Origin of the sequence: Phycicoccus jejuensis (assembly GCF_000720925.1) — a bacterium.
Lineage (GTDB): Bacteria > Actinomycetota > Actinomycetes > Actinomycetales > Dermatophilaceae > Phycicoccus > Phycicoccus jejuensis.
Genome location: NZ_JOEE01000001.1, coordinates 282,709 through 506,048 on the forward strand (window position 1 = coordinate 282,709; position 223,340 = coordinate 506,048).

The 223,340-nt window shown below is 74.2% G+C and carries 217 protein-coding genes, 4 tRNA genes, 1 other RNA gene and 2 pseudogenes (2 of these 224 only partly in view); 145 read left to right on the top strand and 79 right to left on the bottom strand.

The window, feature by feature from the left end; all coding sequences use genetic code 11:
- From IG69_RS0101300 to IG69_RS0101310, 3 genes are all read left to right on the top strand, one after another.
- Positions 1 to 118, top strand: partial view of a nucleoside/nucleotide kinase family protein gene (locus tag IG69_RS0101300; protein ID WP_030526382.1) — the 3' end only. 578 nt of this gene lie to the left of the window's left edge; only the last 118 of its 696 coding nucleotides appear in the window; the start codon falls outside the window, past its left edge; it ends in the stop codon at positions 116 to 118.
- A gap of 126 nt (positions 119 to 244) precedes the next feature.
- Positions 245 to 1,855 carry an HNH endonuclease signature motif containing protein gene (locus IG69_RS20725; protein ID WP_030526383.1) on the top strand — a complete coding sequence of 537 codons (1,611 nt, stop codon included), beginning with the start codon at positions 245 to 247 and terminating at the stop codon, positions 1,853 to 1,855.
- A 38-nt stretch (positions 1,856 to 1,893) separates the two neighbouring features.
- On the top strand, positions 1,894 to 2,883 hold the full coding sequence (locus tag IG69_RS0101310) for an LLM class F420-dependent oxidoreductase (RefSeq protein WP_030526384.1): 990 nt from the start codon (positions 1,894 to 1,896) through the stop codon (positions 2,881 to 2,883).
- 24 nt (positions 2,884 to 2,907) lie between these two features.
- Here IG69_RS0101310 and IG69_RS0101315 read toward each other — a convergent pair whose 3' ends face one another.
- The gene (locus IG69_RS0101315) at positions 2,908 to 3,150 is read right to left on the bottom strand and encodes a DUF3072 domain-containing protein (RefSeq protein ID WP_030526385.1); all 243 of its coding nucleotides are present in this window, start codon (positions 3,148 to 3,150) and stop codon (positions 2,908 to 2,910) included.
- Between the two features lie 123 nt (positions 3,151 to 3,273).
- Between IG69_RS0101315 and IG69_RS0101320 the strand changes: the two genes are divergently transcribed.
- From IG69_RS0101320 to IG69_RS0101340, 5 genes are all read left to right on the top strand, one after another.
- Positions 3,274 to 4,425: a DUF3892 domain-containing protein gene (locus tag IG69_RS0101320; RefSeq protein ID WP_030526386.1), complete on the top strand. Its 1,152-nt coding sequence runs from the start codon at positions 3,274 to 3,276 to the stop codon at positions 4,423 to 4,425.
- Positions 4,426 to 4,921: 496 nt separating this feature from the next.
- A complete protein-coding gene (gene dnaK / locus IG69_RS0101325; protein WP_030526387.1) occupies positions 4,922 to 6,811 on the top strand; it encodes a molecular chaperone DnaK in 1,890 nt (629 codons plus the stop codon).
- Positions 6,808 to 7,425, top strand: coding sequence for a nucleotide exchange factor GrpE (gene grpE / locus IG69_RS0101330; protein WP_030526388.1), 618 nt, complete (start codon positions 6,808 to 6,810; stop codon positions 7,423 to 7,425). The genes dnaK and grpE overlap by 4 nt, the downstream gene beginning before the upstream one ends.
- A gap of 22 nt (positions 7,426 to 7,447) precedes the next feature.
- Positions 7,448 to 8,485, top strand: a complete 1,038-nt coding sequence (locus IG69_RS0101335; protein ID WP_030526389.1) for a DnaJ C-terminal domain-containing protein — start codon at positions 7,448 to 7,450, stop codon at positions 8,483 to 8,485.
- 14 nt (positions 8,486 to 8,499) lie between these two features.
- On the top strand, positions 8,500 to 8,961 hold the full coding sequence (locus IG69_RS0101340; RefSeq protein ID WP_030526390.1) for a heat shock protein transcriptional repressor HspR: 462 nt from the start codon (positions 8,500 to 8,502) through the stop codon (positions 8,959 to 8,961).
- A gap of 29 nt (positions 8,962 to 8,990) precedes the next feature.
- On the opposite strand, the gene IG69_RS0101345 is transcribed toward IG69_RS0101340, so the two are convergent.
- Positions 8,991 to 10,004: an SMP-30/gluconolactonase/LRE family protein gene (locus IG69_RS0101345; protein ID WP_051749995.1), complete on the bottom strand. Its 1,014-nt coding sequence runs from the start codon at positions 10,002 to 10,004 to the stop codon at positions 8,991 to 8,993.
- Between the two features lie 151 nt (positions 10,005 to 10,155).
- Complete coding sequence (locus tag IG69_RS0101350; RefSeq protein WP_030526392.1) at positions 10,156 to 10,965, bottom strand: TspO/MBR family protein; 810 nt, start codon at positions 10,963 to 10,965, stop codon at positions 10,156 to 10,158.
- 78 nt (positions 10,966 to 11,043) lie between these two features.
- Here IG69_RS0101350 and IG69_RS0101355 point away from each other — a divergent pair, with 78 nt between their 5' ends.
- From IG69_RS0101355 to IG69_RS0101380, 6 genes are all read left to right on the top strand, one after another.
- Positions 11,044 to 11,310 carry a ribonuclease E inhibitor RraB gene (locus tag IG69_RS0101355; protein WP_030526393.1) on the top strand — a complete coding sequence of 89 codons (267 nt, stop codon included), beginning with the start codon at positions 11,044 to 11,046 and terminating at the stop codon, positions 11,308 to 11,310.
- Positions 11,311 to 11,430: 120 nt separating this feature from the next.
- Positions 11,431 to 14,034, top strand: coding sequence for an ATP-dependent Clp protease ATP-binding subunit (locus IG69_RS0101360; protein WP_030526394.1), 2,604 nt, complete (start codon positions 11,431 to 11,433; stop codon positions 14,032 to 14,034).
- A 143-nt stretch (positions 14,035 to 14,177) separates the two neighbouring features.
- Positions 14,178 to 14,870 (top strand): LppX_LprAFG lipoprotein, encoded by a 693-nt coding sequence (locus IG69_RS0101365; RefSeq protein WP_030526395.1) that lies wholly within the window; start codon positions 14,178 to 14,180, stop codon positions 14,868 to 14,870.
- Entirely contained in the window at positions 14,851 to 16,524 is a 1,674-nt protein-coding gene (locus IG69_RS0101370; protein ID WP_036828628.1) for an MFS transporter, read from the top strand. Before IG69_RS0101365 ends, IG69_RS0101370 begins: the two co-directional genes overlap by 20 nt.
- A 10-nt stretch (positions 16,525 to 16,534) precedes the next feature.
- Entirely contained in the window at positions 16,535 to 17,044 is a 510-nt protein-coding gene (locus tag IG69_RS0101375) for a mycothiol transferase (protein WP_030526397.1), read from the top strand.
- A 66-nt stretch (positions 17,045 to 17,110) separates the two neighbouring features.
- The gene (locus IG69_RS0101380; protein ID WP_030526398.1) at positions 17,111 to 17,914 is read left to right on the top strand and encodes a DNA-formamidopyrimidine glycosylase family protein; all 804 of its coding nucleotides are present in this window, start codon (positions 17,111 to 17,113) and stop codon (positions 17,912 to 17,914) included.
- Between the two features lie 116 nt (positions 17,915 to 18,030).
- On the opposite strand, the gene IG69_RS0101385 is transcribed toward IG69_RS0101380, so the two are convergent.
- Both IG69_RS0101385 and IG69_RS0101390 read right to left on the bottom strand, forming a co-directional pair.
- The gene (locus IG69_RS0101385; protein WP_051749997.1) at positions 18,031 to 18,447 is read right to left on the bottom strand and encodes a hypothetical protein; all 417 of its coding nucleotides are present in this window, start codon (positions 18,445 to 18,447) and stop codon (positions 18,031 to 18,033) included.
- 58 nt (positions 18,448 to 18,505) lie between these two features.
- Positions 18,506 to 19,285 (bottom strand): exodeoxyribonuclease III, encoded by a 780-nt coding sequence (locus IG69_RS0101390; protein ID WP_030526400.1) that lies wholly within the window; start codon positions 19,283 to 19,285, stop codon positions 18,506 to 18,508.
- A gap of 65 nt (positions 19,286 to 19,350) precedes the next feature.
- Between IG69_RS0101390 and IG69_RS0101395 the strand changes: the two genes are divergently transcribed.
- The 5 genes from IG69_RS0101395 to pyrE all read left to right on the top strand — a co-directional run bounded on the left by IG69_RS0101395 (position 19,351) and on the right by pyrE (position 22,693).
- Entirely contained in the window at positions 19,351 to 20,220 is an 870-nt protein-coding gene (locus IG69_RS0101395; protein ID WP_030526401.1) for an alpha/beta fold hydrolase, read from the top strand.
- Positions 20,217 to 20,993, top strand: coding sequence for an SDR family NAD(P)-dependent oxidoreductase (locus IG69_RS21935; RefSeq protein ID WP_030526402.1), 777 nt, complete (start codon positions 20,217 to 20,219; stop codon positions 20,991 to 20,993). The genes IG69_RS0101395 and IG69_RS21935 overlap by 4 nt, the downstream gene beginning before the upstream one ends.
- A gap of 86 nt (positions 20,994 to 21,079) precedes the next feature.
- Complete coding sequence (locus tag IG69_RS21940) at positions 21,080 to 21,517, top strand: hypothetical protein (protein WP_030526403.1); 438 nt, start codon at positions 21,080 to 21,082, stop codon at positions 21,515 to 21,517.
- A 108-nt stretch (positions 21,518 to 21,625) separates the two neighbouring features.
- Complete coding sequence (locus IG69_RS0101410) at positions 21,626 to 22,108, top strand: hypothetical protein (RefSeq protein ID WP_030526404.1); 483 nt, start codon at positions 21,626 to 21,628, stop codon at positions 22,106 to 22,108.
- A gap of 30 nt (positions 22,109 to 22,138) precedes the next feature.
- On the top strand, positions 22,139 to 22,693 hold the full coding sequence (gene pyrE / locus IG69_RS0101415) for an orotate phosphoribosyltransferase (protein WP_030526405.1): 555 nt from the start codon (positions 22,139 to 22,141) through the stop codon (positions 22,691 to 22,693).
- Between the two features lie 63 nt (positions 22,694 to 22,756).
- Here pyrE and IG69_RS0101420 read toward each other — a convergent pair whose 3' ends face one another.
- Together IG69_RS0101420 and IG69_RS0101425 are read right to left on the bottom strand one after the other, a co-directional pair.
- Entirely contained in the window at positions 22,757 to 24,208 is a 1,452-nt protein-coding gene (locus tag IG69_RS0101420; RefSeq protein WP_036828632.1) for an alanine/glycine:cation symporter family protein, read from the bottom strand.
- Positions 24,208 to 24,639: a universal stress protein gene (locus tag IG69_RS0101425; protein ID WP_030526407.1), complete on the bottom strand. Its 432-nt coding sequence runs from the start codon at positions 24,637 to 24,639 to the stop codon at positions 24,208 to 24,210. The genes IG69_RS0101420 and IG69_RS0101425 overlap by 1 nt, the downstream gene beginning before the upstream one ends.
- A gap of 121 nt (positions 24,640 to 24,760) precedes the next feature.
- On the opposite strand from IG69_RS0101425, the gene IG69_RS0101430 reads away from it, so the two are divergent.
- Positions 24,761 to 25,366 carry a LemA family protein gene (locus IG69_RS0101430; protein ID WP_051749999.1) on the top strand — a complete coding sequence of 202 codons (606 nt, stop codon included), beginning with the start codon at positions 24,761 to 24,763 and terminating at the stop codon, positions 25,364 to 25,366.
- Positions 25,367 to 25,370: 4 nt separating this feature from the next.
- Here the strand turns inward: IG69_RS0101430 and IG69_RS0101435 are convergent, their stop codons facing one another.
- The gene (locus IG69_RS0101435; RefSeq protein WP_051750001.1) at positions 25,371 to 25,943 is read right to left on the bottom strand and encodes an ArsR/SmtB family transcription factor; all 573 of its coding nucleotides are present in this window, start codon (positions 25,941 to 25,943) and stop codon (positions 25,371 to 25,373) included.
- Positions 25,944 to 26,002: 59 nt separating this feature from the next.
- On the opposite strand from IG69_RS0101435, the gene IG69_RS0101440 reads away from it, so the two are divergent.
- From IG69_RS0101440 to IG69_RS0101460, 5 genes are read left to right on the top strand one after another with little or no spacing between them, the layout of a single operon-like run.
- On the top strand, positions 26,003 to 27,271 hold the full coding sequence (locus IG69_RS0101440; RefSeq protein WP_030526410.1) for an MFS transporter: 1,269 nt from the start codon (positions 26,003 to 26,005) through the stop codon (positions 27,269 to 27,271).
- On the top strand, positions 27,268 to 28,140 hold the full coding sequence (locus IG69_RS0101445; RefSeq protein ID WP_036828635.1) for an ABC transporter ATP-binding protein: 873 nt from the start codon (positions 27,268 to 27,270) through the stop codon (positions 28,138 to 28,140). The genes IG69_RS0101440 and IG69_RS0101445 overlap by 4 nt, the downstream gene beginning before the upstream one ends.
- Complete coding sequence (locus IG69_RS0101450) at positions 28,137 to 28,937, top strand: ABC transporter permease (RefSeq protein ID WP_036828639.1); 801 nt, start codon at positions 28,137 to 28,139, stop codon at positions 28,935 to 28,937. The genes IG69_RS0101445 and IG69_RS0101450 overlap by 4 nt, the downstream gene beginning before the upstream one ends.
- A 34-nt stretch (positions 28,938 to 28,971) precedes the next feature.
- Positions 28,972 to 30,189, top strand: coding sequence for a sensor histidine kinase (locus tag IG69_RS0101455; protein ID WP_051750003.1), 1,218 nt, complete (start codon positions 28,972 to 28,974; stop codon positions 30,187 to 30,189).
- A complete protein-coding gene (locus IG69_RS0101460) occupies positions 30,186 to 30,812 on the top strand; it encodes a response regulator (protein WP_030526413.1) in 627 nt (208 codons plus the stop codon). The genes IG69_RS0101455 and IG69_RS0101460 overlap by 4 nt, the downstream gene beginning before the upstream one ends.
- A 423-nt stretch (positions 30,813 to 31,235) precedes the next feature.
- On the opposite strand, the gene IG69_RS0101465 is transcribed toward IG69_RS0101460, so the two are convergent.
- The gene (locus tag IG69_RS0101465; RefSeq protein WP_030526414.1) at positions 31,236 to 31,919 is read right to left on the bottom strand and encodes a DedA family protein; all 684 of its coding nucleotides are present in this window, start codon (positions 31,917 to 31,919) and stop codon (positions 31,236 to 31,238) included.
- Between the two features lie 213 nt (positions 31,920 to 32,132).
- Here IG69_RS0101465 and IG69_RS0101470 point away from each other — a divergent pair, with 213 nt between their 5' ends.
- The 9 genes from IG69_RS0101470 to IG69_RS0101510 all read left to right on the top strand — a co-directional run bounded on the left by IG69_RS0101470 (position 32,133) and on the right by IG69_RS0101510 (position 38,822).
- On the top strand, positions 32,133 to 33,014 hold the full coding sequence (locus IG69_RS0101470; RefSeq protein ID WP_030526415.1) for an ABC transporter substrate-binding protein: 882 nt from the start codon (positions 32,133 to 32,135) through the stop codon (positions 33,012 to 33,014).
- Positions 33,011 to 33,886: an amino acid ABC transporter permease gene (locus tag IG69_RS0101475; protein ID WP_030526416.1), complete on the top strand. Its 876-nt coding sequence runs from the start codon at positions 33,011 to 33,013 to the stop codon at positions 33,884 to 33,886. The genes IG69_RS0101470 and IG69_RS0101475 overlap by 4 nt, the downstream gene beginning before the upstream one ends.
- The gene (locus tag IG69_RS0101480) at positions 33,883 to 34,617 is read left to right on the top strand and encodes an amino acid ABC transporter ATP-binding protein (protein WP_030526417.1); all 735 of its coding nucleotides are present in this window, start codon (positions 33,883 to 33,885) and stop codon (positions 34,615 to 34,617) included. Before IG69_RS0101475 ends, IG69_RS0101480 begins: the two co-directional genes overlap by 4 nt.
- A gap of 10 nt (positions 34,618 to 34,627) precedes the next feature.
- Complete coding sequence (locus tag IG69_RS0101485; protein ID WP_245616050.1) at positions 34,628 to 35,281, top strand: TrmH family RNA methyltransferase; 654 nt, start codon at positions 34,628 to 34,630, stop codon at positions 35,279 to 35,281.
- 28 nt (positions 35,282 to 35,309) lie between these two features.
- On the top strand, positions 35,310 to 36,359 hold the full coding sequence (locus IG69_RS0101490) for an LLM class flavin-dependent oxidoreductase (RefSeq protein WP_030526419.1): 1,050 nt from the start codon (positions 35,310 to 35,312) through the stop codon (positions 36,357 to 36,359).
- A gap of 126 nt (positions 36,360 to 36,485) precedes the next feature.
- Positions 36,486 to 36,848, top strand: coding sequence for a YciI family protein (locus IG69_RS0101495; RefSeq protein WP_030526420.1), 363 nt, complete (start codon positions 36,486 to 36,488; stop codon positions 36,846 to 36,848).
- Entirely contained in the window at positions 36,845 to 37,225 is a 381-nt protein-coding gene (locus tag IG69_RS0101500; RefSeq protein ID WP_051750004.1) for a YciI family protein, read from the top strand. The genes IG69_RS0101495 and IG69_RS0101500 overlap by 4 nt, the downstream gene beginning before the upstream one ends.
- The gene (locus IG69_RS0101505) at positions 37,222 to 37,587 is read left to right on the top strand and encodes a YciI family protein (protein WP_030526422.1); all 366 of its coding nucleotides are present in this window, start codon (positions 37,222 to 37,224) and stop codon (positions 37,585 to 37,587) included. Before IG69_RS0101500 ends, IG69_RS0101505 begins: the two co-directional genes overlap by 4 nt.
- Positions 37,584 to 38,822 (top strand): RNA polymerase sigma factor, encoded by a 1,239-nt coding sequence (locus IG69_RS0101510; RefSeq protein WP_030526423.1) that lies wholly within the window; start codon positions 37,584 to 37,586, stop codon positions 38,820 to 38,822. The genes IG69_RS0101505 and IG69_RS0101510 overlap by 4 nt, the downstream gene beginning before the upstream one ends.
- 188 nt (positions 38,823 to 39,010) lie before the next feature.
- Here the strand turns inward: IG69_RS0101510 and IG69_RS23165 are convergent, their stop codons facing one another.
- Complete coding sequence (locus IG69_RS23165) at positions 39,011 to 39,799, bottom strand: response regulator (protein WP_342666146.1); 789 nt, start codon at positions 39,797 to 39,799, stop codon at positions 39,011 to 39,013.
- Positions 39,800 to 40,192: 393 nt separating this feature from the next.
- Between IG69_RS23165 and fbaA the strand changes: the two genes are divergently transcribed.
- The 4 genes from fbaA to IG69_RS0101540 all read left to right on the top strand — a co-directional run bounded on the left by fbaA (position 40,193) and on the right by IG69_RS0101540 (position 44,280).
- Positions 40,193 to 41,224 carry a class II fructose-bisphosphate aldolase gene (fbaA, locus tag IG69_RS0101520; protein ID WP_030526425.1) on the top strand — a complete coding sequence of 344 codons (1,032 nt, stop codon included), beginning with the start codon at positions 40,193 to 40,195 and terminating at the stop codon, positions 41,222 to 41,224.
- 159 nt (positions 41,225 to 41,383) lie between these two features.
- Positions 41,384 to 41,791, top strand: coding sequence for a DUF3151 domain-containing protein (locus IG69_RS0101525; protein ID WP_030526426.1), 408 nt, complete (start codon positions 41,384 to 41,386; stop codon positions 41,789 to 41,791).
- 313 nt (positions 41,792 to 42,104) lie between these two features.
- Positions 42,105 to 42,857, top strand: coding sequence for a helix-turn-helix domain-containing protein (locus IG69_RS20730; RefSeq protein ID WP_051750006.1), 753 nt, complete (start codon positions 42,105 to 42,107; stop codon positions 42,855 to 42,857).
- Between the two features lie 121 nt (positions 42,858 to 42,978).
- Positions 42,979 to 44,280 carry an adenylosuccinate synthase gene (locus IG69_RS0101540; protein WP_030526428.1) on the top strand — a complete coding sequence of 434 codons (1,302 nt, stop codon included), beginning with the start codon at positions 42,979 to 42,981 and terminating at the stop codon, positions 44,278 to 44,280.
- Between the two features lie 510 nt (positions 44,281 to 44,790).
- On the opposite strand, the gene IG69_RS0101545 is transcribed toward IG69_RS0101540, so the two are convergent.
- On the bottom strand, positions 44,791 to 47,001 hold the full coding sequence (locus IG69_RS0101545) for a HelD family protein (RefSeq protein ID WP_030526429.1): 2,211 nt from the start codon (positions 46,999 to 47,001) through the stop codon (positions 44,791 to 44,793).
- 138 nt (positions 47,002 to 47,139) lie between these two features.
- Here IG69_RS0101545 and purD point away from each other — a divergent pair, with 138 nt between their 5' ends.
- Positions 47,140 to 48,426: a phosphoribosylamine--glycine ligase gene (purD, locus tag IG69_RS0101550; RefSeq protein ID WP_030526430.1), complete on the top strand. Its 1,287-nt coding sequence runs from the start codon at positions 47,140 to 47,142 to the stop codon at positions 48,424 to 48,426.
- Between the two features lie 30 nt (positions 48,427 to 48,456).
- Here purD and IG69_RS0101555 read toward each other — a convergent pair whose 3' ends face one another.
- Positions 48,457 to 49,377, bottom strand: coding sequence for an LLM class F420-dependent oxidoreductase (locus IG69_RS0101555; RefSeq protein WP_030526431.1), 921 nt, complete (start codon positions 49,375 to 49,377; stop codon positions 48,457 to 48,459).
- Positions 49,378 to 49,386: 9 nt separating this feature from the next.
- Positions 49,387 to 50,826: an MFS transporter gene (locus IG69_RS0101560; RefSeq protein ID WP_051750008.1), complete on the bottom strand. Its 1,440-nt coding sequence runs from the start codon at positions 50,824 to 50,826 to the stop codon at positions 49,387 to 49,389.
- A gap of 54 nt (positions 50,827 to 50,880) precedes the next feature.
- On the opposite strand from IG69_RS0101560, the gene soxR reads away from it, so the two are divergent.
- On the top strand, positions 50,881 to 51,336 hold the full coding sequence (gene soxR, locus IG69_RS0101565) for a redox-sensitive transcriptional activator SoxR (RefSeq protein ID WP_030526433.1): 456 nt from the start codon (positions 50,881 to 50,883) through the stop codon (positions 51,334 to 51,336).
- 82 nt (positions 51,337 to 51,418) lie between these two features.
- On the opposite strand, the gene IG69_RS0101570 is transcribed toward soxR, so the two are convergent.
- Both IG69_RS0101570 and IG69_RS0101575 read right to left on the bottom strand, forming a co-directional pair.
- The gene (locus tag IG69_RS0101570) at positions 51,419 to 52,630 is read right to left on the bottom strand and encodes an MFS transporter (protein ID WP_030526434.1); all 1,212 of its coding nucleotides are present in this window, start codon (positions 52,628 to 52,630) and stop codon (positions 51,419 to 51,421) included.
- Positions 52,631 to 52,656: 26 nt separating this feature from the next.
- A complete protein-coding gene (locus tag IG69_RS0101575; protein ID WP_030526435.1) occupies positions 52,657 to 53,112 on the bottom strand; it encodes a MarR family winged helix-turn-helix transcriptional regulator in 456 nt (151 codons plus the stop codon).
- A 193-nt stretch (positions 53,113 to 53,305) separates the two neighbouring features.
- Here IG69_RS0101575 and IG69_RS0101580 point away from each other — a divergent pair, with 193 nt between their 5' ends.
- Positions 53,306 to 54,217, top strand: coding sequence for a phosphoribosylaminoimidazolesuccinocarboxamide synthase (locus IG69_RS0101580; RefSeq protein WP_051750011.1), 912 nt, complete (start codon positions 53,306 to 53,308; stop codon positions 54,215 to 54,217).
- Here IG69_RS0101580 and IG69_RS0101585 read toward each other — a convergent pair.
- Positions 54,198 to 54,968: an NAD-dependent epimerase/dehydratase family protein gene (locus IG69_RS0101585; protein WP_051750013.1), complete on the bottom strand. Its 771-nt coding sequence runs from the start codon at positions 54,966 to 54,968 to the stop codon at positions 54,198 to 54,200. The two genes, IG69_RS0101580 and IG69_RS0101585, sit on opposite strands and share 20 nt — an antisense overlap.
- Before the next feature lie 182 nt (positions 54,969 to 55,150).
- Here IG69_RS0101585 and purL point away from each other — a divergent pair, with 182 nt between their 5' ends.
- The 6 genes from purL (at position 55,151) to IG69_RS0101615 (ending at position 64,354) form a co-directional block, all read left to right on the top strand.
- On the top strand, positions 55,151 to 59,050 hold the full coding sequence (purL, locus tag IG69_RS0101590) for a phosphoribosylformylglycinamidine synthase (RefSeq protein WP_030526438.1): 3,900 nt from the start codon (positions 55,151 to 55,153) through the stop codon (positions 59,048 to 59,050).
- A 23-nt stretch (positions 59,051 to 59,073) separates the two neighbouring features.
- Positions 59,074 to 59,466, top strand: coding sequence for a DivIVA domain-containing protein (locus IG69_RS20735; RefSeq protein ID WP_051750015.1), 393 nt, complete (start codon positions 59,074 to 59,076; stop codon positions 59,464 to 59,466).
- On the top strand, positions 59,463 to 60,581 hold the full coding sequence (locus IG69_RS0101600; protein WP_030526440.1) for a winged helix DNA-binding domain-containing protein: 1,119 nt from the start codon (positions 59,463 to 59,465) through the stop codon (positions 60,579 to 60,581). The genes IG69_RS20735 and IG69_RS0101600 overlap by 4 nt, the downstream gene beginning before the upstream one ends.
- A 151-nt stretch (positions 60,582 to 60,732) precedes the next feature.
- Positions 60,733 to 61,239, top strand: coding sequence for a 2Fe-2S iron-sulfur cluster-binding protein (locus IG69_RS0101605; protein WP_030526441.1), 507 nt, complete (start codon positions 60,733 to 60,735; stop codon positions 61,237 to 61,239).
- On the top strand, positions 61,236 to 62,237 hold the full coding sequence (locus tag IG69_RS0101610) for an FAD binding domain-containing protein (protein ID WP_030526442.1): 1,002 nt from the start codon (positions 61,236 to 61,238) through the stop codon (positions 62,235 to 62,237). The genes IG69_RS0101605 and IG69_RS0101610 overlap by 4 nt, the downstream gene beginning before the upstream one ends.
- Positions 62,234 to 64,354, top strand: coding sequence for a xanthine dehydrogenase family protein molybdopterin-binding subunit (locus IG69_RS0101615; protein WP_245616051.1), 2,121 nt, complete (start codon positions 62,234 to 62,236; stop codon positions 64,352 to 64,354). Before IG69_RS0101610 ends, IG69_RS0101615 begins: the two co-directional genes overlap by 4 nt.
- A gap of 23 nt (positions 64,355 to 64,377) precedes the next feature.
- On the opposite strand, the gene IG69_RS0101620 is transcribed toward IG69_RS0101615, so the two are convergent.
- The gene (locus tag IG69_RS0101620; RefSeq protein ID WP_030526444.1) at positions 64,378 to 65,184 is read right to left on the bottom strand and encodes a spermidine synthase; all 807 of its coding nucleotides are present in this window, start codon (positions 65,182 to 65,184) and stop codon (positions 64,378 to 64,380) included.
- A 43-nt stretch (positions 65,185 to 65,227) separates the two neighbouring features.
- Here IG69_RS0101620 and IG69_RS0101625 point away from each other — a divergent pair, with 43 nt between their 5' ends.
- Positions 65,228 to 65,605, top strand: a complete 378-nt coding sequence (locus tag IG69_RS0101625; RefSeq protein ID WP_030526445.1) for a sterol carrier family protein — start codon at positions 65,228 to 65,230, stop codon at positions 65,603 to 65,605.
- Positions 65,602 to 66,465 (top strand): LLM class flavin-dependent oxidoreductase, encoded by an 864-nt coding sequence (locus IG69_RS0101630; RefSeq protein WP_245616052.1) that lies wholly within the window; start codon positions 65,602 to 65,604, stop codon positions 66,463 to 66,465. Before IG69_RS0101625 ends, IG69_RS0101630 begins: the two co-directional genes overlap by 4 nt.
- A gap of 22 nt (positions 66,466 to 66,487) precedes the next feature.
- Here the strand turns inward: IG69_RS0101630 and IG69_RS0101635 are convergent, their stop codons facing one another.
- The 4 genes from IG69_RS0101635 to IG69_RS0101650 all read right to left on the bottom strand — a co-directional run bounded on the left by IG69_RS0101635 (position 66,488) and on the right by IG69_RS0101650 (position 70,510).
- On the bottom strand, positions 66,488 to 67,270 hold the full coding sequence (locus tag IG69_RS0101635; RefSeq protein ID WP_030526447.1) for an anti-sigma factor: 783 nt from the start codon (positions 67,268 to 67,270) through the stop codon (positions 66,488 to 66,490).
- Positions 67,267 to 67,869 carry an ECF RNA polymerase sigma factor SigK gene (gene sigK, locus IG69_RS0101640; RefSeq protein WP_211250947.1) on the bottom strand — a complete coding sequence of 201 codons (603 nt, stop codon included), beginning with the start codon at positions 67,867 to 67,869 and terminating at the stop codon, positions 67,267 to 67,269. The genes IG69_RS0101635 and sigK overlap by 4 nt, the downstream gene beginning before the upstream one ends.
- 22 nt (positions 67,870 to 67,891) lie before the next feature.
- A complete protein-coding gene (locus IG69_RS0101645; protein WP_030526449.1) occupies positions 67,892 to 68,539 on the bottom strand; it encodes a fasciclin domain-containing protein in 648 nt (215 codons plus the stop codon).
- A gap of 384 nt (positions 68,540 to 68,923) precedes the next feature.
- The gene (locus IG69_RS0101650) at positions 68,924 to 70,510 is read right to left on the bottom strand and encodes a molybdopterin-dependent oxidoreductase (protein ID WP_051750017.1); all 1,587 of its coding nucleotides are present in this window, start codon (positions 70,508 to 70,510) and stop codon (positions 68,924 to 68,926) included.
- Positions 70,511 to 70,692: 182 nt separating this feature from the next.
- Here IG69_RS0101650 and IG69_RS0101655 point away from each other — a divergent pair, with 182 nt between their 5' ends.
- The 3 genes from IG69_RS0101655 (at position 70,693) to IG69_RS0101665 (ending at position 73,687) form a co-directional block, all read left to right on the top strand.
- The gene (locus IG69_RS0101655) at positions 70,693 to 70,935 is read left to right on the top strand and encodes a hypothetical protein (protein ID WP_030526451.1); all 243 of its coding nucleotides are present in this window, start codon (positions 70,693 to 70,695) and stop codon (positions 70,933 to 70,935) included.
- Positions 70,936 to 71,014: 79 nt separating this feature from the next.
- Positions 71,015 to 72,631, top strand: coding sequence for an amidophosphoribosyltransferase (purF, locus tag IG69_RS0101660; RefSeq protein WP_030526452.1), 1,617 nt, complete (start codon positions 71,015 to 71,017; stop codon positions 72,629 to 72,631).
- A 135-nt stretch (positions 72,632 to 72,766) separates the two neighbouring features.
- On the top strand, positions 72,767 to 73,687 hold the full coding sequence (locus IG69_RS0101665) for a hypothetical protein (RefSeq protein WP_030526453.1): 921 nt from the start codon (positions 72,767 to 72,769) through the stop codon (positions 73,685 to 73,687).
- A gap of 62 nt (positions 73,688 to 73,749) precedes the next feature.
- On the opposite strand, the gene IG69_RS0101670 is transcribed toward IG69_RS0101665, so the two are convergent.
- The 4 genes from IG69_RS0101670 to upp form a co-directional block, all read right to left on the bottom strand.
- A complete protein-coding gene (locus IG69_RS0101670) occupies positions 73,750 to 75,237 on the bottom strand; it encodes an amino acid permease (protein WP_030526454.1) in 1,488 nt (495 codons plus the stop codon).
- Positions 75,238 to 75,310: 73 nt separating this feature from the next.
- A complete protein-coding gene (locus tag IG69_RS20740; RefSeq protein ID WP_051750019.1) occupies positions 75,311 to 76,309 on the bottom strand; it encodes a PH domain-containing protein in 999 nt (332 codons plus the stop codon).
- Between the two features lie 3 nt (positions 76,310 to 76,312).
- Positions 76,313 to 76,480 carry a hypothetical protein gene (locus tag IG69_RS22420; protein ID WP_169742028.1) on the bottom strand — a complete coding sequence of 56 codons (168 nt, stop codon included), beginning with the start codon at positions 76,478 to 76,480 and terminating at the stop codon, positions 76,313 to 76,315.
- 131 nt (positions 76,481 to 76,611) lie between these two features.
- Complete coding sequence (gene upp, locus IG69_RS0101685; protein WP_030526456.1) at positions 76,612 to 77,253, bottom strand: uracil phosphoribosyltransferase; 642 nt, start codon at positions 77,251 to 77,253, stop codon at positions 76,612 to 76,614.
- Positions 77,254 to 77,305: 52 nt separating this feature from the next.
- On the opposite strand from upp, the gene IG69_RS0101690 reads away from it, so the two are divergent.
- The 4 genes from IG69_RS0101690 to IG69_RS0101705 all read left to right on the top strand — a co-directional run bounded on the left by IG69_RS0101690 (position 77,306) and on the right by IG69_RS0101705 (position 79,344).
- Positions 77,306 to 77,755: a nucleoside deaminase gene (locus IG69_RS0101690; RefSeq protein WP_036828648.1), complete on the top strand. Its 450-nt coding sequence runs from the start codon at positions 77,306 to 77,308 to the stop codon at positions 77,753 to 77,755.
- Positions 77,756 to 77,860: 105 nt separating this feature from the next.
- A complete protein-coding gene (locus IG69_RS0101695) occupies positions 77,861 to 78,115 on the top strand; it encodes a GlsB/YeaQ/YmgE family stress response membrane protein (RefSeq protein WP_030526458.1) in 255 nt (84 codons plus the stop codon).
- A 125-nt stretch (positions 78,116 to 78,240) separates the two neighbouring features.
- A tRNA-Ser gene (locus tag IG69_RS0101700) sits at positions 78,241 to 78,330 on the top strand.
- A gap of 390 nt (positions 78,331 to 78,720) precedes the next feature.
- Positions 78,721 to 79,344: a DedA family protein gene (locus IG69_RS0101705; RefSeq protein ID WP_245616065.1), complete on the top strand. Its 624-nt coding sequence runs from the start codon at positions 78,721 to 78,723 to the stop codon at positions 79,342 to 79,344.
- Positions 79,345 to 79,583: 239 nt separating this feature from the next.
- On the opposite strand, the gene IG69_RS20745 is transcribed toward IG69_RS0101705, so the two are convergent.
- Complete coding sequence (locus tag IG69_RS20745) at positions 79,584 to 80,129, bottom strand: LytR C-terminal domain-containing protein (RefSeq protein WP_051750021.1); 546 nt, start codon at positions 80,127 to 80,129, stop codon at positions 79,584 to 79,586.
- A gap of 7 nt (positions 80,130 to 80,136) precedes the next feature.
- A complete protein-coding gene (locus tag IG69_RS0101720) occupies positions 80,137 to 80,427 on the bottom strand; it encodes a type II toxin-antitoxin system VapB family antitoxin (protein ID WP_030526461.1) in 291 nt (96 codons plus the stop codon).
- 71 nt (positions 80,428 to 80,498) lie between these two features.
- Here IG69_RS0101720 and IG69_RS0101725 point away from each other — a divergent pair, with 71 nt between their 5' ends.
- Positions 80,499 to 82,148, top strand: coding sequence for a helicase HerA-like domain-containing protein (locus tag IG69_RS0101725; protein ID WP_030526462.1), 1,650 nt, complete (start codon positions 80,499 to 80,501; stop codon positions 82,146 to 82,148).
- 19 nt (positions 82,149 to 82,167) lie between these two features.
- On the opposite strand, the gene IG69_RS0101730 is transcribed toward IG69_RS0101725, so the two are convergent.
- The 3 genes from IG69_RS0101730 to IG69_RS0101740 form a co-directional block, all read right to left on the bottom strand.
- Positions 82,168 to 82,560, bottom strand: a complete 393-nt coding sequence (locus IG69_RS0101730) for a hypothetical protein (RefSeq protein ID WP_030526463.1) — start codon at positions 82,558 to 82,560, stop codon at positions 82,168 to 82,170.
- 104 nt (positions 82,561 to 82,664) lie between these two features.
- Positions 82,665 to 84,572 (bottom strand): propionyl-CoA synthetase, encoded by a 1,908-nt coding sequence (locus tag IG69_RS0101735; RefSeq protein WP_030526464.1) that lies wholly within the window; start codon positions 84,570 to 84,572, stop codon positions 82,665 to 82,667.
- Between the two features lie 217 nt (positions 84,573 to 84,789).
- Positions 84,790 to 85,161 (bottom strand): VOC family protein, encoded by a 372-nt coding sequence (locus tag IG69_RS0101740; RefSeq protein ID WP_030526465.1) that lies wholly within the window; start codon positions 85,159 to 85,161, stop codon positions 84,790 to 84,792.
- A gap of 53 nt (positions 85,162 to 85,214) precedes the next feature.
- On the opposite strand from IG69_RS0101740, the gene IG69_RS0101745 reads away from it, so the two are divergent.
- The 11 genes from IG69_RS0101745 (at position 85,215) to IG69_RS0101795 (ending at position 98,235) form a co-directional block, all read left to right on the top strand.
- Positions 85,215 to 86,057, top strand: coding sequence for a helix-turn-helix transcriptional regulator (locus IG69_RS0101745; RefSeq protein ID WP_030526466.1), 843 nt, complete (start codon positions 85,215 to 85,217; stop codon positions 86,055 to 86,057).
- Positions 86,058 to 86,154: 97 nt separating this feature from the next.
- Positions 86,155 to 87,972 carry a glycoside hydrolase family 3 protein gene (locus tag IG69_RS0101750; RefSeq protein WP_030526467.1) on the top strand — a complete coding sequence of 606 codons (1,818 nt, stop codon included), beginning with the start codon at positions 86,155 to 86,157 and terminating at the stop codon, positions 87,970 to 87,972.
- Positions 87,973 to 88,004: 32 nt separating this feature from the next.
- Positions 88,005 to 89,309: an exo-beta-N-acetylmuramidase NamZ family protein gene (locus IG69_RS0101755; RefSeq protein WP_030526468.1), complete on the top strand. Its 1,305-nt coding sequence runs from the start codon at positions 88,005 to 88,007 to the stop codon at positions 89,307 to 89,309.
- Positions 89,306 to 91,030 carry a serine hydrolase domain-containing protein gene (locus IG69_RS0101760; RefSeq protein ID WP_030526469.1) on the top strand — a complete coding sequence of 575 codons (1,725 nt, stop codon included), beginning with the start codon at positions 89,306 to 89,308 and terminating at the stop codon, positions 91,028 to 91,030. Before IG69_RS0101755 ends, IG69_RS0101760 begins: the two co-directional genes overlap by 4 nt.
- Positions 91,031 to 91,039: 9 nt before the next feature.
- Positions 91,040 to 91,915, top strand: coding sequence for a MurR/RpiR family transcriptional regulator (locus tag IG69_RS0101765; RefSeq protein WP_030526470.1), 876 nt, complete (start codon positions 91,040 to 91,042; stop codon positions 91,913 to 91,915).
- A 57-nt stretch (positions 91,916 to 91,972) separates the two neighbouring features.
- Positions 91,973 to 92,971 carry an N-acetylmuramic acid 6-phosphate etherase gene (gene murQ, locus IG69_RS0101770; protein ID WP_084696520.1) on the top strand — a complete coding sequence of 333 codons (999 nt, stop codon included), beginning with the start codon at positions 91,973 to 91,975 and terminating at the stop codon, positions 92,969 to 92,971.
- Complete coding sequence (locus IG69_RS0101775; protein ID WP_030526472.1) at positions 92,968 to 94,260, top strand: ABC transporter substrate-binding protein; 1,293 nt, start codon at positions 92,968 to 92,970, stop codon at positions 94,258 to 94,260. Before murQ ends, IG69_RS0101775 begins: the two co-directional genes overlap by 4 nt.
- Positions 94,261 to 94,357: 97 nt before the next feature.
- Entirely contained in the window at positions 94,358 to 95,257 is a 900-nt protein-coding gene (locus IG69_RS0101780; protein WP_036828654.1) for a carbohydrate ABC transporter permease, read from the top strand.
- Entirely contained in the window at positions 95,254 to 96,189 is a 936-nt protein-coding gene (locus tag IG69_RS0101785; protein WP_084696521.1) for a carbohydrate ABC transporter permease, read from the top strand. Before IG69_RS0101780 ends, IG69_RS0101785 begins: the two co-directional genes overlap by 4 nt.
- A gap of 13 nt (positions 96,190 to 96,202) precedes the next feature.
- The gene (locus IG69_RS0101790; protein WP_036828656.1) at positions 96,203 to 97,135 is read left to right on the top strand and encodes a BadF/BadG/BcrA/BcrD ATPase family protein; all 933 of its coding nucleotides are present in this window, start codon (positions 96,203 to 96,205) and stop codon (positions 97,133 to 97,135) included.
- A gap of 14 nt (positions 97,136 to 97,149) precedes the next feature.
- The gene (locus IG69_RS0101795; protein WP_051750023.1) at positions 97,150 to 98,235 is read left to right on the top strand and encodes a hypothetical protein; all 1,086 of its coding nucleotides are present in this window, start codon (positions 97,150 to 97,152) and stop codon (positions 98,233 to 98,235) included.
- Positions 98,236 to 98,399: 164 nt separating this feature from the next.
- Here IG69_RS0101795 and IG69_RS0101800 read toward each other — a convergent pair.
- Positions 98,400 to 98,487: transfer RNA gene (locus tag IG69_RS0101800), tRNA-Ser, on the bottom strand.
- Between the two features lie 101 nt (positions 98,488 to 98,588).
- Between IG69_RS0101800 and IG69_RS20750 the strand changes: the two genes are divergently transcribed.
- Together IG69_RS20750 and IG69_RS0101810 are read left to right on the top strand one after the other, a co-directional pair.
- Positions 98,589 to 99,407, top strand: a complete 819-nt coding sequence (locus IG69_RS20750; RefSeq protein WP_051750026.1) for a hypothetical protein — start codon at positions 98,589 to 98,591, stop codon at positions 99,405 to 99,407.
- Positions 99,404 to 100,171, top strand: coding sequence for a hypothetical protein (locus tag IG69_RS0101810; protein WP_157577267.1), 768 nt, complete (start codon positions 99,404 to 99,406; stop codon positions 100,169 to 100,171). The genes IG69_RS20750 and IG69_RS0101810 overlap by 4 nt, the downstream gene beginning before the upstream one ends.
- A 4-nt stretch (positions 100,172 to 100,175) precedes the next feature.
- Here IG69_RS0101810 and IG69_RS0101815 read toward each other — a convergent pair whose 3' ends face one another.
- From IG69_RS0101815 to IG69_RS22870, 4 genes and pseudogenes are all read right to left on the bottom strand, one after another.
- Positions 100,176 to 100,640: a DUF3817 domain-containing protein gene (locus tag IG69_RS0101815; protein WP_036828659.1), complete on the bottom strand. Its 465-nt coding sequence runs from the start codon at positions 100,638 to 100,640 to the stop codon at positions 100,176 to 100,178.
- Between the two features lie 129 nt (positions 100,641 to 100,769).
- A complete protein-coding gene (locus IG69_RS0101820) occupies positions 100,770 to 101,894 on the bottom strand; it encodes a ScyD/ScyE family protein (protein WP_051750027.1) in 1,125 nt (374 codons plus the stop codon).
- A gap of 479 nt (positions 101,895 to 102,373) precedes the next feature.
- Entirely contained in the window at positions 102,374 to 102,757 is a 384-nt protein-coding gene (locus IG69_RS22865; RefSeq protein WP_245616072.1) for an MFS transporter, read from the bottom strand.
- Positions 102,758 to 102,818: 61 nt separating this feature from the next.
- A pseudogene (locus tag IG69_RS22870) lies at positions 102,819 to 103,652 on the bottom strand (MFS transporter); the annotation flags it as partial.
- 71 nt (positions 103,653 to 103,723) lie between these two features.
- Here IG69_RS22870 and ffs point away from each other — a divergent pair.
- Positions 103,724 to 103,820: signal recognition particle sRNA small type (gene ffs / locus IG69_RS21430), an RNA gene on the top strand.
- Positions 103,821 to 103,842: 22 nt separating this feature from the next.
- Here ffs and IG69_RS0101830 read toward each other — a convergent pair.
- Genes IG69_RS0101830 through IG69_RS0101840 form a run of 3 tightly spaced genes read right to left on the bottom strand, consistent with a single transcriptional unit; the run spans position 103,843 to position 106,799 of the window.
- On the bottom strand, positions 103,843 to 104,673 hold the full coding sequence (locus tag IG69_RS0101830; RefSeq protein ID WP_084696522.1) for a DsbA family oxidoreductase: 831 nt from the start codon (positions 104,671 to 104,673) through the stop codon (positions 103,843 to 103,845).
- 36 nt (positions 104,674 to 104,709) lie between these two features.
- Positions 104,710 to 106,158, bottom strand: a complete 1,449-nt coding sequence (locus tag IG69_RS19825; protein WP_036828661.1) for a hypothetical protein — start codon at positions 106,156 to 106,158, stop codon at positions 104,710 to 104,712.
- Positions 106,155 to 106,799, bottom strand: coding sequence for an ABC transporter ATP-binding protein (locus IG69_RS0101840; protein ID WP_245616053.1), 645 nt, complete (start codon positions 106,797 to 106,799; stop codon positions 106,155 to 106,157). The genes IG69_RS19825 and IG69_RS0101840 overlap by 4 nt, the downstream gene beginning before the upstream one ends.
- Before the next feature lie 85 nt (positions 106,800 to 106,884).
- On the opposite strand from IG69_RS0101840, the gene IG69_RS0101845 reads away from it, so the two are divergent.
- The 5 genes from IG69_RS0101845 to IG69_RS0101865 all read left to right on the top strand — a co-directional run bounded on the left by IG69_RS0101845 (position 106,885) and on the right by IG69_RS0101865 (position 111,334).
- On the top strand, positions 106,885 to 109,107 hold the full coding sequence (locus tag IG69_RS0101845) for a DNA polymerase III subunit gamma and tau (RefSeq protein ID WP_030526484.1): 2,223 nt from the start codon (positions 106,885 to 106,887) through the stop codon (positions 109,105 to 109,107).
- The gene (locus IG69_RS0101850; protein ID WP_030526485.1) at positions 109,104 to 109,799 is read left to right on the top strand and encodes a lysophospholipid acyltransferase family protein; all 696 of its coding nucleotides are present in this window, start codon (positions 109,104 to 109,106) and stop codon (positions 109,797 to 109,799) included. The genes IG69_RS0101845 and IG69_RS0101850 overlap by 4 nt, the downstream gene beginning before the upstream one ends.
- A 74-nt stretch (positions 109,800 to 109,873) precedes the next feature.
- The gene (locus IG69_RS0101855; RefSeq protein ID WP_030526486.1) at positions 109,874 to 110,095 is read left to right on the top strand and encodes a heavy-metal-associated domain-containing protein; all 222 of its coding nucleotides are present in this window, start codon (positions 109,874 to 109,876) and stop codon (positions 110,093 to 110,095) included.
- 68 nt (positions 110,096 to 110,163) lie between these two features.
- A complete protein-coding gene (gene recR, locus IG69_RS0101860) occupies positions 110,164 to 110,766 on the top strand; it encodes a recombination mediator RecR (protein ID WP_030526487.1) in 603 nt (200 codons plus the stop codon).
- Entirely contained in the window at positions 110,759 to 111,334 is a 576-nt protein-coding gene (locus IG69_RS0101865) for a DUF5063 domain-containing protein (RefSeq protein ID WP_030526488.1), read from the top strand. Before recR ends, IG69_RS0101865 begins: the two co-directional genes overlap by 8 nt.
- Before the next feature lie 37 nt (positions 111,335 to 111,371).
- Here the strand turns inward: IG69_RS0101865 and IG69_RS20755 are convergent, their stop codons facing one another.
- A complete protein-coding gene (locus tag IG69_RS20755) occupies positions 111,372 to 112,004 on the bottom strand; it encodes a DUF5994 family protein (RefSeq protein WP_051750030.1) in 633 nt (210 codons plus the stop codon).
- A gap of 130 nt (positions 112,005 to 112,134) precedes the next feature.
- Complete coding sequence (locus IG69_RS0101875; protein WP_030526490.1) at positions 112,135 to 113,265, bottom strand: NAD(P)/FAD-dependent oxidoreductase; 1,131 nt, start codon at positions 113,263 to 113,265, stop codon at positions 112,135 to 112,137.
- 331 nt (positions 113,266 to 113,596) lie between these two features.
- Here IG69_RS0101875 and IG69_RS0101880 point away from each other — a divergent pair, with 331 nt between their 5' ends.
- The 5 genes from IG69_RS0101880 (at position 113,597) to IG69_RS0101900 (ending at position 118,272) form a co-directional block, all read left to right on the top strand.
- Positions 113,597 to 114,871, top strand: a complete 1,275-nt coding sequence (locus IG69_RS0101880) for an aspartate kinase (RefSeq protein WP_030526491.1) — start codon at positions 113,597 to 113,599, stop codon at positions 114,869 to 114,871.
- A gap of 1 nt (position 114,872) precedes the next feature.
- On the top strand, positions 114,873 to 115,958 hold the full coding sequence (locus tag IG69_RS0101885; RefSeq protein WP_030526492.1) for an aspartate-semialdehyde dehydrogenase: 1,086 nt from the start codon (positions 114,873 to 114,875) through the stop codon (positions 115,956 to 115,958).
- A 7-nt stretch (positions 115,959 to 115,965) separates the two neighbouring features.
- Positions 115,966 to 116,652 carry a YoaK family protein gene (locus IG69_RS0101890; protein ID WP_051750032.1) on the top strand — a complete coding sequence of 229 codons (687 nt, stop codon included), beginning with the start codon at positions 115,966 to 115,968 and terminating at the stop codon, positions 116,650 to 116,652.
- A 173-nt stretch (positions 116,653 to 116,825) separates the two neighbouring features.
- Positions 116,826 to 118,025 (top strand): pyrophosphate--fructose-6-phosphate 1-phosphotransferase, encoded by a 1,200-nt coding sequence (locus tag IG69_RS0101895; RefSeq protein WP_030526494.1) that lies wholly within the window; start codon positions 116,826 to 116,828, stop codon positions 118,023 to 118,025.
- A gap of 13 nt (positions 118,026 to 118,038) precedes the next feature.
- Positions 118,039 to 118,272, top strand: coding sequence for a hypothetical protein (locus IG69_RS0101900; RefSeq protein WP_030526495.1), 234 nt, complete (start codon positions 118,039 to 118,041; stop codon positions 118,270 to 118,272).
- Between the two features lie 232 nt (positions 118,273 to 118,504).
- On the opposite strand, the gene IG69_RS20760 is transcribed toward IG69_RS0101900, so the two are convergent.
- Together IG69_RS20760 and IG69_RS0101910 are read right to left on the bottom strand one after the other, a co-directional pair.
- Positions 118,505 to 119,725, bottom strand: a complete 1,221-nt coding sequence (locus tag IG69_RS20760; RefSeq protein ID WP_051750035.1) for a sensor histidine kinase — start codon at positions 119,723 to 119,725, stop codon at positions 118,505 to 118,507.
- Between the two features lie 2 nt (positions 119,726 to 119,727).
- Complete coding sequence (locus IG69_RS0101910) at positions 119,728 to 120,426, bottom strand: response regulator transcription factor (RefSeq protein WP_036828665.1); 699 nt, start codon at positions 120,424 to 120,426, stop codon at positions 119,728 to 119,730.
- Positions 120,427 to 120,529: 103 nt separating this feature from the next.
- On the opposite strand from IG69_RS0101910, the gene IG69_RS0101915 reads away from it, so the two are divergent.
- The 6 genes from IG69_RS0101915 (at position 120,530) to IG69_RS0101940 (ending at position 126,128) form a co-directional block, all read left to right on the top strand.
- The gene (locus IG69_RS0101915; RefSeq protein WP_157577269.1) at positions 120,530 to 122,209 is read left to right on the top strand and encodes a phospholipase D family protein; all 1,680 of its coding nucleotides are present in this window, start codon (positions 120,530 to 120,532) and stop codon (positions 122,207 to 122,209) included.
- A 354-nt stretch (positions 122,210 to 122,563) separates the two neighbouring features.
- Entirely contained in the window at positions 122,564 to 123,187 is a 624-nt protein-coding gene (locus tag IG69_RS20765) for a hypothetical protein (protein WP_051750038.1), read from the top strand.
- Positions 123,184 to 123,711, top strand: a complete 528-nt coding sequence (locus tag IG69_RS20770) for a class F sortase (protein ID WP_030526499.1) — start codon at positions 123,184 to 123,186, stop codon at positions 123,709 to 123,711. The genes IG69_RS20765 and IG69_RS20770 overlap by 4 nt, the downstream gene beginning before the upstream one ends.
- A gap of 94 nt (positions 123,712 to 123,805) precedes the next feature.
- Positions 123,806 to 125,050 (top strand): carboxylate--amine ligase, encoded by a 1,245-nt coding sequence (locus IG69_RS0101930; protein WP_030526500.1) that lies wholly within the window; start codon positions 123,806 to 123,808, stop codon positions 125,048 to 125,050.
- On the top strand, positions 125,047 to 125,775 hold the full coding sequence (gene cuyB / locus IG69_RS0101935) for a cysteate racemase (protein WP_030526501.1): 729 nt from the start codon (positions 125,047 to 125,049) through the stop codon (positions 125,773 to 125,775). The genes IG69_RS0101930 and cuyB overlap by 4 nt, the downstream gene beginning before the upstream one ends.
- A gap of 47 nt (positions 125,776 to 125,822) precedes the next feature.
- Positions 125,823 to 126,128, top strand: coding sequence for a hypothetical protein (locus tag IG69_RS0101940; protein WP_030526502.1), 306 nt, complete (start codon positions 125,823 to 125,825; stop codon positions 126,126 to 126,128).
- A 53-nt stretch (positions 126,129 to 126,181) separates the two neighbouring features.
- Here IG69_RS0101940 and IG69_RS0101945 read toward each other — a convergent pair whose 3' ends face one another.
- The 6 genes from IG69_RS0101945 to IG69_RS0101970 form a co-directional block, all read right to left on the bottom strand.
- Positions 126,182 to 126,862, bottom strand: coding sequence for an HNH endonuclease family protein (locus IG69_RS0101945; RefSeq protein ID WP_245616054.1), 681 nt, complete (start codon positions 126,860 to 126,862; stop codon positions 126,182 to 126,184).
- Between the two features lie 100 nt (positions 126,863 to 126,962).
- On the bottom strand, positions 126,963 to 127,571 hold the full coding sequence (locus IG69_RS0101950; protein ID WP_030526504.1) for a flavodoxin family protein: 609 nt from the start codon (positions 127,569 to 127,571) through the stop codon (positions 126,963 to 126,965).
- A 37-nt stretch (positions 127,572 to 127,608) separates the two neighbouring features.
- Positions 127,609 to 128,241, bottom strand: coding sequence for a ScbR family autoregulator-binding transcription factor (locus tag IG69_RS0101955; RefSeq protein ID WP_030526505.1), 633 nt, complete (start codon positions 128,239 to 128,241; stop codon positions 127,609 to 127,611).
- Between the two features lie 231 nt (positions 128,242 to 128,472).
- Positions 128,473 to 129,591: a galactose-1-phosphate uridylyltransferase gene (gene galT / locus IG69_RS0101960; RefSeq protein WP_030526506.1), complete on the bottom strand. Its 1,119-nt coding sequence runs from the start codon at positions 129,589 to 129,591 to the stop codon at positions 128,473 to 128,475.
- Positions 129,588 to 130,391 carry a DeoR/GlpR family DNA-binding transcription regulator gene (locus IG69_RS0101965; RefSeq protein WP_030526507.1) on the bottom strand — a complete coding sequence of 268 codons (804 nt, stop codon included), beginning with the start codon at positions 130,389 to 130,391 and terminating at the stop codon, positions 129,588 to 129,590. The genes galT and IG69_RS0101965 overlap by 4 nt, the downstream gene beginning before the upstream one ends.
- Positions 130,391 to 132,379, bottom strand: coding sequence for a beta-galactosidase (locus tag IG69_RS0101970; RefSeq protein ID WP_030526508.1), 1,989 nt, complete (start codon positions 132,377 to 132,379; stop codon positions 130,391 to 130,393). Before IG69_RS0101970 ends, IG69_RS0101965 begins: the two co-directional genes overlap by 1 nt.
- A gap of 234 nt (positions 132,380 to 132,613) precedes the next feature.
- Here IG69_RS0101970 and IG69_RS0101975 point away from each other — a divergent pair, with 234 nt between their 5' ends.
- Genes IG69_RS0101975 through IG69_RS0101990 form a run of 4 tightly spaced genes read left to right on the top strand, consistent with a single transcriptional unit; the run spans position 132,614 to position 137,989 of the window.
- A complete protein-coding gene (locus IG69_RS0101975) occupies positions 132,614 to 133,966 on the top strand; it encodes an ABC transporter substrate-binding protein (protein ID WP_030526509.1) in 1,353 nt (450 codons plus the stop codon).
- Positions 133,967 to 133,986: 20 nt separating this feature from the next.
- Complete coding sequence (locus tag IG69_RS0101980) at positions 133,987 to 134,895, top strand: carbohydrate ABC transporter permease (protein ID WP_030526510.1); 909 nt, start codon at positions 133,987 to 133,989, stop codon at positions 134,893 to 134,895.
- Positions 134,892 to 135,821 (top strand): carbohydrate ABC transporter permease, encoded by a 930-nt coding sequence (locus tag IG69_RS0101985; protein WP_030526511.1) that lies wholly within the window; start codon positions 134,892 to 134,894, stop codon positions 135,819 to 135,821. The genes IG69_RS0101980 and IG69_RS0101985 overlap by 4 nt, the downstream gene beginning before the upstream one ends.
- Positions 135,818 to 137,989, top strand: coding sequence for an alpha-galactosidase (locus IG69_RS0101990; RefSeq protein WP_030526512.1), 2,172 nt, complete (start codon positions 135,818 to 135,820; stop codon positions 137,987 to 137,989). Before IG69_RS0101985 ends, IG69_RS0101990 begins: the two co-directional genes overlap by 4 nt.
- Before the next feature lie 346 nt (positions 137,990 to 138,335).
- Here IG69_RS0101990 and IG69_RS22875 read toward each other — a convergent pair whose 3' ends face one another.
- The 3 genes and pseudogenes from IG69_RS22875 to IG69_RS23235 all read right to left on the bottom strand — a co-directional run bounded on the left by IG69_RS22875 (position 138,336) and on the right by IG69_RS23235 (position 139,639).
- A complete protein-coding gene (locus tag IG69_RS22875) occupies positions 138,336 to 138,869 on the bottom strand; it encodes a class I SAM-dependent methyltransferase (RefSeq protein WP_245616055.1) in 534 nt (177 codons plus the stop codon).
- A gap of 55 nt (positions 138,870 to 138,924) precedes the next feature.
- Positions 138,925 to 139,362, bottom strand: a pseudogene (locus IG69_RS23230) (hypothetical protein); the annotation flags it as partial.
- Between the two features lie 10 nt (positions 139,363 to 139,372).
- Complete coding sequence (locus tag IG69_RS23235) at positions 139,373 to 139,639, bottom strand: DUF7660 family protein (protein WP_425414789.1); 267 nt, start codon at positions 139,637 to 139,639, stop codon at positions 139,373 to 139,375.
- 611 nt (positions 139,640 to 140,250) lie between these two features.
- Here IG69_RS23235 and IG69_RS21950 point away from each other — a divergent pair.
- Positions 140,251 to 140,739, top strand: a complete 489-nt coding sequence (locus IG69_RS21950) for a WapI family immunity protein (protein ID WP_157577271.1) — start codon at positions 140,251 to 140,253, stop codon at positions 140,737 to 140,739.
- Between the two features lie 242 nt (positions 140,740 to 140,981).
- A complete protein-coding gene (locus tag IG69_RS0102015) occupies positions 140,982 to 142,163 on the top strand; it encodes an IS110 family RNA-guided transposase (RefSeq protein WP_245616056.1) in 1,182 nt (393 codons plus the stop codon).
- Here IG69_RS0102015 and IG69_RS20775 read toward each other — a convergent pair.
- Positions 142,077 to 143,516 carry an HNH endonuclease signature motif containing protein gene (locus IG69_RS20775; RefSeq protein WP_157577273.1) on the bottom strand — a complete coding sequence of 480 codons (1,440 nt, stop codon included), beginning with the start codon at positions 143,514 to 143,516 and terminating at the stop codon, positions 142,077 to 142,079. The two genes, IG69_RS0102015 and IG69_RS20775, sit on opposite strands and share 87 nt — an antisense overlap.
- Positions 143,517 to 143,774: 258 nt before the next feature.
- Here IG69_RS20775 and IG69_RS0102025 point away from each other — a divergent pair, with 258 nt between their 5' ends.
- Positions 143,775 to 145,364, top strand: coding sequence for an alpha-amylase family glycosyl hydrolase (locus IG69_RS0102025; protein WP_030526517.1), 1,590 nt, complete (start codon positions 143,775 to 143,777; stop codon positions 145,362 to 145,364).
- Positions 145,365 to 145,410: 46 nt separating this feature from the next.
- Here IG69_RS0102025 and IG69_RS0102030 read toward each other — a convergent pair whose 3' ends face one another.
- The gene (locus tag IG69_RS0102030) at positions 145,411 to 146,721 is read right to left on the bottom strand and encodes a DUF1479 domain-containing protein (protein ID WP_030526518.1); all 1,311 of its coding nucleotides are present in this window, start codon (positions 146,719 to 146,721) and stop codon (positions 145,411 to 145,413) included.
- Between the two features lie 94 nt (positions 146,722 to 146,815).
- On the opposite strand from IG69_RS0102030, the gene IG69_RS0102035 reads away from it, so the two are divergent.
- Together IG69_RS0102035 and IG69_RS0102040 are read left to right on the top strand one after the other, a co-directional pair.
- Positions 146,816 to 147,964, top strand: a complete 1,149-nt coding sequence (locus IG69_RS0102035) for an ROK family transcriptional regulator (protein WP_030526519.1) — start codon at positions 146,816 to 146,818, stop codon at positions 147,962 to 147,964.
- A gap of 169 nt (positions 147,965 to 148,133) precedes the next feature.
- The gene (locus IG69_RS0102040; RefSeq protein WP_051750042.1) at positions 148,134 to 150,032 is read left to right on the top strand and encodes a potassium transporter Kup; all 1,899 of its coding nucleotides are present in this window, start codon (positions 148,134 to 148,136) and stop codon (positions 150,030 to 150,032) included.
- A 160-nt stretch (positions 150,033 to 150,192) separates the two neighbouring features.
- Here IG69_RS0102040 and IG69_RS0102045 read toward each other — a convergent pair.
- Both IG69_RS0102045 and IG69_RS0102050 read right to left on the bottom strand, forming a co-directional pair.
- A tRNA-Pro gene (locus tag IG69_RS0102045) sits at positions 150,193 to 150,266 on the bottom strand.
- A gap of 109 nt (positions 150,267 to 150,375) precedes the next feature.
- Entirely contained in the window at positions 150,376 to 151,356 is a 981-nt protein-coding gene (locus IG69_RS0102050) for a metallophosphoesterase (protein ID WP_030526521.1), read from the bottom strand.
- Between the two features lie 79 nt (positions 151,357 to 151,435).
- On the opposite strand from IG69_RS0102050, the gene IG69_RS0102055 reads away from it, so the two are divergent.
- A complete protein-coding gene (locus IG69_RS0102055) occupies positions 151,436 to 151,900 on the top strand; it encodes a GatB/YqeY domain-containing protein (RefSeq protein ID WP_030526522.1) in 465 nt (154 codons plus the stop codon).
- Positions 151,901 to 151,970: 70 nt separating this feature from the next.
- Here the strand turns inward: IG69_RS0102055 and IG69_RS0102060 are convergent, their stop codons facing one another.
- Positions 151,971 to 154,391: a transglycosylase domain-containing protein gene (locus IG69_RS0102060; RefSeq protein ID WP_051750044.1), complete on the bottom strand. Its 2,421-nt coding sequence runs from the start codon at positions 154,389 to 154,391 to the stop codon at positions 151,971 to 151,973.
- Positions 154,392 to 154,626: 235 nt separating this feature from the next.
- Between IG69_RS0102060 and IG69_RS0102065 the strand changes: the two genes are divergently transcribed.
- Positions 154,627 to 154,950 carry a WhiB family transcriptional regulator gene (locus tag IG69_RS0102065; protein ID WP_051750177.1) on the top strand — a complete coding sequence of 108 codons (324 nt, stop codon included), beginning with the start codon at positions 154,627 to 154,629 and terminating at the stop codon, positions 154,948 to 154,950.
- Positions 154,951 to 155,131: 181 nt separating this feature from the next.
- Here the strand turns inward: IG69_RS0102065 and bagB are convergent, their stop codons facing one another.
- The 3 genes from bagB to IG69_RS0102080 are packed head-to-tail and all read right to left on the bottom strand — an operon-like array spanning position 155,132 to position 158,139.
- Positions 155,132 to 156,307, bottom strand: coding sequence for an ArsA family ATPase (gene bagB / locus IG69_RS0102070; protein ID WP_030526525.1), 1,176 nt, complete (start codon positions 156,305 to 156,307; stop codon positions 155,132 to 155,134).
- On the bottom strand, positions 156,307 to 157,320 hold the full coding sequence (gene bagA, locus IG69_RS0102075; protein ID WP_036828671.1) for an ATPase BagA: 1,014 nt from the start codon (positions 157,318 to 157,320) through the stop codon (positions 156,307 to 156,309). The genes bagB and bagA overlap by 1 nt, the downstream gene beginning before the upstream one ends.
- A 30-nt stretch (positions 157,321 to 157,350) precedes the next feature.
- Positions 157,351 to 158,139, bottom strand: coding sequence for an alpha/beta hydrolase family protein (locus IG69_RS0102080; RefSeq protein WP_051750046.1), 789 nt, complete (start codon positions 158,137 to 158,139; stop codon positions 157,351 to 157,353).
- 47 nt (positions 158,140 to 158,186) lie between these two features.
- Here IG69_RS0102080 and sp36 point away from each other — a divergent pair, with 47 nt between their 5' ends.
- The 4 genes from sp36 (at position 158,187) to IG69_RS0102100 (ending at position 160,446) form a co-directional block, all read left to right on the top strand.
- Positions 158,187 to 158,339 carry a Sp36 family protein gene (gene sp36, locus IG69_RS21955; RefSeq protein ID WP_157577275.1) on the top strand — a complete coding sequence of 51 codons (153 nt, stop codon included), beginning with the start codon at positions 158,187 to 158,189 and terminating at the stop codon, positions 158,337 to 158,339.
- A gap of 1 nt (position 158,340) precedes the next feature.
- The gene (locus IG69_RS0102090; RefSeq protein WP_030526528.1) at positions 158,341 to 158,814 is read left to right on the top strand and encodes a RidA family protein; all 474 of its coding nucleotides are present in this window, start codon (positions 158,341 to 158,343) and stop codon (positions 158,812 to 158,814) included.
- Entirely contained in the window at positions 158,807 to 159,514 is a 708-nt protein-coding gene (locus IG69_RS20780; protein WP_051750048.1) for an NUDIX hydrolase, read from the top strand. The genes IG69_RS0102090 and IG69_RS20780 overlap by 8 nt, the downstream gene beginning before the upstream one ends.
- A 95-nt stretch (positions 159,515 to 159,609) precedes the next feature.
- Positions 159,610 to 160,446: an MBL fold metallo-hydrolase gene (locus tag IG69_RS0102100; RefSeq protein ID WP_030526530.1), complete on the top strand. Its 837-nt coding sequence runs from the start codon at positions 159,610 to 159,612 to the stop codon at positions 160,444 to 160,446.
- A 152-nt stretch (positions 160,447 to 160,598) separates the two neighbouring features.
- Here IG69_RS0102100 and IG69_RS0102105 read toward each other — a convergent pair whose 3' ends face one another.
- Complete coding sequence (locus IG69_RS0102105) at positions 160,599 to 161,276, bottom strand: Crp/Fnr family transcriptional regulator (RefSeq protein WP_030526531.1); 678 nt, start codon at positions 161,274 to 161,276, stop codon at positions 160,599 to 160,601.
- A gap of 114 nt (positions 161,277 to 161,390) precedes the next feature.
- On the opposite strand from IG69_RS0102105, the gene nth reads away from it, so the two are divergent.
- Positions 161,391 to 162,179, top strand: coding sequence for an endonuclease III (nth, locus tag IG69_RS0102110; protein ID WP_030526532.1), 789 nt, complete (start codon positions 161,391 to 161,393; stop codon positions 162,177 to 162,179).
- Positions 162,180 to 162,182: 3 nt separating this feature from the next.
- On the opposite strand, the gene IG69_RS0102115 is transcribed toward nth, so the two are convergent.
- A complete protein-coding gene (locus IG69_RS0102115; RefSeq protein WP_030526533.1) occupies positions 162,183 to 163,904 on the bottom strand; it encodes a thiamine pyrophosphate-dependent enzyme in 1,722 nt (573 codons plus the stop codon).
- Between the two features lie 181 nt (positions 163,905 to 164,085).
- Here IG69_RS0102115 and IG69_RS0102120 point away from each other — a divergent pair, with 181 nt between their 5' ends.
- Positions 164,086 to 164,781, top strand: coding sequence for an NUDIX hydrolase (locus IG69_RS0102120; RefSeq protein ID WP_425414790.1), 696 nt, complete (start codon positions 164,086 to 164,088; stop codon positions 164,779 to 164,781).
- On the top strand, positions 164,778 to 165,989 hold the full coding sequence (locus IG69_RS0102125; protein ID WP_030526535.1) for a MarP family serine protease: 1,212 nt from the start codon (positions 164,778 to 164,780) through the stop codon (positions 165,987 to 165,989). Before IG69_RS0102120 ends, IG69_RS0102125 begins: the two co-directional genes overlap by 4 nt.
- 16 nt (positions 165,990 to 166,005) lie before the next feature.
- Here the strand turns inward: IG69_RS0102125 and IG69_RS0102130 are convergent, their stop codons facing one another.
- The 3 genes from IG69_RS0102130 to acs form a co-directional block, all read right to left on the bottom strand.
- Positions 166,006 to 166,395, bottom strand: a complete 390-nt coding sequence (locus IG69_RS0102130) for a phage holin family protein (RefSeq protein WP_030526536.1) — start codon at positions 166,393 to 166,395, stop codon at positions 166,006 to 166,008.
- Between the two features lie 48 nt (positions 166,396 to 166,443).
- Entirely contained in the window at positions 166,444 to 167,811 is a 1,368-nt protein-coding gene (gene nhaA, locus IG69_RS0102135; RefSeq protein ID WP_030526537.1) for a Na+/H+ antiporter NhaA, read from the bottom strand.
- 221 nt (positions 167,812 to 168,032) lie between these two features.
- Positions 168,033 to 170,000 (bottom strand): acetate--CoA ligase, encoded by a 1,968-nt coding sequence (gene acs, locus IG69_RS0102140; RefSeq protein WP_030526538.1) that lies wholly within the window; start codon positions 169,998 to 170,000, stop codon positions 168,033 to 168,035.
- A 282-nt stretch (positions 170,001 to 170,282) separates the two neighbouring features.
- Between acs and IG69_RS0102145 the strand changes: the two genes are divergently transcribed.
- Both IG69_RS0102145 and IG69_RS0102150 read left to right on the top strand, forming a co-directional pair.
- Positions 170,283 to 170,711: a hypothetical protein gene (locus tag IG69_RS0102145; RefSeq protein WP_030526539.1), complete on the top strand. Its 429-nt coding sequence runs from the start codon at positions 170,283 to 170,285 to the stop codon at positions 170,709 to 170,711.
- A 212-nt stretch (positions 170,712 to 170,923) separates the two neighbouring features.
- Entirely contained in the window at positions 170,924 to 171,829 is a 906-nt protein-coding gene (locus tag IG69_RS0102150; RefSeq protein WP_245616057.1) for a phenylalanine 4-monooxygenase, read from the top strand.
- Between the two features lie 91 nt (positions 171,830 to 171,920).
- Here the strand turns inward: IG69_RS0102150 and IG69_RS0102155 are convergent, their stop codons facing one another.
- The 3 genes from IG69_RS0102155 to IG69_RS0102165 form a co-directional block, all read right to left on the bottom strand.
- Positions 171,921 to 172,493: an AMIN-like domain-containing (lipo)protein gene (locus tag IG69_RS0102155; protein WP_030526541.1), complete on the bottom strand. Its 573-nt coding sequence runs from the start codon at positions 172,491 to 172,493 to the stop codon at positions 171,921 to 171,923.
- A 178-nt stretch (positions 172,494 to 172,671) separates the two neighbouring features.
- Entirely contained in the window at positions 172,672 to 174,321 is a 1,650-nt protein-coding gene (locus tag IG69_RS0102160) for a solute symporter family protein (RefSeq protein WP_051750052.1), read from the bottom strand.
- 2 nt (positions 174,322 to 174,323) lie between these two features.
- Complete coding sequence (locus IG69_RS0102165; protein WP_030526543.1) at positions 174,324 to 174,662, bottom strand: DUF485 domain-containing protein; 339 nt, start codon at positions 174,660 to 174,662, stop codon at positions 174,324 to 174,326.
- 212 nt (positions 174,663 to 174,874) lie between these two features.
- Here IG69_RS0102165 and tdh point away from each other — a divergent pair, with 212 nt between their 5' ends.
- Entirely contained in the window at positions 174,875 to 175,915 is a 1,041-nt protein-coding gene (tdh, locus tag IG69_RS0102170) for an L-threonine 3-dehydrogenase (protein ID WP_030526544.1), read from the top strand.
- 73 nt (positions 175,916 to 175,988) lie between these two features.
- The gene (locus IG69_RS0102175; RefSeq protein ID WP_030526545.1) at positions 175,989 to 177,182 is read left to right on the top strand and encodes a glycine C-acetyltransferase; all 1,194 of its coding nucleotides are present in this window, start codon (positions 175,989 to 175,991) and stop codon (positions 177,180 to 177,182) included.
- A 93-nt stretch (positions 177,183 to 177,275) separates the two neighbouring features.
- Here IG69_RS0102175 and IG69_RS0102180 read toward each other — a convergent pair whose 3' ends face one another.
- From IG69_RS0102180 to IG69_RS0102195, 4 genes are read right to left on the bottom strand one after another with little or no spacing between them, the layout of a single operon-like run.
- Complete coding sequence (locus tag IG69_RS0102180) at positions 177,276 to 178,808, bottom strand: sodium/solute symporter (protein WP_030526546.1); 1,533 nt, start codon at positions 178,806 to 178,808, stop codon at positions 177,276 to 177,278.
- A complete protein-coding gene (locus IG69_RS0102185; RefSeq protein WP_030526547.1) occupies positions 178,805 to 179,185 on the bottom strand; it encodes a DUF485 domain-containing protein in 381 nt (126 codons plus the stop codon). The genes IG69_RS0102180 and IG69_RS0102185 overlap by 4 nt, the downstream gene beginning before the upstream one ends.
- A 3-nt stretch (positions 179,186 to 179,188) precedes the next feature.
- Positions 179,189 to 179,971 (bottom strand): LytR/AlgR family response regulator transcription factor, encoded by a 783-nt coding sequence (locus IG69_RS0102190; RefSeq protein ID WP_030526548.1) that lies wholly within the window; start codon positions 179,969 to 179,971, stop codon positions 179,189 to 179,191.
- 22 nt (positions 179,972 to 179,993) lie between these two features.
- Positions 179,994 to 181,190: a sensor histidine kinase gene (locus IG69_RS0102195; protein ID WP_030526549.1), complete on the bottom strand. Its 1,197-nt coding sequence runs from the start codon at positions 181,188 to 181,190 to the stop codon at positions 179,994 to 179,996.
- 57 nt (positions 181,191 to 181,247) lie between these two features.
- Between IG69_RS0102195 and IG69_RS0102200 the strand changes: the two genes are divergently transcribed.
- The 9 genes from IG69_RS0102200 to IG69_RS19855 all read left to right on the top strand — a co-directional run bounded on the left by IG69_RS0102200 (position 181,248) and on the right by IG69_RS19855 (position 188,230).
- Positions 181,248 to 182,120: a thioesterase family protein gene (locus tag IG69_RS0102200; RefSeq protein ID WP_030526550.1), complete on the top strand. Its 873-nt coding sequence runs from the start codon at positions 181,248 to 181,250 to the stop codon at positions 182,118 to 182,120.
- A gap of 9 nt (positions 182,121 to 182,129) precedes the next feature.
- Positions 182,130 to 182,996: a Fic family protein gene (locus tag IG69_RS0102205; protein ID WP_030526551.1), complete on the top strand. Its 867-nt coding sequence runs from the start codon at positions 182,130 to 182,132 to the stop codon at positions 182,994 to 182,996.
- A 934-nt stretch (positions 182,997 to 183,930) separates the two neighbouring features.
- Complete coding sequence (locus tag IG69_RS22635) at positions 183,931 to 184,659, top strand: CpaE-like family protein (protein ID WP_051750054.1); 729 nt, start codon at positions 183,931 to 183,933, stop codon at positions 184,657 to 184,659.
- The gene (locus IG69_RS22640; RefSeq protein ID WP_051750056.1) at positions 184,656 to 185,849 is read left to right on the top strand and encodes a TadA family conjugal transfer-associated ATPase; all 1,194 of its coding nucleotides are present in this window, start codon (positions 184,656 to 184,658) and stop codon (positions 185,847 to 185,849) included. The genes IG69_RS22635 and IG69_RS22640 overlap by 4 nt, the downstream gene beginning before the upstream one ends.
- Entirely contained in the window at positions 185,846 to 186,571 is a 726-nt protein-coding gene (locus IG69_RS0102220) for a hypothetical protein (protein ID WP_030526554.1), read from the top strand. Before IG69_RS22640 ends, IG69_RS0102220 begins: the two co-directional genes overlap by 4 nt.
- The gene (locus IG69_RS20790; RefSeq protein WP_245616067.1) at positions 186,571 to 187,110 is read left to right on the top strand and encodes a type II secretion system F family protein; all 540 of its coding nucleotides are present in this window, start codon (positions 186,571 to 186,573) and stop codon (positions 187,108 to 187,110) included. The genes IG69_RS0102220 and IG69_RS20790 overlap by 1 nt, the downstream gene beginning before the upstream one ends.
- A gap of 249 nt (positions 187,111 to 187,359) precedes the next feature.
- Positions 187,360 to 187,512: a DUF4244 domain-containing protein gene (locus IG69_RS0102230; RefSeq protein WP_342666147.1), complete on the top strand. Its 153-nt coding sequence runs from the start codon at positions 187,360 to 187,362 to the stop codon at positions 187,510 to 187,512.
- Positions 187,509 to 187,877 carry a TadE family type IV pilus minor pilin gene (locus tag IG69_RS19850; RefSeq protein ID WP_036828673.1) on the top strand — a complete coding sequence of 123 codons (369 nt, stop codon included), beginning with the start codon at positions 187,509 to 187,511 and terminating at the stop codon, positions 187,875 to 187,877. Before IG69_RS0102230 ends, IG69_RS19850 begins: the two co-directional genes overlap by 4 nt.
- Positions 187,874 to 188,230: an Rv3654c family TadE-like protein gene (locus IG69_RS19855; protein WP_051750059.1), complete on the top strand. Its 357-nt coding sequence runs from the start codon at positions 187,874 to 187,876 to the stop codon at positions 188,228 to 188,230. The genes IG69_RS19850 and IG69_RS19855 overlap by 4 nt, the downstream gene beginning before the upstream one ends.
- Before the next feature lie 23 nt (positions 188,231 to 188,253).
- Here IG69_RS19855 and IG69_RS0102245 read toward each other — a convergent pair whose 3' ends face one another.
- Both IG69_RS0102245 and IG69_RS0102250 read right to left on the bottom strand, forming a co-directional pair.
- Complete coding sequence (locus tag IG69_RS0102245; RefSeq protein ID WP_051750060.1) at positions 188,254 to 188,736, bottom strand: hypothetical protein; 483 nt, start codon at positions 188,734 to 188,736, stop codon at positions 188,254 to 188,256.
- 132 nt (positions 188,737 to 188,868) lie between these two features.
- A complete protein-coding gene (locus IG69_RS0102250) occupies positions 188,869 to 191,151 on the bottom strand; it encodes a DEAD/DEAH box helicase (protein ID WP_030526559.1) in 2,283 nt (760 codons plus the stop codon).
- Positions 191,152 to 191,239: 88 nt separating this feature from the next.
- Between IG69_RS0102250 and IG69_RS0102255 the strand changes: the two genes are divergently transcribed.
- The 6 genes from IG69_RS0102255 (at position 191,240) to IG69_RS0102280 (ending at position 200,317) form a co-directional block, all read left to right on the top strand.
- Complete coding sequence (locus tag IG69_RS0102255) at positions 191,240 to 191,575, top strand: STAS domain-containing protein (protein ID WP_030526560.1); 336 nt, start codon at positions 191,240 to 191,242, stop codon at positions 191,573 to 191,575.
- Positions 191,576 to 191,775: 200 nt separating this feature from the next.
- Complete coding sequence (locus IG69_RS0102260; protein ID WP_036828677.1) at positions 191,776 to 194,145, top strand: sodium-translocating pyrophosphatase; 2,370 nt, start codon at positions 191,776 to 191,778, stop codon at positions 194,143 to 194,145.
- 84 nt (positions 194,146 to 194,229) lie between these two features.
- A complete protein-coding gene (locus tag IG69_RS0102265; RefSeq protein ID WP_030526562.1) occupies positions 194,230 to 195,738 on the top strand; it encodes a DUF7059 domain-containing protein in 1,509 nt (502 codons plus the stop codon).
- A gap of 240 nt (positions 195,739 to 195,978) precedes the next feature.
- Positions 195,979 to 196,581, top strand: coding sequence for a TetR/AcrR family transcriptional regulator (locus IG69_RS19860; RefSeq protein WP_157577279.1), 603 nt, complete (start codon positions 195,979 to 195,981; stop codon positions 196,579 to 196,581).
- The gene (locus IG69_RS0102275; RefSeq protein WP_030526564.1) at positions 196,581 to 198,314 is read left to right on the top strand and encodes an ABC transporter ATP-binding protein; all 1,734 of its coding nucleotides are present in this window, start codon (positions 196,581 to 196,583) and stop codon (positions 198,312 to 198,314) included. Before IG69_RS19860 ends, IG69_RS0102275 begins: the two co-directional genes overlap by 1 nt.
- Positions 198,311 to 200,317 carry an ABC transporter ATP-binding protein gene (locus IG69_RS0102280; protein ID WP_030526565.1) on the top strand — a complete coding sequence of 669 codons (2,007 nt, stop codon included), beginning with the start codon at positions 198,311 to 198,313 and terminating at the stop codon, positions 200,315 to 200,317. Before IG69_RS0102275 ends, IG69_RS0102280 begins: the two co-directional genes overlap by 4 nt.
- Here the strand turns inward: IG69_RS0102280 and IG69_RS0102285 are convergent.
- A complete protein-coding gene (locus IG69_RS0102285; RefSeq protein WP_030526566.1) occupies positions 200,307 to 201,164 on the bottom strand; it encodes an SGNH hydrolase domain-containing protein in 858 nt (285 codons plus the stop codon). The two genes, IG69_RS0102280 and IG69_RS0102285, sit on opposite strands and share 11 nt — an antisense overlap.
- 39 nt (positions 201,165 to 201,203) lie before the next feature.
- On the opposite strand from IG69_RS0102285, the gene IG69_RS0102290 reads away from it, so the two are divergent.
- The 4 genes from IG69_RS0102290 (at position 201,204) to IG69_RS0102305 (ending at position 204,409) form a co-directional block, all read left to right on the top strand.
- Positions 201,204 to 201,476, top strand: a complete 273-nt coding sequence (locus tag IG69_RS0102290; RefSeq protein WP_157577281.1) for a hypothetical protein — start codon at positions 201,204 to 201,206, stop codon at positions 201,474 to 201,476.
- Between the two features lie 128 nt (positions 201,477 to 201,604).
- A complete protein-coding gene (locus tag IG69_RS0102295) occupies positions 201,605 to 203,392 on the top strand; it encodes a sodium:solute symporter family protein (RefSeq protein ID WP_425414792.1) in 1,788 nt (595 codons plus the stop codon).
- A 12-nt stretch (positions 203,393 to 203,404) separates the two neighbouring features.
- On the top strand, positions 203,405 to 203,695 hold the full coding sequence (locus IG69_RS0102300) for a hypothetical protein (protein ID WP_051750061.1): 291 nt from the start codon (positions 203,405 to 203,407) through the stop codon (positions 203,693 to 203,695).
- Positions 203,696 to 203,725: 30 nt separating this feature from the next.
- Positions 203,726 to 204,409 carry a dienelactone hydrolase family protein gene (locus IG69_RS0102305; RefSeq protein WP_245616058.1) on the top strand — a complete coding sequence of 228 codons (684 nt, stop codon included), beginning with the start codon at positions 203,726 to 203,728 and terminating at the stop codon, positions 204,407 to 204,409.
- Here the strand turns inward: IG69_RS0102305 and IG69_RS0102310 are convergent.
- The 4 genes from IG69_RS0102310 to IG69_RS0102325 are packed head-to-tail and all read right to left on the bottom strand — an operon-like array spanning position 204,406 to position 207,940.
- Positions 204,406 to 205,182 (bottom strand): maleylpyruvate isomerase family mycothiol-dependent enzyme, encoded by a 777-nt coding sequence (locus IG69_RS0102310; RefSeq protein WP_084696525.1) that lies wholly within the window; start codon positions 205,180 to 205,182, stop codon positions 204,406 to 204,408. The genes IG69_RS0102305 and IG69_RS0102310 overlap by 4 nt on opposite strands.
- Positions 205,183 to 205,231: 49 nt before the next feature.
- The gene (locus IG69_RS0102315) at positions 205,232 to 206,035 is read right to left on the bottom strand and encodes a dioxygenase family protein (protein WP_030526572.1); all 804 of its coding nucleotides are present in this window, start codon (positions 206,033 to 206,035) and stop codon (positions 205,232 to 205,234) included.
- A 58-nt stretch (positions 206,036 to 206,093) separates the two neighbouring features.
- Complete coding sequence (locus IG69_RS0102320; protein WP_030526573.1) at positions 206,094 to 206,762, bottom strand: response regulator transcription factor; 669 nt, start codon at positions 206,760 to 206,762, stop codon at positions 206,094 to 206,096.
- The gene (locus tag IG69_RS0102325) at positions 206,759 to 207,940 is read right to left on the bottom strand and encodes a sensor histidine kinase (RefSeq protein WP_030526574.1); all 1,182 of its coding nucleotides are present in this window, start codon (positions 207,938 to 207,940) and stop codon (positions 206,759 to 206,761) included. Before IG69_RS0102325 ends, IG69_RS0102320 begins: the two co-directional genes overlap by 4 nt.
- A 141-nt stretch (positions 207,941 to 208,081) precedes the next feature.
- Between IG69_RS0102325 and IG69_RS0102330 the strand changes: the two genes are divergently transcribed.
- From IG69_RS0102330 to IG69_RS0102405, 16 genes are all read left to right on the top strand, one after another.
- On the top strand, positions 208,082 to 208,975 hold the full coding sequence (locus IG69_RS0102330; protein ID WP_030526575.1) for an ATP-binding cassette domain-containing protein: 894 nt from the start codon (positions 208,082 to 208,084) through the stop codon (positions 208,973 to 208,975).
- Positions 208,972 to 209,781, top strand: coding sequence for a hypothetical protein (locus IG69_RS0102335; protein WP_030526576.1), 810 nt, complete (start codon positions 208,972 to 208,974; stop codon positions 209,779 to 209,781). The genes IG69_RS0102330 and IG69_RS0102335 overlap by 4 nt, the downstream gene beginning before the upstream one ends.
- Before the next feature lie 124 nt (positions 209,782 to 209,905).
- The gene (locus IG69_RS0102340) at positions 209,906 to 210,262 is read left to right on the top strand and encodes a hypothetical protein (RefSeq protein WP_030526577.1); all 357 of its coding nucleotides are present in this window, start codon (positions 209,906 to 209,908) and stop codon (positions 210,260 to 210,262) included.
- 135 nt (positions 210,263 to 210,397) lie between these two features.
- Complete coding sequence (topA, locus tag IG69_RS0102345; RefSeq protein ID WP_030526578.1) at positions 210,398 to 213,172, top strand: type I DNA topoisomerase; 2,775 nt, start codon at positions 210,398 to 210,400, stop codon at positions 213,170 to 213,172.
- Between the two features lie 198 nt (positions 213,173 to 213,370).
- Positions 213,371 to 213,820 carry an SCP2 sterol-binding domain-containing protein gene (locus IG69_RS0102350; RefSeq protein ID WP_051750066.1) on the top strand — a complete coding sequence of 150 codons (450 nt, stop codon included), beginning with the start codon at positions 213,371 to 213,373 and terminating at the stop codon, positions 213,818 to 213,820.
- 184 nt (positions 213,821 to 214,004) lie between these two features.
- Positions 214,005 to 214,436: a VOC family protein gene (locus IG69_RS0102355; protein ID WP_030526580.1), complete on the top strand. Its 432-nt coding sequence runs from the start codon at positions 214,005 to 214,007 to the stop codon at positions 214,434 to 214,436.
- 55 nt (positions 214,437 to 214,491) lie between these two features.
- Positions 214,492 to 215,289, top strand: a complete 798-nt coding sequence (locus IG69_RS0102360) for a MerR family transcriptional regulator (RefSeq protein ID WP_245616059.1) — start codon at positions 214,492 to 214,494, stop codon at positions 215,287 to 215,289.
- A gap of 195 nt (positions 215,290 to 215,484) precedes the next feature.
- Positions 215,485 to 215,883: a hypothetical protein gene (locus IG69_RS0102365; RefSeq protein ID WP_030526582.1), complete on the top strand. Its 399-nt coding sequence runs from the start codon at positions 215,485 to 215,487 to the stop codon at positions 215,881 to 215,883.
- A gap of 35 nt (positions 215,884 to 215,918) precedes the next feature.
- A complete protein-coding gene (locus tag IG69_RS0102370) occupies positions 215,919 to 216,527 on the top strand; it encodes a hypothetical protein (protein WP_030526583.1) in 609 nt (202 codons plus the stop codon).
- A gap of 115 nt (positions 216,528 to 216,642) precedes the next feature.
- A complete protein-coding gene (locus IG69_RS0102375; protein WP_157577283.1) occupies positions 216,643 to 217,956 on the top strand; it encodes a sensor histidine kinase in 1,314 nt (437 codons plus the stop codon).
- On the top strand, positions 217,953 to 218,585 hold the full coding sequence (locus tag IG69_RS0102380) for a response regulator (RefSeq protein ID WP_030526585.1): 633 nt from the start codon (positions 217,953 to 217,955) through the stop codon (positions 218,583 to 218,585). Before IG69_RS0102375 ends, IG69_RS0102380 begins: the two co-directional genes overlap by 4 nt.
- A 44-nt stretch (positions 218,586 to 218,629) precedes the next feature.
- A complete protein-coding gene (gene tmk, locus IG69_RS0102385) occupies positions 218,630 to 219,283 on the top strand; it encodes a dTMP kinase (protein ID WP_036828687.1) in 654 nt (217 codons plus the stop codon).
- Positions 219,280 to 220,419 carry a DNA polymerase III subunit delta' gene (locus IG69_RS0102390; RefSeq protein WP_030526587.1) on the top strand — a complete coding sequence of 380 codons (1,140 nt, stop codon included), beginning with the start codon at positions 219,280 to 219,282 and terminating at the stop codon, positions 220,417 to 220,419. The genes tmk and IG69_RS0102390 overlap by 4 nt, the downstream gene beginning before the upstream one ends.
- 79 nt (positions 220,420 to 220,498) lie before the next feature.
- A complete protein-coding gene (locus tag IG69_RS0102395) occupies positions 220,499 to 222,046 on the top strand; it encodes an alpha/beta hydrolase (protein ID WP_030526588.1) in 1,548 nt (515 codons plus the stop codon).
- 182 nt (positions 222,047 to 222,228) lie between these two features.
- Positions 222,229 to 222,302: transfer RNA gene (locus IG69_RS0102400), tRNA-Thr, on the top strand.
- Between the two features lie 149 nt (positions 222,303 to 222,451).
- Positions 222,452 to 222,907 (top strand): hypothetical protein, encoded by a 456-nt coding sequence (locus tag IG69_RS0102405; RefSeq protein WP_030526589.1) that lies wholly within the window; start codon positions 222,452 to 222,454, stop codon positions 222,905 to 222,907.
- Positions 222,908 to 222,922: 15 nt separating this feature from the next.
- Here the strand turns inward: IG69_RS0102405 and IG69_RS0102410 are convergent, their stop codons facing one another.
- Positions 222,923 to 223,138, bottom strand: coding sequence for a hypothetical protein (locus IG69_RS0102410; protein ID WP_030526590.1), 216 nt, complete (start codon positions 223,136 to 223,138; stop codon positions 222,923 to 222,925).
- A 100-nt stretch (positions 223,139 to 223,238) separates the two neighbouring features.
- Here IG69_RS0102410 and IG69_RS0102415 point away from each other — a divergent pair, with 100 nt between their 5' ends.
- Positions 223,239 to 223,340, top strand: partial view of a hypothetical protein gene (locus tag IG69_RS0102415; protein WP_036828690.1) — the 5' end (the start) only. The gene runs 102 nt beyond the window's last position; only the first 102 of its 204 coding nucleotides appear in the window; it begins with the start codon at positions 223,239 to 223,241; its stop codon lies beyond the right edge, outside the window.

Sequence of the window (223,340 nt, forward strand, 5' to 3'; positions counted from 1 at the left end):
CGCGGCCTGGGTGGCGGCGGTGGACGACCGCAACGCCGAGCTCGTGCGCGAGCGGGCCGGGGCGGCCGACCGTGTCGTGCTCGTCACCGACGGCGGCTGGGAGCTCGCGCGCGGCTGACCCTCGCTCGCGTCGCCCCATCTGTTGCCAGCAAAAACTCTGACCGACAGGCGAATTCGCCTTCTCGAACCCTTGTTCGAACGGCCCCGCGGCGGTAGGCTGGGACCACGAGGGGAGGGGGAGCCGATGCAGTCCCAGACCACGGCGCGACCGGGTCCGCGCGAGGTCGCCGAGGCGGCCCGCAGGGCGCGGCAGGTGGTGGGCGCGGTCCTCTCCCCGGCCGGTGCCCGCGGCTCGAGCGAGGAGTGGGCCGCCGCCCTCGGGGAGCTCCGGGCCCTGGCCGACGTCGTCGAGGCGGCCGAGGCCGAAGCGGCCGTGCGCCTGGCGGCCATCGAGCCGCTCGTCCTCGAGACCGGCGAGCTCGTCGAGACCCACCGTGCGCCCGGCCACGTCTCGCTCGACGCGCCGTCGATCGTCTCCGGGGTGCTGGGGATGACGGCCGTCCACGCCGAGCGCTGGGTGCGCGACGCCGTCCGCCGCGCCGCCGACGGCCCTGACGGGACCGACACGGCGACCGGCCTCGGCGCGCTCCACCTCGCCATGGCGCAGGGGCGCCTGGACGGGTACCGCGCGGGCGTCGTCGCCCGCGAGCTCGAGGAGGTCCCGGCGCAGGTCGCCGCCACCGTGCTCGAGGCCGTCGACGCGTACCTCGGCGTCGAGGACGCGCCCCGCCTGCGCCGCCGGGTGCGGCGGGTTCTGGCCCGCATCTCGCCGGACCTGTTGCGGCAGAGGGCGGTCCGGGCCCGGGCGGCGTCGTCGCTGCGCCGCTGGGTCGACGAGCCGGGCACCGACACCTGGCTCGGCACCTTCCCCTCCGAGGAGGCCTGTCGGGCGTGGGCCGCCATCGACGCGCTCGCGCAGCGCCTCGTCGCCGACGGCACCTGCGAGGGCATCGACCGGGCACGGGCCCGGGCGCTCACCGACCTCGTGACGGGTAGCGCGACCATCGACCTCCGGGTCCACGTCGTGACCGTCGTCCCGGACGGCGACCCCGACGGCGAGGTCCGGCCGGCGGGGTCGGCGGTTGCCACGCGGCCGACCGACCTCGTGACCGTGCACGGCGCTGCGCCCGGCGAGCCCGTCCTCGTCGCCCGTGACTGGCTGGAGCGTGCCGTGGCCGCCACCTCCTCCCGCACCGACCACCTCGGGCGGGTCGTCGTCGACCCCTCGAGCGGTGCCCTCGTGCCGGTCGACGACACCGGGACCGACGGCTACCGGCCGGCGGCCGGGCTCGCACGGCTCGTGCGGGCGCGGGACGGGCGCTGCCGCTTCCCGGGGTGCCACGTCGCCGCCCGGTTCTGCGACCTCGACCACGTCGTGCCCTGGCCCGTCGGGCCCACGACGGCACGCAACCTCGTGTGCCTGTGTCGGCGGCACCACCGCACCAAGCAGCGGCCGGGATGGTCGGTCGTCCTCCACCCGGACGCCACTACGACCTGGGTGGACCCGACCGGTCGGCGCCGGACCACGCATCCGCTGGACCACCGGCCGGTCGTCCTGCCCGACACCGGGTCCGACGCCGACCAGCCGGCGCGCCCGGCCGGTGCGGCGCCGAGCCACGCACCCCACTCCGTCCTCGAGCACCTGCTCGAGCACGGCGGGCCGCCGCAGCCCTCGCGGGGCTGCCGGGTCGAGGTCCACCGCCCCCGCGGTCGGCCGCCGGGCCGGCTCGTCGTCGAGCTCACGCCGCACCCCCGGCGGCGCCGCTCGACGCCGCCCGCGTCACCCCCGTTCTGAGCCGCCCGGTGAGCCTCGACGGGCGTAGCGTCCCGAGGATGAGCATCCGCCTCGGCTACCAGATCCCGAACTTCAGCTACCCCGGGGGCGACCCCGCGCGCATCGTGCCGACCGTGGTCCAGCAGGCGCAGGAGGCGGACGCCGCGGGCGTGGACGCCGTCCTCGTGATGGACCACTTCTACCAGCTGCCCGGCATCGGCGAGCCGGACCAGCCCATGCTCGAGGCCTACACGCTGCTCGGCGCGCTCGCGACGGCCACCGAGCGGGTGCAGCTCTCGACGCTCGTCACCGGCAACACCTACCGCAACCCGACGCTGCTCGCGAAGGAGGTGACGACCCTCGACCTCGTGAGCGGCGGACGCGCGGTGCTGGGCCTCGGCGCCGGCTGGTTCGAGCTCGAGCACCGGCAGCTGGGCTTCGAGTTCGGCACCTTCACCGACCGCTTCCAGCGGCTCGAGGAGGCGCTGTCCATCATCGAGCCGATGCTGCGCGGTGAGCGGCCGACGGTCTCCGGCGAGTGGTACCGCACGGAGTCGGCGATGAACGAGCCGCGGCTGCGCGACGACCTGCCGATCCTCCTCGGCGGTGGGGGAGAGCGGAAGACGTTCAAGTACGCGGCTCGCCACGCGGCGCACCTCAACCTCATCTGCAACGCGACCGAGATCCCCCGCAAGCTCGAGGCCCTCGCCGCCCGGTGCGAGGAGGAGGGGCGCGAGCGCTCGACGCTCGAGACCAGCTACCTGGCCTTCGTGATGATGGACGAGGACGGCGACGCGGCGCGCCGCCTGCACCGGGACTTCCTCGCCGCCCGTGGCGTCGACCTCGACGCGATGGACGAGGACCAGCGGCGCGCCTCGACCGACCGGCAGTTCGCCGGCACGCCCGAGGAGGTGGCCGGGCAGCTGCAGGAGCGGGTGCTCGACCACGGGGTCGACGGGCTCATCGTCAACATGGTCGCCAACGGCCACGAGCCGGGGGTCGTCTCGATGATGGCCGAGGCGCTGGCGCCCCTCGTGCGGTCGCGCTGACCCGCCCGCGGGGCGCCGCAGGCGTCAGGCCTCGGGCTCGACCCGGGGGGAGGCGCCCTGCAGCTCGTCGATGAGCTCGGAGGCGTGCGCCTTGGTCAGGTTCTCCGGCACCTCGCGCCCGGCCTCGCGGGCGAGGGTCGAGAGGTAGCTCAGCTGGGGGCCGGTGGCGGGCTCGTCACCGGTCGCCCACTGCTCCGGCGGCTTCGTGGCGTCCTGGGGGTCCTGGATCGGGTCGGTCTGGGCGGGGTTCTGGTCCTGGGTGCTCATCCCTGCACGCTACGGACCGGGTCCGACAGGTCGCCCCGCCGTGACCGACCCACGGGGTCCGTGTATCACCCGGGTGCGGCGTCGTCTCCTGCCGCGTGACCACCCACGCACCCGGGAGACGCCATGGCCACCATCCCCGTCCGCCTCCGCCTGGAGAAGCTCTTCTGCTACCACGGCGCCGACGAGAGCGACAGCGAGCCGTACCTGTGGACCGTCGTCGTGACCCTCGACGGCCGCACCATCACGCACCGGCCGGACGCGCCCTCGCTCGACGGGGCTCCCGGCATCTGGTCCTCGCCGGGCAGCCACGGCAGCCTGGGCGGGCCGGTGGGCATCGGCGAGAACCGGACCGTGCCGGCCGCGGTCGGCCACCACGACACCACGCTCGAGCCCATCGTCATCACCGCGGCCGGGCACCGGGTCGAGGTGCCGGGACGGCTCGTGCTCGTCGCGATCCTCCTCGAGGACGACATGACCTCCGACGAGGGGGCCGAGGCCGCGCACGCCAAGGTCGTCGACCTCCTGCGCACCGAGCTGACCGAGGCCGTCGCCGACCTCGACCTCGACGGCGTCGGGGCGAAGATCCTCCGCGGCCTCGCCGAGGGCCGCACGGCGCAGGACGTCGCCACCGAGTACCTGCAGCAGCGGATGAAGCGCGTCGTCGACCGGCTGAACCGCTACGCGCAGGACGTGGCGATCGCGGCCATCGTGCGCGAGCTGAGCTTCCCCGCCGCGGTGGTCGAGGCCTCCGACCCGGACGACTTCCAGGGCATCGTCGTCCGTTCGTGGAGCCAGGACGAGATCGCGGCGAGCGACACCCACCGCCGCCTCGCCGTCGACGAGCTGATCTACGACCACGGGGCGGGCCACCGGGAGGCCTCCGCCTACAACTACGCCCTCCACGGGCACGTCTGGCAGCCGATCGAGGAGTTCTGGGTCCCGGTGGCGGACACCCTGCCGCCGGGGCGGTGGCAGGTGACCGGCATCCAGCGGACCGGGCGCAAGCCCTTTATCAGCACCCTCGGCGGGGTGCTGCCCGACGGCAGCCCATGGGCGATGTCGAAGAGCCGGGTGATGGACCTGCTGCGCGCCGGCACGCACACGTTCTTCGTGCGCGGCGAGACCGGTGCCGAGGCCGACGTCGTGACGACCGAGAACGAGGACAACCCCTACTTCCCCTACCTGGCGACGGTCGCGGACGCCGACCCGACGAACAACCTCTCGACGCTCCCGCCGTGCACGGTGGCCATCCGGCACACCCGCCCGGCGCCCTGACGTCTGGCTGACTGGTCGGGACGGCCCCGGGACAGCGACAACCCCGCACGTGCGGGCTTTTCGTGGTCGGGACGGCCCCGGGCCAGCGGTAACCCCGCAGGTGCGGGCTTTCCGTGGTCGGGACGGCGAGGCAACAGCGATAACCCCGCAGGTGCGGGCTTTCCGTGGTCGGGACGGCGAGGCAACAGCGATAACCCCGCAGGTGCGGGCTTTTCGTGGTCGGGACGGCGAGGCGACAGCGATAACCCCGCACGTGCGGGCTTTTCGTGGTCGGGACGGCCCCGGGACAGCGGTAACCCCGCACGTGCGGGCTTTTCGGCTGGGGTCCTGGTCGGGGGGAACATCCGTGCCCACCCGAGGGTTGAGCCTGGTGGACGCAAGTTTCGGCCCAACGATTTGTGCAGGATGGTCGGCGGGGCTAACTTGAGTGATAACGACTCAACCCAGTCCGTGGGCGCACCGCCCCGGCCCAGCACCACACCAAGGAGCACCACACATGGCACGTGCAGTCGGCATCGACCTCGGCACCACCAACAGTGCCGTCGCCGTCCTCGAGGGTGGCGAGCCCACCATCATCGCGAACGCCGAGGGCGGTCGCACCACCCCCTCCGTCGTCGCCTTCTCCAAGGGCGGTGAGGTCCTCGTCGGCGAGATCGCCAAGCGCCAGGCCGTGACCAACGCCGACCGGACGATCCGCTCCGTCAAGCGCCACATGGGCACCGACTGGGCCTCCGACGACGTCGACGGCAAGACGTACAACGCGCAGGAGATCAGCGCGCGCATCCTCCAGAAGCTCAAGCGCGACGCCGAGTCCTACCTCGGCGAGACCGTCACCGACGCCGTGATCACCGTGCCGGCGTACTTCGACGACCACGAGCGCCAGGCCACGAAGGAGGCCGGCGAGATCGCGGGCCTCAACGTCCTGCGCATCGTCAACGAGCCGACCGCGGCCGCGCTCGCGTACGGCCTCGACAAGGGCAAGGAGGACGAGCTCATCCTCGTCTTCGACCTCGGTGGCGGCACCTTCGACGTGTCCCTCCTCGAGGTCGGCAAGGACCCCGACGACGGCTTCGCGACCATCCAGGTCAAGGCGACCTCCGGTGACAACCAGCTCGGTGGTGACGACTGGGACGAGCGCGTCGTCGGGCACCTGCTGACCACGGTCAAGAACACCTCGGGCGTCGACCTGTCCAAGGACAAGATCGCGATGCAGCGCCTGCGCGACGCGGCGGAGCAGGCCAAGAAGGAGCTCTCGTCGGCCAGCTCGACGAACATCTCCCTCCAGTACCTCTCGATGTCCGAGAACGGCCCGATCCACCTCGACGAGACGCTGACCCGCGCCCAGTTCGAGCAGATGACCAAGGACCTGCTCGACCGCACGAAGCAGCCGTTCCAGAACGTCATCAAGGACGCCGGCATCTCCGTCGGCGAGATCGACCACGTCGTCCTCGTCGGTGGCTCGACCCGCATGCCGGCCGTCAGCGCCCTCGTCAAGGAGCTGACCGGCGGCAAAGAGCCCAACAAGGGCGTCAACCCGGACGAGGTCGTCGCCCTCGGCGCGTCCCTCCAGGCCGGTGTCCTCAAGGGTGAGCGCAAGGACGTCCTCCTCATCGACGTCACGCCGCTGTCGCTGGGCATCGAGACCAAGGGTGGCCTGTTCACCAAGCTCATCGAGCGCAACACCGCCATCCCGACCAAGCGCAGCGAGGTCTTCTCGACGGCCGAGGACAACCAGCCGTCGGTGCTCATCCAGGTCTTCCAGGGCGAGCGCGAGATCGCGCAGCAGAACAAGCCGCTCGGCACCTTCGAGCTCTCCGGCATCGCGCCCGCGCCGCGCGGCGTGCCGCAGGTCGAGGTCACCTTCGACATCGACGCCAACGGCATCGTCAACGTCTCCGCGAAGGACCGGGGCACCGGCAAGGAGCAGAAGATCACCATCTCCGGCGGCTCCGCGCTGTCGAAGGAGGAGATCGAGCGGATGGTCAAGGACGCCGAGGCGCACGCCGAGGAGGACAAGAAGCGCCGCGCCGAGACCGAGACGCGCAACATGGGCGAGACCCTCGTGTTCTCGACCGAGAAGTTCCTCTCGGAGTCCGGGGACAAGGTCTCGGACGAGCACCGCGCCCCCGTCGACGCGGCCCTCGCCGAGCTCAAGGACGCCATCAAGCCCGACAGTGGCGCCTCGACCGAGGACATCCAGGCCAAGATCGACCAGCTGAACAAGGTCTCCCAGGAGATGGGCGCGGCCGTCTACGCCGCGGCCGCCGAGCAGGGCGAGTCGGCGGACGTGCCCGGCGCCGAGGCGACCGACGGCAGCACCACCGGCGCCTCGGACGACGACGTCGTCGACGCCGAGGTCGTCGAGGACGACGAGGAGAAGAAGTGACCGACTCCTCGATGGACGACTCGGTGAACACCGAGGCGGTCAACGACGAGCCGCAGCGCGGTGAGGAGGCGGCCCCGGCACAGTCCGGGGCCGCCGCCCCCGGCGGGGTGCCCGCGGGCGAGCCCGCGGAGGCCCCGGCCGAGGGCGCCGCGCCCGCCGGCGAGGGCCACCCCGACACGGTCCTCGCGGCCGAGCGCCTCGCCGACCTCCAGCGTCTCCAGGCCGAGTACGTCAACTACAAGCGCCGCGTCGACCGGGACCGCGCCGTCGTCCAGGAGCGTGCGGTCCACGACGTCCTGGAGTCGATGCTCGCCGTCCTCGACGACATCCACGCCGCGCGCGAGCACGGCGACCTCGTCGGGCCGTTCGCGGCGATCGCCGACAAGCTCGAGGGCACCCTCGGGCGCTACGGCCTCGAGCGTTTCGGGGCCAAGGGCGAGGAGTTCGACCCGCAGCTGCACGAGGCGCTCATGCACGCCCCGTGGCCGGCCGGCGACGACGAGCTCCCGAGCGGCGCGAGCGCGACGACCGTCGTCACCGTCCTCCAGCCCGGCTACCGTGCCGGTGAGCAGGTCCTGCGTCCTGCCCGCGTCGCGGTCGCCGACCCCGACTGACAGCGACCGGAAGGAGGCGCCGATGGCCAGCCAGGACTGGTTCGAGAAGGACTTCTACGCCATCCTCGGCGTCCCGAAGGACGCCGACGCGGCGGCGATCAAGAAGGCCTACCGCAAGCTCGCGAAGCAGCACCACCCCGACCGCAACGCGGGGGACGCCGCGGCCGAGCAGCGCTTCAAGGACGTCGGGGAGGCGCACGCCGTCCTCTCCGACCCCAAGCAGCGCCAGGAGTACGACGCCGTCCGGTCGATGGCCGGCGGCGGCGCCCGTTTCCGCGCCGGGGCCGGCGGTCCCGGCGGGGCGACCGGGTTCGAGGACATCTTCAGCGCCTTCGGGAGCGGCGGGGCCGGCGGCAGCCGGGTCCGCTTCTCCTCCGGGGGGCCCGGTCAGGGCCAGCCCGGCGGCGAGGACATCAACGACCTGCTTTCGCAGATGTTCGGCGGCGGGGCCGGTGGTGCCCGTGGCGGCGACCCGTTCGCGAGCGGCTTCCGCGGCGCGCGCGGTCCCCGGCCGGGTGCGGACGTCAACGCCCGCACGACGCTCGGGTTCCGCGACGCCGTCGAGGGCTCGACGGTGACGCTGACGACCGCCGACGGCGCGCGGGTCACGACGAAGATCCCCGCCGGCGTGCGCGACGGCCAGAAGATCCGCCTGCGCGGCAAGGGCGGCGAGGGCGACCCCGGCGCCCCCAAGGGCGATCTCATCCTCACGGTGAGCGTCGAGAAGCACCCGGTGTTCGGGCGCGACGGCGACCACCTGACCGTCGACCTGCCGGTCACCTTCGCCGAGGCCGCCCTCGGGGCCACCGTCGCCGTGCCGACGCTCGACGGCACCCCGGTGCGCGTCAAGGTCGCGCCGGGCACCCCGAGCGGCCGCGTGCTGCGGGTCAAGGGCCGCGGCGTCGCCGGGCGCCACGGCACCGGCGACCTCCTGGCCCGCGTCCAGGTCGTCGTCCCGCAGCGGCTCACCGACGAGGCCCGCGCCGCCGTCGAGACGCTGCGCGACGCCGAGGCCGGCGCCGACCCCCGCGCCACCCTGTTCCAGCAGGCCGCGACCTGACCGGAGGTGCACCGATGGCCCGTCTCGACGTCACCGCGTTCGGCCCCGACGACGACACTCCCGTGTTCGTCATCTCGGTCGCGGCCGAGCTCGCCGGGATGCACGCGCAGACCCTGCGGCAGTACGACCGGATGGGTCTCGTCACGCCCTCGCGCACCAAGGGCGGCGGGCGGCGCTACAGCCAGCGCGACGTCGCCCTGCTGCGCGAGGTGCAGCGGCTCTCGCAGGACGAGGGCGTCTCGCTCGCCGGCATCGCCCGCATCCTCGAGCTCGAGAACCAGGTCGATGCCCTGCGCGCCCGGGTCGCCGAGCTGAGCGCGCAGGTCGAGGCGCTCGAGGCCGGCAGCGGGCGCACGACCCGGGTCTTCTCCGTCAGCCCGGCGGGCGACGTCTACGCGGCGCGGCTCGGCGAGCGCCCCCGCTCCGCCGCGCGCAGCCAGGCGCTGGTCGTCTGGCGCGGCCCGCAGCGCCACTGATCCTCACAAAGTCGGGTGGGGGACCGGCGTCAGCGGCGGGCCGGCAGGCGCGTGATCCAGTAGGAGGCGGTCGCCGGTGACGCGACCCCGAAGCGCGCGTTGACCGCCCAGAGCGCGCCGCCCGCGAGCGTGGCGGTCGACGGGACGTCGAGCGTCTCGTCGGTCAGGGCGCCGCGCCAGCGCGCGACCCATCCGCGGCGGTCACGACCGAGCCGGAGCACCGACACCTCGGCCTGGCCCGAGCCGCGCACGACGTAGAGCGTCGAGCCGGAGCGCTCGATGCCGTCGCCGCCGGTGATGCCCGGACCGCCCTGCACGTCGACCTCGCGGACGCGGCCGGTGCGGGTGTCGACGACCCAGAGACCGCCGGCCGTGCTGTGGTCGAGCACGGCGCTGCACCCGTCGAGGGCGCGGATGCCGTTGGCCGCGAGGTTCGTCCCGTCGTAGCCCGGCCAGTCACCGCCGAGCGGCACGAAGCGCGGGGACGCGCCACGGACGGGCCGGCCGTCGCGCCCGAGCCGGATCACGGTGAGCCGGTCGACGCGGGAGTCGGTGACCCACACCGCGTCCCGGGTGACGTCGAGGTCGTTGAGGAACCCGCCGCCCGGGACGACGACGTCGGTGACGACGGTGCCGCGTCGGCCGTCGACCGCCCAGACGTGCGCCTCGGTGCCGACGTTGCCGACCGCCCAGACGAGCCCGGAGCGCGCGTCCCACCGCAGGCCGCGCAGCTGCCGGCCCGTGGCGCCCGGCAGGAGGACGCGGCTCGTCCCGCGGCGCAGGTCGCCCGTGACGATGCGGCCGTCGTTGAGCGAGCCGACGTAGTAGGTCGTGCCGGGGCCGGAGGTGATGCCCTCGGGCTGGATGCCGTCCGGCAGCCGGACGGTCTCAGGGAGGCGGCCGCCGTGGTGGCGTCCGTCGGCCGCCGCGGACGGCGCGAGGGAGAGGCCGGTGGCGCCGAGGACGCCGACCGCGCCCGCGGTCAGCGCCGAGCGGCGGGTGAGGGAGGTCGTCGGGCGGGCTGGCTGCGTCAGGGTGTCCATGGTCCACGGTGGCCCGGTCGTGCCGGGGAGGGCGCGGGGGAGTCCGGCGGGACGCGGAGCCGTCGAACCTCGTCCGGCGGCCGGTCCTCGTCGCGAACGCGTGTGAAACCGCCGGAGGAGACCGGCGGGTTCACACGCGTTCGCGGGAGGGTCAGGGGGTGGTGAGGGCGGGGCGGCGGACACGCGCCGCCGCGGAGAGGACGACGAGCGCGGCGACGACCGCGGCGAGCCCGACGATCGCCGAGCGCGGCTCGTCGGTCAGGCGGCCCCACGCGATCCAGCCCAGCCCCCACGCCATCGCGACCGCGACGGCCCAGCGGCCACCGAGGCGGCGGGCGAAGAGGACCCCGAGACCCGCGGCCACGGCGAGGACGACGACGGCGAGGACCTCCGCGACGAGACCGGAGGGGTCGATACCGCTCTCGATGAGCGTCGTCGTGACGTTGGCGACCGTGGCGACGGTGACCCAGCCGAGGTAGAGGCCGAAGGTGCCGTCGACGAGCACCGTCTCGGCGTGCCCGTAGGACGGGTTCTCCTGGAGCCGGCGCACGAGCAGGCCGAGCGTCAGCGCGAGCGCGACGATGACGACGACGCTGGCCCAGAGCCATCCCTGCTGGGTCACGAGCAGCCACGCGGCGTTGAGGACCATCGAGACGGCGGCGAGCCAGCCGATGGCGCGGTGGCGGCGGTCGCTCGCCTGCTGCGGCAGCCACTGCCAGACCGTGTAGCCGAGGAGACCGATGTAGATCGGCGTCCAGATCGAGAACGCCGGCCCGGCCGGGGCGACGAGCGTGGCGTCGGCGGCCAGCGCCCCGCCCGAGGACTCCTCGACACGGGTGCCGATGACGCCTACCCCGACGAGGGTGCCGACGACGCAGAACACCTCCGCGAGGGTGACGCCCACCTGCCGGAGGCGGTCGGCCGAGGTGGGGGCGGTCGAGGTGACGGTCGCGGCGCTCATGCACCGACGCTAGCGGGGCGCTCGGACGCCCGGCCGCGACAGCGGCGCGACGGGCGTCGGAGCGTCCATACTCGGCGGATGACCGAGCACCTCATCGTCTTCCCGGACCGCGAGACCGCCGAGGACGTGGCGGAGGGGTTGCGCGAGGACGGGTTCGACGACGTCCGTGTCGTCCGGGAGGCGCTGGCCGGCGAGGACGACGCCGAGGACCACGAGTGGGGCGTGCTCGTGCAGGAGGAGACGGTGATCGACGAGAGCCGGCCGGTCGCCCAGGGGCTGCGCGACCGCTTCGCCGCCCTCGCCGAGGAGCGCGGCGGCTGGTACGACCCCGACCCGGCGGGGTGAGAGGAGCGGGAGGGCGCGAACGGCTGGCGGGAGCACATTGAGCGGAATACACTCAACTTTGGTGAGCGTTGCTCCGGATGACGTCACCACCCCACCGCACGACCAGGAGACACGACCCGGATGGAGCTCAAGCCGACGACGAAGGTCGCGGAGGCCCTCGCGCTCGCCCAGCGCGCCGCGCAGACCGCCGGCCACGCCGAGATCACGCCCGACCACCTGACGAGCGCCGCCGTGCGCCTCGACACGCCCCTCGCCGACGCGCTGCTCACCGCCGCCGGCACCGGCGCCCAGCACGTCCTCGGCCAGGCCGACGCCCGGCTGCGCGCCCTCCCGACGACGAGCGGCGCCACCGCGCAGCCGCCGACCTTCGGCCGCGAGGCCGTCGCCGTGCTCCAGCAGGCCGACACCCTCATGCGGGCCAAGGGCGACTCCTTCCTCGCCCTCGACCTCGTCCTCCTCGCGCTCGCCGAGACCGGCCACCTCGCGGCGGTCGAGAAGCGCGGCGCGGCCGACATCGAGCGCACCATCGACGAGCTGCGCGGCGGGCGCACCGTCACCTCCGAGACGCAGAGCGAGACGGGCGAGGCGCTCGCGCAGTACGGCACCGACCTCACGCAGGCCGCGCGCGACGGCAAGCTCGACCCGGTCATCGGTCGTGACGAGGAGATCCGCCGCGTCGTGCAGGTGCTCTCGCGGCGCACGAAGAACAACCCCGTCCTCATCGGCGAGCCCGGTGTCGGCAAGACCGCCGTCGTCGAGGGCCTCGCCCAGCGCATCGTCGACGGCGACGTCCCCGAGTCGCTGCGCGACAAGCGGCTCGTCAGCCTCGACCTCGCGGCGATGGTCGCCGGCGCGAAGTACCGCGGCGAGTTCGAGGAGCGACTCAAGGCCGTCCTCGAGGAGATCAAGGGCAGCGACGGCCAGGTCGTCACGTTCATCGACGAGCTGCACACCGTCGTCGGCGCCGGGGCGAGCGGGGAGTCGGCGATGGACGCCGGCAACATGCTCAAGCCGATGCTCGCGCGCGGCGAGCTGCGCCTCGTCGGCGCGACGACGCTCGACGAGTTCCGCGAGCACATCGAGAAGGACCCCGCCCTCGAGCGCCGCTTCCAGCAGGTGTTCGTCGGCGAGCCGTCCGTCGAGGACACCGTCGCCATCCTCCGCGGCCTCAAGGAGCGCTACGAGGCGCACCACAAGGTCGAGATCGAGGACAGCGCGCTCGTCGCCGCCGCGGCGCTCTCGGACCGGTACATCACCGGCCGCAAGCTGCCGGACAAGGCGATCGACCTCGTCGACGAGGCCGCGTCGCGGCTGCGGATGGAGATCGACTCCAGCCCCGTCGAGATCGACGTCCTGCGTCGCCAGGTCGCCCGGCTGAAGATGGAGGAGCTCCACCTCGGGCGCGAGACCGACGAGGCCTCGCAGGAGCGGCTCGGTCGGCTGCGGGCCGACCTCGCCGACGCCACCGAGCAGCTCGACGCGCTCAACGCCCGCTGGGCCGCCGAGAAGGAGGGCCTCAACCGGGTCGGCGACCTCAAGGCCCACCTCGACCAATTGCGGACTGAAGGCACGCGCCTGCAAAGAGAGGCCAATGAAGAGGTCGATCCTGTCTCGCGAGAAGCAAAGTACGCAATGGCTGGTGCCATCCTTCTCGAGCAGATCCCCGCGCTCGAGAAGGAGCTCGACGCCGCGCAGGCCGCCGAGACCGCGCTCGAGGGCGCGGACCTCATGGTCAAGGAGCGCGTCGGCGCCGACGACATCGCCGAGGTCATCGCGGCGTGGACCGGCATCCCCGCCGGGCGGCTGCTCCAGGGCGAGACCGAGAAGCTGCTCTCGATGGAGTCGATCATCGGCGCGCGGCTCATCGGCCAGTCCTCCGCCGTGCGTGCGGTGTCGGATGCCGTGCGCCGCAGCCGGGCCGGCATCGCCGACCCCGACCGGCCGACCGGCTCGTTCCTCTTCCTCGGGCCGACCGGTGTCGGCAAGACCGAGCTCGCGAAGTCGCTGGCGGACTTCCTCTTCGACGACGAGCGGGCGATGGTCCGCCTCGACATGTCCGAGTACTCGGAGCGCCACTCCGTCGCCCGGCTCGTCGGCGCGCCCCCCGGCTACGTCGGGTACGAGGAGGGCGGCCAGCTGACCGAGGCCGTGCGCCGGCGCCCGTACTCCGTCGTGCTGCTCGACGAGGTCGAGAAGGCCCACCCGGAGACGTTCGACATCCTCCTGCAGGTGCTCGACGACGGCCGGCTCACCGACGGGCAGGGCCGGACGGTCGACTTCCGCAACGTCATCCTCGTCATGACGAGCAATCTCGGATCGCAGTACCTCATCGACCCGACGCTCGACCCCGAGGCGCGGCGCAACGCCGTGATGGCGGCGGTGCGGGGCGCGTTCAAGCCCGAGTTCCTCAACCGGCTCGACGAGGTCGTCGTCTTCGACCCGCTCTCCCGCGACGAGCTCGCGCACATCGTCGACCTTCAGGTGCGGGCGCTCTCGACCCGGCTGCACGACCGCCGGATCACCCTCGAGGTGTCGGCGGACGCCAAGGAGTGGCTCGCCGCGACCGGGTACGACCCGGCGTTCGGGGCCCGGCCGCTGCGCCGGCTCGTCCAGAAGGAGGTCGGCGACCGCCTGGCCACCGCCCTCCTCGCCGGCCGCGTCCGGGACGGCGACACCGTGCGGGTCGACCTCGACGCCGCCGGCGACGCCCTCACCCTCGCCTGACCCCACCCGCCTCGCCTTTTCGGGGTGACCCCGAAATGTCCACGAGACCCCGGTTCCGAACCGGGGCTTCGTGGGCGAACCCCCGTGTCGCGGACCGGTCGGACCTGACGTGGCCCGCCCGCGCGCCGGTTACCCTGACCGCCATGCGCCGCCGCCTGCTCCCCGCCCTCCTCCTGGCCGCGGCCGTCGCGCTCCCCGCCGGGTGCTCCGACGAGGAGGAGGCGCCCGCGAAGACCCCGACCCAGCGCCTCGAGGCCGCCCGGGCCGCGCTCGAGCAGGCCGGCAGCCTCACGCTCGACCTCAAGAGCACGGACGTCCCCGCGCGCACGAACGGCGTGACCGCCGCGACCGGGCAGGGCGTCGTCAGCCCCACCGAGCCGAAGTTCAAGGGCACGATCACCGGCACCGTCAAGGGCGTCGGCGCCACCGTCGAGGTCATCGCGATCGGCGACGAGACGTGGCTCAAGCTCTTCACCCCCGACTTCGAGCCGTTCGACCTCTCGACGCTGAACGCCCCCAACCCGGCGACCTTCTTCGACCCGTCCAAGGGCATCGCCGGCCTGCTCCCCGAGACGACGTCGCCGACCGCCGGCGGCCAGGTGCGGGCCGGCCGCGACATCCTCACCCAGGTCACGGGCACCCTTCCGGCGCAACGGGTCGAGGGCCTCTTCCACCTCGGCGAGGGCGACGGCACGTACGAGGTCACCTACGGCCTGACCGACGCCGACCAGCTGCGCACCGCGACCCTCGTCGGCCCCTTCTTCGGCGGGTCGGACTCGACGTACACGCTGACGCTCACCGGGTACGGCGCCCCCGTTGCCATCGACCGCCCCTAGGGCGCTGCTCGGCGCCGCGTCCGTCGCCGTCGCGCTCGCCGCCGCCGACACCTACGTCGTCGTCCTCGCCCTCACCGACATGATGCGCGGGGTCGGCGTCGGCATCGACTCGCTGCAGCGCGCGACGCCCATCGTCTCCGGGTTCCTCCTCGGCTACGTCGCCGTGCTGCCGCTCGTCGGGCGGGTCGCCGACGTCGTCGACCGCCGGCGGGTCCTCCTCGCCTGCCTCGGCGTCTTCGTCGTCGGGTCGGTCGTCACGGCGCTGGCCACCGAGCTGCCGGTGCTCGTCACCGGGCGGGTCGTCCAGGGCGCCGGGGGCGGGGGGCTCGTCCCCGCGACCCTCGCGCTCGTCGCCGACCTCTGGCCGCCCGGCCGTCGCGGCGTCCCGCTCGGGGTCGTCGGGGCCGTGCAGGAGCTCGGCTCCGTCCTCGGGCCGGTGCTCGGTGCCGCGGTGCTCGCGGTCGCCGACTGGCGGGCCATCTTCTGGTTCGGCGCGGTGGCGGGGGTGGTGCTGGCCGGCGCGGTCGTCGTCACGGGGGGCGGTGTGCCGCAACGTCCCCGCCTTCTCCCCACCGTCCTCGGGGTGCTCGCCGGCGGTGTCGGCTGGTTGGCCCTCGCGGCGCCGGACGCGCTCGTGACGAGCGTGTCGCTGGGCGTCCCGTTCGTCCCCTTCGGCGACGCGACCTCGCGCCTCGCGACCCCGATCGGCGTGCTCGCTCTCGTGCTCCTCGTCGCCGCGCTGGGCGCTTGGCTGCGGGGGCGCTGGGCCGCGGTCCGGCGCGTCGACCTGCTCGGCGCCGCCCTCGTCGGCGGAGCGCTCGGCTGCGTGGTCCTCACCTTCGCCGCCGCGCAGCCCGAGCGCGAGGTCGTCGGCCCGCTCGGCTACGCGCTGCTGCCCGTCGCCGCCCTCCTCGCGCTCGCCTACCTCGTCCACCACCGCCGGGCGGTCGCGCCGCTCGTCCCGCGCGGGCTGGTGCGCGGGCGCCTGGTCCGCGCGCTCGTCGTCTCGCTGCTCGTCGGGGTCGCCCTCGTCGCCGTCGTCGTCGACGTGCCGCTCATGGCGCGGGTCGTCCTGAGCGGCGACGAGACCGAGGCGGCCTTCGTCCTCGTCCGCTTCCTCCTCGCCGTCCCCGTCGGTGCGCTCGCCGGCGGGTGGGCGCTGCGCCGCGCCGGCGCGGGACCCGTCGCCGGAACCGGGCTGGGGCTGACCGCGCTCGGGCTCGGGGTGATGTCCACGTGGGGGGCGACCTCGCTCTCGGGATGGTCCGCCACCCCGGTGCTGGCGGTGACCGGGCTCGGCATCGGCCTGGCGCTGGCCCCCGTCAACGACGCCGCGCTCGCCGAGTCGTCCGAGGACACGCACGGAGCCGCCTCCTCGCTCGTCGTCGTCGCCCGGATGGTCGGGATGGTCGTCGGGCTCGCGCTCCTCACGGCGATCGGGCTGCACCGCTACTACGGAGCGGTGGCCGCGCTCCCGGACCCGACCGACGCCGACGCGCTGCGCTCAGCGGCCGTCGTCCAGGTCACCTCGGTGTTCCGGGGCGCCGCCCTCGCCGCGCTCGCGGGGGCCGCCGTCGCGCTGACGCTGGGCCGCCGCGCGGGCCGTCCGGACACCGCGGACCGCGCAGCCTCCGGGACCCCGCACCGGGCGTAGCGTCGGGGGCATGGCCTCCGTCAACGACCTGCTCACCGACGCCCTCGACCGGGTGCGCGACACCGTCCACGGCCTGCTCGACGACGTTCCCGAGGACAGGCTCGCCCAGCCGCCCGCCGACGGTGCGAACACCGTCGCGTGGCTCGTGTGGCACCTGACCCGCGTCCTCGACACCCACGTCGCCGACGCCTTCGACCGCGACGTCGTGTGGACCTCCGGCGGATGGTTCGAGCGTTTCGGGCTGCCCTTCCCCGCCAGCGCGCACGGTTACGGGATGTCCTTCGACGACGTCCGTGCGGTGCGCGCCTCCGCCGATGACCTGCGCGGCTACTTCGACGCGACGCACGCGATGGTCACCGACGCCCTCGCCGAGGTGACCCCCGAGTCGCTCGACCGCGTCGTCGACGAGGACTGGGACCCGCCCGTGACGCTGGCCGTCCGGCTCGTCAGCGCGCTCAACGACGCGACGCAGCACGTCGGCCAGGCCTCCTACGCCGCGGGGATGCTCGACCGCGCCTGACACACGTCCGCGGGAGATCGGGCGCTGGGAACCGGTCGGGCGCTCCCGAGCGGCGAGGATCGGCAGATGCCCGAGCTGCCCGAGGTCGAGTCCGCCCGCGCCGTCATCGAGCGGGGAGGGCTGCACCGCACCATCGTCGACGTCGACGACTCCGACACGTGGGAGTGCCGGCCGCACCGCCCCGGCGAGATCCGGGACGCGCTGGTCGGGCACCGGCTGACCGCCGCCCACCGTCGCGGCAAGTCCATGTGGTGCGAGCTCGGCGGAGACGCGCCGACGCTCGGCATCCACCTCGGGATGAGCGGGCGCATCGTGGTCACCGGGCCGGACGGCGACGACGTCGGCGGCGACTACGTGCCGCCGCGGCGCTCGGCCCGCACCCCGAAGGAGGAGTGGTACCGCTTCTCGCTGACGTTCGAGGGCGGCGGCCGGCTGCGGCTGCTCGACCCTCGGCGCCTCGGCCGGGTCCGGCTCGACCCCGACGTCGACGCCCTCGGCCCGGACGCCGCCGAGATCGGGCGCGGGGAGTTCCGCGAGCGCGTCGGCCGGGGGCGGGCGCCCGTCAAGGCCCGCCTGCTCGACCAGTCGGTGATCGCCGGGGTCGGCAACCTCCTCGCCGACGAGGTGCTCTGGCAGGCCGGGGTCGACCCGCGCCGCACCGTCGACACGCTCGGGACCGACGACCTCGACGCCCTGCGACGCAGCCTGCGCGCAGCCGTCCGGACCGCCGTGCGGCAGGGCGGCGTCCACACCCTCGAGGTCGTCGCGCACCGCGGGTCGTCGGGGCACTGCCCGCGCTGCGGCAGCGAGATGGCCCGGGCGACCGTCGGCGGGCGCACGACGTGGTTCTGCCCCCGCGAGCAGCACTGACCTCCCTCGTCGGTCCCGGCTACACCGCAGTAAGTGACGCCCCAGCGACACGTACTGCGGTGTAGCGCGCGACGCGGCGGGATGCGGGGTGCGGCGCGCGGCGAGGCACGCACCGGTCAGGCGCGGCGGCGGGTGCCCGGGCTCGTGCCGGCGCCGTCAACGCCGACGGGCACGGGCAGCGGCGCCACGCCGGTCAGCCACTTGCGGTACCGGACCCGGTCGCCCCAGCGCGCGAGCTCGTCCCAGAGCGCGGCGTGCGCGGCCCACGGCAGCGGGTCGGCGCCGGAGCGCCACGACGCCCCGAAGGACACCCACACCGGCACCCAGCCCTCGGCGTCGTCCCAGGCGCCGCGGCGCGCCATGAGGACCCGGCGCCGGTACTGGAACGCCCGCCGGGGGCCGTCGCCCGGCACGGGCGCGGTCGCCATCGGCCAGACGCGCAGGTCGAGGTGCATCAGGGCGACCTCGAGCGCGCCGAGGACCGCCGGGTCGACGAGGACCGTCGCGACGTTCTCGTGGGGCGGGCGGGTCATCACCGCACCGTAACCCCGGGCACCGACGCCCGTCACGCCCCTCCCGCGGGACGGGCGCTCAGGCGTCGAGCTGCACGACGACCGGCGCGTGGTCGCTGGCACCGGTGCCCTTGCGCTCCTCGCGGTCGATGGCGGCCCCCGCGACGCGCGAGGCGAACGACGGCGAGCCGAGGACGAAGTCGATGCGCATCCCGCGCTTCTTGGGGAAGGCGAGACGCTGGTAGTCCCAGTACGTGTACGCCCCCGGGGTGTGCGGGCGGACGACGTCGACGAAGCCGGCGTCGAGGAAGGCCGCGAACGCGGCGCGCTCCGGCGGGCTGACGTGCGACTTGTCGAGGTAGTACTCCATCGACCAGACGTCCTCGTCCTGCGGCGCGATGTTCCAGTCGCCGCACAGGGCGACGGGCGTGCCGTCGGCGGCCCACTCGACCGCGCGGTCGCGCAGCCCGCGCAGCCAGGTCAGCTTGTAGTCCATGTGCGGGTCGTCGAGGGCGCGGCCGTTGGGGACGTAGACCGACCAGACGCGCACGCCGCCGCACGTCGCGCCGATGGCCCGGGCCTCCGGCGCGAGCGGCTCGCCCCACCCGGGGTCGCCGTCGAAGCCGACCTGCACGTCGTCGAGCCCGACCCGCGAGAGCAGCGCGACCCCGTTCCACTGGTTGAGGCCGTGGTGCGCGACCTCGTAGCCGAGGGCGCGCAGCCGCTCGTACGGGAACTGCTCGTCCTTGGCCTTGGTCTCCTGCATCGCGAGGACGTCGACGTCGGCCCGCTGCAGCCAGGCCTCGACACGGTCGATGCGGGAGCGGATGGAGTTGACGTTCCAGGTGGCGATGCGCACGCGGCCACCCTAACGAGGCGCACCGACGGCGCTCGTGGGCCGTCCCGGCGGTGCAGGCTGGGGCGATGGACGCCGCCGAGCCCACGCTGCACGTCACCCGCCGCGGGGAGGGGCCGCCCGTCGTCCTCCTCCACGGCTACCCGCAGACCCACCGGATGTGGGATCGCGTCGTGCCGGGGCTCGTCGCCGCCGGCCACGAGGTGGTCGCCCCCGACCTGCGCGGCTACGGCGACAGCGACAAGCCGGCGGGCGACCCCGGGCACCGCCGGTACGCCAAGCGGACGATGGCCGCCGACGTCGTGCGGGTGATGGACGAGCTCGGCCACGACCGGTTCGCGGTCGTCGGCCACGACCGCGGCGCGCGCGTCGGCCACCGGCTCGCGCTCGACCACCCGGAGCGCGTCGCGCGGCTCGCCGTCCTCGACATCGCCCCGACGCTGCACATGGTCGAGCACGCGGACGCCGCCTTCGCGACCGGCTACTACCACTGGTTCCTCCTCGCCCAGCCGGACGGTCTTCCCGAGCGGCTCGTCGGTGCCGACCCGGAGCTCTACCTCCGCGAGAAGCTGCGCCGCTGGTCGGCGCCGGACTTCGTCTTCGACGAGGACGCCGTGCGCGACTACGTCCGCTGCTTCGCCACCCCGGAGGCGGTCCACGCGAGCTGCGAGGACTACCGCGCCGCGCTCGGACCGGACCTCGACGACGACCGCGCGAGCCGCGGGCAGCGCCTCGCCTGCCCGCTGCTCGTCCTCTGGGGCGCAGCGGGTTTCGTGGCGCGCACCTACGACGTCCTCGACGTCTGGCGGGGGTACGCCGACGACGTGCAGGGGCACGCCGTCCCGGGCGGCCACTTCTGCGCCGAGGAGTCGCCCACCGAGGTGCTCGACGCGCTCGTCGCCTTCCTCGGCGAGGCCGGCGAGGGGACGGCGGCATGAGCACCGCCCTCGTCACCGGTGCCTCGGCCGGCATCGGCCGCGCCTTCGCCGAGCGGCTCGCCCACGACGGCCTCGACGTCGTCCTCGTTGCCCGCGACCGCGCCCGCCTCGAGCGCCTGGCCGCCGAGCTGCGCGAGCGGTACGGCGTCGCCACCGAGGTGCTCGTCGCCGACCTCGCCGACCGGGCGCAGACGCAGGAGGTCTGCCACCGCCTCGCCGACGAGGACCGCCCGGTCGAGGTGCTGGTCAACAACGCCGGCCTGGGGCAGCAGCACCCGTTCCTGGACAACGAGATCCGCCGCGAGGAGGCCGCGCTCGACGTGATGGTCCGGGCCGTCCTGCTGACCTGCCACGCCGCCGGACGGGCGATGCGGGCGCGGGGGAGCGGGCGCATCGTCAACGTCAGCTCGGTCGCGTCCTTCACGACGAGCGGCCCGTACTCGGCCGCGAAGTCGTACGTCACGGTGCTGTCCGAGGCGCTCGCCGGCCAGCTCGCGGGGACGGGGGTGACGGTCACCGTGGTCTGCCCGGGGCTGACCCGCAGCGAGTTCCACGAGCGCGCCCGCATGTCGCTGCCCGGGGTGCCGCGCGGGCTGTGGCTCGACGCCGACGAGGTCGCCCGCCAGGGGTTGGCCGACGCCGCGGCCGGTCGGGTCGTCTCGGTGCCGGGCCCGCAGTGGAAGGCGCTGTCGCTCGCCGTGCGGATGGCGCCGCGCCCGCTCGTGCGCGGCGCCGGCACGCGGCTCGTCGAGCGGCTGCGCGGGCGTCGCTGAGCCACCCGCGCCGACCCGGTATCAGGGTCGGCACCTCGTGCCTCCTCCCCGGTGACCCGCACCGGCGGGAACGGAAGGAGGCCACCATGGCCGTCAGCTGGAAGGCCCTCGCGCACGTCGTGCGCATCCCCCCGCAGGCCTGGGACGCCATCGTCCCGCACGGTCCCGCGTGGAGCGTCGTGGGTCGGTTCGACGAGGTCGAGCTCAACCCGCAGCCGCTCCCGCCGCGCGAGGCGGCCATCGGGGCGCGGATGCTCGAGTCGCTGCTCTGGACCTCGATCATCATCGTCGGCGGGCGCGACGGCGGGGGCCGGGCGCTGCTCGACGAGATCGACGACTGGTGCGGCACCGGCTGGCCGAAGAAGTGGCCGAAGCCGAAGCCGCGCCACGACTGGGACGAGGGGCAGCTCTTCACCGGCGCCGCGCTCGCGGCCGCCGCCCTCGCCGAGCAGTACGACCACGACCCCGAGATGCAGGACGTCCTCGGCGCGGCGGCGGAGCGGCTGCTCGAGCGCGCCGGATGAGCTCCGCACGGGCCGGCCCACCCCCTCCGCGACCGGCCCGTGCGGTACCGGGGGCGGCCGCGGCGCCGGGGTCTTCCCGACGCCGCGGCCGCGACGTAGCATCGCGAGGTGCGCCCGGCCGTCGAGCCCGCGGTGCTCCGCGAGTACCGCCACCTCCTCCGCACCGCCCCGGCCGACTGGCAGGAGACGGCGCACCGTCACGCGCTGACCCGGCTCGGCGCGGCCGCCCGGCAGGCCCTGCTCCTCGAGGTGCAGCGCCTCTGCCTCACCGGGACCCGCGTCCGCCCGGACGACGTCCCGACCCTGGCCCGCCTCCTCGTCCACGGCGAGCGGCACCGGCCCCGGGTCCTGCTCGACGGGATGCGCCCCGACCTGCTCCGTCTGCTGGCCCGCGCGGTCGTCACGAGCCCGACCGGGCGGACGCTCCGCGTCGGCGAGGAGATCTGGGACGGCGCCGACCCGGCCGGCCCCGCCGACGAGCCGCTCGTCCGCGGCGGCGTCGGGTGGTCCGGCGAGTGGGGCAGCGCCGTGACGCCGGTCGACCTCGGCTCGACCTGGCTGCCGACCCCGCTGCCGCGCCGGCGACGCTGAGCCCTCGACCGACCCCCTACCGTGGTGCCCGTGACCGACATCGCCGCCGACCGGGCCCGCCTCCTCGAGATCATCCGCGACCGCGCCATCGTGCACGGGCGGGTCACCCTCTCCTCCGGCAAGGAGGCCGACTACTACGTCGACCTGCGCCGGGTCACCCTCGACGGCGAGGCGAGCCCGCTCGTCGGGCGGGTGATGCTCGACCTCGTCGCCGACCTCGACTTCGACGCCGTGGGCGGCCTGACCCTCGGCGCCGACCCGGTCGCCACCTCGATGCTCCACGCGAGCGCCGCGGCCGGCGGCCGGCTCGACGCCTTCGTCGTCCGCAAGGCCGGCAAGGCCCACGGCCTCCAGCAGCGCATCGAGGGACCGTCGGTCGAGGGCCGGCGCGTCGTCGTCGTCGAGGACACCTCGACGACCGGCGCGTCCCCGCTCGATGCCGCCCAGGCCGTCCAGGAGGCCGGCGGGACGGTCGTCGCCGTCGCGACGATCGCCGACCGCGCCACCGGCGCCGCCGAGAAGTTCGCCGCCGCGGGGCTGGAGTACCGCCACGTCTACGGCCTCGAGGACCTCGGCCTCGCCTGACCGCCAGCCGACCCGGCGCCCGCCCTGCGAGCAGGGTGGGCGGCGGGCCCGGAGGCCCGTGGCTCAGCGGGTCGGCTGCGGAACCTGCGTCACCTCGCCCTTCTGGACCCGGTCGAAGTAGCTCCGGATGACGCCGCGGATCTCCGGTGCCATGAGGTAGAGCCCGACGAGGTTCGGCAGGGACATGAGGAAGATCGCCGAGTCGGAGAAGTTGATGACCGGCCCGAGGGCGGCCGCCGACCCGACGACGGTGAAGACGAGGAAGACGACCTTGAAGGTGTTCTCGGCGACGACGTTGTCGCCGAAGAGGTAGCCCGTGGCCTTCATCCCGTAGTACGACCAGCTGATCATCGTCGAGAACGCGAAGAGCACGACCGCGAGCGCGAGCACGTTGGGGAACCACGGCAGCACGGTCGCGAAGGCGTCCGAGGTGAGCGCGACACCGCCGAGCTCGGAGGCGTCCGGGTTGGTGTAGGCCCCGGTGATGACGATCGTCAGCGCGGTCATCGTGCAGATGACGACCGTGTCGATGAACGGCTCGAGCATCGCGACGAAGCCCTCGGTGGCGGGCTCCTTGGTCTTGACCGCCGAGTGCGCCACCGACGCCGAGCCGAGCCCGGCCTCGTTGGAGAAGGCCGCCCGCTGGAACCCGACGATGAGCGCGCCGACGGCGCCGCCGGCGACCCCCTCGGGAGAGAAGGCACCGGTGAGGATCGAGCCGAACGCCTCGGGGACGGCGCCGACGTTCCAGACGAGGACGACGAGGCAGGCCACGATGTAGAGGCCGGCCATGAAGGGGACGATCTTCTCGGTCACCCGGGCGATGCTCTTGATGCCGCCGATGATGACGGCGCCGGCGAGGCCCGCGAAGACCAGGCCGACGACCCACGGCACGTCGGCGATGTAGGAGTCCTCGCCGCCGGTGACGGCGATGATCTGCGCGGTCGCCTGGTTGGACTGGAACATGTTGCCGCCGCCGACGGCGCCGCCGATCATGAACAGCGCGAACAGGACCGCGAGGACCTTGCCGAGGCCGCCCATCCCGCGCGCGGCGAGGCCGTCGCGCAGGTAGTACATCGGGCCCCCGGAGACGGAGCCGTCGGCGTGCTCTCGGCGGTACCGCACGCCCATCATGCACTCGGCCATCTTCGTCGCCATCCCGAGCAGGCCGGCGAGGATCATCCAGAACGTCGCGCCGGGTCCGCCGAGGGAGATGGCGATGGCGACACCGGCGATGTTGCCGAGCCCGACGGTGCCGGAGACGGCGGTGGCGAGGGCCTGGAAGTGCGTCACCTCGCCGGCGTCGTCGGGGTCGGAGTAGCGACCCCGGACGAGGTCGATGGAGAGCTTCGGGCCACGGACCTGCATGAAGCCGAGCCAGACGGTGAAGAACGCGCCGGCGACGACGAGCCAGACGACGATGAGCGGCAGCGTCGCGCCGCCGACGTCGACGGAGTAGAAGACGAGGCCGGTCAGCCAGTCGGAGAAGCGGGTGAAGAGGTCGACGGGATTCATCAGGGCACCACCGTGACGGGGAGATGGGCGTGCTGGACGAGCCGGCTCGCGACCGAGCCGAAGACGGCCTCGCGCAGGCCGCCGTCGCCGGTGCGACCGACGATGACGTGGACGGCGCCGGTCTCGCGGGCGACGTCGGTGATGGTGTCGGACGGCTTGCCGTGGCGGACGACCTCGGTGTGCGGGACGCCGCCGTCCTCGGCGATGCGGGCCATCGGGACGAGCACCTGCTCGGTCGCGGCCGCGAGCTCGCGCTCCTTCTCGCGGTGCCGGTGCTCGTTCTCGCTCGCGGTCTGGAAGGAGTAGGGGCTCCACGGCACGACGTGGACGAGCACGACCTTCCAGTCGTTGTGGCGGGCTCTCTCGACGGCGAACTCCACCGCTCGGGTGGACGCGTCGCTGTTGTCGACACCGACGACGACGGTTTCCATGGGGCCTCCCGGTCTCAGGGCGATCGGTACGGTCCCGTTCGACCCTAGCGGCTCGGGTGTGACCCGCGCCACACCCGGCGGCCCGTAGGATCGGCCCGACCCCGTCCCCGGAGGAACCCTCGTGATCGCCACCATCGTCGTCGTCGTCATCGTGCTGGCCCTCGTCCTCTGGGCGGTCGCGGCCTACAACGGGCTCATCAAGCTGCGCAACCTCGTCCAGGAGGCCTGGCGGCAGATTGACGTCGAGCTGACCCGCCGGCACGACCTCATCGGCAACCTCGTGGAGACCGTCAAGGGGTACGCGGCGCACGAGCGGGGCACGCTCGAGGACGTCATGTCGGCTCGGGCACAGGCGATGTCGCCCGGCCAGTCGCCGGCGCAGCAGGCCGAGAGCGAGGACCTCCTCGGGCGCGCGCTCGGCCGGCTCATCGCCGTCGCCGAGGCCTACCCCGACCTCAAGGCGAACCAGAACTTCCTCGCGCTGCAGGCCGAGCTGAGCTCGACCGAGGACCGCATCGCGTCGGCCCGCCGGTACTACAACGCGACCGTCCGCGACCTCAACACCAAGGTCGAGACGGTGCCGACGAACATCGTCGCGAACCTGTTCCACATCGAGCGGGCCGAGTACTTCGAGGCGGTGGGCGAGCAGCGCGAGGCGCCGAAGGTCGACTTCGGCCAGCGCGACACCCCCATCCCGCCGCCGTCTGCCGGCTCCCCCACGCCCTGACGGGTCACGTGCCGGGGCCGGGCTCCTCGGCGGGCAGGACGAGCGCGTAGACGTTCCACGGACGCGCGCCCTCGGGGTGGTCGCGGCGGGTCCGGCCCCGGTACTCGCGCACGACGTCGATGATGCGCTCGCGCATCTCGCGCTCCTCGGCGTCGGTCAGCCAGACCCGGCCCCGTGACGTCATCCCGTGCTCCTCGCCGTCGCCGACGGCGTCGGCGAGCCGCTCGAGGTCGCCCTCGAGGTCGCTGAACCACGTGTGGATGGACAGCCGGCTCGTCGCCGCGCCCGCTCCGCGATGGGCCTCCGGGGTGATCGAGATCCCGTCCGCGGTCGCGCGCCACGGGCGTTCGCGGCCGTCCCCGCTCTCGCCCCGCTCGACGATGCCCCACTTCTGCAGCGCGCGGAGGTGGTAGCTCATCGCCGAGGGCGTGAGGCCGCACAGCCGGCCCGCCTCGGTCGCGGTGAGGACCTCGCCGGAGAAGAGCTCGGTGATGACGCGCTGCCGGGCCGGGTGGGCGAGCGCCCGCAGCGCGCGGGGGTCGGTGATCCGCAGCTCGGAGCGATCGGGCGCGGGCATGGGTCGATGGTAGTTGACCTCGACAGTTGTGAAGGACTACCTTCACAACTGTGAAAGAGATGCTTCGGAACTACCGCGACGTGATGTCGGTGCGGGCCGTCCGCACCACGGTGCTCGCGGCCGCGGTCGGTGTCGCCGGGGACTCGGCGGCGATGGTCGCCCTGCTCCTGCGGGTCCATGCCTCGGGGGAGGGGCCGTGGGCCGTCGCGCTGCTCCTCGGGACCTTCGCCGTCCCGGTCGTCCTGCTCATGGGACCGGCCGGCGCGCTCGCCGACCGTGCCGACCCCCGTCGCGTGCTCGCCGTGACGGCGCTCGTCCAGGCCGGGGCGGCCGCCGCCCTCGCGACCGTCGACGGGCTCGTGGCCACCCTCGCCCTGGTCGCCGTCCTCCAGACCGGCTTCGCGCTCGGCAACCCCTCCTGGACCGCCGTCGTGCCGCGCCTCGTCCCCGGTGGGGCGGCGGGCCGCGTCGTCGCCCTCCAGCAGGCGGTGCGAGGGGTGGCCGGGCCGGCGGGTGCCGGTCTCGGCGGCGTGCTCGTCCAGTGGCGAGGGCCGTCCGCGGCGCTCCTTCTCGACGCCGCGACCTTCCTCGTGCTGGCGGGTGCCGCGGTGGCGCTCCCTCGGGTCGCCCGTGAGCGTCGTGCCGCCCAGGCGTCCGCCGGTCCTCGCCGGTGGACCTCGAGCCTGCTCCCGCGGGACGGGGTGGTCGCGCTGCGCGCCGACCCCGTCCTGGGTGTCCTCGTCCTGGCGCTGCTCCCGCTCGTGGTCACCCTCGAGTCCGTCAACGCCGTCGAGGTGTTCCTGCTCCGGGACGTCCTCGGCGCGTCGGCTGCCCAGTTCGGGCTCGCCGAGGCCGTCCACGGTGGGGCGGCGGTGGTCGGCGCCGTGCTCTCCGGCGCGGCGACCTCGCGCACCTCCCGGGTCCGGGCCGTCCTCGCGTCGATGGCCCTCATCGGGCTCGGCCAGGCGGGGCAGTCGGTGTCACCCGGCTACCTCACCTACCTCGCGCTCGGGCTGGGGCTCGGCCTCCTGCTCGGCGTGGTCAACGCCCTCGTCTTCGGCCTCCTCCTCGACGAGCTGGACGCCGACCACCGAGGCGCCGTCGTCGCCCTGGTCAGCGGCCTCTCGCGTGCCGCCGGTGCGCTCGCGCTGGTCCTCGGCGGCACGGTCGGGACGCTCGCCGGCCCGCGCGCGGCCTACCTCGTCGCCGGTGCCGGCACCCTGCTCGTGGCGGGGGTCGCCGCCTGGGTCGTCCACCGGTCGGTGGACGGCGCGTCCACCGCCCGGGCGTCCCGGAGCACGCCCGGTCCGAGCACGCTGGAGGCATGAGCGAGACAGCCATCCGCATCCGCGAGCTGACCAAGACGTACGGGAGCCACCGGGCCGTCGCCGGCCTCGACCTCGACGTCCACACCGGCGAGGTCTTCGCCCTCCTCGGCCCCAACGGCGCCGGCAAGACGACGACCGTCGAGATCCTCGAGGGCTTCCGCGACCGCGACGGCGGCGAGGTCTCCGTCCTCGGCACCGACCCGCACGGCGCCGGCCGGGCCTGGCGCGACCGCATCGGGATCGTCCTGCAGACCTCGGGCGGCCTCGACCTGCTCACCCCGCGCGAGGCGCTGCGCAGCACCGCGCGGTGCTACGCGACGCCGCGCGACGTCGACGAGGTCATCGAGGCGACCGGTCTCGGCGCCAAGGCCGACGACCGCATCACCGGCCTCTCCGGGGGCCAGCGCCGCCGGCTCGACGTCGCGCTCGGGATCGTCGGGCGGCCGGAGCTGCTCTTCCTCGACGAGCCGACGACCGGGTTCGACCCGCAGGCCCGCCGCGACTTCTGGGAGCTGATCCGTGGCCTCGCGCAGGGCGGCACGACCATCCTCCTGACGACGCACTACCTCGACGAGGCCGAGCACCTCGCCGACCGGGTCGGCGTCATCGCCGGTGGGCGGCTGCTCGCGCTCGACACCCCGGCCGCCCTCGGCGGCCGTCAGTCCCAGGAGGCGACGGTCTCGTGGGAGGAGGACGGCACCCGGCGCTCCGTCCGTACGGGCACGCCCACCACCGAGGTCGCCTCCCTCGCAGCCCGGTTCGGCGGCGAGGTCCCCGAGCTGACCGTCACCCGTCCCTCGCTCGAGGACACCTACCTCGGGCTCATCGCCCCCCACGTCACGACCGAGCGCCAGGAGGTGCCCGCATGAACACCCTCGCCCTCGGTGTCGACCGCACGACCGTCGAGCTGAAGATGTACTCGCGCGAGAAGGAGGCCGTCTTCTTCTCCTTCCTCTTCCCGATCCTCCTGCTGCTCCTGTTCTCGGTGATCTTCTCGAGCCAGTTCGAGGACTCGGCCCGCACCGGGATGACCGCGGCCCGCTACTTCCTCCCGGGGATGGTCGCCGCCGGCGTCATCCTCACGAGCTTCCAGACGATGGCGATGTCGGTCGCCGCCGAGCGCGACGACGGCACGCTCAAGCGGCTGCGCGCCACGCCGATGCCGCCGGCGGCGTACTTCCTCGGCAAGGTCGGTCTCGTCGTGTGCACCTCGCTCGTCCAGGTCGTGCTGCTCCTGCTCGTGGCCCGGCTCGCCTTCGACGTGCCGCTCCCCGACACCGGTGGTCGGTGGCTGCTCTTCGCGGGCGTGTTCTCGCTCGGCGTCTTCGGGGGCACGGTGCTCGGCATCGCGTACTCGTCGCTCGCGTCGTCGCGCTCCATCGGAGCCGTGGTCATCGGCCCGCAGCTGGTCCTCCAGTTCATCAGCGGTGTGTACATCGCCTTCACCGACGTGCCGCAGTGGCTGCAGCAGGTGGCGTCGGTCTTCCCGCTCAAGTGGATCGCCCAGGGGATGCGGGCGGTGTTCCTGCCGGACGGCCTCGCCTCGGCCGAGATGGCCGGCTCGTGGGAGCCCGGTCGGGTGCTGCTCGTGCTCGCCGGGTGGGCGGTCGCCGGTCTGGTCCTCTGCCTGACGACGTTCACGTGGTTCAAGCGCGGCACGGTGTGAGGCGCTCGCGCCGCCCGACGGGCAGGATGAGGGCATGAGCCAGGCCAGCGCCGACGTCCCCGAGCAGGGGGTGTCGACCGCCGAGTTCCGGGCGATGTGGCGGCGGCAGGAGCCCTTCTGGCACGGGGCCTTCGCCATCGTGTGGGCCTCGGCGGTCGTCGTCACGGTCCTCGACGAGCGCGGCCCGCACGGCCTGTGGCCCTCGGTGCTCCTGCTCGTCGCGATGGCCGTGGCGTACGCGACGCTCGGGGTCCGGGGCATCCGGCAGCAGCAGCGGGCCGGCGTCGCCTACCAGGTCGTCGCGTGGTCCCTCCTCCTGCTGATCCAGCTCGTCGACCCGGGCACCGAGTCGTGGATGCTCTACTTCATCCTCTACCCGCAGATGTGGGCCATGCTCGAGGTCCGGTGGGCGGCGGTCGGGACGCTCCTGTCCCTCGCGGTCTTCGGTGGGGTGCGGTTCTGGCAGAGCGGGTTCGACTCCGATGCCCTCGGGGCCATCCTCATCAGCTCGGTCATCTCGCTCGGCATCTCGACGGCCCTCGGCATCTTCATCAACCGCATCGTCGACGAGGCGAAGAGCCGCGCCGAGACCATCGACGAGCTGCAGGCCACTCAGGCCCGGCTCGCCGCCGTCGAGCGCGACCGCGGCGTGCAGGACGAGCGCGAGCGCATCTCGCGGGAGATCCACGACACCCTCGCGCAGGGGTTCACGTCGGTGGTCACGCTGACCCGCGCGGCGGACGCGGCGCTGGCCCGCGGCGACGTCGCGACGGCCCGCGAGCGGCTCTCGCTCGTCGAGCGGACGGCCGTCGACAACCTCGCGGAGGCGCGGCTCATCGTGGCCGAGCTCACCCCGGGGCACCTGCAGTCACGCACCCTCGTCGAGGCGATGCAGCGGCTCGGGGACGCCGTGAGCAGCGAGACCGGCATGCGCGCCGAGGTGACGGTCGACGGCGAGCCGGCGCCCCTCGGCGGGGTCGCCGAGGTCGTCCTCCTGCGCACGGCCCAGGAGGCGCTCTCGAACGTCCGGCGCCACGCGTCCGCCGGCCACGTCGCGGTGTCGCTGGCCTACGAGCCCGAGCGGGTCGTCCTCACGGTGTGCGACGACGGCCGCGGGTTCGACACGGGCGCCGACCGCAGGGGCTTCGGCCTCGACGGGGTCCGGGCCCGCGCCGCCCAGGTCGGCGGCGAGGTGGACCTGACGAGCGTGCCCGGTTCGGGCACGACCCTGCGACTGGAGGTACCCCGGTGATCCGTCTGCTCGTGGTCGACGACCATCCCGTCGTCCGGGCCGGGATGGTCGCCGTGCTCGGCGAGGAGCCCGACCTCGACGTCGTCGGGGAGGCGGGCAACGGCGCCGAGGCGCTCGCGCTCGTCCCGCGCCTGGAGCCCGACGTCGTCCTCATGGACCTGCGGATGCCCGTGATGGACGGAGCCGAGGCGACCGCCCGGCTGCGCTCGATGCCGTCCGCGCCGCAGGTGCTCGTCCTCACGACCTACGACACCGACGCCGACATCGTCCGGGCCGTGGAGGCCGGGGCGCGGGGGTACCTGCTCAAGGACGCGCCGACGTCGCTGCTCACGGACGCCATCCGGCGGGCGGCGCGCGGCGAGACGGTGCTGGCGCCGCCGGTCGCGGCGCGGCTGGCGGACCGGCTGCGGGCGCCGGCGGTCCCGGACCTCACCGCGCGCGAGGTCGAGGTGCTCGGGCTCGTGGCGCGGGGGCTGTCGAACGCCCAGGTGGGACGGCAGCTCTTCATCGGCGAGGCCACCGTCAAGACGCACCTCCTGCGCGCCTTCGCCAAGCTCGGGGTGCAGGACCGCACGGCGGCGGTCACCGAGGCCCACCGTCGCGGCCTCATCGACCTCGGCTGAGGACTGCCCGCCGGGGCGAGCGGGTCGAGGCCCGAGCGGAACGACCCCTACCGGCCGCTGTCGTTCGCTTCCGATACCGGAGCAACCATGACGAGCGGTCGTAGCGCACCGCTCGTCCCGCTCGCGTCGTGGCTTGGAGCAACCATGACGAGCGGCCGAGGAGTGCCGCTCATCCCAGTTGCTCCGGGATGAGGGGCGAACGACAGCGGTCGTGAGGGACATGCCCTGTGGTCGGGCGCGGCGGGTCGAGGTGACAGGAGACCGCGAGAGGGTCGGGTTTCACCTCGACCGGCCGCGCGTGGCGCGGGTCGAGGTATCCGGCCCACGTCTGACGGCGGCCGGATACCTCGACCGGGCAAGGGGAGCAGCGGGTCGAGGTGACAAGAGACCGCGAGAGGGTCGGGTTTCACCTCGACCCGTTGGTCAGGGGCGCTGCTCGAGCTCGTCGACGACCTCGTCGGACTCCGCGCGCGCCTCGGCCGGCGACATCGCGGCGGCGCGGCGGTGGCGCAGCCACTCGATGACGACCGGCACGACCGAGACGAGCACGATCGCGAGGATGACGACCTCGAGGTTGTCCTTGACGAACGCGACGTTGCCGAGGAAGTGCCCCGCCAGGGTCACGACCCCCACCCAGAGCGCGGCGCCGACGGCGGACCAGGTGAAGAAGTGGCGCCGCTCCATCCGGCCGATGCCGGCGACGACCGTGATGTACGTGCGCACGATCGGCACGAACCGCCCGAGCACCAGCGCCTTGGCGCCGTACCGGTCGAAGAACTCCTCGGTCTTGTCGAAGTACTGCCGCTTGATGATCCGCCCGTCCCGGTTGCGCAGCGGCGCCCCGAGCCTGCGGCCCAGCTCGTAGCCGACCACGTTGCCGAGGAAGGCGGCCGCGAACAGCGCCCCCATCGCGACGAAGAGGTTGACCTGGAGCTGGCCGCTCGCGACGAACAGGCCGACGGCGAAGAGGAGCGAGTCCCCCGGCAGGATCGGGAAGAACAGCCCGCACTCGACGAACACGATGGCCAGCGAGATCCAGAAGAACGCCGACCCGTAGGTGTCGAGGAGGTACTGGGGGTCCATCCAGTTGGGCCCGAGGGAGTGCATCACGGCCCCAAGGGTAGGTGCTCCGCCATGACCGCGCGGCCGCCCGACGCTGTGTGCCACCTGTGGCTTCCCGCCGGACGGACCGGGCGGAGCAGCGGGCGACCCTGCGGAAAGCCCCGCGCGGATGGACACCCGCGACGCGATCCGTCCCCCGCGGCTACTCTCGCGCGTGAACGCGCAGGTCCACCGCGCGCCCCCGGAAGAGAGCACAGCATGACCCGACGTCCTCGCCTCGTCGTCCCCGCCCTCGCGGCCGCCGCCCTCGCGCTCGCCGGCTGCGGCGCCCCCGTCGACGAGCAGCCCGCCGCCTCCGCGACGCCGAGCGGCACCTCGTCCGACCCGCTCGCCGGCTGCACGCCCGACGCGCTGAAGACCCTCACCGCCGGCACGCTGACCGTCGGCACCGACAAGCCGGCCTACGGCCCGTGGTTCGTCGACGACGACCCCTCCAACGGCAAGGGCTACGAGTCGGCCGTCGCGTACGCGATCGCCGACAAGCTCGGCTACGCCGAGGACAAGGTGCAGTGGGCCGTCGTGCCGTTCAACACGGCCATCGCCCCCGGTCCGAAGACCTTCGACCTCGACCTCAACCAGGTCTCGATCAGCGACGACCGCAAGAAGGCCGTCGACTTCTCCTCCGGCTACTACGACGTGCGCCAGACCGTCATCACGTACAAGGGCAGCCCGATCGACGGCAAGCCCTCGGTCGCCGACCTCAAGGGCGCCAGGCTCGGCGCCCAGGTGGGGACCACGTCCTACACCGCCGCCACGCAGCAGATCGCCCCCACCGAGCAGGTCGCCGTCTTCGACACCAACGACCTCGCCGTCCAGGCCCTGAAGAACCAGCAGATCGACGGCATCGTCGTCGACCTGCCGACCGGCTTCTACATGACGGCGGCCCAGCTCGACGACGGCGTCATCGTCGGCCAGCTGCCCGCGCAGGGCACGCCCGAGCAGTTCGGCGCCGTGCTCGACAAGGGCAGCTCCCTCACCCCCTGCGTCACCGCCGCCGTCGACGCCCTGCGCGCCGACGGCACGCTCGAGAAGCTCGTCGGCGAGTGGCTCTCGACGCAGGGCGCCCCCGAGCTGAAGTGACCACCCCGGCAGCACCGGCGACGGGGTCCGACGCGCAGCCGTCCGCCCTCGAGCTCGAGCGACGGCGCTACCGCCGCGGCCGGGCGGTGCGGTCGGCCGGCATCTCGGCGGTCTCGACGCTGCTGCTCGTCGGGGTCGTCGTCGCCCTCGTCGTCACCTCGCCCGGGTGGCCGCGCGTCCGCGACACGTTCCTGGACTGGGACAAGGCGGTCGAGTCCTTCCCCGCCGTCGTCGACGGCCTCTGGCTCAACATCCGCGTGATGCTCGCCTGCGGCGTCGTCATCGCCGTCCTCGGCCTGACGCTCGCGGTGATGCGCACCGTCCGCGGCCCGGTCGCGTTCCCGCTGAGGCTCTTCGCGACGGCGTACGTCGACCTCTTCCGCGGCCTGCCGCTGCTCCTCGTCATCTTCGTCCTCGGCTTCGGGGCGCCGGCGCTGCGGCTGTCCGGCCTGCCGTCGTCGGCGCTGTTCTGGGGCGCCTGCGCGCTCGTGCTGTCGTACTCGGCCTACGTGGCGGAGGTCTTCCGCGCCGGCATCGAGTCGGTGCACCCGTCGCAGCGGGCCGCCGCCCGCTCGCTGGGCCTGTCCTACGGGCAGACGATGCGCCACGTGGTCCTCCCGCAGGCCGTCCGCCGGGTCGTGCCGCCGCTGATGAACGACCTCGTCTCGCTCCAGAAGGACTCCGGCCTCATCGCGGTCCTCGGCGTCATCGACGCCATCCGGGCGGCGCAGATCGAGACCGCGCTCGACTTCAACTTCACGCCGTACGTCGTCGCCGGTGCGCTCTTCGTCTGTCTGACCATCCCGATGGCCCGGCTGACCGACCACGTCGCGCGACGGCAGGGCTTCCACGGCGCGGGAGGGATGCTGTGAGCGAGGTGCTGCGGCTCGAGGGCGTCCGGAAGTCGTTCGGCGAGAACGAGGTCCTGCGCGGCCTCGACCTCTCGGTGCACGAGGGGCAGGTCGTCGTCCTCATCGGCGCGAGCGGCTCGGGCAAGTCGACGCTGCTGCGCTGCGTCAACCTCCTCGAGGTCGTCGACGACGGGCGCATCACCCTCGACGGCGAGGACGTGACCGACCCCCGGGTCGACGCCGATGCCGTCCGCGCCCGGACGGGCGTCGTCTTCCAGGCCTACAACCTCTTCCCCCACCTGTCGGTGCTCGACAACATCACCCTCGCGCCGATCCGGGTCCACAAGGTCGCCAAGGCCGAGGCCAGGGAGCGCGCGATGGCGATGCTGGAGCGGGTCGGCCTGCCCGAGAAGGCCTCCGCCCGCCCCGACGACCTCTCCGGCGGCCAGCAGCAGCGGGTCGCCATCGCCCGGGCCCTGGTCAACCAGCCCCGGCTCATGCTGCTCGACGAGGTCACCTCGGCCCTCGACCCCGAGCTCGTCGGCGAGGTCCTCGACCTCCTGCGCGAGCTCAAGGACGAGGGCATGACGATGGTCCTCAACACCCACGAGATGGGGTTCGCGCGGCAGGTCGCCGACACCGTGTGCTTCCTCCACGGCGGGGTCGTCCACGAGCAGGGGCCGCCCGAGCAGGTGCTCGGCGACCCGCGCGAGGAGCGGACCCGCCGCTTCCTCGCCCGCATGCACGCCTAGCCTGCTGCGCGTGGAGGACGAGCGCGAGATCGGGGTCGGGCCCTGGGAGGGGCCGTGGCCGGAGGGCGACCACTGGGACCCCGAGCTGCTGCGTGACGGCGACCGCCGCAACGTCGTCGACCGGTACCGGTACTGGCGGATGGACGCCGTCGTCGCCGACCTCGACACGCGCCGGCACCCGCTGCACGTCGCCATCGAGAACTGGCGCCACGACCTCAACATCGGCTCGGTCGTGCGCACGGCGAACGCCACCAACGTCGCGGCCTTCCACGTCGTCGGCAAGCGCCGCTGGAACCGGCGCGGGGCGATGGTCACCGACCGCTACCAGCACGAGGTGCACCACCCCGACGCGGCGGCGCTCGCGGCCTGGGCCGCGACGGCGGGGGAGGACGGCGCACCGCTGCCGCTCGTCGGCGTCGACAACGTGCCGGGGTCGGTGCCGCTCGAGACGTACGACCTGCCGCGGGCCTGCGTCCTCGTCCTCGGTCAGGAGGGGGCCGGGCTGACCCCGCAGATGCAGCAGGTGTGCGACGTCGTCCTGCACATCGCCCAGTTCGGCTCGACCCGGTCGGTCAACGCCGGCGCGGCCGCCGCCGTCGCGATGCACGCGTGGGTGCGCCGGCACGTCTTCGACCAGCGTCCCGTGACCGGCCCCACGGAATAGCGCCGGGGCGGAGGTCGCTGACCCCTCGGTGACCACCCCCACGCTCTCCGTCCTCGACCTCGCGCCGGTCCGCTCCGACCAGAGCACCGCCGACGCGCTCGCCGCCACCCGCGCCCTCGCCCGGGTCGCCGACGAGCACGGGTACCACCGCTACTGGCTCGCCGAGCACCACAACATGCCGGCCGTCGCCGCGACCAACCCGCCGGTGCTCGCCGCGATGGTCGCCGCCGCCACCGAGCGCATCCGGGTCGGGTCGGGCGGCGTCATGCTGCCCAACCACGCCCCGCTCGTCGTCGCCGAGCAGTTCGCCCTGCTCGAGGCCGCCTTCCCCGGCCGTGTCGACCTCGGTCTCGGCCGCGCCCCCGGCACCGACCCGGTGACGGCGTGGGCGCTGCGCAGCGGCGGCGGGGGCGTCGAGGCGGACGCCGCCGAGCGCTTCCCCGACCACGTCGACACCGTCCTCGCGATGATGTCGCCCGACGGCGTCGGCCTGCGCCTGGCCTCCGGCGACCACGTCCTCAGGGCCACGCCGCGGGCCACCTCGGTCCCCACCGTGTGGCTCCTCGGCTCGTCGGACTTCTCGGCCCGGCTCGCCGCCTCCCGGGGCCTGCCCTACGTCTTCGCGCACCACTTCTCCGGTCGCGGCACGGCGGAGGCGCTGGCCCTCTACCGGTCGCAGTACCAGCCCTCCGAGGCGCACCCCGAGCCGCGGACCCTCCTCACCGTCAACGTCGTCGTCGCCCCCACCGCCGAGGAGGCGCAGCGGCTCGCCCTGCCCAACGTCCGCTCGATGGTGGCGCTGCGCACCGGCCAGCGCCTCGCCGCCCAGCTGCTCGTCGAGGAGGCCGAGGCGCTCGAGGTGCCCCCGGCCCACGAGGCCCTCGGCGCCGAGATGGTGGGCCGCTGGGTCGTCGGCGCCCCGGACGAGGCCGCCGCGCAGGTGCACGACCTCGCGCAGACCTTCGGCGTCGACGAGGTGATGGTCCACCCGGTGGCGGGCGCCGTCGCCGGCACGCCGGCCGACCGGGCCCCGGCCCGTGAGGAGACGCTCCGGCTGCTCGCCGGCGCCCTCGCCTGAGGGGCCGCGGCGCGGCGTCCGGAGCGGCGATGGGAAAAGTCCGGTAGACCTGTCGAGGTCGGTCCGTCCCGCGCGTCATGGGGGTGAGGCCGCACTGGGCGGCCCGCAGTCCCGAAGGAGACCCCGATGCCCGAGTACGTCGTCCTCATCGTCGGTGACGCCGACCGCTGGTGGACCACCATGGACGCCGAGCAGCGCACCGCCGGCTACGCCGAGTACGGCCGCTTCGCCCAGCAGCTGACCGAGCGCGGCCACCGCATCACCGGCGGCGCCGAGCTGCACGCCACGAGCGAGGCCAAGCGCATCCCGGGGGGTGGCGGCCCCGTGACCGACGGGCCGTTCACCGAGACCGCCGAGCAGGTCGGTGGCTTCTACCAGGTCGAGTCCGACGACCTCGACGACCTGCTCGAGTGCTGCCGCATCATCGCGGCCCTCGGCGACACCGTCGAGGTGCGTCGCACGGTGCAGCCCGAGGACCGGCCCGCGTGAGCCGCCACCTGGTCCTCCTGCCGGCGCCCGAGGCCGAGTGGGCCCAGCTGCCGCCCGAGGAGCACGAGAAGGGGATGCGCTCGCACGAGCGGTTCCACCGCGACCTCGCCGCCGGCGGCCACCGCATCCTCGCGGTCTCGCCGCTCACGCCGTCCGAGCGAGCGCTCTCGATGCGGCCCGACGGCTCCGGTGGCGTGCTCGTCACCGACGGCCCGTTCACGGAGTCGGCCGAGCAGGTCGTCGGCTTCTACCTCCTCGAGACCGACGACCGCGCCGACCTCGTGCGCCTGTGCACCGAGTTCGCGACCCGCGGCGAGCACCTCGAGTTCCGGGACCTCGTCGAGGACGGCGAGCACAACCACGGCGGTGCGTCGTGACCCGCTACGTCGTCCTCGTCGCGTACGAGCCCGGAGACTGGTCCGAGGCGTCCCCCGAGGTGCAGCAGGGGTACTTCGACGCGCACCACGCCTTCGAGCGGTACGTCGACACCCACGGCCGGCGCATCTCCGGGGCGCCGCTCGCCGACGCCGAGACCGCCACGACGCTGGCGCCCGGTGCTGCGGAGGACCGCGTGGTCACCGACGGGCCGTTCGTCGAGCTGGCCGAGCAGGTCGGCGGCTACTACGACGTCGAGCTCCCCGACCTCGACGCCGCCATCGCCGCGGCCCGGCTCCTGCCGAGCGCGTACACCGTCGAGATCCGCCCCGTCGTCGAGATCCCGGACCACCCGCCGCTGTGACGGCCGACGAGGTCCTCACGGCGACGGTCCGGGACGAGTGGGGGCGCCTCGTGGCGCTCCTCCTCGGCCAGTTCCGCCGCCTCGACCTCGTCGAGGACGCCCTCGGGGACGCCGTCGAGTCGGCCGCCCGCCGGTGGCCGGCCGACGGCGCCCCCGACAAGCCCGCCGCCTGGCTGCTCACCGCGGCCCGGCGCCGGGTGCTCGACCGGCTGCGCGGGGAGGCGATGGCCGCCCGCAAGGAGCCGTTGCTCGTCGTCGAGGCCGAGCGCGGGACAGGAGGAGGGGCGATGGTCGACCCCGGAGGTCTCGTCGAGGACGACCGGCTGCGCCTGGTCCTGCTCTGCTGCCACCCGTCCCTCGGGCCCGAGGTCGCGAGCGCGCTCGCGCTGCGGCTCGTCGTCGGCGTCTCGACGGCCGACATCGCGCGCCTCTTCCTCGTGCCGGAGCCGACGATGGCGGCGCGGATCACGCGCGGCAAGAAGAAGATCGTCGCCGCGGGCATCCCCTATGCGGTGCCCGGCCGCGGCGACCTCCCCGGGCGGCTGCGCGTCGTCGCGCAGGTGGCCTACCTCGCGTTCACGGCGGGCTACGCGCCGGGCTCGGGCCCGGACCTGCTGCGGGCCGACCTCGCCGGCGAGGCCGTCCGGCTCGTGCGGGTGACCCACGCACTCGTGCCCGACGAGCCCGTGCTGCGCGCGCTCCTCGCGCTCGTCCTGCTCCAGCACTCGCGGCGCGACGCGCGGGTCGACGCGGAGGACGGGCTCGTCCTCCTGCCCGACCAGGACCGCGGGCTGTGGCACCACGACGAGGTCGCCGAGGCGGTCGACCTGCTCGCCGGGGTGGCGCCGAGCCCCGACCCGCTCGTCGAGTCCTACCGGCTCCAGGCCCTCGTCGCTGCGGAGCACGCCCTCGCGCCGACCTCCGACGCCACGCGCTGGGACCGCATCTGCGAGGCCTACGCGGCTCTGCTGCAGGTCAACCCGTCGCCCAGCGCCCGGCTCGCCGCGGCCGTGGCCCTGTCCGAGAGGGACGGTCCCAAGGCCGGGCTCGCCGCGCTCGACGGCCTCGAGGCCCTCGCCGGCAGCCACCGGCTCGCCGCGGTCCGCGCCGAGCTGCTGGCCCGCGCCGGGGACGACGCGGCGCTCGCCGCGTTCGACGAGGCGATCCGCCTGTGCGGCAACGACGTCGAGCGCGCCCACCTGCTTACCCGGCGCGAGGCCGTCGCCGCCGGGTGACGCGCGAGGACCTGCCGGGGCAGGGCACCGCCTCCCCACGTCGCGGGAGGGTGCCCGGCCCCGACGGGCCTGCGCCGGGGTCGACGAGCGTCAGGCAGCGCCGCTCGTCGCGACGGCCGTCGCCGGGAGCACGACCGAGAGCCGGCCGGCCCCGTACCCCTAGACCGTGACGACCATGTCGTCGCGGGTCAGTGAACCCTCCATCGGGGGCAGCACCTCCGGCGGCGGGGCCGCGTTGAACCACACGCGGCCGAGCCTGACGTGCGGTCCTCCGCCGCCGTTGAACAGCGAGGTGAAGACGTTGAGCGCCTCCGAGAAGCCGGACTCGACGGGTGGGGTGGTCTCCCCGTCCTTGACGAGGCCCTCGGCGGCGGGGCGGGCGTCAGCGACAGGCACGCGCCGAGCCGGACGACGAGCTCGTGCTCGGCGACGAAGAGCGCCGCGAGGTGGCCGTCGTCGCCGACGAGCTCCGCGGTGGTCGTGCGCCGGTCGCCGGGCACGGGGTGGCCGACCGCGGAGTCGACCGCGCAGTCGTGCGCGAGGAGGCGCTCGAGCAGGTCGCGCGCCTCCTTGCGCTCCGGGAGGCCGGTGTGGCCGGCGACCCGCTCCTCGACCGTGACCGTCGCGACCGGGGCGTGCACGCCGCGGCCGAGGACGGGGTCGAGGTGGAGCGCGAAGGACTCGGCCGTGAACGGCTTGCCGATGAGGAAGAGCGCCCCGGCCTGCAGGGCCTGACCCCGCATGAGCGAGGAGCCCTCGGAGGTGATGAAGCCGAACGGGGTCGCGTCGCCCGCGGCGCGCAGCGCCACGAGGAACTCGATGCCCGTCATCTCCGGCATGTTCCAGTCGGACAGGACGAGGTCCGGCCGGTGCGACGCGACGAGCTCGAGCCCGGCGGGGTGCCGGGATCTGTCACCCGACGCATCGACCGGGTGCGCCCGCCGGTTGACGAAGATTCGGTCAAGAAGCGCGCGCAAGCCACGGTCCGTCCGCCGGCCCGGTCGTCCCACGGGCCACATCGGCACCGTCCTGCACGACGAGCGACGAATTCCGTCGCCGGAATGACGATTTCCGTCAGAAGGCATGGACATCCGGCTCCGGACGGCGCACACTGGGCTCGCGCAGGGACGGAAACCGCAGGGGGTTTCCCAACCGACACGACGGAGGCCTCGGCCTCCTGGCGGACGACTCCGGTGCAGGGACCGGGCGAGACCGCTGACGGGGCGGCACCGACATCGGTGCCGCCCCATTCGTCGTGCGCGGGGTGGCCGGTCCCACTACCCGTGGGTACGGACAGGCTCGCGCGGCGCCGTGCGGATGGTGGAAGGATCGGGGGCGTAGGGCCACCACCACGTCACGAGGAGAACACCGTGCCCATCGCAACGCCCGAGGTCTACGCCGACATGCTCGACCGGGCCAAGAACGGCTCGTTCGCCTACCCGGCCATCAACATCACGTCGAGCTCGACGATCACGGCCGCGATCCGCGGGTTCGCCGAGGCCGGCTCCGACGGCATCATCCAGGTCTCGACCGGTGGCGGCGAGTACGCCTCCGGCTCGACCGTCAAGGACATGGTCACCGGCGCCAAGGCGCTCGCCGCCTACGCCGAGGAGGTCGCGAAGAACTACCCGGTCAACATCGCGCTGCACACCGACCACTGCCCGAAGGACAAGCTCGACACCTTCGTCCGTCCGCTGCTCGCCGCCTCGGCCGAGCGCGTCAAGGCCGGGGGCCTGCCGATCTTCCAGTCGCACATGTGGGACGGCTCGGCCGTGCCGCTCGACGAGAACCTGCGCATCGCTGAGGACCTCCTCGCGCAGTGCAAGGCCGCGAAGGTCATCCTCGAGATCGAGGTCGGCGTCGTCGGCGGCGAGGAGGACGGCGTCGAGAACGCCATCAACGACAAGCTGTACTCCACCCCGGACGACGCGGTCGCCACCGTGCGCGCGCTCGGCTCGGGCGAGAACGGCTACTACATGACCGCGCTGACCTTCGGCAACGTGCACGGCGTCTACAAGCCGGGCAACGTCAAGCTGCGCCCCGAGGTCCTCAAGACCGCCCAGGACGCCGCCGCCTCCGAGCTCGGCCTCGACGCCGGCAGCAAGCCCTTCCACCTGGTCTTCCACGGCGGCTCGGGCTCGCTCCCGCAGGAGATCTCGGACGCGGTCGACTACGGCGTCGTCAAGATGAACGTCGACACCGACACGCAGTACGCGTACACCCGCCCGGTCGCCGACTGGATGCTGCGCCACTACGACGGCGTCCTCAAGATCGACGGCGAGGTCGGCAACAAGAAGCAGTACGACCCCCGTGCGTGGGGCAAGGAGGCCGAGGCCGGGATGGCGCAGCGCGTCGTCGAGGCCTGCCAGAACCTCCGCTCCGCCGGGACGCACCAGGGCTGAGCCCGCACCCACCGCAGCACCCGCACCTCCCTCCTCGCGGTTCACCCCGTCGAGTGAGCAGAACACGCCGTCCGGACCCATGTCCGGGCGGCGTGTCCTGTTCACTCGACGGGTGGGTGGGCCCCTCTGACGGCGGACGGGGGCGGCTAGCGTGGGGCCATGAGCACGAGCGACCTCCTCGGCATCCCGCCGACCCACCTGCCCGACGACCCCGCGGCCCGGCCGCTCGAGGACGGGGTCGCCCCCGACCAGGTGGCCGCCGCCCAGCCCGCCTCGTCCCTCGCGTGGGCGGTGCTCGCCGAGGACGCCCTCGCCGACGACCGCGTCGTCGAGGCCTACGCGTACGCGCGCACCGGCTACCACCGCGGTCTCGACGCGCTGCGGCGCAGCGGGTGGCGCGGCCAGGGCCCGGTGCCGTGGGAGCACGAGCCCAACCGCGGCTTCCTGCGCGCCCTCGCCGTGCTGGCGAAGGCGGCCGGGGCCATCGGCGAGGAGGAGGAGCGGCACCGCTGCGCCGAGTTCCTCCGCGCCTCGAGCGCGACCGGGGCGCGCGAGCTGGGGCTCTGACCCGCCGCCGCGCCGAGTCCCGCGGCGCGGCGTCCCCGCACCCGCGGAACCGGACGAGGGCCCGGCTGTCGTCGACACCCGGGCCCTGCCCGCCGCCGAGTCGCACCACCGGGTGCTGCGCGCTCCGCTCTCGCACGGAACGCTCGTCGCCCGGTGGTCCCCTGCGTCCTCGGCTGCGTTCGTCCATCGTGCCCGGTCGCTCGTGTGACGTGCGACACTAGGCGGTCAGTGGCAGCAAACGGCCACGTCAGGGGCGTGCAGGGGTGTGCGCCGATCGTCGGGGGGCACCGTGGTCGACCACGAGGACGGCAGGATGATGCTCCTGCTCGAGGAGCACCTGCGGCGCGAGCGCGAGCGCACCGAGTCGCGCCAGCGCGAGCTCGACGAGGCGGCGGGGCTGCTCGCCGAGGTCACGTCGCGCACGCTCGGTGCGCTGGACATGCGGGTCGAGCCGCTCGCCGGGTCGGTGTCGCCGGCCGTGGTCAACCACCTCCTGCGCGAGAGCCGCGGGATGGTCCGCAACTTCGTGCTGACCGTGGAGCGCGGGCCGGCGCTCGACGAGTCGACGGTGCGGGCCAACCGCGAGCGCATCGAGCGGGGGGACACGCAGCGGGCCATCTACCCGGCGGACGTCCTGACGACGCTCGCCGGCCAGCGCTGGCTGGGGGTGTGGGCCGAGGCCGGCGAGGACCAGCGGCTGCTGCCCGCGACCGCGACCGAGTTCGCCGTCTTCGGCGAGAGCGCGGTCGTCGCGCTCGGCGGCTGGGACGACCCGGACTCGGGGTACGTGCTGCTGCGCGACCCCCTCGTCGTGCGCCTCTACACGGACTACTTCGACCTCGCGTGGCGGTACGCGTCGCCGGTGCCGCGGGGCGGGGCTGCGGGGGGTGACGACGACCCCCGGCTCGTCGAGCTGCTCGGGCTGGGCATCAAGGACGAGGCCATCGCCCGCCACCTCGGGGTGAGCCTGCGGACGGTCCGGCGCCGGGTGTCGCGCCTCATGGCCGTCAACGGCGTCGACTCGCGCTTCCAGCTGGGGTGGGTGCTCGCCGAACGGCGCCGCTGACCGTCCGGCCACCGCGTCGCGGTAGGGTGGGGTGGACGAGGCCCCGGCGCGATCCGCGAGGGGCCTTCTCCGCGCCGGGGCACGGCCGTCCCGGACGCACCACGTGTCGGAAGGAGCCGGGATGCCGGCGATCGTGCTGGTCGGAGCCCAGTGGGGCGACGAGGGCAAGGGCAAGGCGACCGACCTCATGGGCACCGACGTCGACTACGTCGTGAAGTTCAACGGGGGCAACAACGCGGGCCACACGGTGGTCATCGCGGGCGAGGACGGGACGCGCGAGAAGTACGCGCTGCACCTCCTGCCGTCGGGCATCCTCACGCCGACGGTGACCCCGGTCATCGGCAACGGCGTCGTCATCGACCTCGAGGTGCTCTTCCAGGAGCTCGACGGGCTCGAGGCGCGCGGGGTCGACACCTCCAAGCTCGTCGTGTCGTCCAACGCCCATGTCATCGCGCCCTACAACCGGACGCTCGACAAGGTCACCGAGCGCTTCCTCGGCAAGCGCAAGATCGGCACGACCGGGCGCGGCATCGGTCCGACGTACGCCGACAAGATGAACCGCATCGGCATCCGCGTCCAGGACCTGTTCGACGAGGGCATCCTGCGCCAGAAGGTCGAGGCCGCCCTGGGTTTCAAGAACCAGGTGCTCGTGAAGATCTACAACACGCGCGCCGTCGACGTCGACCTCGTCGTCGAGGAGCTGCTCGGGTACGCCGAGCGGCTGCGGCCGATGGTCGCCGACACCACGCTCGTCCTCGAGAAGGCGCTCGACGCGGGCGCGAACGTGCTGCTCGAGGCCGGCCAGGCGACGCTGCTCGACGTCGACCACGGCACCTACCCGTTCGTCACCTCGTCGTCGGCGACCGCCGGTGGCGCGTGCACCGGCTCCGGCATCCCGCCGACGCGGGTGTCGCGGGTCATCGCCATCCTCAAGGCGTACACGACGCGGGTCGGCGAGGGTCCCTTCCCGACGGAGCTGTTCGACGACGACGGCGAGACGCTGCGCAAGACCGGCGCCGAGTACGGCACGACGACCGGCCGGCCGCGGCGCTGCGGGTGGGTCGACACCGTCATCGGCCGCTACGCGACCCGCGTCAACGGGGTGACCGACTTCGTCATCACCAAGCTCGACGTGCTCACCGGGTTCGAGCAGGTGCCGGTGTGCGTGGCCTACGAGGTCGACGGTGTGCGGCACGACGAGATGCCGGTGTCGCAGAGCGACTTCCACCACGCGAAGCCGGTGTACGAGATGCTCGACGGCTGGTGGGAGGACATCTCGGGGTGCCGGACCTTCGAGGAGCTGCCCGAGGCGGCGCAGCGCTACGTGCTGCGCGTCGAGGAGCTCATCGGGGCGCGGGTGTCGGCGATCGGCGTCGGCCCCGGTCGGCACGAGATCATCCAGCGGCACGCCCTCCTGGACTGAGCGCCACCGGGTCTGCCCGACGACGCCCCCTCCCGCCGAGCGCGGCCGAGGGGGCGTCGTCGTCGGTGGCCCGGGGTGAGGCGAGCGCCGGGCCGGGATGAGGGGAGCGGCGGGCCGGGTGAGGGGAGGGGCGGGCCTGAGCCATGGTGTGCTCTCCCGACCTCCATGCGCCGAGGAAGGTTTCCCTTCCACCCGGCAAGGTTTCCCTTCCACGAGCAAGCACCTGGGCTGGAGTGCGCCACCGGGCCGACCTGATCTCGCTGTGCCGTGGTCCCATCGTTCTGCCGGGGTGCTGTGGCGGGTCGGCAGGGCGAGGTCGGGGCGGCAGGGCGAGGTCAGGGCGGCACGGCGCGGATCCCTTGCGCCCCGGAAGGTTTCCCTTGCGCGGTGGACGGAGTGGTTGCGGAGTGGAAGGGAAACCTTGCCCAGTGGGAGGTAAACCTTCCGCAGCGCATGGAGGCTGGGAGAGCACACCGTGCCGCCCCGCCCTGCCAGGCCCGGCCTCGAACCTCAGGCGGGGCGCAGGACGTGCATCCGGTGGGCCGCCCGGGTCAGGACGACGTAGAGCACGCGCACCCCGCCCGGCGACTCCTCGGTGATCGCGTCGGGGTCGAGGACGACGGTCGCGTCCCACTCCAGGCCCTTGGTCGACAGCGGGTCGATGACCTGCACCCGCCCCTCGCCGGCCCCGTCGAGCACCGCCGCCCGCTGCGCCCACCGCTGCGGCGTGATGACGGCGATCGACCCGTCGACCTCGCCGAGCAGCGTCTCCACCGCCCCGCGCGCCTCGTCCACCAGACCCTCGGTCACCACACGGTCAACCGGGCGCACCCCGGTCTCACGCACGGCGTCGGGGATGTCGGCGTCCGGGACGAGCGGCAGGATGACGTCGCGCGCGTGGTCGAAGATCTCGCGGGCGTTGCGGTAGTTGGTGTCCATGTGGAACATCCGGCGCTCGAGCCCGGCGAAGGCCTCCTCGCGCGCCCGACCGGCCTCGGCGAGGTCCGGCCACGACGCCTGCGCCGCGTCACCGACCACCGTCCACGACGCCGTACGGCCCCGCCGCGCCACCATCCGCCACTGCATCGGCGAGAGGTCCTGCGCCTCGTCGACGAGCACGTGCGCGTACGCCGCGGCCCGCTCGATGCGGCCGGCCATCAGCCGCGCCCGCGCGTCACCCGGCGCGAGCACCGCCCGGGTGTCGGTGCGCGGCGCCCGCCCGAGCCCGACGCGCACGTCCTGCACACCGTAGGACTGCAGGTCGTCGAGCTCCTCGATGTCGTAGAAGCCCTGCTCCTCGCGCGTCACCTCGGGCACCGCCCCGAGCCGCGCGAGCAGGTCGTCGACGAGCGGCACGTCGGCCACCGACCACTCGCCGGTCGCGACGGCCTCGCGGTACGACGCCGCGAGCGCGGCCGCATCGCCCTGCGACAGCACCCCGCGCCCGACCCGGTAGGCGTGCTCGGTGTCGGTGAGCGTCAGCAGCACCTCGCGCGGGTCGAGCGGGCGCCACCACGCGGCGACGAACTCGTCGACGGCGCGCGAGTCCTCGAAGGCGCCGAGGAAGTCCGAGCGCTCGCCCTGGCGCACCGTGCGCCACGCGGCCTCGGCCAGCGCGGCCCGCGCGGCGGCGGCCCCGAGGTTGTGCTGGTGGGTGCGCAGCACCTCAGAGCGCACCCGGCGCAGGGCCTCCTCGTCGAGCCGGACGGCGTGCCCGGCGACGAACGCGCGGAAGGTGGTCGGCGCTCCGACCGGCGCCCGCGAGGCCAGCCGACCCAGCACCCGCCGGATGCGCAGCGACCCCTTGACCGCGGCGACCTCGGGGGAGTCCAGCCGCACGGCCGTCATCCCGTCGACGACGTCACCGAGCGCGCGCAGCGCCACCGACTCCTCGCCGAGGGAGGGCAGCACCCGCTCGATGTACGCCGTGTACGCGGACGACGGCCCGATGACGAGGATCCCGCCGTGCTCGAAGCGCCGCCGCTCGGCGTAGAGCAGATAGGCCGCCCGGTGCAGCGCGACGACGGTCTTGCCCGTGCCGGGGCCGCCGGTGATCTCGGTGACGCCGCGGGAGGGGGCGCGGATGGCCTCGTCCTGGTGGCGCTGGATGGTCGCGACGATGTCGCGCATCTGCCGGCCGCGGCTGCGGGTCAGGGCGGCCATCAGCGCGCCGTCGCCGACGACGACGATGTCGCCGGGCGCCTCGGGGACCATGAGGTCGTCCTCGACCCCGACGACCTGGGCGCCGCGGCAGCGCAGCACCCGCCGGCGCACGACCCCCATCGGGTCGACCGGTGTCGCCCGGTAGAACGCCGCGGCGGCCGGGGCACGCCAGTCGACGACGAGGGGCTCGTAGTCGTCGTCGCGCACACCGAGGCGACCGATGTGCCGGACCTCGCGCTCGGCGGCGGTCGAGTCCTCGGAGCCGAGGTCGAGCCGGCCGAAGACGAGGCCCTCGTACTGCGTGTCGATCATCGCCCGGCGGCGCGCGGCCGCGAAGACGAGTGCGTCGCGCTCGAACAGCCCGGTCAGCTCCTCGTCGCGCACGTCACCGGTCCGGTCGGTGCGCCCGCGGGCCATCCCGTCGGCCTCGACGTCGCGGGCGCGCCCGCTGGCCTTCTCGAGCTCGGCGTAGACGCGGTCGACGTGTGCCTGCTCGATCGCGATCTCGCGCTCGACGTCGGGGGAGGCCTCGGGCTGGCCCGGGTGGTGCGTGGTCACGGAGCCGCGGTCTCCTCGCAGGATCGGCTGGGCACGGAACTCACCAGTCTAGCCGCGTCACCAGCGCGGACGCCCCACGCCGCCCGGGCGCCGGTCGCCGGTGCGCGGCGGTGCCCGCGGCCCCTAGGCTGGCTGCCCGTGAAGGTCCTCGTCATCGGCTCCGGTGCCCGCGAGCACGCCATCGTCCGCGCGCTGTCGCTCGACCCCGCGCTCGACGCGGTCGTGGCCGCGCCGGGCAACCCCGGCATCGAGGCGGTGGCCCTCTGCGAGCCGCTGCCGGGCGGGGTCACGGACGTCGACGGCATCCTCGAGGTCGCCCGGCGCCACGCGGTCGGCCTCGTCGTCGTCGGTCCCGAGGCGCCCCTCGTCGCCGGCGTCGCCGACGCGGTCCGCGCCGCCGGCATCCCGTGCTTCGGGCCCTCGGCGGCCGCCGCGCGCCTCGAGGGCAGCAAGGCGTACGCCAAGGAGGTGATGTCGGCCGCCGACGTCCCGACGGCGATGGCCCACGTGTGCACGACCGAGGCCGAGCTCGCCGACGCCCTCGACGCCCTCGGCGCCCCGCACGTCGTCAAGGACGACGGGCTCGCGGCCGGCAAGGGCGTCGTCGTCACCGACGACCGGGCCGAGGCGCTCGCGCACGGGCTCGCCTGCCTGGCCAAGGACGACGGCCGCGTCGTCGTCGAGGAGTTCCTCGACGGCCCCGAGGTCTCCCTCTTCTGCCTCTGCGACGGCGAGTCCGTGGTCCCGCTGACGCCCGCGCAGGACTTCAAGCGCATCGGCGACGGCGACACCGGCCCGAACACCGGCGGGATGGGCGCCTACAGCCCGCTCGACTGGGCGCCGGACGGCCTCGTCGACGACGTCGTCGCCCGCATCGCGCAGCCGGTCGTCGACGAGATGGCCCGCCGCGGCGCCCCGTTCGTCGGCGTCCTCTACGTCGGCCTCGCCCTGACCCGCCGCGGCCCGCGCGTCATCGAGTTCAACGTCCGCTTCGGCGACCCCGAGACGCAGGTCGTCCTCGACCGCCTGCGCACGCCGCTGGCCCAGGTGCTGCTGGCCGCCGCCGAGGGCCGCCTCGCGCAGGCCGAGCCGCTGCGCTGGTCGGACGAGCACGCCGTCACGGTCGTCGTCGCGGCCGACGGCTACCCCGGCACGCCGCGCACCGGCGACCCGCTGGACGGCCTCGACGCCGTGCCCGGCGACCCCGACGCCTACGTCCTGCACGCCGGCACCGCGCGCGACGCCGACGGCGTCCTCGTCTCCGCCGGCGGGCGCGTCCTCTCGGTCGTCGCCCGGGGAGCGGACCTCGCGCAGGCCCGCGAGCGGGTCTACGCCGCCGTCGACACCGTGCGGCTCGACGGCGCGCAGCACCGCCACGACATCGCCGAGAAGGCGCAGCGCGGCGAGGTCACCGTCCCCGCCTGATCCGTCCCGACGCCGCGTCCTGCGACCGACTCAGGCCGTGAGCGCCGCGTGCGCGTCCGCGAGGTGGTCGAGGTCGTGCAGGTCGAGGACCTGGAGGTACAGGCGGCTCGCGCCGGCCTCGGCGAGCCGGCCGGCGCGCTCGCGGACCTCCTCGGGGGTGCCGGCCACGCCGTTGGCCCGCAGCTCGGCGACGTCTCGACCGATGGCCTCGGCGCGGCGACGCAGGGTCGCCTCGTCCTTGCCGACGCAGAGGACCTGGGCCGCGCTGTGGACGAGGCTCAGCGGGTCGCGGCCGTGCTCGTCGCAGACGGTGTCGACGCGCTCGAACAGCCGCGCGGTGTCGTCGACCGACGAGAACGGGACGTTGAACTCGGCGGCGTACCGGGCGGCCAGCGACGGCGTCCGCCTCTTGCCGGCGCCGCCGACGACGATCGGCACGCCGCCGGGCTGCGTCGTGCGCACGAGCGCCGGGTGCCCGCTCACCGGGTAGTTCGAGCCGTCGTGGTCGTACTCCGAGCCCTCCGGCGCAGACCACATCCCGGTGATGACGGCCAGCTGCTCCTCGAGCCGGTCGAAGCGCTCCCTGAGCGGCGGGAAGGGGATGCCGAAGGCGTGGTGCTCGGCCTCGAACCAGCCGGCGCCGAGCCCGAGCTCGACCCGGCCGCCGCTCATCTGGTCGACCCCGGCGACCGTGACGGCCAGCGGGCCGGGGAGCCGGAAGGGCGCCGAGGTGACCAGTGTCCCGAGCCGGATGCGCGAGGTGTCGCGGGCGAGGCCGGCGAGCGTCGTCCAGGCGTCGGTCGGGCCGGGGCGGCCGTCGCCGGACATGTGCAGGTAGTGGTCGGACCGGAAGAAGGCGTCGTACCCGAGGTCCTCGGCCGCGCGGGCCACCGCGAGGAGGTCGTCGTACGTGGCGCCCTGCTGGGGCTCGGTGAAGATGCGCAGGTCCATGCACCCACGCTACGCAGGTGCGGGCGCCCCGTCCCGACGGGTTCCGCGCACCCGGCCGGACCCGGCGGCGACGAGGAGCGCGACGAGCGCGCCGACGACCATCAGCTCGGCGAACCGGGGGCCGTCCATGCCCGGCCCGAACCACGCGACGACCCCGCCGACGAGCGCCGTCTGCAGGGCGACGCCGGTCGAGACCCCGAGGCCCTGGGCGGCGCTCGCCCGCCCGCGCTCGGCCTCGGGCGCGAGGGCCAGCAGCTCGGTCGACAGCACCGGCGAGAGGATGCCCATGCCGGTGGCGGCCGCGGCCCAGCCGACCATCCCGGCCGCGACCCCGACGACGTCGAGCGCCAGCAGCACCGGCCCCACCGACCCGACGGCGATGAGCAGCCCGCCGGCCCGGATGCGCGCCGCGGCGCTCGTGCGCGCCTGCACCCACGCCGTGCTGTTGAGCCACGACCCGGCCGCCCACAGCACGCCCGTCACCGACAGCGAGACGCCGGCGACGGCCGCGCTGACGTCGTGGGTCGTCACGAGCATGAGCGGGATGACCGAGCCGACACCGGTGAACGCGGCGGAGGTGAGCATCCGCAGCCCGACGACCGCCGGCACGCCGGCGCGCAGGCGGGCGGTGCCGCGGGGGAGGGCCCGGGCGGCCGAGAGGACGACCACGAGACCGCCGGCGAGCACGGTCGCCAGCCCGGCCGCCCGCGTGCTCGGGGACTCGAGCAGCGGAGCCGCGAAGGTCGTGACGGTCAGCCCGGCCGCGAGGGCGAAGGACGCCGCGAGCCGGGCGCCCGCGCCCTCGTCGACGTCCGGCGCCGGTGCGGGGCGGTCGCCGCGCAGTGCCGGACGCAGCAGCCAGAGGGCGAACGGGACGACGAGCAGCGGACCGGCGAACACCCAGCGCCAGCCGGCCAGCGACTCGACCCCGCCGGCGAACCCCGGCCCGAGGAGCGACGGCAGGATCCAGGCCGCGGCGAACGACGCGAACACCTTGGCGCGCAACGACTCCGGCAGCGCCTGGGCCACCAGCACCATGAGCGTGGTGTCGATGAGCGCCTCGGCGAGCCCCGACAGAGCGCGGCCACCGACGAAGACGACCATCGTCGGAGCGAGCGCCGAGACGACCTGCGCGACCCCGAAGACGCCGATGCCGGCGAGGAGCACCGGCCGGGGGCCGAACCGGTCGGTCCATCCGCCGGAGAGGGCCATCCCCACGGTGAAGGTCACGAGCGAAGCGCCGGTCGAGGCGCCGAAGAGCGCCCAGCCGTCGAGGTCGCGGACGACGACCGGGAGGACCGTCTGCACGGCACGGTTCTCGAAGGCCGCGAGGGTCACGAGCGCCACGACGCCGACGACGACCGGCAGGTACCGGCGGTCGAGGAGCCGCTCGGGCGGGGAGGAGCCGGGCGGCGGGGTGGTGGCGGGGTGCGCGTCGGTCGTGGTCACCAGAGGAGCCTCACACCTCAAGCGCACTTGAGGTCAAGTCGCTACCCTGCACCCGTGGACGGACACGACCTGCTGGCCATCGGCGAGGTGGCGGAGCGCTCCGGCGTCAGCGTCGCGACGGTGCGCTTCTACGAGGAGAAGGGCCTGCTGACCTCGGTGCGCGACACCGCCAACCGGCGGCGCTTCGAGCGCCACGTCCTGCGGCGCATCGCCGTCGTGCGCGCCGGGCAACGGTTCGGGCTGGGGCTGACCGAGATCGGCGAGGCGCTCGCCGCCCTCCCCGCGGACCGGGCGCCGACCAAGCGTGACTGGGAGCGCCTCTCGCGGCGCTGGCACGACGAGCTGACGGCGCGCATCGAGGCGATGGAACGGGTGCGCGACGGGCTGTCGTCGTGCATCGGCTGCGGCTGCCTCTCGCTGCGGTCCTGCCCCGTCTACAACCACGACGACGAGCTGGCGACCGAGGGGCCGGGGGCCCGCCGCTGGCCGGCCGCCGCCCGCGGCCACTGACGTCCCCCCCACGAACGACGAGGACGTGCCGTGCGGCCCGCAGGCCACGTGGCACGTCCTCGTCGGTGGACGGAGGGGGTGGTCAGGCCCCCATCGTCACGGCCTGCGCCTCCTCCTCGGAGTCGATGCGCTCGGCGCCGTGGCCGGGCTCGGCGTCGACGCTGCGCACGAAGGAGTGGCCCGTCGAGAGCACCGCGACGGCGAGGACGACCGCGCCGGCGCCGACCCAGAACGGGATGTGGACCGAGCGCTCGCCGAGCGTGCCGGCCAGCCACGGGGCCACCGCGCCGCCGGCGAACCGGACGAAGCTGTAGGCCGCGGAGGCGACGCTGCGCTCGACGGGCGAGACCTTCATGACCGTCTCGGTGATGAGGGTGTTGTTGACGCCGAGGAAGCCGCCGGCGAGGACGACCATGACGACGAGCACGGTCTTGTTCTCGGTGAACACGGCCATGACGGCGAGGATGACCGCGAAGCCGAGCAGGGCGCCGACGATGCCGGCGAAGGTGCCGACGTGGCGCTGGACCCACGGGGCGACGACGACGGAGGTCAGCGCCAGGAGCAGGCCCCAGCCGAAGAACACCAGGCCGGTGCCGTGCGCCGACATGTCGAGCGGGAACGGCGTGAAGGCCAGGAGGGTGAAGAAGCCGAAGTTGTAGAGCAGCGCGGTGAGGCCGACGGTGAGCAGCCCGCGGTGGCCGAGGGCGCGCAGGGGGGCGCTGAGCGGCGTCGGGTGCGGCTTCTCGTTCGCCGCGGGGAGGGTGACCCACGTGGCGACGAGGGCGATGAGCATCAACGCGCTGACGCCGAAGAACGGTCCGCGCCAGGAGATCCCGCCCAGCGCACCACCGACGAGCGGCCCGGCGGCGATGCCGAGGCCGAGCGCGGCCTCGTAGAGGATGATCGCCTGCGCGACCGAGCCGCGGGCGGCGTTGACGATCGTCGCGAGCGCGGTGGCGATGAACAGGGCGTTGCCGAGCCCCCAGACGGCGCGGAAGCCGACGATGCCGTTGACGCTGTCCTGCATCCCGGCCAGGCCGGCGCCGACGATGATGATCGCGAGGCCGATGAGCAGGGTGCGCTTGGCGCCGATGCGGCTCGAGATGAAGCCGGTGATGAGCATCGCGAGGCCCATGACGGCCATGTAGCTCGTGAAGAGCAGGGAGACCTGGGAGGGGGTGGCCCCCAGGTCGTCGGCGATCGGCTTGAGGATGGGGTCGACGAGGCCGATCCCCATGAAGGCGACGACGCAGGCGAACGCCACGCTCCAGACGGTCTTCGGTTGGCGCCACATGGGCAGGGGTTCCTCTCGGTCGGGGGTCAGGAGCCGGCGCGGCCGGGCTCGCGGGCGGGGGTGGTGCGGGTCGCCTCGAGCAGCTCGGTGAGGACGGCGGTCGCCGTCCGGAGCCGCTCGGGGTCGGCGTCCAGCTGCTCGAGGACCGGGCGCAGGGCCGCGGCGCGGGCGCGCCGGGCGGTGGCCAGGGCCTCGTGACCCGCGGCGGTGAGGGACACGAGGGTGGCCCGGCCGTCGGCCGGGTCGGGGGTGCGGTGGGCCCATCCGGTGGCCTCCAGGCGCTGGACCTGGGTGGTCATCGTCGGCTGGCTCGTGGCGTCGACCTCGGCGAGCGCGGTGATCCGCGCCGGGCCGAGCTCCTCGAGGAGGGACAGCACGCGGGCCTGGGCCCACGGGATCTCGAGGTCGGCGTGCCGGCTGGCCCACCGGGAGAGCCCGGCGGCCGAGCGGAGCAGCTCGATGGCGAGGTCGTCCGTGTGCACCCGTCCACTTTACATAGGTAACCTATCCAAATCAAGCCGCGAGGTCGCTTCCCCCGGGAACGCTGCGCCTCACCCGGGAACGGTTGTCGGGTGAGGCGCGCGCGTATCGGGTCACCCGATACGCGCGTGACGCGTGGGGTGAGGGCGGTGGAGGGGCGACGCGGCGTGGGCGTGGGGCTGGAAGGATGGCCCCATGGCCGACGCCTCGACGCCCACGCCCGACGCCGCCCCCGTCCTCGACGGGTACGCCCACGTCTACTCGGGCAAGGTGCGCGACCTCTACGCGCCGCTCGACGACACCGGCGCCCCGCGCGAGGACCTCCTGCTCCTCGTCGCCTCGGACCGCATCTCGGCCTTCGACTTCGTCCTCGAGACCCCGGTACCGGACAAGGGCGAGGTCCTCACCCGGATGTCGCTGTGGTGGTTCGAGCAGCTGGCCGACCTCGTCCCCAACCACCTCGTCTCCACGGACGTCCCGGCCGCCGTCGAGGGCCGCGCGGTCCTGGTGCGCCGCCTCGGGATGCTCCCCGTCGAGTGCGTCGCCCGCGCCTACCTGACCGGCGGCGGGCTGCGCGAGTACCGCACCGACGGGACGGTCAGCGGCCTGCGCCTGCCCGAGGGCCTGACCGACGGCTCGCGCTTCCCGGAACCGCTTTTCACGCCGTCGACCAAGGCCCCGAGCGGGCAGCACGACGAGCCGATGTCCTACGCCGAGGTCGAGGCCCTCGTCGGCCCGGCGCTCGCCGCGAAGGCGCGCGACCTCACCACCCGCATCCTCGCCCGCGGCAACGAGCTGGCGCAGGAGCGCGGCATCATCGTCGCCGACACCAAGGTCGAGTTCGGGGTCGAGGACGGCGAGCTGGTCCTCGCCGACGAGGTGCTCACCCCCGACTCCTCGCGCTTCTGGCCGGCCGACCAGTGGGAGCCGGGCCGCCCCCAGCCGAGCTTCGACAAGGAGTTCGTCCGCGAGTGGCTCCTCTCGCCGGCGAGCGGCTGGGACAAGGCGTCCGGCGAGGCCCCGCCGCCGCTGCCGGACGACGTGCTGGAGCGCACCAGGGCCAAGTACGTCGAGGCCTACGGGCGCCTCACCGGCCGCTCGTTCTGACCCAGTCCGCGAACCGGCGCCCGTCGCGGGGCACGTCCGGCCCCGGCAGCAGCCCCGTGCGCAGACCGGCGACGGGTACCGGCAGCCCGACCACGCGCACCCGACCGCCGTCGCGCGCCGCGACCGCCCGGGCCATCGTCACCGCGTCGGTCTCGTCGGGCCCGGCGAGCTGACGGACCGCCGGTCCGTCCTCACGCGCGGCGCCCGTGGTGGGGCCGGCCCCGACGACGTCGGCGACGAGGTCGGCGACGGCGTCGGGGTGCACCGGCCGCAACCCCATCCGCGGCACCAGCGCGAGGCGTCCGACCCGCAGCTGGCCGAGGAAGGTCTCGGCGAGGCTGAACCAGGCCGTCGAGCGCACGATCGTCACCGGCACCCGGGCCACTGCGTACCCGGCCTCCTGGGCCGCCTTGCCCGCGTAGTAGCCGGAGGACCGCGCGACCACCGGTTCGGTGACCCCGACGATGGACACGACGACGACGTGCGCGACCCCGGCCTCGGCCGCGGCAGTCGCGACGGCCGTAGCGGCGGCGCGGAAGAACCCGACCGCGCGGCGCCGGGAGAGCGTCGTGAGGTTGAGGCAGTCGACGACGCAGCCGGCCCCGCGGAGCGTGCCGGCGAGGCCCGCGGAGGCGGTGACGTCGACGCCCGAGGCCCGCGACGCGCGCACGACCTCGTGCCCCCGCCCCTCGAGCCGGTCGGCCACCGCCGACCCCATCTCCCCGGTCCCGCCCAGCACCACGACCCGCATCGCCCCTCCTCGGGCTCGTCCGGCGTCCTCGCCGCCCAGCGTGCCACGCACCCGTCCGGGCCGGCACCCGGCTCTTCCCGCCGACGGGTGGGGAGGGACGGTGGGGCCGCGCCCCGGCCCGCGCCGGTAGCCTGAGCCCCGGCACACGCCACCCGCGCCGCACCCCTCGGGAGACCCGCACCATGGTTCCGTCGCACGCCCCCGTGCTGACCACCGTCCCCGGGGGCGCCGCCCTCTCGACCTTCCGGGCTGCCGGCGTGCTCGCCCGGCTGCGGGTCGTCGCGCCGCAGATCCGGGCGGTCTCGGCGCAGCACGTCCACTGGGTCGCGAGCGCCGCGCCGCTCGACGACGCCACCCACGCCACCGTCACCCGGCTCCTCACCTACGGCGAGCCCTTCGGCGGAGTGGCCGAGGCGCCGCACACCGCCCTCGTCGTCGTCGCCCCGCGCCTCGGGACGCTCTCGCCGTGGGCGTCCAAGGCCACCGACATCGCGCACAGCTGCGGGGTCGACGTGCGCCGCGTCGAGCGCGTCACCGAGTACCACCTGCTCGCCGACGAGCCGCTGACCCAGGACCAGTGGGCGCGCTGCGCCGACGTCCTCCACGACCGGATGACCGAGTCGGCCCTCCCGACGCGCGAGGCCGCGGCGGCGCTGTTCGACGAGCGCGAGGCCGAGCCGGTCGCCCACGTCGACGTCCTCGGCCGGGGCCGCGAGGCGCTCGAGGAGGCCGACCGCGACTTCGGGCTCGCGCTGTCGGACGACGAGGTCGACTACCTCGTCGAGGCCTTCACCGGGCTGCGGCGCAACCCGACCGACGTCGAGCTGATGATGTTCGCGCAGGCCAACTCCGAGCACTGCCGCCACAAGATCTTCAACGCCGACTTCGTCATCGACGGCGAGGCCCAGCCGCGCTCGCTCTTCGGGATGATCCGGCACACCGAGGAGGTCGCCGGCGCCGGCACCGTCGTGGCCTACAAGGACAACGCCTCGGTCATGGAGGGCGGCCCGCGCACGCGGTGGCTGCCCGAGCGGCCGGACGCCCCGAGCGCCTACCGCGGGCGCGACGGCGAGGTGCACGTCCTCATGAAGGTCGAGACGCACAACCACCCGACGGCGATCAGCCCGTTCCCCGGCGCGGCGACCGGTGCCGGCGGCGAGATCCGCGACGAGGGCGCCACCGGGCGCGGGTCGGCCCCCAAGGCCGGGCTCACCGGGTTCGCGGTCTCCAACCTCAACCTGCCCGGGACGCACGAGCCCTGGGAGGGTGCGGAGTACGGCGCGCCGGCGCACATCGCGAGCCCGCTCGACATCATGCTCGAGGGCCCGATCGGGGCGGCCGCGTTCAACAACGAGTTCGGCCGGCCGGGGCTCGGTGGCTTCTTCCGCGTCTACGAGCAGACGGTCGACGGCGTGCGCCGCGGCTTCCACAAGCCGATCATGAGCGCCGGCGGCATGGGCACGATCGACGCCGACCTCACCGAGAAGGTCGTCTTCCCGGCCGGCACGCTGCTCGTGCAGCTCGGCGGGCCGGGCATGCGCATCGGGATGGGTGGTGGCGCGGCGTCGTCGATGGCCGCCGGCGCCAACGCGGCCGACCTCGACTTCGACTCCGTGCAGCGCGGCAACCCCGAGATCGAGCGGCGCGCGCAGGAGGTCGTCAACCACTGCCGCAGCCTCGGCGCCGAGGGCAACCCCATCCTCGCGATCCACGACGTGGGGGCCGGTGGGCTCTCGAACGCCTTCCCCGAGCTCGTCGACGGCGCCGGCCTCGGGGCCCGCTTCGACCTGTCGGCCGTGCCCCTCGAGGAGTCGGGCCTCGCGCCGAAGGAGGTGTGGTGCAACGAGTCCCAGGAGCGGTACGTCGTCGCCATCGCCCCGGAGTCGCTGCCGACCTTCGCCGCCCTCTGCGAGCGGGAGCGCTGCCCCCACGCCGTCGTCGGCGTCGCGCGCGACGACGGGCAGCTGGTCCTCGCCGACGGTCCCGACGACGTCGAGGGCGAGGAGCGGGCCATCGACATGCCGATGGAGACGCTGCTCGGCAAGCCGCCGCGGATGACCCGTGACGTCGCGCGCGTGCACCGCGAGGGCGACGACCTCGACGTCGATGCGCTCGACCTGCGTGACTCGGCCTACGCGGTGCTGCGGCACCCGACGGTCGCGTCCAAGCGTTTCCTCGTGACCATCGCCGACCGCACCGTCGGCGGCCTGACCCACCGCGACCAGATGGTCGGCCCGTGGCAGGTGCCCGTGGCCGACGTCGCCGTCACCCTGGCCGACCACGTCGGCTTCGCCGGCGAGGCGATGGCGAGCGGTGAGCGGATGCCGCTGGCCTCCGTCGACGCTCCCGCCTCGGGGCGGATGGCCGTCGGCGAGGCGCTGACCAACCTGCTCGCCGCCCCGGTGGCCGCGCTCTCGCGGGTCAAGCTGTCCTGCAACTGGATGGCCGCGTGCGGCGAGCCCGGCGAGGACGCCGCCCTCTACGACACCGTCCACGCCGTCGGCATGGAGCTGTGCCCGGCCCTGGGCATCTCGGTGCCGGTCGGCAAGGACTCGCTCTCGATGCGCACCCGCTGGACCGACCACATGGGCGACGCCAAGCAGGTCACCTCGCCGGTGTCGCTCGTCGTCACGGCCTTCGCGTCGCTGGAGGACGTCCGGGGCACCTGGACCCCGCAGCTGCGCGACGGGTCGGCCCTCGTGCTCGTCGACCTCGGCGCCGGCCGCGACCGCCTCGGCGGCTCGATCCTCGCGCAGGTGTCGGGTGCCTTCGGCCGCGAGGTCCCCGACCTCGACGACCCCCGGCGCCTGGTGTCGCTCGCCGCGGCCCTCACCGAGCTGCGCAAGCGCGGGCTCGTCACGGCGTACCACGACCGCTCGGACGGCGGCCTCTGGGCCGCGGTGTGCGAGATGGCCTTTGCCGGCGGCATGGGCCTCGACGTCGAGACCGCTTCGGTGGCAGCGCTGTTCGCCGAGGAGCTCGGCGCCGTCCTCGGCGTGCCCGAGCGCGCCGTCCCCGAGGTCGTCGAGGTGCTCGGCGCCCACGGGCTCGCCGACGTCGCGTCCGTCGTCGGCCGCACCGTCAGCGAGCGCCGTATCCGCGTGGCCGTCGACGGAGCGCGGGTGCTCGAGGAGCGCGTCCGCGACCTCGCGCAGGCGTGGGACGAGGTGTCGTGGCGGATGTCCGTGCTGCGCGACAACCCGGGTGCGGCCGACGAGGAGCACGCCGGCGTCGGCCGCGACGACGACCCCGGCCTCGTCGTCGCCCCGAGCTTCGACCCGACCGACGACGTCACGCTGCCCTACCTCTCGACCGGCGTCCGCCCCAAGGTCGCCGTGCTGCGCGAGCAGGGCGTCAACAGCCACGTCGAGACCGCCTTCATGCTCGACGCCGCGGGCTTCGACGCCTACGACGTGCACATGACCGACCTCCAGTCGGGGCGCTTCGACCTCGCCGACGTCCAGGGACTCGTCGCCGCGGGCGGCTTCTCCTACGGCGACACCCTCGGCGCCGGCGAGGGCTGGGCGCGCTCGGTCCTGTTCTCCGAGAGGCTGACCGAGCAGTTCCACGACTTCTTCCACCGCGACGGCACCTTCGGGCTCGGCATCTGCAACGGCTGCCAGATGTTCGCCGCGCTCGCCGACCTCGTCCCGGGGGCGGAGGCGTGGCCGCGGTTCACGCGCAACCGGTCCGAGCAGTACGAGGCACGGCTGACGCAGGTCGAGGTGCTCGAGAGCCCGTCGGTCCTCATGGCCGGGATGGCGGGCAGCCGCCTCCCCATCGCCGTCGCGCACGGCGAGGGCTTCGCAAACTTCTCGGCCCGGGGCGACCTCGGCGCGGTGCACCAGGTGGCGCGCTTCGTCGACCACCACGGTGCGCCGGCGACGACGCATCCGTTTAACCCCAACGGGTCGCCCGGCGGGCTGACGGCGGTGACGACGACGGACGGCCGGTTCACCGCGATGATGCCGCACCCCGAGCGGGTGTCGCGCAACGTCCAGATGTCGTGGACGAGCGGCGACGTCGACGACGAGAGCCCGTGGCTGAGGATGTTCCGCAACGCTCGCGTCTTCGCGGGCTGACCGACGACAGGAGGGGGACCGCGGTGCTGACGTCCGACGAGGTGCGCAGGAGCACGTTCACGCAGACCCAGTTCCGGGACGGGTACGACGAGGGCGAGGTCGACGACCTCCTCGACGCCGTGGCCGACGCGCTGCGGGCGCACGAGGGGGCGGGGCCACCGCCCCGCCGCCCGCTGACGGCCGCGGACGTCCGCGCCTCCCGGCTCTCCACCACCCGGATGCGCCGGGGCTACGAGATGGGCGAGGTCGACGCGCTGCTCGAGCGCGCCGCCGAGGCGCTCGCCGCGCACGAGGGGGAGCGCGCCGCCGGGCGGCCCGCGCCTGCCGCGTCCACGACGCCGCCGGCGGCCACCGGACCGCGCGAGGGGCTCGGGGCCCGGCTCCTACGCGTCCTGCGCGGCGACCCCCGCGGATGAGCCCGCGCGGCGTCGACGACCTCGCCATCGCCCGGTGGCGGTTCCGGACGCTGCTGCTCGACGGCGCCTCGGCGCCGGACGCGTCCGCGGCGGTCTGCTCGCTGCTCGCCGTCCAGGCCGAGAACCCCGAGCAGACGGCGTGGGCGCTGGCCGCGCGCACGACCGGCCTGACGCGCACCGGGCTGGCCGGGCTGGTCGGGGACGGTGAGCTCGTCCGGCTGCACGTCCTGCGCCCCACGTGGCACCTCGTCCACCGCGACGACGTGCGGTGGCTGCTCGAGCTGACCGGCCCGCGGGTGCGCCACCAGCTCGGCCGCCAGCTGGAGCGCGACCTCGGCCTGCCGCCGGAGCGGGTCGCGCTGCTCGGCGACCTCGTCGAGCAGGTGCTGACCGAGACCCCCGACCGCACGCGGGACGAGGTCGCGGACGCCCTGCGCGCGGCGGGTGAGGAGCTGACCGGGATGCAGCTCATGGTCCTGCTGGCCCACCTCGAGCTCGGCCTGCGGGTCGGCAGCGGCCGGCCGCGCCCGGACGGCGGGGTCGGCCGGCACACCTACGCACCGCTGGCCGACCGGCTCCCGGCATCCGCCCCGCTCGACCGCGTCGAGGCGCTGGGCGAGCTCGCGCGGCGCTACGCCGTGGGCCACGGGCCGGTGACCGAGCGCGACCTCGCGTACTGGGCGACCCTGCCGCTCGGGGACGTGCGTGCCGGCCTCGCCGCGGCCGCCGAGGACCTCGCGTCCTTCGAGCACGACGGCCGCACCTGGTGGCACGCCCCCGGCGAGGAGCCGCCACCGCGCTCGAGGGCCCCGCGCGTGCACCTCGTCCACCTGCTCGACGAGTGGTACCGGGGCTACCAGGACAGCCGGCGCGTCGTCGACGTCGCGGGGCGGCACCCGGTGGGACGGGAGCCGTCGATCGGGCTGCTCGTCGTCGACGCGCAGGTCGCGGGCACCGCGCGGCGCACCGTCCGGGGCGGGGCGCTGGAGGTCGAGGTGGCGCCCTACCGGCCGCTGACCCGGGCCGAGCGGCGCGCGCTCGAGGCCGAGGCGGCGGCGCTGGCCCGCTGGCTGGGTCGCGAGCCCGTCCTCACCGTCACCGCCCGCGCGACCTGACCCGCCCGGCGCGGGCACGACACAGGGCTTCGTCCACGAGACCCCGGTTCCGAACCGGGGTCTCGTGGACATTTCGGGGTGACCCCGAAATGTGGAGGCGGCGGGGGTGGGCGAGGGGGTCAGGAGGGCGGCGAGTGGGTACGGGGTCCGCATGGACACCACCATCGAGCTCACCGTCGACGGGCACCGACGGCAGCTGACCGTCGACACCCGCACCACCCTCCTGGACGCGCTGCGCGAGCGGCTGGCGGTCACCTCGCCGAAGAAGGGCTGCGACCACGGGCAGTGCGGCTCGTGCACGGTGCTCCTCGACGGCCGACGCCACCTCACGTGCCTCGCGCTCGCGGTGGCGTTCGACGGCTCGGAGGTCGTCACGGCCGAGGGGCTCGCCGCCGACGACGCGCTGCACCACGTGCAGGAGGCCTTCCTCGAGCACGACGGCTACCAGTGCGGCTACTGCACGCCCGGTCAGGTCTGCTCGGCCGTCGGGGTCCTCGACGAGGCCAAGCAGGGCCACCCGAGCCACGTCACCGAGGACCTCGAGGCCGACGTCGAGCTGACCGACGACGAGATCCGGGAGCGGATGAGCGGCAACCTCTGCCGCTGCGGCGCCTACCCGGGCATCCTCGCCGCGGTCAAGGAGGCGGCGGGGGCATGAGGGAGCTCGACTACGTCCGCGCGAGCGACGTCGAGGAGGCGGTCGCCCTCGTGTCCGGCGACCCCGACGCCCGCTACCTCGGGGGCGGCACCAACCTCGTCGACCACCTCAAGCTCGGCATCGCCCGGCCCGCCCGCCTCGTCGACGTCGGCCGGCTCGGTCTCGACGGCGTCGAGGAGCAGGACGGCCCCGACGGGCGCGTCCTCCACGTCGGCGCGAACGTCCGCAACAGCGACCTCGCGGCGCACCCGGTCGTCCGCTCGGCCTTCCCGGTGCTCTCGCGCGCCCTGCTCTCGGGCGCGTCCGGGCAGCTGCGTCACCAGGCGAGCACCGGCGGCAACCTGCTGCAGCGCACCCGCTGCGTCTACTTCCAGGACGTGACGACGCCGTGCAACAAGCGCGAGCCCGGCAGCGGCTGCTCGGCCGTCGGCGGCTACGGCCGCCAGGACGCGGTCCTCGGCGCGAGCGAGCACTGCGTCGCGACCCACCCCTCCGACATGGCCGTCGCGATGGCCGCCCTCGACGCCGTCGTCGTCGTCCGCGGCCGGCAGGGGGAGCGGCGCGTCCCCGTCCGCGAGCTGCACCGCCTGCCCGGTGACCGCCCCGACCTCGACACCACGCTCGAGCACGGCGACCTCGTGACGGGCGTCGAGCTGCCGTTCACCGACGCCGCCCGCTGCTCGACCTACCTCAAGGTCCGCGACCGCGCCTCGTACGCCTTCGCGCTCGTCTCCGTCGCGGCGGCGCTCGAGCTCGACGGCGACGTCGTCCGCGACGTCCGCATCGCGTGGGGAGGCGTCGCGCACAAGCCGTGGCGCGCCACCGCCGCCGAGGAGGCCCTGACCGGGCGGGCCGTCGACGAGGACGCCGTGCGCGCCGCCGTCGACGCCGAGCTCGCCGCCGCGCGCACCACCGACCAGACCGCCTACAAGCTGCCGATGCTGCGGGGCGCCACGACGCGAACCCTGCTCCGCCTCGCCGGGAAGGACCCCTCGTGAGCACCCGGACCAGCACCACCCCCGTCACGCCCCGCTCGATGGGCACCCGCCTCGACCGCGTCGACGGGCCCGAGAAGGTGACCGGCCGGGCCACGTACGCCGTCGAGAGCGCCGCCCACGACACCGGCGACCCGCTGCACGTCTGGCTCGTCCAGTCGACCGTGGCCAAGGGGGAGGTCGAGCGCCTCGACCCCGCTGCGGCCCTCGCCCACCCCGGCGTCGTCGCCGTCCTCGACCACACGAGCGCGATGCGCCTGGCCGACACCGACGACGGCGAGCTGGCCATCCTCCAGGACCCGCGCGTGCACTTCCGCGGGCAGGTCGTGGCGCTCGTCCTCGCCGAGACCTCCGAGGCCGCCCGCGAGGGGGCCGCGCTCGTCGAGGTCTCGTACCGCGAGGAGCCGCACGAGGCCGAGCTGCGCGAGGACAACGCGACGTACAGGCCCGAGACGGTCAACCCGGCGATGGACACCGACACCGAGGACGGTGACGTCGACGCCGCGCTCGCGGGTGCCGCGGTGCTCGTCGAGCAGACCTACCGCACCCCCCACGAGCACAACAACCCGATGGAGCCGCACGCCACCGTCGCCCGCTGGGCGCAGGACGGCACGAGCGGCGAGGTCCTCGACCTCGTCGACTCCACCCAGGGCGTCCACGGGGTCGCCCAGACCGTCGGACCGGTGCTCGGCCTCGAGGCCACGCAGGTGCGCGTCCGGGCCCCCTACGTCGGCGGCGGCTTCGGCAGCAAGGGCCAGCCGCACGCCCACGTCGTCGCCGCAGCGCTCGCGGCGCACGCCGTGCGGCCCCGGCCGGTGCGCCTGGCCGTCACCCGGCAGCAGATGTTCGCCCTCACCGGCTACCGGACCGCCACGATCTCGCACGTGCGCCTCGGCGCCGACGCCGACGGCCGGCTGGTCGGCCTCGAGCACCGGGTGCAGGAGCAGACCTCCGCCGTCAAGGAGTTCGCCGAGCAGACGGCCTCCCCGAGCCGGATGATGTACGCCGCCCCGGCCCGGCGCACGAGCCACCGGCTGGCCGTCCTCGACGTCGCCGTCCCCTCGTGGATGCGCGCGCCGGGCGAGATGCCGGGGATGTTCGCCGGCGAGGTCGCGATGGACGAGCTCGCGCTCGCCTGCGGACTGGACCCCGTCGAGCTGCGGCTGCGCAACGAGCCGGACCTCGACCCCGAGACCGGCAAGCCGTTCGACGTCCGCCGGCTCCCCGACTGCCTGCGCCGCGGCGCCGAGCGGTTCGGCTGGGCCGACCGCCCCCGCGAGCCGCGCTCCCGCCGCGTGGGCGACTGGTGGGTCGGCACCGGCGTCGCCGCCGCGACCTACCCCGCGATGAAGATGCCCGGCAACGAGGCCCGCGTCACGGCCCTCGGGGGCGGCCGCTACGGCGTGGCCATCGGCTGCGTCGACATCGGCACGGGCGCGCGCACGGTGCTGACGCAGATTGCCGCCGACGCGCTCGGCGTCGACCCCGGCGCCGTCGACCTCGAGGTCGCCGACACCCGGCTGCCCTCGGCCTCGGTGGCCGGCGGGTCCTCGGGCACGAGCTCGTGGGGCAGCACCGTCGTCGCGGCGGCCCAGCGCTTCCGCGAGGAGCACGGCCCCGACCCGGCAGCCGGCGCCGAGGTCACGGCCTCGGCGGCCAAGAGTCCCGCCGAGACCGAGACCGCCAACCACTCCTTCGGCGCGGTCTTCTGCGAGGCGAGGGTCAACCGCTGGACGGGCGAGGTGCGGGTGCCGCGGCTGCTCGGCGTGTACTCGGTCGGCCGGGTCCTCAACCCGGTGACGGCGCGCTCGCAGCTCGTCGGCGGCCTCGTCATGGGCCTGTCCGCCGCGCTCTTCGAGGAGTCCTGGCGCGACCCGCGCACCGGCCACGTCGTGACCCAGGACCTCGCGAGCTACCACGTCGCCGCCCACGCCGACGTGCTCGACGTCGACGCCGAGTGGCTGGAGGAGTCCGACGAGGCCTTCACGCCGATGGGCTCGCGCGGCATCGGCGAGATCGGCATCGTCGGCACGGCGGCGGCCGTCGCCAACGCCACCCACCACGCGACGGGGGTGCGGGTCCGCGAGCTGCCGCTCACGCCGGACCGCTTCCTGTCCTGAGCCCGCCCGCGGGAGGCCGGGGGTCAGCGCACCCGCCACCCACCCGGGTCCGGGGGCTCCGGGGACGGCACCGCGGTGCCGTCCCCGGAGCGCAGCGGCCGCGCGCCCGGGACCCGGCGGGCGACGTCGGCCCACGGCAGGACCCCCGTCGGCAGGACGGCGGAGGCGGCGGCGCGCCGCAGCGTGTACAGGTCGAGCGGGCCGGGGGAGGCGACGAGCACCACGTTGCCGAAGCGCCGCCCCTTGAGGACCTCGTGCAGCCCGACGAACGCGGTGTGCCCGAACACCTCCTGGGCGCCGGCGGCGACCCGCGCCGCGTAGCGCATCCCCGGCTCGTCGGTGACGTTGGCGAGCAGCAGGCCGGCGGGGGCGAGGACGCGGCGGACGTCGGCCATCCACTCGACGGTCGTCAGGCCCGCGGGGACCCGGCCGTCGACGAACGCGTCGAGGACGACGACGTCGGCGCTGCCGTCGGCGAGTGCGGCGACGCCCTCCTCGCCGCCGACCGGGCGCACCCGCATCCGGTGGCCGCGGGGGAGCGGGACGTCGCGGCGCACCTGCTCGGTCAGCGCGACGTCGGGCTCGAGGACGATCTGCGGCGAGCCGGGCCGCGTCGCGTGCACCCACCGCGGCAGGGTCAGCCCGCCGCCTCCGACGTGCGTCACGCGCAGCGTCCCGGCCGGGGCGAGCGCGTCGACGACGAGCGCGAGCTGCTGCACGTACTCGAAGTGCAGGACGGTGGGGTCGTCGAGGTCGACGGCTGACTGCGGGAAGCCGTCGAGGAGCACGGCGGCGACCCCGCCCTCGACCTCGACCCGCACCTCGCCCACGGGGGAAGGCTATGCGTGGGTGCGCTTCGGTAGCGTCGGGGGCATGCCTCCCCGACGCCGCACCGACCCCGAGCTCGGCCGCGCGGCCCTGCGCCGGTGGCACGCCGACCCCGACGGCACCGACCGCGCCACGCGCGGCACCGCCGTCCGGTACGCCCTCGAGGAGCTCGCCACCCGCGCGCCCGGCAACAGCGTCGAGGTGCGGGTCCCCCCGTACGGGGTCATCCAGTGCGTCGAGGGTCCGCGGCACACGCGCGGCACCCCGCCCAACGTCGTCGAGACCGACGCCGAGACCTGGCTGCGCCTCGTCCAGGGCGAGATCCCGTGGTCGCAGGCCCTCGCCGAGGGCGTGCTGCGGGTCAGCGGCACCCGGGCCGACCTCTCCGGGCTGCTGCCCCTGGGCCGGGAGGACCGGGCGTGAGCGCCGGGGTGCGCCAGGGCGTCGTCCTCCTCACCGACGAGCCGTGGGCCGCCAGCGGGCCGCGGTGGAGGGCCGTCGAGGAGATGGGCTTCCACCACGCGTGGACCTACGACCACCTCGTGTGGGGCGGTCTGCCGGACAGCCCGTGGTTCAGCGCGATGCCGACCCTCGCGGCGGCGGCCGGCGTGACCGAGCGCATCGGCCTGGGCACGTTCGTGTCGTCCCCCAACCAGAACCACCCGTACACGTACGCGCGCGACGTCATCACGCTCGACGACCTGACCGGCGGTCGCTTCCTCTGCGGCGTCGGCACCGGCGGCGACCTCGACGCCCGCCTGCTCGGCGCCGACCTCGCGCTGCGCGAGCGGGTCGACCGCTTCCACGAGTTCGTGCCGCTGCTCGACCGGCTCCTGCGCGAGGACCACGTCGACCACGACGGCACGTGGTACCGGACGCAGGACGCCCGCACACTGCCCGGGCCGGTGCGCCACCGCGTGCCGCTCCTCGTCGCCGCCAACGGCCCGCGATCGGTCCGGCTCGCCGCGCGCCACGCCGACGGCTGGGTCACCTACGGCGGCAAGGGCGACACGCTCGACGCGTGGTTCGACCACGTCCGCGAGCTGGTGGCGCGCTTCGACGACGCCGTCGGGGCCGCCGGGCGCGGGCCGCTCGACCGCTACCTCTCGCTCGACTCCTCGCCGCGCTTCTCGCTGGAGTCGGCCGGGCTGCACGCCGAGATGACCGGGCGCGCCGCGGAGCTGGGCTTCACCGACGTCGTCAGCCACTGGCCGCGCGCGCAGGGCCCGTACGCGGGCGACCCCGCCGTCCTCGAGGAGGTGGCGGGGTCGCTCGGGCGCTGACGCGCGCAGGGCTCGGTCGTCGTCAGGCGACGGCCATGACGAGGATCGGCGTCGTCGTCGGGGCGGTCGACCCACCGGCCGGCTCGACCGTGACGCCGACCGCGGCGGCGCCGTCGATCTGCCCGTCGAGGACGGCCTGGCCGCGGCCGTCGGCCGGGGTGAGGAAGCCCGCGGAGCGGGCGATCTCGTCGGAGCCGACGTACCAGAGCTGGTAGACCTTGCCGTCCGGCGCCGGGGGCATCCCGGTGACGGTGATCGCCGACTGGTCCATCTGCCGGCTGTAGGCGAGGGTCGCGGTCGTCGCGCCCTTGTGGCTGGTCACCGTGGCGGCGTCCTGGGCGCGCTCGACCTGCTGGATGGCGGTGAGCGCCGGCTGGTCGCCGGACCACGGGCTCCACGCGACGCCACCCACCGCGACGACCGCCGCGGCGGCGGCGGCGACGAGCCAGGTGCTCGTGCGCCGGAAGAGCGGGATGACCCGGGCTCCGGTGCCGGTGGCGGCGGCCTCGCCGACCGTGGGCACGCCGGGCGTGACGACGGCGGGTGGCTCGTCGGCGCGCTCGTCGGCGACGAGCGGCGGCAGCGGGCGGACGCGGGTGATGCCGGCGAGGACGGCGGAGCGCAGCTCGGCGGACGGGGTGGCCTCGGTGAGGGCGCCGAGGGAGTGCGCGGCGTCGGTGAGCTCGCCGACCTCGGCGCGGCAGGCCGCGCAGGCGGCGAGGTGCTGCTCGAAGCCGTCGCGCTCGTCGCGGTCGAGGGCGTCGACCGCATAGGCGCCGCTGAGGTGGTGAAGGTCGGGGCTCATGCCGGTACTCCCAACGTGTCCCGGAGGCGGATGAGGCCGTCCCGGATCCTGGTCTTCGCTGTTCCGAGGGGCACACCGAGGAGCTTCGCCACCTCGGTGTGCGTGTACCCCCCGAGGTAGGCGAGCTCCACGGCGCTGCGCTGGGCCTCGGTGAGGGTGGCGAGGGCCCGGCGCACGCGCTGGCCCTCGAGGGAGGTCTGGGCGGACTCCGCGGTCTGGTCGAACTCCACCTCGCGGGTCGCGACGGCGTGGGCGTCGTCGCGGCGGCGGGACGCCTCGCTCGAGCGGACCCGGTCCACCGCCGCGCGGTGGGCGATGGTCATCAGCCACGACAGGGCGCTGCCCTTCGCGGCGTCGAACCGGGAGCTCGTGCGCCACACGTCGAGGTACACCTCCTGGGTGACCTCCTCGCTCATCGCGTGGTCACGCACGATGCGCAGCACCAGCCCGAAGACGCGCCGTGAGGTCGCGTCGTACAGGGCGGCGAACGCCTCCTCGTCGCCCCGCGCCGACCGGCGGAGCAGCTCCGCCAGGTCGGACGCGGTGGCAGCCGCCCCCCCGGGTGCAGTGGTGGGCTGTCCCGGGGAGGCGGCTGTCATGTCGTTCATCATCGCTGATGGATCAGCTCTCGGGGACGAGAACCTTGTCGATGATGTAGACCGTGGCATTGGCGGTCTGGACGTTGCCGCAGACGATCTTCGCGTCGCCCGGGGTCACGGTGAAGTCCTCGCCGGAGCCCATGACGTCGATCGACTTGCCCGAGAGGGTCTTGTGCTCACCCGCGAGCTGGTCCGGGGAGAGCCGGCCCTCGACGACGTGGTTGGTGAGGACCGTGGTGAGCAGGCCCTTCGGGTCCTTCATCGCCGCGTCGAGCGTCGCCTTGGGCAGCGCCTCGAAGGCGTCGTTGGTCGGGGCGAAGACGGTGATGTCCTTGGCGCTGTTCAGCGTGTCGCCGAGGCCGGCCTCGCCGACCGCGGTGACGAGGGTGGACAGGACCGGGTTGTTGCTCGCCGCGGTGGCGACCGGGTCCTGGGCCATGCCGTCGAAGGAGCCGGCGCCGTCGGCCGGGACGGCCGAGCAGGCGGAGCCGAACGGGGCGTCGGCCATGGTGGCGGTGTCCGAGGGGCTGGCCGAGGGAGCGGCGGAGGTCGCGGCGGCGGAGGAGCTCGTGCCCGAACCGCTCGTGGCGCTGTCGTCCGAGCCGCAGGCCGCGAGGCTCAGGGGGAGGGCGAGCGCCAGGGCGGCGACGGTGAGGCGGGTCTTGCGCATGGGGGTGTCTCCTTGCGGTGTGTCGTTGTCCTGCGTACACATCTGGTTCGGAGCTGCTCGGTGGCCGGATGGGTTGGACGGCAACTTTTTTCGAGGAACCTCCGAACGGCCCGTGCGACCGGCACGGAAACGCTCCCCGCCCCGCCCCGTCCCACCCACCCCTCCGGCCTCGACATTTCGGGGTCACCCCGAAATGTCCACGAGACAAGGGCTCGGATGCCTTGTCTCGTAGACGAACTCGTGTGTCGGCCGGGCCGGCGTACCGTCCCCGCGACCGCGTACACGGACGGCAGCGGCGGCCGGCTCCGTGGGGAGCCGACCGCCGCTGTGTCGTGGATCACGCTGTCCGACAGGCCGATGCGCTGCCGGGCATCAGGGTGACCGTCACTCGATGGTGACGACCACCGAGTGCCAGCCGGTCGCGCCCTTGGGGAAGGGCGTCTGCCGCTTCTCGGTCTGCACCTCACCGGTCTCGTCGGTCGCGCGGACCTCGAGGGTGTGGCGTCCGGCGGGGGCGTCCCACTCCCAGTACCACTGGCGCCAGTAGTCGATGCCGGCGTCGTTGCCGAGCTTCGCCTCGGCCCAGTCGCCGCCGTCGACCCGGACCTCGACCTTCTCGATGCCGCGCTGCTGCGCCCAGGCGACACCGCCGACGACGATCTTCCCCGCCGTGGCGGTCGAGAGGGGCTTCGGGGTGTCGATCCGGCTCTCGGTGTAGATGGGTGCGTCGGTCGCCCAGTCCTTGCCGGTCCAGTACGCCGTCTTCTGCGCGTACGTCGTCGCGGTCAGCTTGGTCAGCCACTTCGTCGCGCCGACGAAGCCGTAGAGGCCGGGCGTCACGAGGCGCGCGGGGAAGCCGTGCACCGGGGGCAGCGGCTTGCCGTTCATCCCGACGGCGACGAGGGCGTCGCGGTCGTCCATCAGCGCCTGGAGGGGGGTCGAGATGGTCATCCCCTCGGTCGACTCGCTGAAGATCTGGTCGACGCCCTGCTGCACGCCGGCCCGCTCGAGCAGGTCGCGGACGGGGACGCCGAGCCAGCGGGCGGAGCCGACGTAGGGGCCGCCGACCTCGTTCGAGACGCAGGTCAGGGTGATGTCCTTCTCGATCATCGGGAGCTTGAGCAGCTCCTCGAAGGTCAGCGAGAACGGGTTGTCGACCATCCCGTCGACGGTGAGCTTCCACCCGTCGGTGCCGACCCGGGGGATGACGAGGGCGGTGTCGATCCGGTAGAAGGCGTCGTTCGGCGTGCGAAACGAGGACACCCCGCGGACCATCTCCTCGAGGCCCTGGGGGAGGGGCTCCAGCGTCGTCGCCGGGGTCGGGAGGACGACGTCACCGGTCGACGCCGTGCTGCGGGCGAGGGACTGGCCGATGCCGCCACCGGTCGCGGCGACCGCACCGAGGCCGGCGGCCGCGGCGAGGACGGTGCGACGCCCGCTCGTGCCGTCGCCGTGGGCGGTGCGGTCGGGACCGGCGCCCGAGGCCGGGTCCGCCGAGGCAGCGCCCCAGCGGTCGAGGACGCCGAGGAACCATCCGGCGGCCAGCACGCCGACGACCGCGGTGACGAACCCGGGCAGGAGCGAGACGGCCGACGCGGTGGGGCGGGTGGCCGCGGCCGCGAGCGCCAGCACGGCGAGGACGCCGACGATCGCCAGGCCGAGCGTGCGCCGGCGGCGGGCGACGACACCGGCGAGCCCGGCGAGGAGCAGCGTGACGACGGTGACGGACCCGACGAGGATCGGCTTGTCGGCCGTGCCGAACGTCGAGACCGCCCACTCCTTGACGGGGGTGGGCGTGGCGTCGATGACGGTGGACCCGACGGCGAGGACGGGGGAGGACTCGGGGGCCACGAAGCCGGCGACGAGGTGGCCGACGCCCGCCCCGGCGGCCGTCGCGAGCAGCGTGCCCAAGGCGTACCAGCCGCGGGCCGGCCGCTGCGTGGCTGCGGTCTGGGGGGAGGTGGTGGTCATGGCAGTCCTTCGGAGCGGGCGGGCCCGGCGGATGGCGCGCGGCAGGCGGGGAGAGCACCATCCTCCCGCGGCGCCGGGGGCCCGGGGAGGTGGTCGCCCGGGATGCCTGCGGGCGGCCCAACCCTCGACGGCGCCCGCCGCGGATGCGGCCGGCGCCCGCCGCGTCACCTACCGTGGGAGGCGTGAAGACCGCCCGCCCTCCCCGCTTCCTCCCGTTCATCCTCACGGGCGCGGTCCTCGGGTTCGTCCTGGGCGCCGCGGTCGCGGACTTCGGCTGGCTGGAGAACACCGACACGGTCCTCGCGCAGAAGCAGTACTCGGCCACGACCGCCGTCGGCTACCTCGGCGTCCTCGGCGCCTGCCTCTTCGCGCTCCTCGCCGCGCTCCTCGCGCTGGGCCTGGAGCGCCTCTCCCGCCGGGACTGACCCCTCCGCGCCGGCCGCGCTCCCGTCCGGCGGCCGGACTCCCCCGGGGCTCGGCCCGCCGCGTGAGAGGATGGAGCACGTGCCACGCGGAGACGGACGCCTCAGCCACGACCTCCTTCCCGGTGAGAAGGGGCCCCAGGACGCGTGCGGCGTGTTCGGGGTCTGGGCGCCGGGCGAGGAGGTCGCCAAGCTCGCCTACTACGGCCTGTACGCGCTGCAGCACCGCGGCCAGGAGTCGGCGGGCATCGCGACCTCGGACGGCAGCCGCCTGCTCGTCTACAAGGACATGGGCCTGGTCTCGCAGGTGTTCGACGAGCGCTCGCTCGGGGCGCTGCGCGGTCACCTCGCCGTCGGCCACTGCCGCTACTCGACGACCGGTGGCTCGACCTGGGAGAACGCCCAGCCGACCCTCGACGGGCACGCCGGCGGCACCGTCGCGCTCGCGCACAACGGCAACCTCATCAACTCGGCCGAGCTGCGCGATGTCGTCGCCGGCCACCGCGTCGACGGCCAGCGCGGGGAGCTCGCCCGCGGCAACACGACCGACACCGCGCTCGTCACCGCGCTGCTGACCGCCGACCCCGACCGCACCGTCGAGGCCGCGGCGCTCGAGGTGCTGCCGATGCTGCGCGGCGCCTTCTGCCTCGTCTTCATGGACGAGCACACGCTCTACGCGGCGCGCGACCCGCAGGGCATCCGGCCGCTCGTCATCGGCCGCCTCGAGCGCGGCTGGGTCGTGGCGTCCGAGACCGCGGCGCTCGACATCGTCGGCGCCTCCTTCGTCCGCGAGGTCGAGCCCGGTGAGCTCGTCGCCATCGACGAGGACGGCCTGCGCTCGCAGCGCTTCGCCGAGGCCGAGCCCAAGGGCTGCGTCTTCGAGTACGTCTACCTCGCCCGCCCGGACACGACGATCAACGGCCGCGGCGTGCACGAGTCGCGGGTCCAGATGGGCCGGCAGCTGGCGCGCGAGCACCCGGTCGAGGCCGACCTCGTCATGCCGACGCCGGAGTCCGGCACGCCCGCCGCCATCGGCTACGCGCAGGAGTCGGGCATCCCCTACGGCCAGGGCCTGGTCAAGAACTCCTACGTCGGGCGGACCTTCATCGCCCCGTCGCAGACCATCCGGCAGCTCGGCATCCGGCTCAAGCTCAACCCGCTGCGCGACGTCATCCGGGGCAAGCGGCTCGTCGTCGTCGACGACTCGATCGTCCGCGGCAACACGCAGCGCGCGCTCGTGCGGATGCTGCGCGAGGCCGGGGCCGCCGAGGTGCACGTGCGCATCTCGTCGCCGCCGGTGCGCTGGCCGTGCTTCTACGGCATCGACTTCGCGACCCGGGCCGAGCTCATCGCCACCGGCCTCGGGGTCGAGGAGGTGCGCAACTCCATCGGCGCCGACAGCCTCGGGTACATCTCGGAGGACGGGATGATCGGGGCGACCGAGCAGCCGCGCGAGCGCCTGTGCACGGCGTGCTTCTCGGGGCGGTACCCGGTGACGCTGCCCGAGGACGGCCGGCTCGGCAAGGGCGTGCTCGAGCTCGAGCTCCCCCTCGACGACGACGGCGCCCCCGCGCAGCGGCAGCTGGGGGAGCGGCACCCGCACCGTCAGGCGCCCCTCGTCGACGTGCCGGTGCTCGACGTCGACGGGGTGCAGACCTCGGCCGGCGGTGGCGCCTCCGAGGCGGTCCTGCGCCCCTGACCCCGACGGTTCGCCGCGGTTCGAGGTATTGCGCTGCCGGCAGATGACGGTGGGATACCTCGACCGATGCGGGCTGTCCACAGATTCGCCGGACTCACTGTCGCGTGCCGCCGTCGCCGCGAAAGGGTGGCGGCGATGGGGGATCGACCGGTCGAGCGCCGACGCCGCGCGGAGATGGCCGCCGAGGAGTACGGCGGCGTCATCTCGCGTGCCCTGCTGCGCGCCGCAGACGTCGACGACGCGATGGTGCGTCGTGAGGTGATCGCCGACCGGTGGGCGGTGCACGGCGCCCGCACGGTCGCGATGACCCGTGGGCCCCTCGGCCCGCTGGCTCGGCGCTGGAGCGCCGTCTGGGAGGTCGGCGAGCGCATCGCGGTCGTCGACGGCGCCTCGGCCCTCCATCACGCTGGGATGGTCGGGTACGTCGACGAGCTCGTCCACGTGTCGGTGCCGCACACGGTGTCCGTGCGCCGGCGGGAGGGGATCGCCACCCGCAAGGTCGGGACGAGGCTGCCGTCCGACGCGGCGTTGCCCGGGCTCCCGCGGTCTCGTCCCGCGGTGGCGGCCGTGCGGGCGGCGCACTGGGCGCTGAGCGACCGCCAGGCCGCGCTGCTCCTCGTGCTCCCGGTCCAGCAGCGTCTGTGCACCGGGGCCCAGCTGCTGGAGGCTGTGGCGGAGGTCCGAGGGCGGAACCGACGAGCGTTCGTCGCTGCCGTCGCGGCGGACGTGGCGGGGGGCGCGCACAGCCTGGGTGAGCTGGACGTCGTGGACGTGTGCCGGCGGCGCGGTCTGCCGCCACCCGACCGGCAGGTGGTCCGCAGGTTGCCCGACGGCCGCGTGTACCTCGACGTGCACTGGGACCAGGCGCGGCTCGTCGTCGAGGTCGACGGAGCGGGTCACACCCGGGGGCTCGCACCCTCGGACGACGCGCTTCGGCAGAACGCCGTCGTCCTCGGGGATGACCTCGTGCTGCGGGTGCCGGTCATCGGCTGGCGTCTGCAGCGGGATGCCTACCTCGACCAGATCGTCACGGCGTACGCGCAGCGCACCGCCTGACGTGGTTCGAGGTATCCCACCGCGCTCTGACGCAGGCGGAATACCTCGAACGGAGTGAGGCGTCAGGCGTCGGCGGCGACCTTGGCGTCGTCCTCGTCGGTGCGACCGTGCAGCCGCGAGCGCTTGTACCCGTAGAAGAAGTAGATGCCGAAGCCGAGCAGCATCCAGATGAGGAACCGCAGCCACGTCTCCACCGACAGGTTGAGCATGAGGTAGATGCTGATGAGCGCCGCGAGGACCGGCAGCACGGGGTTGCCGGGGACCTTGAAGGCCCGCTGGAGGTCGGGACGGCGCTTGCGGAGCACCGGCACGGCGAGCGAGACGAGCGCGAACGCCGACAGCGTGCCGATGTTGACCATCTCCTCGAGCTTGCCGATGGGCGTCAGCGAAGCGACGAGGGCGACGACGGTGCCGATGGCGAGCGTCAGCCGCACGGGCGTGCCGGTGCGCGGGTTCGTGCGGCCGATCGAGGGCGGCAGCAGCCGGTCGCGGGACATCGCGAAGGTCACGCGGGTCGCACCGATGATCAGCGTCATGACGACGGTCATCAGGCCCGCGACGGCGCCGGCGGCGATCAGGGTCGCGTACCCCGGCTTCCCGACCGACTCGAAGGCTGCGGCGAGCGCGGCGTCCGGGTTGATCTTGTCGTACTTGACCATCCCGGTGATGACGAGCGTCGTCGCGACGTAGAGGACGGTGCAGATGACGAGCGAGGCGATGATGCCGATCGGCAGGTCGCGCTGCGGGTTCTTCGCCTCCTCGGCGGTCGTCGCGACGACGTCGAAGCCGATGTACGCGAAGAAGACGATGGCCGCGCCGGAGACGATGCCGAGCACTCCGTACGTCGTCGGCTCGAGGCCGAAGAGCACCTGGATGAGCGGAGCCGTCAGGCCGCTCGTCTGCTCGCCCGCGGTGGCCGGCGGGACGAACGGCGAGTAGTTCGCGCTGTTGACGAACGCCAGGCCGGCGAAGATGACGAAGAGGACGATGAAGAGCTTGACCGCGACGAGCACGAGGTTGACCCGCAGCGACTCCTTGATGCCGATCGCGATGAGCGCGGTGAGCAGCGCGACGAGCACGAACGCCGGCAGGTCGAAGTGCGAGCCGGGGGCGACGGCCTCGGGCACGGTCACGCCGAACTTGTCGAGCAGGAGCGTCGCGTACTGCGACCAGCCCTGGGCGACGACGCTCGCGCCGAGCATCAGCTCGAGCAGGAGGTCCCAGCCGATGATCCACGCGACGATCTCGCCGAGCGACGCGTACGAGAACGTGTACGCCGACCCGGACACCGGCACGGTGGAGGCGAACTCGGCGTAGCAGAGCGCCGCGAGCCCGCAGCAGACCGCGGCGAGGACGAACGAGATCGCGATGGACGGGCCCGCGTAGTCGGCGGCCGCGCGACCGGTCAGCGTGAAGATGCCGGCGCCGATGATGACGCCGATCCCGAAGACCGTGAGGTCGAGGGCGGACAGCTTCTTCTTGAGCTGGAACTCCGGGTCCTCGGTCTCCTTGATCGACTCCTCGATCGTCTTGGTCCGCATGACGCCCATGACACGCTCCCGTCGTCGGTGCTCTCGGCAGCCGAGACGCTAGCGGACACCGAACCCCCTGCGGGGGTTGCGGTCAGGGTCGCTCGTCGACCCACTCCCGCGGCGGGTAGAGCGGGATGGCGCGCGCGTGGTCGTCGTCGGTCCCGCGGGCCCCGCGTGCCGGCGCGGCGTCCTGGTCGAAGGGCGCGTCGTCGGCGTGGGTACCGGTGCGCACCACCGGGATCTCGCCGGTGTCGCCGAGCGAGCGCGGCGCGAGGTTGGAGCTGCGGTACCAGGACTCCGGCGCGCGGGTCGTCCCGCTCGTGGGCATCGACGGGTAGCCGGGGTCGGTGACCGAGACCCCGCCACCGGGGACGCTGGGGTCCGTGCCGCGCGGGCCGCGGCCACGCGGCGGGCCACCGCCGCCGTCGTCGGGCCCGTCCGAGCCGTCGGGCCCGTCTGGTCCGTCATCGCGGCGGCGCGGACGCCGGGGCAGCTTCGGCCACGACCGCCCTGTGCCGGAACGGCGTTCGCGCGGCTTCTCACCGAAGATCTCGGAGTTGAGGGCGGCGTTGACGTGGTCGGGCTCGGGGATGAAGGTCAGCTCGCGCAGGCCCTGCTCCTGGCCGGCGCTCTCGATGATGATCGTGCCGAACCCGAGCAGCTCACCGACGAGCGGTCGCCGGTAGGTCATGTCGGTGACCTTGGTGAGCCGCATCATCGGCACGCTGACGTCGAGGACGCCCTCGTGACGCAGGATGCGCTTGTTCGTCACGACGATCCAGCGGTAGCGCCGCTGCAGCTCGGCCCAGCCGAGCCGGGCCAGGCCGACGAGCAGGACGATGCCGGTCAGCCGCAGCAGGGGCTCGGCCACGTGCAGCCCGGCGTCGAACCACAGGTAGACGACGAGCGCGGCCGCGGGCCAGAGCGCCTGGCGCAGGAGGACCGCCGGGTGCTGGCGGGTGCGGATGACGATGCGCTCACCCTGCGCGAGCTGCCGCTCGAGGCTGCGGGCCACCCGCCGGGGCATCGCCTCGAGGTCGACCTCGACGCTGTCCGGGGTCCCGTCCGTGACGGAGTGGGCCCGGCGCACGGGTCAGCCGTTCAGCAGGCTGTCGAAGAAGCGCCCGATGTTGCTCACGCCGTTGGAGACGACGTCCCAGGCCGAGCCGAAGATGCTCGCGGCGGAGTCGGGCGAGGTGAGGATCGCGTACAGGAGGAAGACGACGACGAGCCACATCACGATCTTCTTGACCGGGGGCATGGCGTGGATCCTCCTGCGTGCGGGCGCGGCGTGGGGCACGCCTCGCCGATGATCGTCCCAGATGTGACGGGTGTGACGAACGAGGTGGCTGGGACCGGGCGTGTCGCGCCCGGCCCCGACCGGGGCGCGGGCTACTGCGCGACGCCGTAGAGGCGGTCACCCGCGTCGCCGAGGCCCGGCACGATGTAGCCGACCTCGTTGAGCTTCTCGTCGATGGCACCGGTGACGAGGGTGACCGGCGCGCTGAGGTCGGCGACCGACTCCTCGAGGTGCGCGATCCCCTCGGGGGCTGCGAGCAGGGTGACCGCGGTGATGTCGTCGGCGCCGCGCTCGACGAGGTAGCGGATGGCGTCGGCCATCGAGCCACCCGTCGCGAGCATCGGGTCGAGGACGTAGACCTGGCGGCCGGAGAGGTCGTCGGGCAGGCGGTTGGCGTACGTGACGGCCTCGAGGGTCTCCTCGTCGCGCTGCATCCCGAGGAAGCCGACCTCGGCGCTCGGCAGCAGCCGGACCATGCCCTCGAGCATCCCGAGCCCGGCGCGCAGGATCGGGACGATGAGCGGCTTGGGGTTGGAGAGCTTGATGCCCGTCGTGGGCGCGACCGGCGTCTCGATCTCGAACGGCTCCACGCGGACCTCGCGCGTCGCCTCGTAGGCGAGGAGGGTCATCAGCTCCTCGGCGAGGCGGCGGAAGGTCGGCGAGTCCGTCCGCTTGTCCCGGAGGTAGGTCAGCTTGTGGGCGATGAGCCGGTGGTCCGGGTTGATCACGCGCATGGGTGAAACTTAGCGCGTGCCGACTCCACCCGACCCCGCCGCCGAGGCGTGGATGCGCCGGGCGCTGGCCCTCGCCGGGCGCGCCGCGGCCGCCGGTGACGTGCCCGTCGGGGCGGTCGTCGTCGACCCCGCCGGCGTCGTCGTCGGCGAGGGGTTCAACGTCCGCGAGGCCGAGGGCGACCCCACCGGGCACGCCGAGGTGGTCGCGCTGCGGGCCGCGGCGCGGGCCCTCGGCACCTGGCGGCTCGAGGGCTGCCGGCTCGTCGTGACGATGGAGCCCTGCCCGATGTGCGCCGGGGCGCTCGTCCTCGCCCGCGTGGCGCAGGTCGTCCTCGGGGCGTGGGACCCCAAGCTCGGGGCGTGCGGGTCGGTGTGGGACGTGCCGCGGGACCGGCGGGTGACGCACCGGGTCGAGGTCGTCGGCGGGGTACTCGAGGAGGACTGCGGGGCGGTCGTGCGCGACTTCTTCGCGGGGCACCGAGGGGCGTCGTCGGGCGCCTGACCAGTTCGTCTGCACCGTGTCGAAACTCTGTCGAACGTTCCTGCTAGGTTCGACAACGAACGGCTCCGACCGGGGCTGTGCACGTGTGAACGAAAGGGCCACCCCATGGGCATCATCGGCTGGATCATCATCGGCGGTCTCGCCGGCTGGGTCGCGAGCAAGATCATGAACACCGACGCGCAGCAGGGCATCATCCTCAACATCGTCGTCGGCATCATCGGCGCCCTCATCGGCGGCTTCCTCCTCGGCGCGTTCGGCGTCGACACCGACGGCAGCGGCATCATCGTCAGCTTCATCACCGCGCTCATCGGCGCGTGCATCCTCCTGTTCGCCGTCAAGGCCGTCACCAAGCGGGCCTGACCCGGCTCGGCCGGACCCTCCGGCCGCCTGTCCACGACGCCGCCCCCACCCTCCGCGGGGGCGGCGTCGTGGCGTCCCCGGCCCCGATTTCCGGCCGGTCCCGGGGCTCGGGTAGCCTCTCCGGCGGTGGCGTGTCCGAGCGGCCTAAGGAGCACGCCTCGAAAGCGTGTGAGGGTTTACGCCCTCCGTGGGTTCAAATCCCACCGCCACCGCCAGCACCGGGACCCCCGGGCGCACCGCGCCCGGGGGTCCTCGCGTCTCGCGGCCCGGGGCGCGCGTGGCGTGCCGGGGTGGTCCTGCTGAGCCGGGCGGTCTCGCCGTGCCGGGGTGATGCTGCGGTGCCGAGGTGGTCCCGCCCGGCCGCGGTCCCCTCGCCGTGCCGTGCCGTCCTGCCGCCCCGGCACGACGAGGTCACCCCGGTAAGGCGAGGTCACCCCGACCCCGCACCGGGACCGTGCGCCGCGGAAGGGAAACCTTGCGTGGGACAAGGGAAACCTTGCCGGATGGAAGGGAAACCTTCCGTAGCGAGAGGATCCCGGGAGGACCCACCTCCACAGCGGAGACACAGCCGACTCCCGGCCCGCGTGCCGGCTGCGCGGTGGATGATGTCGCTCGTGTCCAGCCTCCTCGAGCAGATCCTCGGGCAGCCGGCGTGGGTCGTCTACCTCGTCGTCGGGCTCGTCGTCCTCGTCGAGGACGCCCTCTTCGTCGGCTTCGTCGTGCCCGGCGAGACCGCCGCCATCCTCGGCGGCGTGACGGCCGCGATCGGGCACACCTCGCTGCCCTGGGTCGCGGTCGTCGTCATCGGCGCCGCGGTCGTCGGCGACAGCATCGGCTACGAGGTCGGGCGGGTGCTCGGACCGCGGCTCACCGAGGCCCGGATGCTGCGCCGCGCCCGGCCGCGCGTGGAGCAGGCGCAGGACTTCCTCGTGCGGCGCGGCGCGGTGTCGGTCTTCCTCGCCCGATGGACCGCGTTCCTGCGGGCGGTCGTCCCCGCGCTCGCCGGCTCCTCGGGCCTGCGCTACCCGACCTTCCTCGTGTGGAACCTGCTCGGCGGGCTGGCCTGGGGGGCAACGGTCGTCGTCGGCGGCTACCTCGCGGGCCGCAGCTACCAGCGCCTCGAGAGCTGGCTCGGGACCGGCTCGCTCGTCGTCGTCGCGGTCATCGTCCTCGTCGCGGTGCTCGTCCACCGCCGCCGGCGCAGCAGCCACCGCGCGGCGCGCGCCTGAGGGGTCAGCGGCGCCCGTGCGGGTTGACGAGCGTGGCCGCGGCCCACGACCCGGCGAAGGTCAGCAGCGCGGCCAGCACGAACACCCACACGCCGTCGACGGCGGCCTCGGCCACGCCAGCGAGAGCAGCATCACCGCGAGCGCCGTCCCCGCCGCCCGGACCGTCGCGAAGTACGTCCCCGTGTCCATGGCGGGCGGCGTAGGGCCGCCGCGTCGCGCGGGCGCGACGGCGCGCGGGATCAGGAGGCCGAGGGCTCCGGGCACATCGGCAGCTGCCCGGAGGGGGCGACGTAGGGCCGGACGGTGGTGAACTTCGTCCCCAGCGCGACCTCGACGCTGCCGTCGGTCCGCTCGTCGAGGACCGGCTTGGCCCCCTTGGGCATGAGGCTCATCAGCAGCGTGGCGTCGGCGCGCCCGGCCTCGCCGTAGCGCACCTCGGCCACGGCGGGGGTCTTCCGCGTCGAGGTGTCGTTGCCGACCTTGCCGATGACGAAGCCCTGCTTCTCGAGCTGCTGGGCCGTGCGCGAGGCGAGGTTGGGGCGGTTCGTCGCGTTGTACACGTTCACGGTGACCTGCCCGGGGACGCGCTCGTCCGGGTCGTAGGGCCGGCAGGTGGCAGCGGGCGGGCGGTTGGCCCGCGCCTGCTCGTCGGCGCGGTAGTACGACAGGGCGTACCAGAAGGCGAAGAACAGGCCGAGCAGGACGACGCCGATGACGACGACCGCCCGACGGCGGCGACGGCGGGCCTCGACGGAGACCGGCGCCTCGTCCGCGTACTCGCTCACGGCGGGCTCAGAGGGCCAGCACGCGGGCGTGCAGGGTCGGGCGCTGGTGCAGGGCCGCGCGCAGGGCGCGGTGCAGGCCGTCCTCGAGGTAGAGGGTGCCCTCCCACTCGACGACGTGCGCGAACAGGTCGCCGTAGAACGTCGAGTCCTCGGCGAGCAGCGCGTGCAGGTCGAGCTCGCGCTTGGTCGTCACGAGCTCGTCGAGCCGGACGAGCCGCGGGGGCACGTTCGACCACTGCCGCCCCGTGTACCCGTGGTCCGGGTACGGGCGCGCGTCGCCGACGGCCTTGAAGATCACGCCGACCACTCTATGGGGCCGGGCGGGCGAGGTCCGGCCGCGAAACCCCGGCGCGCACTACATTGGCGCGGGTGAGTGACAGCAGCGAGTCCACCCTCCTCGACGCGATCCGGGCCGGCTACACCGTCGAGGGGCCGTCCCTCGAGCTCGGCGCAGCGGTCGTCGACGGCGCCGCCCACCCGGACGCGGTCGTCCGCATCCCGCTCTCGGCGATGAACCGCCACGGCCTCGTCGCCGGCGCCACCGGGACCGGCAAGACCAAGACGCTCCAGCTGATGGCCGAGCAGCTCGCCGCCCAGGGCGTGCCGGTGTTCCTCGCCGACGTCAAGGGCGACCTCTCCGGGATGGCGAGCGCCGGCGAGGCCAACGAGCGCATCTCGTCCCGCTCGCAGGAGGTCGGCCTGCCGTGGACCCCGACCGCCTACCCGGTCGAGTTCTTCGCCCTCGGCGGCCAGGGCAAGGGCATCCCGGTGCGCGCCGCGGTGTCGACCTTCGGACCGACGCTGCTCGCGAAGGTGCTGGGGCTCAACGCGACCCAGGAGTCGAGCCTCGGGCTGGTCTTCCACTACGCCGACAAGCGGGGGCTCTTCCTCGACACGATCGCCGACCTGCGCGCGGTCGTGCAGCACCTCACCTCGGACGAGGGCAAGGCCGACCTCAAGGAGCTGGGCGGGCTGTCGTCGGCGACGGCCGGCGTCATCCTGCGCGAGCTCATCACCTTCTCGGACCAGGGCGCCGACGCGTTCTTCGGCCTGCCCGAGCTCGACACCGCCCAGCTGCTGCGCACCGCCCCCGACGGGCGCGGTCTCGTCTCGATGCTCGAGCTCCCGGCGGTGCAGGACCGGCCGCAGCTGTTCTCGACCTTCCTCATGTGGCTGCTCGCGGACCTCTTCCACGACCTGCCCGAGGTCGGCGACCTCGACAAGCCGAAGCTCGTCTTCTTCTTCGACGAGGCGCACCTGCTCTTCTCGGACGCGTCCAAGGAGTTCCGCGACGCCATCCAGCAGACGGTCCGCCTCATCCGCTCCAAGGGCGTCGGCGTCTTCTTCGTCACCCAGTCGCCCAAGGACGTCCCGGCCGACGTCCTCGCGCAGCTCGGCAACCGGGTGCAGCATGCGCTGCGGGCGTTCACCCCGGACGACGCGGCCGCGCTCAAGGCGGCGGTCAAGACCTACCCGAGGACCGAGTACGACCTCGCCGAGCTGCTCACCTCGCTCGGCACCGGCGAGGCCGTCGTCACCGTCCTGTCCGAGAAGGGCGTCCCGACCCCGGTCGCGTGGACGCGGATGCGGGCCCCCGAGTCGCTCATGGGTCCCTCGCCCGACGCCGTCGTCGACGCCGCGGTCGCCGCCTCGCCCCTGACCGCGCAGTACGCGCAGGCGCAGGAGCGCGACTCGGCCGCCGAGATGCTCGGCAAGGCCACGCAGGAGCGCGTCGCCGCCCAGCAGGCTGCGACCGAGGCCGAGGCCCGCGCGACGGCGGACGCCGCGGCGGAGCAGGAGGCCGCGAGGGCCCGCGCGGCGGCCGAGCAGGCCGCGGCGAAGGAGCGGGCCGCGGCCGAGAAGGCGCGCGCCGCGGAGGAGCGCCGTCGGGCGCAGGAGCCGGGCATGGTCGAGCAGGTCGTCCAGTCCTCGGCGTTCCGCTCGATGCTGCGCTCGGCCGGCACGGCGCTGGGCCGCGAGATCACCAGGTCGATCTTCGGGACCACCCGACGGCGGTGAGCCGCACCGGGACCCGCGGTCAGAGCGCGAGGACCGCCCGCGCGTAGGCGCACTCGAGGTCCGCGTCCTCGACGGAGTGCAGGTCGCCGGGGCCGGTCGCGTACTCGACGCGCCAGCCCTCGGTCGTGCGCACCACCGCCGAGAGCCGGTTGCCGAGCAGCCCGCGCAGCTGGTCCTCGCGCGGCAGCCAGAGGGCCTGGTCGAGCGTCACCGAGTCCAGCGCCCACTCCGTCGTGCCGTTGAAGCCCAGCAGCGACCGGCCGCCGTAGGAGTGGACCTCGACCGTCAGGTCGGAGATCCAGAAGACGTCGCCGGTCAGCAGCTCGGTGTCGATGACGAAGCGGTCTCCGGGCGAGGGCTCCCAGAGCACGCCGGCCTCGACGAGGTCGCGGGCCAGCTCGACGGTGATCACCGTCCCAGTGTCACCCGGTCGGGGCCCTCGTGGCGAGGTCGGTGCGTCGCCGGGTCGGAGCGGATGCGGGCGCGACACCGGGGGTGCCGCGCCCGCTCGGCCCCTCACCCCCGGGGTCGCAGGACCGGCGCCAGGGTGTCGAGGACGGAGGCGTCCTCGATGGTGCCGGGCACGGTGGGCGTCTTGCCGTCGGCCATCTCGCGCATCGTCTTGCGCAGGATCTTCCCCGAGCGGGTCTTGGGCAGGGCGCCGACGACGTCGACCTGCTTGAGGCTCGCCACCGCCCCGACCTCGTCGCGCACGCGCTGGACGAGCTCGCGGCGGATGCGCTCGCCGTCGGCCTCGGCGTCGACCCCGCCCTTGAGGACGACCAGGCCGCGCGGCACCTGCCCCTTGAAGTCGTCGGCGACGCCGATGACGGCGCACTCCGCGACGGCCGGGTGGCCGGCGAGCGCCGCCTCGATCGAGCCGGTCGAGAGCCGGTGACCCGCGACGTTGAGCACGTCGTCGGTGCGGCCCATGACGTAGACGTAGCCGTCCTCGTCGATCATCCCGCCGTCGCCGGTCAGGTAGTAGCCGTCGTAGACCGAGAGGTACCCGGCGACGTAGCGCTCGTCGTCGTTCCACAGCGTCGGGAGCGTGCCGGGCGGCAGGGGCAGCCGGATGGCGATGGCGCCCTCGGTGCCCGGGGGCACCGGCCGGGCCGACTCGTCGAGCACCTGCACGTCGTACCCGGGAACGGGTACCGACGGCGAGCCGGCCTTGATCGGCATCGGGTCCAGGCCGCGCAGGTTGGCGGCGATGGGCCATCCGGTCTCGGTCTGCCACCAGTTGTCGACGACGGGCACGCCGAGGACGTCGGTCGCCCACTCGTAGGTGTCGGGGTCGAGCCGCTCGCCGGCGAGGAAGACGCACCGAAGCGAGGAGAGGTCGTGGTCCTTGGTCAGCGCGCCGGTGGGGTCCTCGCGCTTGATGGCCCGGTACGCCGTGGGGGCGGTGAACATCGCCTTGGCCCGGTACTGCGAGACGACCCGCCAGAAGGCGCCGGCGTCCGGGGTGCCGACCGGCTTGCCCTCGTAGAGAACGGTGGTCGCGCCGGCGAGGAGCGGGGCGTAGACGATGTAGGAGTGGCCGACGACCCACCCGACGTCGGACGCGGTGAACCAGACGTCGCCGGGACCGATGTCGTAGACGTTCTCCATCGACCAGCGCAGCGCGACCGCGTGGCCGCCGTTGTCGCGGACGATGCCCTTGGGGCGGCCGGTCGTGCCGGAGGTGTAGAGGACGTAGAGGGGGTCGGTGGCCTCGACGTCGACGCAGTCGACCGGCTCGGCGTCGGCCACGAGCTCGTCCCAGGTCATCTCCTCCCACTCGGTGTCGCGGACACCGACCTGCGCCGGGGCCTGCTCGCGCTGCAGGACGATGACCGACTCGGGCTTGTGGCTGCTGCGGTCGAGGGCGCCGTCGAGCATCGGCTTGTACTCCACGACCCGGCTCGGCTCGATGCCGCACGAGGCCGAGACGACGACCTTGGGCTGCGCGTCCTCGAGCCGGGCGGCGAGCTCGGCGGGCGCGAAGCCGCCGAAGACGACGGAGTGGATCGCGCCGAGGCGGGCGCAGGCGAGCATCGCGACGACGGCCTCGGGGACCATCGGCATGTAGACGACGACCCGGTCGCCCTTCTCGACGCCGAGCGAGGCGAGGGCGCCGGCGAAGCGCGCGACCCGGTCGAGGAGCTCGGCGTAGGTGAACGTGGCGGTCGTGCCGGTGACGGGGGAGTCGTAGTGGAGGGCGGGCTGGTCGCCGCGGCCGTCGCGGACGTGCCGGTCGAGCGCGTTGAAGCAGGTGTTGAGCCGGCCGCCGCGGAACCAGCGGTAGAACGGCGGGTTGCTGTCGTCGAGGACGGTCGTCGGCGGGGTGCTCCACTCGACGGCCCGCGCGGCCTCGCTCCAGAACGCGGTGGGGTCGGAGATCGAGCGCTCGTGGGCCGCTCGGTAGGCGCCGTTGCTCATGGGGTCATCCTCGGCCCGTCGTGCGGCGGCCGTCCACGGAACGTGACGCACCAGTCCGTGGACGGCCGGGACGCGGCGACGAGCGGGCGGGGGAGCAGCGCCGGGCGGGGTCGCCGCTGTTCGACACAGGGGTTCGTCCACGAGACCCCGGTTCGGAGCCGGGGTCTCGTGGACATTTCGGGGTGACCCCGAAAAGGTGGGGCGGGTGGGGCGGCGGTCAGCCCCAGGCCTCGGCGCGGGTGAGGCAGAACGGGTGCCCGCTCGGGTCGAGGACGACGCGCCAGGTCTCGCCCGGCTGCTCGTCGGGCAGGGTGCCGCCGAGCCCGACGACCTCCTGCGCCGCGGCGTCGAGGTCGTCGACGGCGAGGTCGAAGTGGAACTGCTTGCTGCCGTGCTCGTTCGGCCAGCCCGGCGCCTCGTACCCCTCGACGAGGCCGAAGCCCAGCGCGAGACCGTCCGGGCTCGTGAGCATCCCGTACTCGTCCTGCTCGTGCGCGACCTCCCAGCCGAGCACCGCGTGCCAGAAGGCGACGTCGCGGCGCACGTCGGAGCTGTCGAGCGAGACCATCTTGAGGGCGGCGGTGGCCATGGAGGAGTCCTCTCGTCGGGGTCGGTGCCGCCCAGCATGCCTAGGCTGGCGCCGTGCCGGATAGGACGAACGCGACGGCGACGACCGGCGGGGTGCTGCGCCCGGACGAGCTCGCGCGTCACCTCGCGCTCGCGCGGCGACCGGCGGGTGACGCCGTCGCGCCGTGGGTCGAGAACCACTGGCGCCTCGCCTGGGACCTGCCGCCCGGGCGGTCCTACGTCAGCGAGGTGCTGCCCCACCCGACCTGCTCGCTGACGGTCGAGGTCACCACCCACCCGCGTCCCGGGGTGCCGCCGGGGGAGTCCGTCGTCGTGACGGGCGTCAGCACCCGTCGCTTCGACGTCGAGCTGCGCGGTCGCGGCCGGGTGCTCGGGGTGCGCTTCCGGCCCGGTGGCCTCACCGCGCTGACCGGGCTCGACGCCGCGGCGTGGGCGGACCGGACGGTCGCCGCCCGCTCCGTCCTGCCCGCCCCGTTGGTCGACCGCCTCGCCGACCCCGCGCTCGCCGACGACCCCGACGCCTGGGAGGCGGCGGCCGAGGAGGTCCTCGCGGCCCTCGACCCCGGCCCCGACGAGCGGTACGACGAGGTGCTCGCGGTCGTCGGCACGATGCTCGCGGACCCGGCGCTGCTCACCGTCGGCGAGGTCGCGCAGCGGCACGGGTGCAGCACCCGTCGGCTGCAGCGGCTCTTCGCGCACTACGTGGGCGCCGGGCCGAAGTGGGTGCTCGCGCGCTACCGGATGCACGACGTCGTGGACGCGCTCGACGCCGGCTACGACGGCACGCTCACCGACCTCGCGGTGCGCCACGGCTGGTACGACCAGGCGCACTTCACGCGCGACTTCACGGCGCTCGTCGGGGTCACCCCCGGGCGCTACCGGGGCCGGCGCTCCTGAACGTCGGACGTCCTTCCCGTTGCCGGATCCCCGATGTGTGACTAAGTTTCACCGCGTCCCACAATGACGTGAACAAGTTACGCACCGGAGGTTCCCCGTGCCCTCGACGCCCACCCGCCGCACCGCCCTCACCGCCTCGATGGCGCTCGCGCTCGCCGGCGCGGCGGCGCCCGCCGCCTCGGCGGGCGGCCACCGCCCCGGCCACCCGCGCCCCGGTCACCACCACGGCTGGGTCACCTCGACGATGGCGCGGATGACGCTGCGCGAGAAGGTTGGCCAGCTCTTCGTGCAGCAGGTCTACGGCAGCGTCGCCGACGCGCCCGACGAGCGCAACGTGCCGCTCTACGGCGTCGCGAAGCCCTCCGAGGTCGTCCAGAAGTACATGCTCGGCGGCGTCATCTACTTCGCGTGGACCGACAGCGTCAAGGACCCCGACCAGATCACCGCCCTGAGCAACGGGCTCCAGAAGGCCGCGCTCACCCGCCGCACGAAGGCCCGCGTGCCGCTGACCATCGGCGTCGACCAGGAGCAGGGCGTCGTCACCCGCATCGGCCCGCCGGCCACCCAGTTCCCTGGCTCGATGGCCCTCGGCGCCGGCCGCAGCACGAAGGACGCGCGCACCGCTGCCGCCATCACCGGCCAGGAGCTGCGGGCGATGGGCATCACGACCAACTTCGCCCCCGACGCCGACACCAACGTCAACCCGCTCAACCCGGTCATCGGCACCCGCTCGTTCTCGTCCGACCCGTCGCTCGCCGCCGACATGGTGGCCGCGCAGGTCACGGGCTACCAGCGCGACGGCGGCGTCATGTCGGCCGCCAAGCACTTCCCGGGCCACGGCGACACCGCCACCGACAGCCACGTCGCCTTCCCGGTCATCACCCACACCCGGCAGCAGTGGGAGGAGATCGACGCGCCGCCGTTCGAGGCCGCGATCGCCGCCGGCATCGACATGGTGATGACCGCGCACCTCTCCTTCCCGGCCCTGGACGACAGCGGCGACCCCGCGACGCTCAGCCGGCCGATCCTCACCGGCCTCCTGCGCGAGCGGCTCGGCTTCGAGGGCGTCATCGTCACCGACTCCCTCGAGATGCAGGGCGTGCGCGACAAGTACGGGGACGAGGAGGTGGCGGTGCGAGCGCTCGAGGCGGGCGTCGACCAGCTGCTCATGAGCCCCGCCCTTCCCCAGGCCTTCGAGGCGGTCGTCGCCGCCGTCGAGTCCGGCCGGATCAGCCGCCGCGACCTCGACGCCAAGGTCCGTCGCGTCCTCACCCTCAAGGCCGAGCGCGGCGTGGTCGAGCGTCCGTGGGCCGACCCGCGCCGGGTCGACCGCGTCGTCGGCACGCCGGAGCACCTCGTGGCCGCGGCAGCGGTGACGAACCGGACGACCACGCTCGTCCGCAACGACGACGGCGTCCTCCCGATGGCCGTGCGCGGCAAGGACCTCCTCGTCACCGGCTACGGCGAGACGACCACCCGCACCCTCGCTGCCGGCCTCGACGCGCAGGGTGCGACGAGCACCGTGCTCGTCACCGGCAGCGCGCCGACCGACGCCCAGGTGGCCGCGGCCGCTGCCGCCGCGGCCGGGCGCGACGCCGTCGTCGTCACGACGATGAAGGCCTGGGACACGGCCGTCACCGACAAGAACCGGGGGCAGCAGAAGCTCGTCGCCGCCCTGCGCGCCACCGGCGTCCCGGTCGTCGTCGTCGCCACCCGCGACCCCTACGACATCGCCTACCTCGGCGACGCCGAGACCTACCTCGCGACGTACAGCTACAGCCCGGTGGCGCTCGAGGCAGCGGCCCGCGTCATCGCCGGCGCCGTCGCCCCCACGGGGAAGCTGCCGGTCGACGTCCCCGTCGCCGGTGACCCCTCCACCGTCCTCTATCCCTTCGGCCACGGCCTCGGCTACTGAGCCGACCCGCCCCCTCGATCAGGAGCAGACCCATGACCTCCCTGGACCGCCGCAGCCTCTTCGCGGCCACCGCCGTCACCGCCGCCGCCACCGCGGTCGGCGCCCCCGCCGCCCACGCCTCCGGCCGACCCGGCCACGGGCGCGGCGTCACCACCGGCGCCGACCGTGCCGCCGCCGACCGCTGGTCGGTCCTGCGCGGCCGGAAGGTCGGCGTCGTCACCAACCCGACCGGCATCCTCGCGAACCTGCGCAGCGTCGTCGACGAGATGCACGAGTCGGGCCGGGTCGACCTGCGCGCCGTCTTCGGGCCGGAGCACGGCTTCCGCGGCACGGCGCAGGCCGGCGACGCCGAGGAGACGCACACCGACCCGCGCACCGGCGTCACCGTCTACGACGCCTACGGCGCCGGGGCCGACTCGCTCTCGGCGATGGTCCGCGAGGCCGGCGTCGACACCGTCGTCTTCGACATCCAGGACGTCGGCGCGCGCTTCTACACCTACATCTGGACGATGTACACGGCGATGCGGGCCGCGGTCCGCACCGGCTGCTCGTTCGTCGTCCTCGACCGGCCCAACCCGATCGGCGGCACCGCCCGCGGCCCGATGATGACGACCGCGTTCACGACCGGCGTCGGCGCCAAGGAGATCGTCCAGGTCCACGGGATGACCGTCGGCGAGCTCGCGCGCTTCTTCGACGGTGAGTTCCTCGAGGGCGACGAGGGGAAGCGGCTCGGCGGCGCGCTCGAGGTCGTCGAGGTCTCCGGCTGGCGCCGCGACACCCTCTTCGCCGACACCGGCCTGCCCTGGGTCATGCCGAGCCCGAACATGCCGACTCCCGACACCGCGCTGGTCTATCCCGGCACGTGCCTCTTCGAGGGCACCAACCTCTCCGAGGGCCGCGGCACGACCCGGCCGTTCGAGCTCGTCGGCGCCCCGTTCGTCGACCACCGCTGGGCCGAGCGCCTCGAGTCGCGCCGGGTCCCGGGCGTGGACTTCCGGGAGGCGTACTTCAACCCGATCCAGAGCAAGCACGTCGGCGTCGTCTGCGGTGGCGTGCAGGTGCACGTCACCGACCCCGAGCGGCTCGACGGGCCGCGGCTCGGCGCCGAGATGCTCGTCGCGGCGAAGGCGCTCTACCCCGAGTTCGCCTGGCGCAAGGACTCCTACGACCCGCAGCGCCCCTACTGGGTCGACAAGCTGACCGGCTCCCCGCGCCTGCGCGAGATGGTGGACGCGGGGGCCTCCGCCGACGCGGTCGTCGCCGCCTGGCGCTCCGAGCTCGCCGCCTTCGAGCGCCGGCGCCGGCCGTACCTCCTCTACCGCGGGGGCCGCGCGTGAGCCGCCGCGGCTGGGGCGCCGTCGCGGTGGCCGGCGTGCTCGCCGCCACCGTGGCGACGGCGGGCCCGGTGTCCGCCAACGACTTCGACCGACCCGAGAAGGGGTTCATGCCCGCCAACACCGTCCTGCGCGACCGCGCCCCCGAGCGCGTCGGCCTCGACCCGGCGCCCATCGCCGAGGCCGAGCGGCTCATCGAGTCGCACGAGGAGGCCCCCGCCGCGGGTGGCCACCCGATGTACGCCGGCGCCGTCGGCGTCATGGGCCACGACGGCGCGGTCGTCGCGCGCCACGCGAGCGGGTGGGCCTCGCGGTGGAAGGACGCCACCACCGAGCTCCCGCGCGAGCAGTGGGAGCCGATGCGCGACGACACGGTCTTCGACCTCGCGTCGGTGAGCAAGCTCTTCACCTCGATCGCCACCGTCCAGCTCGTCGAGGACGGCACCGTCGACCTCGAGGTGCCCGTCGCGACCTACCTGCCCGAGTTCGGCGTCAACGGCAAGCAGGACGTCACCGTGCGGATGCTCCTGACCCACACCTCGGGCTTCACCTCGTGGCTGCCGCTGTGGTCGAAGTACCCGGACGTGCCCTCGCGGATCAAGGCCGTCATGGACCAGCCGCCCACCAACGCGCCGGGCTCCACCTACCTCTACAGCGACCTCAACCTCATCACCCTCGGCGTGATGGTCGAGCGCCTCTCGGGCAAGCCCCTCGACCGGTTCGTCCACGACCGCATCACCGCCCCGCTCGGGATGCGCGACACGGGCTACAACCCGACCGACCGCGACCGCACGGCGGCGACCGAGTACCAGACCGCACCGCCGCGCGGGATGGTCCGCGGCGAGGTGCACGACGAGAACGCCTGGTCCCTCGGCGGCGTCGCCGGCCACGCCGGCGTCTTCTCGACGGCCGACGACCTCGCCGTGCTCTCCCAGGCGCTGCTCAACGGCGGCACCTACCGGGGCCACCGCATCCTCGACCGCCGCAGCGTCGAGATGCTCATCACCAACTTCACCGAGGACTTCCCCGGTGACGCGCACGGACTCGGCTTCGAGCTCGACCAGCGCTGGTACATGGACGCCCTCTCCGGGCCGCGGACCGCCGGGCACACCGGCTACACCGGCACCTCGATCGTCATCGACTTCGACAGCCGGTCCTTCGCGATCCTCCTGACCAACCGCGTCCACCCGTCGCGGGAGTGGGGGAGCAACAACACCGCCCGGCAGGAGTGGGCCCGCGGTCTCGCGCTCGCGATGCCCGTCGACCCCCGCCACGGCCGGACGGCCTGGGCCGCCGGTGGCACGAACGCGACGACGGCCACGCTCACCGCGCCCGTCGACGTGCCGCGCGGCGGGGCGCGCCTCGGCTTCGACCTCTTCGTCGACACCGAGGACACCGACGTCCTCACCCTCGAGACCTCGTCCGACGACGGCGCGACGTGGGCGCCCCTGCCGTTCGCGCTGCGCGACCGCGGGCCGGCGCAGCAGACCGACGGGACCGTCTCGGGCGAGCACGGGCGGCGCTGGATGCAGGCGCGCGCCGAGCTGCCGCAGGGCGACCTGCTGCTGCGCTGGCGGATGACGACCGACGCCGTCTACCTCGGCCGCGGTGTGCTCGTGGACGGCGTGCGGGCCACCGCGGGTCACCGGGTGCTCCTCGACGGCGAGCGCCGTCCCGGCGTGTTCGACCCCCGCGGGTGGAGCGTCGTGCAGCGCGCGTCCTAGGTTGTGCGCATGGCCACCCAGCCCACCGACGGCGCACCGTCCCTCCTCGTCCGGCTCCGCGGCGTCCGGCCCTCGCTCTCACCGGCCGAGGACCGCGTCGCGGAGCAGGTGCTCGCCGACCCACGGGCGGCCGCCGGGCTCACCATCAGCGAGCTCGCGGTGGCCGCCTCGACGTCGGAGACGACGGTGCTGCGCTTCTGCAAGCGCCTCGGCCTGCGCGGCTACCCCCAGCTGCGCCTCGCGCTGGCCGAGGCCTCGACCGGTGGACGCCCGACGGCGCCGACGAGCGACATCAGCGCCGACGACACCGTCGACGACGTCATCGCCAAGGTCGCCTACGCCGACGCCAGCGCGGTCGAGGAGACCGCGCAGACCATCGACCGCGAGGCCCTCGCCGCGACGGCCGAGGCGATCTCGCGGGCCGGCCGGGTCGACGTCTACGGCATCGGGGCCAGTGCGCTCGTCGCGATGGACCTCCAGCAGAAGCTGCACCGGATCGGCACGGTCGTCTTCGCGTGGAACGACCCCCACATCGCGCTGACGAGCGCGACGCTGCTCGGCCCGGGCGACGTCGCCATCGGGATCTCGCACTCCGGCACGACGACCGAGACGGTGGAGGCGCTCGAGCTGGCCCGCAGCCGGGGTGCCACGACCGTGGCGGTCACCAACTTCCCGGTGTCGCGCCTGGCCGAGGGGGCCGACCAGGTCCTCGCGACGGCCGCGCGCGAGTCGAGCCTGCGCTCGGGCGCGACGGCCAGCCGGATCGCGGCGCTCACCGTCGTCGACTGCCTCTACATCGCCGTCGCCCAGCACGACCTCGCCCGCGCGCAGGACGCCGTCGAGCAGACCCGTCGGGCGGTCGCGGGGCACCACGTCCGCTACTGAGGACGTAACTTGTTCACACCATTGACGCCGGGTGCGTAGGAAAGTAACATCGCCGCCGTGATCACCGAGGCGACCGTCCTGGCCCCCACCGAGGAGCGTCACCCCGGCACCGTCGGCATCGACGCCCTGGGCACCCTCGAGGTGCTGCGGCTGCTCAACGCCGAGGACGCCCGGGTCGCGCCCGCGGTGGCCGAGGTGCTGCCGCAGCTCGCCGCCCTCGTCGACGCCGCCGTGGCGGCGGTGCGGGCCGGCGGCACGGTGCACTACGTCGGCGCCGGCACCTCGGGGCGGCTCGCGGTCCTCGACGCCGCCGAGCTGCTGCCGACCTTCAACGCCCCGCCCGGGCTCGTCGTCGCCCACCACGCCGGAGGCCCGGCGGCCCTGCTGCGCGCCGTCGAGAACGTCGAGGACGACGCCGACCAGGGCGCCGCCGACCTCGACGACGTCGCCGCCGGGGACGTCGTTGTCGGACTCACCGCGTCCGGCCGCACGCCGTACGTCGCCGGGGCCCTCCGGCTCGCCCGCGAGCGGGGCGCCGTCACCGCGCTCGTCACCGCGAACCCGTCGCCGGAGCTCGGCCCGCTCGCCGACCACTGCCTCGCGGTCGACACCGGCCCGGAGGTCATCACCGGCTCGACGCGCCTCAAGGCCGGCACCGCCCAGAAGCTCGTCCTCAACGCGTTCTCGACCGCCGTGATGATCCGGCTCGGGCGCACGTGGTCCAACCTCATGGTCGACGTCGTCGCGACGAACGCGAAGCTGCGGGGGCGCGTCGTGCGCATCCTGCGCGAGGCCACGGGGGCGGGCGACGACGAGGCCCGCGGCGCCCTCGAGGCCTGCGACGGCGAGCTGAAGCCCGCCCTCGTCGCCCTCCTCGCCGGCGTCGACGCCGCGACCGCCCGGCGCGCCCTCGCGGCCGCCGAGGGATCGGTCGCGCACGCCCTCGCCGCCCTCCCCGTCCCGGGCCCCGTGCCCGCCCCGGGCACCCCGTCCGCCATCACCGACAGCAGCACCCCGCGGCCCCCGGCCCACGTCCCGACAGGAGACCCCGCATGACCTTCCGTTCCCGCAGGACCGGCACCGCCCTCGTGGTGGGCGCCGGCCTCCTCGCCCTCGCGGCGTGCGCGCCCTCGTCGTCCTCGGGCGACGGTGGCGCCGACGGTGACTCGACGACGCTGACCGTGTGGTCCTGGCGCGTCGAGGACAAGGCCGCGTACGAGAAGATCTTCGACGCCTACGAGGCGAAGAACCCGGGCGTGACCGTCGACTTCAAGCCGTTCAAGGCGACCGAGTACAACAAGATCCTCGCGACCGGCCTCGCCGGCTCCGACGGCCCGGACGTGCCGCAGGTCCGCTCCTACGGTGGCCTCCAGACGACCGTCGCCTCCGGCTCGCTGGTGCCGCTCGACGACGCGGTCGACCTCTCGGCGTGGGACGAGAACATCGTCGCCGGCGCCAAGGGCAAGGAGGACGGCAAGCTCTACTCGGTGCCGCTCGCCCGCCAGGCCACGGTCCTCTTCTATGACAAGAAGATGTTCGCGGACAACGGGATCCAGGTCCCCACCACCTGGGACCAGTTCATGTCGGTCAACGACACGCTGCTCGGCAAGGGCATCACCCCGCTCGCCGTCGGCGCCAAGGACGACTGGACCCTCCCGATCGTCCACGAGGTCCTCGGCGCGAGCCGCTTCGGCGGGGCCGCGTTCCAGAAGTCGGTCCAGTCCGGCGAGAAGGACTTCACCGACCCCGACTTCGTCGCCTCGGTCGACGTGCTCAAGGACCTCGAGAAGTACATGCCGAAGAGCGTCACCGGTGTCGCCGTCACCGACGCGATGACGTTGTTCTCCTCCGGCAAGGCCGCGATGTACCCCGGCGGCTCCTACGATCTCGCCGCGCTGCAGACCGCCAACCCCGAGATGGACCTCGGTGTCTTCCAGGTGCCCCCGGCGCCGGGCGCCCCGAGCGGCTCGGAGGCGACGACCGCGGGCTGGGCCGACGGCAACTTCGCCGTCAACGCCAAGTCGCCGCGCAAGGAGGCCGCCACGAAGCTCGTCCAGTGGATGGCCACGCCGGAGTTCGGCCAGATGGTCGCCGACGACATCAAGCAGATCTCGGCCGTCCCCGGGGTCACCTACTCCGACCCGGTCCTCAAGGACGTCGCCGCGAACCTCGACGCGAACGGCTCGCCGTACCTGCTGCTCACCGACTTCCGGTACGGCTCGCCCTCGGGCACCGACCTGCTCGGCAAGGGCACCCAGGAGCTGTTCCTCGGCAGCAAGGACGCCAAGACGGTGAGCACCGAGCTCAACGAGGGCGTCATGACCTGGTTCGAGCCGACGAGCTGAGCCACCCGACCCCGGCCCCGGCGACCGGCGCGTGCACCGCGTCGGTCGCCGGGCGAGCCGGTCGGCCACCCCACCCCGACCTCCACCCCGGAAGACCATGAACCGACGCACCGGACTGCTCTTCGTCACCCCGGCCCTCGCCCTGTTCGGGGTCTTCGTCCTCTACCCGATGGTCACCTCGTTCTCCTACGCCTTCTACGGCTGGGCGGGCACGGCGCGCCAGGGCTTCGTCGGCCTCGAGAACTTCACGGCGCTGTTCACCCGCGCCCCCTTCACCACCGACCTGCCGCGCGCCCTGTGGCACAACGTCCTCTTCTTCGTCGGGACGATGCTCGTGCAGAACACGATCGGCCTCACGGTCGCCTTCCTCCTGCACCGCCGGGCCCGCACCCGTCGCGCGCTCCAGACGCTCTACGCGATGCCCTACCTCGTGAGCCCGATCGTCATCGGCTACCTCTGGACGCTGCTGCTCTCGCCGACCTTCGGGCCGGTCAACACGCTGCTGACCAAGGTCGGCCTCGAGTCGTGGGCCCTGCCCTGGCTCGGCGACCCCGACACCGCGCTGTGGGTCGTCATCCTCGTGAGCGTCTGGCAGTGGATCGGCTTCCCCGTGCTGCTCTACGGGGCGGCGCTCGGCGGCGTGCCCGACGAGCTGACCGAGGCCGCGCGCGTCGACGGCGCCTCCAACGGGCAGGCGTTCCGCCGGGTCGTCCTCCCGCTCCTCGTCCCGGCCATCGGCACGGTGAGCGTCCTGACGTTCATCTTCGCGATGGAGGCGTTCGCGCTGCCGTACGCCTTCGGCGGCTCGACCGGCAACCCGGCCGGGTCGACCGACTTCCTCTCGCTCCTCTTCTACCGCACCGCGTTCGACTCCGGCTCGACCGACGCCATCGGCACCTCGTCGGCCCTCGCGACGCTGCTCTTCCTCCTCATCTTCGGAGGGGCGTTCGGCGCCACCGCGGTCCTGCGCCGCCACGAGAAGGGAATCACCGGATGAGCGTCGTCCCCGCCGGCATCGGTGCCGCCGACGAGCGCACCGACGTGACGAGCACCCCCGACGGCGTCCTCGCCCCGAAGGGCCCGTCCGGGCGTCGGGGGACCCGCGGCCGGCAGAAGCCGGTCGGCGGCCGCACGGCGAGCGTGCTGCTGTGGGTCTACGCCGCGTTCGCGCTCGTCCCGCTGCTGCTCATGCTCAGCAGCTCCTTCCGCAGCAACGGCGACCTCATCTCCGACCCGCTCGGCGCGCCCTGGCCTCTGTCGTTCGACGCGTACCGGGAGGCCTGGACCGCAGGCAACTTCGCCACGTACTTCGGCAACAGCCTGCTCGTGACGCTCGGCGCGGTGCTGCTGTCGACGACCGTCTCGACGATGGCGGCGTACGCGCTCGCCCGGGGCCGCTCGCGCATCTTCCGGTGGCTCGAGTCGCTCTTCCTGTCGGGTCTCATGCTCCCGATCCACCTCGCGATCCTGCCGATCTTCTACCTCTTCGACGGCGCGGGGCTCATCGACTCCAGGCTGGGGCTCGCGCTGATGTACGGCGCCTCGGGCGTCCCGTTCTCGATCTTCGTGCTCACGACGTTCTTCCGGCAGCTGCCGGCCGAGCTCGAGGAGGCCGCGACGCTCGACGGCGCCACCGCGTGGCAGACCTTCTGGCGGATCATGGTGCCGCTCGTGCGCCCGGCGGTCGCGACCGTCGCGGTCTTCCGGTTCGTCCCCATCTGGAACGACTTCCTCTTCCCCCTCGTCCTCCTGCGCACGCAGGACAAGTACACGCTGCCGGTCGGCCTCACGACGTTCTTCGGCGAGAACGCAACGAACTACGCGGCCGTCTTCGCGGGGCTCGTCATCACGACCATCCCGCTCATCGTGCTCTTCCTCGTCGCCACCAAGCAGATCGTCGCCGGGTTGACGGCGGGCATGGCCAAGTGATCGGCTCACGGCCGTGAGCACGGTCGTGGCGGTCGACGTCGGGGGGAGCGGGCTGCGGCTCGTCGTGCGCCGCGACGGCGTCGACGGGGAGCGGCGGCAGGCCGCCGGGGCGCGGGTCGGCGCCGGTGGCCTCGACGTCGCCGCGCTGGCCGCCGACGCCCGGGTGCTCCTCGACGCCGAGGGGGTCGACGCCCCGGAGGCCGTCTGCTGGTCGACGCGCGGGCTGCTCTTCCTCGCCGACCCGGCCGAGGTGCTGCGCGCGGTCGCGGCCGCCCTGCGCGCCCGGCGGACGGCCGTCGTCAGCGACGCGGTCGCGAGCCTCGTCGGCGCCCTCGGCGAGGTCGTGCCCGGTGCGGTCGTCGCGGCCGGGACCGGGGCCGTGGCCTTCGGTTCGGACTTCTCGGCGCACTGGACGCGGGTCGACGGCTGGGGCCACGTCCTCGGCGACCGCGGGTCGGCGGCCTGGGTGGGGATGGAGGGCCTGCGCGCCGCGCTGCGGTCGCGGGACGGCGTGGGTGGTGGCTCGCCCGGGCTGCTCGCCGCCGCGGAGGACCTGCTCGGGCCGTGCCAGGGATGGCCGCGTCGGGTCATGACCGCTGCCGACGCACCCGAGGCCCTCGCCTCCGTGGCCCCGCTCGTGACCGCGGCCGCCGGCGCGGGTGACGTCGTCGCCGCCGGGGTCTGCGTCGCCGCCGGGCACGCGCTCGGGGAGTCGCTGCTCGCCGCCGCCGCCGGGCTCGCGCGGCCGCGGCTCGTCGCGACGGGCGGGCTGCTGTCGGCCCCCGCGGTGCGGCGCGAGGTCGAGGCCGTCGTGGCCGCCGCCGGTGCGCGGGTCGAGACGGCCTCCGGGGGCGCGCTCGACGGCGCGCTCGTCCTCGCCGCGCGGCTCGACGCGGACGGTGGGCTGCCGCGGCATCCGCAGTACGTGCACCTCGCCGGCGCCTGACAGACTCTCGCGCCATGGAGATCCCGCAGCACTGGGTCCGGGTCGAGGGCTTCAGCCCCCACCTCGGGCGGTCCGGCGCGCCGCTGACGGTGTGGGGCTGGTCGGCCGAGTCCGACGCGGACGCCGAGCGGGTGGGCCGCGAGCGGCTCGCCGAGCTCCTCGAGCGGGTCGCGCGCGAGGGGCGCCTGCCCGAGACGCGCGGCTACTACCCGCGCACGCCACTGCGCGAGCCCGTCCTCGAGGAGGTCCGCGCCGACGACGGCCGGCTCATCGGGGTCGTCACCCGCAACCGGATGGGCTGCGAGGTCCTCTGCACCGACCTGCTCCTCATCGCCGACGTCGACTGCCCCGAGCTCGCCGACGAGCGCCCGGCCGCCCGGCGTCGCTCGACGCAGTCGACGGCGGGCGACCGGGGCCGCGGGGTCGGGGGTTTCCTGCGGCGGCTCGTGCTCGGCCGCCCGGACCCCACCCCGATGGAGCCCTCCGGCGAGGACGCGGCCGGGCTCGACGGCCCCGAGCCGGTCGCCGGGCCGGCGGGGAGCGCGTCGTCGTCCTCCGGCGCGTCGGGGTACGAGGCCTACCCCGACCCGCCCGGCGAGGAGGGCCGCGTCGTCACCGCCACCGGTCCGGGCGGGCCGTCGGTGGCCGACTGCCTGGCCGCCGAGAACGCGTGGGAGTTCGGGCGCCGCCATCCCGGGCTCGGGGTGCGGGTCTACCGGACGGCGGCCGGGCTGCGCGTCGTCGTCACCGGCGCCGGGCTGGCGCCGCAGTCGCCCGAGGCCCGGGCGCTGCTGATGGAGCTCGAGTCGGACCCGTTGTACGTCGAGCTCTGCGCGACGCACGCCAGCTACCGGGCCCGCCTGACCCCCAAGCCGTTCCGCATCGGGCAGGCCGCGCTGACCGTGCCCTGGCCGTGCCGCGACGACGCCGAGGAGCGCCGGTACCTGCGCTGGGTCGACACCTACGAGGCCGCGGTCGGCGAGTACGCGGTGTGCCGCCTGGTCAGCGCGTCGGGGCCGGTGCCGGGGCCGGACGAGCAGCGCCTCGTCGAGCTGCACGACGAGCGCACCGGGGTCGCGGAGCGCCTGCCCCTCGCCTGACCGGTCGAGGTGGAGCTCGACCCCCTCGCGGTCGGGTTTCACCTCGACGCGGGGATGCGCCGGCGGGTCGAGGTGACAAGAGACCCTCTGGCGGTCGGATTTCACCTCGACCGGGGGAGAGCAACGAGGAACCCCCCGGTCGCGAGCGACCGGGGGGTTCCTGGTGGCGGAGGATGGGGGATTTGAACCCCCGAGGGTTTTATCCCAACACGATTTCCAATCGTGCGCACTAGGCCACTATGCGAATCCTCCGCCGAGGAGGCTACCCGAGGGCAGGGGTGCACCAGAAATCGGGGCTGCGCACACCCGCAGGAGCGGTCGACAGCCGGCGGCGGCGCTGCCATCATCCGGGCATGGACGAGGGGGCGAAGGTCGCGACGCGGTCACCACGGGGCGCCTGGACACCGCCCGACGACGGGTCACCGCGCCCGCCCCGCCGCAGCGACCGGGTGTACGGGGCGGTCCTCGTGCTGCTGTGGGCGGCGTGCCTCGTGAGCACCGCGATGGTCACGACGAGCCTGGTCACTCCCGACCGACTGCGTGACGACGTCGCGGCCGGGCGGGTTCTCGACTGGCGCGTCGTCGCCGTCACCGGTTCCTACCGCGACCTGCCCTGGGCGAGCGAACCGATGCTCAACGTGCCGGGTGCCCGGCTCGACGGCACCCCGGACCCCGACAGCCCCTCCGTCCCGGGAGCGCGCACGGTGCAGTACACCGTCGACTCGGTGCTGTCGCCGACCCGGGTCGTCGACCCCTCGACCACCCTGGACACCGAGGGCGAGGCGCTCACGGCCCTACGGACGGCCGGGATCCCCGCGGCAGCCGGGCGGGTCGAGCCACCCGAGACACCGGGGGTCAGCACCGACGTGCCGGTGCTCCTGGGCGCGGCGCTCTTCGCGTTCACCCTCGTGGCGGTCGTCGTCGGGCCCCGGCCCACACGCGGGACCCGCTGGTTCTGGGGCTGGCTGCTCTTCCTCCCCCTCGGCCTCGGGATGCTCTTCTTCGCTGTCCTCGAGCTGCTGCGGCCCGGCCCCGCCATCGCGGCAGGGCAGCGCCCACGCCGGGGCGGAGGGACCGGGCTGCTGCTCGGGGTGGCGGGGGGCCTGCTCGTGACCGGGCTCCTCACGGCGCTGGCCGACGCCACCCACTGGCTCTGGGTCGTGCGGCCGTGAGCGCGCAGACCACCCCCGGGTCACCCGGGGTGCCGGAGCTCGCCCGGCGCGTGCTGCTCCCGCGACGTCCGTCACCGCAGGTGCTGCGCCTCGCCGCCGGGCTGCTCGTCCTCGTCGCCACGACGGCCTGGTCGGTCCTCGCGTGGGCTGGCGCCGTCCGGACCGTGGACGTCGACCGGCTGCAGCTCGACCTCGCGCAGGGGCGCGTCGTGGCCGCGACCCTCGTCGAGGACGTCCGGGAGGACGGCGGCGGCTTCGGGTCGCGCCTCTGGGACTCGACGACGTGGACGGTCCACGGCGACGGCGCACCGGACGGCGGCGGCACCGCCCTGGTCTACCGCACGACCGACCTCGTCGGCCCGCTGCGGCTCGTCGACGTCCGGGCGACGCCCGGCCCCGAGGCGCTCCTCGCCGAGGTGCGCTCCAGGACGGGCGGGGTCTCCTCGCAGGTCGGCGACCCCGACCCGGTGCGGGGCGTCCTCCCGGCGCTCGTCGCGCTCGGGGTGCTCGGGCTCGTCGTCGCCGGTCCGCCGCCGCGCTGGGGGACCCGGTGGTTCTGGTTCTGGGTGTGCGGCGCGGCCGTGCCGCTCGGGGTCTGGGCCTTCGCCGTCCTCGAGCTCGTGACGCGACGGCGCCAGCACCCCGAGGGTCTGCGCCGGCTCGGCGGCTGGGCGGGCTTCGGCCTCGGGTTCGTGCTCTCGGTGGGGGTCGCGCTCGCCGGAGCGGGCGTGCGGCGCCTCCTCGGGGCCGGGGTGCCCTTCTAGCCGCTCAGGCGCCGGCGCGTCCTCCGGGCGGGCCGACGACGAGCAGCGCGGCCGTCGCCACGAGCACGAGCGCCCCGCCGACCACCGCGGCGAGGACCGGCCGTGACAGCGCCCGGGCGAGCACGCGCTCGAGCACGTGCGCCGGACGGTCGCCACCGGGGGCGAGCCGCCACGACGTCGCGAGGCGGCCGCTGCGCTCCACGCGCCGCTCGACCCAGAGGGTCGCGAACGGCGGCAGCGCCGCGACGAGCGCGAGGGCGGTCATCCGGCGCGACCAGCGCTGGTCGAGGGCGACGACGACCGTGACGAGCACGTACGCGAGGAACACGACGCCGTGGACGAGCCCGAAGACGGCGACGCCGAGCTCGGTCGTCCGGGTGACGTACTTGAGCACCATGCCGAGCAGCAGCAGGCCCCAGGTGACGGCCTCGGTGCGGGCGAGCGCGGGGTACAGGGTCGCGGGGGTCATGTCGTCCTCGGGTCGTGGCGGGGGCGCCACCATCCTCCGTGACGATGCTGGGAGCGCTGCGACCGGGGCGGCCGACGACGCGCCGCAGGGCGGGTCGCGACGACGACCCGCCCTGCGATGGAGGGTGGCTCAGCCCTTCCAGGAGCCGCGCCAGTGCTTCTTCCCGTCGTAGATCTGCACGATCGTGCCGGGCGCCGGCGGGTCCTCGTTGCCGAGCGTCGCGGCCCACAGCGAGCCGTTGCGGCCCGACTCGACGGCCACGACCCCGGGCAGGTCGAGGTAGGGCCGGACCTTCCCGTGGCGGACCACCGAGATGCGTCCGGCGAAGAGCTCGGCGACGTAGATCTCGCCGTGCGACCCGAGCGCGAGGTTGGTCGCGCCGAGGAGGCCGCGCGCGACGAGGCACACCTCGCCGGTGCGCGGGTCGACGCGGTAGACCGAGCCCCGCGCGCCGAGGACCGGCGACTCCGGGCCGCCCGGCAGGGTCGTCACGTAGAGCATCCCGTCCCGGCCGACCTCGACGTCGGTCGGCACCGACTCGAACCGGTACGTCACGCCGACGACGCAGTCGGGCAGGCCGAGCGCGGCGGTCATCTCGGCCGTGAAGGTCGTCGGCTGCGCCGGGAGCACGGCGAGGGTGCGGATGCGCCCGCTGTTCGTCACCGTGAACAGGGCGTTGGCGCCGGCGTCGGCGACCACCCAGCCGCTGCGGGTCGCGGCGACCGAGTAGGCGTGCGAGTCGACGCCGCCGGTGTAGGACACCGGGAATTGCGCCGCCGTGAAGGCGTCGGTGACGCACTGGCTCGGGTTGCGCACCCCGTAGTGGATGCGCGAGTCGGGGTTCTTCGCGACCTCGAAGGCGTGGGTGTCGGCGTACGTCGTCCGGCCGCGGGCGTCCCGGATGGTCAGGCCGCTCTCGGAGTTCTCGAACGTCGAGAAGTCGGTGACCGTCGTCGTCCACGCGATCCGCTTGCCGTCCCGGGAACGGGCGATGCCGGAGGCCCCGGGCTGCTCGGTCGCGATGGGCGTGATCGACCCGTCGCGCTGGAGCCGCCCGACGAGGCCGGGCCCGCCGTCGGCGACGAGCACCGATTTGCCCGAGGTGTCGATGTTGAACGGGGCGGCGAGCTGGTCCGAGCGCGGGACCGGGTGGGGCGTGGGGTGCCCTCCGTGGGCCGACGCGGCGGTCGGTGGGACGAGGAGGAACGCGCTCGCGGCCGCGACCGCGGCGAGCATCCTGGTGGGTCTGGTCATGCGTGGTCTCCCTGCGGTGCGCGGCCCCCTGGTCGCGCGGTGGGCGGTGCTGGGCGACGGCGCAGGTGGGTGGTCCCCCTCGGCCGCCGCGGTGGTGACCCCGGTCCTGCGGGTCACGGTGAGGCGCCGGCGGTCATGCTTCCGGCCGGCGCCGTCGCCGGTCAATGGCCCGGTCGAGCCATGCCGGGCAGACGCCGGACCCGGCCCGAGCGTCGGCTCGGACCGGGTCCGTGGGGTCGTGCGGAGGGGGTGAGGTCAGTCGCGGGCCCGTCGAGCACCCGGTCGTGCCGCAGCGAGGTCGCCTTGGTCTCCTTGGCGAGGAGGACGGAGACGACGGTGATCGCCGCCGCCACGGCGAGGTAGACGGCGACCGCACCGGTGTTCTTCTCGTCGGTCGAGCCGAGGAGCTGCAGGGCGATGATCGGTGCCAGCGCACCGGCGAGGATCGACGCGAGCTGGTAGCCGACCGACGCGCCGGTTTAGCGCACCGAGGTGCCGAAGAGCTCCGAGAAGAACGCGGCCTGCGGCGAGTACATCAGCGCGTGGAAGAACAGGCCGACGAGCGTCGCGAGCATGATCTGCGGCCCGCTCAGGCTGTCGATCATCCCGAAGTACACCAAGCCCCAGACCCCGACGCCGACGGCGCCGACGAGGTACAGCGGCCGGCGGCCGACCTTGTCCGAGAGGGCCCCGATGGCCGGGATGAGGACCGACTGCATCGCCGCGCCGGCGAGCAGCGCCCCGAGGACGACGCCCTTCTGCGCACCGAGGTAGGTCGTGACGTACGTGATGACGACGATCGTGAAGATGTAGTAGCTGATGTTTCTCGGCCATCCGCATGCCCATCGCGAGGAGGACCTCACGGGGGTAGCGGCGCAGGACCTCGAGGATCGGCAGGTGGGCCTTGTCCGAGGACTCGATCTCGGCCTTGGCCTCGGCGAAGACGGGAGACTCCTCGAGGCTGACGCGTACCCAGAGGCCGATGAGGACCATGACGGCCGAGAGGAGGAACGGGGTGCGCCAGCCCCAGGCGTTGAACGCGGCGTCGGACTGGAAGACCGAGAGCAGCCAGAGGACACCGGTCGCGAGGAGGTTGCCGAAGGGCACACCGGCCTGCGGCCAGCTCGACCAGAAGCCGCGGTGCTCGTCCTTGCCGTGCTCGGCCACCATGAGGACCGCGCCGCCCCACTCGCCGCCGACCGCGAAGCCCTGGACCAGGCGGCACAGGAGCAGCAGCAGCGGCGCCGCGATGCCGATCGTCGCGTAGGTCGGCAGGAGGCCGATCGCGACGGTCGCGCCGCCCATCATGAGCAGCGAGATGACGAGCATCTTCTTGCGCCCGACCCGGTCCCCGTAGTGGCCGAAGACGACACCGCCGAGCGGGCGGGCGACGAAGCCGAGGGCGTAGGTGCAGAACGCGAGGAGCGTGCCGGTCAGCGGGTCGCTGTCGGGGAAGAACAGGCTGCCGAAGACGAGGGCCGCGGCGGAGCCGTAGAGGAAGAGTCGTACCACTCGACGGCGGTGCCGACGACGCTGGCGAAGACGATCTTGACGATGTTGCTGCGGGTCGGCGTCGGGGACGCGGAGCCGGCGGGACTGACGACGGTGTCGGACATGAGCCGCAACCGTAGGGATGTCCGCGGTCGAGGGGGGGGCGCGCGTGACGGACACATCTCGACGAGGAGGGTGGTGCGGGGAGCCACCCCCGAGCACGGACGGCGGGATGGCGGGGTGCGGTCGTCGGCGCCGTCGACGCACCGTCGGGTCGGCGGGGCGGGTGAGGCCACCCCGGGATTACCGCCCGACGCGGCTCACCCCGTACGATCGTGCCCGGCACCCCGCGTGGTGGTACCCCACTGAACTCCCCCAGGGCAGGAATGCAGCAAGGGCAGGTGGGCTCTTCCAGGTACGCGGGGTGTCCTCGTGTCCGGGGACGCCCCGCGCGAGGTCAGCGCGTGGCGGGCTCGGCCTGTCCGGCGTGCTCGTCGGGGCCGCAGACCCCGCCACAGCCCCCCGCACCGCACCCGCAGCCGGTGGCCTCGGGCTGCGTCGTCTCGGCCTCGGCGGCGCCGCCGCTGCCGCACGCGCCGCCGCAGCACCCACCACCGCAGCCGCCACCGGCGGCGGGCATCTCGGGCTCGGTGCCCTGGAGGTCCCAGACCTGGCGGATCGCCTGGAGGAGGACCTCGACGGGCTGGGCGCCGGTGACGCCGTACTTCTGGTCGAGGACGAACGTCGGCACGGAGGTGATGCCGATCTGGCCGGCGAGCGCCTCGTCGGTGCGGACGTCGATGCCGAAGTCGTCGGAGGCGAGCAGGTCCCGGACGTCCTGCTCGGGCAGACCGCCCTCGACACCGAGACGGACGAGGGTCTCGTGGTCGCCGATCGCGGCGCCCTGGGAGTACCAGGCGCGCAGGACGCGGTCGGTCACCGGCTGCTCGAGGTCGCGCGAGCGGGCGAGGTGCAGCAGGCGGTGGGCGTCGTAGGAGTTGCCGCCGACGAGGCGCTCCCACGCGAAGTCGAGACCCACCTCGGCCGCGTCGCGGGCCATCTGCTCGTGCTGCGCGACCATCTGCTCGCGCGGCGTGCCGTACTTCTCGGCGATGCGGTCGACCTGCGGGGTGGCGTCGACGGCCGCCGCGTTGCGGTCGAGCTGGAAGCTGTGCCAGACGACCCCCACCTCGTCGGCGTGCTCGAACTGCTCGAGGGCGAGCTCGAGGTGGCGCCGTCCCAGGTGGCAGAACGGGCAGAGGATGTCGGACCAGACGTCGATGCGCACCCCCCGAGGGTAGGTCACGCTCCTGACGGTCGGGGCTCAGTCCCGGTGGGCGGAGGACGCGCGGCCCAGGACGCCGTGCGCGCGCAGCCACACGACGACCACCGCGAGCGCGGCCGACGCCGCGGCGAGCGGTACGCCGGCGGTCGCCGCGAGGAGGGTCTGGACGACGACGACCCCGGCCCCGGCGGACACGAGCAGCGGCACGGCGAGCCACGCGAGGAGCACCTGCGGGCCGACGTCGGGGAGGAAGGCGAACGAGGGCGGCATCACCCGGAAGGCGGCCAGCCACTGCGACCCGAGCACGACGGCGCCGACCGAGGCCGTGACGAGCGCGGCCGTCGCCGCGGCCACCCCACCCGCGAGCAGCCCGGCGGTGACGCCGGCGGCCGGGACCGCGACGACGAGGACGAGGGCGGCCGGGGCAGCGGTGTGCGCCACCGCCTCCCGCGTCACGGAGCCGCCGAGCAGGCGTGGCGCCCCGAGGGTGTCCCCGAGGAGGCGCAGGCCCTCCGCGACCGGCCCGGCCCCGAGGTGGAACAGCAGCGCGCAGAGGGCCGCGGGGACGATGTTGCCCGGGCGCCCCGCGACGACGGCGCCGAGCGCGACCCCGGCCGCGAGGAGCAGGACGGCGCTGCCGACGACGAGGAACGGCTGGCGGCGCAGGCCGAGGAGGTCGCGGGCGAGCACCGTCCGCACCGGGCCGCGCGAGCGCAGCCGCCAGGTCCGGCCGCGGCGGACGGGGGAGGCGGCCTCGAGCCGGATCGCCCGCGGGTCGCCGGCGAGGACCCCGCCGCCGAGGCGGGCGGAACGCGCGCTGTGCGCCCGCAGCCCGTCGAGGCCGAGCGCCCGCAGCGCCGTCCCGGGGCGCGCCGCCGTGCGCAGGGCGGCGCCGGTGCGCATCCCGGCGTGGTCGTCGGCCGCGAGCTGGCCGGCCAGCCAGGCGAGGAGCACCGTCGTCGACCCGAGCACCCCGACCGCGAGGCCGGTGACCGCGGCCGCGGGGCCAGCCGCCCCGCCGCCCCAGACCGCGGCGCCGAGCACCGACGCCACGAGCGTGCCGCCGACGAGCAGGCCCGTGGCCGGCAGCCGCCAGGCCTCGCGCAGGACGAGCCGGCGGTCGGCGGGCCCGGTCGCGACGTGGTCGAGCCAGGGCAGGTCGGGCGTCACCGGGCCGCGCCGCCGGCCGGTCGCGTGGGCCAGGAGCGCGAGGACGACGACGAGGGCCACGACGCCGCCCAGGACGAGGGCGCCGACCCCGGACGTCGGGCCGAGCGAGACACCGCGGGCCGGCAGGTGCGCGACCTCGACGACGCCCCGCAGCACGGTGAAGCCGTAGATGCCGCTGAGCAGCGCGACGACGTAGAGCGTGTAGAGCAGCGAGCGCCACGAGCCCGAGCCCTCCTCGCCGTGGAGGACGTGCTGGACGTCCGCGAGACGCTCGCGGTCGGTGCCGACGGGCCCGTCGTGCCCCGACGCGTGGGTCACCGGTGCTCCGGGTCGATGTCGACGACGGCGTCGGCCACCGCCTCCGTGACGGCCGGGTCGTGGCAGGCCAGGAGGATGGTCGTGCCGGCGTCGCGGCGGGCGCGCAGGAGACCGGCGAGGAGCATCCGGCGCTCGGTGTCGAGACGCTGCTCCGGCTCGTCGAGGACGAGGAGGCGGGCCGGGCGGAAGAGCGTCAGCGCGAGGTGGAACAGCTGCGTCTGTCCCGACGACAGCTCGTGCGGGAAGCGGTCGGGGAGGTGCCCGATGCCGACCTCGTCGAGCGCGGCGAGGACCCGCTCGTGACACGTCGCGGGGTCGCGGCCCCACGAGGCGTCGACGAGGGTCAGGTGGTCGACGAGGGTGAGGTCGCGCCAGCCGGCCGGGGTGCCGAGCAGCGCGGCGACCGCCTCGCGGGTGGCGGACCGGCGCTCGTCGGCCGGCTCGCCGTCGAGCGTGACGGTGCCGGTCGAGGGCGAGGTGAGCCCGGCGACGAGCCGCAGCGCGGTCGTCTTGCCGGCCCCGTTCGGGCCGCGCAGGACGACGCAGGAGCCGGCGTCGACGGCGAAGGACGTGGGGTGCAGGAGGACGGCGCCGTCGATGTCCTTCGAGGCGTCGCGGACCTCCACGCGGGTTCCGGTCACGGGCCTCACCCTCTCACCCGCGGGCCGTCCACACGCCTCGGGACGGCCGTTCCCGGTGTCCGCGCCGACGGCTAGGGTCGTCCGGGTGAGCACCGCCCTCTACCGCCGCTACCGGCCCGAGACGTTCGTCGACGTCATCGGGCAGGAGCACGTGACCGAGCCCCTCATGCAGGCGCTGCGGACGGGGCGGGTCGGGCACGCGTACCTGTTCTCCGGCCCACGCGGCTGCGGCAAGACGACGAGCGCGCGCATCCTCGCCCGCTGCCTCAACTGCGAGCAGGGGCCGACCCCCGAGCCGTGCGGGACGTGCGACTCGTGCGTGGCGCTCGCGCGCGGCGGGCCCGGCACCGTCGACGTCATCGAGATCGACGCCGCGAGCCACGGCGGTGTCGACGACGCCCGCGACCTGCGCGAGCGGGCCTCGTACGGCCCGGCGCAGAGCCGCTTCAAGATCTACATCATCGACGAGGCGCACATGGTGACGCCGCAGGGCTTCAACGCCCTGCTCAAGATCGTCGAGGAGCCGCCGGAGCACGTGAAGTTCGTCTTCGCGACGACCGAGCCCGAGAAGGTCATCGGCACGATCCGCTCCCGCACCCACCACTACCCGTTCCGGCTCGTGCCGCCGGCCCGGCTGCAGTCCTACATGGAGGAGCTCTGCGCGCGCGAGGGTGTTGCCGTCGCGCCCGGCGTCCTGTCGTTCGTCGTCCGCGCGGGCGGCGGCTCGGTCCGCGACTCGCTCTCGGTCCTCGACCAGCTGATGGCCGGCTCCGGCGACGCCGGGCTGACCTACGAGTCGGCCGCGGCGCTGCTCGGGTTCACCGACGGCGAGCTGCTCGACGCCACCGTCGAGGCCTTCGCGGCCGGCGACGCGGCGGCGGTCTTCCGGGCCATCGACCGGGTCGTCGAGACCGGCCTGGACCCGCGCCGCTTCGTCGAGGACCTCCTCGAGCGGCTGCGCGACCTCATCGTCGTCGAGGCGATGCGCGAGGGCGCCGCCCAGGTGCTGCGGCACGTCCCCGAGGACCAGCTCGAGCGGATGCGCCGGCAGGCGGCCGCCTTCGGTGCGGGGTCCCTCTCACGGGCCGCCGACGTCGCCAACGCCGGCCTCACCGAGATGACGGGCGCGACGGCGCCGCGCCTGCAGCTCGAGCTGCTCGCGGCCCGCATCCTCCTGCCCGGCGCCGCGGGGGAGTCGGGCTACGCGGCACGCATCGACCGCCTCGAGCGCCGCCTCGACGTCGGGGGCGTCCCGACGGCCGCGGCGGCGCCCGCTGCCCCCACCCCGGTCGCGCAGGCCCCGGCGCCCGCCCCGGCACCGGTCGGTGAGGCGCCGGCCTCCCCGTCGCCGGCCCCGGCCGCGCCGTCGTCCGTCCCCGCGGAGCCGGAGGCCGCCCCCGAGCGCCCGGCCCCGCCGCCGGCCGCCGAGCGCGAGGCCCCCACGCCCCGGCCGACCCAGCAGCAGCCGCCCACCCCGTCGGCGCAGCCGCCGGCGGACCGGCCGGCACCGCCGCAGCAGGCGTCCGCCCCGCCGCCCCAGCAGGCCCCCGCCCCGCCGCAGACGCCGCCCGCCCCGCCGCCGCAGCAGGCCCCTGCCGCCTCCGTGGCCGAGCGCCGCGGCCCCGGCGGCCTCGACACCGACGCGATCCGCCGCTCGTGGCCCGACGTCCTCGACTGGCTGAGCCGGCACAAGCGCGTCACGTGGACCTTCGTCTCGCAGAACGCCCAGGTCGTCGAGTACGACGGCGTGCGCGTCATGCTCGCCATCTCGACGAGTGGGCTCGCCGAGACCTTCCGTCGCGGGGCGCACGCCGAGTACGTGCGCCAGGCGCTCATCGACGTCCTCGGCGTCGACGCCAAGGTCGAGGGCCGTCCCGGCGACGTCCAGGTGGCCCCCGTCCCCGAGCCCGCCGACGTCCCGCCGCCGCCGGACCCGGGCCCGGAGCCCTCGCACCCCTCCGCGACCTCGCACCAGGACGGCCCGGCGCCGTCCACGCCGGCGCGCGACCGCGGCCCGTCCCCGGCCGAGATGGGGGTGGCCTCCGGCCCCGGTCCCCGGTCCGAGGCGCCGAGCTGGTCCGACGCCCCGCCGCCGCCGGAGTCCGCGCCCTCGTGGGCCAGCCCGCTCGAGCAGGCCCGGGCCACGGTGGCGGCCGAGTCCGAGCAGGAGGTCGTCGCGCAGCAGCACGTCGTCGACGACACCGCCATCAGCGACGACGACGAGTCGATCGACGACCTCTCCGACGTCGGCGTGCCCGTCGTCGAGCGCATCCTCGGCGGCACGGTCATCCAGGAGCACGACCGGTGAGCCGGGTCGCCTACCGAGCCGGTCACCTCGTCGTCGCACCGACGGCCAAGTTGGTGTGGCGCCCGACGGTCACCGGCACCCACCACGTGCCGCGCACCGGCGGCGTCGTCCTCGCGTCGAACCACCTGTCGTTCATCGACTCCTTCGCCATCCCGATCGTCGCCCCGCGGCCGGTCAGCTTCCTCGCGAAGTCCGACTACTTCACCGGGCCCGGCCTCGGCGGCGCCGTGCGGCGCGGCTTCTTCGAGGCCATCGAGGCGATCCCCGTCGACCGGCACTCCTCGCGCGCGGCGCAGGAGTCGCTCGACGCCGCGCTCGAGGTGCTGCGCGCCGGGCGGGCCTTCGGCATCTACCCCGAGGGCACGCGCTCGCGCGACGGCCGGCTCTACAGGGGCCGCACCGGGGTCGCCTGGTTGGCGCTGACGGCCGGCGTGCCGGTCGTCCCCGTCGGCCTCGTCGGCACCGACGAGGTCCAGCCGGTCGGCAGCAGCTTCCCCCGGCGGGCGAAGGTCCGCGTCTCGTTCGGCCCGCCCATCGACCCCGAGCCGTACGCCGACCTTCCGGCCGGCAAGGCGCGCCGCCTGATGACCGACGCGGTGATGGACGCCATCGCCGGCCTCACGGGCCAGGAGCGCGCCGACACCCACAACGAGCTCCCGCCCGAGAGCACCGGCGCCGCCGTCGGCATCTGAGCCCCGGCCCGCACCGGTCGAACGGGTCCGGCGCATACTGGGGGGAGGTATCCGTCGACGAGAGGAGCCGGCCCGTGCCGAGCACCCAGCAGTTCCGCGCCACCGGCCTGACCTGCGGCCACTGCGCCCACGCCGTCACCGAGGAGCTCACGGCCCTCGACGGTGTCGACGACGTGGCGGTCGAGGTCGTGAGCGGGGGCGAGTCGGTCGTCACCGTCACCGGCCGCGAGCTGACCCGTGCCGAGGTCGCCGCCGCGCTCGACGAGGCCGGCGACTACGCGCTCGTCTCGGCCTGACCCGCGCCGCGCCGCACCCGCGCGCCCCGAGCCGCCCCCCGGGCCGCTGAGGCCGTAGGCTCGTCGGCGTGTACGAAGGCGCGGTCCAGGACCTCATCGACGAGCTCGGCAGGCTGCCGGGCGTCGGCCCCAAGAGCGCCCAGCGCATCGCCTTCCACCTCCTGCAGGCCGACCCCGCCGACGTCGAGCGGCTCGCGCACGCCCTGTCCGAGGTCAAGGCCCGGGTGCGCTTCTGCGCGGTCTGCTTCAACGTCGCCGAGGGCGAGCGCTGCCGGATCTGCGCCGACCCGCGCCGCGACGACAGCTCGATCTGTGTCGTCGAGGAGCCCAAGGACGTCGTCGCCATCGAGCGCACCCGCGAGTTCCGCGGCCGCTACCACGTGCTCGGCGGCGCGATCAGCCCGATCGACGGCATCGGCCCGGAGGACCTGCGCGTCCGTGAGCTCCTCGCGCGGCTCGGCGACGGCGTGGTGACCGAGGTCATCATCGCCACCGACCCCAACCTCGAGGGCGAGGCGACGGCCAGCTACCTCTCGCGGATGCTCCGCGACATCGGCGTCCAGCGCGTCACCCGGCTCGCGTCCGGCCTGCCGGTCGGTGGCGACCTCGAGTACGCCGACGAGGTGACGCTCGGCCGCGCGTTCGAGGGACGGAGGCTGCTCGATGTCTGAGGCTCCCGGGGTGATGGGCGGCGACTGGGGCCAGCTGGCCGCCGAGACCGCCGTCGACGCGCGCACCTACCTGGTCACCATCCGCGAGGTGGCGGCCGGGGAGGCCCCCGGCGCCGCGCTGCCGATGCTGCTGCTCGCCCTCTCCCAGGTCCTCGTGGCCGGGGCCCGCCTCGGCGCCGTCGAGGACGTCGTGCCGCAGGAGCGCTTCGAGCCCGACCCCGGCCCGGACCCCGAGCTCGACCCGCTGCGCGAGAACCTGCGCAACCTCTTCGACGGCCTCGACGAGTACGCCGACGTCGTGGACCCCCTGACCACGCCCGAGCTCGGTGTCGGCACCGTGAGCAACGACCTCGTCGACGTCGCCGCCGCGCTGGCCCACGGGCTCGAGCACCACGACGCCGGCCGCCCCCTCGAGGCCCTCTGGTGGTGGCAGTTCAGCTACCTGTCGCTCTGGGGCGAGCGCGCCGCGTCCTCGCTGCGGGTCGTCCACGGCCTGCTCGCGCACGTCCGCCTCGACGCCGACGCGGACGCCGTCGCCGAGGCGGAGTTCGACGCGCTGCACCCCTGAGGGCGGGGGGCGGCGGGGGGCCGTCCGGCCGGTGCGGTCAGGCGCGCGCGTCGGTCGCGGGCTCGGCCTGGTCCACGACGGTGCGGGCCTCCGTGGCGGCCAGCGTGAGGTCGACCTCGAGGACGGCCGCCGCCCGGGCCCGGGTGCCCGCGTCGGCGATCCCCCGGACGCGCAGCATCGCCTGACGGACGGTCTCCTTCGTCGAGAGGAGCTGCTGCGCGAGCTCCGACGGCAGGTCCGGCGCGTGGTACGGCGGGGGCTGCGTGCCCTCGGTGGAGGTCGACCGGGTCTGGCCGAGGTCGAACGCCGACATGGCGGCGGCGGACTCGGCCGCGCCGGCATCCGGCGGGACGACGACGAGGACGACGCGGCGGTAGTCGTCCAGGCTGAGGTCGACGCTGTCCGGGAAGCGCCCGCTGGTGAACCAGCCCAGCTTGATGAGGTGGGAGGCGGCGTGCACCTTGCGCGGTTGGTCGGTCCACGTCCCGAGGGTGTACGCGAACCGGGCGATCCCGGCACCGGTGGCGTCACGGACGGCGCGGTCCAGCGGCGGCAGCTCGTCCTCGAGCCGCAGCGAGCGCGGCCACCACGCCCCCTCGATGACCAGCTGTCCGGGGGAGAGGCGCAGCGACAGGCGGACCGAGTCGGTCTCGGTGAGGGGCAGGGACATGAGGGGTCCGTTCGGCGGCGAACACCGCTGGTGGGTCGTCCACAGAGCAGGTGGGCCACGAGTTGGCCCGCACGGGTCGGTCCCTGTCACCCCCACCGTACCCCTGTGGAGGATCCGGAGGGCGGCGCGCTCAGTCGCTCTCGTCCTCGGGCAGCTCACCGGAGTCGACGGCCTCCTTGATGACGTCCCCGGCGTCCCAGTCGTTGACGTGCATCGCCGCGACGACGTCGCCGTCGCGCAGCCAGAAGGCGCGGAACTCGCGGTCCTCGAGGCTGCCGTGGACGACCACCTCGTCGTCCTCGCTCGCGCTGCCGACGTACTCCATCCCGAGGTCGTACTGGTCGGTGAAGAAGTACGGCATCTCCTCGTACTCCTCGTCACCGCCCGCGAGGTTGTGCGCGGCGACCTTGGCCTGCTTGATCGCGGTGTCCCAGTGCTCGACCCGAATGCGCCGCCCGAGGCGCGGGTGGGCGTGGTTGGCGATGTCGCCGACGGCGAGCACCGACGGCACCGACGTGCGCAGGCGGGAGTCGACGAGCACGCCGTTGTCGACGTCGAGGCCGCCCGAGTGGGCGAGGTCGACGCGCGGCTTGACGCCGATGCCGGCGACGACGAGGTCGGCACCCTCGAGGTGCTCGGCGGTCACCTCGGTGCCGAGGCGCAGCTGCACACCGTGCTCGCGGTGCAGGTCGGCGAACACCTGGGCGACCGTCGGGCCGAGGACGTGGACGAGCGGCAGGTCCTCGGTCTCGTAGAGGGTGACCTCGGCGCCGGCCTGGCGGGCGGCGGCCGCGGCCTCGAGCCCGATCCACCCGCCGCCCACGACGACGACCTTGCGGCCCTTCGCGAAGGCCTCGCGCAGCCGGTCGGAGTCGTCCTTGGTGCGCAGGTAGGCCACGGGGACGCCGGCGTCCTCGGCGACGTCGAGCACGCGGGGCTCGGCGCCGGTCGCGAGGAGCAGCCGCTCGTAGGTGACGTCGCCGGCGGACGTCGTGACGACGTGGGCGTCGGTGTCGAGGCCGGTGGCCGTCACCCCGAGCCGCAGGTCGACGTCGTGCTCGGCGTACCACTCGCGGGGGTGGACGAGGGCCTTCTCGAAGGGGTTCTCGCCGAGGAGGTAGCTCTTCGAGAGCGGCGGCCGCTCGTACGGCGGGTGCTCCTCGCTGCCCAGCAGCACGATCGGGCCGGTGTGGCCCTGCTCCCTCAGCTCGGTGGCGGCGGTCGCTCCGGCGAGCCCTGCTCCGACGATGACGATCGACATGGCTCGACGCTAGCGCCGCACCCCGGCCGACGTGGGCCTTCGCGTCACCGGGATGTTCCCCGCGTCCGGGTCCCGGCGCAGACGGGCACCTCCCCCGTGCAGCAATCGACGAATGTGTCACTTCCTGTACGCCCGCAGGTGATGGAATGTGCAGCAATCGACGAATGTGTCACTTTCCGTACGCAGCCGAGGGTCGGGGCGTGCAGCAGTCGACACATCCGTCGGTTCGTGCACGGCGGCGGGCATCCGGATCGTGGGCGTGCGGTCCGGTCCGTGGACACCTCGTTAGAGTGGTGCCGACCCTCCAGCGCCACGACCCGGGAGAACCACCGTGCCCATCGTCGTCCAGAAGTACGGCGGCTCCTCGCTCGCCGACGCCGAGAGCATCAAGCGCGTCGCCCAGCGCATCTCGGAGACGAAGAAGGCGGGCAACGACGTCGTCGTCGCCGTCTCGGCGATGGGGGACACGACCGACGAGCTCCTCGACCTCGCCCAGGACGTCAGCCCGCTGCCGCCCCCGCGCGAGCTCGACATGCTCATGACGGCCGGCGAGCGCATCTCGATGGCGCTCGTCGCGATGGCCATCACCGACCTCGGCCACAGCGCGCGCAGCTTCACCGGCAGCCAGGCCGGCGTCATCACCGACAGCGTCCACGGCAAGGCGAAGATCATCGACGTGACGCCGGGCCGCATCACCGAGGCCCTCGGCAAGGGGCACGTCGTCATCGTCGCCGGGTTCCAGGGCGTCAGCCAGGACACCAAGGAGATCACCACGCTCGGACGCGGGGGCACCGACACGACCGCCGTCGCGCTGGCCGCTGCCCTCTCCGCGGACGTCTGCGAGATCTACACCGACGTCGACGGCGTCTTCACCGCCGACCCGCGCATCGTCCCGGCCGCCCGCAAGCTCGACCGCATCACGAACGAGGAGATGCTGGAGCTCGCGGCGAGCGGCTCGAAGGTCCTCCACCTCCGCAGCGTCGAGTACGCGCGCCGCTTCGACATCCCGATCCACGTCCGGTCCTCGTTCTCGCAGAAGACCGGCACCGTCGTCTCCGACCAGCCCGCCCCCGAAGGAGTCCCCGTGGAAGCCCCGATCATCGCCGGCGTCGCCCACGACCGCAGCGAGGCCAAGGTCACCGTCGTCGGCGTCCCCGACCGCACGGGCATGGCCGCCAAGATCTTCGAGGCGGTCGCCGCCGCCGAGATCAACATCGACATGATCGTCCAGAACGTCTCCGCCGTGGAGACCGGCCTGACCGACATCTCCTTCACGCTGCCGAAGACCGACGGCAAGACGGCGGTCCAGGCCCTCCAGCGCATCCAGCCCGAGGTCGGCTTCAGCCAGATCCAGTACGACGACCAGATCGGCAAGCTGAGCCTCGTCGGCGCCGGGATGCGCTCCAACCCCGGCGTCAGCGCCACGTTCTTCAACGCGCTCGCGGTCGCCGGCGTCAACATCGAGATGATCTCCACCTCCGAGATCCGCATCTCCGTCGTCACCCGCGACGAGCTCCTCGACGACGCCGTCCGCGCCGTCCACACCGCGTTCGGGCTGGACTCCAGCGAGGGCGAAGCCGTCGTCTACGGGGGCACCGGCCGCTGACGTGACCGCCACGACCACGCACCGCACCGACCGGCGCCCCACGCTCGGGGTCGTCGGCGGCACCGGGGCCGTGGGTCGGGTCGTCCTCCAGGTCCTGCCGATGCACCGGCACGTCTGGGGCGAGCTGCGGGTCGCCGCCGGCGCCGAGGACGTCGGGACGACGCTGCGGGTCGGCGACGAGGAGCTGACCGTCGAGGCGGTGGCGCCGGAGTTCTTCGACGGCCTCGACGTCGCGATCTTCGACATCCCGCCGGGCATCGCCCGCGAGTGGGTCGAGCTCGCGGCCGCCAAGGGGGTCGTGTGCATCGACAACAGCACGGTCTTCCGCACCGAGCCCGACGTGCCGCTCGTCGTCCCCGAGGTCAACCCTCGGCGGGTCGCCGACCGGCCGCGCGGGATCATCGCCAACCCCGGCGCCACGGTGATGACGATGATCGACGTCCTCGCCGTGCTGCACAGCGGCTGGGAGCTGACCGAGCTCGTCGTCACGACCTTCCAGGCCGCCTCCGGGCTCGGCCGTGCCGGGATGGCCCGGCTGCGTGACGAGCTCGAGGTCGTCGTCGCCGACCGCGAGCTCGGCACCCGGCCGGGCGACGTGCGCCGGCTCGTCGAGCACGAGCTCGGCGAGGACTCGCCGTTCCCGGCGCCGTTGGCGCTCAACGTCGTCCCCTTCGTCGGGCACCACCTCGGGGCGGGCTGGACCTCCGAGGAGGTCAAGGTCCGCGACGAGACCCGCAAGATCCTCGACCTCCCGGGTCTGCCGGTCTCGGCCACGTGCGTGCGCGTCCCGGTCGTCTCGTCGCACTCGGTCTCGCTGCACGCCTCGTTCGGCCGCAAGGTCGACGTCGAGGCCGCGCGCCAGGCGCTCGTCGAGGCCCCGGCCGTCGTCGTCCTCGACGACCCGGACGAGCCGGAGTTCCCCACGCCCAACGACGTGGTCGGCGCCGACCCGCGCTTCGTCGGCCGCATCCGGCAGGACCCCGGGGCGCCGACGACCCTCGACCTGTTCATCTGCGGCGACAACCTGCGCAAGGGCGCCGCGCTCAACATGGTGCAGACGGCCGAGCTCGTCGCCGCCGCGCTCTGACGCGGGCGTGGCCGCGACCGCGTCCCGCGCCCCGGCGCCGACGTCCGTCCGCGACGGGCTCGTCGTCGTGCTCGCGGTCGCCAGCGGCGCCACGGACGCCGTCGGCTTCCTCGCCCTCGGCAGCGCGTTCACGAGCGTCATGACCGGCAACATGGTGCTCTTCGGGATGGGCCTGGCCCACGGCGACGGCGCCGCCCTCGCGCTGACCGCCGTCGCCATCGCGTCGTTCGTCGCCGGCGCCGCGCTCGGGGCCCGGGTCGCGGGCACCCCGCGGCCGGGCGACCCGGTGTGGCCGGGGCGTGTCCGCGTCGCCCTCGCGGTCGAGCTCGCCCTGTTCGCGGTGTTCGCGCTCGCGTGGTGGGCGCTCGGCTCGGCCCCGCCGGAGGGCGCCTTCCTCCCGCTGCTCGCGCTCAACGCCGTGGCGCTCGGCCTCCAGAGCAGCGCGATCCAGCGCTTCGGGGTGCCGGGGCTCTCGACGACCTACCTCACGGGCACGCTGACGAGCGTCGTCGGCCGCCTCGTCTCCGGCCACGGGCTGCGGGCCGTCGGGCACTCGCTGACCATCCTCGCCGGGCTCGTCGGCGGAGCGGCGCTCGGTGCGGCGCTCGTGCGGTGGGCGCCGGTCGCGGTGCCGCTGGCGCAGCTCCTGCCGGTCGGCCTCGTCCTGCTCGCCAGCGGCCGGGTCCGCGGCTGACCGCTCCGCCCACGCAGGAGCTCCCGCGGCGCCGCGGAGGTGCCGGGAGGCGTGGGCGGTGCTGCGCGCCGACCCGGCCGTCCGTCCCCGATGGTGACCGCCGCCACACGATCACCCCCGGTGTTGCCAGAATGGCCGGTGCCGCACCGTCAGCCATCGAAGGAGCCCGCACCATGACCGTCCGCACCGTCGCCATGCTCACCGCCGGTGGCCTGGCCCCGTGCCTCTCGTCGGCCGTCGGCGGCCTCATCGAGCGGTACACCGAGGTCGCGCCCGACGTGCGGATCATCGCCTACACGGGCGGCTACACCGGCCTGCTCAAGGGCGAGTACGTCGAGGTCACGCCCGAGGTCCGCGAGAAGGCCCACCTCCTGCACCGCTTCGGCGGTAGCCCGATCGGCAACAGCCGCGTCAAGCTGACCAACGTCGCCGACTGCGTGCGCCGCGGCCTCGTCCAGGAGGGCCAGGACCCGCTGCACGTCGCGGCCGAACGCCTGACCGCCGACGGCGTCGACGTCCTGCACACGATCGGCGGCGACGACACCAACACGACCGCCGCCGACCTCGCCGCCTACCTCCACGAGAACGGCTACGAGCTGACCGTCGTCGGCCTCCCCAAGACGATCGACAACGACGTCGTCCCGATCCGCCAGTCCCTCGGCGCGTGGACCGCGGCCGAGCAGGGAAGCCGGTTCGCGCAGAACATCATCGCCGAGCACAGCTCGAACCCGCGGATGCTCATCGTCCACGAGGTGATGGGCCGGCACTGCGGCTGGCTGACCGCCGCCACGGCCGCCGAGTACCACCGCTGGGTCGGCGAGCAGGAGTTCGTGCCGGCGATCGGCAACGACCCGCGCGCCTGGGACGTCCACGCCGTCTTCGTGCCCGAGCGGCACATCGACATCGAGGCCGAGGGCGCCCGCCTGCGCGCCGTCATGGACGAGGTCGGCTGCGTCAACGTCTTCCTCTCCGAGGGTGCCGGCGTCGAGGAGGTCGTCGCGCAGCTCGAGGCGAGCGGCCAGGAGGTCCCGCGCGACCCGTTCGGCCACGTCCAGCTCGACAAGGTCAACCCCGGCGCGTGGTTCGCGAAGCAGTTCGCCGAGGTCCTGGGCGCCGAGAAGACGATGGTCCAGAAGTCCGGCTACTTCTCCCGCTCCGCGCCCGCCAACGAGCGCGACCTCGCGCTCATCAAGGAGTGCACGGACCTCGCGGTCGACGCGGCGCTGCGCGGCGAGGCCGGCGTCATCGGCCACGACGAGGAGCGCGGCGACGAGCTGCGTCCGGTCGAGTTCCCCCGGATCCGCGGCGGCAAGGCCTTCGACCCGACCGTGCCGTGGTTCACCGAGCTGCTGGGGTCCATCGGCCAGGCGTGAGCCGGCCACGACGATGAGGGAGACGACGGGGTTCGTCGACGGCTGGTGGGTGGCCGTCGTGATCTACGCCGCCCTCCTCCTCGGCCAGCGGCTCTACCGCGCGCGGCGCTGGGTGCCGCCGGAGTGGCCGGACGCGGACTACGGCTGGAAGGTGACGCACCTGTTCTGGGTGCCCTTCCACGTCCTCGACGTCGTCTTCGGCGTGCCGTTGCTGTTCGCGGTCTTCATCGCCTTCTTCGCCATCTGACGCCGGCGCCCGCGCGGGACGCCGGTCGCACGGGTGGGCCCACGGACAGCGGTCCGTGGGCCCACCAGGCGTCACCCGGGCGCATGCGCTCGCCCCTGTGGTGTGCGTGCACCGTCCCCTGCGACGGTCACGCGCACACTCTGTCGCACGCCCGGGGCGCTGTCGGTAGCGTCGGCCCCCCGCTCCCGGGTGGTGCTGACACCACCCCCGGGCGCCGGGACCGGTCGAGGGCTCAGTGCGGCAGCGAGCGGGGCGGGAACACCCCGACGACGGACGTGCCGACCTCCGGCACCGAGTGCACCTCGAGCACCCCGCCGGCGGACTGGATCCGGTCGCGCATCCCCGTGATGCCGCTGGCGCCCGCGCGCGCCGCTGCGTCGAAGCCGCACCCGTCGTCGGACACCGAGAAGCGCAGGCCGTGCTCGTCGTCGACGCTCACCGAGATGAGCGAGCCGCCGGAGTGCCGGTCGGCGTTCTGCATCGCCTCGAGGCAGCAGAAGTAGACGGCGGCCTCGACCTCCGGGGCGGGCCGGCCCCCGCGCAGCTCGACCTCGACGACGCAGGGGAGGGTCGTGCGGCGCGCCGCGGCCGGGAGGGCACCGGCGAGGCCGCGCTCCGCGAGCAGCGGCGGGTAGATGCCGTGGGCGAGGTCGCGCAGCTCGCGGATGGCCTCCGCGAGCTGCTCCTGGACGGCGGCGACGAGGGCGCGGGCCTGCTCCGGGTCCCGGTCGACGGCGCGGCCGAGACGGCCGAGGTCGACCGCGAGCGTGGTGAGGCGCTGCTGCGCGCCGTCGTGCAGGTCGCGCTCGATCTCGCGGCGGGCCTCGATGGACGCGCCGGCGAGGCGGGCCCGGGAGTCCTCGAGCTCGTCGCGGCTGCGGGCCAGCCGGAGCACGGCGTCCCGGATGCCGAGGACGAGCACGGCCGCGACGACGACGGTGAAGAACCCGACGAGCAGCGGCGTCATCGGCAGGTCCGGGTGGTCGGCCGTCCATGCCGCACGCCGCCACTCGCCGAGCGCGACGAGCGCCCCGGTGAGCCCGATCGTCGCGGTGAGGAGGGCGGTCCGCAGGCGCAGGCCCAGCGCGTCGGTGAGGATGAGCGAGGGGACGTGGAGCACGAGCAGGGCCACCGGCGTCGTGAAGGGCGTGGCCCAGGCGAGCGAGAAGGCGACGAACCACGTCGCGACGAGCGCCGTCGCGGCGGCGCCCCGGAGGTGCTCCCGCCGGGCCAGCACCAGGGCCACGCCGTAGGAGAACCCCGCGAGGACGAGCGCGACGATGTTCTGCCGCAACGAGGCCGACGTCCCGATGGCCTGGTCCAGGACGACGAGGAAGACGACGGAGAGCCAGATGGCCCCGAGGTTAAGGACGAGGTAGGCCCGCACCCGGGCCTCGGTCGAGCCGTCGGGGCCCGGTCCGCGCACCCACCCGGGCAGCCGCACCCGTCGCACGGTCAGCGCCTCACCGGCCGTGGGTCCATCCCGGCCGCGCCACTCTCGGCGAGGTAGAGGAGCACCGCCGAGACCCGCCGGTGGAGGGCCTCGCCCTCGGGCAGGTCGAGCTTGCTGAAGATCGAGTTGATGTGCTTCTCGACGGCCCGCGAGGTGACGTGCAGCCGGGCCGCGATCGCCGAGTTCGACGCCCCCGTCGCGATGAGCCCGAGCACCTCCCGCTCGCGGGCGGTCAGCCGTGCGACCGGGCCCTCGAAGCGCATCCGGTGCTGCATGAGCGCGTCGACGACGTGCGGGTCGATGGCGCTCTCGCCGCGACGCACCGCGGAGAGCGCCGCCACGAGCTGGTCGACGTCCGACACCCGCTCCTTGAGGAGGTAGCCGCGCCCCCGGCTGCCGCCGGCGACGAGCGACAGCGCACCGTCGGCGTCGGCGTGCTGCGAGAGGACGACGACACCGAGGCCCGGTGCCGTGGCGCGGAACGTGGCGGCCGCCCGGATGCCCTCGTCCGTGTGGGTCGGCGGCATCCGGATGTCGGTGAGCACCGCGTCGGGGCGCTCGCGGGCGACCGCGGCGAGCAGCTCGTCGAGGTCGCCGGTCTCGACGACGGACGCGACGTCGTCGTGCTCGGTGAGCAGCGCCGCCAGCCCCCGACGCAGCAGCGCGTTGTCCTCGGCGAGCACCACCCGCAACCCGGCCATGAGGGCATCGTAGGGGCGCCGACCTGCGCCGATCGCCGGGTCCGTGACGCGGACCACCACCCGCCCCTCCCGCGGAGGGCCGCGGTCCGACAGGATGGGCCCGATGCTCTCCGACGTCTTCCTCCTGCCGCAGGAGCGTGGCAACCCGCACACCCGGGTCGATGCGCGCCACCCCGACGACGTCGCCTGGAGCACCGGCAACCACGTGCGGCCGATCGTCCACGGCGCCGCGTACTTCGCCGAGCTCCACGAGCGGATCACGGCGCTCGGCCCCGGCGACCTGCTCCTCTTCGCCGACTGGCGCGGCGACCCCGACGAGCGGCTGACCGACGACCCCGGCTCGACCCTCAGCGCCACCCTGAGCGCCGCGGCCCGCCGCGGGGTGACCGTCCGGGGCCTGCTGTGGCGCTCGCACTGGCGGCGGTTCGGCTTCCACTCCGAGAAGTCGCGGCTGCTCGGCATCGAGGTCAACGAGGCGGGTGGCCAGTGCCTGCGCGACATGCGCGTCGCGCCCGGCGGCTCGCACCACCAGAAGGTCGTCGTGCTGCGGCACGCCGACGACCCCACGCGCGACATCGCCTACGTCGGCGGCATCGACCTCTGCCACAGCCGTCGCGACACCGTGGACCACGACGGCGACCCCCAGCCGATCGCGATGCCGCAGGTGTTCGGGCCGCGCCCGGCCTGGCACGACGTCCACGCCGCGCTCACCGGCCCCGCCGTGCACGACGTCGAGACGACGTTCCGCGAGCGGTGGGAGGACTCGACGCCGCTGACGAGCAACCCGGGACGCTTCGCCTCGAGCCGGCTGCAGGGTGAGGACCTCGACCCCCGCCCGCTGCCCGCGCAGGCCCCACCCCCGCCGCCCGTCGAGGGTGGCCACGAGGCCGTCCAGGTGCTGCGGACCTACCCCGAGCTCATCGCGAAGGGCTTCGACTTCGCCCCCGAGGGGGAGCGGAGCATCGCCCGGGGCAACTCGAAGGCCGTCCGCTCCGCCCGGCGCCTGGTCTACCTCGAGGACCAGTACCTCTGGTCGGAGGAGGTGGGCCGGCACTTCGGCGGGGCGCTGCGCGAGCAGCCCGACCTCCACCTCGTGGCGGTCATCCCGATCGTCCCGGACATGGACGGCGGCCTGTCGCTCGCCGCCCAGCTGTACGGCCGACGGCTGGCGATGGACCTGCTCCTCGACGCGGCGCCGGACCGGGTCGCGCTCTTCGGCCTGACGAGCCCGACCGGCTACCCCGTCTACGTGCACTCCAAGGTGTGCATCGTCGACGACGTGTGGGCCAGCGTCGGGTCCGACAACTTCAACCGGCGCTCGTGGACCAACGACTCCGAGCTCTCGCTGGCCATCCAGGACGACCGGACCCGCGGTGACGACGGCGCGCCCCGCGACGCGTTCGCCCGGCGGCTGCGGCGCGAGCTCGTCGGTGAGCACGTCGGCCTGGCCGCCGACGAGGTCCCGGACGACCCGATGGAGGTCTGGGAGCTGATGGGCCGCACGGCCGACGCCCTCGACGCCTGGTACGGCGACGGCGGTCCGTCCCGGGGCCGGGTGCACGTCCCGCGGCCCAAGGCGCCGCTCAAGGGCACCGCGGTCCGCTGGCGCCGGCGGGGCCGGCCCGCGCTGGGGGCCGCGGGTGTACCCCGCCCGCCGGGGCGGCTGCGGCGCATCGGCCCGCCCGAGCTGGGCCGGTGGCAGGAGCTCGTCGCGCCCCGCCTCTACGACCTCTTCGACCCCAACGGGACCCTCGGGCTGACGAACGGCCTCGAGCAGGACTGAGCCGCCGCGGGCTCGGCGGTGCGGTGCCGGCCCCTCCGGACCACACCCGGACCGCGATGACCCCGCACGTGCGGGCTTGTCGTTGCCTGTTCGACTCCCGGACCGCGATGACCCCGCACGTGCGGGGTTGTCGCTGCTGGATGGTCACGTCGACCGCGGTCACCCCGCACGTGCGGGGTGGGCGCACGGCTCGGACCCGGCGACGGAGGGCCGGGCTGACCTGCGAATCCGCCGGCCCCGGGGTCTTCCCATCACCCGGGTCGCGGGGTTACGGTCCTCGTGGTTCGGCGCGGCAGGGGCGCCACGGCCACTCGTCCGACCCTGCCGTCCGCCGTGCGCGGGAGGGAGTCGGGGATGGCGCAGGACGTGCGTTCCGGGGCGGGTCTCGACGTGCTGCTGCTCGCGCCCGCGCTCCTCCTCGCCGCCGTCGCCCGCGAGGTCGCACCACCGGCCCGTGGCGAGGTCCGCGACGACCTCGCGACCGTCGTGGTCCTCCTGCTGTGCATCGCGGCGTGGGTCCTCGCGCGCCGCCTCGACCTGCCGCGCTGGGCGGCCGCCGCGGGTGTCGTCCTCGTGCCGCTCTGCCCGCCCGTCCAGGACGCGGCCGCGACCGGTGACCTGACCGGCCTCACGGCGTGCGTGCTCCTCGTCACCGGGCTCGCGGCCGTCGCCGCCGGGGCGGTGTCCACGCCGGGTCTCGTCACCGGGGTCGTCGCGCTCGCCGGTGCGGTCGCCCTCGACCCCGCCCTCCTCGGCGACGGCAATGGCGGGGTCGTGCTCAAGCCGGTCTCCGACGCGATGGGGGCGAGCACCGCCCCGGTCGACGGCGTGCAGACCGGCTTCGGCGGCGTGGCGAGCCGGCCCGGCGACGCGGCCGTGCGCGGCGGGCTGACCGTCGGCGCCCTGAGCACGAGCATCGTCCTCCTGCTGACGGTCGTCGGGCGGCGCCGTCGTCCGCGCCCGGGGCCGGTCTGGTGACCCCGGCGGCGACCCGCCTGCTGACCGCCGGCGCGGCCGTGGCCGCCGCGGGCGGTCTCGCGGTGGCGGCGGTCGCCGCGACCCGTGACGAGCCCGCCGGCCTCGCCGGCCCGGTCGTCGCGGGCTCCGTCCCGGCCGTGAGCCCCTCCCCGACCGCGCGGGCCACGGTCGCCGGGCCCGGGGGGCTCGCCCAGCTCGCCCCGGAGGCCTGGCCGACCCCCGACGTCCCTGACTCGGTCGCCGTCACGCGCCGCGGCCCGAACGACGCCTCGCTCCCGGCCCGGGCGACCGGTGGGTCGGCGGCGCCGGGCGACCGCCCCGCGCGGGTGCGCATCCCGGCCATCGGGGTCGACTCGCGCCTCGTCGACCTCGGCATCGCCCCCGACGGGACGATGGAGGTGCCGCGCGACCCGGCGGTCTACGGCCCGCAGCCGGGCCCGGTCCTGCGCCTGGTGACGTGCAGCGGCGAGATCGACCCGGTGACCGGCCACTACACCGACAACACCGTCGTCTTCGCCTCCTGAGCGCGCCGGGTCGCGCGGCGATTCGGCCCGGCCCGGCCGATGGGGGATCATGGGTGGCCGAGCCAGACGCCCCCTGCCGCGAAGGACCCCACGCGTGCCTCCTGCCGCTCCCGCCACCGACTTCCGCCCCGTCGTCCTCGGTGGCGACATCACCGCCTACACGCTCGTGCGCACCTTCCACGAGGCGTACGGCGTGCGCCCGCTCGTCGTCAACATGAGCGAGGGCGGCCCGGTCGCCCTCTCGACGCTGTGCGACCACGTCCTCGTGCCGGGCTTCGAGGAGGCCGACACCTTCGTGCGCGAGCTCGAGCGGGTCGGGCGCGAGCACGGGGGGGAGGGCCGCCCGCCGCTGCTGCTCGTGGCGGCCGGCGACTGGTACGTGCGGATGATCATCGAGCACAAGGACCGGCTCTCGGCCTGGTTCACGATCCCGTACATCGACCTGGACCTGCTCGACCGGATCGTGCGCAAGGACGTCTTCTACAGGATCCTCGACGAGGTCGGTGTGCCGCACCCGGCGACCATCGTCGTCGACTGCTCGGGCGAGCACGGGGAGGAGCGCGACCTGCCGTGGGAGTTCCCGGTCGTCGCCAAGCCCGCCGACAGCGCGCTGTACCACTACGCGAGCTTCGAGGGGAAGAAGAAGGTCTACGTCTGCGACACCCCCGAGGAGCTCGCCGACACCCTGCGGCGGGTGCGGGCCAGCAGCTACGACGGCAACTTCCTCCTCCAGGACTTCGTCCCGGGTGACGACACGAACATGCGGGTGCTCACCTGCTACTCCGACCGCGACGGGAAGGTCGTCTTCGGGTCGGTCGGGCACGTCCTCCTCGAGGAGCACCACCCGCTGGCCATCGGCAACCCCTGCGTCATCATCACGACCGAGATCGACGAGGTCGTCGAGCAGGCCAAGCGCTTCCTCGAGCACATCGGCTACGTCGGGTTCAGCAACTTCGACCTCAAGTACGACCGGCGCGACGGCACGTACAAGTTCTTCGAGATCAACGTCCGCCTCGGCCGCTCGAACTTCTACGTGACGGCCGGCGGCCACAACGTCTCGGAGTGGTACGTCCGCGACTGGGTGCGCCACGAGCCGATGGAGGGGCTGACGATCGCCCGCGGCGAGCACCTCTTCGCGTTCGTCCCGAAGTACGTCGTCAAGCACTACGTCCTCGACGAGGCGCTGCGCGACAAGGCGATCGGGCTGATGAAGAGCGGTCGGGCGAGCGACCCCAACGTCTACGCCCCCGACCTCACGCTCAAGCGGCGCGCGTACAACGCGGCCTACCACCTCAACCAGGTCCGCAAGTTCCGCGCTCACTTCACGGACCGCCGATGACCGGCGCCGACGTCCCGGTGCCGGGGCAGCCGGGCGGCGTGCTCGGCGGCCTCGGACCCGCCGCCACCGTCCACTTCCTGCGCCGCGTCGTCGAGCTGACCGACGCGCGCCGCGACCAGGACCACGTCGACCTCCTCGTCTGGCAGCACGGCTCGATCCCGGACCGCACCGGCTTCCTCCGAGGCGAGAACGAGAGCCCCGAGCCCGCGCTCGTCGCCGACGTGCGGGCCCTCGAACGTGCCGGCGCGACGTTCGTCGCCATCCCCTGCAACACCGCGCTCGTCTGGGTGGACCAGATGCGCGCCGCCGTCGACATCGAGGTCCTCGACACCGTCGACGAGACCGTGGCCGCCGCCCGCGCGGCCGTCCCGGGCCTGCGCCGCCTCGGCGTGCTCGCGACCGACGGCACCCTCGCGGCCGGCACCTACGCCCGCTCCGCCGAGCGCGCCGGTGTCGAGCTCGTCCTGCCGGACCCCGACGAGCAGCGCGAGACGATGAGCGTCATCTACGACGGCGTCAAGGCGGGGAACCCGGTGTCGCGCAGCCGCTTCGACGCGCTCGTCGAGCACCTGCGGGCCAAGGGGGCCGAGGCCGTCGCGCTCGGCTGCACCGAGCTGTCGGTGCTGCGGGGCGACCTCGGGGTCGAGGACCCGCTCGTCGTCGACTCCATCGACGCCGTGGCCGTCGCCACCATCCGCCGGGCCGGCGGGCGCCTGCGCGCCTGAGCACTCCTGCTCGGGCGGGCACCCGCCGGGCGTGGCACGGTGGACGGGTGCTGCGCTCCCTCCGCCCGTACCTCGTCGTGCTCGGCGTGCTCTGGCTCCTGCCGGCGGCGACCGTCGCGGTGCTGCACCTCTCGCTGCCCGACCACAACGCCGGCGGCCAGTGCGAGGGACTCGGGTGGGGCTGCACCCTCCCGCCGGCCGACGCCGTCGTCCTCCTCGGGATGATGGCCGCCCCGTTCCTCCTCCCGGCGGGGCTGCTCGGCTGCGGCGTCGTCGCGCTCGTCCGCGCCCGCCGGCAACGGACGTCCGCCGCGCCGGGGACGTCTCGTCGTGCCGGGGTCACCTCGTCCTGACGGCGCGTCAGGACGCCTCGGCGAGGCGAGGTCGGGGCGGCGAGGGGAGGTCGTCAGCAGTCCGCGTCGAGCATCCCGGTGAGGGCCGTCTTCTCGCGGCTGTCGACCTCGAGGTCGTACTGGTACTTGACCTCGATCCACGACCGGGCGTACTCGCAGCGCCAGCCGCTCGCCGGGGGCTGCCACTCGCCCGGGTCCTGGTCGGACTTGCTCCGGTTGCTCGAGGCCGAGACCGCGACGAGCTGCGGGACGGCCAGGTCGTTGGCGAACGCCTTGCGCTCGGCGTCGGTCCAGAGGTTGGCACCGGAGCCCCAGGCCTCGGCGAGCGGGACGACGTGGTCGATGTCGAGCGACGAGGAGTCGGTGAAGGTCGTGTCGTCGTAGACGCTGCGCCAGGTGCCCGAGGTCGCGTGGCACGAGGAGTCCGTCGTCACGCCCGACCCGTCGCGCTTCAGCACCGTCTCGCGGGTGTCGCACGTGCCGCTGATGGTGACCCAGTGGGTGAACGCGCTGCGGTCGTAGCCGACGTTGTCCTCGTAGCCGACGTGCAGCCCGGCCAGCTGGTCGCGGGCGTCGGCGACGCTCGGGGGCGCCGGCGGGAGCGCCTGCGCGGCGCTCGCGGCGGCGGGCGCACCGAGCGTGGCGAGCAGGAGGGCGGCCGCCGCCCGGCGCAGCCCGCGGGGGAGGCGACGGCGGGGACGACGGGCGGACGGGGCGGCGGTGGGGGTGCTCACGGGGGGACAGCCTGCTCGGCGGGGGTCAGCCCCGGCCCAAGCGTGCGTGAGCGTGCGGTACGGGTCCGGTCAGGGGTCTGCCGGGTCGGTCAGCGCCGGGTCAGGACGCCGGGTAGGGCCGCTCCCGCAGGACGCGGGCGAGGTGCGCGGCGTTGGCGGCGGCGGTCCGCGTGGCCGAGGCCGTCTGCTCGGGCGTCTCGTCGAGGTCCCGGTAGTCGGTGCCGGTCATCGCCTCACCGTTCCAGAAGGTGCAGCCGTTGGCGGGGATCGTGAAGCCGACGTCGTTCATCCCCTGGTAGGCGACGGCGCAGATGTGGTGCGCGCCGTCCTCGTTGCCGACGACCACGACGAGGCCGACCTTGCCGTACGTGAGCAGGCGGCCCTCGTCGTCGGACTCGCCGAGCTCGGCGTCGAGGCGCTCGAGGACGCGCTGGGCGACGCTCGAGTGCTGGCCCATCCACGTCGGGGTGGCGAGCACGACGATGTCGGCGGCGAGCACCTGGCGGCGGATGGCCGGCCAGGCGTCCCCGTCGCCCATGTCGGCCTCGACGCCGGGCTTGACGTCGTGGTCGACGACGCGGACGGTCGAGCCGGTCACGCCGTGCTCGGCGAGCGCCTCGAGGAGCTGGCCCGAGAGCAGCTCGGTGCTCGAGGGCGCGGGGGAGGGCGAGAGGGTGCAGCTGAGGACGAGGGCGGTGAGGTCGGCCACGGTTCTCCGATCGGGGTGGGGTGCGGTCCCCGCGGTGCTACCCGGCCTCGGCGGTGCGCAACCCCGGTGGCCGTGGGTCGACGCCCGCGAGCGACTCGGGGCGCACGAGGACCGGGAGCACGAGCCGCCAGAAGTCCTCGACCCGCTCCATCAGGTCGGCCCGGCCGGTCAGGGCCTCGCTCGTCAGCTGCATGCCGGTGACGACGGAGGTGACGACGTAGGCGAACCGCTCGGGGTCGGTGCCCGGCACGAGGGACCCGGCCGCCTCGGCCTCGCGCAGCAGGTCGGCGACCGCCTTGATCCAGCCGAGGTAGCCGGCGCGGATGACTTCGTCCGCGGCGACGCGGTCCAGCGTCATCCGGACGCTCGCGCGCATCAGCGGGTCGGTGAGCAGCGCCTCGACGAAGGAGTACGCGAGGTCGACGACGGCCTGGACCGGGGCGTCGGCGTCCGGGCCGTGCTGCGTGCGCCACTCGCCCTGCTCGGCGATGACGGCCTCGGCGAGGGCCTCCTTCGAGGCGAAGTGGAAGTACAGCGCGCCCTTGGTGATGCCCGCCTCGCGGACGATCTCGGCGACCGTCGCGGCCCCGTAGCCACGCCGCTCGATGACGGCCGCCGCGGCGCGCAGGATGCTGCTGCGCGTGGCGACGGCCCGCTGCTGCCGGGGCACGTGGCTCCTCGTGGTCGTCGGCCGGGTCGGTCGCGGACGAGGCTACGCGTGCCGTCTGTGGCCGGGCTGTGCCGGTCGTCGACGAACGACAACAGACCGGCTGGTCGGTTTTGTCGTACGATGCCCACGCCACGCCTCGCAGGGGGTGCGTGACCGCTCGAGGAGGGGCGAGTAGTCCGCACGGCGGTGCCCGGCGGAGCGCAGGGACTCCGCCGGGCGCCGCTGCCGGCGTCAGGCGCCGGCGAGCGAGCGCAGCCGCGCCGCGACCGCCTCGGGCCGGGTGTCGGTGACCCAGCCACCGACCGCGCTCTCGGACCCCGCGAGGTACTTGAGCTTGCCGGGTCCGCGCAGGACGGACATCACCTGGAGCAGCAGCCGCGACACCTCGCGGCCGGTGCGCGCCGGGGCCTGGTGCCACGCGGCGATGTACGGCAGCCGGACCGGTCCGTCGTCGCCGACGTGGTAGCCGTCGAGGCGGCGCAGGAGCTCGAGGTAGAGGTGGGCGAGCTCGTCGCGCTCGGCGTCGTCGAGGGCGACGAGGTCGGGGACGTCGCGGTGGGGGGCGAGGTGCACCTCGACCGGCCAGCGCGCGGCGTAGGGGACGTAGGCCGTCCAGTGCTCGCCGGCGAGGACGACGCGCGAGCCGTCCGCGCGCTCGGCGGCCAGGAGGTCGGCTCCGAGCAGCCGACCGGTGCGGGCGTGGTGCTCGGTGGCCCGGGCCAGCATCTCGGCGGTGCGCGCGGGGACGTAGGGGTAGGCGTACACCTGACCGTGGGGGTGGTGCAGCGTCACCCCGATCTCCTGGCCGCGGTTCTCGAAGCAGAAGACGTGCTCGACGCCGGGCGTGGCCCCGAGCTCGGCCGTGCGGTCGGCCCAGACGTCGACGACGGTGCGGGCGCGCTCCGGGCCGAGCGCCGCGAACGAGGAGTCGTGGTCGCTCGTGAAGCAGACGACCTCGGTGCGGCCGTGCGCCGGACGGTGCAGGTACCCCTCGGGGGCGACGACGTCGTCGAGCGCGACGGGGGCGTACGAGGGGAAGCGGTTCTCGAAGACGACGACGTCGTACTCGGCGTCGGGGATCTCGGAGGGGACGCTGCCGCGCCCGGTCGGGCAGAGCGGGCACTCGTCCTTGGGCGGCAGGAAGGTGCGGTTCATCCGGTGCCCCGCGACGGCCACCCAGTCGCCGACGAGCGCGTCGTAGCGGACGTGCCCGGCGGAGGCCCGCGGCCCGAGCTCGCGCCGGTCGACCGCGGTGCGTTCCGGCGCGTCCGGGGAGTCGTCGAAGTAGATGATCTCGCGGCCGTCGGCGAGCGAGCGGACCGTGCGCCGGACCGTGCGGGTCCGGGTCATCCGGCGTCGCCCACCTGGCGGGGGCGGCCCGGCTCGGCGAGGACGAGGTGCTCGACCGACTCGACGAGCACCTGCCGCGCCCGGGCCGGGATGCCCGAGTCGGTGATGAGCGTGTCGACCTCGGAGAGGTCCATGAAGGTCGAGAGGCCGACGATCCCGATCTTCGAGCGGTCGGCGAGGACGCACACCGAGCGGGCCGAGCGGACGAGCGCCCGGTTCGTCTCGGCCTCGACGAGGTTGGGCGTGGTGAGGCCCGCCGCGCGGTCGATGCCGTGCGCGCCGAGGAAGAGCCGGTCGACGTGCAGGCCGGCGAGGGCGGTGACGGCGACGGGCCCGACGAGCGCGTCCGACGGCGTGCGGACGCCCCCCGTGAGGACGACGACGTGCGCGGCCGACTGCGACTCGTGCAGCAGCTGCGCGACGGGGACCGAGTTCGTGACCACGGTCAGCTGGGGCACGTCGCGGACGGCGCGGGCCAGCTCGTAGGTCGTCGTGCCGGCCGAGATCCCGATGGTCGCGCCGGGCTGGACCAGCCGCGCGGCCTCGAGCGCGATGGCCTGCTTCTCGGCGGTCATGAGCGTCGACTTCGCGGTGAAGCCCGGCTCGTCCGTGGCGCGTGGGGTGATGGCGACCGCCCCGCCGTGCACGCGCTCGAGGAGGCCGTCGCCGTCGAGCCGCTCGATGTCGCGGCGGACGGTCATGTCCGAGACGCCGAGCTGGTCGACGAGCTCGGAGACGCGGGCGGCGCCGTGCTCCTCGACGATGGAGAGGATGGCGGCGCGGCGCTGGCTGGCGAGCATCAGGCCTCCCGGACGATCGCCGCGCTGCGCGCCGCCACGGTGGTGACCGGGCCCACGTCGGCGCCCGCGACGAGGTCGTGGCCGGTGACGGCGACCTCGCAGCCGGCGTCGGTGTGGTTGAGGACGAAGAGCCAGGAGCCCGAGGCGGAGCGGCGGCGGGTGACCTCGACACCGGCCGGCACGTCGGCGACCGGCGCGACCCCGGCCTCGTCGGTGACGCGGGCGAGGAGCGCGGCGAGGGTCGCGTCGTCGGGCAGCGTGCCGAGGTACCAGGCGGCGCCCTCACCGACGGTGCGGCGGGTGACGGCGGCCCGGCCGGCCAGCGGCCCGTCGGCGTAGGAGTCGAGCACCTCGGCGTCGCGGACGCGGGCGTCCTCGGACCACACCGAGCCGCTGCCGCCTCCGGCGAGGGCGACGGACTCGCCGACCCGCAGCGGGAACAGCTCCTCGACGCGGACGCCGAGCAGGTCGCGGAACGCGCCGGGGTAGCCGCCGAGCCGGACGTGGTCGTCGGGGTCGGAGATGCCGGAGAAGTAGGTGACGACGACATGGGCCCCGGCCGCGGCGGCCGCCGCGATGCGCTCGGCCGCGGGGTCGGAGACGAGGTAGAGCGTCGGGACGACGACGACCCGGTAGCCCGAGAGGTCGGTGTCGGGGTGGACGACGTCGCACGTGACGCCGGCGTCGCGCAGCAGGCGGTGGACGGTGTGCGCGGCCTGCGGGTAGTCGAGCGCGGCCGAGGGCATGCACGGCCCGCTGACCGCCCACTGCGCCTCGTAGTCCCAGAGGACGGCGACGTCGGCCACGACGCGCGAGCCGACGAGCTCGCCGAGCCGCCCGGCGACGGCGCCGAGCTCGCAGACCTCGCGGAAGCGGTCGCTGTCCTCGCCGGCGTGGGGGACGAGGGCGGAGTGGAACTTCTCGGAGCCGGCGCGCGACTGGCGCCACTGGAAGAACCCGAGGGCGTCCGCGCCGCGGGCGACGTGGGTCAGGCTGTCGAGGAGGGTCTCGCGCGGTGGCTTGGCGGGGTTGACCGGCTGCCAGTTGACCGCGCTCGTCGAGTGCTCCATGAGCATCCACGGCGCGCCGCCGGCGAGGCCGCGGGTCAGGTCGCCGTGGAACGAGAGCTCGGCGCGGGGGTGCTCGAGCGCGTCGACGACGTAGTGGTCGGTGCTCACGACGTCCTGGTGCGGCGCCCAGTCGTGGTAGTCGAGCAGCCGGAAGCCGCTCATCGTCATGAAGTTGGTCGTCACCGGCACGTCGGAGGAGTGGCGCCGGATGACCTCCTTCTCGGCGACGTGGAAGTCGAGCAGGGTGTCGGACCCGAAGCGGTGGTAGTCGAGCTCGTGGGTCGGGTTGCCGAACGTCGTCGTGATCCGCGGCGGCAGCACGTCGTCCCACGCGGTGTAGCGCTGGCTCCAGAAGGCCGTGCCCCACGCCTCGTTGAGGGCGTCGAGCGTCCCGTAGCGGCGCTCGAGCCAGCGCCGGAAGAACACCGCGCAGGTGTCGCAGTAGCAGGGCAGGTTGTGGCAGGCGTACTCGTTCGAGACGTGCCACATCGCCAGCGCCGGGTGGTCGTGGTAGCGCTGCGCCATCCGGTCGGTGAGGGCGAGGGCGAACTCGCGGTAGAGCGGCGACGACGGGCACCAGGCCTGCCGGCTGCCCGGCCAGAGGGTGTGGCCCTCACGGTCGACGGGGAGGATCTCGGGGTAGGCGGCGCTCAGCCACGGCGGCGGGGTGGCGGTGGCGGTGGCGAGGTCGACGGCGATGCCGTGCGCGTGGAGGAGGTCCATCACCTCGTCGAGCCAGCCGAACTCGTACTCGCCCTTGGTCGGCTCCAGCCACGACCACGAGAAGACGCCGAGGGTGACGAAGCTGACCCCGGCCGCGGCCATCAGCCGCATGTCGTCGTCCCACACCGCACGCGGCCACTGCTCCGGGTTGTAGTCCCCACCGAAGGCGACGCGGTCGTCGGGCCATGGACGCATGGCGGACAGTGTGTTGCGCGGAATCGACATCTGTCAACAGATACGAACATCGACCGACACGGCGGCCGCCGTGGCGGGTGAGACGCCAATCCGGCTGTGCCCGTGGTTTCCGAAGGTCAAAGGTTGGTCACGACCCTTGACACCCTCGCGGCGCGACTCCACACTCTGGAGCCATCGGTTGTTCGTTTCTGATCGAAACTGTCAGGAGCGGCACGTTCGTCAAAGGAGACACCCATGGCACGCCCGGCCCCGCGCGACCCCCGGTTCGCGAGCTCCCTTCCCGCCTCCGTCCGCGGGGTGAACCGCCGGACCCTCCTGTCGGGCGCCCTCGGTGCCGGCGCCCTGTTCGGTGCGGGCTCCCTCGCCGGCTGCGGCAGCGACGACTCGCCCTCGACGAGCGGCGGCGGCGCCTCGGCCAAGGCCGGCAACGTCAAGTTCGGCGTCAACGAGGCCAAGGGCTCCGGGCCGGCCTACGAGCGCCTGCAGGGCATGGCCGACGCCTACGCGAAGAAGGAGGGCGTGCAGGTCTCCGTCAACGCGGTCGACCACAACACCTTCCAGGAGAGCATCACCACCTACCTCCAGGGCAGCCCGGACGACGTGTTCACGTGGTTCGCCGGCTTCCGCATGTCGCAGTTCGCCGAGGCCGGCCAGATCGCCGACCTCAGCGACGTGTGGCCCATCGACGGCATGAGCGACGCCTTCAAGCAGGCCTCCACGGCGTCGGACGGCAAGCAGTACTTCGTCCCCATCAGCTACTACCCCTGGGCCGTCTTCTACCGCCCGTCGGTCTTCGAGAAGAACGGCTGGACCGAGCCGAAGACGATGGACGAGCTCAACGCCCTCATGACCGACATGCAGGGCAAGAAGATCACCCCCTTCGCCTTCGCGGCCAAGGACGCGTGGGCGCCGATGGGCACCTTCGACATCCTCAACATGCGTCTCAACGGCTTCGACTTCCACATGCAGCTGACCAAGGGCGAGCAGAAGTGGGACAGCCCCGAGGTCAAGAAGGTCTTCGAGACCTGGAAGACCCTCCTGCCCTACCACCAGGAGAACTCGCTCGGCCGCACCTGGCAGGAGGCCGCGACCTCGATGTCCAAGGGCGAGTGCGGGATGTACCTCCTCGGCACCTTCGTCGTCGACGGCGTCCCGACCGAGGCGCAGGAGGACCTGGACTTCTTCACCTTCCCGGCGCTCGACTCGACGATCGGCGCCGACGCGCTCGACGCCCCGATCGACGGCTTCTGCGTCGCCGAGGGCGCGCAGGACACCGAGGCCGGCAAGGCGTTCATCAAGTGGCTCGGCAGCGCCGAGGCCGCGGACGCCGGCAACAACGCGGGCTCGGCGCCGTTCATCGCCGCCAACTCGGGTGCCAGCACCGCGAAGTACGGGGCGCTGCAGAAGAAGTCGGTCGAGGTCGTCCAGAACGCGAAGAACATCGCCCAGTTCCTCGACCGCGACACCAACGCCGACCTCGCCAACACCGTCGTCACCGTCGCGCTCCAGGACTTCATCAAGAACCCGAACGACATCGACAAGGTCACGTCGTCCATCCAGCAGCAGGCCGCGTCCATCCTCGGCTGAGCCGAGGACGAGGAGGAACGATGGCCACCAGGACCGCACGCCGGCAGTCACGACGGGTCGAGAAGAAGCGAGGAGCACGCGACCGCCTGGTCATCTCCCTGATGATCGGCGTCCCCACGATCCTCGTGGTCTGGCTCGTCTGGCTGCCGGCGGTGGCCTCGGTGGCGCTGTCGTTCACGAAGTGGAACGGGTTCAAGTTCAGCTCGATCCAGTGGGTCGGGACGAAGAACTACGTCGACATCGCGACGATCTACCCACCGTTCTGGCCGGCCATCCAGCACAACCTCATCTGGCTGGTCTTCCTCTTCGTCCTCCCGACGATCCTCGGGGTCGTGCTGGCGGTCGTCCTCGACCGCGAGATGTGGGGCAGCCGGTTCTACCAGACCGCGTTCTACCTGCCGGTCGTGCTGTCGCTGGCGCTCGTCGGCTTCATCTGGCAGCTCTTCTACTCGACCGACCAGGGCCTCATCAACGAGCTCTTCAAGGGCAACGTCGACTGGTACGGCGACCCCGACGTCAACCTGTGGGCCGTGCTCGTCGCCACCGCGTGGCGGCACACCGGCTACATCATGCTCATCTACCTGGCGGGCCTGAAGGGCGTCGACGGGTCGCTGCGCGAGGCCGCGGCCGTCGACGGCGCGAACGAGGTCAAGACGTTCTTCAACGTCATCTTCCCGGTCATGCGCCCGATCAACATGATCGTCCTCGTCATCGTCGTCATCGAGTCGCTCCGCGCGTTCGACCTCGTCTGGATCATCAACAAGGGCCGCAACGGCCTCGAGCTGATCTCGGCGCTGGTGTCGCAGAACGTCATCGGCGAGGCCACGCGCTACGGCTTCGGGTCGGCGCTCGCCGTCATCATGATGGTCATCTCGTCGGTGTTCATCACCATCTACCTGCGCATCGTCTTCCGGGAGGACCGCCGATGACCACCACCGCACCCCCGGCCCCCGTGAGGAGCCGCCCCTCGAGCCCGGGGGGCCGTGGGCCCTCCGGCGGCGTCCTCAACAAGCGCCGGGGCAAGGTCGCGACGGTGATCATGCTCGTCCTCGCGATCGCCTGGCTGTTCCCGCTGCTGTGGGCCCTCTACAACTCCTTCCGCGACTACTCGTACACGCAGACCAACGGGTACCTGTCGTTCGGTGGATGGACCCTCGCCAACTACGAGAACGCCTGGAGTCGAGGCAACTTCGGCCTGCACTTCAAGAACTCGCTCCTCATCACCGTGCCGGCGGTGGCGCTGACGCTGTTCCTGTCCTCGCTCGTCGCGTTCGTCCTCGCGCGGTTCTCGTACCGCTTCAACCTCACCCTGCTCGGCATCTTCCTCGCGGCGAACCTGCTGCCGCCGCAGGCGCTCCTCATCCCCGTGTTCCGGATGTTCCGCGAGATCCCCCTCCCGGAGTTCATGAGCTCGAGCGGGACGATGCTCAACAGCTTCTGGGCGCTCATCCTCGTCAACACGGCCTTCCAGCTGGGCTTCTGCACCTTCGTGCTCAGCAACTACATGAAGACGCTGCCGCACGAGATCTACGAGTCGGCCGAGCTCGACGGCGCGAGCGTGTGGCGCCAGTACTGGCAGCTGACCATGCCGCTCGTGCGCCCGGCCCTCGCCGCCCTCGCGACCCTCCAGGTCACGTGGATCTACAACGAGTTCTTCTGGGCGACCGTCCTCATCTCGCGCGGCGACAAGTACCCGGTGACTAGCGCGCTCAACAACCTGCGCGGGCAGTTCTTCTCCGACACCAACCTCGTCGCGGCAGGATCCATCCTCGTCGCGCTGCCGGTCCTCGTCGTGTTCTTCGTCCTGCAGAAGCAGTTCGTCTCCGGCCTGACGCTCGGGTCGACCAAGGGGTGAGCGCCGACCACACCGTCCTGCGGGGAGGGGGCGTCGCCCTCGTCCTCGCCCACCGCGACCACGGCCTGCCCGCCGTCCTGCACTGGGGCGCCGACCTCCCCGACGCGGCGGCCGCCGACCTGGCCCTGCTGCGCGACACCCCCGTCGCGAACAACGCGCTCGACGAGCCGTGGGACCTCAGCGTCCTGCCGACCTCCGGCGACGGCTGGCTCGGGACGCCCGGCATCGCCCTGCACCGCGCCGGGGGCGCCGCCGCCCCGCGCTGGGTCGCGACGGTCACCGGCGGTGGCGGGCGCGCGACGGTGCGGGCCGAGGCCGTCGACAGCGAGGCGGTCGTCGAGCTCGTCCTCGCGCTCGACGAGCACGGGGTGCTCACGGCGTCGACCTCGGTCACGTCGACCGCCGACGCCGGCACGGCGCCGCTCGAGGTCGCGGCCCTGCGGACCCTCCTGCCGTTGCCGGCCCGCGCCGAGGAGGTCCTCGACCTCAGCGGGCGCTGGGTGCGCGAGCGCACGCCGCAGCGGCGTCTCGTCGCCGACGGCACCTGGCTGCGCACCGGCCGCCGCGGCCGCACCGGCCACGACGCGACGCTGCTCATGACCGCCGGGACGGCCGGGTTCGGCTTCCGCCACGGTGAGGTCTGGTCGGTGCACGCCGCCTGGAGCGGCCACCACGAGCACCTCGTCGAGCGCCTCCCCGAGGGCGCCGGCGCCCACGCGGCCGTCATCGGCGCGGGCGAGGCGCTGGAGTCCGGCGAGGTCCGGCTCGGCCCGGGCGAGACCTGGACGTCCCCGGACGTCGTCGCGGTCTGGTCCGACGCGGGCCTGGACGGCCTCACCGCGCGCCTCGTGCGCCACCAGCGCGCCGGGGCGGACTACCGCGCCGGTCGCCCCCGCCCGCTCGTCCTCAACACGTGGGAGGCGGTCTACTTCGAGACCGACCTCGGGCACCTGCAACGGCTCGCCGACACCGCGGCGTCCATCGGCGTCGAGCGCTTCGTCCTCGACGACGGCTGGTTCGGGTCGCGCCGCGACGACACCCGTGGCCTCGGCGACTGGCAGGTCTCGCCGGAGGTCTGGCCCGGCGGCCTCGGCCCGCTCGTCGAGCACGTCAAGGGCCTCGGGATGGAGTTCGGGCTGTGGTTCGAGCCGGAGATGCTCAACCTCGACTCCGACGTCGTGCGCGCCCACCCGGAGTGGGTCCTCGGCCCGGCCGCCGGTCCGACGCCGCCCTCGCGCCACCAGCACGTCCTCGACCTCGCGAACCCCGACGCCTTCGACCACGTCCTCGCCGCGATGTCCGAGGTCATCGGCACGTACGGTGTCGACTTCGTCAAGTGGGACCACAACCGCGACCTCCACGAGGCCGTGCGCACCGACGCCACCGGCACCGACCGGCCCGCCGTCGCGGCCCAGACCCGCGCGACCTACCGGCTCCTCGACGCGCTGCGCGAACGGTTCCCCGCGCTCGAGATCGAGTCGTGCTCCAGCGGCGGGGCCCGCGTCGACCTCGGCGTCCTCGCGCGCACCGACCGCGTGTGGACCTCGGACTGCAACGACGCCCTCGAGCGGGTCGCCATCCAGCGGTGGACCGGCCTGCTCGTGCCGCCGGAGCGGATGGGCACGCACGTCGGGCCGCCCCGTGCCCACACGACGCACCGCGACCTCGACCTCTCGCTGCGGATGCTCGTCGCGCTCGGCGGGCACGCCGGCCTCGAGTGGGACATCTCGACCTGCTCGCCGCAGGAGCTCGACGCCCTGCGGGCGTGGAGCGGCCTCTACCGCGAGCTGCGGCCGCTGCTGCACACCGGCGACGTCGTGCGCTCGGACCATCCCGATCCCTCGCTCGTCGTCGGCGGCGTCGTCGCGGCGGACCGGTCCGCGGCCGCGCTCACCGTGGTCCGGGTCGTCAGCGGCCGCGGGGTCACGCCCGGGGCGGTGCCGCTGCCGGGGCTCGACCCGGCCCGTCGCTACCGGGTGCGCGTGCGACCGGAGGCCGGCCTGCCGGAGAGCCAGCAGGTGCGGGACCCGCGGTGGTTCGAGCAGGCGCAGGGCGACGACGGCATCCTCGTCGCGGGTGCGGTGCTCGACGACCACGGGCTACCCGTCCCCGCCCTCGCGCCGGGCCAGGGGTACCTCCTGCACCTGACGGCCGTCGACGGGGCGTGAGCACGCCCGCTGGCCAGGGTGGAGCGATGACCAGCACCCGCCCCCAGCGCGGAAGCTGAGGCTGCTCAGTCGATGTAGCCAGTCCTGCGATCTACCTGGCTCAGAAAGTTGGGGACGGCGTCCTCGAGCACAGCATCTGTCTGGAGGTCACCGCCGTAGCGGAGCTGGTGAACCCGTATCCCTCATGGGGCCCCGAGACCCAGAGTTGGTCGTAGACGCCGGGCTCGCCGGCACGCTCGGTGACTTCGAAGCGCTCACCGTCCACCACCATCCGCTTCACGGGGAGAGGTGCGCCATCCGCGGCAATTGAGGACGGATCGAGTGCCGGCCGGACGAAGGACGCGGGTCAGCGCACCGGCTCGGGCGCGCCTCGCGCCTGGCCGTGGCCGGCGACCACCAGGTAGCCATCGCTCTCTGGGTCGAAGGTGGTGGATTGCACCGTGAGCCCGACGCTCCGCAACTGCGCCACGAGGTCCTCGTACCGATAGGGCCAGATGGACAACCGCTCCGAGCAGGTTCGCACTGCCCCATCCGGCTCGATCTGGGCGACCACGATCTCGAGGAAGTGCTCCTGTTCCCAGCGCTGTTCGATCTGCCAGTAGTAGCTGACGACCGCATCGCGGTCGTTGCGGCGGATGAGGTGATCGCGCACGTCCACCCGTGAGCCGGCGGAGCGCACGAGCTCCCAGTTGCGTGAGGTGAGCACGAGTCGTCCGCCTGGATTCAGCAGCCGCGACATCGCTGCCAGTGCTGTCAGGCGACCGGCTGCGCCCTCGGCGTGCCCGAGCGAGTTGCCGACGCAGAACACCAGGTCGAACGTGGAGTCCTCCAGGTGGTCGGGTAGCTCGGCCCAGGGCGCGCGGAGGGTTCGAAGCGACACCCTGCTCGTTGGCGACCCTTTCGGTCCGGCGAACCATCCCGTCGCTGGCGTCTGTGGCGACCACGTCAAGGCCAAGACTCGCCAGGCCGACGGCGAGCTGGCCGGTTCCACACGCGCAGTCGAGGACGCGCGCGTTGGGCGGCAGAGAGCCCACGACTTCGCTGTAGTAGGCCTCGGCTGCCTTGGCGGGGGTCAGCTTGTCGTCTCCGATCAGCCACTCGTACACGTCGGAGAGCGCCCCATATCCAGCCACCGCGATCCCCTCCATCACTCGACGACACGCGGCGGGTTGGACCGCGCCTGCGATTCGTACCTTGCCCCTCGTGCTGTGCCAGGGCATGTCTGAGACGCGTTGGGAAGGGCCCAACCACTCCTGGCACTGAGACTCCACCGGATATCCAGTGGGAAACCGCCACGCGGCACCGACGCAGGTCCCCGATCCACCGGCGTCCCAGTGGTCATGCCCCGTGCCGCGCTTCCCGGCCTGCGGCATGAGCGCACGTTCACTCGTAGGCCGTGGCGGCCACGAGCATGCTGGCGAAAAGGCGCCATGTAGGAGACTCCTGGTCCTCGGGCTTGTCGACAACTCGTGCGGCTGCGAAGGCCCCTAGTGCGTCGAGGACGCTCTCGAGGGTTGTGTTCTCCCACTCGTCGCGGCCCGTCGCTCTGTAGTCCGCGAGAACTTGCTCAAGGAACTGCGCGAAGTCGTCTCGGCTCGCTACCGCGGAGGGGTCTGCGGTCGTGGCTCGCCCGTATTCCATGGGCTGCATGATGGCAGGTGCGCAGTCACGCGCTCAGAGCGATCGCACCACCAGCGGTATGTGCCGACGGGCAACGCGAGGATGTGCTCCAGCGGCTAAAAGTGGCGGGTGGGACGGGGCCAGGGCTCGGTAGAGAGCATCTCGGCTGCCCAACCTGCGCTGTCCCTAAGCTCCGAGGGTGGTGCGAGCTCGGTGATGCACAAGGCAGCCCGAAGGCTTCGATCGCCGTGCTCTCCGATACACCCGGACGGACCTCGGTTCTTGGCGTCGAGCAACTGCCAAAGACGCACTCGCGCTGCTGTGAGGGCCTCGGGACTGGGGCTCGCAGAAGCGTGCCAGAGCGCAAGGGCGTCGCTCACGACCTCTTCGGCCTCGGTGGGAAGGTCGCCGTAGGTGACAAGTGCGTCGGCGATCGTGAGGACGAGGTTTCGGCGCTGCTCGAGGAACGTGGAGCCGCCCATGATGGCTGAGTCGAAACTCTCGACGAGCTGGTCTGCGGTGACCTCTTGCACCGGTCCATGATCTCAGTCCTTCGACGCACCCCACGAAGTTCTCGTCACGGCATGAGAGAGCGCTTCGTCGACGACTAAGGGCGCGCGTTTGGCCTAACATCACCGACCGTGAGACTCGAGTCGGTGGACGGTCACTTCGTTGAGCTAATCGTGACCGGATACCAGTTCGGCAGGGGCCAGTCGACAGGCTCGGACGTCGACTGGGACGCCAACTGGCTCATGATCCGTGGCAAAGCGTGGGACGGCGACCATTCGTGGCAGTTTCACGACCCATGCATGACCACGTGGGAGGCACGAGAACTGGCGACCTGGCTTCGCGGGTTGGGCAACGCGCGTCCCCAGACAGTGGCGGCCGCCAAACCCGACGAATCCACGCTCTGGCTCACCGAGCCCAACCTGACGTTCGCCGTGGACAGGGCTTCCCACGGCACCTCAGCAGTAGCGGTCTACTTCAATGCCGAATCACGTCCACCTACGGGTTCTAACGACGACGGCGTAGGACGCGGACACCGAGTCCGACTGACCATCCCGCAGGCTGATCTCGCTGAAGCTGTTGGCGGTTGGGAAGAGGAGCTCCGGAGCTTCCCTGTGAGGTGACCCGTCCGCTCATCGGCTACTTGTTTCATTGACGCAGGACCGGTGCCCGCGCAGGCTCGGTTCAGGTGTCGGGGACGGACGCTCGCATTCATCGGCTGTCCGTCCTTCGGGTCGTGACTCTCACATGGCATGCGCCGTCCTCGGCACCGCTGAGCCGGAGAGGCTGAAGAAGGGACTGTGCTGCCGGAAGTAGCGGTGCCCTCCGCGCTCGACCACCCATTGGTTCGACCGCAGGAGGCATCGTGGAGCAGTCACCGACAACGAGCGTGGTCATCGGGATGGACCCGCACAAACGCAGCGTCACGATTGAGGTCATGGCCGCCGACGAGGCGATCCTGGACCGGGGCCGCTTCGACACCGACGAGCGAGGGTTCGCCGCTCTGCTCGAGCGGGCCGGGAGGTGGCCGTCGCGGGTGTGGGCGGTCGAGGGCTGCAACGGCATCGGCCGGCACGTCGCGACCCGGCTTGTCGCGGTCGGTGAACAGGTCCTCGACGTGCCGCCGAAGCTGTCGGCCAGGGTGCGGACCTTTGCCACCGGGCAGGGCCGCAAGACCGACGCCACCGACGCGCACTCCGTGGCGCTGGTCGGGACCCGGATGGCCGGCCTGCGACCGGTCGTGCCTGACGCGCAGCGGGAGATCCTGCGGATCCTGGTCGACCGCCGCCGAGCGATCGGTGACGAGCACACCGTCAAGGTCAACCAGCTGCATGCCCTTCTGCTGGAGCTGGTTCCGGGCGGAGCCAAGCGCGACCTGTCCGCGGCCCAGGCCCGCAAGATCCTTACCGGTGTCCGACCGCGAGATGTGGTCGGCAAGACCAGGAAGCGGGTAGCTGCCGAGCTCGTGACGGACCTTGAGCGGCTGTACCTGCGCAAAAAGGCCGCCGACAAGGAGCTCACCGTCCTGCTGCGCGAGTCCGGCACCACCCTCACCCAGCTCCATGGGATCGGCCCCTCGGGCGCGGCCCGGCTGATCGTCGAGGTCGGCGACATCACTCGCTTCCCCAACGCCGGCCACTTCGCCTCCTGGACCGGCACCGCCCCCATTGACGCCTCCTCCGGCGACAACGTGCGCCACCGCCTCAGCCGCGGAGGGAACCGCAAGATCAACCGGACCCTGCACATCATGGCCATCGTCCAGCTCCGCAACCCCACCGAAGGCCGGGCCTACTACGACCGCAAGGTCGCCGCCGGCAAGACCCCCAACGAAGCGATGCGCTGCCTCAAACGACGCCTGTCCGACCTCGTGTACCGAGCGCTGCTCGACGACCTCACCCACGGCGCGGCGACGGGCCCGGGAGGGCAACGAGGCAACGACTCTGACTCCAGCGCGACCGGCTCACAACCTCACACCGGCACTTCGGACAAGCCACTTCCCGGACCCGTCGCAGTCAAGGCTACGACCCCCGTCCAGCAGGCTTCTTGACACAAAAGGGAGCCATGAGCGATGGGTGGGTTGCGCCTGCGGTCCGGCGGCGCGGGTGGCCCGGCTGCCGTGAGTCACCGCATGCCGCCCGGTGTCGAAGTGCAGGTCCGGGGGGTCGTCCGGGAAGTGGTCCGTGGCCGACAGAACCGGCTCATCGGGCGTCGGGGGTGGCAGAGCGGCGAGGGCGCGGTCGTAGGAGCCGTCGGTCAGGTCCCAGACGACGTGGCGGCCGCGATCGTCGGGCTGCTGCCGAACCTCGGCCCAGAGCCGACGTCGGTGGACCGTCGTGTGGTGGCGTTGGCAGAGCAGGGCGGCGTTGAGGACGTCGGTCGGGCCGCCGTCGGCCCAGTGACGGACGTGGTGGGCGCGGGTCCAGGCGGCGGGGGCGGTGCATCCGGGGTAGGTGCAGCCGCGGTCGCGGATCAGGAGGTGGCGGCGTTGGGCCCGGGTGAAGAGCCGCAGCAGCCGGGCCAGGGCCAAGGGTTCGCCCTGGGTGCCCAGGACGTGCGCGACGAGGGCGGCGTCGCAGGTCAGGCGGCGCAGGGTGTCCGGGCCGAGGAGGGTGCCGGTGGCGACCGAGCCGAGGACCTCGCCGGCGCCGGTCTCGGCCTGCAGGTCGGCCAGGCTCATCGCGACGTGCAGCGTCGCGGGGGACCCGGCCCGGGCCTCGGCCTCGACGCCACTCGCGATCGTGCAGACCTCGGTCAGGGCCTCGACGCGGCGTTGCCCGGCCGGGCGCAGGTCTCGCTGACCGGCCTGCTCGTCCGGGCGGGGCGCGGACCGCGGCCCGATCGCGGCTTCGAGGGCGGCCGCCTGCTCCGGGGTCATCCACAGCTGGTACTCGGTCAGGTCGCCGGACTCCACGTGCGGCATCGACAGCCGGGCCGAGGGCGCGAGGCGGGCCTGCAGGTCGTCGAAGGCGCCGTGGTGGCCGTACTGCGAGATCAGCCGTGGCCGGAGCCCGCGCATCAGCGCCGTCCCGTGCTGCTGCGCGAGGTCGACGAGCGCGGTGGCCACGGTCGGGAGCGCCTCGTCGCGCAGCAGCGGCTGCACCCGGGCGCTCTCGCGCAGGACCGCGCACCCGGTGCCGGCCTCCAGGCGCCCGTCGCGGACCGCGTCCCAGACGATCCCCAGCGGTGAGTCCTCTGCCGGGGGACGGTCCGGGCCCGACCCGGCCGCGACGACGTCCACCGCGATCCGTGCCACCGCGACCGCCCCGCCCTGGCGCAGCGACGGCGCGAGCCCGCGCACCCACTCCTGCACCCCGGCCCCCGCGACCTCACCCCGACGAACCGCCTCCACCGCGACCGCCACCCGCGCCGCCGAGGCCAGCGCCGCGAGCCGGTCGGCCACTCCCAACAGCTCACCCAGCTCCGCTCCTACCGCCCCGAACAGCACTTCCGAGATACCCGTCAACGCATCGCCGGCAGCCTCCATCGCGGAGCGGCGCTTCGCGAGTTCGGTTGTCCCCGTTGACATGCCACCATGATCCCACCCGGCACCGACAGCCGGCCGGGCCCGAGGACACGCCTGTGGACCACGAGCGGGCGACGAGCGACCTGTGGACGACCGAGCAGCCCACGACCACCAGCGGCTGGTTATCGTGGCCCGATGGCCAGCACCCGCCCCCAGCCGGCGTGGCTGGCGAACTCGGTCCTCTACCAGATCTACCCGCAGACCTTCGCGGACGGCAACGGCGACGGCATCGGTGACCTCGCCGGGGCCACGGAGAAGCTCGACCACCTCGCGTGGCTCGGGGTCGACGCGGTGTGGTTCAGCCCGCTGTTCGCCTCGCCGTTCGCGGACGCCGGCTACGACGTCGCCGACTACCTCTCCGTCGCCCCGCGCTACGGCACGAACGAGGACCTCGCCGCGTTCGTCGACGCCGCCCGCAGCCGCGGCATCCGCGTCCTGCTCGACCTCGTCGCCGGGCACACGAGCGACCAGCACCCGTGGTTCCGCGAGTGGGTCGACGACCCGGCCGACGGGCGCTACATCTGGAGCGAGCGGGTCGGGACCCCGGCCGGCATCTGGTGCCCCGTGCCGGGCCGCCGGGGCGGCTACTACCAGCTGAACTTCTACCCCTGCCAGCCGGCGCTCAACTTCGGCTACGCCCGCCAGGATCCCGCCCAGCCGTGGCGCGACCCGGTCGACGCCGAGGGCCCGCGGGCCAACCGGCAGGCGCTGCGCGACGTCATGGCGCACTGGTTCGACCTCGGCATCAGCGGCTTCCGCGTCGACATGGCGGCCTCGCTCGTCAAGGACGACCCGGGGCACGTCGAGACCGCGCGGCTGTGGGCCGAGATGCGGGAGTGGCTCGACCGCGAGCACCCCGACCGGGCGCTGCTCTCGGAGTGGGGCGACCCCGCCGTCGCGGTGCCGGCCGGGTTCCACGCCGACTTCTTCCTGCACTTCGGCCGCCCGGGCCTGCGCTCCCTGTGGCACACCGGCGTCGGCACGTACGACCCCTCGTGGACGGACACCGACCGCTACTTCTTCGACCCCGAGGGCAGCGGCGGTGTCGACACCTTCCTGCGCGAGTGGCGGCGGGCCACGGACGCCATCGGGGTCGGCGGCGGACACGTGGCCCTGCCGACGGCCAACCACGACTACGCGCGCCTCGTCACCGGCCCGCGCACCGCGCCGATGGCCCGCGCGGCCTTCGCGTTCGTCGCCACGTGGCCGTCCCTCCCGACGATCTACTACGGCGACGAGATCGGGATGCGCTACGTCGAGGGGCTGCCGGACCGCGAGGGCAGCCTCCTGCAGACGACGCAGGACCGCACCGGCTCCCGGACGCCGATGCAGTGGGAGCCCGGGCCCGGCGCCGGCTTCTCCACCGCGCCGGAGGCGGACTTCTACCTGCCGCTCGACCCCTCGCCCGAGCGCCCGGACGTCGCGACCCAGCGCGCGGACGAGGGCTCGCTGCTGCACCTCGTCCGGCGGCTGCTCGCCCTGCGGCACGCCACCCCGGCGCTGCAGCCGGAGGGCTCGCTCGAGGTGCTGACCGAGGACTACCCGTTCGTGTACGTCCGGGGCGGCACGCACCTCGTCGTGGTCAACCCGCGGCGCGAGCCGGCCACCGTGACACTGCCGTCCGGGTGGGACGGCGCGCGCGGCCTCGAGGTCGAGGGGGTCCGCCTCGAGAGCGGCCGCGCCGAGGCCTCCGGCTTCTCGTACGGGATCTTCGAGCGCGCCTGAGCGCGAGCGGCGCCGGCGTCCGCCTCGGACGCCGGCGCCGCGCCGCTCAGTCCTCGAGGCCGAGGCCCCGGCGGCCGGTGCGGTTCAGCTGCTCGGGGGCGAAGCGGTCCGGCCACGTGCGCTCGTAGTGCTCGGCCGGGAAGTCCGACGGGCTGCTGCCGTCGGCGAAGGCCTCGCGCACCGACGCCGCGTACGCCTCGTTGCGCGGGCACCACGGCGCCGCCGGGATGTACATGACGTTGCCCCAGCCCTGCTGGTCGGTGACCGGGTCGACCCCGTGGATCATGTCGCAGTGCCACCAGACGGAGTCGCCGGCGCGGACGTCGGGGATGCCGCTCACCGCGCGCAACAGCAGCGAGTGCCACTGCTCCGAGGCCGGGAAGACCTGGTTGGTCGTGACGCCGCACATGTCGTCGTCCGGCACGTCCGCGAGCAGCGGCCGCAGCATCAGGTAGGCCATCGCCTCGGGGACCGGCACGGTGTGCAGGACGCCCTGGTCGTGGTCCATGTCCGAGAGCGCCGTCCAGCCCTGGAAGGTCCGGAAGGCCGAGCACATCGTCGTCCCGGGGTACTGCGGGCCGGCCGTGCGGTGCGCGGCGTCCCACGGGTCGTACTGCTCGACGCTGCCGTCGAAGAGGTGGCGGAAGGCGCGCTGGTAGGCCTGCGTCATCCAGAGGTCGAGGGTGCCGGGGTCGAGGTGCGTGCCGAGGCCGCCCGAGTCGGCGCCCGGCGGGCGGCGCCGGATGCGGTCGGGGTAGAGCGAGTCGCGCTCGGGGTCGAACCACGTCGTGCCCTCGGACTCGTGCCGCCACAGGCCGTTGAGGAAGCGCTGGACGGTGGCCATCCGCTCGCTCTGGCGGGCCTCCATCTGGGCGGGGGACCAGTAGACGGGGTAGATCTCGGGCCGCGAGCCGACGCTGCCGAAGAAGTCGTCGCCGGGGCCGCGGTAGTCCTCGAAGAAGCGGTTGCCCTCGACGTAGTCGACGATGCCGGCGTCCCAGGCGAGGGCCTGCTCGCGGGGGAAGTGGCCGCGCACGACGAGGCAGCCGCGGCGGCGCAGCCGGTCGAGGTCGGCGGCGGTCACCGCGCCCGAGGCGATGTCGGCGTAGTCGAGCACCGGCCAGACCTCCTCGCCGCGCGCCCGCTGCGCCTCGACCTCCTCGACGGCCGCCCGGACACGCGCCTCGACGACGGCGAAGACCTCCTCGACGCTGCGCCCGGAGGCCTCCAGGCGGGCGCGCAGCGCGGCCTTGACCTCCCGCGTCGCGGCGCGCAGGTCCGCGGGCGGCTCCTCCCAGTGGGGGAGGGCGGGCAGGGGCTGCGCGTGCTGCCCGCGGGGCGTGGCGGTGGTCGTCATCGGCCGGTCTCCATTCAGTAAGGACTCCTGACTGAATCCCGAGTGTAGGCGCGACGGGTCGATCTCGGCAAGAGTCCTTACTAGGATCGCGGCCGTGGAGCCCCCCAAGCCCTCCCTCCGGCTGCTGCGGCAGCTGTCCGACCGGCACGTGCTCGGGGTGCTCTTCGAGGAGCCGGCGCTGACCCGGGCGCAGATCGCGACCCGGGCGGGCCTGTCGAAGCCCACCGTCGGCGAGAGCGTGCGCCGGCTGACCGAGGCCGGCGTCGTGCGCGACACCGGTGAGCGCACCGGAGGCCGCGGACGCGCGGGCACCATCCTCGACCTCGTCCCCGACCTCGGCGTCGCGCTGGCGGTGAGCATCGCCCCCGACGGCGTGCGCGCCGAGGCCGTCGACGTCCACGGACGGGTGGTGAGCGGGGCCACGGAGGGGCTGGCCCTGCCCACCACGCCCGACCGGCTCGAGCGCGTCCTGCCCGAGGTCGTCGCCCGGGCGGCGGCCGCGGCCCCCGGCGCCGTCCGCGTGGCCGTCGTCAGCGCCGCGGACCCCGTCGACCGCGCGAGCGGGGCGCTCGTCCACCTGCCCGACGCGCCCTTCCTCGTCGGCGACCTCTCGCCCGTCCCGCTCCTCGCGCCCCTCGTCGAGGGCGAGGTGGTCGTCGACAACGACGTCAACTGGGCAGCGCGCGCCGAGCTCGCCGCGGCGGGCCCGGACGCCGCCGGCGGGGGCGAGCTGGCCTACCTCTACCTCGACCGCGGGCTCGGGTGCGCCGTCGTCGCCGACGGCGTGGTGCTGCGGGGCGCCCGCGGCCTCGCGGGGGAGGTCGCGCACCTCGTGACCACCGGGCCCGACGGGCGGGCCGGTCCGTTCACCGACGTCATCGGCGCGCTCGGCCTGCGCGAAGGCGGCAGCACCGCCGTCGACATCGCCGCCGTCCTGGGCCTCCTCGAGGCCGGTGACGGCGACGCCGCGGCCGCCGCCACGCTCGACGCGCTCGCGAGCGCCGTCTGTGGCGTCCTCGCCGCGCTCGTCGCGCTGACCGACCCCGCCGCCGTCGTCCTCGGCGGGGTGTGGGGGTCGCACCCGGCGTTCCTGGAGCGGGTGGCGCGGCAGGTCGAGGCGATGCCCCGGCGGGTCGCGCTGCGCCCGCCCGCGGTGCGCGAGCAGCCCGCGCTCGCCGGCGCCCGGCAGGAGGCGCTGCGGCGGCTGCGCGAGCACGTCGTCACCGGGTCCGCCGCGCGCTGACCCCCTCGGTGTCGAGTGCGCGCACGGCACCCAGGGCAACCACCTGCGCACTCGACCCCGGAGGTGGGAACGCCGGTGCCAGGTCGAGGGCGTTCGAGGTTGCCCCCGCGACCGCTTCCGCCCTCGACTCCGGGCGGGACGGGCCCCTGCGCCGCCTACGCTCGGCACCGTGAACGCACCGTCCGCCCCCTCGTCCACGACCCGGCGCGCCCTCGTGCTCGGGGCCCTGGGCGTCGTCTTCGGCGACATCGGCACGAGCCCGCTCTACGCGATGCAGACCGTCTTCGCGCTCGACGGCGGCATCGTCGAGCCATCGCGCGACAACGCGCTCGGCGTCGTCTCGACCGTCGTCTGGGCCATCACGCTCGTCGTGTCGGTCAAGTACGTGCTCTTCGTCCTGCGCGCCGACAACGACGGCGAGGGCGGGGTGCTCTCGCTCGCCTTCCTCGCACGGCGCTCGGTGCGCCCCGGCGGCAAGCGGTTCCGGCTCGTCATGGTGCTCGGGGTCATCGGGGCCGCCCTGTTCTACGGCGACTCGGTCATCACACCCGCGATCTCCGTGATGTCCGCCGTCGAGGGCCTCGAGGTCGTCGAGCCCGGGCTCACGTCGTGGGTGCTGCCGCTCGGCGCAGCGGTCATCACGGTCCTGTTCGTCGTCCAGCGCCACGGCACCGAGCGGGTCGGCCGGTTCTTCGGCCCCGTCATGGTCCTGTGGTTCCTCACGCTCGCTGCGCTCGGGCTGCCGCACGTCCTCGCCTACCCCCAGGCCCTGCTCGCGCTCAGCCCGCACCTCGCGCTCCAGTTCGCGCTGGCCCACCCGCTCGTCAGCTTCCTCGCCCTCGGCGCGGTGGTCCTCGCGATCACCGGGGCCGAGGCGCTCTACGCCGACATGGGCCACTTCGGGCGACCGGCCATCGCCACGGGGTGGTTCTGGCTCGTCTTCCCGAGCCTCACCCTCAACTACCTCGGGCAGGCCGAGCTCATCGTCAAGGACCCCACGACGATCGACCGGCCCTTCTTCCACCTCGCACCCGACTGGGCGACGCTTCCGCTCGTCGTCCTCGCCACGGCGGCCACCGTCATCGCGTCGCAGGCCGTCATCTCGGGGGCCTTCTCGGTGTCGCGGCAGGCCGAGCGGCTCGACTTCCTGCCCCGCCTCACCGTCCGCCAGACCTCCGAGCACGAGGGCGGGCAGATCTACGTACCGGCGATCAACTGGGTGCTCTTCGCGGGCGTCCTCGTCCTCATGCTCAGCTTCCGCAGCTCCGAGCACCTGGCGGTCGCCTACGGCCTCGCCGTCACCGCGACCCTGGCCCTCACGACGTGCCTCTTCCTCGTCTACGCCGACGCCGCGCTCGACTGGCCCCGGTGGCGGCTGTGGGCGTTCGGGGGGCTGTTCCTCTGGGTCGAGCTGAGCTTCGTCGCCGCCAACGCCACGAAGATCACCCACGGCGGCTGGTTGCCGGTGCTGCTCGCGACCGTCATCGCGTTCGTCATGCTCACGTGGTCCAAGGGGCAGCGCGTCGTCAAGGCGCGGCGGGCCAAGGTCGAGCGACCCCTCACCGAGTTCCTCGAGGAGGCGCACGCCGGCGGACTGCAGCGGGTGCCCGGCACCGCCGTGTTCCTCCACACGAGCCACGACACGACCCCGCTGTCGCTGCGCGAGAACGTCGACTTCAACAAGGTGCTCCACGAGAACGTCATCATCACCAACACGATCCGGATGAACGTCCCGCACGTGCCCGACGAGGAGCGGGTCGTCGTCGACGACCTCGGCGACGAGTGGGACGGCATCTGCCTCGTCCGGCTGCACTTCGGGTTCGCCGACGAGCAGGACATCCCGGCCGCGCTCTCGCTCGCCGCGCAGACCCCGGACCTCTCCTTCGACCGCGACACCGCGCTGTACTTCCTCTCGCGGGTCTCCGTCCACGCCGCCGACCGGCCCGGGATGTCGCGCTGGCGCAAGCGCGTCTACATCGCGATGTCGCACAACGCGGCCGACCCCACGGAGTACTTCCACCTGCCGATCGCCCGCACGGTCGTCGTCGGCGCCCAGCTGCACGTCTGAGCCGGGGTGCGCTCGCCCGGCCGGCCGGGGTGACAGGACGCCGCGCTCCCCGTCGCCTCCTCCGTCGGCGCCGGCTCACGCTCCCGGCATCCTGTCCCCCGACGAGCGAGAGGGCCGGGCGGGATCGACTCCGTCGATCCGGCCCGGCCCTCTCGTGATGTCGGGGTGACAGGATTTGAACCTGCGACCTCTTCGTCCCGAACGAAGCGCGCTACCAAGCTGCGCCACACCCCGTGGCACGTCATCGACGACCCGAGGGCCGCCGCGACACCCGAGGATAGCCGACCACCCGCGAGCATCCGAAATCGGTCCCCCCGACGGTCACGCGAGAGGCCCCGCGACCTCAGCCGAGGTCGTCCGCGCCGTGCGCCACGAGGGTGAGCAGCGTCGCCTCCGGACGGCACGCGAAGCGCACCGGCGCGTACGGCGAGGTCCCCAGGCCCGCGGAGACGTGCAGCCACGCGGCGTCCGCCGGCGCCGCCGACGAGGGCAGCACGCGGCCCTCGCCACCGCCGGGACCGGCCCCCGGCCACCACCGCGAGACGCCCTTGGCGCGGCCGGTGTCGAGGTCGCAGTTCGTCACGAGCGCGCCGTAGACGGGGAGCGCGAGCTGACCGCCGTGCGTGTGGCCGGCGAGGACGAGGCCGGCGCCGTCGGCGACCATCGCGTCGAGGATGCGCTGGTAGGGCGCGTGGACCAGCCCCATCGTCAGCGCGACGTCGTCCCGGGCCGGGCCGGCGACCCGGTCGTAGCGGTCGAACTCGACGTGCGGGTCGTCGACCCCGACGAGCTCGACCCGGTGCCCGCCCATCTCGACGACCGTGCGGGCGTTGTCGAGGTCCGCCCAGCCGCCCGCCCGCAACCCGTCGACGAGCGCGCCGACCGGCAGGTCGCCCCGGGGTCGCGGCGCCGTCGCGTGGCGGGAGGTCAGGTAGCGCGCCGGGTTCTTCGGGATCGGTGCGAAGTAGTCGTTGGAGCCCAGGACGAACGCCCCCGGGAACTCCATGAGCGGCTCCATGGCCCGCAGCAGCGGCGGGACGGCCTCGAGGTGGGCGAGGTTGTCGCCGGAGTTGACGACGAAGTCGGGGCGCAGCTCGGCGAGGGAGCGGACCCAGTCGATCTTGCGGCGCTGGCCCGGCGTGAGGTGCAGGTCCGAGACCTGGAGGATGCGCACCGGCGCCGACCCGGCCGGCAGGACGGGCACGGTGAAGCGGCGCAGGGCGAACCAGGTGCGCTCGACGAGGGAGGCGTACGCCACCCCCGCGAGGCCGGCGCCGACGAGCCCGCCGACGGCGCGCAGGGCGGTGCGGGCGGGAGGCGTCATCGGTCCATCCTCGCAAACGGCGTCGCCCGTCGGGGAATCCCGGGTGACCGCGCGAGCGCCCGGGTGGGAGAGTGGCCCCATGAACGCCCAGAGCCTCAAGGCGAAGCTGCAGAGCGACCTCCACGACGCGATGCGCGCCCGCGACAAGGTCCGCGCCTCCACGCTGCGGATGGCCCTCACGTCCGTGACGACCGCCGAGGTCGCCGGTGACGAGGCCCGCGAGCTCGGCGACGACGAGGTCCTCAAGGTCGTCGCCAAGGAGGCGAAGAAGCGGCGCGAGGCCTCGGCCGCCTTCCGCGACGCGCAGCGCCCCGAGCTGGCCGACGTCGAGGACGCCGAGCTCGCCGTCCTCGAGGCCTACCTGCCCGCCCAGCTCGGCGACGACGAGCTGCGGGCCATCGTCGAGCGGGCCGTCGCCTCCACGGGCGCGAGCGGCATGACCGACATGGGCCGGGTCATGAAGACCGCCCAGGGCGAGGTCGCCGGCCGCGCCGAGGGCGGCCGGGTCGCCGGGGTCGTCAAGGCCGTCCTCGCGGGGCGCTGACCCCCACCTGCCGCCCGACGACGAGGGCCCGACCGGATGCTCCGGTCGGGCCCTCGTCGTGCGGCAGGCGTCAGCCCCGGCCTCCCGGCGGCTTGGGAGCCCCCTTGCCCTTGCCGGGCTTGCCCTTGGTCGGGGGCTTGGTCTGCGCGGGCCGGGTCGGCTTGACGTTGACCGCGGGGGAGGCCGCCGCACCCGAGGAGATGAGCAGGGTCACCGTCGAGCCGCGGACGGCCTCGCCGGACGGCGAGGTGCCCGCCACCGTGCCGACCGGCGCGTTGCTCGGGATGCTCTGGCCGACCGTGCTGCCGAACCCGGCGCCCTGGAGGATCGCCGCGGCCGAGCCCGGGTTGCGGGCGTAGACGTTGGGGATCGGGTCGAGGTTGCCGCGCTGGGTCTGCGAGCTCGGGGTCGGGAACTGCTCGACCTTCATGCCCTTCGAGAGCGCCTTCATCGTGTTGGCCCACACCGGCGCGCTGACCGTGCCACCGAAGACCTGGCTGAAGCAGCCGTAGGAGCCGAAGCACTTGCCGTTGAGCGAGTAGAACTTGCCGTTCTTGTCGGAGACCTTGACGCTGCCGATCCAGACGGCGCTCGCGAGCTGGCGGGTGTACCCGGCGAACCAGGACTGGTTGTGGCCGTTGGTCGTCCCCGTCTTGCCGGCGGCGGGGCGGGCGCTGACGTCCCAGAGGCCGTCGGCCGTGCCGCCGTTCTTCAGCGTGCCCTCGAGGAGGGAGGACACGGCGGCGGCGGTCTCCTTCTTGATGACCTGCTTGCAGGAGGTCTTGGGGACCTTGATCTCCTTCTTGTCCGGCGTGGTGATCGAGACGATCGGGCTCGGCTCGCAGTAGGTGCCGTCGGCGGCGAGGGTGGCGTAGGCGCTGGCGAGGGCGAGCGGCGTGGTCGTGCCCGAGCCGAGCGTGGCGTTGGAGATCGTGCGGTCGACCTCCTTGCCGTTGGCCATGTGGATGCCCATCTTCTTCATCGTGTCGAGGACGTTGCACGGCCCGACCTCGATGCTCAGCTGCGCCGCCCACGTGTTGACCGACTTGGCGATGCCCTCGGACAGGGACATCATCCGGCCGCCGATGGCGTAGTCGTTGCCGACGTCCCAGGGCTTGTCGGCGCCGCACGGGGCACCGACGACCTTGGGGCCGCCGAAGGCGTGGTCGACGTGGTTGGTGGCGAACGGGGTGAAGATCTGCGCGTTCATCGGCATGCCCTGCTCGATGGCGGTGACGAGGCCGAACATCTTCGCGGTGGAGCCGAACTGGTAGCCGTAGGGCCCGCCGCCGTAGACCTGGTCGACGTTCCAGTTGGTCTGGTTCTTGTCGAAGTCGGCGGCCTGGCCCATCGCGAGGACCTTGCCGGTCCCGGGCTCCACGACCGTGATGGCGCCGCCGAGGTTGCTCTTGTTGCCCACGGGCACGGCCTTGGTGATCTCGCGCTGGGTGATCTTCTGCATCGCGGGGTCGAGCGTCGTGCGGATGGTCAGCCCGCCCTGGTTGATCCGCTTGAGCCGCTCCTCGGGGGTCTTGCCGAGGGCCGCGAGCTGCGGCGAGTGCTGGAGGTAGGCCATGACGTAGGCGCAGAAGTACGGCTCGCTCGAGCGGTGGCACACGCCCTTGGCCGGCTTCTTGTGCAGCATCTTCTCGACCGGCTGCTTCTTGGCGGCCGCGACGTCCTTGGCGGAGGCGAAGCCCAGCTGCTGCATCCGGGTGAGGACGACGTTGCGCCGCGCCTGCGCCTGCTTGGGGTTGATGACCGGGTTGTACGCGGTGGGCTGCTGGACGATGCCCGCGAGGAGGGCGGACTGGCCGAGCGTCAGCTTGTTCGCGTGCACGCCGAAGTAGTTGAGGGCCGCGGCCTCGACGCCGTAGGCCTGGTCGCCGTAGTAGACGAGGTTGAGGTAGCCCTGGAGGATCTGGTCCTTGGTGAAGTTCTCCTCGACGTTGACCGCGTACTTGAGCTCCTGCAGCTTGCGTCCGTAGTTCTCGGCGACGGCCGCCTTGGCCGCCTGCTCGTCGCCGGCGCGCAGTGCCTGCTCCTGCAGGGTGACCTTGACGAACTGCTGGGTCAGCGTCGACGCGCCCTGCACGTCACCACCCTGGGCGTTGGAGACGACCGCCCGGGTGAAGCCGCGCAGGTCGAGGCCGCCGTGCTCGTAGAAGCGCGCGTCCTCGATGGCGATCTGCGCGTTGCGCATGTTCTTCGAGATCTTGTTGAGCGGGACGATGATGCGGTTCTCGTCGTACGGGTTGGCGATGACGTGGTTCTTCGCGTCGACGATCTTCGACTGCTGCGCGAGCGGCGAGACCTCGAAGTCGCTCGGCAGGTCGTTGAAGAAGTCGACCCCGCTCTTGGCCGCCTGCCCGCTCGCCCCGATCGCGGGGACGGCGATGCCCGCCAGCAGCAGGCCGGCGACCGTGCTCAGCACCACGAAACCGAGGAGCAACCTGAGCACGGCCGGGAAGTTCTGCGCACGTCCGTCCATGCGCGACAGGGTAACGCGGGGACCTGACGATGCCCGAGGGCCGAGACGGCGGCGCGCGGGTGGCCGTCGAGGGCCTGCCGGAGCGGTGGGTCAGGGGTCGGTGACGGGGGTCGTCCGTTCGGCCAGCCGGGGGACCGCTTCGGCCGATACCTGCAGGTCAGGTATCAACCTACGGTTGATGCATGTCCTCTTCCGAGAGGGGGGCGAGGACCCGAGACAGCGAAGAGAGGTGGACATGAGCATCTCACCGGTGACGGCCCCGACCGAGGGGCAGTGGGTGACGGAGTGGGCGCCGCTCGGCAAGTGTGCCGGCAGCGACCCCGACGCGCTCTTCGTCCAGGGCAAGGCGCAGCGCGCCGCCAAGATCGTCTGCAAGGGCTGCCCGGTCGTGGCCGAGTGCCTCGCCGACGCGCTCGACAACCGCACCGAGTTCGGTGTGTGGGGCGGCATGACGGAACGCGAGCGGCGCGCCCTGCTGCGCCGCCGTCCCGACGTGCGCTCCTGGACGGCGCTGCTGTCCGCGGCGAAGGCCCGTGGCGCCGAGGGCGCCATCGCCTGACCGTAGGCGGCGCCGTGCGCGCCGCCTCCCACCCAAGACCCCCCGGTGGGGCCGACCATCCCCCTGCACGCCCGTGGCACCCCCTGCAGTCACGGGCACCGGTCGGCTCCCCGGGGCCCTTGTGCGTCCGGGGGTGTCCAGGGGCGTCCGGGGACCGGCCTCCGGGCCGGGGGTCCCGGCCTCAGCCGCCGAGCGCGGCGCCGACCTCGCGCAGGCCGTCGAGGTCGTGGATGTCGGTCGCGGCCGCCGGCACCGTGCGCACCGGCACGCCGGGGTGGGTCGCGACGAACCGCCGCACCCGGGCCTCGTGGCGCGCCGCGACCTCGGCCAGCGTGGCGTGCAGCCGCAGGAGCGCCGGCGTCGGCCCCGTGCTCGGGCCCACCGCGTCCGCGTCGTCCGCGCGGTCCTCGAGCTGCTCGGCCGCGGCCGTCGCCCGTGACCCGCTGAGGCCCGGCGCGGCGAGCTGCTGCATCCGGTTGACGACGACACCGGCGAGCGGCATCGACTCCGCCTCGAGGCGCTCGACGAAGTAGGCGGCCTCGCGCAGCGCGTCGCGCTCGGGGGCGGCGACGACGACGAACGCCGTCGAGGGCTCCTTGAGCAGGGCGTACGTGACGTCGGCGCGCTCGCGGAAGCCGCCGAACATCGTGTCGAGCGCCGCGACGAAGGTCTGCACGTCGCTGAGGAACTGCCCGCCGAGGACCTTCGAGAGGGTGGCCGCGGCGAGGTTGGCGCCGACCGAGAACACCTTGAGGTAGGCCCGCCCGCCGGCCTTCGCGGGGGCCATGAGCAGGCGGATGAAGCGGCCGTCGAGGAAGGAGCCGAGGCGCTTCGGGGCGTCGAGGAAGTCCAGGGCCGAGCGCGACGGCGGGGTGTCGACGACCACGAGGTCCCACGTGCCGTCGGCGTCGGCCTGCGCGCGCAGCTGGCCCAGCTTCTCCATCGCCATGTACTCCTGCGTGCCCGCGAACGAGCTGGAGACCGCCTGGTAGAAGGGGTTGTCGAGGATCTGCTGCGCCTTCTCGGGGGTCGAGTGCGCGAGCACGACCTCGTCGAAGGTCCGTTTCATGTCGAGCATCATCGCGTCGAGCGAGCCGCCCGCCTCGGCGCCGACGCCCTCGACCGGGCGCGGGGTGTTGTCGAGGGCCGTCAGGCCGAGCGACTGCGCGAGCCGCCGTGCGGGGTCGATGGTGAGCACGACGACCCGCCGGCCGGCCTCGGCGGCGCGCACGCCGAGCGCCGCGGCGGTCGTCGTCTTGCCCACGCCGCCGCTGCCGCAGCAGACGACGATGCCGGTGGTGGGGTCGGCGAGGAGGGCGTCGACGTCGAAGGCGTCGGCGGGGGTGCGCGGGGCCATCAGCCGACCCCCTGCTCGTGCAGCTCGTCGGCGAGGACGCCCACCCCGCCGTCGTCGGTGCCCGTCGTCAGCGCCGGGAGGGTCACGGTCGGCAGCCCCAGCCCGCGGACCTCGCCACCGAGCTCGTGCTCGAGCGCCACGCGGGCGGCGTGGTCGGCCGCCTCGGCGAGCAGCCCCCCGACCGTCCGGGCGCCGGACCGGACGCCGACGGCCGCGAGGTCGGCGCGCACCTGCTCCTCGAGGCCGGCCGGGTCCTGCGCCAGCCGGGCGATGAGGGCGTCCGGCAGGAGCGGCTCGCGGACCTGGTTGACGACGACGGCGCCGAGGCCGAAGCCGGCCGCCGACAGCTCGGCGACGGCGTCGGCGGTCTCCTGCACCGGCATCTCCTCGAGGAGGGTCACGACGTGGACGAGGCTGCGGCGGCTGCGGAGCATCCGGGTGATCGACTCGGCCTGCTGGTGGATGGGACCCATCCGCGCCAGGCCCGCCACCTGCTCGTTGACCCCGAGGAAGCGGCCGACGCGGCCGGTCGGCGGGGCGTCGAGGACGACGGCGTCCCAGGCGTGGGCGCCCTGGCCGCGCTTCCCTCCCGTCGTGCGGCCCACCGCCTCGTACACCTTGCCGGTCAGGAGGACGTCGCGCACACCCGGGGCGATCGTCGTCGCGAAGTCGACGACGCCCATCCGCTCGAGCGCCCCACCCGCGCGACCGAGCTTGTAGAACGTCTGGAGGTACTCGAGCAGCGCGGCCTTGGCCTCGACCGACAGCCCCCAGAGCTCGCCGCCCGAGGGGTCCTGGACCAGGCGGACCTCGTCGGTGCCGAGCGGTGGCACCCCGAAGGTCTGGCTGATGCCCTGCCGGTTCTCGACCTCGACGAGGAGGACGCGCCGACCCTGCCGGGCCAGGGCGAGCCCGAGCGCGCTGGCGACCGTCGTCTTGCCGACACCGCCCTTGCCGGTGACGACGTGCAGCCGGACACCGTCGAGGACGCGCGCGAGAGGAGGGGCGGCCATGCCGCCAGCCTAGATCGGGCCGCCGGGCCCTCAGGCCGGGTGGTGCGGGCCGCCGCGGCCGAGGGTGAGCTCCTCGACCTCGGCGAGCAGCAGGAGGTACGCGGGGTGCTCGGGGTCGACGAGGTCGAAGTGGTCAGCGCCGCGGGCCAGGGCGGTCGTGGCCTTCGCGTCGTCCTCGGTGCGGGTCGCGGCGTAGGCCTCGGCGACCTCGGGGGGGACGACGTCGTCGTGCTCGCCGCTGACGAGCGCGACCGGGGCGGTGAGGCGCTGACGGCCGGGGTCCGCGGCGGCCCAGGCGTCGGGGACCTCGTCGGGCGAGCCGCCGAGGAAGGCGCGGGCGGCGTCGTCGCCGAGGTGCAGCCGGTCGGCCGTCGCGAGGTCCGCGACCGGCCCGAGCGCGACGGCGCCGAGGAGGTCGGGGACGCGGTCCTCGGAGGCGAGCCACGTCACGAGGTGGCCGCCCGCCGAGTGCCCGACGAGCACGACGGCGTCGGGCAGGTCGGTGTCGGCGTGGGCAGCCACGAGGTTCGCGAGCAGCGCGTCGGCGGTGCCGGGCCAGCCGCCGCCCGGCATCCCGATCCGCGGGTACTCGAGGTTGACGACGTGGAAGCCGTCGCGCGACAGCGCCTCGGCCAGGGGGCCGAGGTGGGTGCGGTCGTGGGTGGGTCGCCAGAAGCCGCCGTGGACGAGGGCGACGGTGTAGCCGCGGGCCCGGTGCGGGTCGGGCTCGAACACGTCGTAGACGTCGGTCTGCTCCGGCCCGGTCACCTCGGTGCGGTCGGGCTGGCGGGCGGGTCGGCTCATGACGTCGTCGCTCATCACGGCCACCGTAGCCGCGGACCGGCCCCGCGGTTAGGGTGGCGCGCATGCAGAAGTGGGAGTACGCGACCGTGCCGCTCATCGTCCACGCGACGAAGCAGATCCTCGACCAGTGGGGTGAGGACGGCTGGGAGCTCGTCCAGGTCCTCGCGATGCCCGAGGGCAACCTCGTCGCCTACCTCAAGCGCGCGAAGGCCTGACGTGGGTGCCGTCGAGGGCCGCCTCGCCGAGCTGGGCCTCACCCTCCCCGAGGTCGTGCCGCCGCTCGCGGCGTACGTCCCGGCGGTGCTCGACGGCTCGCGGGTCTACGTCTCGGGGCAGGTGCCGTTCGTCGAGGGCGTGCTGCCCGCGACCGGCCAGGTCGGCGAGCTCGTGGGCCTCGTGACGCCCGAGAAGGCGGCCGAGCTCGCGGCCGTCTGCGCGCTCAACGCCATCGCGGCGATCCGCTCGGTCGTCGGCGACCTCGACCGCGTCGAGCGCATCGTCAAGGTCACCGGCTTCGTCGCCTCCGACCCGTCGTTCACCGGTCAGCCCGGTGTCGTCAACGGCGCGAGCGAGCTGTTCGGCAAGGTCTTCGGCGACGCCGGGGTCCACGCCCGCTCGGCCGTGGGGGTCGCGGCGCTGCCGCTCGGTGCCCCGGTCGAGGTCGAGGTCATCGCCCACGTCCGTGACTGAGCCGACCGTCCTGCGCCGCCCGGTGCGCGACGCCGGCCTGCTCGACCTGGCCCGCGCCTGGGTCGAGGCGGGGTCCGGCGACGGGCCCGAGCCGCGGCCGTCCGCGACGGTGATGCTCGTGCGCGACACCGACGCCGGGCCGGAGGTCTACGTCCAGCGGCGCGTGGCCACGATGGCCTTCGCGCCGTCGATGGTCGTCTTCCCCGGCGGGCGCGTCGACCCCGCCGACGCCGGGCTCGACCCCGCGACCCCCGGGCTCGCCGACCTCGCCGCGCACCTCGGCGTGACGCCGGCGGAGGCCGCGCCCTTCGCGGCGGCCGCCGTCCGCGAGGTCGAGGAGGAGTGCGGCGTGCGGGTCGAGGTCGCGGCGCTGCGCGGCCGCGGCCACTGGGTCACGCCGGCGTTCGAGCCCCGGCGCTACGACACGTGGATCCTCGCCGCCGGCATGCCGGAGGGGCAGGAGGCCCGCGAGACGAGCGGCGAGAGCGACGGCGGCGGCTGGGCCCGCGCGTCGGTCCTGCTGCAGCGCGCCGGGCGGGGCGAGGTGCGGATGATGCCGCCGCAGGTCTGGGCCCTCGAGGCGCTGGAGCGCTTCGACTCCGCGGCCGCGTTCCTCGCCGACCGCCCCGACATCCGCCGCGTCGTGCCGGTGCTCGAGCAGGACCCGGACGGCACGCTCGTCCTCGTCACCTCGCTCTGACCCCGTCCGTCCTCCCCGCGACCTGCGCGGGTCCGCGTGCGACCGCACCCGCAGCAGCGCAGGCCACGGGGAGAAGGCGGGCCTAGGGTGGGCGGATGACCCCGTCGTCATCGTCCCCCGCGCAGCCGCCGGCCTCGGTGCGGGACCCGTGGGACGGGGGAGCGGTGGGCGAGCGGGCGCACTGCGTCCTCGCGCCCAACCCCGGCCCGATGACCCTCGACGGCACGAACACCTGGGTGCTGCTCGAGCCCGGCTCGAGCGAGGCCGTCGTCGTCGACCCCGGGCCGCTCGGTGACGAGCACCTGCGCGCGGTCCTCGACCTCGTGGCCTCCCGCGGGGCGCGCGTCGCGCTGACCGTCCTCACCCACGGCCACCACGACCACGCCCAGGCCGCCCCGCGCTTCGCCGAGCTGTCCGGTGCCCCGACGCGGGCGGTCGGCGCCGGCCACGACGACCTCGGCGACGGGGACGTGCTCGCGGTCGGCGGCCTCGAGCTGCGCGTCGTCGCGACGCCGGGGCACACCGCCGACTCGCTGTCGTTCGCCCTGCCGGCCGACCACGCGCTGCTGACCGGCGACACGGTGCTCGGCCGCGGGACGACCGTGGTCGCGCACCCCGACGGCGAGCTGGACGCGTACCTCGCGTCGCTCGAGCGGATCGCCGCGCTCACCGGGGACGGCGACGTGACGCGCATCCTCCCCGGGCACGGCCCGCTCGTCCCGGACGCCGCGGCGATGGTGGCGTTCTACCGGACGCACCGCGCGCAGCGGCTCGAGCAGGTCCGGCAGGCGCTGCGCGACGGCGCGGCGGCCGAGGCGGACCCGGTCGAGGGCGTGCTGCGGCGCGTCTACGCCGAGGTGTCACCGGACGTGTGGCCGGCCGCGCGGATGTCCATCCGCGCGCAGCTGGACCACCTGGGCATCCCCTGGTGAACCCCACGCGTATCGGGTGACCCGATACGCCTGCGCTTCACCCGGGAACCGTTCCGGGGTGGAGCGCGCCCGTATCGGGTGACCCGATACGCGCGTGACGGGTGGGGCGAGGTCGGGCGGCGCCCCGGTGTGGGGCGAGGGGGTGAGGCGGGTCAGCGGGCGCGGCGGCGCAGGCGCTCGACGTCCATGAGGAGGACGGCGCGCGCCTCGAGGCGCAGCCACCCGCGCGAGGCGAAGTCGGCGAGCGCCTTGTTGACCGTCTCGCGGGAGGCGCCGACGAGCTGCGCGAGCTCCTCCTGGGTGAGGTCGTGCGAGACCATGACACCCTCCTCGACCGGGCGGCCGAAGCGCTTGGCGAGGTCGAGCAGGGCCTTGGCGACGCGGCCGGGGACGTCGGTGAAGACGAGGTCGGCGAGGACGTCGTTGGTGCGGCGCAGCCGGCGGGCCAGCGCGCTGAGCAGGGTGAGCGCGACACCGGGGCGCTCGTGGAGGAAGTCCTTGAGCTGCTCGTGGCCCATCGAGAGCAGCTGGGTCTCGGCGACGGCGGTCGCGGTGGCCGTGCGGGGCCCGGGGTCGAAGAGCGAGAGCTCGCCGAACATCTCGCCGGGGCCGAGGATGGCCAGGAGGTTCTCGCGGCCGTCGGTGCTCGTGCGCCCGAGCTTGATCTTGCCCTCGCCGATGACGTACAGCCGGTCGCCCTGGTCGCCCTCGTGGAAGAGGACGTCGCCGCGCTCGAGCCGCGAGTGGTTCATCTGCGCGATGAGCCCCTCCGCCGCACCGTCGTCGAGGGGGGACAGGAGCGGGGCTTTGCGCACGACGTCGTGGTCCACGTCGCACAGTGTGCCAGAACGGGCAGGTAGAGGGCCGGGTGGTCGCGGCCCCCGGGCAGCGCCCGGACCGGTCGCCACGGGTGGTCTGTCGGGGCCCGGCCCTAGGCTGTCGCCGTGCCCGTCCGCCCCTCGCCCGCCGTCCGCCGCGCGGCCACCGGTGACGAGTCGCCGGTGGCCCGCACCCGCCGTGCCCGCCGCACGTACCGCGCTCTGCTGGACCGGTACCCCTACGCCCACTGCGAGCTCGACTTCGAGACGCCGCTGCAGCTGCTCGTGGCCACCGTCCTCTCCGCGCAGACCACCGACGTCATGGTCAACACGGTGACGCCGACCCTCTTCTCGCGCTGGCCCACCGCCGAGGCGCTCGCGGCGGCCGACCGGGCCGAGATGGAGGCCGTCCTGCGGCCCACCGGCTTCTTCCGGGCCAAGACCAACTCGGTCATCACCCTCGCCCAGGCCGTCGTCGAGAGGTACGGGGGCGAGGTCCCCGGCCGGCTCGAGGACCTCGTGACGCTCCCGGGGGTCGGCCGCAAGACGGCGAACGTCGTGCTGGGCAACGCCTTCGGTGTCCCCGGCATCACCGTCGACACGCACTTCGGCCGCCTCGTCCGGCGGTGGGGCTGGACGCAGGAGACCGACCCGGTCAAGGTCGAGGCCGACGTCGCCGCGATCATCCCGAAGAGCGACTGGACGATGCTCAGCCACGTCGTCATCTTCCACGGCCGGCGCACCTGCTTCGCGCGCAAGCCGGCGTGCGGCGCCTGCCCGGTCACCCGGTGGTGCCCCGCGTACGGCGAGGGCGAGACCGACCCCGAGAAGGCCGCGAAGCTCCTCAAGTTCGAGCTGGCCCCGGGCGCCGTCCTGCCCGACCCGCCACCGGGCCCTCTGCCCGACGACGCCTGACCCTCACCGGCTCTCGAACGCCTCCTTCGTCTTCGCGATGGCGAAGCCCCAGCCCTGCGAGACGGTCGGCTTCGGCGGCACCGCGACCTCGTCGGGGTTGGTGACGACGTCGAGGAGCGTCGGCCCGTCGTGCCCGAGCGCCCATCGCACGGCGTCGTCGAGGTCGGCGGGGTCCTCGACCCGCCGCGCGGTCAGGCCCACCGCCGTGGCCACCGCGGCGAGGTCGGGGTTGTCCAGCTCGGTGCCGAACTCGGGCAGGCCGCCCTGCTCCTGCTCGAGCTTGACCATCCCGAGCCGCCCGTTGTCGAAGACGACGACGGTGACCGGCAGCCGGTAGGTGACGGCCGTGCGCAGGTCGCCGAGCAGCATCATCAGGCCGCCGTCGCCGGCCATCGCGACGACCTGGCGGTCGCGGTCGAGTGCCGACGCGCCGAGGGCCATCGGCACCGCGTTGGCCATCGACCCGAGGTTGAAGGACCCGACGAGGCGGCGGGTGCCGCGCATCGTCACGTGGCGCGCGACCCAGGCCGTCGACATGCCGGTGTCGGCGGTGAGGACGGCGTCGTCGGCGGCGTGCCGGTCGACCGCGGCGGCGACGGCCTCGGGCCGGATCCGGGTGTCCGGGTTGTCGAAGACCGCACGAACCCGGCCGAGCAGGCGCCGGTCGTGGCCCGGGTCGAGCAGCGAGCGCTGCCGCTCGTGCCACTGCTCGTACTCGCGTCGCGCCGCGTCGAGGTGGCCGCGGTCCGTGCGCGGGGCGAGGCGGGGCAGCAGGGCCCGCAGCGTCCCCGCGGCGTCGCCGACGAGCGCGAGGTCGACGGGCACGCGCCGCCCGATGTGCGAGCCGCGCACGTCGAGCTGCACGACGGTCTTCCCGCTCGGGTACCAGTCGCGGTAGGGGAAGTCGCTGCCGACGAGCACGAGGACGTCGCAGGAGTCCATCGCGTGCGCGGCGGCCGGGTTGCCGATGAGCCCGGACTGGCCGACCTCGTAGGGGTTGTCGCGCTCGAGCCCCTCCTTGGCCTTGAGGGTGAGGACCATCGGGGCCGCGAGGCGTTCGGCGAGCTCGAGGACCTCCTCGCGCGCGCCGAGGGCGCCGTGCCCGACGAGCAGCGTGACCTCGGCGTCGCCCGCCAGCAGCTCGGCGACGGCGGCGACCTGCACCTCGGGCGCCGGGGCGGGCACCCCGGCCGGGGCGAAGCGAGGGAGCGGGGTGTCCTGCGGCAGCTCGAGGTCACCGACGTCCCCGGGGATCGTGAGGACCGCGACGCCGCCCTGCGCGAGCGCCGCGTTGACGCCCTGCTCGAGGACGTGCGGCAGCTGCTCGACGGAGGTGAGCGTGCGGGCCCACACCGCGACGTCCGAGAACAGGACGTCGTTGTCGACCTCCTGGAAGAAGTCGGTGCCGATGTCGCCCGACGGCACCTGGCCGCAGATCGCGAGCACCGGCGCGTGCGACTTCTTCGCGTCGTAGAGACCGTTGAGCAGGTGGACCGAGCCCGGCCCGACCGTGCCCATGACGACGCCCAGCGGGGCGCCGAGCTGCGCCTGGGCGCTCGCCGCGAAGGCGCCCACCTCCTCGTGCCGCACGCCCACCCACTCGACCCGCTCCTCCCGGCGGATGGCGTCGGTCAGCGGGTTGAGGGCGTCGCCGACGACACCCCAGACGTGCGTGACGCCGTGCTCGGCGAGGGCGGTGACGATGTGCTCGGCGACGGTGCTCATGGGGGTCCTCCCGGTGGCGGATGGGTGTGGACCGGGCGCCGCGCGGGGCGGTGCCCGGCCCGTCACCGCAGCGCTACCCCGCGCGGCCGCCCGCGACACCGCCGGGCCGGCCGTGCCCGCGCCCGGGCGCTCCCGGCGGACTCCCGGGTCACGCACATCCGGCGTGCCTACGATGACGCCCATGACCTCCGCACCCGTGTGGCTGAGGCGGCTCGCCACCCGGGCGGACGTCGCGGCCCACCCCTGGTTCGCCGAGCACCCGGCGCCCCCGGAGGGTGCCCGGTCCTCGGCGGTCCTCGTGCTCTTCGGCCCCGGCCCCGACGGGCGCACCGACGTCGTCCTCACCGAGCGCGCGCACACGCTGCGCTCGCACCCGGGGCAGGTCTCCTTCCCCGGCGGCCGGATGGACCCCGGTGACGACGGCCCGGTCGGCGCGGCCCTGCGCGAGGCGCAGGAGGAGGTCGGTCTCGAGCCGGCGGGTGTCGAGGTGCTCGCGGCCCTGCCGGCGCTGCACCTGGCACCGAGCGGCAACGCCGTGACCCCGGTCCTGGGCTGGTGGCCGCGCCCGGTGCCGGTCGGGGTCGTCGACACCGCCGAGGTCGCGCGCGTCGACCGCGTGGCGGTCGAGGACCTGCTCGACCCCCGCCACCGCTTCACCACCGTCTTCGGCCCCTATCGGGGCCCCGGGTTCGAGGTCGACGGCCTCTTCGTCTGGGGCTTCACCGCGATGCTCCTCGACACCCTCCTCGACCTCGCCGGCCTGACCCGGCCGTGGGACCACGCCCACGAGCGGGCGCTGCCCGACCGCGTGCGCTCCCCGTGGATGCGCGGGGCCGAGGAGCGCCCCGACCCGCCGGAGACCGAGGACACGCCGTGACCGGCTCGACCGTCCTCGACGTCGTCCTCGCCCTCGTCCTGCTCGCCTACGCCTGGAGCGGCTGGCGCCAGGGGCTGGTCGCCGCCGTCCTCGGGCTCGTCGGGCTGCTCGCCGGGGCCTTCGCCGCGGTCAAGGTCGCCCCGGGGCTGATCGACGGCCGGGGCGGCATCGACCTCGGCAGCCCGGCCGGGACGCTCCTGCTCATCGGGATCGTCCTCGTCGCCGCGACGCTCGGGCAGTGGCTCATGCTCCTGCTCGCCTCGCGGGTCCGCACCGTCATCGGGATGGCCGGGCTGCGGCTCGTCGACAACCTCCTCGGCGCGGTCGCGGTGCTCGTGGCGTCCGTCCTCGTCGTCTGGGTGGTCGCCGGGGCCGCACGCGTCAGCGGCCCGGTGGGCCTGCGCAACGCCATCGCATCCTCGGCTGTCGTGCGCACGGTCGACGTCGTCGTGCCCCGCTCGGCGCAGACGCTCGTCGACGACCTCACCGAGGCCCTCGACCGCGGCGGCTTCCCCCGCGTCTTCGAGGGGCTGGGGCCCGAGCCGATCGCCTCGGTGCAGGCGCCTGACCGCGCGCTCGTCGAGGACGCCGCCGTGTCGCGGGCGCTGCGCTCGGTCGTCCACGTGCGGGCCTCCTCGCCGCGGTGCGGACAGACCCAGGTCGGCTCTGGGTGGGTGCTCTCGCCGGGGGTCGTCGTCACCAACGCGCACGTCGTCGCGGGGGCGCGGACGGTGCGGCTCAGCGTGCGCGGCACCGGCCCGGAGGTGACCGGCCGGGTCGTGCGCTTCGACCCCGACCGCGACGTCGCCGTCGTCGTCACCTCGAAGCTCGACGCGCCCGCGCTGACCCGCGGTGACGCGCTGGGCCGGGGCGACGACGCCGTGCTCGCGGGCTTCCCCGGCGACCACGGCCTCTGGGTCGGGCCGGCCCGGGTCCGCAGTGTCCTCGAGGCGAAGGGCGGCGACATCTACGGCGGCGACGGCACGGTCCGCCAGATCTACTCCCTGCGGGCCGAGGTCCGCCGCGGCGCCTCCGGCGGCCCGATGGTCGACCCCGAGGGCCACGTCGTGGGGATGGTCTTCGCGACCTCGCTCGACGACCCGCAGACCGGGTACGCGATGACGTACTCGGAGCTCGCGCCCGTCGTGCGCGGCTCGTCGGTCGGCGACCCGACGGTCTCGACCGGCCAGTGCCGCGGGGCGGCCTGAGCGGACCGGCCGGCGCTCAGCCCCGGTGCTTGAGCGCGGCCACCGTCTCCTTGCCCTGCGCGATGGCCTTCTCGGGCGCGGGCTTCGCCTTCTGCAGCGCATTCTTGCCGAGGAGGGCGAGCACGCCGGCGACGACGAACATCAGCACCGTGACGATGAGGTAGCCGGCCCACAGGGGCAGCCAGATCGCGAGGACCTGGGCGAGGGTGTGGAAGAGGAAGACCAGCCCGAGCAGGCCGACGAACGCCGCCCCGGCGAGCAGCCCGGCCCCGACGCCGACCTTCTTGGCGCCCTGCGCGACCTCGGCCTTGGCCAGGGCGATCTCGCCCTTGACGATGCCCTGGACGTCGTGCGTCGCGTCGGCGACGAGCTGTCCGATGGTGCGCTCGGTGCTCTCGGGTGCCATGCGTCCTCAGCTCGTGTCGTGGGTCCTGCGGATCGGTACGTGCCGACCTTACCGAGTGCTCGTGGAGCCGGGGCCCGCGTGCTCCTCCTGGAAGCAGTCCGGCACGCCGTCGCCGTCGTCGTCACGGGTCTCCTGCTCGTGGATGCGCCGGTAGACGGCGTTGCGCCGCCGGAGGATGACCGACGCGAGCGCGGCCGCGGTGAGCGACCCGAGGAGGATGCCGAGCTTGACGTGCTCGTCGCGCGCGGACCCGGCCCCGAAGGCGAGCTCGCCGACGAGCAGCGAGACCGTGAACCCGACCCCGGTGAGGATGGCGAGGCCGGCGATGTCGGACCACGCGAGGTCGTCGTCGAGCCGGGCGCGGGTGAACCGGGCCATGAGGTAGGTCGACCCGAGGACGCCGACGAGCTTGCCGACGACGAGGCCGGCGACGACGCCGATGGCCACCGGGTCGCGCAGCGTCTCGCCGAAGCCGCCGCCGAGCACGGCCACGCCGGAGGCGAAGAACGCGAACACGGGCACCGCGACGCCGGCCGACAGCGGGCGGATGCGGTGCTCGAAGCGGTGCGCGACGTCGGCGTCGGCCGGCAGCGTGCTGACCGCGGGCACCCCGCGCTTGCGCGGGCGGACCGGGACGACCAGCCCGAGGAGGACGCCGGCCACGGTGGCGTGGACGCCGGAGGCGTGGACGAAGGCCCAGGTGAGCGCGGCGAGCGGCACGAGCAGCCACCAGGCCGCGATCCGGCGCTGGACGAGGGCCGCGAACGCGGCGAGCGGCACGAGCCCGAGGAGGAGCATCATCGGGTCGAGGTCGGAGGTGTAGAAGACCGCGATGATCGTGATGGCGATGAGGTCGTCGACGACGGCGAGCGTCAGCAGGAACGAGCGCAGCCCGGACGGCAGGTGCGAGCCGATGACGGCGAGCACGGCGAGGGCGAAGGCGATGTCGGTGGCCGTCGGGATGGCCCAGCCCTGCAGCGCGTCCCCCTCGCCCCCCATGAGGGTGACGACGCCGACGAAGACGACGGCGGGGACGGCGACGCCGCAGAACGCGGCGACGACCGGCACGGCCGCCTTGGCGGGCGAGCGGAGGTCGCCGACGAGGAACTCGCGCTTGAGCTCGAGCCCGGCGACGAAGAAGAAGATCGCGAGCAGGCCGTCGGCCGCCCAGTGGCCGAGGCTGAGGCGCAGGTGGAACCAGTCGGTGCCGATCTCGGTGTCGCGCAGCGAGAAGTAGGCGTCGCTCAGGGGGCTGTTGGCGAGGATGATCGCGACGACGGCGGCGCCGAGGAGGACGGCCCCGCCGATGGTCTCGGTGCGCAGGGCGTTGGCGACGAACTGGGTCTCGGCCCAGGTCGAGGGGCGGGAGAGGAGGCGGTGGCCCTCGGGGCGGCGGCCGGGCGGTGCGGAGGTCATCGGGGCGGCTCCTGACGGAGGGGCGGGGGCCGCGGGCGGGCGCGGCGAGGTCGTTGCCGACCAGACTTCCCGGCGCACCGCTCCCGAGTCTACCGGGGCGCGGGCCGCCCTCCCGGTCGGCCACGAGCCGGACGCCTGCCCGTCGAGGCGTGGGCCGCGGAGCCGGATGCGCGACGGGGCGCCACCCGCCGTGGGTGGCGCCCCGTCGGGAGGGTCCGGTGTCAGTCGGAGCCGGAGGACATCCCCTGCTTGATGAGGTTCATCACCGAGCTGTCGGCGAGCGTCGTGACGTCCCCGACCTCGCGGTTCTCGGCGACGTCCTTGAGCAGGCGGCGCATGATCTTGCCTGAGCGCGTCTTCGGCAGCTCCTGGACGATCATCACCTGGCGCGGCTTGGCGATCGGGCCGATCTCCTTCGCCACGTGGTTGCGCAGCTCCTGGACGGTCTCCTCGCCGTGGTCCGTCGCGCCGCCCCGGAGGATGACGAACGCGCACACCGCCTGGCCGGTCGTCTCGTCGGCGGCGCCGACGACCGCGGCCTCCGCGACCGACGGGTGCGACACGAGGGCCGACTCGATCTCGGCGGTCGAGAGGCGGTGGCCGGAGACGTTCATGACGTCGTCGACGCGTCCCAGCAGCCAGATGTTGCCCTTCTCGTCGTACTTGGCGCCGTCGCCGGCGAAGTAGTACTTCGGCCCGAACCGCGACCAGTACGTCTCCTTGTAGCGCTCCGGGTCGCCCCAGATCCCGCGCAGCATCGAGGGCCACGGCTTGGTGAGGACGAGGTAGCCGACCTTCTCGGCCTCGGTGAACGGGTTGCCGTCGTCGTCGAGGATCTCGGCCGAGATGCCCGGGATGGGCCGCTGCGCCGAGCCCGGCTCGAGCGTCGTGACACCGGGCAGGGGGCTGATCATGATCGCGCCGGTCTCGGTCTGCCACCACGTGTCGACGATGGGCGCCCGGTCGCCGCCGACGTGCTTGCGGTACCAGAGCCACGCCTCGGGGTTGATCGGCTCGCCGACGCTGCCCAGGACGCGGATCGAGCTCATGTCGTACTTGGCGGGGATGTCGGTGCCCCACTTCATGAACGTGCGGATCGCGGTCGGCGCCGTGTAGAGGATCGAGACCTTGTACTTCTCGACGATCTCCCACCAGCGGCCCTGGTGCGGGCTGTCGGGGGTGCCCTCGTAGAGCACCTGGGTCGCGCCGTTGGCCAGCGGCCCGTAGACGATGTAGCTGTGGCCGGTGACCCAGCCGACGTCGGCGGTGCACCAGTAGACGTCGGTCTCGGGGTGCAGGTCGTGGACGACGGCGTTCGTGTACGCGGCCTGGGTGAGGTAGCCGCCGGTCGTGTGGAAGATGCCCTTCGGCTTCCCGGTCGTCCCCGAGGTGTAGAGGATGAAGAGCGGGTGCTCGCTGTCGACCGGCGCCGCCTCGTGCGTGTCGGGCTGGCCCTCGACGAGGTCGTGCCACCAGACGTCGCGCTCGTCGTCCCACTCGACCTCGGTGTCGGTGCGCTTGACGACGAGCACCTTCTCGACGGGGGAGGCGTCGTCGCCGTGGTGGATGGCGGCGTCGACGGCGGCCTTGAGCGGCGCCGGCTTGCCGCGGCGCCACTGGCCGTCGGTCGTCACGACGACCTTGGCCTCGGCGTCGGCGATGCGGGTGTGCAGGGCCTCGGCCGAGAAGCCGCCGAAGATGACCGAGTGCGGGGCCCCGAGGCGCGCGCAGGCGAGCATCGTGAAGACGGTCTCGGGGATCATCGGCATGTAGACCGCGACGCGGTCGCCCGTCGAGACGCCGAGCGAGGCCAGCGCGTTGGCGGCCTTGCTCACCTCGCGCTGGAGGTCGGCGTAGGTGATGGTGCGGGTGTCGCCCTGCTCGCCCTCGAAGTGGATGGCGACGCGGTCGCCGTTCCCGGCCTCGACGTGGCGGTCGACGCAGTTGTACGCGACGTTGAGCTCGCCGCCGACGAACCACTTCGCGAAGGGGGCCTCGCTCCAGTCGAGCGTGGTGTCGAAGTCCTTCGCCCAGGTGACCCGCTCGCGCGCCTGCCGCGCCCAGAAGCCCTCGTGGTCGGCCGCGGCCTCGTCGTACATCTCCGCGGTGCCGTTGGCCTGCGCGGTGAACGCCGGGTCGGGGCTCAGGTCCAGCTCGTGCAGGTGGCTCGACAGGCTGTCGTCGGTCACGGGTCCTCCTCGTCGTCGAGTGGCGGGTACGGCCACAGCCAACCCGACGACGGCGACCGAGGCAACCGTCCGTCCGGAGGGACCGGTCCAGCGGGGCGTGCGGCGCGCCGAGCGGGCTCCGGTTGCGGCCCTCCGATGGGCCCGGTAGACCGGACGCGGACGCCGGACCGACCGGCGCCGCGGGGGTCCGGGGGGATCCGGCCCCGGGTCGTGCAGGTCCACCCACCACTGGCTCGACGGACCGGAGGCGTCGCGCGGCCGACCCTCCACGAAGGAGAAGACATGCGCATGTTCTCGAAGGCCTCGGCGGCCGCCGTCGCCGTCGCCGCCGCCGTCGCGACGGTGGGTGGCGCTGCGCCCGCCGGGGCCGCGACCTGCTCGTCGCCGACCGTCGTCTACCACAAGGTGCTCAAGACCGACGGCGGCAAGGCCGTGGGCTACGTCGACCTCGAGTACTCGGTCGCCTGCCACTCCGCGCGGGCCCACGTCCACGAGATCTACGTCTCCCACCCCGGAGCCACCCACGGAGCCGGAGCCGCCATCAAGCGCAACAGCGACGGTGTGACCAAGCGGTGCACCGTGCAGGAGGGCAAGCACGACTGCCGTACCGGGTGGGTCTACGACAAGGGCGTCACGTCGTTCGCCTCGGCCTGGATCGACATGTACCCGATCAGCTACGAGCTGGTGGAGGGGCGGACCAAGAGCTACTGACCAGCGGTCCGACAGGCCCGGGGAGAGCTTCTCCCCGGGCCGCTGTACACTCGTCCGCCGTCGCTGGGTTGGACATCCTGACCAGCGACACGCGGATCCGGGTGACGAAACTGTGCGCTCGTTGCCCAGGACGACGGTCAACGGTTCCGCTCTGTGCGATCGCATGGTTCCGTGGTGGTCCGGCCCACGAGGCCACGACCACTCACGAGGAGGTGAGCGCGGTGTTCGAGGAAGGACAGCTGTACTCGGCCGTGACGACCGAGGACGACGGCACCGTCAGGGTGCACCTGTCGGACAACCACCCCGGGCTGCACGACGAGGCCTACCTGCGGCGCCGGGGCGAGATCGCCGCCGTGTCGCTCGCGCACCGCCCCGGGGACCCCGTCCCGACGGTCGGGTACACCGAGGCCGAGCACGCCGTCTGGCGCACCGTGAGCACCGAGCTCGCGCCCAAGCACGAGCGCTACGCCCACCCGGAGTTCCTCCGCGGCAAGGCCGCCCTCGACCTGCCGGTCGACCACGTGCCGCAGCTGCACGAGGTGACCGAGCGCCTCCTGCCGCTCACGGGCTGGTCCTACACGTGCGCCCCGGGCCTGGTCCCGCTGCGCGACTTCTACCGCGACCTCGGCCGCCGGGTGTTCAGCTCGACGCAGTACCTGCGCCACGACAGCCGGCCGCTCTACACGCCCGAGCCGGACATCCTCCACGAGGTCGTCGGCCACGGGAACCAGCTCGCGAGCCCCCGCTTCGCCGCGGTGACGCAGGCCGCCGGGGAGGCGACGACCCGCCTCGAGACCGACGAGGCCGTCAAGTTCGTCGCCGACGTCTTCTGGTTCTCGATGGAGTTCGGCGTCATGGCCGACGGCGACGAGCTCAAGGCCTACGGCGCCGGCATCCTCAGCAGCTACGGCGAGATGGACGAGTTCCGGTCGATGGACATCCGCCCGCTCGAGCTCGTGGCGATGGGGACGCTCAACTACGACATCACCGCCTACCAGCCGGTGCTGTTCCGGGCCGAGAGCGTCGATCACCTCGAGGACGTCGTCGGGACCTTCTTCGAGACGGTCGACGACGACCTCGCCGCCCGGCTGCGCGCGCAGGCCGCCGCCGCGGTCTGACCTGGACGCGCTCCACCCGTCGAGCGAACAGGACGCGCCGTCAGCCACCCCGGGCCGGCGGCGTGTTCTGTTCGCTCGACAGGGTGCCGGCTCACCAGGCGTGGGCGACGTCGACGACGAGACGGCTCGTGCGGGTCGTGGTGTCCTCGAGGGTGAAGACCCGGAAGGGCAGCCGGGCCCGCACGCCGAGCCCGATCGTCGTGTACCCCTCGAAGGTGCCGGCCCACCGGACCTGGCGGAAGGTCGGGTAGCCCGCGACGGTCGGCATCGCCGGCACGCTGGTGGCGCCCCTCCGGACGACGACCGCCAGGCGCGCCCCGCCGGCGACCGGCACGACGGCCCCCGAGCCCTCGGCGCGCACGCTGCTCACGTAGCGCACGTCGTACCCGGGGGCGACCCCTGTCATGTCCACGACGAGCCGGTCATAGCACGCGTGGTGCCCCGCGCGGACCCCCGTGAGGCGTCCGGTCGCGAGCGGGGCCGAGGTCTTGGGCAGGGACCCCCACGCGGTCGAGCAGGCGCTCGCAGCGGTGGGCAGGGCCGTGGCGGGGGCGGCGGAGACGAGGGCGGGAGCAGCCGCGACGGCGAGCGCCGCGGCGAGGACCGTGACCCTGCCCCGGGCGGTGGCGGAGGAGCGGCGGCGGGTGGGTCGGGTCGTGGACATGACGGCCTCCTTCACCGCCGGTATACACCGGTCGGGACGCGACACGCCAGACCCGGGAGGTGACGCCGCGCGCCAAACACCCCCGGACACGACGCAGCGACCGCGGAGGGCTCTCCAGCCCCGCGGCCGCTGCTGCCGGTGGGTCGGGTCGGGGGAGGCGGTCCCCCGACCCGACCGGTCAGTGGTCGATCGCCTCCCCGACCCCGTGGCCGGTGAGGGAGCGGACCTCCATCTCGGCGTACTTCGCGGCGTTGTGCTCCTTGCTCGTCACCGAGCCGAGCCAGCCGAGGAAGAACGCGAGCGGGATGGAGACCAGGCCCGGGTTGTCGAGCGGGAACCAGTGGAAGTCGATCGCCGTGTTCTGGATCATCGACTGGCTGGGCCCGCCCGGCTCCAGCGGCGGCTTGCCGGAGACGACCGGGCTGAAGATGATCAGGCCGATCGCGCTGATGAGGCCGCCGTAGATGGAGAACAGGGCGCCGCGGGTGTTGAAGCCCTTCCAGAACAGCGAGTAGAGGATCGTCGGCAGGTTGGCCGACGCCGCGACGGCGAAGGCCAGCGCCACGAGGAACGCGATGTTCTGGCTCTTGGCGAAGATGCCGCCGACGATGGCGACGATGCCGATGACGATGGCGGCGATGCGGGCGACCCGCACCTCCTGCTCCTGGCTGCCCGAGCCCCGCTTGAAGACCTCCTTGTAGAGGTCGTGGGCGAAGGTCGCCGAGGTGGTGATGGTCAGGCCGGCGACGACCGCGAGGATCGTCGCGAACGCGACGCCCGAGATGATGCCGAGGAGCACCGAGCCGCCGAGCTCGTAGGCGAGGAGCGGTGCGGCCGCGTTGGCCTTGCCGGGGGCGGCGTTGATGGCCGTCGGGCCGACGAGGGCGGCGGCGCCGTAGCCGACGACGAGGGTCAGCAGGTAGAAGCCGCCGATGAGCCAGATGGCCCACTCGACCGACTTGCGGGCCTGCTTGCTCGTCGGGACCGTGTAGAAGCGCTGGAGCACGTGCGGGAGGCCGGCGGTGCCGAGCACGAGCGCCATCGACAGCGAGATGAAGTCGATCTTCGTCGTGAGGTTCTTGCCGTACTTCAGGCCCGGCTCGAAGAGCTTCTCGCCGGCCTTGGGGGAGTTGTCGGCCGCGGCCTGGAAGAGCGAGCTGATGTTGAACGAGTACTTGCCGAGCACCCAGACCGTGATGACGAAGGTGCCCGCGATGAGCAGGAGCGCCTTGATGATCTGCACCCAGGTCGTGCCCTTCATCCCGCCGATGAGGACGTACGCGATCATGATGATGCCGACGATCGCGATGACGAGGTCCTGCGCGAGCTCGCCCGAGATGCCGAGCAGCAGCGACACGAGGCCGCCGGCGCCGGCCATCTGCGCGAGCAGGTAGAAGAACGACACCGCGATGACCGAGATGGCGGTCGCGATGCGGACCGGGCGCTGCTTGAGGCGGTAGCTGAGGACGTCGGCCATCGTGAAGCGGCCGGTGTTGCGCAGCAGCTCGGCGACGAGCAGGAGCGCGACGAGCCACGCGACGAGGAAGCCGATCGAGTACAGGAAGCCGTCGTAGCCCTGGAGGGCGATGGCGCCGGCGATGCCGAGGAAGGACGCCGCCGACAGGTAGTCGCCGGCGATGGCGATGCCGTTCTGGCGGCCGTTGAAGGCGCCGGCGGCGGTGTAGTACTGCTCGGCCGTCTTCTTGCCCGCGGCGACGCGGATGACGATGACGAGCGTGACGACGACGAAGGCCGCGAAGATGCCGATGTTGAGGGCCGGCGAGCCGACCGTCGTGGCCGCGTCGGCCATCGGGAGGGTGAGCGCCATGGTCAGTGCCCCTTGTCCGCGTCGAGGCGCGCGCCGAGGGCGTCGGCGGCCGGGTCGAACTCACGGGTGGCCCAGCGCGAGTAGATGATCGTGATCGCGAAGGTCGTCACGAACTGGCCGAGGCCGAAGAGCAGGCCGATCGTGATGTTGCCGGCGACCTTGGTGCCCATGAAGCCCGGGGCGAAGATCGACAGCAGGACGTAGAGGAAGTACCAGGCGAGGAAGAACGCCGTCATCGGGAACACGAAGCCCCGGAACTTGCGGCGCAGCTCCTGGAACTCCGACGTGGTCTGCAGGGCGAGGTACGGGTCCTCGGCCTGCGTGCGAGCTTCGTTGCTCACGGTCACCTCCAGGGTCGGGTCCGAGCGGCTCTGCCCGGAACGCCCCAAGGGTGGGCGCCCCGGGGGTGCGCTGGCGAGACCCCGCGCCGGGTCCCTCGGCGGGCGGCGCCGCGCGTCGGTGGGCGGGGCGCCGACCGCGGTGTGCGGTGGGTCACAGTGCGCCGAACGGGCCGCGTGGTGCGACGAGCGGTCGCCCCGGCATGATGGGCGCCGTGCGTGCGCTGAGGAAGGTCTCCGCCGGTCCGGGGCTGTCGCTGGTCGACGTGCCGGAGCCCGAGTGCGGCCCGAAGGACGTCAAGATCCGGGTGCTGCGGGCGGGCCTGTGCGGCACCGACCTCCACCTCGAGCAGTGGGACGAGTGGGCCGCCGCGACCGTGCGGGCGCCGATGACCCTCGGGCACGAGTTCTTCGGGGAGGTCGTCGAGGTCGGCGCCGACGTCGACCACGTGGCCGTCGGCGACCGTGTCTCCGGCGAGGGGCACCTCGTCTGCGGCACGTGCCGCAACTGCCGCGCCGGCCGCCGGCACCTGTGCATCAACACCGTCGGTGTCGGGGTCAACCGCGACGGCGCGTTCGCCGACTACGTGGTCATCCCCGCGACGAACGCCTGGGTGCAGCCGGCCGACCTCGACCCCGACCTCGGTGCGCTCTTCGACCCGCTCGGCAACGCCGTCCACACGGCGCTGCAGTGGCCGGTCGTCGGCGAGGACGTCGTCGTCACCGGGGCCGGCCCGATCGGCGTGATGGCCACCGCCGTCGCCCGGCACGCCGGCGCGCGGCGCATCGTCGTCACGGACCTGTCCGACGAGCGGCTCGCGCTCGCCGAGGCCGCCGGCGCCGACCTCGGGGTCAACGTCGGCCGCGGCGGGTCGCTGCGCGCGGCGCAGGCGGAGCTGGGGATGCTCGAGGGCTTCGACATCGGGCTGGAGATGTCCGGGTCGCCGGTGGCCGTCGAGGAGATGCTCGACAACATGAACCACGGCGGCAAGGTCGCGCTGCTCGGGCTGCCGAAGGACCGCTACGCCATCGACTGGGGCCGGGTCATCACGCACATGATCACGCTGCGCGGGATCTACGGCCGCGAGATGTTCGAGACCTGGTACCTCATGGGCTCGATGCTCGCGACGTCGGAGCGGCTGCGCTCGGCGGTGTCGTCCGTCGTCACCGGCCGGCACGCCGCCGAGGACTGGGAGGCCGCCTTCGCCGAGACCCGCTCGGGCACCGGCGGCAAGGTCGTCCTCGACTGGTCCTGACGCCGGCGGGCCTAGGCTGGATCGGTCGGCCACCCCGACGCCCGCCCCGACCCCGACTCGTGAGGAGCCACCCGTGTACGGCGCTGTCAAGGACCAGCTGCAGGCGACGCTGCAGGAGATCGAGGACGCCGGGCTCACCAAGCGCGAGCGCGAGATCACGACGCCGCAGTCGGCGCACGTCGGGACGACCGCGGGGGAGTCGCTCAACTTCTGCGCCAACAACTACCTCGGCCTGGCCGACCACGAGGCCGTCGTCGGCGCCTCCAAGGCCGCCCTCGACACGTGGGGCTTCGGGATGGCCTCGGTCCGCTTCATCTGCGGCACCCAGACGCAGCACACCGAGCTCGAGCGCCGCCTCTCGGAGTTCCTCGGCACCGAGGCGACGATCCTCTACAGCTCATGCTTCGACGCCAACGGCGGTGTCTTCGAGGTGCTCTTCGGCGCCGAGGACGCGATCGTCTCCGACGAGCTCAACCACGCCTCGATCATCGACGGCGTGCGCCTGTCGAAGGCCGCTCGCTACCGCTACAAGAACGCCGACATGGCCGACCTGCGCGCCCAGCTCGTCGCCGCGCGCGAGGCCGGCGCCCGCCGCGTGTGCGTCGTCACCGACGGCGTCTTCTCGATGGACGGCTCGTACGCGCCGCTCGACGAGATCTGCGACCTCGCCGAGGAGTTCGAGGCGATGGTCCTCGTCGACGACAGCCACGCCGTGGGCTTCGTCGGGCAGCACGGCGGCGGCACCCCCGAGCTGTTCGGCGTGCGCGACCGCGTCGACATCCTCACGGGCACGCTCGGCAAGGCCCTCGGCGGCGCGTCCGGCGGCTACGTCGCGAGCCACCGCGAGGTCGTCGAGCTGCTGCGCCAGCGCTCGCGCCCGTACCTGTTCTCCAACTCCGTCGCGCCGGCGGTCGTCGCGGGCTCGCTCGCCGCGCTGGACCTCGTGGCCTCGTCCGACGACGCGCGGGAGACGCTGCGGCGCAACGCAGCCCTCTTCCGTGAGCTGATGGTCGAGGCCGGTTTCGACCTCCTGCCGGGCAGCCACCCGATCGTCCCCGTGATGTTCCCCGGCGACGACGGCGCGCGCCAGGCCACCCAGATCGCCGACCACATGCTCGCGAACGGCGTGTACGTCATCGCGTTCAGCTTCCCGGTCGTCCCGCGGGGCAAGGCGCGCATCCGCGTCCAGCTCTCGGCGGCGCACTCGGAGGCCGACGTGCGGCGCTGCGTGGAGGCCTTCGTGGCCGGCCGCGACGCCGTCGCCTGACCGCTCGGCCGGCTCCACCTCCCGCGAACGCGTGTGAAACCGCCGGTGGTCCCCGGCGATTTCACACACGTTCGCGGTGGGGTCCGCGGTGGGTCAGTCGCGGACGCGGCTGCGCGCCAACCGGACCCGCTCGGGCGTGTGCAGCCGCACGAGCACACGCGTCGTCGAGGCCGGGACGCGCCCGGGCGTCGCGTACGACACGAGCACGGCCGTCGCGAAGGCCAGCGGCACCGCCCACAGGGCCGGGTTCGCGAGCAGCGCGGCGGGCCACCCGCCGAGGTGGCTCGTCGTCATCGTCAGCGCGAGCGCCGCGACGGTGGCGCCGCCGCCGACGAGCAGCCCGGCCAGCGCGCCGGTCGTCGACAGCCGCCGCCACCAGACCCCGAGCATGATGAGCGGGGCGAAGGTCGCGGCGGCCACGGCGAACGCGAGCCCGACCGTCGTCGCGACACCGAGCGGCTCGGCCACCCGGCTGACGACGTAGGGGACGACCACGCCGACGACGGCGGCGAACCGGAAGCCACGGACGCCGGGGGCGTCGCCGCCGGTGAACCGCGCGAGCCGGGGGCGCAGCAGCTCCTGGTCGATGACGCCGGTCACCGACATCGCGAGGCCGGAGGCCGTCGACAGGAACGCCGCGAAGGCGCCACCGGCGAGCATCGCGGTGAGGAGGTCGCCGCCGAGGCCGCCGACGAGCTCTCCGGGCAGCCGGAGCACGACCGAGTCCGAGCGCATCCCGTCCGGCAGCGAGGGGAAGGCGACCCGGCCGAGCATCCCGTAGACCGGGGGGATGAGGTAGAAGGTGCCGAGCAGGGCGATGACCGTGACGGTCGTGCGGCGCGCGCCGACACCGTCGGGGTTGGTGTAGTAGCGGACGAGCACGTGCGGCAGGCCCATCGTCCCGAGGCAGAGCGCGAGGACGGTCGAGGCGTTGCGGTAGACCGGGTGGTCCTCGGGGCCGGACGGCGTGAGGGGGATGCTCCACTCCGGCGGGACGACCGGCGCGGGGTGGCCGTCGCGGAACCACAGGAGCAGCAGGACGAACGCCGGCACCGCGAGCGCGGTCAGCTTGACCCAGTACTGCACGGCCTGGACGAAGGTGATCGAGCGCATCCCGCCGGCGCCGACGGCCGCGGCGATGACGACCATGACGACGAGCCCGCCGACCCACTCGGGGGCGCCGGTGACGAGGGTGAGCGTCAGGCTCGCGCCCTGGAACTGCGGCACGAGGTAGAGCCACCCGATGGCGAGCACGAGGACGGACGAGACGCGGCGGATCGCCTTGGACCCCAGCCGCGCCTCGGCGAAGTCGGGCAGCGTGTACGCACCGGAGCGGCGCATCGGGGCGGCGACCATCACGAGGAGCACGAGGTAGCCGAGCGTGTACCCGACCGGCAGCCAGAGCAGGTCGACCCCGCCCCCGTAGACGAGGCCGGCGACGCCGAGGAAGCTCGCCGCCGACAGGTACTCGCCGCCGATGGCCGAGGCGTTGAGGCGCGGCGACACGGTGCGGCCCGCGACGTAGAAGTCGCTCGTGCGGCGCGAGAGGCGCAGCCCGAGGCCGCCGACGGCGAGGGTCGTCAGGCACACCGCGACGACCGCGGCGAGCGACAGCGGCTGGCTCACGGGTCCTCGACGACGTCGACGAAGTCCGACTCGACGCGCTCGCTCTGCCGGGTGTACCAACGGGCCAGCACCCAGGCCGCCGGGTAGACGGCCACGCCGAGCACGAGCCACGCGAAGGGGACCCCGACCACGGTCACCCCCCGGGTCGCGGGCACGAGCAGGAGGACGACGGGGAGGGCGGTCAGCCCCGCGACCGTGATCGCGAGGACGGCCAGCGAGAGGCGCAGCTGCGCCCGCATCAGGCCCTCGAGGTAGACGTCGCCGAGCTCGGTCTGCTCGTCGATGTCGCGGGCCGGCGGACGCGGGCGCAGCGGGGCGGCGCCGCGGCGCGAGCTCGTGACCCGCACCCGCGGCGGGGGCTGCGCGGGCGTGCTCACCGGTCAGTCCCCGGCGTGGCGCTCGCCGAGCGGGCGGCGCAGGAGGGTGTCGCGCAGCTCCTTGGTGTGGCGGCGGCTGACCTGCAGCTCGACGCGACCGACGAGCACCGAGCAGCGGCCGTGGTCCATCCGGACCTCGGAGACGTGGGGGAGCGCGACGAGGGTGCTGCGGTGGATGCGGACGAACCCGAAGTCCGCCCACTTCTCCTCGAGCAGGCTGAGCGGCACGCGGACGAGGTGGCTGCCGGCCTCGGTGTGCAGGCGGGCGTAGTCGCCGTGCGCCTGGGCGTAGCGGATCTGGCTGCGCGTGATGAAGCGGGTGACGCCGCCGAGCTCGACGGGGATGGTCTCGTCCTCGACCGCCGGCGCGGCGGGCGGTGCGTCGGCCGGGGGGCGGGCGCTGCCGCGCTCGCGCTGCTCGACGACGCGGCGGACGGCCTCGGCGATGCGCTGCTCGCGGACCGGCTTCATGACGTAGTCGGTGACGTCGAGCGCGAAGGCGTCGACGGCGTGCCGCTCGTGCGCGGTGACGAACACGACCTGCGGCCGCTCGCTGAACCGGCTGATGACCCGCGCGAGGGCCATCCCGTCCAGGCCGGGCATCGAGATGTCGCTGAAGACGACGTCGACGTCGCGGGCGTCGAGCACCTGGAGCGCCTCGGTGCCGCTGCTCGCGGTGATGACCTCGGCGACGCGCTCGTCGCGCTCGAGGAGGTACCCGAGCTCGGACAGCGCGGGGAGCTCGTCGTCGACGACGAGCACCACCAGCCCCCGCTCCGCGGACATGCCGGGCAGCCTAGGCCACCGGTCAGGATTGTGCGTGGACCCCGGGTGCGAACTTCGGCACACGGAAGCTGACCCGCGTCCCGGCCCCCGGGGCGGTCTCGACGACGAGCCCGAACTCGTCGCCGTAGACCTGCCGCAGCCGCGCGTCGACGTTGCCGAGGCCCACCGAGTCGGTGGCCCGGGCGCCGTCGAGGATGGTCCGGACGTGCTCGGGGTCGGTGCCGACGCCGTCGTCCTCGATGGCGATCTCGGCCTCGGTGCCGAGGTCGGTCGCGGTGATGCTCACGTGCCCCGGCCCCTCCTTCGTCGCGAGCCCGTGGCGGACCGCGTTCTCCACGAGCGGCTGCACCGCGAGGTAGGGGACGGTGACGGTGAGCACCTCCGGCGCGACGAGGAGCGACACCTGGAGCCGGTCGCCGAAGCGGGCCTGCTCGAGGACGAGGTAGCGCTCGACGTTGCGCAGCTCCTCGGCGAGCGTCGTGAACGTGCCGCCGGTGCGCAGCGCGTACCGGGTGAAGTCGGCGAAGTCGAGCAGCAGCTCGCGGGCGCGGTCGGGGTCGGTGCGCACGAACGAGGCGATCGCGGCGAGGCTGTTGTAGATGAAGTGCGGGCTGATCTGCGCCCGCAGCGCCCGCAGCTCGGCCTCGACGACCTGCCCGCGGGTGCGCGCGAGCTCGGCGAGGGCGAGCTGGCTCGAGACCCACGCGGCGACCTCCTGGGTCGCGCGGGTCAGGCCGGGGGAGGAGTACGCGGTCCACGCCGTGAGGGTGCCGACGACGAGGTCGTCCGAGACGAGCGGCGCCGTGACGGCCATCCGCACCGGGCAGTCGGGGTCGGAGCAGCCGACGGTGTCGGGGCCGTGCGCGACGGTGCGGCCGGTCTCGAGGGTCTGCTCGCCGAGGGGCACGGCGAGGTCGCGGTGGTGCTCGCCGGTGCCGGTCCACGACAGCACGCTGCCGGGGGTCGCGAGCGACACGGCGTGGGCGCCGAGGATGGACAGGAGGTGGCGCCCGGCGCGCTCGGCCGACTCGGGGGTGAGGCCGTCCGCGAGGTGGCGCGAGGCGAGCGAGGCGGTGTGCAGCGTGGCGTACGTCGCGCGGTCGGTCTCGGAGATGAAGCCGCGCCGCCGGCTGCGCCGCAGGAGCGCGACACCGAGCCAGAGCAGCAGCATCGTCCCGGCGACGAGCACCGCCGTCGGCCAGTGGATGCTGCCCGTCATGGGCACACCCTAGGCTCGCGGGGTCCGGTGCGGCAGAGCGACGAAGAGGTGTGGTGCGTGGGCGAGCTCGACGAGGTGCTGCGGCTGTCCTGGCCCGACGGGCCGGCGACCGTGGGCGCGGGTGAGGCGGTGGGGGTCGGCGAGCTCGGCGCCGGATGGGTCGTCGGTGCGGCGGTCAACGGCGGCGTGCTCATGGCGCTCGGGGCGCGCGCGCTCGTCGAGGGGCCGGCGGGGGAGGGGCACCCCGACGTCCTCGCGTGGAGCACGTTCTTCCTCTCGGCGGCCCAGCCCGGCCCGGTCGAGGTGCGCGCCGAGGTGCTGCGCGTCGGCCGCTCCGTGTCGACCGGGGCAGTGCGCCTGCTGCAGGACGCCGGTGAGGGGCCGGTCGAGCGGGCCAGGGTCACCGCCACGCTCGGCGACCTCTCGGTCACCGCCGAGCCGGGGCACCGCTGGCCCGCCGCGCCCGCGATGCCGGCGCCCGAGGCGTGCGTGCCGGCGCGGCGCGAGCCCGGGGGGCCCGGCGAGGGCATCACGCTGCTCGACCGGCTCGACGTGCGCGTCGACCCCGCGACGGCAGGGTTCGCCGTGGGCCGCCCGACCGGGCGCGGCGAGCTGCGCGCCTGGGTGCGGATGGCCGACGGCCGCGAGCCCGACGTCGCGATGCTGCCCTTCGTCGTCGACTGCCTCATGCCCGTCGCCTTCGACCTCGGGGTCGCGGGCTGGGCCCCGACGTACGAGATGAGCGGGCAGGTGCTCGGCCGGCCCGCGCCGGGGTGGCTGCAGGTCGCCCTGCGCGCCGACGCCGTCGCCGGCTCGGTGTACGTCGAGGACGCCGACGTGTGGGACTCCACCGGACGGCTCGTCGCGCGGGCCCGGCAGCTGGCGGGCATCCGGGTCCCGGCCGGGGGCCTCGTCGCCCCCGCTGGCTAGGCTGCGCGCGTGCCTGCTGCCCCGCCGTCCGGCCCGTCGCCCGCCGTCGAGGCCGTGGCCCGGCTCGCCGAGCTGCCGGGGCTGCCCGAGCAGGTCGAGGCCGCCCGCGAGGCGTGCACCCGGCTGCGCTGGCACAACGCGCTGCGCCGCCGCACCGCGGAGGCCGCGGCCGAGTCGCGGGTGCGCGGCGCCGTCGCGAGCGCCGGGCTCGAGGGCGCGACGGTCCCGCTCGACGCCGTCCGCGACATCGTCCGCGGCGCCGCGACCTGGACGCCGCAGCCCGACCCCGTCGAGCGTGTGGCACGCGGGGTGGTGGCGGCCACCGCGGAGACCGAGCACGTCGAGGCCCTCGTCCTGCGCGCCCCGGCCCAGGCGCTCGCCCGCCTGCACACGGTGGCCGCGGCCGGTCTCGTCCCCGACGACGCGCTGGGTCGCCCGCGACTGCCGGGCGAGGACTGCGGCGAGCTGACCGACCTCGGCCCGGCGCCGGCGGCCGTCGAGGTCGCCGGGCGGCTGCGGGGGGTCGCCGAGGTGCTGCTCGCCCTCCCGCGCCTGCCCGTCGTCGTCGCCGCGGCCGTCGTGCACGCCGAGCTCGCGACGGTCCGCCCGTTCGTGCGGGGCAACGCGGTCGTCGCCCGCGCCCTCGACCGGGCCGTCGTCCACGCCGGCGGCCTGGACCCGACCGGGGTCGCGGTGACCGAGGCCGGGCACGCCGCCGGCGGCGGCGCGGCCTACCTCGGCGCGCTCGCCGCGTACGGACGCGGGGACGCCGCGGGCGTCGGCCTCTGGGTCTCGCACTGCTGCACCGCGGTCCGCGCCGCCGCCGACGAGGGCGTGCTCGTCGCCGACGCCGTGCTCGCCGGCCGCCTCGGCTGAGCCGCGCCCCTCTCCGTCCCGACCGGTTGTCGGCGGCGGTGCGCAGGAGTACAACTGGTGGTGAGGGCCCCGGCCCTCACGCCAGACCTACCGCGGACGACGGGTACCCACGCGCGGGCAGTCCACTGATGGACCGGTCGCCGTCGGGCTCGTCCCACGGCCACGGCACGACAGCACGCCTGGTCGCCCGGAGACCGCGGCAGGACGACGCCCTCGTCCCCCGACGAGGGCGTCGTCGTGCGCCCGGCCCGGCCCGTCGTCGTCCCTCGGCGCCCCTCCCACCTGCACATGTCGGGGTGACCCCGAGATGTCCACGAGACCCCGGCTCCGAGCCGGGGTCTCGCGGACGAACCGGGGTGCCGCAGGCCACGCGAACTCGTGCTCGGCCCACGCACGGCGTCGATCACGCGAAGGCGGGGACAAACTGTCGGCAATCGTGGAAGAATCCGGAGAAAACCTACGGATCCCGTATACCTGTGGACATTCTCAGATAGTTTTCCGTGGTCGATGTGCCGGGCTTGCGCGCGAGGCCACCCATGGGTCACGATGTACTCACTCGCTCCCCTTCGGGGTTGAGCGACCGGCGAACCGGCTTCTCCCCCCCGGAGCTCGGCTCGCCGACGGCCCCGGTTGTCCCCCCGACCGGGGCCGTCCCATGTCCGGACCCGCTCTCACCCATCGATGCCCCGGGCCGCGGGGACCCCGCCCCCGACCGGGGCCGTCCCATGTCCGGACCCGCTCGCACCCATCGATGCCCCGGCCGCGGGGACCCCGCCCCCGACCGGGGCCGTCCCATGTCCGGACCCGCTCGCACCCATCGATGTCCCGGGTCGCGGAGACCCTTTCGTCCACAGGTGGGCGACCCGGCCGTCGTCGTCCACAGATGAGCCCGACCCCCTGGTGGGGTGCGGAACCGACGGGCCAGCCTGCCGTCATGGACGCATCCACACCGCTCCTCCTCGTCGTCGGCGCCTCGGGCGGCCTCGGCGCGAGCAGCACCGCCCTCGCGGCCGGGCGCCGGCTCGCCGGGGCGCACGGCGGCGCGACCGTCGTCGACCTCGACGTCACCGGTGGCGGCCTCGACGTCACCGCGGGCGTCGAGCACCTGCCCGGTCACCGGTGGCCGGCGCTCGCCCGCCTGCGGGGGGCGGCTCCCGCGCGGCCGCTCCTCGACGCGCTGCCGGCCGAGGCGGGGGTGCGGGTCCTCGCAGCGGCCGGGGCGGCGACCCGCGACCTCGCGCCCGAGGCCGTCGCCGACACCCTGACCTGCCTCGTCGAGGCGGGGGAGCCGGTCGTCGTCGACGTCCCCGGCGCCTCGCCCCACCTGACCGCCCTGCTGCCCCGGGCGGCGCTCGTCGTCGTCCTCACCGGGCTGCAGACGCGTCGCCTGGCCGACGCGGACGCCGTCGTCGGCCACCTCGCCGAGGTCGCCGAGAGCTGTGTCGAGCCGCCGGGGCTCCGGCTCGTGACCCGGGGGACCCGGCCGGACGCGGCGGTCCTCGACGACCTGCGCCACCACCTCGGGGTCCCTCACCTCCACCACCTCTCGGACGACCCTCAGGCGGAGCGCGAGGCCGAGCGGGGTCTGTGGCCGGGAAGCACCCGAGGGGCCCTGCGCCGGTGTGCCGAGGCCGTGGCCGCGGCCCTCGCGGAGGCGTCGTGAGGCCCGGCGCTCGCCGGGGCCCGGCGCCGCCCGGCCGGTTCGCCGGCCCCGTCGAGCGGTCCATCGCCGCGGGGGAGGGGCCGACCCCGGCCCGCATCGCCGCGGTCGCCCGGGCCTCGGTGCCGCTGCTCGGGCACGAGGGTGGTGCCCGCGCCGGTCGCGAGCTCGAGGTCGCTCTCGTCGGCCTGGGGCCCCTCGCCCCGCTCCTCGAGGACCACGCGGTCACCGACGTCCTCGTCAACGGCGACGGCTCCGTGTGGGTCGACCGCGGTGACGGCGTCCACGCCGCGGACGTCCGCGTCCCGCGGGCCGGGGTCCGGCCGTTGGCGACCCGGCTCGCCGGGCTGGCCGGCCGCCGGCTCGACGACGCCCAGCCGTGGGTCGACGGCCTCCTGCCCGGGGGCGTGCGTCTCCACGCCGTCCTGCCGCCGCTCGTCGAGGACGGCGCGCACCTCAGCCTGCGCATCCCCCGGCGGCGGCTCGCCGGGGTGCCCTCGATCGTCGAGCACGGGATGGCCGACGCCGCGACCGCAGCGGTGCTCGGCGGGCTCGTCGCGGCCCGGCGCAGCCTGCTCGTCACCGGGGGGACGGGCGCCGGCAAGACGACGGTCCTCGGTGCGCTGCTCGCGCAGTGCCCGCCCCACGAGCGGCTCGTCGTCGTCGAGGACGTCCGCGAGCTCGACCCGCTCCACCCGCACGTCGTCCGGCTGCAGGGCCGTGCGCCCAACGTCGAGGGCGCCGGCGAGGTCTCGCTGTCGGTGCTCGTCCGGCAGGCGCTGCGGATGCGTCCGGACCGCCTCGTGGTGGGGGAGGTGCGCGGCGGCGAGGTCCGCGACCTCCTCGCGGCGCTCAACACGGGGCACGAGGGCGGGGCCGGGACGCTGCACGCCAACGGCCCGCAGGAGGTCCCGGCCCGCCTCGAGGCGCTCGCCTCCCTCGTCGGGATGCCCCGGGCGGCGGTGCACGCCCAGCTGCGCGGGGCCCTGCACGCCGTGGTCCACGTCGTGCGCGACGGGGCCGGCCGACGGGTCGGCTCGGTCGGTGTCCTGCGCCCCGGCCCCGACGGGTTCGTGCACGTCGACGTGGCGCTGGAGAACGGGCCGGCGGGCGCCCGGGCCGGCCCGGCGTGGCCACACCTCTCGGTGCTCCTGCCACCCGGCACCACACCGCTGCCGCGGGGGGCGACGTGAGCCTCGTCGCCGCGCTCCTCGTCGTGGTTGCGACCCTGCTGGCGTGGCCCGGGCCCGCTCCCGGTACGTCCCGCGCCGGGACCGGCCGGGGCATCACCGGGCGGGCCGGGACGTCCTCCCGGCGGTGGGTGCCCGGGCTCGGGCGGCGCGGGGAGGAGTCCTGGGTGGCCGAGGCGGCGGAGGTGGCCGCGGTCGCGCTGCGCGCCGGCGTGCCCCTGGCCGCGGCCGCCCTCGTGGCGGCCCGCTCTCCCGGGGTCGTGGCGGCCGCGCCGTGGCTGCGGACGCGCCTGGAGGCGGCGCTCGCGCGCGGTGACGGCGTGGCCGGTGTCCTCACGGCGCCGTCCGTCGATGGTCCGCCGCGGGCGAGCGAGGACCTGCGGCTGCTCGCCCGGGCCTGGAGCCTGTCCGAGGAGACCGGAGCGGCCGCCGCGCACACGACCGCTGCGGCGGCCGCGTCGCTGCGCGCGCGCTCGGCGGCGCGCGACCTCCGGGACGCGACGCTCGCCGGGCCCCGGGCCTCGATGCGCGTCCTCACCGCGCTGCCGCTGGTCGGGCCGGCCGTGGGCCTCGCCCTGGGCCTGTCGCCGGCCGTCCTCTACGCGACGCCCGCGGCCCGGCTCTCCGCCGGCGTCGGCGCCCTCCTGACGCTGTCGGGCTGGGCGTGGGCGCGTCGTCTGGTCGGGGCGGCCGGGCGTCCGGGCCGCACCGACGGGAGCGCGTGATGCTGCTCGCGGCCCTCGCGTCCGCGCTCGCCCTGCTGCTCGTGGGGCGCCGCCGGGGCGCGCCGTGGCCCAGGCGGCCACGCGGCCGACGGACAGACGGGTCGGCCCCGGCGACGGTCGAGGAGGCGGCGACGGCCCTGCTCCTCCTCGCGGCCGTCGTCCGGGGCGGTGGCGGGGTGGTCGAGGCCCTCGAGACCGTCGCGGCCGTCGACGACGGGCCGGCGGGCAGCGCCCTCGGCGTCGTCGCGGCCGCGCAGCGCTGGGGCGAGCCCACGGACCGCGCGTGGGCCCGCGTCGGTCCGGGGTGGGCGCCCGCCGCGGCGGCGTGGCACGCCGCCGCGTCCGCCGGGGCGCCGCCCGCGGACCTCCTCGAGGACGCCGCGGACCGGATGCGCGTCGCCGAGTCCCGCCGCGTGGAGGCCGCGGGCGCCCGCGCCGGTGTCCTGCTCGTGCTGCCGCTCGGGCTGTGCTTCCTGCCGGGGTTCGTCGCGACGACGGTCGTGCCCGTCGTCCTGACGCTGCTCTCCCGCTGGGGCTGACGCCCGGACGCCGACGGGTGCCGGGTCGTGCGCTGCCCGGTGGTCGCCGCGGGTCCGTCAGAGCCGCTCCGTCGTCCACAGGGGTGCCGGCGCGACGCCGTCGTCCACAGATCGGCCGGCGCCCCTCGACCCCGCCGACCGTGGCGGGCGACGGTGGGCGAGGAGGGCGCGAGCGGTCGCGCCCCGGACGCAGGGAGGTCTGCCATGGGAGCACGGGTGGTTCGGTTCGTCAGGAGGGTGGTCCGTCGGGTGCCGCGCGGCGAGGCCGGGATGACGACGGCCGAGTACGCCGTCGGCACCGTCGCCGCGGTGGCGTTCGCGGCGCTGCTGCTGGTGGTCGTCAGGTCCGGCCCGGTCAAGGGTGCGCTGACGAGCATCATCGTGTCGGCGCTCGGGACGTGACCGGTCGTCGGTGCGAGCGCGGGGCGGTCACGGCCGAGCTGGCCGTGGCCGTCCCGGCGCTCCTCCTCGTGCTGGCCCTGGCCCTGTCCGCGGTGCGGCTCGGGGTCGACCGGCTGCGCTGCGCGGACGCCGCGCAGGTCGGAGCGCGGCTGCTCGCGCGGGGCGAGGACGAGGCGCTCGCGCGCGCGGCGGCGCAGCGGGTCGCGCCACGCGACGCCGTCATCGGGGTGTCCGTGGCGGGCGGCCGGGTCGAGGTGGCGGTCCGGTCGGCGGCGCCACCCCTGCTGGGCACGCTCGGGCCGGCACCGTCCGTCGAGGCGGTCGTCGTCGCCCGGCGTGAGGACGCCGGTCAGGACCTCCCGTGAGCGCCACCGTGCTCGTGGTCGGAGCGGCGGGGGCCGTCGTGGCCGTGGCGACCGGGGGCCTGGTCCTCGCCGGGGTGGCCACCGACGTCCACCGCGCCCGCGCCGCCGCCGACCTCGGGGCGCTGGCGGCGGCCGGTCCGCTCGTGGGTGGAGGCCCGCCCGACTGCTCCGCGGCCGGCGACGTGGCGACCCGCAACAGGGCGCGGCTCGTCGCCTGTGGCGCAGGGGAGGACGGGTCGGTCCTCGTGCGGGTGTCGGTCACGCTCGACGCCGTGGGCTGGCCGGGCCTGCCCACGGCGGTCGACGCGACGGCCCGCGCCGGCCCCGAGGCCGGGGGCGGCGGCGCGAGGTGACGTGCTGGGCGGAGGGGTGGTGGTCAGTCGCGGCGGACGTCGGTGGGCGTGCCGTCGGTGCGGGACTCGGCGACCTCGGCCCGGCGGCGGGCGGTCTCGGTCGCGACGTGCTGCTCGGCGACGCGCTCGTCGGCCTGGCGGCGCAGCTCGGCGGCCTCCTCCTCGTGGCGGCGACGCTCCTCGGCGAGCTGGCGCTCGCGGGCGTCGACCTCCTCCTTGAGGCGCTTCTGCTCGGCGGCGCGCTCCTCCTGGGCGGTGCGGTCGGCCTCGCGAGCCTGGACCCGGCGGCGGTGGCCGCGCTTGAGGCCGCTGCGCAGGACGACCCAGCCCAGCCAGAAGAGGGAGATGACGACCATGCCGCTGACGAGGAAGACGATCGGCGGCAGCTCCACCTGGCCGCCGAGCACGTTCATCACCACCGGGTCGTCGAGGCGGACGGCGCCGAGGACGAGGAGAGCCCCCACGCCGAGGGCGAGGACGACGAGGACGACACCGAGGAGGACCATGTCCCGGAGGCTACCGCCCTGACCAGCGGCGAAGCGCCCTGCGTGGCACCCGTCGTCGGGCGTCGAGGGTCGGTGGCCGGCGGAGCCAACTGCGCCCTTCGCAGTGGTCGGAGCCGGTCGGCCGGACGGCGTTCAGCCCGCGGCCGCGAGGGCCAGCTCGAGGACGACCACGGCCCCGGCCTTGTCCAGCGGCTCGTTGCCGTTGCCGCACTTCGGCGACTGCACGCACGCGGGGCAGCCGCTGCGGCACGGGCAGCCGAGCACGGCGTCCCGGGTCGCGCGCACCCAGGCCTCGAACGCGACGAAGGCGCGCTCCGCGAACCCGGCGCCGCCGGGGTAGCCGTCGTAGACCATGACGGTCGGCAGGCCGGTGTCCGGGTGCAGCGCGGTCGAGACGCCGCCGACGTCCCAGCGGTCGGAGGTCGCGACGAGCGGCAGCATCCCGATCGCCGCGTGCTCGGCGGCGTGCAGGGCGCCGGGGACGGCCTCCTCGGCCACCCCGGCCGCCACGAGCACGTCGGGGTCGACCGTCCACCACACCGCCTTCGTCGTCAGCGAGCGCTCGGGCAGGTCGAGGGCGTGCCGGCCGATGACCTCGCCGCTCGGCAGCCGCCGCGTGAAGGCGGTGACCTGCCCCGTGACGCGCACGGACCCGTACGCGGCCCGGACCCGGGCCCGCTGCGCCACGCGGTCGGTCGAGAGCACGTCGAAGCGGCTCACCGACTCCGCGAAGGTCGACCAGCCCGGGTCCCCCCGGACGACGTGCGCCGCCCGGCCCTCGAGGTCGAGCTCGGTGACGACCCACGCCTCGCCCTGGTGGACGTGCACCGCCCCGGTGTGCACCTGCGCGTGGGCCGAGGCCTCGTCGACGGTGCCGACGACCCGGCCGGTGCGCGTCTCGACGACGGCGACGACGTCGCTCGCCCCGCGCAGCGAGATGTGCTCGGCGGGCCGGTCCTCCCGGGCCCAGAACCACCCGGTCGGGCGACGCCGCAGGATGCCGCCCGCGACGAGGACGTCGAGCAGACGCCGGCTGCCGGGGCCGAAGAGCTCGAGGTCGGCCTCGCCGAGCGGCAGCTCGGCGGCGGCCGCCGCGAGGTGCGGGGCGAGGACGTGCGGGTTCTCGGGGTCGACGACCGTGGCCTCGACGGGCGCCTCGAAGATCGCCTCGGGATGCGTCACGAGGTAGCTGTCGAGCGGGTCGTCGGCGGCGACGAGCACGGCGAGCGAGTCGCCGCCGGAGCGGCCGGCGCGACCCGCCTGCTGCCACAGGCTCGCCCGCCGTCCCGGCCATCCGGCCACGAGCACGGCGTCGAGGCCGCTGACGTCGATGCCGAGCTCGAGCGCGTTCGTCGCCGCGAGCCCCCGCACCGCGCCGGACCGCAGCCCGCGCTCGAGCTCGCGGCGGTCCTGCGGCAGGTAGCCGCCCCGGTAGGCCGCCACGGCCGCGCCGGACCCCGGGTCGAGGGCCTCGAGCCGGCGCCGCGCGCCGGTGGCCAGCGACTCCGCCCCGGCCCGGCTGCGGGCGAAGGCCACCGTCTGCACCCCGTGCCCGACGAGGTCGGCGAGCAGCTCGGCCGCCTCCGTCGTCGCCGAGCGCCGCGTGCCGTCGGCGTCTGTGACCGGCTCCCAGAGGGCGAAGGTCATCGCCCCGCGCGGGGAGCCGTCGGTCGTCACGGCCTGCACCGGCAGCCCGGTCAGGCGCGAGGCGTGGGCCGCCGGGTCGGTGACGGTGGCGGAGGCGAGGACGACCGTCGGGGACGCGCCGTACCGGCCGGCGACCCGACGCAGCCGCCGCAGCACCGCGGCGACGTGGGCGCCGAACACTCCGCGGTACACGTGGCACTCGTCGACGACGACGTACCGGAGGTCCCTGAGGAAGCGCGACCACCGGGCGTGCCCCGGCAGCAGCGAGTGGTGGAGCAGGTCGGGGTTGGTGAGGACGACGTTCGCGTGCTCGCGGATCCAGCGGCGCTCGTCGGGTGGGGTGTCGCCGTCGTAGGTCGCCGCCCGCACGCCCGGCACCGCGAACGCCTCGATGCGGGCGAGCTGGTCGGCGGCGAGGGCCTTCGTCGGTGCGAGGTAGAGCGCCGTCGGTCCGCGCACGCCGCCGCGGGTCGACGCCTCGAGCACCGAGGACAGCACCGGCACGAGGTAACCCAGGCTCTTGCCGGACGCGGTGCCGGTGGCGAGGACGACGTGCTGCCCGGCCCGGGCGAGGTCGATGGCCTCGCGCTGGTGGCTCCACGGGCGCTCCAGCCCACCGGCCAGCAGGGCCGAGAGCACGGCCGGCTCGAGGTCGTCCGGCCACTGCGCGAGGCGGGCCGGGCGGGCCGGGATCTCCTCGACGTGGACCAGCCGACCGGGCGGCCCGTCACCGGCGAGCCGGGAGAGGTGCTGCGCGGGGCTGGACACGCCGGTTACGGTAATCCTTGGTCCCGACGCCCCCAGAGCCCGGTGACCAGCACCGACCGCTGCCTGAGCCACCCGAGGAGTACGACGCGTGGAGCTTTCCGTCACGACGTCCCACCACGACGACGTCAGCGTCGTCACGGTCGAGGGCGAGGTCGACGTCTACACGGCGGCCCAGCTCCGCCAGACGCTCGACCAGGAGATCGCCGACGGGCACACCCGCCTCGTCGTCGACCTCGACGCCGTCTCGTTCCTCGACTCCACCGGTCTCGGTGTGCTCGTCGGCCGGCTCAAGACGGTCCGCAACAGCAGCGGCTGGCTGCGCATCGTCTGCACGAGCGACCGCATCCTGCGGGTCTTCCGGATCACCGGCCTGGACAAGGTCTTCGGCATCCACGGCACGCTCGACGACGCCCTCGGCGCCTGACCGGCGACGACGTCCCCGCCGCGGGTCTCCGCGGTCGGTGCCGCACGCCCCTGACCAGCGGCGTCGCCGACGAGTGTGAAACGCGTCACTCCGTCCTGTGCGGGCGGGCCGCCGGAGGGGACCGGTAGGGTCCGTGCCGTCCGCCCTTGTCGAGGCGCTGTTCGCGCTCGGGGGCGGTCCACGCCGTCAAGGAGGATGGAATGGCACCCCTCGCACTCGCGACCGCCGAGTCAGGAGGCCTGGACCTCACGGGCACGAACCTGACGCTGGTGGTCACGGTCGCGGTCATCGCGCTCGTGTCCCTCGTCATGGGCGTCGTGTTCCGTCGACAGGTCCTCGCCGCCGACCCGGGCACGGAGAAGATGCAGGAGATCGGCGCCGCCGTGGAGGAGGGGGCCCAGGCGTACCTGAGCCGCCAGTTCCGCACCCTCGGCATCTTCGTCGTCCTCGTCTTCGGTCTGCTGTTCCTCCTGCCCGCCGACACCTTCGGGGTCCGGCTCGGCCGGTCGGCGTTCTTCGTCGTCGGCGCGCTGTTCTCCGCGGCCATCGGCTACCTGGGCATGAGCCTCGCGGTGAAGGCGAACGTGCGCGTCGCCTCCGCGGCCCGCCAGCCGGGCGGTCGTGACCTCGGCATGAAGATCGCCTTCCGCACCGGCGGCGTCGTCGGCATGGCGACCGTCGGCCTGGGCCTGCTCGGTGCCTCGGTCGTCGTCCTGCTCTACAAGGGCGACGCCCCGAAGGTCCTCGAGGGCTTCGGCTTCGGCGCGGCCCTGCTCGCGATGTTCATGCGCGTCGGTGGCGGCATCTTCACCAAGGCCGCCGACGTCGGCGCCGACCTCGTCGGCAAGGTCGAGGCCGGCATCCCCGAGGACGACCCGCGCAACGCGGCGACCATCGCCGACAACGTCGGTGACAACGTCGGCGACTGCGCCGGCATGGCCGCCGACCTCTTCGAGTCCTACGCGGTGACCCTCGTCGCGGCGCTGATCCTCGGCTCGGTCGCGTTCGGCGCCTACGGTCTCGTCTTCCCGCTCATCGTCCCGGCGATCGGCGCCATCACCGCGCTGCTCGGCGTCTACATCACCAAGGCCCGCCCCGGCGAGAACCCGCTGAGTGCCATCAACCGCGGCTTCTACATCGCGGCCGCCGTCTCGGTCGTGCTCTCCGCGGTCGCGGCCTACACCTACCTCCCGAGCACCTACGCCGAGCTCGGGAGCGCCAACGCCGGCATCCAGCAGCTCGCGGGCGACCCCCGCCAGGCGGCGGTCCTCGCGGTCGTCATCGGCATCGCGCTCGCCGGCGTCATCCTCTGGCTGACCGGCCACTTCACCGGGACCGACAAGCGCCCGACGAAGGACGTCGCGCGGACCTCGCTCACCGGGGCGGCCACGGTCGTCCTCTCGGGCATCGGCGTCGGCCTCGAGTCGGCCGTCTACACCGCGGCGATCATCGGTGGTGCCGTCTACCTCGCCTTCCTCCTCGGTGGCGGCTCGACGGCCCTCGCGCTCTTCCTCATCGCCCTCGCCGGCTGCGGCCTGCTGACCACGGTCGGCGTCATCGTCGCGATGGACACCTTCGGCCCGGTCTCGGACAACGCCCAGGGCATCGCCGAGATGTCCGGCGACGTCGACGGCGAGGGCGCCCAGATCCTCACCGAGCTCGACGCCGTCGGCAACACGACGAAGGCGATCACCAAGGGCATCGCGATCGCGACCGCGGTCCTCGCGGCGACCGCGCTCTTCGGCTCCTACACCGACGCCTGGCAGACCGCGGTCCGCTCGCTCGACGCGAGCGGGCTCAGCCAGGAGCAGCTGCAGTCGGCCCAGGAGTTCGTCACGGAGGCGGAGGGTGTCATCACGACGCCGTCCACGCTCGTGGGGCTCATCCTCGGCGCGGCGGTCGTGTTCCTCTTCTCCGGCCTCGCGATCAACGCGGTGACCCGTGCCGCCGGCGCCATCGTCTTCGAGGTGCGCCGCCAGTTCCGTGAGATCCCCGGGATCATGGAGGGCACGGCCAAGCCCGAGTACGGCAAGGTCGTCGACATCTGCACGAAGGACTCGCTGCGCGAGCTCGCCACGCCGGGTCTCCTCGCCGCGCTCATGCCGGTCGCCGTCGGCTTCGGCCTGGGGGTCGGCGCGCTCGCCGGCTTCCTCGCGGGCGCCATCGGGTCCGGTGCGCTCATGGCCGTCTTCCTCGCCAACTCCGGCGGGGCGTGGGACAACGCGAAGAAGATCGTCGAGGACGGTGCGCACGGCGGCAAGGGCAGCGAGGCCCACGCCGCGACCGTCATCGGCGACACCGTCGGCGACCCCTTCAAGGACACCGCCGGACCGGCCATCAACCCGCTCATCAAGGTGATGAACCTCGTCTCGGTGCTCATCGCGCCGGCCATCATCACCCTGTCGATCGGCGTGGACGCCTCGGCCCCGATCCGCTACGGCATCGCGGCGATCGCGTTCGTCGTCGTCGTCGCGGCGGTCGCGGTCTCCAAGAGCCGCGACCTCGCCATCGGCGGGGACGAGGACCCCGAGGCGGCCCCGGCGGAGGAGACCCGCCCCGCGCAGGTCTGACCCCGGCCCACCCTCGACGAGGGGCCGGTCCCACCCGGGGCCGGCCCCTCGTCGCGTCCCGGCGGACCCCCTAGGCTCGTCCCGATGACCGCGAACCCGCCCCTCGCCGACGCCGACCTCGTCGGGCGCCTGCGCGACGACCTCACCGCGACCGGCTTCACCGTCGGCGGCGTGACCGCCCTCCTCGGCCCGATGGCGGCCGCGGCGCTCGACCGCGAACAGGCGCTGCCCGCCCGCCGCGCGACGGCCGACTCCGAGGACCCGCGCGCCGTCCTCGTGCGCCTCTTCACGCTCGGCGACCCCGTCGACGCCGCCGAGGTGGCCACGGCCCTGCCGACCCTCGGCGTGGAGGGCGCGGTCGCCCTCGGGCTCGTGGCGCCGGAGGGGGACGCCCTCGTGGCGCTCTGCGACCTGCGTCCCTACGCCGCCGACGGGCGCGACCGCTGGGTGGCCTCCGACCTCGGCGAGCTCGCGCTCGGCCGGCCCCTCGAGCCCGACCACGTCCTCGGCATCGGCGGCGCCTCCGCGACCCTCGCGGCGTGGACGCCTCGGCCGCACGTCGAGCGTGCGCTCGACCTCGGCACGGGGTGCGGGGTGCAGGCCCTTCACCTCGAGGACCACGCGGACGAGGTGGTCGTCACCGACCTGTCCGAGCGGGCCCTCGGCTACGCCCGGTTCAACGCGCTCCTCGACGGCGCCGAGTGGGACGTGCGCGCCGGCTCGATGCTGGCCCCGGTCGACGGCGAGCGCTTCGGCCTCGTCGTGAGCAACCCGCCGTTCGTCATCACGCCGCGCTCGGGCGCGGTCCCGCTCTTCGAGTACCGCGACGGCGGGGCCTCCGGCGACGACGTCGTCCGCGACCTCGTCCGCTCCGTGGGCGAGCACCTGGAGCCGGGCGGCATCGCCCAGCTGCTCGGCAACTGGGAGGTGCCGCGGGGCGCCCACTGGCGCACCCGGGTCGAGGAGTGGCTCGAGGGGACGGGCCTGGACGCGTGGGTCGTCCAGCGCGAGGTGCAGGACCCGGCCGAGTACGCCGAGACGTGGTCGCGCGACGGTGGGCACCACCCCGGCACGGCCGACTTCAACGCGATGTACGCGGCGTGGCTCGACGACTTCGCGGCCCGCGACGTCGAGTCCATCGGCTTCGGGGTCATCACGCTGCAGCGGCCGCGGACCGACCGCGCGCCCTTCCGCGACCTCGTCGAGGTCGGCTGGCCGGTCGCCACGCCGATGGGCCCGACGGTCCTCGCCGGCCTCGACGCCCGGACCTGGCTCGCCGAGCACGACGACGACGCGCTCCTCGACGTCGCCTGGCGGTGCGCCGCCGACGTCGACGTCGAGACCCACCGCACGCCGGGGGAGGAGGACGCGCTGCTCGTCCTCCTGCGGCAGGGCGGCGGGCTGCGTCGCCAGCTGACCCTGTCGACGGTGACCGCCGCGCTGGTCTCGGTGTGCGACGGCGAGCTCACCGCGCGGCAGGCCGCCGCGGCCATCGGCGGCCTGCTCGGGGCCGACGACGAGGCCGTGCGGGCCGAGGTGACCCGCTTCCTCCGGGACGCGGTCAAGGACGGGCTGCTCGTCGAGACCCGCTGACCTGCGGGTCCTGCGAGTGTGACGCAGGCCACAGCGGCACGCCGGGCCGGGGTGGGCCGCGCCTGTCCACCTCCGGACAGGATGAACCCGCTGCGGTCGGAACCCCCCTGCACGGGAACGTGTTCCCGCCCGACGCGCGGCTCCTCGGCCCCGCCCTCCACCCCTGCCCGGAGGGCGGGGTCCGCCGTGTCCGGGAAAACTGCTTGTGAGTGAGTGCTCACTCACTTACGATGGCTGCTCGTGACCCCTCGCGCCCCCGCCATGAGCCCCGAGGAGCGCCGCTCGGCGATCGTCGAGGTGACGATCCCGCTCCTGCGCGAGCACGGCCCGGCGCTGACGACGAAGCAGGTCGCCGAGGCCGCCGGCATCGCCGAGGGCACCGTCTTCCGGGCCTTCGGCACCAAGGAGGAGCTCGTCGGGGCCTGTGCCGCAGCCGTCTTCGACACCACCGCGGCGGTGGCGCGCCTGCGGGGCATCGACCCCGGGCTCACCCTCGACGAGCGCCTGGCCGCCGGGGTCGCCGTGATGCACGCGCACCTCGAGCGGGCCATCGGGCTGATGGCCACCCTCCACTCGGCTGCGGTGCCGCCGCAGCGCCCGCCGGACGGGCCGCCGAAGCGCCGCTCGATGAGCGACCCGGCCGTCGACGCCGCGTTCGTCGACCTCATCGGCCCGGACGCCGGCTCCCTGCGGTTCGACCCCTCGACCGTCGTCAACATCCTCGCCCACCTGACGCTCTCGAGCGCCCACCCGATGTTCCCCGTCCGGTCGATGACGCCGGCCGAGATCGTCTCCGTCGTCCTCGACGGCACCCGCCACCACACCGACCGAGAGGCCCGCTGATGCTCGTCCGCCTCGTCCGCACGCACCTGCGCCCCTACGCCGGTCCGCTCGTGCTGCTGCTCCTCCTCCAGCTGGCCGGCACGCTGGCCTCCCTCTACCTGCCGAGCCTCAACGGGCGCATCATCGACGAGGGAGTGGCGGTGGGGGACACCGGGTTCATCCTCAACGCGGGGATGCTCATGCTCGGTGTCTCGCTGCTCCAGGTCGTCGCGACGATCGCCGCGACCCGGATCGCCGCCCTCACCGCGGCGTCGATGGGCCGCGACGTGCGGGCGGCGGTGTTCAGCCGGGTCGGGTCGTTCTCCGCGCGCGAGGTCTCGCGGTTCGGTGCGCCGACCCTCATCAGCCGCTCGACGAACGACGTCACGCAGGTGCAGCAGGTCGTCTACATGGGGCTGGCCATCATGGTCTCGGCGCCGATCATGATGGTCGGCGGCGTCGTCATGGCGCTGCGCGAGGACATCGGGCTCTCGTGGCTCGTCGCCGTCGCGGTCCCGCTGCTCGGGGCCTCGGTCGGCCTCGTCATCAGCCGGATGATCCCCCACTTCCGCGCGATGCAGAAGGCCGTCGACACGGTCAACCGGATCCTGCGCGAGCAGATCACCGGCATCCGCGTCGTGCGCGCCTTCGTCCGCGAGGACGTCGAGCGGCAGCGCTTCGCCGACGCCAACGACACCTACACGGGCACCGCGCTCGCGGTCGGCCGGCTCATGGCCCTGGCCTTCCCCATCGTCATGGTCGTCTTCAACGCCTCGACCGTCGCCGTGCTGTGGTTCGGGGCGATGCGGATCGACTCCGGCGCCATGCAGATCGGCGCGCTGACCGCCTTCATGTCCTACCTGATCCAGATCCTCATGTCGGTGATGATGGCGACCTTCATGTCGATGATGATCCCGCGGGCCACCGTCTCGGCCGGGCGCATCGTCGAGGTGCTCGACACCCGCTCCTCCGTCCACCCACCGGAGCAGCCGGTCGCCCTCCCGGACGGCCCGGTCGCCGTCGAGCTGCGCGCCGCGACCTTCGCCTACCCCGGCGCCGACGCGCCGGTCCTGCGCGAGGTGTCGTTCACCGCGCGGCCGGGCACGACGACGGCCGTCGTCGGCTCGACGGGCTCGGGCAAGACGACGCTCGTGGGCCTCGTCCCGCGCCTGCACGACGTCTCCGAGGGGGCGGTGCTCGTCGGCGGGGTCGACGTGCGCGACACCGCGCCCGAGGACCTGTGGTCGCGGGTCGGGCTCGTGCCGCAGCGGCCCTACCTGTTCAGCGGGACGGTCGCGAGCAACCTGCGCCACGGGGACCCGGACGCGACGGACGAGGAGCTGTGGGAGGCCCTGCGCATCGCGCAGGCCGAGGACTTCGTACGGGCGATGCCGCAGGGCCTCGAGACGCCCATCGCGCAGGGCGGCACCAACGTCAGCGGCGGCCAGCGCCAGCGGCTGGCCATCGCCCGGGCCCTGGTCCGGCGCCCGGCCGTCTACCTCTTCGACGACGCGTTCTCGGCCCTCGACGTCGCCACCGACGCGCGGCTGCGTGCGGCCCTGCGGCCGGTCACCCGCGACGCGACCGTCGTGGTCGTGGCGCAGCGCGTCTCGAGCATCCGCCACGCCGACCAGGTCGTCGTCCTCGAGGACGGCGCGGTGGTCGGGGTCGGCACCCACGACGAGCTCGTCGCGTCATGCCCCACGTACGTCGAGATCGTCGAGAGCCAGCAGGCGATGGAGGAGGTCGCATGAGCGAGCTGAAGAACGAGGAGGAGAAGGCGGCCGAGGCCCGGCGCGGTCCCGCGGGGGCCCGCCGCGGCGGCCCGCCGCACGCCCAGCTCGGCATGCCGACCGAGAAGTCGCAGAACTTCGGGCCGTCGGCCAAGCGCGTCCTCGGCCTGCTGCGACCGGAGCGCCCGGTCGTCGTCGGGGCGCTCGTCCTGGCCCTCGGCTCGGTCGTGCTCAACGCGGTCGGCCCGAAGATCCTCGGCCGGGCCACCGACCTGATCTTCGCCGGCGTCTTCAGCCGGCAGATCCCGGCCGGGGTCACGCAGGAGCAGGCGGTCGAGGCCCTGCGGCAGCGCGGGCAGGGCACCGTCGCCGACGTGCTCGCCGCCATGGACGACGTCGTGCCCGGGCAGGGCATCGACTTCGGCGCGGTCGGGCGCGTGCTGATGCTCGTCCTCGGCATCTACGTCCTCGCCGCGGTGCTCCAGCTGGTCCAGGGCCGGCTGCTCGTCAGCGCGGTCAACCGCACCGTCTACCGGCTGCGCGAGGCGGTCGAGGACAAGCTCAACCGGCTCCCGCTGCCGTACTTCGACGCCCAGCCGCGCGGCGAGCTGCTCAGCCGCGTCACCAACGACATCGACAACGTCGCGCAGAGCCTCCAGCAGACCCTCAGCCAGCTCGTCACCTCGCTCCTCACCGTCGTCGCGATGATCGCGATGATGGTCTACATCTCGCCGCTGCTCGCGGTCATCGCCCTCGTGACGATCCCGGTGACGATGGTCGTCACGGCGGCCATCGGCAAGCGGTCGCAGGGGCACTTCGTCCAGCAGTGGAAGAGCACCGGCGAGGTCAACGCCGTCGTCGAGGAGACCTTCACCGGGCACGAGCTCGTCAAGGTCTTCGGCCGGCAGGCCGAGGCCGACCGCGAGTTCGCCGTGTCCAACGACGCGCTGCACCACGCGAGCTTCCGCGCGCAGTTCATCAGCGGCGTCATCATGCCGACGCTCATGTTCATCGGGAACCTCAACTACGTCGCCATCGCCGTCGTCGGCGGCCTGCGAGTCGCGAGCGGCACGATGAGCCTCGGTGACGTGCAGGCGTTCATCCAGTACTCGCGCCAGTTCACGCAGCCGCTGACCCAGGTGGCGTCGATGGCGAACCTCATGCAGAGCGGGGTCGCCTCCGCCGAGCGGGTGTTCGAGGTCCTCGACGCCCCCGAGCAGGAGCCCGACTCCGGGACGCCCGTCCGCATCGACGACCCTCGCGGCCGCGTGGCCTTCGAGGACGTGTCGTTCTCGTACTCGCCGGACGAGCCGCTCATCGAGCACCTCGACCTCCTCGTGGAGCCCGGGCAGACCGTCGCCATCGTCGGCCCGACCGGCGCCGGCAAGACGACGCTGGTCAATCTCGTGATGCGCTTCTACGAGCTCGACGGCGGTCGGATCACCCTCGACGGGAGGGACATCCGCGAGCTGACCCGTCACGACCTGCGCTCGCGCACCGGCATGGTCCTGCAGGACACCTGGCTGTTCGCGGGCACGATCCGCGACAACATCGCCTACGGGCGACCCGGCGCCACCGAGGACGAGATCCTCGAGGCCGCGCGCGCCACGTACGTCGACCGCTTCGTGCACTCGCTGCCGGACGGCTACGAGACCGTGCTCAACGCCGAGGCCGACAACATCAGCGCCGGTGAGCGACAGCTCATCACGATCGCCCGCGCGTTCCTCGCCGACCCGTCGCTGCTCATCCTCGACGAGGCCACGAGCTCGGTCGACACCCGCACCGAGCTGCTCGTCCAGCACGCGATGGCCGCGCTGCGCAGCGACCGCACGAGCTTCGTCATCGCGCACCGGCTCTCGACGATCCGGGACGCCGACCTCATCCTCGTCATGGAGGCCGGACGCATCGTCGAGCGCGGCTCGCACGCCGAGCTGCTCGCCGCCGGCGGCGCGTTCGCCCGGCTGCACGCCGCCCAGTTCGAGGGCGCCGTCGGCGACCTCGAGGAGGCGTCGGTCAGCCCGTGAGGACCGGCGAGATCCGGGCGAGCTCGTCGGCCAGCAGCCGGCGGGTGGCCGTGGACCACGTCGCGCTCATGTGGCTGTTGTCGCTGTAGACGACCGTCGTGCCGACGACGACCGGGCAGGTGCTGCGCGTGCAGAACCACGCGGTGGGGTCGACGGTGCTCGCGCCGGCCTGCCGGGCCGCGCGCAGCGTGGCCGCGCGGCGCGTCGGGTCGCTGAGGGCCTCGTCCCGGGGCACGGCGCACGCGCGGGCGTCGTCGAGGTGGGCGGCGAGGCACTCGGGCACGTCGCGGCGGGGGTAGGGCGTGTCGGCGAGGACCGTCACCCCGATGCCCTGTGCGCGCAGGCCGCCGACCGTCTTCTCCACGCCGTCGGCCCAGCGCCCGGTGAACCCGGGGTCGGGCTTCTCGGAGCCGGTGAAGGCGCTGAGGAGCACCTGATCCGGCTTCTCCGCCGCGATCCGCGCGAGCACCTCACCGCGCCAGGCGTAGCACTCGCGGTAGTCGCGCTTGAGCAGGGTGTTGACGAGCCGGACGTCGTAGAGCGGGCAGCCGGACTTGGTCATCGACACGACGCGCCAGCCCCGCTGCACGGCGACGGCCTCGAGCGCGGGCAGCCACTGGTAGGCGTGGCTGTCGCCGGCGAGGACGACGGTGGTGTCGGCGGTCGGGTCGCCGAAGACGCAGGTGCCGGCGGGGTCGCGGGCGATGCTCGTGTCGAGCAGGTCGACCATGCACGAGATGCCGTCGCCGGTCGTCGGGGAGGGGGTGTCCTGCGGGACGTCGGCGAGCGCGGGGGAGAGGTTGGCGGGGAGGGCACGCGTCGTCGTCGCGTCCCCGACCGCCGTCACGACCTGCGCGGGGTCGACGGGGACCTCGCGCAGGTGCCGGTGACGACCGTCCTCGTCCTCGCGGTGCTCGTGCCCCTGTCGACAGCTCCCGCCCAGACCTTCTTCGCGTGGCTCAACGCGACGCCCGCCCTGCGCCGCCGGCCGCTGTGGTTCGTGGGCTACCTCCTCGCGGGGATGTTCTTCTACACCGAGTTCCGCAACGCGGTCGCCCGGGTCGCGCACGTCCGCGAGCTGACCGGCGCCCACGACTGGATCGTCACCCCACGCTCGGGGCGGGCCCTCGCGGCACCGGCGGCCCGGCGCGCGGCGTGACCCGGGGCCCCACCCGCTGACCCCGCGAAACCGCCGGTCACCCGGCCCCCGCACGCCCCCGCGCAGGCGTTAGCGCGGCGGGCGGCGTCGGGCCCGGCGTCACCCTCGACGAGGAGCTGGTGGTGGTCGTGGTCGCTGCAGGAGCACAGGCGTTGGTCCAGGGGGTGCCGGCGGCGCTGCCCGCTGCGGACACCCTCATCGACGCGAGCCCGGTGGACTACCTCATCCTCGTCGTCTACTTCGTCTTCGTCCTCGGCATCGGCCTCATCGCGCGGCGGTCGGTGTCGGACTCGGTCGACTTCTTCCTCTCCGGGCGCTCCCTGCCGGCCTGGGTGACCGGCCTGGCGTTCATCTCCGCCAACCTCGGCGCCGTCGAGATCATGGGCATGAGCGCCAACGGCGCCCAGTTCGGCATCTCGACCGTCCACTACTTCTGGGTCGGCGCCATCCCGGCGATGCTCTTCCTCGGCATCGTGATGATGCCCTTCTACTACGGCTCCAAGGTCCGCTCGGTGCCGGAGTTCATGCTCCGCCGGTTCGACAAGCGCGCACACCTGGTCAACGCGATCTCCTTCGCCGTGGCCCAGCTGCTCATCGCGGGCGTCAACCTCTACCTGCTCGGCTCCATCGTCCACGCCCTCCTCGGCTGGCCGCTGTGGATCGCCCTGGCCGTCGCCGCGGCCATCGTCCTCTCGTACATCACCCTCGGCGGTCTCTCGGCGGCGATCTACAACGAGGTGCTCCAGTTCTTCGTCATCGTCGCGAGCCTCCTCCCGCTCGTGCTCATCGGCCTGCACCGGGTCGGCGGCTACGGGGGGCTCAAGGACAAGATCACCGAGATGGCGGCCAACGCACCGGCCGAGGCCGCGGTGCCCCCCGCCGACCAGCAGCTCAGCTCCTGGCCCGGTCAGGCGCTCACCGGGTTCGACAGCCCGGTGCTGTCGGTCATCGGGATCGTCTTCGGCCTCGGCTTCGTCCTCTCCTTCGGCTACTGGACGACCAACTTCGTCGAGGTCCAGCGCGCGATGGCCTCGGACTCCATCGCGGCGGCCCGCAAGACGCCGGTCATCGGGGCCTTCCCGAAGATGTTCGTCCCGTTCCTCACGATCTTCCCGGGCATGATCGCCGCGGTCCTGGTCCCCGAGATCGTCGAGCTGAAGAACGGGGGCAGCCCGCCCGGCGGGGCCTCGGGCCAGGGGGTCGCCTACAACGACTCGCTGCTCTACCTCATGCGTGACGTGCTGCCCAACGGCCTGCTCGGGCTGGCCCTCACCGGCCTGCTCGCGGCGTTCATGGCCGGCATGGCGGCCAACATCTCGGCGTTCAACACGGTCTTCAGCTACGACCTGTGGGAGAACTACATCCGCAAGGACCGGTCCGACGACTACTACCTGAGGATCGGGCGCCTGGCCACGATCGGTGCGACCGTCGTCGCCATCTTCACGGCGCTCATCGCGAGCTCGTTCAGCAACATCATGAACTACCTCCAGACCCTCTTCGGCTTCTTCAACGCGCCGCTGTTCGCGACCTTCATCCTCGGGATGTTCTGGAAGCGGATGACGCCGGCCGCCGGGTGGAGCGGGCTGGTCTCGGGAACGCTCTCCGCCGTGGTCGTCGCGTTCCTCAGCGAGGACGCGTTCGGGTCGGCCTCGCTCGGGGTGCTCCCCCTCTCCGGCCAGGGCGCGGCGTTCGTGGCCGCCTCCACGGCCTTCGTCGTCGACATCGCGGTGTCGGTGGCGGTCACCATGGTGACGCAGCCGAAACCGGCCGAGCAGCTCGTCGGGCTCGTGTACTCCGAGACCCCGGTGGAGACCCGCACCGACCCGAACGAGGCGTCCTACCCGTGGTACCGCCGCACCGTGCCGCTCGCCGGCGTGGCGCTCGGCATGGTCATCGTCCTCAACATCCTCTTCTGAGCGGGAGTCGTCATGGCAGAGAAGCACACGGCCGGAGCCTTCGACATCCGCAACGTCATCGGTGGCCTCCTCGCGATCTACGGCGTGATCCTCACGGCCATGGGGATCTTCGCCGACCCCGAGACCGACAAGACGGGCGGGCCGAACGCCAACCTCTGGGCGGGTCTCGCCCTGCTCGTCGTCGGGCTCGGGTTCGTCGCCTGGTCCCGGCTGCGGCCGGTGGTGGTCCCGGAGGACGTGGAGCCCGTCACCGACGACCCCACCCGTCCGGCGCCCAAGAAGCGCCCGCGCGCCGGGCACTGAGCCGTGGGTGGCGCGACGAGGGTCGGTGAGGTGCCGGCCCACCTGGCCGTCCCCGCGGGCGAGGGCCCGTGGCCGGGGCTCGTGCTCGTCCACGAGGCCTTCGGGCTCGACGGGAACATGCGCGTCCTGGCGGACCGGATGGCCGGGGCGGGGTTCCTCACCCTGGCCCCCGACCTCTTCTCGCGCGGGCGCCGCTCGGCGTGCCTCCGGGCGACCTTCACGGCGCTGCGGCGCGGCCACGGGCCGGCGTTCGACGACGTCGAGGCCGCCCGCGCGCAGCTGGTCGGTGACGAGCGCTGCACCGGCCGGGTCGGCGTCATCGGCTTCTGCATGGGCGGGGCCTTCGCGCTCGCCCTCGCGCCGCGCCCCGGGTGGGACGCCGCGTCGGTCAACTACGGGATGCTCCCGAGCACGCCGGACGCCCTCGACGGTGCCTGCCCGGTCGTCGCGAGCTACGGCGGCCGCGACCGCAGCCTGAGCGGCGCCGCCGAGAGGCTCGAGGTGGCCCTGGCGGCCCGCGGGGTGCCGCACGACGTCCGCGAGTACCCGGGCGCGGGGCACTCCTTCCTCAACCCCACCGACTCGGCGCCGTGGTGGATGGCCCCGGTGACGCGCCTGGTCCTGCACGCGGGGCCCGACCCCGTCGCGGCCTCCGACGCCTGGGAGCGCATCGACGCCTTCCTCGCCGAGCACCTCGGCGCCCCGGCGCGCTAGACGACGCGGCCCCGGTCCACCCAGCGGGGAAGGAGGCCGTCCGGGTCCTCGACGACGCCGCCGCGGTTCCACAGGGCCAGGTGCAGGTCGACCGCCGGACCGGCCAGCGACGCCGCGCCGTCCGGCGCCCCGACGCCGGGCGTGAGCCGTCCGGTGGTCGTGGCGTCGGTGCCCACGCCGACGAGCCACCGGTCGCCGGTGTCCGCGGCCGAGACGAGCGCCTCGTACGGGTCGCCCTCCGCGCGAGGGCCCCTGCCGCGCCGCGGCCAGAAGCCGACGAGGAGCTCGTCGACCGCGTCGGCCGCCACCGCGGGGGTCCACCAGGCGTCGGCCGCCGTCGGTGCCCGCCCCTCGCGGGCGGCGAGCACGTCGAGCGCGTGCACCGCGGTCTCGTGGTGCTGACGCCGGGCCCAGAACAGGCGGGCCGGCGGCGCCTCGCGCAGGAAGGTGAAGGCCTCCAGGTCGTCCGGCGCGTCGTCGAGCGTCGCCAGCAGCTCGTCGGCGCCCGCGCGCAGCCAGGCCGTCACGTCCGGTGCGGCGCGCCCCTCCGGCTCGAGGTCCGGGATGTCGACCGTGCGCGGGTCGCCGCCGCGCAGCATGGCCGTCGCCCACCGGTGCACGGCACCCTGGTGCACCAGCAGGTCACCGACGGTCCAGTCGGGGCAGGTGGGGACGGCGGCTCCCGGGTCCGTCTCGCCCGCCCACCGCACGAGGCGGTCGGTGGCCTCTGCGAGCCCGGCGAGGTGGGTGTCGAGGTCGACGGCGGCGGTCACCGCGCCAGTGTGCCGCTGCGCCGGGCGCCGGCGCGAGGGGGCGTCCGGCTCAGGCGAACTGCCAGGAGCGCTTGCTCAGGCCGAACCAGAACCCGTCGATGACGCTCGTCCCGGCGGTGTCGCCGTGGACCGACGCCGCACCGAGCGCGACGTAGAGCGGGGCCCAGTGCTCGGTGCGCGGGTGGGCCTCGCGGGCCGCGGGGGCCTTGGCGAGGAAGTCGAGGACGGCGTCGACGTCACCGGCCGCGACCGTCTCGGCGGCCCAGTGGTCGAACTCCGCGGACGGCGTGGGTGGCGCCGCGTCGGACCCGGCGCGCGGGTCGAACCAGCCGAGGTTGTGCGTCGTGAAGCCCGACCCGACGATGAGCACGTTCTCGTCGCGCAACGGGGCGAGGCGCCGGCCGAGGTCGAAGAGGCGGTGCGGGTCGAGGGTCGGCATCGAGAGCTGGACGACCGGCACGTCGGCGTCGGGGTACATCTCCTTGAGCGGGACGTACGCGCCGTGGTCGAGGCCGCGGGTCGGGTCCTGGTGCAGCGTCTCGCCGGCCGGGGCGAGCAGCCGGGCCACGGACCGGGCGACCTCGGGCGCGCCCGGGGCGTCGTAGGTGACGTCGTAGTAGCGCTGCGGGAAGCCCCAGAAGTCGTAGGTGAGCGGCACGTCGCCGCTCGTGGCCGACACCGAGACGGGCGCCTGCTCCCAGTGGGCCGAGACCATGAGGACGGCGTCCGGGCGGGGGAGGTCCGACGACCAGCCGGCCAGCTGCGAGGTCCACAGGGCGTCATCCGCCAGGGGCGGGGCGCCGTGGCTGAGGTAGAGCACGGGCGGGCGGCTCGACGCGGTGGTGTCGGTCATGGCGGTCTCCTCGGACAAGTTGTTGAACATTCAACCACATGCCGCCCGCCGGTGTTCCCTACTCCGCGTCGTGGACGAGGATCGCGACCTGCGTGCGGTTCTCGAGCCCGAGCTTGGTGAGGATGCGCCCGACGTGCGCCTTGACGGTCGCGACGCTCAGGTGGAGGGCGCCGCCGATCTCGAGGTTGGTCTGCCCGCGCCCGAGAGCGAGCGCGACCTCACGCTCCCGCTCGGTGAGGGCCGAGAGCGCCCGTCGGGCCCCGGCGCGCCGGCGCTCCACGACGTCCCCGCCGTCGCGCCCGGCGACCGCCGCGATGAGCGCGGTCGTCGCGCGTGGCGAGAGGGTCGGCTCGCCCGCCGCCACCGCGTGCACGGCCTCGACGAGGCGGGCCGGCGGCGTGTCCTTGAGGAGGAAGCCGTGCGCGCCGACCCGCAGCGCCCGCAGCACCATCTCGTCGGCGTCGAAGGTCGTGAGGACGAGCACCTTCGGGGCGTCGGGCAGCGCGAGCAGGTCGCCCGTCGCGGCGATGCCGTCGCGCCGCGGCATCCGGATGTCCATGAGGACGACGTCGGGACGCGTGCGGCGCACGAGGTCCGCGGCGTCGGCGCCGTCCGCCGCCTCGCCGACCAGCTCGAGGGCCGGGTCGCCACCGAGGATCATCGTCAGGCCGGCGCGCACCAGCGGGTCGTCGTCGACGAGGGCGACCCGGACGGTGGCGGTGCTCATGCCGCCCACGGTAGCGAGGCCCGCACGACGAACCGGCCGTCCTCCGGCCCGTGCCGCAGCACCCCGCCGAGGAGGTCGACGCGCTCGTGGAGGCCGAGCAGCCCGAGCCCGGCCCCGGGCAGCGCCGCCCCGGCGCCCAGCGGCACGGGGTTGCTGACGACGACCTCGACCGCGCGCCCCGCCCGCCCCTCGATCGAGACGGTGACCGGGCACCCGGGGGCGTGCTTGCGCGCGTTGGTCAGCGCCTCCTGCACGAGCCGGTAGACCGTCCGGCCGGTCGTCGCCGGGACCTCGTCCTCGGTCCGGTCCTCGAAGGTGAGGCGGGTCCCGGCGGCCCGGGCCTCGGCGACGAGGTCGGGCAGGTCGGTGAGCCCCGGCTGCGGCCGTTCCGGCGCGAGGGTGGCGTCGACGGCGTCGGCGCGCAGCACCCCGAGGACGTCGCGCAGGTCGCGCAGCGCCAGGTGCGCGTTCTCCTCGATGGTGCGCGCGGCCTCCGCCTGCTGCTCGGGCGCCAGGTCGGTCCGGTAGGTCAGCGCACCCGCGTGCATCGCGACGAGGCTGATGCGGTGGGCGAGGACGTCGTGCATCTCGCGGGCGATGCGGGTCCGCTCGGCGGACCGGGCCGCCGCGACGCGGGCCTGCTGCTCCCGCTCGCTCGTCTCGGCCCGGTCCCGGAGGGTGACGAGGTGGTCGCGGTCGGTGCCCACGGACCACCCGACGGCGAGCACGACCGCGACGAAGAGGGACACGACCAGCGCGGCGGCCCAGAGGGGCAGCGGGCTCGGTTCCGGGTACACGGCCTCGAAGACGAGCGCGGCCACGACCGTGGTGCCGCCGACGAGGAGCAGCTCGCGAGGGCGGCGCCGGGTGGCGAGCGAGCAGAGGGCCAGCGTCGCCGGCCCGAAGGCCATCGGCGAGACGGCGGTCAGCGCGGCCGTCGCGAGCGCGACCGGCAGCGGCAGCCGACGCCGCGCGACGACGACGAGGACGACGAGGAGCAGGCAGAGCACGGGGTCGCCGACGAGCACCCAGACGGTCAGTGGGTGCTCCTCGAACCCGGCGTCCTCGAGCGACTCGAGCGTGAGGACCCAGAGGGTGAGGCTCGCCAGCAGGACGACGACGACGCGCCACGCGTGGCCCCACCAGGAGAGGCGGGGGACGGGCGTCGCAGGAGGCATCCGGCCACTCTAGGAGCGGCCGGACGGTCGCCGCGTCGGCCGGAGGTCCACCCCGGTCCCCCACGGATGTAGACCGAGGTCTACCCCGGAGCAGACCGCCGGGCGATGCGGCGCACCCCGGCCCGCGCCGAGGCTGGAGCCATGATCAGAGTCGAGAACCTCACCAAGCGCTACGGCCGCGTCACGGCCGTCGACGGCGTCACCTTCGAGGTCCGGGCGGGGTCGGTCACCGGCTTCCTCGGCCCCAACGGCGCCGGCAAGTCCACCGTCATGCGGATGCTCACCGGCCTCACCCCGCCGACGAGCGGGCGCGCCACCGTCCTCGGTCGCGACTACCGCGACCTCGTCGACCCGGGCTCCCGCGTCGGCGTCATGCTCGACGCGTCGGCCCAGCACCCCGGCCGCACCGGGCGCGAGGCGCTCGTCCTCGCCGCGCTGACGATCGGCGTCCCGCGCAGCCGCGTCGACGACGTCCTGCGGCTCGTCGGGCTGAGCGACGACGAGGCCGGCCGGCGCGTGCGCACCTACTCCCTCGGGATGCGCCAGCGCCTCGGCCTCGCCGGGGCCTTCCTCGGCGAGCCGGAGGTGCTCGTCCTCGACGAGCCCGCCAACGGCCTCGACCCCCAGGGCATCCACTGGATGCGCACCCTGCTGCGCGGCTTCGCCGACCGCGGGGGCGCGGTGCTGCTCTCCTCGCACCTGCTCCACGAGGTGCAGGCCGTCGCCGACGACGTCGTCGTCATCGGCCGCGGCCGGGTCGTCGCCAGCGGTGCGGTCGCCGAGCTCGTCGCCGGCGAGGGCACCCGCGTCTCCTCCGAGGACGACGCCGCGCTCGCCGCGGCCCTCGAGGCCGCCGGGCACGACGCGACCCGGACGCCCGAGGGGGTGGTCGTCGACGTCGAGCCCGCCGTGGTGGGCCGCACGGCGCTCGCCGCGGGGGTGGTCGTCACCGACCTGCGCCCGCACGGCGCCCAGGGCCTCGAGGAGCTCTTCCTGCGGCTGACCGCCGACGACGCGCGGGAGGTGGCGGCGTGAGCACCGTGACCCGCACCCCCGAGGCGCCGTCGCCTGCCGCGTCCCCGGCGCCGGGCCGCACCGGGCGGCCCGGGGTCCCGCTCGCGCGGCTCGTGCGCGTCGAGGTCCGCAAGCTCGTCGACACCCGGGCCGGCCGCTGGCTGCTCGGTGTGACCGCCGGGATCGCCGTCGCCCTCGTCGTCGCGTTCCTCGTCTGGGGCTCGGCGAAGGACTCGGGCTACGCGGGCCTGCTCGGGCTGGCCGCGTTGCCGCTCTCGGTCCTCCTGCCGGTCCTCGGCATCATGGCGGCCACGGCCGAGTGGTCGCAGCGCACCGGGCTCGTGACCTTCGCCCTCGAGCCGCACCGCGGCCGGGTCGTGGCGGCCAAGGCGCTCGCGTCCGTCGTCCTCGGCCTCGTCGTCCTCGCGACGACGGCCGCCGCGGTGGCGCTGGCCCGGCTCGTCGGCTCGTTCGTCCGGGACGGGGCCACCGAGTGGCGCGTGCCCGGTGCGCTCGCCCTCGGGCTTGCGCTCGCGCTCCTGGTCTTCCTCGTGCAGGGCGTCGGGTTCGGGCTGCTCTTCCTCAACACGCCGCTGGCCATCGCCGCGTCGTTCGTCCTGCCGGTGGCCCTGAGCATCGTCGGCGGGCTCACCGAGGGGGCGCAGCGGGTGACCGCGTGGGTCGACCTCTCGCTCGTCACCGAGCCGCTCATGGCCGGGACGATGCGGGGCGAGGACTGGGCGCACCTGGGCACCTCGGTCCTCGTCTGGGTGGTCCTGCCGTTCGCCGTCGGCACCTGGCGGGTGACCCACAAGGAGATCGCCTGAGAGGTCGGCGCGGGTCGCGTCGCGGGTTTCCGCGAAACGACCCGCGCCGCCCCCGTCGCGTGCCCTAGCGTGAGGGGTACCGGTCGGGCTTGTAGGGGGCCCGGCCTCGCCGAAAGAGCACCTCGTGACCGACCAGCTGCAGCGTCCCGCGCCGTCCACGACCACCGAGCACGTCACGAGGGGCCTCGCGCTGGCCCTCGTCGCGGTCACGTCCTCGTCCGCCGCCGCGGTGACGCTGCGGGGGCTGCCGTCCGTCGTGCCGCTCGTCGCGGTCCTCGTCGCCGTCGCGGCCTGCGTGGCCTACACGCTCGGCGCCGGCACCGCCCCCCGCCGCGGGATCTCCGCGCTGCTCGTGGTCGTCGCCGCCGGGCTCTGGGCCCTGGGCTGGGCGACCGCCGGCACCAGCCCCGTCCAGACGCTCGTCATCGGCCTCGTCGCCGCCGCGGCCGTCCTCGCGCAGCTGCACCGCAGCCACCGCTGACGCCTCACCGGCGCCGCGCCGCCGGTGACCCGGGTGTGCGACGGGACGCCTGCGGGCGCTACCGTCGGGCCGTCACCACGTCCGAGCAGCGACGAATCCGCTGCACGTGGCCGACGGAACAGGCAGGTGTGAGGCATGGCATCCGGACGCAAGCTCGTCATCGTCGAGTCCCCGGCGAAGGCGAAGACCATCGCGGGCTACCTCGGCAGCGACTGGGACGTGGAGGCCTCGGTCGGCCACATCCGTGACATCCCGACCCCGAGCGAGATGCCGGCGGAGATCAAGAAGGGCCCGTTCGGCAAGTTCGGGGTCAACGTCGACGACGACTTCGACCCGTACTACGTCGTCGACGCGGACAAGAAGAAGAAGGTCCGCGAGCTCAAGGCCCTCCTGAAGAACGCCGACGAGCTCTACCTGGCCACTGATGAGGACCGCGAGGGCGAGGCCATCGCGTGGCACCTCTTCGAGACCCTCCAGCCCAAGGTCCCGGTCAAGCGGATGGTCTTCCACGAGATCACCCGCGAGGCGATCCAGCGGGCCGCCAACCAGACCCGCGACATCAACGTCGCGCTCGTCGACGCCCAGGAGACCCGCCGCATCCTCGACCGCCTCTACGGCTACGAGGTCTCGCCCGTGCTCTGGCGCAAGGTCAAGGCCGGCCTGTCCGCCGGCCGCGTACAGTCCGTCGCCACCCGCCTCGTCGTCGAGCGCGAGCGCGAGCGGATGGCGTTCGTCCGCGCCTCGTACTGGGACGTCGACGCCGACGTCACGCCCGGCGCCGACGAGGACCTCTTCACCGCGCGCCTCACCGGGGTCGACGGCAAGCGCGTCGCGACCGGCCGTGACTTCGCCGACGACGGCACCCTCAAGGGCGAGCGCTCCGTGCAGCTCGACGAGGAGCGCGCCACCGGCATCGCCGAGGCGCTGCGCACCGCCGAGGTCACCGTCGCCGAGGTCTCCGAGAAGCCGTACACGCGCCGCCCGAGCGCCCCGTTCACGACGAGCACCCTCCAGCAGGAGGCCTCGCGCAAGCTGCGGCTCAACTCCCGCAACGCGATGCGGGTGGCCCAGCGGCTCTACGAGAACGGCTACATCACCTACATGCGGACCGACAGCACCGCGCTGTCCGACACCGCCCTGACCGCCGCCCGGCAGCAGGCGCGCGAGATGTACGGGGGCGACTCCGTGCCCGACGCGCCGCGCCGCTACGAGAAGAAGGTCAAGAACGCGCAGGAGGCGCACGAGGCCATCCGCCCGGCCGGTGACCGCTTCCGCACCCCGGCCCAGGTCGCCGGCGAGCTGCGCGGCGAGGAGTTCCGCCTCTACGAGCTGATCTGGATGCGCACCGTCGCCTCGCAGATGGCCGACGCCCACGGCTCCACCGCGTCGGTGCGGCTCGCGGCGACGCTGCGCGAGGGCGCCCCGGCCCGCGAGGTCGAGCTGTCCGCCAGCGGCACCGTCATCACCTTCCGCGGCTTCCTCGCCGCCTACGAGGAGGGGCGCGACGACGCCCGCACCCGCGACGACGACGAGCGTCGCCTGCCCAAGCTCGGCGCCGGGCGCCGCCTCGACGTCAAGCGCGCTGAGGCGAACGGCCACGAGACCTCGCCGCCCGCCCGGTACACCGAGGCGACGCTCGTCAAGGCGATGGAGGAGCGTGGCATCGGCCGGCCCTCGACCTACGCCTCGACGATCGGCACCATCCAGGACCGTGGCTACGTCTCCAACCGCGGCTCGGCGCTCGTCCCGTCGTGGCTCGCGTTCGCGGTGACCCGCCTCATGGAGGAGCACTTCGGACGGCTCGTCGACTACGACTTCACCGCCTCGATGGAGGAGGACCTCGACGCCATCGCCCGCGGCGACGAGCAGCGCGCGGCCTGGCTGCGCCGCTTCTACTTCGGCGATGAGGCGAGCTCGGCCGAGGGGCTGCGCTCCCTCGTCGAGGACCTCGGCGACATCGACGCCCGGGCCATCTCGACGATCGACATCGGCGACGGCGTCGTCGTGCGCGTCGGCCGCTACGGGCCGTACGTCGAGGAGGTCGTGCCCGCCGGCGTGGACCCGTCGACCGGTGAGGTCACCGACGCCGCGGCCGCGGACTCCGCTGCGGCACAGCCGCGTCGCGCGACCATCAACGACGACATCGCCCCCGACGAGATGACGCCGGCCATCGCCCGCGAGCTGCTCGAGCGCGCCGCGGACGACGGCCGCGTCCTCGGCCAGGACCCCGGCACCGGGCGCGACATCGTCGCCAAGGCCGGCCGCTACGGCCCCTACGTCACCGAGGTGCTGCCCGAGGAGGAGCAGGGCAAGGGGAAGTCGAAGGTCAAGCCGCGCACCGCCTCGCTCTTCAAGGACATGGACCTCGGCACGATCGAGCTCGACACCGCGCTGCGGCTGCTGTCGCTGCCGCGCGTCGTCGGCACGAGCACCGAGGAGGACGGCAGCACCGTCGAGATCACGGCGCAGAACGGGCGCTACGGGCCCTACCTCAAGAAGGGCACCGACTCGCGGTCGCTGACGAGCGAGCAGCAGCTGTTCGACATCACGCTCGAGGAGGCGCTGGCGATCTACGCGCAGCCCAAGCAGCGCGGGCGGGCCGCGGCCAAGCCGCCGCTCGCCGAGCTCGGCACGGACCCCGTGTCGGGCAAGCCGGTCGTCGTCAAGGACGGGCGGTTCGGGCCGTACGTCACCGACGGCGAGACGAACGCGACCCTGCGCAAGGACGACGACCCCGAGAAGATCACGCCCGAGCGCGGGTACGAGCTGCTCGCCGACAAGCGGGCCAAGGGTCCGGCCAAGAAGACCGCGCGCAAGACGGCCAAGAAGACGACGACGAAGAAGGCCGCGACGAAGAAGACCGCGACCAGGAAGACCGCCACGAAGAAGGCGGCGACGAAGAAGGCCTGACCGATCGTCCGGACCCGGCCCCGCCTGCCCCGTCAGCGGAGTCGAGTGCGGAAGCGGCTGCCCCGGCGACCGCGTCCGCCCTCGACTCCGTTGGAACTCCACCCTCGTCGAGGTCGAGTGCGGAAGCGGCTGCCCCGGCGACCGCGTCCGCCCTCGACCCCGATTGCGGCGGAAGTTACCGGCCAGTAGCCTCGACGCATGGCCTTCGACCCGCAGACTCTGACCACCGCCTCGCCCGCCGAGTTCGTCGCGGCGGTGAAGCGGGCCTCGGACGGCGAGATCCGCGACGCCTTCGCCGGCGAGCACCGCACCGCGATGCTCGACGCCGTCTTCGGCCGCTTCCCCGAGCAGTTCCGGGCCGACAAGGCCGGTGACCGCGCCGCGCGCATCGACTTCCGGGTCACCGGCGGGCCGGGGGACTCCAGCGACACCTACGCCGTCGTCGTCGACCACGGCACGTGCACCGTCGAGAAGGCGCCGACCGCCGAGCCCGACCTCTCGCTCATGGCCGGCCCGGTCGAGTTCCTCAAGCTCATCTCGGGGACCGGCAACCCGGCGATGATGTTCATGATGGGCAAGATCAAGGCCCGCGGCGACCTCGGCCTCGCGACCGCCCTGGCGAACTGGTTCGAGACCCCCAAGGCCTGACGCCGGCCCGCCCCCGACGCACCACACGTATCGGGTGACCCGATACACCTGCGCTTCACCCGGGAACCGTTCCGGGGTGAAGCGCGCCCGTATCGGGTGACCCGATACGCGAGTGACGCGTGGGGTGAGGACGTCGTCGTCGCTGCGGGCGATCCCGGTGGCGTCGCGACGTAGCGTGGCGGGTATGTCCCTCGTCACGAGCTCCGGCTACGCCCACGTCCGCCTCACCGTCACCGACATCGAGCGCTCGGTCGACTTCTACGACCGGGTCTTCGGCTGGCCGAAGGCGGTCGACGCACGCGAGCACCAGGGTGAGCCCGGTCTCGAGGACGCCCCCGAGAAGTTCTACGGCGGCGTCGTCTACCAGACCCCCCAGGGCACGCTCTTCGGCCTGCGGCCGGTCGGGTCGCAGGCCTTCCGCTCCGACGTCACCGGCCTCGACCACGTGAGCTTCGCCGTCGACTCGCGCGCCGACCTGGACGGCGCCGCCCGGGAGCTCGACGGCGCGGGCATCACGCACGGCGAGGTCGTCGAGCTGGCCGACGCCGGCATCGCGATCCTCTCCTTCCAGGACCCGGACGACGTCAACCTCGAGCTCACCGCGCCGCTGTCCTGAGCCCGTGCCCGAACCGGCTTGACCCTCACGCGACGTGAGGCCCCACGGTGGTGCCATGACCACGACGAGCCAGCACACTGCAGGGATGGAGCTGACGGTCGGGCAGGTCGCCGAGACCTTCGGCGTCACGGTGCGCACGCTGCACCACTACGACGCCATCGGTCTCGTCGTCCCCTCCGGCCGCACCCCCGCGGGCTACCGCCTCTACACGGACGCGGACCTGGCCCGGCTCGCGACCGTCGTCACCTACCGCCGGCTGGACCTGCCCCTCGACGAGGTGCGTGCCCTGCTCGACGGCGAGGGGACGGCGGCGGAGCACCTGCGCCGCCAGCGCGCCGTGGTCGTGTCCCGGCTGGGCGAGCTCGAGGAGCTCGTCCACGCCATCGACCGAGCACTGGAGCGAGAGATGACCGAGCAGCCCGCCACGACCGAGGACCTCAAGGAGCTCTTCGGGGACGCCTTCGGCGACGACTACCCCCGGGAGGCGCAGGAGCGCTGGGGCGAGACCGACCAGTGGGCGCAGTCCAGGCGCCGCACCGACGGCTACACGAAGGCCGACTGGGAGGCGGTCAAGGCCGAGCAGGACGCCGTCAACGCCGAGCTCGTCGCCGCGATGCGGGCCGGCGAGCCGCCGACCTCGCAGCGGGCGATGGACGCCGCCGAGGCGCACCGGGTGCAGATCGAGCGGTGGTTCTATGACCTCGACCACGCCTTCCACCGGGGCCTCGGGGACATGTACGTCTCCGACCCGCGGTTCACCGCCACGTACGAGGAGCAGGCGCCGGGGCTCGCGCAGTACGTGCGCGACGCCATCCACGCCAACGCCGACCGGCACGAGCGCCCGGCCGGCTGAGGCCCGCCCCACCCGTCGAGCGCACAGGACACGCCGCCCGCACCCCGGTGCCGGCGGCGTGTCCTGCTGCGTCGAGCGGGGGAGGCCAGCAGGGGAGGTACTAGGACCAAAGCCCGATGGTGGGTGTCCATCGGTCACGGGCACCGTTCTCGTCATCGGGCCGACGAGCGGCCCACCTCAGCCCAGGAGCACCCCATGATCCGCACGCAGTCCCTGTCCCGGGTCGCCGCCACCGCCGCGGTCGCCGCCGCCCTCGTCGCCGGCGCCGCCCCCGCCACCTTCGCGAAGGCCCCCGAGTCCAAGGCCTCCGGCACCTGCAGCCAGGGCGCCACCTGGAAGCTCAAGGCCAAGGCCGACAACGGCCGGGTCCAGGTCGAGCTCGAGGTCGACTCCAACCGCAACGGCCAGAGCTGGGCGTGGACCCTGCGCGACAACGGCACCCAGGTCGGCTCCGGCACCGCGGTCACCGTCGCACCGAGCGGCTCCTTCACCGTCGCCCGCCGGATCGCGAACCGCGCCGGCACCGACACCATCACCGCCGTCGCGACGCACGCCGGGCAGACCTGCTCCGCCCGAGTCGTCTTCCCCGGCTGACCCCACCTGTCACACTCCACGAAAGGACCAGGACCGTGCGACGCATCGCCCTCATCACCCTCGGAGCCGCCGTGGCCGTCACCCCCGCCCTGCTGGGCGTGCTCGGCAACGCCTCCTTCGCCGAGCGGCTGCCCGTCCGGGCGCCCTCGAGCGCCACCTCGAGCCCCTCGCCGTCGGCCACCTCCGACGACCCGGCCACGCACGACGCGGGCGACGACCACGGCGGTGACCGCCCGCGCGGCACCTCCGACGACCCGGCCACGCACGACGCGAACGACGACCACGGCGGTGACCGCCCGCGCGGCACCTCCGACGACCCGGCCGACCACGACGCGAACGACGACCACGGCGGCGACCGCGCCCGGTCGGGCGAGGACTCGAGCAGCTCCGGCCACCGCTCGGGCCACCAGCGCTCGGGGGGCAGCAGCTCCAGCGGCAGCAGCTCGACCAGCGGCAGCTCGCGGGGCGGCTCCGACGACAGCGGGTCGGACGACTCCTCGTCGAGCGGCTCCTCGGGCCACGGCTCCGACGACTCCGGCTCGGACGACTCGGGCCGCTCGCGGCACGGCGGCGACGACGGCTCCGGCCACGACGCCGGCGACGACCACGGTGGGGACGCGGGTGGGCACGGATCCGACGACTGATCCCACGGTCCCGTCCCCGGTCGAGGTCCCTGCCCCGGCCGGGGGCGCTCCGTGCCCGGAACCGGTGTGGGTCACGGTCTCCCGACCTGCGGCGATCGACGCCGACGACGGCCCCGTGCACCCGCGCCGGGTCCTCGCCCAGCTCGCGCTCGGTGTCCTCGCCGCCCTCCTGCTCGTCGGCGTCCTCGGCTCCCTCGCCGCCCGGCAGCTCGCCGAGCGGGAGGCCGTCAACGACGCCGCCTCGATGGCCGGGGTCATCGCCGAGGCGGTCGTCCAGCCGGCGATGACCGAGGAACTGATGGCCGGCGACCCCGCGGCCGCCGACGCGTTCGGGGCGACCCTGGAGCGCAGCCTCGACCGCGAGACGGTCGTCCGGGTCAAGCTCTGGCGCCCCGACGGCTACGTCCTGTGGGCCGACGAGCCCCAGCTCGTGGGGCGCACCTTCGGGCTGGACGAGGGGCAGCGCGAGGCCCTCGACGGACCCACCACCGTCGCGGAGGTCTCGGAGCTCGACGCGTCCGAGAACCAGTTCGAGAGGGGCGACCGGCTCGTCGAGGTGTACCGCCCGGTGTGGATGCCGGACGGGCAGACCGCGCTGTTCGAGATCTACGTCTCCTACGACCCCGTGGCCAGCCGCACCGGCGAGCTGTGGCGCGGCTTCGCCGGGGTGACGGCCAGCAGCCTCGTGCTCTTCGTCCTCATCGTCACCCCGCTCGTCCTCGCGCTCCTCAAGCGGGTCCGCAGCGCCGAGGCGCGCCAGGTCGCCTTCCTCCAGCGGGCGGTCGACGCCTCGGAGGTCGAGCGCCGGCGCATCGCCGCGACCCTTCACGACGGCCCCGTCCAGGAGCTCGCCGCCACCTCGTTCACCGTCTCCGGCGCCTCCGCGACGGCCGCGGCCCGCGGCGAGAGCGCGCTGGCCCGCGACCTCGACGCCGCCGCGACCGCCGTGCGCGCGAGCATCCGCTCGCTGCGCACGCTGCTGGTCGACCTCCACCCGCCGAGCCTGTCGCGGGCCGGGGTGGTCGCCGCGCTGACCGACCTCGCGACGTCCGTCCGGGCCGACGGCGTCGTCGTCCGGCTCGACACCGACCCCGAGGCCGAGCTCGCCCTCACCGCCGACGCCCAGCGCCTCGTCCACCGCGTCGCGCAGGAGTGCGTCCGCAACGCCGCGCGCCACGCGGGCCCGGCCGAGGTCGTCGTGTCGCTGCACCGCACCGGCCCCGGGACGGTCGAGCTCGAGGTCCTCGACGACGGGCTCGGCTTCGACGTCGAGGCCGTCCTCGCCGACCCCGAGCCCGGGCACCTCGGGACCGCGCTGATCGCCGACGCCGCGTCGGTCCCGGGTGCGACACTGCGGGTGGCCAGCTCGCTGGGCGCCGGGACGCACTGGCGCCTCGACCTCGAGGGCCCGATGGGGGTGCGCGCATGATCCGGGTGCTCGTGGCCGACGACCACCAGCTGGTCCGGGCCGGGGTGCGCACGCTCCTCGACGCCGAGCCCGACATCACGGTCGTCGCCGAGGCCCGCGACGGCGCCGAGGCGGTCGAGTCGGCGGTCGGCACCGAGCCCGACGTCGTCCTCATGGACCTCTCGATGCCCGTGCTCGACGGGGTCGAGGGCACCCGCGGGGTGCTGGCCGCCCTCCCGGGCACCCGCGTCCTCGTCCTCACGAGCTTCTCCGACCGCGACCGCGTCCGCGAGGTCCTCGCCGCCGGGGCCATCGGGTACGTCCTCAAGGACTCCGAGCCGGCCGACCTCGTCGCGGCGGTCCGCGCGGCCGCGCAGGGGCACGTGCCCATCGACCCGCGGGTCGCGGCCGCCCTCCTGCCCGCCACCGGCGACCCGGTGCGCGACGGCGAGGCCGTCGGGCTCTCCCCGCGCGAGACCGAGGTGCTCCGGCTGGTCTCGCAAGGCCTGGCCAACAAGCAGATCGCACGGGCCCTCGGCATCACCGAGCGCACCGTCAAGGCGCACCTCGGCCGCGTGTTCCGCGAGATCGGGGTCGTCGACCGCACCAGCGCGGCCCTCTGGGCGCGCGACCACCTGCCCACCCCCTGACCCGCGCGGGGACGGCCGTCGGGGCGCTGGCCTAGGCTCGCGACGTGAGCGCACGGGACGGGGTCTTCATCGCCTTCGAGGGCGGCGACGGGGCGGGCAAGTCGACACAGGTCCGGCTGCTCGCCGAGGCCCTGCGCGCCCACGGCCGCGAGGTCCTCGTCACCCGCCAGCCCGGGGGCACCGACCTCGGGGTGGCCATCCGCGACCTCGTCCTGCACGGCGACCACGTCTCGCCGCGGGCCGAGGCGCTGCTCTTCGCGGCCGACAAGGCCCACCACGTCGACCTCGTCATCCGGCCGGCCCTCGCCGCCGGGCAGGTCGTCCTCACCGACCGCTACACCGACTCCTCGGTCGCCTACCAGGGGGCCGGGCGCGACCTCGGGGCCGCCGAGGTCCACGACCTGCAGATGTGGGCCGTCGACGCCCTCGTCCCGGACCTCACCGTCGTCGTCGACGTCGACCCCGCCGAGGGGCGCCGGCGCCGCGGCGAGGTCCACGACCGGCTCGAGGCGGAGGCCGACGCCTTCCACGCCGCGATCCGCGAGCACTTCCTCGCGATGGCCCGCGGCAACCCCGAGCGCTACCTCGTCGTCGACGGGACGCAGCCGCCCGACGCGATCCACGCGACCGTCCTCGACCGGGTCCGCGCGACCGGTGCCCTCGATGCCCTCGACGCCGCCGACGGGGGAGCGCCGTGAGCGTCTGGCGCGACGTCATCGGCCAGGAGGCCGCGGTCGCCGTCCTCGAGCGGGCCGTCCGGGACCCGGCGTCGATGACCCACGCGTGGCTGTTCACCGGGCCGCCGGGGTCGGGCCGGTCGGTCGCCGCGCGCGCGTTCGCGGCCGCGCTGCTCTGCCCGCAGGGCGGCTGCGGCGAGTGCCGCGAGTGCCGCACCGCGCTCGACGCCACGCACGCCGACGTCGACGTCATCGCCACCGAGGGGCTCTCGATCAAGGTCGAGCAGGCGCGCGACCTCGTCCAGCTCGCGGCCCACCGGCCGAGCGTCGGTCGCTACCGCGTCATCGTCGTCGAGGACGCCGACCGGCTCACCGAGCGCGCCGCCGACGCCCTCCTCAAGGCCCTCGAGGAGCCCGCGCCGCGCACCGTCTGGATGCTCTGCGCGCCGTCGGTCGAGGACGTCATCATCACGATCCGCTCGCGCTCGCGGCACGTGCGGCTGCGCACGCCGTCGGTCGAGGCCGTCGCCGACCTCCTCGTGCGCCGCGACGGCGTCGACCACTCGATGGCCCTCTACGCCGCCCGCGCCGCACAGTCGCACGTCGGGCTCGCGCGCCGCCTCGCCCGCGACGAGCACGCCCGCATCCGCCGCCACGACGTCGTGTCGATGGCCGGGAAGATCGTCTCGGTCGGCGAGGCCGTCGGGGCGGCGCAGGACATCGTCACCATCGCCCAGGAGGAGTCGGCCGCGGCGTCGGGGGAGCGCGACGCCGCCGAGCGGGCCCGCCTGCTCGAGGTGCTCGGCGCCGACCCCACCGCACGCACGCAGCCGCCGCACGTGCGCTCGCAGGTCGCGGCGCTCGAGCGCGAGCAGATGACGCGCGCCACGCGCTTCACCCGCGACGTCGTCGACCGCGCCCTCGTCGACCTCCTGTCGGTCTACCGCGACGCGCTCGTGCACCGCACCCGCGCCGGCGCCGCGCTCGTCAACGAGGACAGCCGGGCCGTCGTCACCCGTGTCGCCGAGGCGTTCACGCCCGAGCAGCTCCTCCGGGCGATGGACGCCGTCGGCACGGCGCGCGAGCGCATCGGGGCCAACGTGGCGCCGCTGCTGGCGCTCGAAGCGATGGCGCTCTCCCTGCGGCTGCCCCGCTGAGCCGACGCGTGCGCGGTTGCGGCCGATTCGTGACCTCCCCGGCGAGAAGGCTCCCATGCTGCTCGCCTAGGGTGCGCCCATGACCCCGCGCCGCCTCGCCCTCGTCGCGGGCGCCGTCGCCGTCTCCACCGCCCTCGCCGGATGCTCGGTCGTCGACGGCCTGCGCGGTCAGGGCAGCGCCCGCCCGTCGGTGTCCGTCAGCCCGCAGTCACCGCCCCCGGGCACGCAGGGGCTGGACCGGTTCTACTCCCAGCAGCTCGCGTGGACGGGGTGCTCCGGTGCCGAGTGCGCCCAGCTGACCGTGCCCGTCGACTACGCGCAGCCGACCGGGGCGACCATCGAGATCTCCGTGCTGCGCGTCCCGGCGAAGAAGTCGGGCCAGCGGCTCGGCTCGCTCGTCGTCAACCCGGGCGGCCCCGGCGGCTCGGGGGTCGACTACGCGCGTGCCGCGGACTTCATCGTCGGCAAGGACGTCCGCAACCGCTACGACGTCGTGGGGTTCGACCCGCGCGGCGTCGCCCGCTCCTCGCCGATCGACTGCCTCTCCGACGCCGGGCTCGACGCGTTCCTCGGGGCCGACCCGACGCCGGACGACGCCGCGGAGGAGCAGCAGTTCTCCGCCGGCGCAGCCGGGTTCGCCGCGTCCTGCGCCAAGAACGCCGGCCCGCTGCTCGCCCACGTCTCGACCGAGGACGCCGCGCGCGACATGGACGTGCTGCGCGCCGCGCTCGGCGAGGAGAAGCTGACCTACCTCGGCAAGTCGTACGGCACGTACCTCGGGGCCACGTACGCCGAGCTGTTCCCGCAGCAGGTGGGCCGCTTCGTCCTCGACGGCGTCGTCGCCCCCGACCTCACCTCCGCCGAGATCAACCTCGGCCAGGCCGAGGGCTTCGAGCGCGCGACGCGGGCGTGGGCGCAGTACTGCGTCTCGGAGGGCGACTGCCCCCTCGGCGACTCGGTCGACTCCGTGATGGAGGGCCTGCGCGGCTTCCTCGCCGACGTCGACGCCTCCCCGCTGCCGAAGACCGGCGACGGCTCGGTGCCGGCGCTCACGGAGGGCTGGGCCTCCCTCGGCATCGCCGCCGCGATGTACGACCAGGGCGCCTGGCGGACCCTCGTCGACGCGATGACCGACGCCGTCGACGGTGACGGCACGGCCCTGATGCAGCTCGCCGACCAGTACGCCGACCGCAACCCGGGCGGCGGCTACGCGGGCAACATCATGGAGGTCATCTACGCGGTCAACTGCCTCGACAAGCCGGAGTCCGACTCCGTCCCCGAGCACCAGGCACTCGCCGACGCCGCCGCCGAGAAGGCGCCGACGTGGGGTCGCTACCTCGCCTGGAGCTCGCTGCCGTGCGGGTCGTGGCCGTTCGAGCCGACGAACGAGCCGCACGAGATCCGGGCCGAGGGCGCGGAGCCGATCGTCGTCATCGGCACGACCCGCGACCCCGCGACGCCGTACGAGTGGTCGGTGCGCCTGCACGACCAGCTGGCCAAGGCCTCGCTCATCTCCTTCGACGGCGACGGGCACACGGCGTACACCCGCTCGAACTCCTGCGTCGACGACGCCGTCGACGGCTGGTACGTCGACGGGAAGCTCCCCGAGGACGGCCTGCGCTGCTGACCCGCGCCCTCGTTGCGGGCTACACCGCAGTACGGGTCGTCCCAGCGACACGTACTGCGGTGTAGGACGCGCTCGAGGCACCCGGGGGAGCGGCTCGGGCGGGGTGTCCGACGGGCCGATTCGCGATCGCCGCGCCGATGTCCATATACTCGTCCGGCGCGCCCGGTCCGCCGTGTGCGCACGCCGCCTTAGCTCAGTCGGCCAGAGCGATTCACTCGTAATGAATAGGTCATCGGTTCGATTCCGATAGGCGGCTCACACAGAGAAGGCCCCTCACCTGCGGAAACAGGTGGGGGGCCTTCTCGCGTTCATGCTCGCCGAGCCGCCTAGGTCGGCCATCGGGTAGGACGTTCTTCGATTGAGTTGTCCGTGGTAGACATGCGTCCTCGATCGAAGGGGTGGGGCATGAAGGTGATCGTCGGGGCGCTGGGCGTCGTTCTGCTGTGCGCGGGGTGCGGGTCGGAGCCTGAACCGGCGCCGACGGTCACGGCCACCGTCAGCGTCACGACAACCGCTACGACGACCGCCACCGTGACGGCCGCCCCCACGACGCCCGAGGTCACGCCGCCGAGCACGGAGACGACCGCGCCGAGCCGCGCCTCGTCGATCCCGTCACCGGACTCCGGCCAGAGCCGAGAGCTCCTCGCCGCGCTGGCGGCGATCGACCCGGGGCTCGGCGACGACCGGAACGTCGACCGAGCCCGTAACACGTGCCAGGCGTTGCTCGAAGGTCGGAGTGTCGACTCCATCGTCTCGATCACGCAGCAGCGCTTCGAGGGCGGCACGGTGCCCAGTCTGAGCGAGCGCCAGGTGCGCCAGATCATCAAGGTCATCCAGGACAACGGCTTCTGCGTGAAGTGACGCAGCTGCCTGCGCTCAGCGAGGCGGCGCGGCGAGCGGTTTGTCGAACCAGCGCCGGAGGCTGACGCCGAAGACGCGCCGTCCGTCGATCCGGCTCGCGGCGCCGGCGCCGGCCGCCCAGGTCTGCCACCCGTCGTCGGCGAGGGCCTGCGCCCATGCCTCGATGTCGCCGTCGCCCGGTCGCCACTGAAAGGTGCGGTAGACCCAGCCGCCCGGCCGCTCGCTGCTCATCGCAGCAGGGTAGGCGGATGATCTGACGCCCTCTCTTTATTGTCGTACGACAAGTCATGCAGTACACTTGACTTGTCAGCAACCGAGAGGAGGTAGGAAGATGGACAAAGAGATGCGCAAGATCGCCAAGGCGCTCGAGCAGCAGGGCTTCGACGTCAAGGTGACGAAGCGGGGCCACATCTCGGTGAGCAAGGACGGCCGC

What these genes read in the sequence shown, in the direction of transcription:
- IG69_RS20725 (WP_030526383.1), top strand. Translation starts at nt 245, where the DNA reads ATGCAGTCCCAGACCACGGCGCGACCGGGTCCGCGCGAGGTCGCCGAG.
- IG69_RS0101310 (WP_030526384.1), top strand. Translation starts at nt 1,894, where the DNA reads ATGAGCATCCGCCTCGGCTACCAGATCCCGAACTTCAGCTACCCCGGG.
- IG69_RS0101315 (WP_030526385.1), bottom strand. Translation starts at nt 3,150, where the DNA reads ATGAGCACCCAGGACCAGAACCCCGCCCAGACCGACCCGATCCAGGAC.
- IG69_RS0101320 (WP_030526386.1), top strand. Translation starts at nt 3,274, where the DNA reads ATGGCCACCATCCCCGTCCGCCTCCGCCTGGAGAAGCTCTTCTGCTAC.
- dnaK (WP_030526387.1), top strand. Translation starts at nt 4,922, where the DNA reads ATGGCACGTGCAGTCGGCATCGACCTCGGCACCACCAACAGTGCCGTC.
- IG69_RS0101335 (WP_030526389.1), top strand. Translation starts at nt 7,448, where the DNA reads ATGGCCAGCCAGGACTGGTTCGAGAAGGACTTCTACGCCATCCTCGGC.
- IG69_RS0101340 (WP_030526390.1), top strand. Translation starts at nt 8,500, where the DNA reads ATGGCCCGTCTCGACGTCACCGCGTTCGGCCCCGACGACGACACTCCC.
- IG69_RS0101345 (WP_051749995.1), bottom strand. Translation starts at nt 10,004, where the DNA reads ATGGACACCCTGACGCAGCCAGCCCGCCCGACGACCTCCCTCACCCGC.
- IG69_RS0101350 (WP_030526392.1), bottom strand. Translation starts at nt 10,965, where the DNA reads ATGAGCGCCGCGACCGTCACCTCGACCGCCCCCACCTCGGCCGACCGC.
- IG69_RS0101355 (WP_030526393.1), top strand. Translation starts at nt 11,044, where the DNA reads ATGACCGAGCACCTCATCGTCTTCCCGGACCGCGAGACCGCCGAGGAC.
- IG69_RS0101360 (WP_030526394.1), top strand. Translation starts at nt 11,431, where the DNA reads ATGGAGCTCAAGCCGACGACGAAGGTCGCGGAGGCCCTCGCGCTCGCC.
- IG69_RS0101365 (WP_030526395.1), top strand. Translation starts at nt 14,178, where the DNA reads ATGCGCCGCCGCCTGCTCCCCGCCCTCCTCCTGGCCGCGGCCGTCGCG.
- IG69_RS0101375 (WP_030526397.1), top strand. Translation starts at nt 16,535, where the DNA reads ATGGCCTCCGTCAACGACCTGCTCACCGACGCCCTCGACCGGGTGCGC.
- IG69_RS0101380 (WP_030526398.1), top strand. Translation starts at nt 17,111, where the DNA reads ATGCCCGAGCTGCCCGAGGTCGAGTCCGCCCGCGCCGTCATCGAGCGG.
- IG69_RS0101385 (WP_051749997.1), bottom strand. Translation starts at nt 18,447, where the DNA reads ATGACCCGCCCGCCCCACGAGAACGTCGCGACGGTCCTCGTCGACCCG.
- IG69_RS0101395 (WP_030526401.1), top strand. Translation starts at nt 19,351, where the DNA reads ATGGACGCCGCCGAGCCCACGCTGCACGTCACCCGCCGCGGGGAGGGG.
- IG69_RS21935 (WP_030526402.1), top strand. Translation starts at nt 20,217, where the DNA reads ATGAGCACCGCCCTCGTCACCGGTGCCTCGGCCGGCATCGGCCGCGCC.
- IG69_RS21940 (WP_030526403.1), top strand. Translation starts at nt 21,080, where the DNA reads ATGGCCGTCAGCTGGAAGGCCCTCGCGCACGTCGTGCGCATCCCCCCG.
- IG69_RS0101420 (WP_036828632.1), bottom strand. Translation starts at nt 24,208, where the DNA reads ATGAATCCCGTCGACCTCTTCACCCGCTTCTCCGACTGGCTGACCGGC.
- IG69_RS0101425 (WP_030526407.1), bottom strand. Translation starts at nt 24,639, where the DNA reads ATGGAAACCGTCGTCGTCGGTGTCGACAACAGCGACGCGTCCACCCGA.
- IG69_RS0101435 (WP_051750001.1), bottom strand. Translation starts at nt 25,943, where the DNA reads ATGCCCGCGCCCGATCGCTCCGAGCTGCGGATCACCGACCCCCGCGCG.
- IG69_RS0101440 (WP_030526410.1), top strand. Translation starts at nt 26,003, where the DNA reads ATGCTTCGGAACTACCGCGACGTGATGTCGGTGCGGGCCGTCCGCACC.
- IG69_RS0101445 (WP_036828635.1), top strand. Translation starts at nt 27,268, where the DNA reads ATGAGCGAGACAGCCATCCGCATCCGCGAGCTGACCAAGACGTACGGG.
- IG69_RS0101450 (WP_036828639.1), top strand. Translation starts at nt 28,137, where the DNA reads ATGAACACCCTCGCCCTCGGTGTCGACCGCACGACCGTCGAGCTGAAG.
- IG69_RS0101455 (WP_051750003.1), top strand. Translation starts at nt 28,972, where the DNA reads ATGAGCCAGGCCAGCGCCGACGTCCCCGAGCAGGGGGTGTCGACCGCC.
- IG69_RS0101465 (WP_030526414.1), bottom strand. Translation starts at nt 31,919, where the DNA reads ATGCACTCCCTCGGGCCCAACTGGATGGACCCCCAGTACCTCCTCGAC.
- IG69_RS0101470 (WP_030526415.1), top strand. Translation starts at nt 32,133, where the DNA reads ATGACCCGACGTCCTCGCCTCGTCGTCCCCGCCCTCGCGGCCGCCGCC.
- IG69_RS0101495 (WP_030526420.1), top strand. Translation starts at nt 36,486, where the DNA reads ATGCCCGAGTACGTCGTCCTCATCGTCGGTGACGCCGACCGCTGGTGG.
- IG69_RS0101525 (WP_030526426.1), top strand. Translation starts at nt 41,384, where the DNA reads ATGAGCACGAGCGACCTCCTCGGCATCCCGCCGACCCACCTGCCCGAC.
- IG69_RS20730 (WP_051750006.1), top strand. Translation starts at nt 42,105, where the DNA reads ATGATGCTCCTGCTCGAGGAGCACCTGCGGCGCGAGCGCGAGCGCACC.
- IG69_RS0101540 (WP_030526428.1), top strand. Translation starts at nt 42,979, where the DNA reads ATGCCGGCGATCGTGCTGGTCGGAGCCCAGTGGGGCGACGAGGGCAAG.
- IG69_RS0101555 (WP_030526431.1), bottom strand. Translation starts at nt 49,377, where the DNA reads ATGGACCTGCGCATCTTCACCGAGCCCCAGCAGGGCGCCACGTACGAC.
- IG69_RS0101570 (WP_030526434.1), bottom strand. Translation starts at nt 52,630, where the DNA reads ATGTGGCGCCAACCGAAGACCGTCTGGAGCGTGGCGTTCGCCTGCGTC.
- IG69_RS0101580 (WP_051750011.1), top strand. Translation starts at nt 53,306, where the DNA reads ATGGCCGACGCCTCGACGCCCACGCCCGACGCCGCCCCCGTCCTCGAC.
- IG69_RS0101585 (WP_051750013.1), bottom strand. Translation starts at nt 54,968, where the DNA reads ATGCGGGTCGTGGTGCTGGGCGGGACCGGGGAGATGGGGTCGGCGGTG.
- purL (WP_030526438.1), top strand. Translation starts at nt 55,151, where the DNA reads ATGGTTCCGTCGCACGCCCCCGTGCTGACCACCGTCCCCGGGGGCGCC.
- IG69_RS0101600 (WP_030526440.1), top strand. Translation starts at nt 59,463, where the DNA reads ATGAGCCCGCGCGGCGTCGACGACCTCGCCATCGCCCGGTGGCGGTTC.
- IG69_RS0101605 (WP_030526441.1), top strand. Translation starts at nt 60,733, where the DNA reads ATGGACACCACCATCGAGCTCACCGTCGACGGGCACCGACGGCAGCTG.
- IG69_RS0101610 (WP_030526442.1), top strand. Translation starts at nt 61,236, where the DNA reads ATGAGGGAGCTCGACTACGTCCGCGCGAGCGACGTCGAGGAGGCGGTC.
- IG69_RS0101625 (WP_030526445.1), top strand. Translation starts at nt 65,228, where the DNA reads ATGCCTCCCCGACGCCGCACCGACCCCGAGCTCGGCCGCGCGGCCCTG.
- IG69_RS0101635 (WP_030526447.1), bottom strand. Translation starts at nt 67,270, where the DNA reads ATGAGCCCCGACCTTCACCACCTCAGCGGCGCCTATGCGGTCGACGCC.
- sigK (WP_211250947.1), bottom strand. Translation starts at nt 67,869, where the DNA reads ATGACAGCCGCCTCCCCGGGACAGCCCACCACTGCACCCGGGGGGGCG.
- IG69_RS0101645 (WP_030526449.1), bottom strand. Translation starts at nt 68,539, where the DNA reads ATGCGCAAGACCCGCCTCACCGTCGCCGCCCTGGCGCTCGCCCTCCCC.
- IG69_RS0101650 (WP_051750017.1), bottom strand. Translation starts at nt 70,510, where the DNA reads ATGACCACCACCTCCCCCCAGACCGCAGCCACGCAGCGGCCGGCCCGC.
- IG69_RS0101665 (WP_030526453.1), top strand. Translation starts at nt 72,767, where the DNA reads ATGGGGGATCGACCGGTCGAGCGCCGACGCCGCGCGGAGATGGCCGCC.
- IG69_RS0101670 (WP_030526454.1), bottom strand. Translation starts at nt 75,237, where the DNA reads ATGGGCGTCATGCGGACCAAGACGATCGAGGAGTCGATCAAGGAGACC.
- IG69_RS22420 (WP_169742028.1), bottom strand. Translation starts at nt 76,480, where the DNA reads ATGCCCCCGGTCAAGAAGATCGTGATGTGGCTCGTCGTCGTCTTCCTC.
- upp (WP_030526456.1), bottom strand. Translation starts at nt 77,253, where the DNA reads ATGCGCGTGATCAACCCGGACCACCGGCTCATCGCCCACAAGCTGACC.
- IG69_RS0101690 (WP_036828648.1), top strand. Translation starts at nt 77,306, where the DNA reads ATGCGCCGGGCGCTGGCCCTCGCCGGGCGCGCCGCGGCCGCCGGTGAC.
- IG69_RS0101695 (WP_030526458.1), top strand. Translation starts at nt 77,861, where the DNA reads ATGGGCATCATCGGCTGGATCATCATCGGCGGTCTCGCCGGCTGGGTC.
- IG69_RS0101705 (WP_245616065.1), top strand. Translation starts at nt 78,721, where the DNA reads ATGTCGCTCGTGTCCAGCCTCCTCGAGCAGATCCTCGGGCAGCCGGCG.
- IG69_RS0101735 (WP_030526464.1), bottom strand. Translation starts at nt 84,572, where the DNA reads ATGAGCAACGGCGCCTACCGAGCGGCCCACGAGCGCTCGATCTCCGAC.
- IG69_RS0101740 (WP_030526465.1), bottom strand. Translation starts at nt 85,161, where the DNA reads ATGGCCACCGCCGCCCTCAAGATGGTCTCGCTCGACAGCTCCGACGTG.
- IG69_RS0101755 (WP_030526468.1), top strand. Translation starts at nt 88,005, where the DNA reads ATGACCTCCCTGGACCGCCGCAGCCTCTTCGCGGCCACCGCCGTCACC.
- IG69_RS0101765 (WP_030526470.1), top strand. Translation starts at nt 91,040, where the DNA reads ATGGCCACCCAGCCCACCGACGGCGCACCGTCCCTCCTCGTCCGGCTC.
- IG69_RS0101775 (WP_030526472.1), top strand. Translation starts at nt 92,968, where the DNA reads ATGACCTTCCGTTCCCGCAGGACCGGCACCGCCCTCGTGGTGGGCGCC.
- IG69_RS0101780 (WP_036828654.1), top strand. Translation starts at nt 94,358, where the DNA reads ATGAACCGACGCACCGGACTGCTCTTCGTCACCCCGGCCCTCGCCCTG.
- IG69_RS0101785 (WP_084696521.1), top strand. Translation starts at nt 95,254, where the DNA reads ATGAGCGTCGTCCCCGCCGGCATCGGTGCCGCCGACGAGCGCACCGAC.
- IG69_RS0101795 (WP_051750023.1), top strand. Translation starts at nt 97,150, where the DNA reads ATGGAGATCCCGCAGCACTGGGTCCGGGTCGAGGGCTTCAGCCCCCAC.
- IG69_RS20750 (WP_051750026.1), top strand. Translation starts at nt 98,589, where the DNA reads ATGGACGAGGGGGCGAAGGTCGCGACGCGGTCACCACGGGGCGCCTGG.
- IG69_RS0101815 (WP_036828659.1), bottom strand. Translation starts at nt 100,640, where the DNA reads ATGACCCCCGCGACCCTGTACCCCGCGCTCGCCCGCACCGAGGCCGTC.
- IG69_RS0101820 (WP_051750027.1), bottom strand. Translation starts at nt 101,894, where the DNA reads ATGACCAGACCCACCAGGATGCTCGCCGCGGTCGCGGCCGCGAGCGCG.
- IG69_RS0101865 (WP_030526488.1), top strand. Translation starts at nt 110,759, where the DNA reads ATGTCTGAGGCTCCCGGGGTGATGGGCGGCGACTGGGGCCAGCTGGCC.
- IG69_RS20755 (WP_051750030.1), bottom strand. Translation starts at nt 112,004, where the DNA reads ATGTCCCTGCCCCTCACCGAGACCGACTCGGTCCGCCTGTCGCTGCGC.
- IG69_RS0101875 (WP_030526490.1), bottom strand. Translation starts at nt 113,265, where the DNA reads ATGTCGATCGTCATCGTCGGAGCAGGGCTCGCCGGAGCGACCGCCGCC.
- IG69_RS0101895 (WP_030526494.1), top strand. Translation starts at nt 116,826, where the DNA reads ATGACCGTCCGCACCGTCGCCATGCTCACCGCCGGTGGCCTGGCCCCG.
- IG69_RS0101900 (WP_030526495.1), top strand. Translation starts at nt 118,039, where the DNA reads ATGAGGGAGACGACGGGGTTCGTCGACGGCTGGTGGGTGGCCGTCGTG.
- IG69_RS0101910 (WP_036828665.1), bottom strand. Translation starts at nt 120,426, where the DNA reads ATGGCCGGGTTGCGGGTGGTGCTCGCCGAGGACAACGCGCTGCTGCGT.
- IG69_RS0101915 (WP_157577269.1), top strand. Translation starts at nt 120,530, where the DNA reads ATGCTCTCCGACGTCTTCCTCCTGCCGCAGGAGCGTGGCAACCCGCAC.
- IG69_RS20765 (WP_051750038.1), top strand. Translation starts at nt 122,564, where the DNA reads ATGGCGCAGGACGTGCGTTCCGGGGCGGGTCTCGACGTGCTGCTGCTC.
- cuyB (WP_030526501.1), top strand. Translation starts at nt 125,047, where the DNA reads ATGACCGGCGCCGACGTCCCGGTGCCGGGGCAGCCGGGCGGCGTGCTC.
- galT (WP_030526506.1), bottom strand. Translation starts at nt 129,591, where the DNA reads ATGACCCGGACCCGCACGGTCCGGCGCACGGTCCGCTCGCTCGCCGAC.
- IG69_RS0101965 (WP_030526507.1), bottom strand. Translation starts at nt 130,391, where the DNA reads ATGCTCGCCAGCCAGCGCCGCGCCGCCATCCTCTCCATCGTCGAGGAG.
- IG69_RS0101970 (WP_030526508.1), bottom strand. Translation starts at nt 132,379, where the DNA reads ATGCGTCCATGGCCCGACGACCGCGTCGCCTTCGGTGGGGACTACAAC.
- IG69_RS0101975 (WP_030526509.1), top strand. Translation starts at nt 132,614, where the DNA reads ATGGCACGCCCGGCCCCGCGCGACCCCCGGTTCGCGAGCTCCCTTCCC.
- IG69_RS0101980 (WP_030526510.1), top strand. Translation starts at nt 133,987, where the DNA reads ATGGCCACCAGGACCGCACGCCGGCAGTCACGACGGGTCGAGAAGAAG.
- IG69_RS0101985 (WP_030526511.1), top strand. Translation starts at nt 134,892, where the DNA reads ATGACCACCACCGCACCCCCGGCCCCCGTGAGGAGCCGCCCCTCGAGC.
- IG69_RS23235 (WP_425414789.1), bottom strand. Translation starts at nt 139,639, where the DNA reads ATGCAGCCCATGGAATACGGGCGAGCCACGACCGCAGACCCCTCCGCG.
- IG69_RS0102025 (WP_030526517.1), top strand. Translation starts at nt 143,775, where the DNA reads ATGGCCAGCACCCGCCCCCAGCCGGCGTGGCTGGCGAACTCGGTCCTC.
- IG69_RS0102030 (WP_030526518.1), bottom strand. Translation starts at nt 146,721, where the DNA reads ATGACGACCACCGCCACGCCCCGCGGGCAGCACGCGCAGCCCCTGCCC.
- IG69_RS0102050 (WP_030526521.1), bottom strand. Translation starts at nt 151,356, where the DNA reads ATGACGCCTCCCGCCCGCACCGCCCTGCGCGCCGTCGGCGGGCTCGTC.
- IG69_RS0102055 (WP_030526522.1), top strand. Translation starts at nt 151,436, where the DNA reads ATGAACGCCCAGAGCCTCAAGGCGAAGCTGCAGAGCGACCTCCACGAC.
- IG69_RS0102060 (WP_051750044.1), bottom strand. Translation starts at nt 154,391, where the DNA reads ATGGACGGACGTGCGCAGAACTTCCCGGCCGTGCTCAGGTTGCTCCTC.
- IG69_RS0102065 (WP_051750177.1), top strand. Translation starts at nt 154,627, where the DNA reads ATGAGCATCTCACCGGTGACGGCCCCGACCGAGGGGCAGTGGGTGACG.
- bagB (WP_030526525.1), bottom strand. Translation starts at nt 156,307, where the DNA reads ATGGCCCCGCGCACCCCCGCCGACGCCTTCGACGTCGACGCCCTCCTC.
- bagA (WP_036828671.1), bottom strand. Translation starts at nt 157,320, where the DNA reads ATGGCCGCCCCTCCTCTCGCGCGCGTCCTCGACGGTGTCCGGCTGCAC.
- IG69_RS0102080 (WP_051750046.1), bottom strand. Translation starts at nt 158,139, where the DNA reads ATGAGCGACGACGTCATGAGCCGACCCGCCCGCCAGCCCGACCGCACC.
- sp36 (WP_157577275.1), top strand. Translation starts at nt 158,187, where the DNA reads ATGCAGAAGTGGGAGTACGCGACCGTGCCGCTCATCGTCCACGCGACG.
- IG69_RS0102100 (WP_030526530.1), top strand. Translation starts at nt 159,610, where the DNA reads ATGACCCCGTCGTCATCGTCCCCCGCGCAGCCGCCGGCCTCGGTGCGG.
- IG69_RS0102115 (WP_030526533.1), bottom strand. Translation starts at nt 163,904, where the DNA reads ATGAGCACCGTCGCCGAGCACATCGTCACCGCCCTCGCCGAGCACGGC.
- IG69_RS0102120 (WP_425414790.1), top strand. Translation starts at nt 164,086, where the DNA reads ATGACCTCCGCACCCGTGTGGCTGAGGCGGCTCGCCACCCGGGCGGAC.
- IG69_RS0102130 (WP_030526536.1), bottom strand. Translation starts at nt 166,395, where the DNA reads ATGGCACCCGAGAGCACCGAGCGCACCATCGGACAGCTCGTCGCCGAC.
- nhaA (WP_030526537.1), bottom strand. Translation starts at nt 167,811, where the DNA reads ATGACCTCCGCACCGCCCGGCCGCCGCCCCGAGGGCCACCGCCTCCTC.
- IG69_RS0102145 (WP_030526539.1), top strand. Translation starts at nt 170,283, where the DNA reads ATGCGCATGTTCTCGAAGGCCTCGGCGGCCGCCGTCGCCGTCGCCGCC.
- IG69_RS0102155 (WP_030526541.1), bottom strand. Translation starts at nt 172,493, where the DNA reads ATGTCCACGACCCGACCCACCCGCCGCCGCTCCTCCGCCACCGCCCGG.
- IG69_RS0102160 (WP_051750052.1), bottom strand. Translation starts at nt 174,321, where the DNA reads ATGGCGCTCACCCTCCCGATGGCCGACGCGGCCACGACGGTCGGCTCG.
- IG69_RS0102190 (WP_030526548.1), bottom strand. Translation starts at nt 179,971, where the DNA reads ATGTCCGCGGAGCGGGGGCTGGTGGTGCTCGTCGTCGACGACGAGCTC.
- IG69_RS0102195 (WP_030526549.1), bottom strand. Translation starts at nt 181,190, where the DNA reads ATGACGGGCAGCATCCACTGGCCGACGGCGGTGCTCGTCGCCGGGACG.
- IG69_RS22635 (WP_051750054.1), top strand. Translation starts at nt 183,931, where the DNA reads ATGGACGCATCCACACCGCTCCTCCTCGTCGTCGGCGCCTCGGGCGGC.
- IG69_RS20790 (WP_245616067.1), top strand. Translation starts at nt 186,571, where the DNA reads ATGCTGCTCGCGGCCCTCGCGTCCGCGCTCGCCCTGCTGCTCGTGGGG.
- IG69_RS0102245 (WP_051750060.1), bottom strand. Translation starts at nt 188,736, where the DNA reads ATGGTCCTCCTCGGTGTCGTCCTCGTCGTCCTCGCCCTCGGCGTGGGG.
- IG69_RS0102260 (WP_036828677.1), top strand. Translation starts at nt 191,776, where the DNA reads ATGGCACCCCTCGCACTCGCGACCGCCGAGTCAGGAGGCCTGGACCTC.
- IG69_RS0102265 (WP_030526562.1), top strand. Translation starts at nt 194,230, where the DNA reads ATGACCGCGAACCCGCCCCTCGCCGACGCCGACCTCGTCGGGCGCCTG.
- IG69_RS0102275 (WP_030526564.1), top strand. Translation starts at nt 196,581, where the DNA reads ATGCTCGTCCGCCTCGTCCGCACGCACCTGCGCCCCTACGCCGGTCCG.
- IG69_RS0102280 (WP_030526565.1), top strand. Translation starts at nt 198,311, where the DNA reads ATGAGCGAGCTGAAGAACGAGGAGGAGAAGGCGGCCGAGGCCCGGCGC.
- IG69_RS0102300 (WP_051750061.1), top strand. Translation starts at nt 203,405, where the DNA reads ATGGCAGAGAAGCACACGGCCGGAGCCTTCGACATCCGCAACGTCATC.
- IG69_RS0102315 (WP_030526572.1), bottom strand. Translation starts at nt 206,035, where the DNA reads ATGACCGACACCACCGCGTCGAGCCGCCCGCCCGTGCTCTACCTCAGC.
- IG69_RS0102320 (WP_030526573.1), bottom strand. Translation starts at nt 206,762, where the DNA reads ATGAGCACCGCCACCGTCCGGGTCGCCCTCGTCGACGACGACCCGCTG.
- IG69_RS0102325 (WP_030526574.1), bottom strand. Translation starts at nt 207,940, where the DNA reads ATGCCTCCTGCGACGCCCGTCCCCCGCCTCTCCTGGTGGGGCCACGCG.
- IG69_RS0102330 (WP_030526575.1), top strand. Translation starts at nt 208,082, where the DNA reads ATGATCAGAGTCGAGAACCTCACCAAGCGCTACGGCCGCGTCACGGCC.
- topA (WP_030526578.1), top strand. Translation starts at nt 210,398, where the DNA reads ATGGCATCCGGACGCAAGCTCGTCATCGTCGAGTCCCCGGCGAAGGCG.
- IG69_RS0102350 (WP_051750066.1), top strand. Translation starts at nt 213,371, where the DNA reads ATGGCCTTCGACCCGCAGACTCTGACCACCGCCTCGCCCGCCGAGTTC.
- IG69_RS0102355 (WP_030526580.1), top strand. Translation starts at nt 214,005, where the DNA reads ATGTCCCTCGTCACGAGCTCCGGCTACGCCCACGTCCGCCTCACCGTC.
- IG69_RS0102360 (WP_245616059.1), top strand. Translation starts at nt 214,492, where the DNA reads ATGACCACGACGAGCCAGCACACTGCAGGGATGGAGCTGACGGTCGGG.
- IG69_RS0102365 (WP_030526582.1), top strand. Translation starts at nt 215,485, where the DNA reads ATGATCCGCACGCAGTCCCTGTCCCGGGTCGCCGCCACCGCCGCGGTC.
- IG69_RS0102380 (WP_030526585.1), top strand. Translation starts at nt 217,953, where the DNA reads ATGATCCGGGTGCTCGTGGCCGACGACCACCAGCTGGTCCGGGCCGGG.
- IG69_RS0102395 (WP_030526588.1), top strand. Translation starts at nt 220,499, where the DNA reads ATGACCCCGCGCCGCCTCGCCCTCGTCGCGGGCGCCGTCGCCGTCTCC.
- IG69_RS0102405 (WP_030526589.1), top strand. Translation starts at nt 222,452, where the DNA reads ATGAAGGTGATCGTCGGGGCGCTGGGCGTCGTTCTGCTGTGCGCGGGG.
- IG69_RS0102410 (WP_030526590.1), bottom strand. Translation starts at nt 223,138, where the DNA reads ATGAGCAGCGAGCGGCCGGGCGGCTGGGTCTACCGCACCTTTCAGTGG.